Raw genomic sequence first — 230,686 nt, 5'->3', positions numbered from 1 at the left:
ACGAGCCATGCCCGGAAAAGCTCCCGCTTCACTGGCTCCGAAAAGGAAACGAATCACCATCATCGAAATAAAGTTGAACCCCGAAGCTGTAACCGCAGTGAGCACGGACCATAAGCCGATAACCCCTGTGAGTAATTTCCGTGGTCCATGCCGATCCGCGAGGATACCGGATGGAGTCTGGCCAAGCGCATAACCCAAAGTGAAAATGGACAGTATCCAGCCAAATTGGGTGTCGGTAAGGTTCAGATCGCGCTTGATCGCATCGCCCGCAACCTGGATGCAGGTCCGATCAATATAAAGTAGGAGCGAGATCAAAAACGTCCCGGTGAGAAGTAAAAGACGGACTGGCATGATGGGTTTTATCGGGTTTTTGGAGAAATTGATTGATCAGGATTCCGGCCAGGCCACAGCCCGGCACGGGCAGCCATCGCCACCGGAAATTCGTAATGGAAACGCCCCGAAATCGCATCTTTCACCGGGAATTTTTTCCAAATTCGTCAGTCCTTCCACAATGGTTACTTTGGCGGATAGCAAGATCTCGTGAATCAAGGTAAGTTCCGGGAGATTGTTGACGTCTGCCACGGACGGAGGCTCCACACCAAGGATTTTCACTTCGCGTTCCACACACCAGCGGGCCAGTTCTTCGGAAATACGCGGCAAGCCATCCCGATAAATTTCTGTCTCTTCCAGGAAAGCACTCCACCCAGTATGAAACAGTAGCGAATCACCATTGCGGAACTTTTCCGCGATCCCACCCAGATGCGCCACCGTCAGCAATGTGCCTGGAGAGAGACCCGGGAGGCGGACCACCCATGCGGGCCCGATACAGCGATCAAGCGGTAACAAATCGATCGTCTCCTCCCCTGCCCCAAAATGGGTCTGCGCGTCCATATGGGTCCCGGCATGGGAATAAATATGCAATGTGCGGGCATTCCATCCATCCTTCTCGATCGACCGTGCTTCCTCATAGCTGACTCCGCGCATTCCGGCGGTCAAAGGCATGGTGAGATCAATCGGGGTGGGAATCATTTTGATAGATCGTTGCGCTAAAGTTCAGCAATCACGGCAGCAGTCATCTCAGCTGTGCCGAGCTTTCCATTCATATCGGGTGTTCTTTTCGAGGGGTCAGCAAGCACTCTCGAGACCGCAGACTCGATGCGATCCGCAGGATCCGCATGTCCCAGCCAGTCCAGCATCATCGCGGCGGACAAAATGGTCGCTACCGGATTAGCGATGTCTTTCCCCGCGATATCCGGTGCGGTTCCGTGGGATGGCTGGAAAATCCCACAGTCATTTCCCACATCTCCCGAAGGTGCCATCCCCATTCCTCCAACAATCCCTGCGGCAAGATCGCTGAGAATATCGCCGAACATGTTTTCAGTCACAATTACATCATAAGCATCCGGTTTACGGACCATGAAAAGTGCCATGGCATCCACATAGACATGCTCTCTGGTGACATCCGGAAACTCTTCGCCCACTTCATCAAAAATTCTGCGGAAAAAGACCATCGAAGGTAAAACGTTCGCTTTGTCGACCAGCGTGCATTTTTTTCTACGCTTTCTCGCCAACTCGAATGCTTTCCGACAAACACGCTCCGCTCCCCTGCGGGTGATTCTCATCACATCGCGGGATTCATCTCCGCCGGAATCAGCTTGGTTCAAGCGTGCCGAAAAGAGCCCCTCGGTGCTCTCCCGGACGAGAACAAAATCAATGGGACGTTCCGACCCATAGCCTTTCAAAGGAGAATCATCCGGATGATAAAGCTTGATCGGGCGGAGCCCCGCGTAGAGATCCAGGCGCTCGCGGAGATCAATCTGGGGAGTCATTTCCTTACCGTCCGGCCAGCGCACATCCGGAAGCCCCATGGCTCCGAGCAAAACGGCATCCGCCGCCCGGCAAGCCTCGAACGCTTCCTCGGGTAGAGGACTGCCAGAGCGGAGATACTCTGCGGCCCCGACGGCCTGCTCGTGGAACTCGAAGCTGAGCTCCGGAGTCTTTGATTCGAGAGCTTTGAGAACCTCGACAGTGGCGTAGGTGACATCTGGGCCGATGCCATCACCGGGAAGGAGTGCGATACGAAGACTCATAAAATGGATGAAATTCTATTTGGAACGGTTTTTTGAAGTAGGGAGCGCTCAAAGTCACAACCCGGCTTTCCGAGGTTTTCTCTGGAAACGAAAAAAGAAATGACGTTTACGATGTTCTGAGAACTACGTGATTCACCTCATTGTAGGAAGTGAAATTTTGAAGAGCTCAAATCCGGTAAATGCCCACCAGAAGATTACGCCACATAAGCTGCCGCTTCCCTGCCTGCCCGTGTGCCTGTCGCAAACGCCGCCTGTAACAGATACCCGCCCGTTGGCGCATCCCAATCGATCATTTCACCGCAGAGGAAGACTCCTGGAATTCCGACAAGCATCAGTTTCTCATCCAGCTCATCCCAGCGGACTCCTCCCGCGGAGGAAATCGCCTCTGCGATTGGGCGTGGGCAGTTGAGAGGAATTTCGCAATGCTTCGTCTCCATCGCCAGTTCCACACCATTTCGATAAGACTTGCGGGAAAGTATCGCAGCGGCGGGTTCGCTCAGTTTCCAGAGTTTGGAAGCTCTCCTAAACAGATTTCCCTTTCCATAATCCAACTTTGCAACCAGCTGCTCGACGGAAAAAGTCGGTTTGAAATCGATATTTATTGCCGGACGGGACATCGCCCGAAGCTGCTGCCCCAGAGCGTAGATCGTCCCTCCCTCCAGGCCATAACGGGTTACCAGCAACTCACCTGAAAGACTTTTTCCTCCAGCGGAGACACAGATATTCTTAATCGGCAAGCCCTCTGCCGCAGTGAGAATTTCCGGGGTCCAGTCACATTCCCAGCCACAATTCGATGCCGCCAGATCGGTGCAACCAATATTCATTTTGCTGAAACTCTCAACCCAGGCTCCGTCCGATCCTGTCTTGGGCCATGAGGCACCTCCCATTGCAAAAACAATCGCCTTGGCCTGGACGCTTGGTTGATCCTGGAAGTTCAAGATCATTCCTCTTTCGAGAGAACACCACAGATGGCGCGGACGGATATCAACACCGAGCTCTTTCAACCTGCCCAACCAAGCACGTAGCAGTGGCGCGCCTTTCAACGATCTTGGATAAATCCTACCACTGCTCGCTTGAAACGTCTCTTGTCCGAGCGAATGTGCCCATTCACGCAGAGCTTGGGGATCAAAGTCCCGGAGCAATTCCTCCCATAATGCACCACCGCAATAGCGAGTTGTGAATTGATCGAAGTTTTCCCCGTGAGTGAGATTCAATCCCCCCTTCCCAGCGACAAGAAATTTTCTTCCAACCGACGGCTTCCCATCAAAAACCACTACCTTACGCCCCGCACTTGCCGCTACTTCCGCAGCTCTCAAACCCGCCGGACCACCGCCAATAATGGCCACTTCGATCTGCTCCATAATGATGAAAAGATGTCAGACGAGTTTCAAGCGAGCGAGATCCTGGGCGTCGATAAGCCCCACCGGTTTTCCCTCGGCATTGACCACGACAATATCATCGATACGCTTCTCGCCGACTTGTTTCACAGCTTCCACCGCAAGCGAGTCCTCCGTGAGGGAAATTGGATTTCTTGTCATCAGATCGCAGATTGCCGCCCCACCGATGGCCGGGTCTTTCTCATAGCCACGGGCGAAATCTCCATGGGTAAAGATCCCCGCCAGCTTCCCGCTTTCGTCCAGAATCAGGCAAGCTCCGGATCGGGTCCGGTTCATCTGACCCACAGCGTCCAGAACGCGGGCACTGAGCGGCACGGTCGGCATTTTTTCCTCACGGCGCATTACATCGCCCACCTTCAACAGCAGCGCCCGGCCCAACGAGCCACCCGGGTGATATCGTGCAAAATCACTCTCGGTAAATCCCCGCGCCTCCAGCAATACCATCGCCACCGCGTCTCCCATTACGAGCATGGCGGTAGATGAAGAAGTCGGCGCCAAATTCAATGGGCAGGCCTCACGCATGACGGAGGTATCAAGCGTGATATCCGCCGCACGGGATAAAGAAGAATTTCGTTTCCCACAAAGCGCGATTACCTTCACGTCAAAGCTGCGCAGAAACGGCAATAGTTCCAGTAATTCCTGGGTCTCCCCGGAATAGGACAATGCAAGAATCACATCCCCATCGCTCAGCAGTCCAAGATCCCCATGGAGTGCGTTCTGCGAGTTCAGGACTACGGCGGTAGCTCCGGTGGAATTAAGGGTAGCAGCAATTTTGTGCCCGACATTGCCGGACTTTCCCACTCCGACAATCACCACCTTTCCACGATTCTCCATTGAGGTCTGGATTAGCTGAACAGCCTCCGCAAAGCTGACATCCACGCGATCGGCCATATCCCGCAGGCTATCGGCTTCCATCGCGATAACAGCCCGTGCTTTTGCTACAAAATCCATGACGGCCAGTTCAACCTGTGTGGGCAATCATTTCAACTCGTAATAGCGAACGGAAAATGGCTCCAAATTTCCCACATGCAGGCCGCACTCTATCAACCGATCAATTGATTCAGACAAAGCCGGAGCTCCCTCAAGCATCTCGGTAAAAGAGATCTCTTTCAGGTGCCTTCTACCGATGAATTCCAGCGCGTTCTCAGGGAAATCAATAACCACATCATCCAACCGCGCCGATGGATGAAAATTGGCCATGCAAAGGAAACATTGCCCGGAGGCTGGATCGGTCCGTAAAAAGCTGTAGAGCCAGTGTCCGGAAACCTCTTCCCCAGCTAGGCGGCCGTAACGGTGGTTGCCCTTATTGGCATGGTTCAATCCATAAAATTCCCCATGTTCGAATGCTGGTTCTTTGAGAATTTCCAGCAATCTGCCATACCATGCGCGCAGAGATTTTTGCCTGTCCGACAGACGGCCCCCGTCATATTTTCCCCCGTTAACCCATTTCTGGAATTCTGGCATCGAGGTATAGTCAAAAATCGAAGTGCGCCCATCGTCACCGCAAAAACCTTCCGCACCGATTGCCGGCTCACCGATTTCCTGGCCGTGATAGAGCATTAGATTCGCGCGACTTATGCCAAACATCACCCCCGTGGCAGGTCTTCCAGCATCCATTCCCGCCCCTCCCCACTGCTTTGGATTGGCAATCCGGACTTCATCGTGATTTTCCAGATAACGCACGCAGCGGTGGAAGCGCTCGCCGCACATGGTTAATGGATCAATGTCATTCGCCCATTTGCCGTTTTCATAAATTCCCTGAAGAATCTTATAGGTCGGATGCTCGTAGGCACCATCAAATCCGGATTCCACCAGTTCCTGGAGGACATCGCCATCGGTAAGTTTATCCGGATCATTGTCATAGGCCTCCGCCATGAAAAAGACATCTTCATCGCGCGAGCGGGCACGCTTTACCAGCCACTGCCAAAATTCCATTGGCACGATGTGAGCCATGTCCACCCGGAAACCATCGACTCCCATTCTCTGCCAATGCTCGAGAATTCCATCCATCGTCGCCCAAGTGCGGGGAACCTCCGAGAGATCTGCATCCGGATCGGGCAAGTGTTGCGTTGCCCGGCCAGTGGTAAAGTCGTGCCCGTAATTTAATTTCACCGTTTCATACCAATCATTGATCGATGGCTGCCATGTGATTGCATTATTTCCGGTAACTCTCCCAAATTCCGTTTCCTGCTCAAACAGTCCGCTACAGCCACTCATCTCCCTCGTGGGCAGCCGCAGGGGAGGTCCCCCGCCCGGACTATTCTCATCCAAATAATAGAAATGATTGTCCCGATCAAAAAAGACATTCCGATTATCGCCCTGTCCGAATGAGAGCTTCGGATAAACATCCGACCGATAACTACGCGCCACATGGTTTGGCACGAAATCGATGAGAACCTTGAAACCATGGTTATGACAGCGATCCAAAAGCTGTTGGAATTCCTTCAAACGGCACTCGGGATCCTCCGCATAGTCCGGACAAACATCGAAATAATCCTTGATCGCGTAGGGACTCCCCGCTTTGCCCTTCAGAATATCCGGGGGATCCGCCGGAATTCCCGGATAGCTGGTTCCACACGCCTGTTCTATCACGCCGGTCAGCCAGATATGGGTAAAACCCATTTTGGAAATAGATTCGAGCGCGTTGTCATCGATATCTTTGAACTTTCCACAACCATTTTCCTCAATATTGCCGCTTGGGATTCGATGGGGATTTTTATTGCCGAAAGTTCGCACCATCAGCTGATAAATCAGTGCTCTTTTCTTCTCGCCTCTCATTTTTCCACTCTGTCACGGATTTCGCATCCCGCCACCATCATTTCCTCTCCTCGCGAATCACAGATAGGGCATCGTATAGCGCGAACAACATCAACCCCAGCGCCAGAATCGCGCAAATTCCCCACCAGATCAGAAAACGCACTACTGAAGCATCCAACCAGGAATCGATCACCCACAAGCCGGAAACCATCCACGCAAGAGTCAGTATCAACCACCGTGCCAGCCACTTCCGACGCATGCTGCGATCATGCAGAATTGCCTTTGCCAGATTTTTACTGCTTTCCCAATCCGATTGCTTCCCGCTCATTGCCGTATGTCACAGAATCTTTGCCGCTCTCCAAGCTGAAATAAATTTCGATGACTAGTGATCCCCATACGAAAGTCGCGAATCAAATAGGAATTTCCGAGGCTTGGAAATCTTTAGAGAGGACATCTTTTCCACATTCGGATTCAGCAATAATGCGTATTCCTCACGAATGATCGAACTGGGTAGGCGAATTGCCAGATTGAACCGACCCGATAGCCAATCCCCACCAAATTTTCGGGCGGAAGGAGATGATGGCTGAAGCGACCAACCTCTTGGCAGATCGTCCGGATCCACATTATCGATCAGTTTCTCCGGCACTTCCACCTCGATGATCGACCAGTCCAATAAGAGAGATTGCGGCGAGGCGTGAACGACAATCTCCAGTGCGGCCAGAGCACGGGACTCGGCCAAATAAACCGCAGGCATCCCCGGAGGATTCCATCGGCCGCCATACAGCCGCGCGCCTTCCCCGCTCATTGCCGTTCCAACCCATTGGCTCTGGCAAATTCTATAAAACAAGGGCATTTAAGAGAAAACTCCGTGTTCGATACGTCCAAGCAATGCCTCTACTTCGCGTGCACCGATCTCGGTATCGGCGTAATCAAGCGGACATTCTCCGTGAAAAGCGAAAGCAGGCTCTCTGAGCCAACGCCCTGCGGCTTCATTTCCACCCAAGACATTGACAGCGCGTGCGAATAGCCGCGCATATCTAACCAAACGGTCCGATTCCGCACGGTCCAAATGCCCGCTTTTCTTCCGACGATGAAGTGTGGCGCGGGACATACCGAGGAGAGCGGCAAGACGCTCTTCCGTGAGCTCAAGCATCTGCCTAAGCGTCTGAAATTCATCGAAATCCAAGCCATCTCTTACACGGCTCACTAGATACACCGCCTCCGGCTCATTGAATATTCCACAACCGGATTCTGCGTTTTGCGGATGCCCAATTCCCTTTTTCAGGGCATCGTCATGCTCAGCTTTGTATTTCATATGGAACATATTATCACAACATTTGAAACATCAAAGATCTTTTCAAAAAATAAGCCATCCGGGAGGCGTTCCGGATGGCTTGGAAGAGGGTAAACTTACCAACGATTCCTTAGTAGCGGTAATGATCCGCCTTGTAAGGGCCTTCTACGGTAATTCCAATGTAATCGGCTTGTTCCTTAGTCAATTTGGTGAGTTTTGCGCCAATTTTCTCAAGGTGCAGACGTGCAACCTCTTCATCGAGATGCTTTGGCAACACTTTGACCTCACCGGCCTTGTAGCTATCCTTATTCTGCCAGAGATCAATCTGTGCCAGGGTTTGGTTCGTAAAGCTATTGGACATCACGAATGAAGGATGTCCGGTTCCACAGCCCAGGTTTACCAATCGGCCTTCGGCGAGCATATAGATGCTGTTTCCGGCCGGGAAGGTGTATTTGTCCACCTGTGGCTTGATGTTGAGGCGGGTCACACCAGGAGCTTTGTTGAGCTTATCCATCTGAATCTCATTGTCGAAATGCCCGATGTTACAAACGATCGCTTGATCCTTCATCTTTTCCATGTGCTCCAGACGGATGATGTCTTTGTTACCAGTCGTCGTGACATAGATATCACCCCATCCAAGCGTATCCTCAATCGGAAGAACCCGGAAACCCTCCATTGCGGCCTGGAGAGCACAGATCGGGTCGATCTCGGTGACAACCACCTGGGCACCCGCGCCACGGAGGGCTTGGGCACAGCCTTTTCCAACATCTCCATATCCGCAGACTACGCCGACCTTTCCGGATATCATCACATCTGTCGCCCGTTTGATGCCGTCGAGAAGTGACTCGCGGCAGCCATAGAGGTTATCAAATTTTGATTTGGTAACGGAGTCGTTCACATTGATCGCAGGAACCAGCAAGGTGCCTGCTTTTGCCATCTGGTAGAGGCGGTGGACGCCAGTGGTGGTTTCCTCTGAAACGCCTTTCCAGTCCTTCACGATCGTATGGAAGATACCCGGTTGCTTGACCTTGATGTCTTTGAGCAAATCCTTGATGACCTGCTCTTCTTCGCTTTCGCCCGGGCTGTCGATCCAATTGGAGCCATTCTCCATTTCATACCCTTTATGGATAAGTAGTGTGGCATCGCCACCATCGTCCACGATGAGCTGGGGACCGAGACCGTCCTTGTTGACAAGCGCCTGCCAAGTGCACCACCAATATTCCTCGAGGGTCTCACCCTTCCAGGCAAAAACGGGAATCTCACGGGCCGCGATTGCTGCCGCAGCGTGATCCTGGGTGGAGAAGATATTGCAGGAAACCCACCGGATATCCGCGCCAAGATCGGCGAGCGTCTCAATGAGAACCGCTGTTTGAATGGTCATGTGCAGAGAGCCCATAATGCGCACGCCTTCGAGCGGCTTGCTCTTGCCGTATTTTTCGCGCGTGGCCATCAGGCCTGGCATCTCGTGCTCCGCGATGTCGATTTCCTTGCGTCCGAATTCTGCGAGGCCGATGTCTCTTATTTTGTAGTCGGTAAAGCTCATGATATTTTTTGTTAGGTATGGTAGATAAAAATCAGCTGATCGCTTTCTTCAGTGCTTCAGCTTTGTCGGTTTTTTCCCACGTGATATCGGAGTCTTCCTTGCCGAAGTGTCCGTAGTTTGTGGTTTTGGAGTAGATCGGTCGCAGTAAGTCCAGTTGCTGGATGATATCCGCAGGATTGAACGAAAACACCTTGAGAACAGCTCCAAGGATTTTCGAGTCTTCGACCGTGCCTGTGCCGAAAGTATCGACATGAACGCTGACAGGCTCGGGGTGGCCGATTGCGTAGGCAAACTGCACTTCGCACTTTTCCGCGAGACCTGCGGCGACAACATTTTTTGCTACCCAACGGCCCATGTATGCCGCCGAGCGATCCACCTTCGAAGGGTCCTTTCCGGAAAAAGCACCGCCTCCGTGGCGTCCGCTTCCGCCATAGGTATCGACAATGATTTTACGTCCCGTAAGGCCACTATCACCTTGTGGCCCGCCGATGACAAATTTTCCGGTAGGGTTGATCAAAAACTCAGTCTGGGAAGTGAGCATCTCTTGCGGCAGGACCTGCTTGATCACTTGTTCAATGCAGAAAGTTTCAATTTCAGCATGGGTGACACCTTCCGTATGCTGGGTGGAGATCACAACGTTTATGATCCGGGTAGGCCGCCCGTCCACATACTCGACGGAGACCTGGGTTTTCGCATCCGGGCGCAACCACGGTGCCAGTTTTCCCTCTTTGCGAATTCGCGTTAACTCCCGGCCCAGACGATGCGCAAACATGATCGGAGCAGGCATCAGCTCCGGCGTTTCGTTGCATGCGTATCCAAACATGATCCCCTGGTCACCCGCACCTTGCTTATCGGTCTTTTTGCCCTCTGCGGCTTCCGCATCGACTCCCTGTGCGATGTCGGGACTCTGGATCGTAAGGTAATTATTGATGAAAATTGAGTCTGCATGGAAGACATCATCATTGTTCGTATAGCCGATCCCGCGCACGGCATCCCGAATAATTTTGCCAATATTCAGAACCTCGTCGATTGGCTTGGTGGTGCCGGTCTTCTTATCTTGTAACTTCGGAATCGTGATCTCGCCTCCGATTACAACAACATTGCTTTTGACGAACGTTTCGCAAGCTACGCGGCTGGATGGATCGACTGCAAGACATGCGTCGAGGATGGCATCGGAGATTGTATCCGAGACCTTGTCCGGATGGCCCTCACCAACCGATTCTGAGGAAAATATGAATGTGCTCATGTGTTTTGAATTTTTCGTATCGTCAAATCGTGATTTGTTGATGTAACATTCCACACATGCAGTCAATCATCAAATCCCTGAAACTCATTTCGGATCCCACCCGCCTGAGGATCCTGATGCTGCTGAGTCAGGATGCGTTGTCTGTAGCTGAATTGCAGGAAATTCTCGGAATGGGTCAAAGCCGCATTTCCACCCAGCTTTCTCAGCTAAAGACCGCGGGCTTGGTCAATGACGAGCGGAGCGGGAAAAACAATGTCTACTCGGGCTCTTTACCGGAAAGACTTGCCGGTATCGCGTCCCAGGCTGCCGAGGAAATTCCAGAAGTCAGCGCGGATCGCATTGCGCTCAACCATATTCTCCAAAAGCGGAAGGATTATGCCCGGGCCTACTTCGATGAATTGGCCGGGCGGTTTGGTAAGGATTATGTGCCGGGTCGTTCGTGGAAAGCACTGGCAGAGGCATTGATAAAATCAATGAACTACCGTCATGTGGCGGATCTCGGCGCTGGCGAGGGCACACTCTCACAATTACTCGCCCAGCGTGCGGAAAAGGTAATCGCTATCGATCTCTCGCCAAAAATGGTCGAGTATGCCCAGAAAATTGCCATCGCCAACGGTCTGCATAATCTCGAATTTCGGTTGGGTGACATTGAGGAACCTCCCATTCAGGAGAAGAGTATGGATCTGGCAATACTCAGCCAAGCCCTCCACCATGCGGAAAATCCGCAGCGCGCTCTGGATTCCGCATATCGCATACTACGCCCCGGAGGCAGATTGATTGTCCTGGATCTACTGCTGCACAATTTTTCCGAGGCCAGAGAGCTCTATGCGGACCGATGGCTTGGATTTTCCGAAAGCCACCTGGCTGTGATGCTGGAAAAGTCTGGCTTCTCGCAGATCGAAACGCTCATTGCCGACAAGGAGGAAGAGCATCCCAGATTTCAGACCCTTCTCGCAATTGGCACTTGTTGAGAACAAACGACCATCGTTCCTACTCCCCGGTCCCATCAAAAGATCGTGGGAATCCAAAGAGTTCTCCTTTGCCATTTTTCCAAGCTTACCTAAACTCCTCCCCAACATGACTCGCCGCGCCCTCGCTCTGGTATTTTCCATTATCACGTTACTCGTCGTTCCCGGGCTTGCTCAGAACGGCTCGTCCAAACTTTACAGGTCGGTTCTACGCATCGAAGTCGCTACCCAAACGCCGGATTATGAAACTCCTTGGAATAGCGGCCGCTTCGGCGGAGGAATAGGCACCGGCTTTCTCATCGGCAAGAACCAGATTTTGACCAATGCCCACGTGGTTTCAAACCAACAGCGGATTCTCATTACCGTTCACGGCAGTCCGGAAAAATATCCTGCCAAGGTCGAATATATCGCCCATGATTGTGATTTGGCACTGCTTTCACTTGAAGATTTCAGCGATTTCGAGGATTTCCCTGTTTTCCCGATTGGAGAAATCCCGCTGCTGGAATCTCAAGTCACTGTAATTGGGTATCCGGTGGGCGGGGACAGACTATCTGTGACAAAGGGCATCGTCTCCCGTATCGATTTCCAGCCATACTCCCACAGCCGCGCGGATTCCCACCTCGTTGTCCAAATTGATGCGGCGATCAATCCGGGAAATTCCGGTGGTCCGGTCCTGCAGGATGGAAAAGTGGTAGGAGTCGCTTTCCAAGGCCTTCGCCAAGCAGACAATACCGGTTATATCATCCCCACGCCTGTTGTGAAACGCTTCATCAAAGACATCTCCGATGGCTCTTACGATCACTACGCGGAACTGGGAATCAATGAGTTTCCATTGCATAATCCGGCGATGCGTAAGGCCTTGGGGTTGGAGGACAACGGCCAAGGAGTTCTAATTACAAATGTTGTCCCTACAACATCGGCGGACGGAGTGCTTCAGCCGGGCGATGTCCTGATTTCGCTTGATGGGAATCCCGTTGATAGCGATGGCCAGGTTCTCGTCGATGGCGAGAAAGTGAATCTCAACGAAATTGTCGAGCGCAAGTATGCCGGAGACAAAGTCGCCATCCGGTTCTTGAGAAACGGGTCGTGGAATGATGTGGAAGTTACCCTGAAGCCCCTCCCCGCCTCCCGTATGTATGCGGTTCAATACGAGAAAAAGCCCCGCTACGTTGTTTTTGCGGGCCTGGTATTTCAACCGCTGGATACCAATCTTTTCGCCACATCCAAGTTCAAGGATGTGACGGTCCGCAGGCTATTTACCGACTATGTTTCAAAAGGGATCTTTCAGGAGAAAAAGGACATCGTCATACTCACCCAGATCGAACCAGATCCCGTCACCTCCCAAATCGATAACTTCACGGGTCTGGCGGTAGAAAAAATCAATGGTATCCCAGTTACGGATCTCCAGCAGGCACACGAACTACTTTATACTGAGAATCCACCAGAGTTTCATATTATCGAGCTCTATGGCGCCAATCGTCCCGTGATTATCCCTTCAGCGAAAGTGGATGAAGCCAATCAGCGTGTGCAAAGAAACTACGGTATTTCCAGTCTTTCCAATCTGGAAGACTAAGATCTATCTTATCAATTCGGGATCAGAATTCACATGCCTCGCGTTGCTCTAGCACTTGGCTCCAATCTTGGAAACCGCCATGCCAATATCGCGGCCGCCATTGAAGAGCTGCGGAAAGTCTCGTCTGCCGGTGAACCATTCTTGGAAGCGTCTCTCCACGATACACCCCCGCAGAACTGTCCTCCCAATTCGCCACGATTTCTGAACACAGTTATCGAACTCCACTATCCGGGAAACGATCCGCTTGAATTACTGGATATCACCCAGACAATCGAGATCAAGCTCGGGCGGCAGCCAAATCCGGTTCGGAACGCTCCCCGGGTGATTGATATCGATTTGCTTACCTTTGGAAGTATCAAGCTGAATCATCCGCGTTTGATCCTGCCCCATCCTAGAATCAAGGAGCGACCGTTCGTCACGATTCCTCTCTCGGAGATTAGCGCCCGGGCGGCCGCTCAGATCTCGTGAGAATAGTTTACGAAAAGGAAGTTGCAGGTCGGGCCCAGCCCCTCATCTTCTGAGATGCAAAAAACTTTTCTAATCGTCGGGGGAAATTCGGGAATCGGCCTTGAGACGGTAAAGCTGCTGAAAAGCACAGGCCATCACGTGATCGCCGCATCACGCTCCACAAATCAGCTCGAATTACTTGGCATCCCGATTCAGCCATTTGATGCGGAACATTCAGGTTCATTGGAACTGCCCGAGCGTCTGGATGGTTTGGTCTACTTTCCTGGCACGATTACGCTGAAGCCTTTCCATCGGCTCACTGACAAAGATTTTCTGTCTGATTTCCAGATAAATTGCTTGGGAGCTATCTGTGCGATACGCCAAGCTCTGCCGTCTCTGAAACAGTCGGCGAGCGCTTCCATCGTCACATTCTCCAGCGTGGCTGCGGCTCAAGGAATGCCATTCCACGCTTCAATTGCGACCGCAAAATCCGCGGTTGAAGGACTCACAAAGTCTTTGGCCGCAGAGCTCGCTCCGAAAATCCGGGTCAATGCCATTGCACCTTCACTTACCGACACCCCACTGGCGTCCGGACTGTTGGGAACAGAAGAAAAGCTTAGCTCCGCGTCAAAACGGCATCCCCTTCAAAGAATTGGAACCCCACATGATATAGCCACTCTTGTAGCTTTTCTACTGTCTGACGAGGCTGCCTTTATCTCCGGACAAATACTCCGGCCGGATGGAGGCCTATCCTCAATCAAGACATTCTAAAGTCACGTCCGGCGATCATTGAGATCTCAGCCGCGATTTCCGCGAAAGCATCAGCTTTTACCACTGGCACGGCGTCTGAAAGCGTTGGCCCCTCCTCCGCAGGAATTTCCACCCAAGAGCGGCAACCGCCGAACTTTTTCTCGTAGTGAAGCTCAAGAGGCTCTCCGAGAGCGTATACCCGCACCAGCGCTAGATGAATACTTCCAGTGCTCATCCCCTTGCCTTCCCAATCGAATCGTTCTTTCAGGGTCTGTTCCGTGTAAATATGGTAGGGGAAAAGATCCTCGACCTGGTTCCAATCCGTAAGCGTCACCGCATATTCCGCCTTCGCGAAATGAGTGATCTCAAAGACATCCCCCACCTGCCATTCCCGCTCGGGAGTAAATTCGCCTTCACGCACTTGATCCAGTTGCGCGTGAAATTTTGTAGGAAAGAGAAAGAACCGGTCGTGCGCAAAGGCGAAACCTTCGCGACCTTCGTGAATTCCACCCTTGCGTAGAAGGATCGTCTGACGCCCGGTGGATAGAGCATCACAAACTACCCGCCATTCTTTAAATGCAATAGACATGGCCTAAGATGGTCCAGACAGGCTCAGCGAATCAAGGGCTACCGCTTGGATCATCGAAAATGCTTAACCAAGATCTTCCGCAGTCACCGAGCGTTGTTCACGATTTCCTAAAATCACCGCCTGGTTTACAACGCTGTCTGGCGTTTCATCGAACCGGAAGCTATGACAGTTCGGGCAAATCGCCGTCGATCTACCGACAATGGAATCACAACCTTCGCAAACTTTGTAGTTTTGCGGAGCAGCAGCAATTTTTGCGGCCGTTTCTGCACGATTTGGAGTGGGATTCTGCATAATGTTACACAAAAAAAGCGGCACCGGCGTGCCGGTCCGCTTAATTTATAAAAATTTCGCTAAACTTGAACCGACTAAATATGACCGGTTCGTTTGAAACTAGGCAATCGCTGCGATTGCTTTTGCGGTTTTGCTCTTAAGGTTAGCCGCCTTGTTTGGATGGATAAGGTTACGCTTGGCTGCCTTATCAACAACGGAAGCGAACTCGGAGCTAGCCTTAGCGGCATCCTCTTTATTGCCAGCTTCGATTGCTGCTAGAGTCTTCTTACGGAGAGTTTTCATCCGGCTTTTCTCAGCGCGGTTACGCTCGGTGCGGGTTGCTGTCTGGCGGTTGCGCTTAATTGCGGATTTGGTGTTGGCCATGATTTTAAAGAAATATTGAAATAAGAAGTTGTTTGTGCCGTGGCAGGGGGCGGGAAATTAGTAGCTATCCTACTGGATTGTCAAGCTGATGTGCAAAAATCTTGCTCTTTTATCCGTTACCTAGCGGAACGCCGTGTAATTTCGTTGCTTCGTGGTGCTTTTGAGTGATCCGCGGATCACATACACCTCCGCTCCAGTGCCCACCCGGTTGTAGAGATCCACCACATCGGTGGTTCCCATTCGGATGCAGCCATATGAGGCCGGAGTTCCCAAGCGATTCACTTCGGGAGTTCCGTGAATATAAATAAATCTCCGGAATGCATTCTTATTGTTGGATTCCGTGCCAGTCAGCCACAAGATCCGGCTCACAATCGGATCCCTGCCCGGAGCATTTGGTTTTAACACCTCCCCCGTTGGCTGGCGGCTTTTGAAAACGGCACCGGCAGGCTCTCCACCTCCGATTTTTTTAGCCACTTTCATACGACCCAGAGGAGTGCGGTTGGAATTGGGGATATCACCGACTCCGAATTTGGAAGTGGAAACCGGATAAGATTTTACAGGCTTCCCATCCCGGACAAGAAGAAGTTTCTGATCGCGCACACTGACGATCATTTTGTTCCGCTCATCCATGCGGGACGAGCCACAGCTGGCAAATGTCAGCGGGAGAATTAAACCGATTAAAGGGAGAAGTAGGCGTGTAATACCTCTTTTCATTATTATTGGGAATCTGATGAGTTCGCGGCTGGCGTTTTGGTGAGATCAGGACGGGACAAGGTAGGCAGCATTCGTGCCATAGACGAGATAGAGGTATAGTAAAAACCTACAGGGAATGGAAGCAAAAGAATTGCCGAAGACCAACGCCCTTGCATCGCGGCCTCAACCACCACGAAGAGGAAAAAGCAGCCAAATAGAAATTCTACAAACGGAGTAAGAGTTTTGATCGCCTTATAGCTACTCTTCTTCCAGTCCGAGTTCTTTTGCTCGATCCCATATTTGGGAGTGCGGATGAAAGCCGTCTGATGATTAAACAGTGCTTCTAGAACAGCCTTGGCATTGGTGATCGACATTCCGATTCCCAAGGCCAGTAGAAGCGGCAGATATGGAATTTCCTTCCACCAGGTATTCGGGCGGAGCGCCTTCTGAGAGGTCAGGTAAAAGAGAATCACAGATACGGAAGCAAAGAAGAAAATCGGTATATTGATGATGTAATAGGTAAGTTTTCCGAAATCAGGTTGTGCGTGCTGGTTTGGATAAATCAGGAAACAAAGACAGATCAGGAGCAGGTATGCGAAGTTTGAGGTCAAATGGGCAGTTGCTTCCATTTTCACGAAAAGCGGCACCTTGCTCTTCCAGATTGCAGGAAGCACCTTTTTACAGACTTGGATAGAACCTTTGGTCCAACGGTGTTGTTGGCTCTTGAAGCCGTCCATATCGACTGGAAGCTCAGCGGGAGTCTCAACGTCATTGAGGAAAATGAAGCGCCAGCCTTTGAGCTGTGCACGATAGCTCAAATCCATGTCTTCCGTAAGCGTGTCATGCTCCCAGCCACCTGCATCCGCGATGCAGGATTTCCGCCAAATACCGGCGGTGCCATTGAAGGTGAAGAAGCGGCCGGAACGGTTCCGGGCTGTCTGCTCAAGCTCGAGATGTCCATCAAGGAACATTGCCTGGATACGGGTGAGAACATTAAATGTCCTGTTCAAGTGCCCCCAGCGGGTTTGGATCATTCCGATTTTGTCATCGGAAAAATAATGAATGGTTTTCTTTAGAACGTCGGAGTTAGGCACGAAATCTGCATCCAGGATGAAAAGATACTCACCTTTTGCAAACTGTGTTCCATTTTCAAGTGCGCCCGCTTTATAACCTGTCCGGTCTGTGCGATGGATGTGTTCCGCATCAAAGCCCTGTTCCACTAATCTGGCAATACCTTCACGGCAAATTTGCACAGTATCATCAGTAGAATCATCCAGGAGCTGAATCTGAAGCTTATCTTGCGGATAATCGATTTTTGCCACCGAGTCCAGAAGACGATCCACCACGTGCATCTCGTTGAATACAGGCAGCTGAATGGTAACCAGAGGCAGTTCCTCGAAATTCTGCAGGGGAACAGGCTTTTTGCTGACATGCTTCAAGTATAGGAAAATGATGGTCAGACGGTGTGAACCGTAGCCCGCAAGTCCGATCAGGACAGTGATGTAGGCGACATACCAGAGAGGAGAAGTGATATCCATATTGCTTGAGAGGTAAGGAAAAGCTAAGTTTAGAAAGTGATCTTAGTAGAAAAGAGGTCAGAAGCAGCTCTCCAGCGAGAGCGGGAATTTTTAATCGGTGTGAGCAACTCACAAACCTGGAGACCAATCATCTGATCGATCCGGGCGGACATCATCAAACCAAGATCGGCTTGTCAAGCAACTAAGCAGTCCTCTCTGGATACTTTACCGAGCTTTTACAAAAAGATCACTTAGCGTCGATCCGCCTGGCAAGCATCCAAAAAAGCAAAGCCCAGGCGCCGCCAAGAATCCACCCCCCGGCAACATCGGTCGGCCAATGAACGCCGAGATATACGCGACTAATTCCCACGAGGAAGGTCAGCAACATGGTGATACAAACGATAAAAATCCGGACCCGCTTTTTTGGCTGGGTCCTGGCAATGAGAATCCCAAGCGTCAAATACACCACGGCGGACATCATTGAATGACCACTAGGAAAGCTAGGATTGGAAACCCATGCCCCGTGCTCGACCAAGGACGGACGCGGGCGGTTGTAGCCATGCTTTATAATAGCCGTGATCACACTTCCGGTAAGCACAGATGCCAGCCCGAACCATGCCAGTTTCCTCTTCCCCGAAAAGACGGTTAACCCGAAGGCCGTGAGGGTGACGATTGAAAGAATGGTTACCCCGCCCATCGCAGTCAAATCCCGGGCCATCTCCTCCACTTTCGGGGAACCTATCGGATCCGATGTGTCTCCCGGCGTGCGCATACTCAATAGAATGTATTCGTCTATCCGGTCGGTTTCCTTTTCCCGGATCTCGCTGGCTATTTCCAAAAATCCGCCAATGGCGCACAAGACGATAATTGCCAACAATAATCCAAGAGGATTCTTTTTGAGATATTCCACCCAGGCCATTGGGTTTTTCACTAAATTCCACTTCATAAAATTGTGACGGCAAGTTTATCACATATCAGGGCTCTGTCGGCTCATTTGGATAGATTTGCATAGAAAATCGCTTATCGCTCGCCACAAAGTTTCACCTTTGCTTCTGTCTTCTCTGGCATGGCTGTTGAATCCTACGAAAACTATTCCCCCGAGATCCATCCTACTGCGTTTCTCGCAAAAAGCGCGGACATCATCGGCCGTGTAAAAATCGAAGAGCAGGCGAGCATCTGGTATAATTCCACTCTCCGGGGGGATATCAATGAAATCTCTGTTGGCGCCCAGTCAAACATTCAGGATAATGTCGTGGTGCATCTTTCGGATGATTATGGGTGCCACATCGGTCGGCTCGTTACGGTAGGTCATTCAGCCATCCTGCATGCATGCACCATCGAAGACGAAGTTCTCATCGGAATGGGCGCGATCGTCCTCGACGGAGCCGTCATTGGCTCGAGATCCATCGTCGGTGCCGGCTCACTCGTCACTGGTGGAACGATCATCCCCCCGGGGTCTCTGGTTTTCGGCTCACCTGCAAAGGTTGTTCGCCAGCTTTCGGAGGAGGAGCAGGAAAATGTCCGGAGTTGGGCAGTGAAATATGTGAAACAATCCCGCAAATTCATTGCCCGCGAAGCTTGAAACCCGAGCCCGCCCACCAAAATCATTAAGCCGCCAACACAAGTTTTTATCTATGCCTGATCCTGTCCGAGTAGAAATCATTGCCCTCCTCCCCACCCAGGCTGGCTGCGCCGTATTCCTCGGTAACGGCGACAAGGTGATGCTGTTTTACATAGATCCAGCGATAGGGATGGCGATCAACACCGTAATGAGCGGCCAGCAGATGCCCAGACCTCTCACCCACGATCTCTATATGCTGACCCTGCAGGCTTTCGGCTCAAAAGTTACCAGGGTTCTCATTAATGCCGTCGATGGCGATGTCTATTATGCAAGGCTGTTCCTGACTGCGGAAAATGAAATCATGGAACGCAAATTTATTGAAATTGATGCCCGACCTTCGGATTGCCTAGCCATTGCCACCCGAGCAGAAGCACCGATTTTCGTAGCCAAGGATGTCTGGGACGCGGCGGAGGACCGAAGCCAAATACTCGAGGAAATGCAGAACGAGCAAGATCCCGATGATGATCTCAAGCTGGAGGAGTAATTTTCATAAAATCCCCTCTTGCGGTGTATCCCTAAGGTTCTAGCTTAATACTATTATGGCTAGCACCGCCTCCCCTAAATTGCCGGATTACCTCTCTCCTGAGATCCTTCTCAATCCTGAAAAACGCGAATTTCCCAAGTTTGATGTGGTTCGCCTCCTTCACACCGTTTTCGAGCCTACCAAAAACTGCAAGGTCTGTATCCTGCTCGATTTCGATGAACCTGCCGGACATATCAAGGACTTTGCATTTTTAAACGAGGAAGGCTTTCCCATCCAGAAAAACGCATACAATTATTTTTATCTACCGCTTCAGAACGGAGCGATGGAAAAGCTCGGGATGACCGGTGGCGAGGTATTCGCGTATCGTTACACCCGTGGCTCCAATCTTGATCTTGCGGATGAGGTCTGGGACACCTCCGGGAATCTACTTTCCCTGGATAAAGACATTTATCCTCATTATGATTTGATTCTTTGCATCTCAACCTGGTCCGCCACGGCCCCACTCACCGCCAAGAGCAAGGAACATGGTTTTCGTGGAGCCACATTGCATGGGCTCAATGATGTGATCCTGAATTCCGGATTATCCGTCGATTACCGGGAGGTATCGCGCGATGCGGAGAAGATCCGGTTGGCTCTTACAAATGCTGATCGCATCGAAATCGATTTCGAGCTGGAAGATGGTCGCGTCCTCACCGCCACTCTCGGCCTGGATAAGCAAGACGCCCAGAAATCCCATGGTCTGTGCCTGGGCGAAAAGCCGGATATCGCGAATCTCCCGGCGGGCGAGGTCTATTTCGTGCCTACCGATGCCAATGGGCAATTTCCGATGAAATATGAAGATGGAACTCTAGGCGTTCTGGATGTGAAGGACCGCTGTATCTACCGTTCCACGCTTATAGAAGGGAACCAGCAAACCATTGACGACCATAATGCCCGCCTGGCGGACGATCCCATGACTGGCACCCTGGGAGAGCTAGGTTTCGGAACCCAGGTTCTCCCTGTTTCATACGCGGATATTCAGGACGAAAAAGTCCTCGGCACCTGTCATTTGGCTACCGGACGTGACGATCATCTTGGCGGAGATATTCTGCCCGACATGTTCAAAAAACATGAAAATGCCACACATGATGATATTCTTTTCGCACCCCATAAAACGCCAAATTTCAATCTCAGCCAAGTTCGCATGATCCGCGGGGATCAACACGAAGTGCTAATCAATGACTTCCGGCCATCCCAATATCTGATGGATGCGCTGGCCAAATGATTTTCAGGTAAAAATATCTGGAATTTTCTCTCATCAACCCTCACACGGAGTCCGAACCTCCCCCATCAAACCCTGACTAATAATTACTACTACCTATGCGTGAAACCTTAATCGTTATCGGCCTCTTTGTATTGGCCATGGCGTTGAGATCCTCCCGCAAGAACATCATCCGGAAACTGGGTGCCTTCGCCTTCCTTTTTGCCACATTCTTTTTTTTCTTCTACCTCAGTGACAGCGTTATTGTCGGATTGATGGGAGCTTGCCTGTGGTTTTTTCTGCCTTGGATCGAGCTCCTCACCCACGTTCGGCGTCTGCGGATGCCGCTCAACAATCGTCTCCGGCATCGTGAGCTGCCCAATCCCTCATTCTTCCCCAACGCTATCGAAGCAGCCACTGGCATGGAGGAAGCAGGCTTCGAGCATGTTTCGGACTGCGGCTGGGAATGGTCTGGTATGCAACAACATTTCCGCCTTTTCTGGAACCCCGAGGAACGGGCGATTGCTTCCGTATGTCTGTGTGAGCAGGATAAAGTAGCCTTTGCCTTTGTCTCAGTCACTTCCACGGATGCCGCAGGCAATATCTGGAGAACAACCAATTTCCCCTTCGCTCCCACCCTCCGCTGCTCGCCTGGACTAAAATGGAACCATGTTCCCTGCGAAAAATCCTGCTTTCACCAAATACTCAAGGATCATCAGGCGTTCTTGGTCCGGATGAAAATCGGCACAGACGATCTGCTTATTCCCGATCCGGAGGCGATGGAAGAGGACATCGAGAACGAAATGCGCAAGCAGGTGGATCACAATCTACGCTCGGGCATTATTCATCTTACCGATGACGGACATTTCCGGTATTCAAAACGCGGGCTGTTTTTTCTCTGGGGCCAGTTTATCAAAGATATGATCAGGCTTTGCTGATCTTAATTTTTGCGGCAAAACGCCTGCCGATGATCCCATACTTGGGCGCAAACAGAAGCGAGAGCGCGAACAGAAGCGCCTGCACCAAAACAATGCAGCCACCTGTCGAGGCAGCGAAATGATAGCTTAGAAAAATTCCGGAGATCGTCGCCAAAACCGCGGAAACTGTTGAAATCAGGAGCATTTTATCAAAACGATCGGTCCACAAGTGAGCCACACAGCCAGGGGTGACAAGCATTGCCACAACCAGGATTATCCCCACGGACTGCAGAGAGACCACGATTGCAAGCGAAAGCAGGCATAATAACAGATAATTGAGGAATTTATCGGGCAATGCCATGACACGTGCCTGCCCCGGATCAAAACAGATCAATAACAGATCCCTACGCAGAAGAAGGGTGATCAGCAAAACTCCGAGCCCCAGTCCGATCGTTTGGACCACCTGCGATTTCGGGATTCCTAGAATATTGCCAATCAAGATATGATCGAGGTGCAAATCGGAGGGAGTTCTACTGAAAAGCACCAAGCCGAAGGCGAACAGTCCGGTGAAAACCACCCCCATTGCGGTATCCTCTTTGATCCTACTGTTTCGTTTCACGAATCCTGTGCTAAGCGCACAGAAAAGCCCTGCACCAAAAGCGCCGAGCAGAAGAGGAATGCCGGCTATATATGCGAGGACGATCCCCGGAAGCACGGCGTGTGAGATGGCATCTCCCATCAATGACCAGCCTTTCAGCACCAGAAAACAAGAAAGCACCGCACACATCGCCGCGACCACGCAGCCCACCAGCAGCGCGTTCTGCATGAAAGCATATCGAAAAGGTTCTAAGAGTTCTGTCATTTCGACGGACCGGCTGAAGTTTCCTTGGACAACATTTTTTTCCGAGTGGCCAGGCGCACGGCGACAACGCCCTGCTTCGGTGCAAAAAAGAAAGCGCACAAAAAGACGAAGGTTTGTAGCGAAACAATGCATCCGCCAGTGGCACCGTTCAGATAATAGCTTGCGTAAGCACCTACGAGGGAAGTCACAACTCCCAGCCCGGACGACAGCCAAAGCATCGTCCCGAAGCGATTGGTTAATAGATAGGCGGTCGCTCCCGGGGTGACGAGCATCGCAATCACAAGAATCGCACCAACTGCTTGCAGCGCGGCCACCGCCGTGGCAGCCAGGAGACCCAATAAGGTAATGTGCAGCATTCTTGCATTGAGGCCCAACGTCCGGGCTTGATTGGGATCAAAGCAGAACAGCATGAGATCGCGCCATTTCATCCCCAGAACAAGCAACGTTACCAAACTGATCCCCACTACTTGCAGAATATCAAAGCCCGCGATACCCAGAATATTTCCATACAGGATAACCTTGAGATCCACCCTTGCCGGGAAGAGAGAGATCAGCACCAGCCCTAGTGCGAAATAGGCGGTGAAGACGATGCCTATTGTTGCGTCCTCACGGATACGGCTCTGGCTTTTGATGAAAACCATCGTTCCCGCCGCGAGCAAACCTGCGATGAAAGCCCCCAGAACGAATGGAATCCCGGCGATGTAGGCGAGAGCCACCCCGGGCACAACAGCATGGGAAAGTGCATCTCCCATCAGCGACCAACCTTTTAAAGTCACGAAAGAGGAGAGAAAGCCGCACACCCCGCCCACAAGAGCACTTACGAGAACCGCCCGCAGCATATACTCGTATTGAAACGGGATGATGAGATGTTCGATCAGCTCATTCATGTTCTTCGGAGCGTTTGCGGAGCAACTCCTCATGCTGCCCACGGTCCATATATTCCAGATGCCCGTCTTTGCCGAAGACCAAAGGCCGCTCATCATCGCTCATCACACGGACCATGCGTCCATCATGATCCTGAATGGTCGACTGCTCGAACTGAAATTCCCGTAAAGCACCTCCGAACGCGAGCGCGAGATTCTGAGCGGTGAATACGTCCTCGGTTTTTCCATAGTCCAGGACCGTCCTGTTGATCAGAACCACCTGATCGCAGAATTCCGGCACACTCCCAAGATTGTGAGTGGAAACAAAAATGATGCATCCTGACTCGCGTAACTCGCGGAGAAGGGTCGTGATCGATTGCTCGGTTTTCACATCCACTCCCGTAAATGGCTCATCGAGAAGAATCACTCTTCCGCCCTGCGCCAGTGCCCTGGCAAGAAAGACCCGCTTCTTTTGCCCGCCGCTGAGTTCCCCGATTTGCCGATCCCGGAAATCCCACATGGAGACCCGCTTCAGACTCTCCTCAACTTTCCGTTTATCCACGGCCCGTGGTATTCTCAGAAAATTCATCGCCCCATACCGCCCCATCATCACCACATCCCAAACACTTACCGGAAACTGCCAGTCCACATCTTCCGACTGCGGAACATAAGCGACAAGGTGCTGTTTTAGAACTTCACCGACCGGTAATTGGTTGATCCTTACCGTTCCGGCAGTCGGCTTCACAAAACCCATGATACTCTTGAAGAGCGTCGATTTACCACTGCCGTTGACTCCAACAAGCGCACAAATTGTCCCGCTATCCAAATGGAAAGAAGCATTGTGAAGCGCCTGATGCCCATTGGGATAGATGACTGAAACATTCTCCACCGTCAGGCTGGGCCCTACCTCTTGTGTTGCGATTTCTTTCATGGCTTTTCCAAAAATCCTTTTACAATTGTATCAGCATTTTTCTCGAGAAGTTTCAGGAAAGTTGGGGCTGGCCCGTCCTTTTCGGTCAGCGAGTCCACATACAATACGCCCCCGTAACGGGCCCCGGTCTCGCGGGCGACCTGTTTCGCCGGCTTGTCGCTCACAGTGCTCTCAGAGAAAATCACGGGGATATTGTTGCTTCTGACACCGTCGATCACTTTCCGAACCTGTTGCGGAATCCCTTGGGCATCCGCGTTGATCGGCCAGAGGTAAAGCTGTTTCAGCGAGTAGTTCTCACATAGATAGGAAAATGCTCCCTCACTGGATACCAGCCATCTTTGTTCCTCGGGAATCTGCGCCAAACGCTGCCTAACCGGCTCGTCGAGCGCCTTGATCTTTGCCGCGTAGGCGGTGGCATTCCTCGTGTAAACCTCCTCGTTTTCCGGATCAATTTCCACCAGCGCCTTTCGGATATTTTCCACATAAATCACTGCATTGGCAGGTGACATCCAGGCATGCGGATTCGGCTTCCCGGTATAAGGTCCCTCACTGATCCCGATCGGCTTGATCCCCTCCGTCAGCACCACACCGGGGACATCCTCCAAGTTGCTAAAAAATTTCTCAAACCAGAGCTCAAGATTCAATCCATTCCACAAAACCAAATCCGCCTTCTGTGCTTTGACGATATCCTTCGGGGTGGGTTCGTAACCATGGATTTCCGCTCCCGGTTTTGTGATCGATTCCACGATTGCCGCATCTCCGGCTACTTCCCGCGCCATATCCGCGATGATTGTGAAACTTGTCACCACAACCTTTTTCCCATGGTCATCGGTCTTCGCTCTTTCATTACAGCCCGTAACAAAGAGAGCCGCGAAAACGAGCAAGCTCGTCCCTGAACAGATCCGCCCGATACCTTTCGTGAATTTTCGTTTCATTGTGATACGCATCATTGTCATTCCTATTTTGTTCGTTTCCAATAAAATTATTAGTCGAGGCTAAATTCTTGGTCAAAATTTTACACTCACTCCTGCAAAAGGAGTGAAATCCGTGGAATCGCTCGTGAGCCCGATTCTTACACCTCCGTCGAGCTGGACGGTCTCGCTAACAGCATGTGTCAGGCCAGTGTTGAAATACGCCTCGGTGTTCACCGCTCCGCCTTCATTGGCAATTCCCACTAACTCCAGGAACATCCCCATGGTTTCGTTCAATTCGCATGCGGCTGTCGCTGACGAAAGAAAAGAAAAATGGTGTCCGCTTTCTAGCTCGTTGCCGACCAAATCGAGCTCTACCTGCACACCGTAGCTCCACCTACCAGCAGTGGAAATACCCAGAGGCAAGATCACTCCGCCTTCAAATTTCTCCGTAGTGATGCCATCGGCTCCTGTCGGCAACTGGATGAATGGCATGATCGCGAAAGCCGTGCGCCCGCTGTCATTTCCCCAGAGATTCTGTTTAAAGCGCAGTTGGATATCTCCGAAGCCATTCGCCCCATCAACAACATGCTCATACAAGGGAAGAACCAGCTGGAGATCGGAATTCCCGGTAATTCCATATTTGAAATTCAGCTCACTGAGCGCGAAGGAATCTTCCTCACCATCCATCGAGTATGAAAGAACCTCCAACTCGAACTGGAAATGCCCCTTATCCACCGTATAAGGACTTTCAGTAGCATCAGGCCGATCCGTGCTCAGTGGCCGGAGAGGGGTTTCATCTTTTGGAAATCCTACTGCTACTCCGGTCGTCATCAGCACCGTTGACATAATCTTTGATATTCTCATCGCGAAAAATTAGCCAAGGAAATCAAACTTAGTCTAGGCTAATTTTAGAAAAATAATTTTTCTACTCTCCACATTCACGAGGGGGGTTAGGTTCTTACAATCGGGACCTTTCGCCTTCCTGCCACTTGCCAGATCGCGATAAGAACCACCAATGCCCCGATCATTTCATGGGTTTCAAACCGCTCACCGAAGAAAAGATAAGCTCCGATTGCGGTAAAAACCGGCAAGGTCATCTGCAAGGATGCACCTTGGGCGATGGAAAGCCGTTGATAGGCGCTCGTCATAATCAACTGTGCGAAGGTCACAACCACTGCCCCCAACGCAAGAAATCCCCAGCCGGTCACCGGCAGTGCGGGAACCTTGGCGGCGAACGGCAACCCGATGAGAAGCGAGCAAACTGCCTGCGCTCCGTAGATCGTTGCGGGGTGTTCCTCGTGCCTGAGCTTGCGGATAATGACGACCACCCAGCCAGCTGCCAACGCACCGGCGAGTCCCAGAAGATCATATCCACCCGGCGCCAGATTCATCTTTTCGTCGCTAAGAAAGATCACCAGACCAGCAAGTGCTAAAACAAGCCACCAGCGCGTCACAACCCGCACCTTTTCTTTCAGCCAGAAAGCGGCAATCACCGTGCCGAACATCGGATAGGTCAAATTTATCACGATCGCCCGCCCGGCTCCGAGCTCAGTAATCGTAATATAGAAAGCAATGATCCCGAAGCCCCCGACCAAGCCGCGCAAGACAACCAATCGATTCACAAACATTCTCCCCGCTGAAAATCCGCGGCCCCGGCTGAAGAATACAATCAGAATGACCAAGCCTACCGCTCCACGAAACAACGTCGCCAGCCAGCCATCTGCACCGGGAGCCGCCATAGATGCAGCGCGGATGAAAAGCGTGTTCGCGGCAAACAAAACCGCTGAGGAAAGCATCCAGCCCACTCCCTTGAGATCCACCTCTTCATCCTCATCCGACATCATTTTCTCTGTCCGGCGGAAAAACCGGAGGTGCTTTTCGCCCACCGTTGGCCGAAATGCAAGATCGGCCACGCACCCAATTCCGGTCCACCGCCATCAAGACACTGCGGTATCCATCCTTGACCGCGACTCAAAGCCCACTTAAACCCAGCGCCTCATGGGATTTGACACACTAGGCCTTTCCGCACCCGTTCTCGAAGCAATCGCAGAATCCGGCTACGACACACCAACACCGATCCAGGCACAAGCCATCCCGATTATTCTGGAGGGCAAGGACGTCATTGGCGCATCTCAGACAGGCACCGGCAAGACTGCGGCCTTCGCGCTACCTTCGCTTTCCAAGATAGAAAAAATCGGAAAACCCCAGATCCTGGTGCTTGAGCCTACACGGGAGCTTGCCCATCAGGTTGCCGAGCAATTCGAAAAATACGGCAAACATACCGGCATGAAAGTCGCCCTTCTCTACGGCGGCGTAGGCTTGGGAAAACAGATCGAGCAGCTGGAAAGCGGCGTGGACATCGTGGTCGCCACCCCCGGCCGCCTTATTGATTGCTTCTACCGTGCCGCGATGCGTTTCGGCGAAATCAAAATTCTCATCCTGGATGAAGTCGACCGTATGCTAGATATGGGCTTCCTCCCACAAGTGCGCAAAATCGTCAATCTCTGCCCATGGGAAGGACGCCAGACCTTGTTCTTTTCCGCCACTATGCCGCCGGCCATCCAGACCTTCGCGCAATGGTGCTTGGTGGATCCCATCTCGATTGAGATCGCCCGGCGTGCGGTTGCATCCACCGTTTCCCATGCCTTTTATCCGGTCTCCATTGATCAGCGCGATGAGCTCCTTCTCGCCCTGCTGAAAGAGACTGACTACCACTCCGTTATGATTTTCACCCGCACCCGCCGTGAAGCGGATGAAGTAACGAATATGATCAAATCCACCGGACAGAAAAAGGTCGCGGCAATGCACTCGGACATCAATCAGACGGACCGTATGAAAGCTCTGGCCGGTTTCAAAAGTGGAGAATTCGAGATTCTTGTCGCCACCGATGTTGCCGCCCGCGGTATCGATGTTTCGGGGGTTTCCCACGTGATCAATTACCGGGTCCCGGAAAATGCGGAAGACTACGTCCACCGGATCGGTCGCACAGGGCGTGCGGAAGCTGAGGGCGATGCCTTTACCATTCTTACCGCGGATGAGCTCGATTTTGCGAAATCCGTCGAAATCTTTGTGAATCAGGAAATCGCCCGCCGCAAATTGCCGGACTTTCCTTACATTTATACCGCTCTGCTCGATGACGAGCCTTCAAAACCGATCCGGCGTAAGAAAATCGGTGGAGGACGGAAAAAGCGGAGATAACTGAACCACCGGCTCTTTTGCATCGAAGGGCTCTCCTCGGAGCCCTTTTTTCGTGTCTCATCCTCGGTTTTCCCAGTAGTCACCCTCGGCTCATTCTCCCGGGCGCATCCGGTAGCTTTCGACGGCCTTGATCCATATCGGATGCAAATCTTCCATCGCCCCCAGCCACACGGCCCGATGCATCATCAACATCGCCGGCATCGTATATAGCAACTGGGAGAGGTCTGACTTCGAGAGCGCACCGGGACCGTTTTTCAAACAACGGTTTGCCAGAGACTCATCTACTCCGCCCATATCGGAGTTCTCAAGTAGCGAGATGTGGACACTGTTCACATATGGATCCACCACTGCGGCGATCACCCCTTCCCGATGCGGCATTTGGGCATTCAGCGCAACATGCACGGATGCCTCCGCTTGAATCGCCAGGTTCAAAATCTCCGGTGGTGAAGTTTCTTCAGGCGTAGCGAGTATGTTCTTTCTCGCAAGCGCACGCCCGTATTTGGAGCGGCTCGTCCACACAGAGACCGGGATACAAAGAATGAGCCCAAGTAAAATCGGAGACATCCAAAGGGTGAATACCCATCCGATCTGTAATGCCAGCACTGTCCACGCGATGCCCAGCAAGGTGGGTGCCAGATGAAAACGCAGCGCATCCGCCCATGCGGTGCCATCCGTCTCCCTGCTCTGATTCCCCCAACCTACGGCATGTCCCGTAATAATACTCAGGACCATCAACGTGTGGGCAAGCATCATGCAAGGTGCCAGCAGCATCGAAACAATCGTCTCCATCATCCCTCCGACCAGGAGAGGAAAAAAGCCCCCGAAAGCCCGTCTCAGCCGGGGCACAAGCATCGCGCCGGCCAGAGCCAGAATTTTCGGAAGGAACAGCAACGTGAAGACAAAACCGATTAGAATCATCCCCTGCCACTGCCCGGCAATCCCGAAAGTCCTTTCAGCGAAACTGTCAAAAGGCAGCGGAGTCAGATCGCTCACATGGAAGTCCCACGCAACCCATGTCCCGAAAATCAGAAACAGAAACCACAATGGGCTGCCGAGATAGGCCATGATCCCCATGAACAGATGGATCCGCACTGTTAGCGGAAGTTTCCGGGCAAATATCAGCCAGAAGTGTTGCAGATTCCCCTGACACCAACGCCGATCCCGCTTTAGATGATCCACCAATGTAGGGGGCGCTTCCTCGTAGGTGCCTTCGATATCCCACGCCAGCCAAACCTCCCAACCCTCGGAGACCATCAGCGCAGCCTCCACGAAATCATGGCTCAGGATTCTCCCGCCGAATGGCTCTCTACCCGGTAATGCCGGCAGCTCACAAAACTCAGAGAAAGGCTTCACGCGGATCATCGCGTTATGCCCCCAATAGCTTCCGCCGCCAAGTTGCCAAAAATTCAGCCCGCGGATAAAAAGCGGACCATAAAGCCTCATGGCAAATTGCTGGAGCCGGGTAAAAACCGAAACGCCGCGAATCAATTTTGGAGGTGTCTGAAGAATACCAAGCCGGGGATAGGCTTCCATCACCTTGGCCATCTTCACAATATCGGAGCCATCCATCAGGCTATCCGCATCCAGAACAAGCATCCCCTCATAGCCCCCGCCCCAGGTGCGGACGAAATCCCCGATATTACCAGCCTTCCGGTTCTCATTTACCTTACGCCGTCTATAGTAGATCTTGCCGAAACCCTTCAGTCTCCTGCAAAGATTGGTCCAGGCGACTTCCTCCAGCACCCATAGATCCAGATCCCGCGTATCGCTGAGGAGAAAGAAATCGAATTTGTCGAGCTGTCCCGTCGTTTCAATCGAGCGATAGATCGCCTCTATTCTAGCGCAAAATTTCGCACTGTCTTCATTGTAAACAGGCATGACCACCGCATAACGCTTTTCGAGATGATCCGGTGCTCCTTCTGCCAACCTGGAAATCCTAACCGAGCGCTTCCGCCCGGTAATGATATCTAGTGCGCCAAAGAGCGCATGAAAAGAACCCAGCACGAGAAGCCCGTTGAGTATCGCGAAAATGATCAATAGCAAAACGTGAGCCCGGTGGAATCCCGAGCGAAAGAAAAGATCGGCCATCCATAGCACCGCCGCGAGGTTCACGAGCAGCACGCCGGTGAAAAAGACAAATCGTCTCAGTTTTGCCCGACCTTTTCCGTAGAAAGGCTTACCGCTGAAGCGCGGATCAATAGGTTGTGTATCCATCACTCGTAGAAAATAAACCACACCGTGGCGATAATTAGGATGGCGACAATCAACGCGACCATCTTCCGCATGATCGGCCGCCGATCCATCGTCTCCCACCACTGGGCCGCGCCATTTCCGATTGCATTGAGTTCCAGAGGCTTGGGCAGCATGGTAAGCTCGGCAAATTGCGGACCAGCAGCCAAGTAGGACGATCTCATTGCCTCGACAAATTCCTCCGGCCAAGGAGCCGGGGTGAGAAAAACGCCCTGCCACTTGTCCGGCATTCCCGCGAGCAATAGACCCAACCGTCCCCGCGCTGCCAGCCTGCGGTTTTCCAATGGCTCGGAGATTACCTCCTGGGTCCACTCACCTATTGCATAAAGAGTTTCCTCCATCGCCAGCTCGCGTGCGGTTTTATCCGGCTCCGAAGCTCTTCTCGCGGAAGCTCGCCAAAGAATCCCCCGCACAAGTTCGGAGGACAGGAGGCGGTTCCGTATCCGCAAGGCGATTAGATACGATTCCACCGCCGCGTAGGCAGCCTCCCACTCCGCCATTTCCGCCTCGCTAAGAGGCCGGAGCGCATTCAAGGCTTGATCCGATAAACCCATGTCTCTGTGAGAAAATTCTCCCCCTTTTTGAGTGCCGCACGCAATTCCACCGGTTTGATATCCGAGAGCTTCGCACCCTCTTCCGCAGGCTTCAGCTGAAAGGCTAATCTGACCTTGTTACCCGGCATACTTTGGACCGTGATACCTTGAATTACAATTTCGGCAGCCGTTTCACCATCGGCCTCCACAAAAGCCTCAGGGAGTTTACCATCCTTCTCCAACAGGTTTTCACCGAAAAATTCCACCACCACCGTGCGCTGCTCCGGCTGCCAATCATGCACCCCTGTGCGGGTGGCAACGACATGGCCGCCAGCCCCTGCAGGATCTCCGTTCATTGTCCAATGTTGCTTGTAGTGAAACTCCACCCGTTCTCCTGCTTTTGGTGTAACAGCAGGCTGCCACATCGCTACGGTGTTATCGGCAAGTTCGTTGTGAGTGGGAATCTCCATCAGCATTACACTCCCCGGTCCCCAATCGGATGTCGGCTCGATCCAGAGTGAAGGGCGGGACTCATAGGCAGCCTCGCCATCCTCGTAGGCCTCGAAGCGGCGATCACGTTGCAACAGCCCGAAACCCTTGCACTTTTCCATCTGGAAAAAGCTGAATTCCAGTTGTCCGCTATCGTTGCTGACAGGCCGCCACAATCTTTCCCCACTACCTTTGTAAATAGCCAATCCATCAGAATCATGAACTTCCGGCCGGAAATCATCAAAACGCCTGCGCGAATTCTCGCCGAACCAATACATGCTCGACATCGGGGCAATACCCAGCCGCTTGACTTCCTTACGGGTAAACAAAACCGCTTTTACGTCCACCACGGTATCATCGCCGGGATAAATCGTGAAACTATATGCCCCGGTATAAGACGGCCCATCAAGCAGAGCAAACATCTGTGAAAATTTAGAGTCAGGCTCCGGTTTCCTCAGCCAAAACTCGCGGAACACCGGGAATTCTTCCTGCACTCCTTCCGCTCCCGTATCGACGGCGATGCCGCGGGCAGAAATTCCGTAACGTTGATTTTTACCAAGTGCGCGCCAGTAGCTGGCACCCTGAAACGCGGCGAGCTCGTCGAAACGCTCGGGATCGTTCAATCTCGCCAGTAGCTTGAGACCCGCGAAACCATTCTCAGGAGACAGCTCGCCACGCTCCCCGATCAAGTTGCCATATTTGAAAAAGGCTTCTGTGAGCCTCACTTTCTGCCGGTGTGTATCGGTGAATTCGCTAATCATCACAGGCTCGCGAAACAGGTAGCCTGGATGGAAAAACATCGCGCGAAACGGAATATCTGTTCCAGCCCACAAGGCCCGTTCGGGATCGAAGCGAATATCACGATATTGATCGTAACTAAGCTTCTTCATCCAACCTGGCAGAGCCTCTTTATCCGGCGCCTCATAGGGTTTCGCAGCAAGCTCTTTGGCGTAATTCTCAATCTCGCCGAACTTCACTTCCTCGCGCTCCCAGTCCTGCCCCAGAGCAAGCCCGGTTCCCAACCCAACAGCAATTAACAGAATCAAGTTCTTGGACACAGCCGTAGTCATATTTGAAAAAAATTTTAAAAGTCAACTATCCCGACAAAGATTTTATCTCAAAAAAAATCATCTCAACTTCCGCCGCCACGCGGCTAATGCAGCCCCGATCTTTTCAGCCGTTTGCGTGGCTGTGGAAATCTCGCCATTCTCATTTACCGCAAGCTCCGCAGCGTATCCGCATACCCACGCTCCGAGGGATGCGGCATCAAAACCAGTTATCCCGCCAGCCAGGAACGCCCCTGTGACACCTGCCAGCAAATCGCCCTGCCCACCATTCGACATTCCAGGAGTGCCAGTGGAATTCACCCGCATGGTCGATCCATTTTGAGCAACAATCGTCCGCCCTCCCTTTAGCAATAAAATTGCTTCGTTTTCAGCAGTGAACTTGTGCGCGGCTTCTTCCCGCGACAAACCTTCGAGCTCCGGTGCCAAACGTTTGAATTCTCCCGGGTGCGGCGTGAGCACATGCCGGGCATCCAGCTTGACATTTTTGCGCGAAAGCAAATTCAACCCATCCGCATCAATCAGTAGAGGAACCGGGGTCTCACGGACGAGTGTGAGAATTCCATCCTCATATTCGGAAGTCATCTCCCCCAACCCCGGGCCGAGCACGATGGCATCCATTTTTTCCAAAAGTAACAAGCGGGGATCATCGCACGATTTTAACATCACTTCCAGTGGGAGCCGGCTGCGAAGGGCCGCACACGCGGCTTCCCGGGCATAGATGGTGACTAACCCGCCGCCTCCGCGGATCGCTCCCAAGGCAGTTATCAGTGCTGCTCCGGAAAACTCGGCCGACCCAGCAACGATGGCGACCCGCCCGGCTTTGCCCTTATGGAAATCAAACTCCCGCGGGTGCTTCCCGAAATGCATTATCTGTGGACAAATTATATCGAGATCGCATTCTTCATCCGCCGAGAGCCCTTCCACTTCCACCAGTGCAAGCGCTCCGACTGCATTGACCGCGGTGGAAGCCAGCAATCCGCGCTTGGCGCATCCAATCATAAACGTCATGTCCGCCGTGACAGAATCAGCATGGACTTCTCCACTGTCAGGATCGACACCAGAGGGTAAATCCACCGAAACCACGACTACGCCACAGCGCTCGCGAAGCGTCCGCATCTCGCGGGCCATTTCCACCAGAGGCTCTTTCAAAGCACCTCTGGCACCAATACCGAGCAGCCCATCGATCAAAACAATCCCTGAGCCCAGCTGAATTTTCAAAGGCTTTTCTAAAGGAACATCCAATCCAAGCCCCTCCCGTTGGCTCTGCATGAGGGTGGCCCATTGATCCTGCGGATATGCAGCTCTAACCCCGATCTGCCATCCAAATTCTTCCGCTAACACACGAAGAGCGATCAACGCATCTCCGGCATTATGCCCCTTTCCTATATATGCGATCGCACAAGATATATGTGGAAACCGATTCGCAATTGCATGACCCAGAGCTTCGCCGGCCATTGTCATTAATTCTGCTTCTGAAAGTCCGCGGGCCATCGCAGCCGATTCGATTTTCCGCATTTGTGATACCGTCACCGCAGCCATATTGGCGACAATAACTCATCATTCGAAATTGGCATCTTGTTTTTATCTATTCCACTCAGGCAATGTTTCACTGAGTATACTGTCAATTCTCCGCAGCTCGGATCCACTGATCCAATCAAAATCCGGATCATCGTTCGCCACTATTTTTTTCATTTTTCCCAATACCAGCGCTTTCACTGCCAGAGGTAGACCCCGGAAGGCATCAGAATAAACCATATAGGAACAACGGTTTTTGAATATGCGCCCGTATAAGCGGAATTCCGCAAGAGTCTCTCCATCGGATGTTTTGGGAAAACGGGAAACAAATGCTCTCTGAAATGCCGGATCGCCCTCCGCCCCATCCTCCAGGTCCGCTTCGTTCTTGAAAAACATACACTCGACAATCTTCTCCGCCCAGCTTTCAGCGACTCTTCCCGCAGGGCCTTCGTTGGGATCCGCGGTAGGGTCAAGCGACTGGGAGAAGTAATGCGTCCTCCGGTAGTTCATGGACGCGGCATTCAGCAGAGTATGCATCCTACACTGATGCTCCAATACCATGAGCGCAACGATGTCACTGGTTGGCCGAGGATACTTCGACACATCAATCACAGATCGGAGATCATCTAGCTCCTGCATCTCGGGCTTGGTGCTCCCCTCGGAGGTATAAACCCGGTTTCCCAAATGGGGTAAGCTGCTATTCCCGGTTACATACCATCCGCCCCAACGCTCTTCAATGGGAGACTCGTGGGTTGTATCTTCAGTTCCCAGATGCAATAGAGGGTGCCCATCGGAATCAGGGAATACCGAGCGTATCAGCATACCCGGCACCCCTTCCGTTCTCCCTGTTCCATGACAGGAAAGGCAATTGCTTGTATCCCGCTCAATAACCAGGCCCTTGGTATTACTACGGACCAAGTAATACACCGGCCCCAGCACCGCATCCTCCACGATGACTTCTATATCGCCGCCTGGAACATATCCCACGTAAGCATTTTCCGAGAAATACAGACTCCGGGGATTCCTTGGATGAATCAGGCCGTTCTGCAAGCTGGTTTTGGAAAATACCAGAACCTGGGATTCCACCGGAATTTCCAACTCCTCTAAAAGCAGCTTCAGTAATTCCAAGGTGCTGCTTTGCTGGAGCAAAGAATCCGGAAGGTTGGCTGAAAGCCGGGCCAATCGGTCGCTTGGCGCCGTATCGGAATAATTGATCGGAGGTAAGTCCCAGAAATCCACCTGCCCCTGCACGGACCCAGCACAACTCACCGCCATAACTGATGATACCAAGGCTGACTTAAAATATCGCATATCGATATAATACGCGCATTTCGCCACCAGCTAACACTCCAATCTTCTCATTACCTGCGCACCAATTGATCAAAAAGAGTTTTTCGATCGTGCAAATCGCACTGAAAAATCAGCAGGTGAAGCGAATTGCAATTTCTGACAATGATCCATCGGATCGGCCAGAGAGGAAAACCGAGACAGCACATGAGATTTGGAGAGATCGGTGCTTTGGCACTCCATGTGCAAATGAGAAATTGGTAACTCTCCGGAACAACCTCCGGGGAACTTCAATAAAAACATAACCAAAGAAAGAACCAAAACCATGTTAAGCTGGGCCCTTATTTTCCTCATTCTCGCCATTGTCGCGGGCGTTCTTGGCTTCGGTGGAATCGCAGGAGCTGCTTCCGGGATTGCACAAATTCTATTCTTTGTATTCCTCGTTTTATTGGTAGTTTCTGCAATTGCACGTGCAGTTCGCGGCAAAACTCCATAAGTCTAATTCAACTTCAAAAATTTATTATTATGAACCACTCATTATCTCACGATCACAAAGCAAAAGATTTATTATCCCGTATCGGGCACGACATCTCGCAGCTCAAAGGCGATGTATCAAGCCTCCTACACCATACCGGAAAACATACCATCTCCGATAGCGCCAGAGATTTGGCCGATCAAGCGCGGGACCGACTTCATGCGGGGGGAGCCTATGCAGCTTCCCAATTGAGATATGTCCGCCAACATCCCGGCCAGTCCTCGGCAGGTCTGCTGGGAGGTTTACTCTTACTGGGAGCAGTAGGTGCTGGCATCTACTACCTTTGCAAGAGTGATTGCAGCGTTGGCTGCCGCACCCGCAAAGACCATTCGGACGATGACGAAAATGTTTCCAACACCAACCAATTGCCTCCATACATTTCATGAAAAATCTATCATTACTCCTCGCCCTGGTTATCCCGTTTCTATTTTCAAATTGCAAACAAGCGGATGCAGACGGGGATGTCACATTCGCGAAGCAAACCTTTGAATCCCTGGCAAGAGGCAATACTTCGGTCGCGGATGATATTGACTGGGAAACTTTTACCTCGCTTGGGGTTCCTGTGGGTCAACGATACGTTACCTTCAAGAATGATGCTGAAAGAGCAGACTTCACGAATAGTTTCATTACACAGTTTTCATCGTCTTTCCGGGAAAGCGGAGGAAGTGCCGATAATTTCACCAATTGGAAAGTCGATTCCCATGATGAGACACATACCAAAGTCACTGCAGATTCTTCCGGTGGTATTTTAAAACTCACGGTCTCGGAACGAGATGGAAAAGAGCGGCTATCGGCTATCGAGGTTATAAAACAAACCATCTGTCCTTCACCAACTTTCCGTTGCAACGAGCCTCATGAATATTCGTGAGGCTCGTTTATTTGCGATGTTTACGGCGAAGGAAAAGCATTCAGGATCGCGATTGAAGTTTGTAATTTGAATGCCGGAGTTTAGCCTCATTGCCGTGGTCGAAAAAAGTGACTTGAGAGCCGTCCTCCAATACATCCCCCAATTCAGGGGGAAGATTTTTTGTGTATTGATCGAAGCAGGTTTGCTGCCGGAACCAGCGGTCGCGGAGACCCTTTTGGACCTGGCTGTTCTGGAAGATCTTGGAGTCAAATTGGTGCTAGGCGTGCTTGGAGGAGATCTCAAAGATCTCTACGATTGGACCTTGGAATGTGAAATTATGGCCGCGCGGGTGACCAGGCCGATAGGCGACGACCTGGCGGCGAAGGAAGTCAGAGAGATTTTACAACGCGGGCAATCTGCGATCATTGATGCATCCGGATTCGGCCCGCTCGATCGCGAAGTCGTGGATTTCGCGAAGCTGATCGGCGTGACCAAAGTTATCGCACTGTTGGAAGAAAGTATCCTGGTAAATGGTCAGCCCGCCCACGCTATCCGTGCTGCGGACGTCCCCGAAACACTTGCGAATGAGGACGTCCAGGGCAAAGAACTACTCCTGTCTGCTGCAGAGGCCTGCCATCGTGGAGTGCCACGGGTCCACGTCCTGAATGGTAGACAGCAGGGAGTCCTCGTAGATGAGCTATTTTCCAACGAAGGCGTTGGAACGATGGTCCACGCCGATAGTTATAGAATCATCCGCGAGCTTCGGGAAGATGACATTCCGGAACTGCTGGGAATGATCGGCCGCGTGGTGCGTCGCACCAAACTTGTCGCGCGAACCTACGAGGACATCTATGAAAAAATCTCCGATTATCACGTGATGACGATAGATGATAACGTGGTGGGTTGCGTGGCTTTGCACGAATACATTGGAGAGAACTGCGCAGAGGTGGCGTGCTTGTATGTCAAGCAGGCCCATGAAGGCCGGGGCTATGGCTACGAGCTCGTCGAACACGCCGAACATCTGGCTCTGGCAAAGCAAATTCCGCGGGTATTCGCTCTAACCAATCGCGCTGCGGAATTCTTCAAACGAGCTGGCTACCAGCAAATGGATCTCGATGCACTGCCGGAAAAACGCCGTGCACAGTTCATCGCTTCCGGCCGTGACTCCCTTGTGTTTGGAAAAACATTCTAGATACGCCAATATCGCTTGAGAGGCGCGGAATCCGTTCTAGCTTGCGGGATGATTTTCAGAATCTTCACAGTTTTTGTTCTCGGGCTTTTCGGAACCGCAATTCCCATCCATGCCGAGGAGAGTAAACCGTTGGGAATCAGGCTGGAACACTACGAGTATCCGTTTCCCGTTGAGTTTTTCAACTTCACCGCGCAAAAGCAATCGCTCGAGATGGCATATATGGATGTCAGGCCGGCGAAGGCGAACGGGGAGGTCGTCCTTCTTCTCCACGGAAAGAATTTCTGCGGAGCCTATTGGGAGCGGACGGCGAAAGATCTGGCGGAGCGCGGCTATCGGGTGATTATTCCAGATCAAATCGGCTTCGGGAAATCCTCCAAACCTGAAAACTACCACTACACATTTCATTCTCTTGCGAGTCATACCAAGCAACTCCTCGATGAGCTCGGTGCGGAAAAGCCCCACGTGTTGGGGCATTCGATGGGCGGTATGATCGCTACCCGTTACGCGCTGATGTTTCCTTCGGAAACGCGCTCCCTGATTTTGGAAAATCCGATAGGCCTGGAAGATTGGAAAACAATGGTGCCCTATCCCGGTATCGATCAATGGTATGAGAAGGAGCTCCAGACGGATGCTGACTCAATCCGTAAGTATCAGCAGGAAAGCTACTACGATGGCCAATGGAAGCCCGAATACGACCCATGGGTGGAAATTCTCGCAGGCATCGCGAGCAGCGAAGACTATCCCCGCGTAGCTTGGAATCAGGCTCTCACCTATGACATGATTTTCACCCAACCGGTTGTCTATGAGTTTCCCCTGGTGAAAGTGCCAACTCTACTAATCATCGGGCAACGTGACCGCACAGCTTTAGGAAAGGCATCTGTTCCGGAGGAAATATCCGCAAAGATGGGTCTTTACCCGGAGCTGGGGAAAAAGGCTGCAGAGGCAATTCCGAATTCGACGCTCGTAGAGCTTGAGGGAATCGGGCATCTCCCCCATATCGAATCCTACGGAAAATTCATCACCCCTCTGGTGGACTTTCTGGACAGATAATAGCGCTGCCTTGTCGGCCGAGTCCTCATCCTTTTCCCTTGCGCCAAAATTTCTCTGCTACGAGACTGATAGGATATGAAACTCAAATTCTGTGGCGCCGCTGGCACCACCACCGGCTCGCAGCACCTTTTGGAGATCAATGGAAAACGCATCCTCCTGGACTGCGGCTTATACCAGGGCAGCCGCAAAGATGCCTATGAGATCAACTGCTGTTTTCCACACTACGATCCCGCTGGAGTTGATATCGTAATTCTTTCACACGCACATATCGATCACAGTGGTAACCTTCCCAACCTAGCGAAAAAAGGCTTCACCGGGACGATCTATTCAACCCACGCGACCCGTGATCTCTGCCAGATCATGCTAAGGGATTCTGCACGTATCCAGGAGAGCGATATTCGCTGGGTCAACAAGCACCGGGTGCGAAAGGGACTGGAAAAAGTCGAACCGCTCTACAACGAACAGGATGCGGAACGTTGTCTCCGCCAATTCGTGACGATGAGCTACGACAGGCCAATTCCAATTGCCGATGGGGTGGAACTAACTTTTGTCGATGCAGGGCATATCCTCGGATCCGCACAGATCGTATTGGATATAAAAGATCAAGCTGATGGAATGAAGAAACGCTTCCTCTTTTCCGGCGATGTCGGCCGTGGTGATAGCGAGGTTCTGCGCGATCCCGTTGCTGTGGATAATGTCGATTTCGTCCTTATGGAGAGCACTTATGGCGGCCGCGAGCACGAAGCTCCTCCCGGGTTCGACAAACATTTTGCCGAGGTCATCAAAGAAGCCGCGAAACGAGGGGGAAAAATTCTTATTCCCGCCTTCGCGGTAGAGCGCACCCAGAAGCTGCTTTATGTGCTCAACGAGCTATTTCTCGCAAACGAGCTGCCACATATCCCCGTTTTTGTAGACAGCCCCCTGGCGGTCAGTGCCACGGAAATCTACCGCTTACATCCGGATTCATTTAACGAAGAAGTTTATGAAGCGCTGTTTGAAAAGCAAAATCCCTTCGGGTTTGAAGACCTTACCCTGATCAGATCCGTCAAAGGTTCCAAGTCCCTGAACGAGCTTGAGGGAGTTTCGATTATTATTTCCGCTTCCGGGATGTGCGAAGCAGGGCGTATTCTTCATCACCTTCGGAACAATATCGAAGACTCCAGAAATACGATTCTATTTGTTGGCTACTGTGCCGAAAGGACCTTGGGTCGGAGGATCCGCGATGGGGCGAAAGATGTCAATATCCTCGGTGATACCTTTCACGTGAAGGCACACATTGAGATTGTGGATTCGTTCTCGGGCCATGCGGACCATTCGGAATTGGTGGATTACTTCAATAGAATCCGCGGTAACAAGACCCAGACATGGCTGATACACGGGGAACCGGACAGCGCCAGCGCATTGCAGAGCGCTTTATCGGAAACCAAGCACAACGTCTCAGTCGGGAAGCTTGGCTCCGAAGTTACTTTCTAAACGCTTCGCTTAAAGTCCCATAGCCTGCCGCACCTCGCTGACCAGCTTGTCTGCGGCCCCACCATCTATCCACCGGGCAATCTTCACCACCCGGTCATTCACGATCAACTCCAGGCGTTTCATATCCTTCCCGTTGGATTTGCCGCTTACCGAGCTACGGATGTCTGTTACCTCTCTGCGTGGAAACGATTGATCCTCCAGAATTTTTCCACGCTGGTATCTGCGGATGGAAATATCTGTTGGGTTACCTTCGATCCGGCGGTCCACACCATGACCTTTGATTGCTGCCACCAATGCCGACAAACCAATCAGAAGGAAAACCGACGAAACCAAGGTCCAGATAGCCGCAAATCCATCACTGAACAGCGCGGGCAAATACGCCAGAAGATTCTCAATACCCAAATCGGGGTTCCATTCAGGCCACGCTGATTGAGAAATCCCAAAAATCCCGATACACATAAACAGCCCGCCAATCAGCGACATCACCAGACCCGCTAACCAAGAACCCTTTTTCGCGCCGGGTATGGAATACGAAAAAACCGATTTCACCGCGCCGCCTTCGTGGCCTCCAGATCTTGTCCCGGGTGTTTTCCGTGACGCGAAAACCTCTCTTCGAAGCTCTGAGATCAACCAGACTTGTTCCGCCTTGTCCAAGCCCCCGCCAAATTTCATTTTTGCACGGTCGGCTTTGATCTCAATCCCAAACACCGGTTGTTTGTTTTGCCTGTAAAACTCCCTTCTTTCAATGGTCCTGATTTCAGAACAATTGAGCGCTCTCTCATTGCTACGGCCAAACATCTCTCTTCGCAGTGCAAGCACTCCACCACTGACGACAATCGTGTGGGACAAAAATTTCAATTTGAGAGCCTCATAAAGCATCCTCAGACCAATCGTCCAAAAGATACCAAAAAAGATGATTGCCATCCACCATGGCATGGCATCCCTCACCTCATTGCCACTGATCATACTCGTGATCGTGATCACGCTGGCAAAGCCAGTGATCGAGCACCAAAAGATTCCCAATAGCAGCACGGCTAGAAACTTTCCGGCAGGCGGAATATGCCAGACCGATCCACCCCAGCCATCACCTGACTTTTGAATAGTGCTGTTCTCCGGCAGTGAAACCACCTCCCCGATACAGTCATTTTCTTCCGACCTTGAGGCCCATTCCGATAGCGAAGCTTTGATTCCACAAGCTTCACATTCCAGCACCCGATCCCACTCGACAGGGAAATCTGCGGTTTGTTCCCCGCACTCCGGACAGCTCAACGCCCCCTCAAGCAGGCGCTTTCTCACAGCACCCTTCTCAAGCATATCCATCGCGTTCTCGAACATCTTCCAAGAAACGCAGGATTTCCCGGAAAAATCAATTGCTTGCTGAATCATAAGGAATCCCCACTCCCTGGCTGGAAAGTCAACTTCCGGACAGACCTGATAGTTTGCTATCCTTGCCGATCGTAGAGTTGATAGCTACCGTTGACAGTTCCCAAACGTCTCTCTCTCATCCATGCGCCTCGCCGTTCTAAATATTGTCGGACTCTCGAAATCTCTTATCGGCGAAAACTGCCCCGGCATCCGGAGCTTCGCGGAAAAGCACGGAGTCCAGAGTTACACTCCGGCATTTCCAGCCCTGACTACCACTGGCCAATCATCAATCATTACCGGCTCAAAACCGGAACAACACGGAATCGTGGCCAACGGATGGTATGATCGGGAAAATGCGGAGGTTCGTTTTTGGAAACAGTCGAACCACATCGTGCAGGGAGAGAAAATTTGGGACACTCTCCGCGGTCAACTTAGGGAGACAATGCCGGAATTTACCTGCGCGAAGCTCTTTTGGTGGTATAACATGTATTCCTCTGCGGATTATACCATCACTCCCCGCCCTCTTTATCCTGCGGATGGCTCGAAGTTTTTCGATATCCACACCCAGCCCATGATGATGCGGGATGAGTTGAAAGCTAATTTGGGACCATTTCCTTTTCCCGCATTTTGGGGTCCTGCCGCGGGTATCGCCTCATCCGAATGGATCGCCTCTTCCGCAAAATGGGTGGAGGAGAAACACCAGCCGACGCTATCTCTCACTTACCTACCCCACCTCGATTATTGCCTCCAAAAGGATGGGCCGGACTCACCCCTTGTAGCTGATCAAGTGCGCGCAATCGATCACGTGGTGACTGATCTGATCGACTACTATGAGTCACGTGGGATTCGTGTAATGTTACTGTCCGAGTATGGCATTTCGGCAGTCCATCAGCCGATACACCTCAATCGCCTTTTCCGCCAAAAAGGATGGCTCTCGATCAAAAACGAACTTGGCAGAGAGACCTTGGACTGCGGGGGATGCAAAGCCTTTGCCATCGCCGATCATCAGATCGCTCACATTTACATCAACGACAAAGCCATCACGCGGGAAGTGCGTGACTTATTGGAAAAGACCGTCGGCATAGATGAAATCCGTCTACAGAATCATCCACGCTCGGGTGATTTTATAGCTATCGCCAAGCCTGATGCCTGGTTCACTTATTACTATTGGATCGATGATCAGGTTGCCCCTGATTTTGCCCGCACGATCGATATCCATCGGAAGCCCGGCTACGATCCTTGCGAGCTTTTCGTCGATCCCGAGATAAAATTTCCAAAAGCAAAGATCGCGAAATTTCTGGTTAAAAAGAAGTTGGGAATCCGTGGTCTCCTGGATGTCATTCCGCTTGATGCGACTTTAGTGAAAGGCTCTCACGGACGAGACATCGTCCCCGATGAGGAAAAGCCTGTTTTCATTGGCTCTTCGGAAAAAGTAGAACACGCGGAAGATATCCATTCCGCGATACTTAAGCATTTCAGCCCGTAGTCCCTACCCATCGGATTGACCAAACGAAAAGCCCCGGAAGAAATCGCACGGGGCGAGTCCTTTCGGGGCAAATCTCAAAAAGATTTGGGGCAAAAACCTACAGATTAGTCCAGGCTCCGTTGTTTTGTGAAGATTTCACAGCCGCCTCAATGAACGCCATACCCTCCACCCCATCTTTGACCGTCGGGAAATCGTAAGCTTCGTTTCCTTTGAAATTCCCGGCAATGGAGTCGGAAATCGCCTCACTAGCAGCGAGATAGATATTCGCGAAAGCTTCGATAAATGCTTCCGGGTGACCAAATGGCAAACGTGTGTATTTGGCGGCGGCCTCACCATTATACGAGTTACCCCGACGCCAGATCTCCCTCGGCTTTTCGGCATACTTCACGATCAATTCATTCGGATGCTCTTGATGCCACTCGATCGAGGCCTTGGTCCCATAGATACGGATATTAAGTCCGTTCTCTTCGCCGGTGGAAATCTGCGAAGCGAACAAAACTCCCCGTGCCCCACCTTCATAGCGGCACAACATTGAGCCATCATCATCAAGCTCACGACCTGGGATGAAGGTGTTTAAATCCGCAGCCACCGATTCCAGTTTCAATCCGGAAATGTATTGGGCGAGGTTTTCAGCATGTGTTCCAATATCACCGATGCAGTTGGAAATTCCAGAGATACTCGGATCCATCCGCCAATTGGAAATTTTGCCATCTCCTGCCGCAGCCTCCTCATAGGAGACGATTCCGTAACCCTGTGGATACTCGGCAACGATTTTCAGAATTTTACCCAGTTTGCCTTGTTTTACCAAAGCACGGGCTTCTTTGACCATCGGATAGCCCGTATAATTATGAGTCAAAGCAAACACCAGGCCGGATTTTTCAACCACATTCTGAAGGTCTTCCCCTTGGGCTTTGGAAAGGGCGAGAGGCTTTTCGCAAACGACGTGGATCCCGTTCTCCAGGAACTTTTTCGCCACTTTGTAATGAAGGTCGTTACGCGCAACGATACTTACGAAATCAATGCGATCCCCCAGTGGACGTGCAGCCTCTTTTTCGGCCATTTCATCGAAATTTGCATAAACACGGTCGGGAGATAGAAAAAGATCTTCACCCGAGAGTTTCGATTTCTCCGGATCAGAGGAAAAACAGCCGGCAACCAGCTCGATCTTTCCATCCAAGTTCGCCGCCATCCTGTGCACGGCACCGATAAATGCACCGCGTCCGCCGCCTACCATTCCCATCCGGAGTTTTCTATTCATGTGTTATTTCTTTAAAATTTTTGCGCCTGCGCTCAGGCAATGCACATGCATTGAAGCAAACAGCCAGTGACCTGCAACCTCTTTTGGAACCTACACCTGGAGAAGCATTCCGGGACGCCCCTTGAACCATCCGCTGGAAAATCAAGACTCACGTGCCTGCATCTCCGCTTCTTCCTCATGGGAATGAATCTGGAGAGTCACCTGCACTCCTTCTTTATCCGCTGCGGCTTTCAGCACACTACGGATAGCAGACGCGGTAAATCCGTTCCGGCCGATCAACATCGCAACATCCTCACGGGCCAAAACTAATTTAAAACGAAGCCGTTTAGGCCCAAGCTCCGCGACTTTGAGCTGTGCCTTTGCAGGCTCATCTATCAGCTTCACCGCCACAAACTGTAAAAAATTTCTTAATCTGTCTGTCACCGCTTGCATGGCGTCACATTCTCCCAAGACGCGGTCCACCGCAAGCACCAAGGAGATTGTATTTACGTTCTCTCCATGCGCATCGTATGTAGTCATTGCAGAAATCCGCCAAAAATTCATACTCGCCAGACGTCGCACGAATTCTCAAAAGTTCCCGCACGTAGCAACCACCGGCACGTCCCGACATTTAGATCTTTAACTTACGTGAAAACCTATCTTCTCAGCCATCCATCAGGAATTACCGCAACCGTCTCCGATTTTGGAGCAACTTTGAGAACCCTCTCGACCGCCGACCAGCATGGCAGATTTGAGAATATACTCGTGGGCTTTGAAAACCCCGAGGATTGGGCGGATAACGAGTTCTTTTTCGGGGTAACCGTCGGCCGCTTCGCTAATCGCATCGCCAACGGGACCTTCACCTTGAATGGCGTAACCCACAAACTGGAAACAAATGATAGCCCGAATCATCTTCACGGGGGCATCAACGGCTTCGACAAAGCCTTGTGGGAAACAGAATTTGTGTCCGACGAATGTGTCCGCTTCGCCTATCTTTCCCCCGATGGAGAAGAAGGCTTCCCGGGAAATTTGAAGGTCACGGTGGAATATTCACTTGGGGAGGATTTCCTCAAATGGAAAGCGACTGCGACTACCGATAAAGCCACGCCGGTGAGCCTTACAAATCATGCATATTTCAATCTTACCGGCACTCCCTCCGAGTCCGTCCTCGATCACGTGCTAAATGTAAAGGCCTCAAAATATCTACCTCTCAACGAAAATTGCGTGCCTTCCGGCGATATTGCCGAAGTCGCCGGCACAGCTTTCGATTTCACAAATCCGCAAACAATCGGGCACAATCTTGCAAAATCCGCCTGTAGCTTTGACCACAATTTCGTCTTGGACGGCGCCCAGGAATCTCGTGTGGCTGCGATAGCCACAGATCCCAAGTCGGGCAGAGTGCTGGAACTTTCCACAAATCATCCCGGCCTTCAGTTTTACCTGGATTCTCCATTTGGAAATCCAACCAGCGCGTTTTGTCTGGAGCCGCAGCATTTTCCGGATTCTCCGAACATTTCACACTTTCCTTCACCCATTCTTCAGCCGGGCGATACCTACCATCACGAAATCACGCTTCGCTTCCCGAAGGCTGAAGCCTAGGCATCCTAAAAAAAGAAAGCCGCAGCCTTTCCTCTGACCCTGCAACGTATCATCAGGGGCAGTGGAAAACCTGCGGATTAAATGGAAGTCTGGGATTATCAGACTAGCGGCCTCTTCCCCGGCCCCTATCGCCACCCCACATGCTTTGACCACTGATCAACCGTTGTTTCATCTCGGGGGATATTGAGCTATTGCTGTTGATAAAGTCAGTCGCCGCCGCCTTGTCCGTTTGCATCCAGCGGGCCGCAACGACACTTGTCGCACGGCTCTGATCACGCTCATCAGTGATGAGTGAAGCCACCTCGATAAGATCCGCCGGATTGGCTGTGCTGTTGCTGAATATGTAGGACTGCGCGGCACTATCTTTCAGATCCGGGGAGCTTTGGGACTTCACAAAGGCAAGTGCCGCAGTGCTATCGGATGCTGTCCAGATAGGCATCACCTCCCGCATCGTATCTCTGACGGCTTGCTCGTTATCAATGCTTTTCAACCAATCCATCGAGCCCTGAACATCCTGACGTGCGTAATTTTTTGCAACCGTAGGTATAGCGTTTCTTTGAGCATCCTTATCGCTCAATTTTCCAATTTCCTGAGCTGCCAGTTCTGGGCTCGATTGTGCCAGGCCTTCAATGGCTGAGGCCAAGGCCAGGCCGCGCTGATCCTCTGGCAATGAATTTGCCCAAGCCAGAGCTTCAGAAAAATTCTGAGTGCCCCATTGCTTTGCGATAGCCTCGTAGGCATCGCCCCGGGATTTCTCATCCATGGCTCCTGCCATCTCCGCCGCTTTTTTGGGATCGGTCTTCGCGACCTCGGAAACGACCGAGGTCATTGCCTCCCCGCTCTTCGTCCCTAGGGCAGCAGCCCACTCCATGGCCGCCTTAGGATCTTGTTTTGCCCACTCGCTGGCAATGATCGAGCCGGGATCCTGTCCACCTCTACCTCCACCCATCATGTTCATCATCGCAAACTGGCCGGGATTATCCGTATAATATTTCGCGGCATTCACAGGGTCTGTGCTGGCCCACCCTTGCAAGACCGTTGGCCGCGCAAATGCTCCGGCCATACCCATTGTATCGGTGAAAGCCATCGCGGCTGTAGGATCGACTTCCGCCCATTTTCCAAACAGTAAGACCGAGGCCAAAATGCGTTCGTTGAACGGCATATTATCAAGTTTTTCCGCTTCCAGCGAAAATTCATCCGGGCTGAGATTCGCGTAATAATCGAGAAGCGCCTGGACTCTATTGCTCTGGCCGGGCTTTCGATAGATTTCTTCAACACTACGGACTTTGCTATCCCTGCCACTGCTGGAGCTTCGCTCTGATGACGCGCGGTCCATTGAAGAGCGGGTCCTCATTTCCAATCCGTCGACTACCGACTCAGCAGAGGAAGCACCGCCCTTTTTACCTACGCCGAAACCAATTCCCAATCCGATTGCGAGAGCTACACCTGGAATCAAATAGTTTGTTTTCATAAAAACTACATAACCCATCCGTTCACGTTTAGTTGCGCTAAATCTGAACAAAAAAAAGCAGCATCTTTCGATGCTGCCTCTCTGAAGACTGAAAAACTGTTATGATTAACGTTTCGAGAACTGGAAACGAGCACGTGCGCCCGGTTGACCTGGTTTCTTACGTTCTTTCATACGTGGGTCACGTGTGAGGAAGCCGGCTGGCTTGATAAGCTTGCGGTTCTCGGGATCAAACTGAGTAAGAGAACGGGAGATCGCGTGACGAATCGCAATCGCTTGAGCATGCTTGCCACCGCCCTTAACGATGACTTTTACGTCGAACTTATTGACCATGTTCACAACTTGGAACGGTGCAATCACCGAATTCTGAAGGTCGATAGTTGGAAGATAATCCTCGAAGGAAAGACCGTTGATGGTCATTTCTCCGGAACCTTCGGTTACCCAAACACGGGCAACAGCGGTTTTGCGGCGTCCTGTGGAGCTTTGTGTGGCAGTAGCTGGCATAATAATGAGAGAATTTTAATGGGATTAGCGAACCTCGTAAACCGTAGGAGCTTGGGCTTCATGTGGATGTGTCTCGCCGGCGTAAACCTTGAGCTTACCAAATTGAGCACGGCCAAGACGTGTTTTCGGGATCATACCCCAAACAGCGCGTTCCACGAGAAGCACTGGACGGCGCTCGCGAAGCTTCTGCGGAGTTTCAACCTTCTTGCCGCCGACGTAACCGGTGAAGCGAGTGTAGATCTTGTCAGTTTCCTTGTTACCACTAAGGACGCATTGATCCGCATTGATCACTACGACGAAATCGCCGGTATCAACGTGAGTGGTGAACGTAGGCTTTTGTTTGCCACGGAGCAAACGTGCGGCTTCCACGGCAACTTGGCCGAGGACTTTGCCTTTGGCGTCGATCACATACCATTTGCGGTCAACTTCTTGTGGCTTGGCGGAAAATGTCTTCATTTCAATATAATAGGGAAGCCTTACAGGATAAGTATGACGATGCACCTACCCGAAGGGGCGCGAAACCTAGGCAGCTGACTGATGGCTGTCAACCGGGAAATACCACGTTTTCCCAAGATTTTTTCCGATCGTTTGCCCTCTGGCCCCAGCATGCCCATTTTCGATGTTATAGGAAAGCTTTCAATATCGTGTAAATTTCTCTCGCCCAAGGCCTTTCCCCTGCGCAATCTGCGCGCGCTATGCTCAAAGCAGGAATCGTAGGCTTACCAAACGTCGGAAAATCAACTCTTTTTAATGCAGTCACCCGCACCCGCAAGGCGGAGGCTGCGAACTATCCATTTTGCACCATAGATCCGAATGTGGGAATGGTCATGGTTCCCGATGATCGTCTTGCGGTCCTTTCTAAAATCTCCGGTTCCAACAAGCTGGTCCCAACTGCCATCGAGTTTGTCGATATTGCCGGCCTGGTTGAAGGCGCATCGGAAGGAGCCGGCCTGGGAAATAAGTTCCTCGCCAACATCCGCGAAACAGATGCCATCGTGCAAGTCGTCCGGTGTTTTGAAAATGACGATATCATTCATGAGCTCGGTTCTGTAAACCCGATCCGGGACATCGAGATCATCAATGCCGAGCTAATCCTTGCGGACATGGCCGCCCTTGAAAAACGTCGCAGCTCGCGGGAGAAGAAAGCGAAAAGTGGCGACAAGGAGTCCAAAAAGGAGGTTGAACTCATTGATATTATCATGCCGCATCTGGATGCCGGCAAGCCAGCCCTCACCCTGGATTTCTCCTCGGAAGATGCGGAGATCGTAAAGGGATTCTTTCTACTCTCTTCCAAACGCACCATCTACGCCTGCAACGTGTCCGAGGACGAGCTGGCCGGAGCAACGGAAAATCCGGACTCGCATCCACAAGTGGCACTGGTCAGAAAATTCGCGGCCGAGCACTCCGGCGCTGAGGCCGTTGTCATCTCCGCTCGCATAGAAGAGGAGCTTTCCGATCTTTCTCCTGAAGAGTCTGCGGAGTTTCTTGCCGATATGGGAGTCAAAGATTCCGGAGTCTCCGGCCTGATCCGTGGCGTTTACCATTTGCTCGGCCTTCGCACCTATCTCACCACAGGAGTTCAGGAAACTCGTGCTTGGACCATTACCGCAGGAGACAAAGCTCCCGCCGCCGCAGGAGTCATCCACACGGATTTCGAACGGGGATTCATTGCCGCGGAAGTCGTTCACTACGATGACTTGGTCGCGGCCGGAACTAAATCCGCAGCGAAGGAAGCCGGGAAGGTCCGGATCGAAGGCAAGGAATACGTTGTGAAAGATGGTGACGTGATCGAATTCCGCTTCAACGTCTGATCCCCCTCCCTTTCGGGACGATTCTTCATTCTTAACAAAAAAGCCGGTCAGATGATTGACCGGCTTTTTATTTTGCTCATTTGGAAAATCACGATCACTCGGCGGGAGGAACCTCAGCCGGCACCGTATCGACTGCCTGCCCGGGCTTTGAAGCAGCCTTATCCGCTTCGATTTTCTCCATTATAGCCTGATATAGAGAATCCGCCGTATTGGGATCCTTTCGATAGCGAACCTCCATTCCGGCATAAAATGCCGCCGCCGCGAGAATAAGAAAAACCAAGATTGATCCGAAGCCACCTCCCGAGCTTTGCTTGACAGGAGTATATGCCGGGCGCCGGCGGGGCTCAGCTCTTTGCCTTGGCGCCGCTGCTGGCGGCAATGGTGTCTCAATCGCAGGCTCCTTGGTAACAGGTGTTTGATCGATCGGCCTTTCACGTGCGAGAACTTCCAGTTCTTCCTCAGTAAGCGAAAAATCAAAGGATACGTCACCGAGCTTCACACTCATGCCCGAGCGCAGGGATACGATCTGCTGCCGAGATTCGTTGTATTTGATACCATTGGTCGAGCCCACATCCGCCAACTCATAGCCTCCCTCGACTCGATGCATCTCGGCATGCCTGCTGGATACGGATCCGGAATCCACCACGATATCATTATCACTTCCTCGCCCTATACTTACCACCATGCGGTCCAGTTGGAATCTGTAAGGCTGTGGATTTTGTTCCGGGACGGTGATGATGACTCGTGGCATGGTAGGTAAACGGTTTCGTTTCCTAGATTCTAACTCGAAAACGAAAAATCATGCATCTGAAAAATCGTTCCAATTTCAGAATTCTTTACCATTGCAAGCCGCCAATCATTCTGCTTGTTTGATTGCGTTATGGCAAATGCGACAAACGTCCTCTCCACCGGTATCGAAATCATTGGTTCAATCCGCTTCTCCAACGACATGATCATCGATGGTAAAATCGAGGGCGAAATCATGTCGGACAAAGGCAAGGTCACCATCGGCGAAAATGCCCAAGTCAAAGGCGATGTCACCGCAGGCGATGTAAAGGTTTACGGGAATGTCGAAGGCAAGATCACATCCCAGCGCTGTGAGCTAAAAGATAAGTCCAAAATCAATGGTGACATCAAGTCGAAGGTTTTCTCCATGGAAGAAGGTGCCCAGCTCTGTGGTAGAACCGAGATCGGTGGCTGATCCGGGAAATCCTCCGATGCGGAATGGCCTAATAAACTTTCCCGAAGGCGAACCGAAATTGGTTCGCCTTTTTTTTATGCAGCAGGCTGCGCGTCAAAACGGATCATCCTCCGTCCACTCATTCCCCACACTCCATGTTTCCACCAGATCCTGTGGAAAATCATCCAGAAAGCGGGAAGGCCGGCAGAGAACATCTCCGGTGTAGCTTTTGGGATTCATCATCGGGTAACTCAGATAGAGCTCATCCTTTGCCCGGGTCAACGCGACATAAAAGAGTCTACGCTCTTCTTCAAATGCCGCCTCGTCATCGGAATCAAGAATTCGTCCGTTGGGAAATTGACCATCGACTAGCCAGACAATGAACACTACCTTCCATTCTAGGCCTTTGGCCTGATGGATGGATGAGAGCGTGACCTTATCGTCATCGCGCTCGGATTTATCCCCTGTTGGATCACCGTCCGTGGTGCTCATCAATGAAAGCTGTGCCAAAAACTCCAGGACATCTTCAAAAGAGCTCCCGTATTGGATCAACTGCTCGATATCACCTCTGCGTGCTTCGTAATTATCGAAACTTTCCTTCAGGTAATCGTCATATACCCCCTCCAAAACACTGAATAGCATTTCAGCAGGGGTGGCGAACCTTCCTCCGGGAGTAAGCTCATCGAGAGTGTAGCAAAGCTGCTCCCAATGTTTCGCGGCCTTTTTGGGGACCGGATATTTGAGGAATATATCCGACCACTTCTTGGGAAGCTCGTCCTGCCCGGCCTCCGGCGCGAGCAACCATCTTTGCCAGAGTTTTTCGGAAGTTCCGGGACCACAGCCGGGAAACATCTGAACTATGCGTTTGAAACTGACTTCGTCTCTGCGATTTGTCACAAAGCGTAGAAACGCAGCCACATCTTTGATATGTGCTTGCTCGAAGAATCTTAGCCCGCTGGTGATCCCGAAAGGGATTCCGCGGCGTGTGAGCTCCATCTGCACTTCCAGGCTCTGGAAATGTGCCCGATACAGAACCGCCATTTCAGAGAGCTCGATTCCTTCGTCCCGCAGCTCCAGCATACGCTGGGCAACGAAGCTTGCCTGGGTGGCGGGATCCTCCAAAGGCACAAGAGCTGGCTTTGCTCCCACTTCGGAACGCGACGATCTGAGATTCTTCTCAAAACGCATTTTGTTCATGGAAATTGCAGCGTTGGAAAGCTCCAGAATCTCCGGCACACTGCGATAATTTGTTTCAATCGTATGCACGGTGGAATCCACATATCGCTGCTGGAAATTTAGAATATGATCCACCTCAGCTCCCCGCCATGAATAGATTGATTGAGAGTCATCCCCCACCGCCATGAGGCTATTGGATTCTCCGGAGAGCAGATCGATCAAATCGCTCTGCACAGAATTTGTATCCTGATACTCATCGACAAGGATATGGCGGAAGCGTTTCTGATAGATAGCCAGGACATCTGGATGATTGCGGAAAAGGTCTACCGTCAAGCTGAGCATATCATCGAAATCCAATGAGTTTGTTGCCCGCTTTTTCGCTATGTATTTACTGCGGACTGTCTCCAGGATCTCTTTCCACTCTCCAAAATACGGATAGCGCACCCGGATCAGCTCTTCCAAAGAAACATTCGTGTTCGCCATTAGGCTAAACATGGAGATCAATACGTCCGGTTTTGGAAATCTGCGTTGCTTCGTATCGATATCGCAAGTGGCGAGCACTCCGCTCATAAGCGATTTCTGGTCATCGCGGTCCAGAATTGAGAAGGATTTTGTGAATCCAATCTCCTCCGCATGCCTGCGTAAAATACGATTGCAGATGGAGTGGAACGTCCCGGCCCATAGATCGGAGACATCTCCGGGGACAAGCGATCTCACCCGCTCCACCATTTCCTTTGCGGCCTTATTGGTGAATGTCAGCAGTAGTATATTTCTTGCCCGTTCTCCCTCATCCAAGAGCCACGAAACCCGGTAAGTCAATGTGCGCGTTTTACCCGAGCCCGCTCCTGCAATCACCAGTGATTTACCTGGTGGCGAGGTCACCGCCTTGAACTGCTCTGTATTTAATACCTTTGCGTAGTCGATTCCGGATGCGGATACGGGTCTTTTCCGCTGTAGTTTATATTCACGCGCCATAGGTATCTGTTCCTGCCCTCAATTTTATCGAAACGTTAGAGATGACGTATCACTCCGCGTTTGCTTTCATCTCGGCTTCATCGAGCGAGTCTCCGGCATCCACGTTGCGTGTGAAAACCTGGAACCTGTAGAGCTCTTTCGCAACTACCGGCATGAGAAAATAAACGCCGATCAAGTTCGGGATACTCATCGCGAACAGCGATGCATCCGAGAAATCAATCGCACTGGACATAGAGGCAGCTGCGCCGGCTACGATCACACCGCAGAAGATCAGCTTGTAGGTAAGACCTACGAAATAGTTTTTCCCAAACAAATACTCCCATGCCTGCAAACCGTAGTAACTCCAGGTGATCAATGTGGAAAAAGCGAACAGCAGCACGCAGATGAAGAGCACATACTTGAAGCCGCCGTGCACAGTCTCGAACGCGGCAGAGGTCAGCCCAATGCCGAATGACGTGCTGTTGTTGGATGGGTTGCCGATTTCAAATGAATTCCCATTGATCAAAAAGTTTCCTGTATCGCTGTTGAAATGCATGGTCGTGACCAGGACCAACGAAGTCATCGTGCAGACCACGACGGTATCGATAAAAGGCTCCAGCAGAGCCACGATTCCTTCACTGGCGGGCATTCTGGATTTGGCTGCGGAGTGCGCTATCGGCGCGGAGCCAATACCGGCTTCGTTCGAGAAAGTCGCCCGTCTCATTCCCCAGATGAATGCGGCGAGAAAGCCACCTGTGACAGCGGCACGCGGCTTGAAGGCTTCCGCAAAGATTTCCTGGATTGCCACTGGGATGTGGGCTGCATTGACAATCAATACAACCAAGGCGCTTACGACGTAAACCACACACATCAGTGGGACGAGCTTCGAGGTAACACGTGCGATACTATTGATCCCGCCGATGATGACCAAGCCTGTGACAACCGCGATGATGAGCCCGAATATCCATTGTTTATCAGCAAAATAGCTACTTTCGCCGCCCGTGACATTGAGAAGCTGCGCGGTGGCTTGATTGATCTGGAAAACGTTTCCTCCGCCGAATGATGCAAAGATACAGAAAATAGCAAACAGCATGGCCAGCACTACTCCCACAGGCTTCAGCCCACGTTCGGCAAAGCCCTTCTTCAGATATTGCATTCCGCCCCCGCTGATATTTCCTTTTTTATCAATCTCCCGGTATTTCATTCCCAGCGTGCATTCGGCGAATTTTGTCGCCATCCCGAGAAAGCCACTTAGGAATAACCAGAAGGCAACGCCCGGCCCAGCCATTGAGATTCCAATCGCCACACCTGCGATATTGCCTAGTCCAACTGTCCCGGAAACAGCTGTAGCCAAAGCCTGGAAGTGAGTGATTTTCCCGGGATCGCTTTCATCACTGTATTTTCCCTTCACCGTCCGGAGCGCCAGGGAAAACGCCCGCAAGTTGATAAACTTGAACGCGACGGTCAGGATCATTCCGGCGATTGCCAACCAGAGAACCACCCATAATACATCATAACCTGCTATGGAAACTGAGGAGAAAATCGCACTAACAAACCAGCCTGTGGAGTTTTTGAAAAGATTATCGATTTTCTGATCAATTGTCAGAGAAGCATCTTCTTCCTGGACAACAATTTCCATTTCCTGCCGAACTTCCTCTCCCGGCGCCACGTCCTGACCGAACAACTCACCAAAACCAGTGAAAAAGCAGATAATTATGAGCAGCCATGGGAGAAAATTAGCACGTCGTGTCATCGCAGAGAACACTGGCAATCCGCGTGCCAGCCTGCAAGCCACAAAGCAATCGTGCGAGTTTCTATTACAAACACAAACCTATCGATTTGTGCATGAGTTCCGCAATGTTTAATTCTCGGCCTCAGCTGACTTCCTCTCTAGGTTCTCCCATCATTACAAATCCCATGTTCTTCAGCCGCCTGTCATCTCTGATTTTTTCCGCCTATAGTCTTCTATTCGGCCCGGGGCTGATTGCAAAAGATCTCACCGCCATGACCTGGAATATCGAATGGTTTCCCGGAGGACGTCCGAATGCCTCACCGCCGGAACGTGCGGAACAAATGCGACATGCCCAAGAGATTATCGCGAGCGAGTCTCCCGATATTCTACTTGCCCAGGAACTGACCGATAAGGCTGCCTTTTCTGAGCTCGCCGCCGCGGTGCCGGGTATGCGGATGCATGTGATGAGCCAGTTTCTCGAGCCGAATGGCCGAACTCCTTCACCCCAACAGTGTGGCATCGCATCTTCTCTACAATTGCATTCGGCATGGTTTGAGCAATTCAAGCCCACCGAAGCCATCCCCCATCTGCAACGCGGATTCGCGTTCGCAGCCCTTATCCATCCGGACGGCGGGCTAATTATGCTCTATTCCATCCATCTGAAGAGCAACCGGGGCGGCGACACCATGGAAGGAGCACTCCATATTGCTCAAAACCGCGCGGAAGCCGCCAGGCAGCTAGTCGCACATCAGCGAGAAATGAAGAAAAAGTTTTCCACCCACCAAATCAACGGCTGGATCATCGCGGGTGACTTCAACTCAAATCATGATGGTCAATTCCCGCACTGCACCGCCGTTTCCGATCTGGTGGCCGCGGGCTTCCACAACAGCTGGGAGAACGTGGCCAGAGATAAGCGACTCACGTGGCGAAATGCTCCCGACGACACTCGATTCCAGCCCACCACATTCGATTATATTTTGACATCCGGCTTCCGCAAAACGCCTGCACGAATGATCCCCGATGTGCCGGTTTCTGTTTCAGATCACGCACCTGTGGTCATTACTCTGGAAAAATGATCGTGATCCGTCACCCAAAGCTTTTGCGCAGCCAGCCATCGATTGCCTCGATAATTTGCGGATAGCTCTCTTCATCGAATGAATGTCCCGCATCGGGTATTTTCAGGAATTTTTTCTCACACTTCGCCGCAGCAAATACATCTTCGCTATCTTCAATCGGGACCACATCGTCAGCTGTCCCATGAATCAATAGCCATGGTTGTAAAATCCTCCCGGCCGCCGGCAAAACACTCCCGATATCTTTGAGATCATCCACAAATTTGCTGGATAGCGGGCAATTCTCATCTTCCCACATCACGCCCTTGTCAGGGATGACATCACCAAACTCCCGCTCAACGAATTTAGCCGTATGGGTCATTCCGGCAAGGGACACGAGCGATTGAATACACATTCCCTGTGCAGCGGTGAGCACGCCAACCGCGCCCCCCATACTATGCCCGATATAGGCGATCCTTTTCTCCGGTGGCACAGTTTTCAATACAGCCTTCAAATCATCGATCTCCTTGGTAATTGTGGAGTCCTCGAAGCGCCCCTCTGATCTCCCGTTGCCGGAAAAGGAAACCCGCACACAAGGCCAGCCTTTCAACGCCAAACCATCAGCCAACGCTTTCAGTAGAGGACGATCCTTGTTTCCTGTAACTCCGTGCCCCAGCACGACGAGAACCCCCTGATGAGTCCCTCCGTGGAAAGCAACGTCCAGCTGCTCTCCTGATGAATTGCTGATATGACTGTTCATTAATGTTACCGGTTTATATTTACTTTTTCCCGGCTCTTCCGGGGAATGTCAGCTCGGCAACAGCGGATTTATCCAGCTCTCCAAGCTCTAGATCAATCAATTTCCGGTATTGGGCTTCGGTCGCACGTGACAGCGGCACATCCACGCCCGCACCTTCAGCGATCTTGTTGGCAATTCCGCTATCTTTCGCAGCATGCGAAGAGGAAAAATAACACTCGTGCTCACGGGAAACCATATCGTCACCATCCGTTTCCAAAACCCGCGAATTTGCTCCGGTCTGCGAGAAAACTTCGCGCAACATATCGAGATCCAACCCCAGAGCGGCTCCCAGGCCAAGGCCTTCTGCTAATGCGGCGGTATTGATATTCATCACCATATTCACCAATGCCTTGAACTTTGCCGCATCACCGACAGCGCCGACAAACTTCAGAGATGATGAGATATCTTCCAGCAGCTTCTTGTTTGAGTCGAAAACAGCTTTTTCCCCTCCCACCATCAGATACAGCGTGCCGTCGCGTGCCTGGGTTATTGAAGAGGCCATACTCGCCGCCAACGTATTCGCCCCCGCTTTATCGGCAGCTTCCGCAGCCACTTGCTGGGATTCCGGGCTCACGGTCGCACAATTGATAAACGTTCTCCCCTCCGCCCCGACCAGCAGCGAATCTTCGCCAGTGAAAATTTCGCGCATGGAAGCGTCGTCCGTGACCACCGTGAAAATCACGTCGCTTGCAGCAGTCACCTCGGACAAACGGGCAGCGGCCGATGCGCCAAGTTCATTTGAAAGCTCCTCCGCCAATGGCTGGTGATGATCATACACCGCTGCAATCGTGTAGCCTTGATCGGAAAGACGACGTGCCATATTGGCCCCCATTCTCCCGACTCCTACGAAACCAATTTTCGGTTTATTCATATGGCGCTAGGCTCCACCATCATCTCTGGCCGTTCAATTGAAAAACAACCAGATCATTGCATCCGTCCTTCTAAATTCTAACGCATCATCACATTGATTACATTTTCCAACTTTTCGCTACAAAAAATTTAATACAATAAATACAAATTTTATTCACTTGTAATAATAGACAAACGGATCGTCCGGCTCTCCGCTCCAGCGCGGGCGACAGCCGACGGAAGGAGAACCTTGATATCATCCTAGCAACTGCGAAAATACCTTCCGAAACAGTCGATCGAAACCTCACTCCATGACAACCCAAGAAATCCAACAATATGTCGATACAGCAATTCGCAATAATTTTAGAGACTACATAGCGGAATCCGGAGAGATGATGACGAGTGCCGGAGGAGACGGTCGTTTCCTGGGAAAAGTTGTTGCCACCAGATATTCAGGCCTTCCCAATGGGCTCGACCTCTATCTTGCCATTGGCCGGACGGAAAAGGATGTGCAAATCATTAAACTCGGCGACTCCGAGTGCTTGAAGCCTAGCACATCGGAGCTGGACTTACTAATCCTCAAAGAGCTTGGAATCGGCACTGACAAAACCGATAACATGTAACTTCTTTGCTATACACAAAGACCTGTCAATCAACGTCATTGTCATTCATAAACGCGCGTATTTTGCGGATGATAGAATCGCCTTCTTCTTCCAGAGCGAAGTGACCCGTATCGAGAATATGATAATCTACCTCGTTTAAATCACGTTTGTAAGCTTCGGCGCCAGCCTCAGGGAAAAAGGCATCATTTTTTCCCCAGACGATTAGCGTCTGCGGCTGGTGTTCACGCAAATATTTCTGCCATTTCGGGTAAAGTTTTACGTTATTACGGTAATCATAGAAGAGCCCTAGCTGGATTTCCTTTTGGCCATGACGGGTAATTCTTTGGGTATCAATAATCCAGTTATCCGGATTGATTGATTCAGGATTTTTTGTTCCGTGAACGTATTGCCATTCCATCCCCTCCAAAGAGAACACTTGCTCCGCAATTTTCTCTCCGAGTTCGGGACTATGATTTTCCCAGTAATCAAAAATGGGTCCCCACCCTTCTCTGCCCAAACCTTCTTCGTAGGCATTGCCATTCATAATCACAAATCCGTTCACACGCTCCGGATGGGCGGTTGCGATCCGAAACCCGATCGGTGCTCCGTAATCATGTATCATCAGGGTATATTCGGTAATCCTTTTCTGCTCCAAAAACGTATCTACTACTTCTGCCAGGCGATCAAAGGTATAGGTGAATTCCTCAGCCCCCGGCGCACTGCTCATTCCGAATCCAGGGTAATCTGGCGCGATCAGATGATATTCATCTTTCAAACCATCCAGCACTTTACGATACATCTGCGATGAGGTCGGAAAACCGTGTAAAAGCACAAGAGTGGGTCTGTCTGGATTACCTGCTTCACGATAGAAGATATCTAAACCATCCACCTTCTCCCGGGCATATCGGATCTCTGATTGGGCTGAAGCGGTTATTGTCAGGCTAGCGCTGGTTGTGAGGGCAATCGCATTTTTCATTAGTTCATATTTTATTTTCATAGATTTACTTGATTGGGCACGCAACTTTATAGTCTTAAAATCTTTTCCTGTTCGATTTTCTTCCCCTCCTAATTCTTCAAGGTCCCACGCACTGCGCAAAGATCGCCCACTAATTGATCGAAACGCTCCTCTCCCAATGAGTCGATCATTTTTTGCCGAAGAGTATCCATCGTCTTCTTTATCCGTCGGTATTCGAGTCTTCCCTCATCTGTGACATATACCTCGGAGCTACGCCCCATGCCATTTTTCGCGACCAAATTTTTTCTCACCAGCGCATCGATCAACCGGTTCACCGTCGAGGCATCCAGATCAAGATAATCTCCGTAGTCCTTTTGCTGCATTCCACTGTTCTCTACCATTGCGAAAAGCAAATAGCCGTGAGATGGAGACAAGCCCAATTTAGCGAATTCCAATTTCCATATTTCCGTAATAGATCGCGTCAAAGAAGACAGGTTAAAATACAGGCAGCCATCGAACATGAAGCGATGGTAACCCTACTTGCTTGCGCATACAAGTAGATTTTTTGGCATATTTCCCATCTCTCCCCTCGCCGTGAAGGATCCAGCGCTACTCCCTCTCCTGGTCCCTGTGCCCCAGCGATTTTATCTGCATTGATACAGTTTCCTTTCTCGAGCACTCTCGTGCCTATCTCAACAAACCCTTTAAGATTGTGAAACGTAAGTGACGCCGCATTGGGAAGAAAATATTAATCTCTGCTGTTAGTTGCGTGATCTGCCGATCCATCGACCATTTGAACAGATGACTATATAGCAAACGTCCGATACCGAGCCCCCGCCTATTCTCATCAACTACAATCCGGTCAATATAGATGAAATTTCTCAACCGACTCCCAAACCATCGGTAAATTCCATCCTCATGAGGATTGCCATCACGGATCGCCATTATGAAACCAACGATTTCTCCTTCAATCTCAACGACAGTCGCGTAAGCGCGCATCGACAACAAAGTCAGATATTTCGATGGATCCATCGGGCTGGTAACGCTTGCAGCATTTGCATTCAGACGCAGAATTCCAGCAGAATCGTCAGTTGTCTCTGCGCGGAGCACGGGCATCAGTTGGCACTGTTCATCCCAGAGGTAAAGTTACGAGCTCTCCAGGCGAAGCTCCAAATCTCACCGAGGACTGCTTTCGCAAGGCGATTCAAAGACCCCTCTGAACTGATCCCGTGACGGGAGCCGCGATGAGACTAAACACTGTGAAAGATCTATCTTTTATCTAACGTAGGACCCTCTACTGCTTTGCAAACAATTAACGTTTAGCTATTCGACTAGGCCTTTTTTTTCCATCTACAAACAATGAAACCCGCAAAATTCAAAACAAACCGCACAATAAAGCGGCTTAGAAGTAGTTCCTCTCTCGCCAGGCTTTTAACGGCATTGGTTTCTTTATCAGCAGGAATTGCAAGTCCGCTAGCTCATGGGGAACAAAACGCGGAATGGGAGCCAGCGCCTGCGAGTATTTCCTCAAGATGGGGAGAAGACGTCACCCCTGAAAATGTATGGGAAGAGTATCCCCGCCCACAGTTGGTGAGGGATGGCTGGAAGAATTTGAACGGGCTTTGGAACTATAAAATCGGAGCGATAGAAACGACCGAGCAACCGAAAACGTGGGACGGAAAAATTTTGGTCCCCTTTGCTCTGGAAAGTTCCCTCTCTGGTGTTGGCAAGCGTCTAGATGGAAAGGAGGCGTTATGGTATCAAAAAACTTTTGAGTATGGAGCCGTTTCCGGACGCCTGCTTCTGAACTTCGAAGCTGTCGATCACACTTCAACGATCTGGGTCAACGGACAGGAGATCGGAAAAAACGTCGGCGGTAATCTGCCGTTTAGCCTGGATATCACAGAAGCGGTGAAAAAAGGCTCAAACGAGATCGTCCTCCGGGTCGAAGATTCACAAGCGACCGCGGCAAATACCAATTACGGGGCAAACAGATCCGGAAAGGTGACAAGATCTGGTATACTCCAGTGTCTGGAATCTGGCAAACCGTGTGGCTGGAAGAGGTGCCTACCACACATATACAGTCTCTGAAGATCGATACTCAAATCGACCCGGCAATCGTCAGCGTAAAAGCAAATGTAACTGGACGGACAATTGCCGGCCAGACCATCCGGGTCACAATCAAAAATGGCGATAGGGTTTTAGGAACTGCGCGCGGCCGCCAGATTGCGTTTCTCACAGTTCCGGATGCGGAATATTGGTCACCGCAAAATCCGAAGCTCTATGACCTCGTCGTTGAGCTGTTGGATATCAAGGGAGATCCTATCGACACCGTAAAAAGCTATACAGGCATTCGCGAAGTCGGGGAAAAAATTGGTAAGCATGGAAATCCGGTTTTCACCCTCAATGGAGAGGAAATCTTTCACTGGGGTCCGCTGGATCAAGGCTGGTGGCCGGGTGGTCTACTCACTCCTCCCAGTGACGAGGCAATGCGCTTTGACATCGATTATTTGAAAGCGGCCGGCTTCAATATGATCCGAAAACATATCAAAGTAGAGCCACATCGCTACTACGCCTACTGTGATCAGGTCGGGATGCTTGTCTGGCAGGATCAGGTTTCAGGCGGAAGTTACGATGCTTGGCCTAAGGATTGGGCGAAACTTAACGAAAACAAATCGGTGCCTGACGCGGAATGGCCAAAGTGGGCCCATGATCAATTCATGGCGGAACTCAAAGGCATGGTGGATATTCTTCATAATCACCCATCTATTGTCTGCTGGGTGCCTTTCAACGAACGGTGGGGTCAGCACAATACCGAGAGCGTGGGGCGCTGGATCGTTGATTACGACCCCACCCGACACATCAATATTGCATCAGGAGGCAACTTCTTTCCCATCGGGGACATTGCAGATGCTCACTCCTATCCTGATCCCAAATTCCCGATTGATGATCCTCGTTACGCGAATTATATCAAAGTCGTGGGAGAGTTCGGTGGTCACGGATACCCGGTGGAGGGTCACAAGTGGAAGAAAGATGCCGGAAACTGGGGCTATGGAGGGCTCCCAAAAAATGAGGAAGAATTCAAACAGCGCCTGTGGAAATCCTTCAACCTCCTAAACGAACTTAGAATAAAAGGATTGGCAGGGGCGGTATATACCCAGACCACCGATGTAGAGACCGAGATCAACGGATTGATCACCTACGATCGTAAGGTCATCAAGGTTCCAGCTACAGAAATGGCCGCCGAGAGTGCCAAACTTTTAGGCAAGTAAATTATTACACAATCACGATTCGGTGCCGGTTACCTTCAGGTATCGAATCGATGAAATTGGAGAATTTCCCGGATTCAGTTTTTCGAACTGTGGGAGATCCCATCTTCGCATTGGCAAAGGTCGAGCGGTTTCGGCAGATCGGTCTATCTATCTTACGATTTAAAGATAAAATAAACCGCTCCAGCGAGACACAGACCGGCATAGGCATAATTCCAGGATATCGGCTCTTTCATGTATAGAATCCCAAAAGGGACAAATACTGAAAGACTGATCACTTCCTGAATGATTTTTAGCTGCGGCAAAGTGAGTGCCCCGTATCCAATACGATTTGCTGGAACTTGCAGCGCGTATTCGAAGAAGGCTATCCCCCAGCTCAAAACGATCGCGACAATCAATGGTTTTGACGCACTGTTCCTAAGGTGCGCATACCATGCGAACGTCATAAAAACGTTTGAGAGAACCAACAGGAGGATAGTCTTAGCTACAGACATTCTTGGCACCGGATTTACCGATACAACTAAACGCTCCGCACAAACTTTCCAGCGATTATCGCAGAGGGGATCAGTCCTTCTTTGGGGTGGCAATCAATGCTAGCTATTTAGCTTTGCTAAACTTTTGGGAATAAATATCCCGTCTTTCCGGATCAGCTTCCCATCGAAATAAATTTCGCCACCACCGTAATCCTTGCGCTGTATGTTGACCATGTCCCAATGGATTTGAGATTGGTTGCCGTTATCCGCTATTTCGTAGGCTTGTCCCGGAGTGAAGTGGAACGAGCCGGCAATTTTCTCGTCGAAGAGAATGTCCCGCATGGGCTCTCGGATGATCGGATGGAATCCGAGGGCAAATTCGCCGATGTAACGGGCTCCTGGATCGGTATCGAGAATACGGTTCAATTCTTTCGTTTTTGCACCGGCCTCCGCTTTTACGATTCTTCCCTCTTTGAACTCCAGGCGAATCGCGTCGAAAGCGATACCTTGATAAATAGTTGGCGCGTTATGCGTGACATATCCTTCGACAGAGCTCTTTACTGGAGCGGTAAAAACCTCTCCGTCCGGAATATTATAATTACCTCCGCAAATGATAGCCGGAATGTCCTTAATCGAAAATCTGAGATCGGTCCCCGGACCGGTGATATGCACTTCGTCGGTTTTTTCCATCAACCGTTTGAGTGCATTCATCGCCGGTATGAGAGCTTTGTAATCCAACAGGCATACATCGAAATAAAAATCCTCAAACGCCTCCGTGCTCATGCTCGCCTGTTGTGCCATTGACGCGGTAGGCCAGCGGAGCACACACCACTTGGTCTTCTTTACCCTGTGATCTATCACCGGACGGAGAAATTTCATCGCCGTCTGCATCGCATCCTGCGGGACATCCGATGTCTCGGAAATATTGTGACTGCCACGCAGGGCAATATAGGCGTCCATATCTTGCATCTCCGTAAGAAGATGGCTAGCCATGGTTTCATATTGCTCCGCGTTCGCACCTTTTAGCATTTCCCTGGAAATACGGGATTGGTGGATGCGGACAAAAGGTATCGCTTTTTTCCGTCTGACTTCCCTTATGAGCGCAAGGCCCATGGAGTCTGGCACATCATAGAGATCCAACAGGATCTTTTCGCCTTTTTTAAGATTTGTGGAGTAACCTACCAACTGCTTGGCAAGGGCATCGATTCGCGGGTCATGCATGCCTGTATTTAGATGCGGATGGAAAATCTTTAAACAGCAAACTTTCGTCCGTCCGCTTTCATTGATGGAAGGCCGGGCTTATCTGTCTCGAAAAGCAAAAAGCCCGAGGCACTCGATGTGCCCCGGACTATCTGAGTCATATGGTTGTGAACCTTCCGGCTCTTACGTATAGGAAGATTCCACACGCTGAGCTACATCGCGGTAGCCGTAATCCACCTCGTAAATTTGTTTGAAGCTATCGAGAGCAGCCGCCTTATCCTCCATTTCTGTGTGGATAAGCCCTTTCTCATACAGAACTTCTTTTTTGATACCATCCATCGTGTGCAGGTCCGCCAATGCGTCCGAAAGTTGCTTGATGGCGATATCATACATATTCTTCGCACGGAAGGTGCGGCCGAGAAGAAGTAGCACCTTGGTGCGGATGTGAGGATTCCGAGTGGCTTGCTGAAGATGTGGGATGGCAGCGGTGTAATCTCCAACCAGATAATAAGCATTACCCAATTCGTAACGAAGTTGGGGATCGGTCGGGTTTTGATCGACACGTCTTTTGGCTTCCTCAACCTGATCATTGAGACGGATTTTGCGGCGCTCTCCAAGCTGCTCCTTCAGCTCGGCATTATCAGGATCCGCGGCAAGCGCATTTTCCAGCGCAACAAGCTCGGCTTCCAAAGCACGGTCTCGCATCGCGGAAGATTTGGTCTCCAGCGCTACGTCACCATTACTAAGCGAGTGGGCCCAATGGAAGAAAGTGTGTGCGTTTGCCCAGTCCTCGAGTTGTTCATAAATACCCGCAAGTTCTTTGGACGCAGCGAGATTATTCGGATCGGCATTGTATTTCTCGATGGCCTTGTCACGGCGGGCTTCAAGTTGCTCGCGGGTCAATCCGGTGCGGCCGGCTTTTTCGAGTTCTTCGTTCTGCTCGGAATCTCTCATGAGATCCTTCATGCTGGTATTTTCGTCCCAGCGCTGTTTCTGCATCGAGGCACGGGCAGAAGCATCCTTGGCCCCTTTGACCGCCACGGAGTCATTCGGGACCTGCTTGATGATATCATTATAGACTTCAGCAGCTTCCGTCGACATCTCACGTGAGAGGTAGAATTCCGCGAGTTTGTGGAGAAGTTTTACATTTTCCGGATTGTGCTTACGGATCGTTTCCAAAGCAAAGGCCGCAGTGCCGAACAGCTCCAGCTTGCAGGCACAATCGAAGAGCACTTCGTTCGCACTATCGCTGAGAGGATCTTTCTCGAGCTCTTTTTCAATCAACGGAAGAGCTGCAGCGGGATCCTTCTTCGCCTGATTGGCAAGTTTCATATTTCCTCCGGAAAGGCCAAAAAGTCCTTTTTTCTTACCCCCCGCACCATGCAGCTGAATTGCGCATTTACGGAGGATTTCTCTTCCTTCGAGGAAGCCCGGAGCATCTTTGAGGATCGCTTGCAGCAAGCTAATCGCATATTCAAAGTTATTCATCTGGACGGCGCTGAGGGCTTTTAGCCAAAGCGGCCGGATGTTTGCCGGAAGGTCTTTTTCAGTGATTTCTGCCATGGTAGGATTGGTTTTTTAAACGTTGGATTTTTTGATACTTAATTGATCTATGGAGAAATTGGCCGCTTAAGGCGCACTTGGCAAGCATCTGCTTAATCAAACATCAGCGACCCCGCACCTGGAGGCAGCCAACCCGGAGTTTACGCCAGAGCTGTGGATCCCTGCGGTTTTTAAGATTGAAATCCAGCCAAAGACATGTTATCTAATCTCTGCGGGCAATCACCTTTTGCTCTGCGAACCTCATTATGCCTCCTAGAAATTCAAATCGCCGCCGTCCACGTGGACGTAATCGCAACAGAAATTTTGGTCCCAAGAAAAACGCCGATCCCAATGATGAGGAAAAGGCAGTAGAAGTCGAGGGAGAGATTTCCTCGGTTCTCGCGGGAACCATGTTCCGTGTAAAACTGGCAAGCGGGCACGAGGTTCTCGCTCATATTTCAGGAAAAATGCGGAAGCGCTTTATTCGTCTTGTAGTGGGTGACCGTGTAAAAATGGAAATGTCTCCCTACGATCTGACGAAGGCACGTATCGTCTTCCGTCTGGGCTGAGAGATCAATCCTCGTCCAATTTTAAAGCTGATTCGTTCAGTTCGAGTTTAGAAAAAAGCCAGCTGGTTCTCCCACGCCGGCTTTTTTTGTAGCTGATTTGCCAGGATCATTCTCAGCATTTCCATACCCGACCTTTCATTTTTTCACGCCTTATACAGCACTCTTATCGCGCCTCCATCCCCGCCAGGCAAAGACCAGAAACGCAGCGGAAAATAGATACATGAACAAGGAAAGGAACTGCCCCTGGGTTAACATCCCTTCAATTACCCAAGCCGCATCCGGCTCCCTGAATTGCTCTGCGAATATGCGGAATGATGCGTAGAGCCCGAAGAATAACCCGGTGAGAAGTCCATTGGGAGCCTTCGGGAATTTGATTCTAATCACCCATAGAATCGAAAAAAGCAGAGCTCCTTCAAGAAGCCCCTCATAAAGCTGGGAAGGATGACGTGGATCGAGAAAGGGTTCGATCGCCTTGTTCACCAGATCGGAATTACGATTCGATTCCAGAAGACTCTGGAAAAATGCAAACTGTTGATCCTGCGGCGCGACGGTTTGAGAAATATCGGAAAGTCTCGCTGCAAAACCAGGATCCGCGCTGGCAGCAGCAGCGAGAGCGTCATTGAAGCGCTCAGATTCGGGGGCATTACCATCAAAGAACGCGGTTGGAAACTTGACCGCCCATGCTACGTGATTTGCGACACGGCCATACAATTCACCGTTGATAAAATTTGCGAGCCGACCGCACATCAAGCCTATGGGTGCGACAACGCAAAGACCATCTCCCAAGCCGGTCCAGCTGACTTTGTGCTTTCTCGCATAGAAAAACGTAAAAATAACCAGACCCAGGATGCCTCCGTGACTGGCCATTCCCCCTTCCCACACCCGCAGAATGACCAAAGGATCGCTGAGTACGCTATTCCAACCATCACGGGGAATCTGATAGAAAAGAATATAGCCTAGTCTTCCACCAAGAAAGACCCCGAGTAGTGCGGCTGCCGCGATAAAGTCCGCGGTCTTCTCCGGCGGGAGCACCCAGAGCTTTCTCTCTGCCAGATGTTTGAGCAAAAGATAGCCCCCAAGGAAACCTGCGAGATAGGCTAGTCCATACCAACGCAAGGCGATACCTTCTGAAAGCTGGAAAATAATAGGATTGAACTGATGAACGTAAGTGGCGAACACGGCGGGAGCTTGCACGTGGAAACCGAAACGTCCAACTCTCAAAATGGCGGCATGCTATCATTTATGGAAAATGGGTCCCGACGCTTTTCCGGAACGTGGAAAAGCGGATCCAGCCTATCCAGATATTCGGAAATCCTGTCACGCCGGAAGTTCGGTTGTGACTTGAGACGGGCTTTGAGATTCAGGTAATCATTGAAAACACCGCTCGTTTCCCTCGCCCGCGTGATCTCAAACCAATCCAGAAAGTCCCTCGCCAGATCGGCTTTGGCAATCATCGTTTGGCGGGTCTCGGCCAGCATATTCAGCGAGCTGGTTAGACTTTTTGTTTCTCCTTTCACAAAATCAGTCAGCAGCGATTGATACTCCAGCAATAACATCCGATAGGAAGGAAAGCACCGGTAGCTCAATCGCAAGAGATCATCCTGTGCCAATCTCACAGCATCAATTCGCTGCCCCTCCTCCAGTGCGGCTATATGAGTCCAATCGGTAAGAGGCACTTCCTGCATGGCTCCCTCGTCATCCCGATAGCGCAAGCGTAGAGCCTCATTCAGAGCACGTTCGGTCTGAGCGACTGTCATGGCTTCTGTCAGCGGGGCGGTTCCTTTGTTCGCAAGCTGCAGAGCCCACCATTTGGCCAGGCTGGTTTCGGAGAGATTTAGCTCCGGGAAATGGATCCGAAGCAGGGACGGCATTTCCCCTTGGAAAGAGGGCACGGCTTTGAGAAATTCACGGATTCCCGTTTTTCCATCAGGTTGCTCCAGAAGAGCCATCACCAAAGCGCCGGAAGAAACCCTGAATGCGGCACGCGATGCAGCATCAATCGAAGAATACTCCGATTCGCCCAAGCCGAACAAATCATCGATTTTGAAAAGTCCCCCATGCTGGAACAGTGCATCGTAGAGTTTTCGATCGGTTTGCTTGAGACGCCACGCATTTGCCTCCAGAAGCCCTTCAACCAGCCAAGGCGGGACCGATAATGGGACCTCCGCATTGACCGATTCCACATCGCTCACGCCGCGAGCATAAATCAGCGAAGACATTACCGAGCGCTTATAGGGCTCCCGCTGTAATCCACGACTGAGATTCACCATAATGCGCATCTCGTAGCCTTTTCCACTATACCAGATATCCTGCACGGTAGAACGCATCGGCACGGGATCGCCTACCTCACCAATGAGTTTTATGACGACTGGCACCTTCCATTCGTCTTTTTCCTCAAGAAGACGTAAAAATTCCTCTTTTGTCTCCTCGGCGAGGTTTGCGGCTGTGCCTCTGTCCGCAGAATTACCGCCAGAAATCTTGAATTGCCCGGTATGACTTATAACCGTGCCGTCGCCGTCAAATTTCGGCAGCAAATCCTCTACCGACACCGCCCGTGGAGCCGGTTGATCGTCAAGATCCTCCTGCGCACTCAACGAAAGAGTGCCGAGCAATAGAAGAAGAACCGGAATTTGCTTCACTAGGGTCATTTTACCACGAGTGCAATCATCCGCCATCTTGAAATATATCAATTTCCAGCCTGAATTCTTCCGGCAACGGATAACATGGAAACCTAAAACGAGTTTCCTCCCACCTCCACCGTCGGACGGCGAGGATCAAGAACCAACCGTTTGTCCTGAATCTCTATATGAGCCATGCGGTTGAAACCCAATTCAATTTCGTCCTCAAAAATCGAGGCGATTTTCTTGAAATCAGACATTACCAAAATCAAGAAGCCCTGAGGCACCGGGAGTTTCCCGAACCGTCCACCCATCGTAGGCTTCGGGACGAGTTCATGAAACCCTCCGCCATGAAGATGAATCTGGGTGCTGATACCCTTTTGGGATTCCGATTGCTCAATCTGCACAAACATGGAGGTCGTGAATGGATAGCCGTGGATTTCCCGTTCAATCACAACCTCGGCAACGCCTGTTTTCAATCGGATGCAGACATTTTTAATAGATACCCATGGAGCAAGCTCTCCCCCCTGGCTAGCGATCAGCTCTCTACTCAGCCATTGATTGATTTCAGACTCCGAAAGCGTAACCGAATAGCTGCCCTCAATGGATTTCTGCAAAACGGTTTTGATATCACGAGGTGGGCTGGCAGCAGTCGTCGTTGTTTGGCCCAACCCACCTACCTCGGATAAATCCTGAGGCTGCGAGATAAAATACAGCGCAACTCCGAGGCCCACGACAACAAGGAAGACCACAAAGCTCATGAGCCTGCCAATGCATCCACCTTTGCTTTTTTTCTTATCGTCGCTTGCCATGGGGCACGGGTTTTATGCGCTTTGAATGGAGTTTGAAAGAATCGAATCCAAAGAAATTCACTTCTTGGATTCGCCTGAGGGCTTGTTGGTGGGAGAGTCAGATTTCGTCGCCACACTATCACTCTTCACCGTGGCAGCTTCGGCCTTAGGAGCTGTCCCATCAGCTTTCGCGGCATTTTTATAAGACGAGGAACGATAATCTGTCTGATAAAATCCAGAGCCTTTGAAAATGATACCACCGCCGGTTCCCAGCAGGCGCTTCACTTTCCCATCGCATTCCGGCTGCGGACAATCTGTCAGCTTGTCGTCTTTCATACTTTGGAAAACCTCAAATTGTTTTCCACATTCCAGGCATTCGTAATCGTAGTTTGGCATTTTCGTATTTGAAATTTCGGCGTTCAGATAAGCCGTTAAGAAACAATAGTGAAGCCTTTCAAATCTGGCAATGGGTCAATTTCTTCCTCGGTCACACTTTTAATATGATGGGAAACAGCCGACTCTTTGCTCAGGGTCATGATAAAATCTGCAACTTCTGCCCTCTCCCCGGACACGATCAGTTCCACAGTGCCATCTGCAAGATTTCTTACAGTTCCCAACACATCAAAGCCGCGGGCGAGATCTTTCGTCGTATACCGGAAGCCGACTCCCTGGACCTTGCCCTCGAAAATAACACGCTTTGTTTGCATGGGATGAGCTTGGAAATATCCAAGGGATTTTCAAAGATAGTTTTTGGGACGGTGTCGTTATCAAAAAATTACAGCAGAAGACATCAAGTCCCCTGCTGTAATGGAATGCTATCACTCTTGCCGTGCTTTATGCCAAGCCGCTGACAGGTTTTGGAAGTGGTTTTTCTTTCTTACGGAGTGCTTTGCGCATTTTCGTAAGAGCGGAATTTTGCAACTGACGGATACGTTCACGCGTCACTCCAAACTCGCGGCCAACTTCTTCCAGCGTGAGAGGTTTTTTACCATTGAGACCGAAGCGCTCATCGATGATCCGCCGCTCGCGGTCGTCCAGAACGGAGAGCAAACCATCAATCTCACCATGTAGGTTCTTGTCAGCAAGCATGTCCAACGGATTCTCGGCGCGGTCATCGCTGATGATTTCACCATACTCGGTGGATTCGCCATCGTTGATCGGTGCGTCCAAAGAAGTCGGGCGCTGCGATGCCTGTTTAAGCATCGCGAGCTTGCGCCGAGGAAGACCTACCTCATCAGCGAGTTCTTCATCCGTAGGCTCACGTCCAAGCGCTTCTGCCAGCATCGATGAAATCCTCCGCATTTTGGCAATTTTATCGACCATATGAACCGGAAGACGAATTGTTTTGGATTGATTGGCCAAGGCGCGTTTGATGGATTGTTTAATCCACCAAGCTGCATAAGTGGAAAGTTTGCCACCTTTTTCCGGATCAAACCGCTCCACAGCCTTCATCAGTCCAATATTTCCTTCGGAGATAAGATCGGTCACCGGCAATCCATAGTTTGAGTAATCCTGGGCGATTTTAACAACCAGGCGGAGGTTGGCGCGGATCATGTGCGCACGTGCTTCGCTATCTCCCTGCTTGATACGCTCGGCGAGCTCGATTTCCTCTGCAATCGTGAGCAATGGTGTCTTGGAAATTTCCCGGAGGTAGAGTTTGAGACTGGAGTCAGATTCGTAGGACATGGTGTTTCTAGGTTAAAGTTGATCTACTAAATTAGCGTCACCACCGGATTGATTATTCCTTTTTTCGTTGAACTCGCAGTTTGCCACTACGAGAGTTTCCTTATTTGGCTGATGACACCAAATACCGAGCAAGGAATATGCCGCGAACACCAGGCACAAAAAAACCCTTGCAGAACAAGGGTTTCGAATAATTCCGCATCTTTTACATGCGCTATTCCGGCACGGCTGACCGTGCAAAAATGGCACAACATTGCAAAATGCCTGCTACAAAATCGTCATTAAATCATAAGACAGGATTTTGAGAAAATCAAATTACTCCTTGTTCGCGGAGTTCATTCTCGACCTCATCGTGTGAAGGCGTTCCGATCCCGATATCACGGATCTTCTGGATTTTTCGACGGACACCAAACTTGCTTCGCGGCCCGGTGATCAGACTGGTGACACCATCAATCGCAAATGGAAGGAGGGCCGCGACGCCCAAGATGCCGAGAGAAATTCCCACCCCTCGGCGGGCATTTCCATGCATCAAATCTCCCACAAGAAGTCCTGCGGAAGCTCCAAGAATTACCGGTGCTGCGAGGGCGCTGCCCTCTACCCAAACTGGGGTCGTTTCTACATGCTCATCTGCCATGCAGCAAAGGTAGACACTCCGCGGGCGCTCGACAACATCAGAAAGCATTCAAGTAAAAGTTACAATATTGTCTCTTTCCCATTTACTCATAATGGTTAGTCTCGCGCCGCTATGCCTTCTCCTGAAAATACTTATGCCTTAATTCTTGCCGGTGGCTCCGGCACCCGTTTTTGGCCTCTCAGCCGTAACGATAAGCCAAAACAGCTTCTCGATCTCTTCGGCAACGGAACTCTTCTCGAACAAACCATCGACCGTCTCGAAGGAATGGTTCCCATGGAAAATATCCTCATACTTACAAATGCGCTCCAGGTTGATGCTGTGCGGAAAATTGCCAGCAAGCTCCCGGCCGAAAATGTTTATGCGGAGCCTGCAAAGCGCGATACAGCTCCAGCCGTCGCATTGGGTATAGGTCTTATCGCCGCGCGGAATCCGGATGCGGTGATGATGGTCCTTCCAGCCGATCAGCTCATCAAGGATCGCAACGCATATCAAGCTGTCATGACCGATGCTCTGAACGTAGCGGAAAAATCCGATGGTCTTGTCACCATCGGAATCCGCCCGACCTGGCCCTGCCCTTCCTATGGTTATATCGAGCGCGGCGATCGTGCTTCCATCCCAGGCCTCACTTGTGAGCACCCACCCTTTGAAGTCTCGCGTTTCCGCGAAAAACCGAATCCAGAGCTAGCCGAGCAGTTTCTCAATGCCGGCGGGTTTTCCTGGAACGCGGGAATGTTTGTTTGGTCTCTGCCGACAGTCATCAAACAACTTGCCTCCCACTCTCCCGAGCTTGCGCGTTTTGTTTCCGAGCTCCGCGCAAGCAGTGATCTTGACGCTACTGTCTCCGCCCAATTCCCGAAACTGACCCCGATCTCCATCGACTACGCGCTGATGGAAACGGCGGATCGCGTGCTCAATATCGAGGCGACTTTCGATTGGGACGATGTAGGATCATGGGTTTCCATCGCAAAGTATCTTTCGGACAGCGGCTCCAACAACCGCACCAACCAGCCGATTTCGCAGATCGACTCGGAAAATAACATCGTTTTCAATGCGACTGATGGAACTCATATCGCCCTTCTCGGAGTAGATGATTTGATAGTGGTTAAAACCGGAGACTCCATTCTAATCGCAAACCGCCATCAGGCGGATGCCATTAAAAAACTCTCTGATCTGCTGCCACAGCACCTGCTGTAACAGCTCATCAATCATAATATATCAGCGAGTCGCTGACTTGCGCCATTTGTATCCAGCGTTCATGATGCTGGTATGCGATGCCTGCTGTTTGCGTTTTTTCTCGTTTTCCAATTCAGTCGGCTTTTCGCCCAGGAACAAAATTCTCCGGGCGAAAAGCCAGTGACTGAGCAGAAGCTCGATTCGCTGAAAACGATTGCGGATCCTCTGGCAGTCTCGCTCAAAGAGCTCGAGAAACTGCAGACCGAACTGAAGCAAGCGCAGACTGAAGATGCCAAAGAAGAGATCCAGACACGCTTGGATGCCGAGCGTGAGCGCGTCCGCCAGCTCCGCGACAACTTCCGCAATATACTGGGTGGTTCTGAAGCTGCCGAGTATGAAGGCGAGCCGGAAGCCGGTGCCACAATTCAAGAACAGATCAGTGATCTTGTTCAGCCGGTCCTTAGCGAATTAAGGGAAGCTACGTCCCAGCCCCGCGAGCTGGATGCATTGAAAAAGTCCCTTGTCACGTGGCAGGAAAGACAGAGGAAGACAAATACGGTTCTGGCACGGATCGATAAGCTCATTGAAAAAACCACCGATCCGGCAATTAGCTCAGAGCTTTCATCGGCCCGCAGATTATGGGCAAGCCGGCAGGCTGAAGCTACCAGCCAGATCGCGGTTATCACCGTCCGTATTGACGAGCGCAACCAGGAGAGACGGTCATTATGGGAAACACTCTCCAGCGGTTTCAGTAGATTTTTCAAGAGCAAGGGGATGAACCTCCTGATGGCTTTTCTAGCAGCAGGCATCGGCTTCGTTCTCACTCGGAAAATTTACGCATGGCTACGTCATGTCAGTCCCGTCCACAAAAAGGACAAACATAATTTCACCACTAGAATATCGGATGTTCTGGCGATGGGTATAGCCATCTTGGTCGCGATTGCCGGGATTGTCATCGTATTCTATGCACGCGGAGACTGGCTTTTGCTGACCTTGGTCGTCATTTTTCTCGTCGGAGTGGTGTGGACTGGAAAAAACGCCATCCCTCCCTATCTGGAGCAGATTCGGATGATTTTGAATTTGGGATCCGTCCGGGAAGGCGAACGCGTGATCTATGACGGACTTCCCTGGAAGGTATCCTCCCTGGGCTTTTTCACGACGTTTACCAATCCTAACCTCCAGGGTGGACTCCTCCGCATACCAATCAAAGATGTCATGGGCATGATCTCCAGGCCTATCGAGCCAAAGGAAAGTTGGTTTCCCACCTCTGTCGATGATTGGGTTCTGCTTTCGGACAACACTTACGGAAAGATGATCACGCAAACCGCGGAGCAAGTCGTCGTCCTACGCCTTGGAGGTAGCTACAAGACCTATCCCACATCGGAATTTCTAGCAGCAATCCCTGAGAACCTTTCCCACGGCTTTCGCCTTTCGGTCGGCTTCGGCATTGATTATATACACCAGAAGGAGTCCACCGGCAGTATTCTTGAAACGCTCAATGGCTATCTGAACTCCGCATTGCTCAAAGAACTTGGCCGCGACGCCATCCGCTCCGTGAAAGTCGAGTTTGCCTCGGCCGCAGCCTCCTCGCTCGATTATGAAATCATCGCAGACTTCGATGGCTCGTGCGCCCATCGATACAACTATTTACGGAGAAGGCTCCAGAGTATCTGTGTTGATGCCTGCAACGAAAATGGATGGGTCATTCCGTTCACTCAAATCACCGTCCATCAGGCGGAGGCACAATAAGCGAGCTGCAATGTTCTCAATGGGTGGAGAGAGCACACCCGCAATGCTTGCAAAAATTCGCGCCCGGATCATGTCCGGTCCAACCACATTGCTTGCACTTCCGATGATCCATTCGGAGCATTTCCCGCTCTCTACCAATCTCGGCGGTAACGATTCCAGCAGGAACCGCGATGATTGAGAACCCGCTGAGCATAATGAGAGAGGAAAGAACCTTTCCCGCAACGGTCATCGGTGCGACATCGCCATAACCCACCGTTGTCACTGTCACGATCGCCCAGTAGATCGCCTGGGGAATTGAGCTGAAGCCCGGATTATAGGCCCCTTCGATCAAATACATCAAGGTTCCCTCTATCGAGACGAGCGTTAGGATGAAAAAGAGAAAGACCGAGATCTTCGGACTACTGGCTCTCAAAGCGTTCAGCAAAACATTCGCCTGGCCAAAATGGTGCGCCATTTTGAGAATCCTGAACATTCTCAGCAACCGGAGAATGCGGATGATCATGAAATATTGGCTCGCCGGGAGAAAAATTGCCACATAGGTCGGCAATATGGACAATAAATCCACGATTCCGAAAAAGCTCAGAGCATAGTTGCGCTTCTTACGCACTACACACATCCGGATAATGTATTCCACCGTGAAGATCAGTGTGAAAATCCATTCCAGAACCGAAAATAGCACCTGGTGCCGGATTTTCAGCGCTTCCACGCTATCCAGCATGACAACCAGCACACTGGAGCCAATCAGCACCAGAAGGACGATATCAAACCATTGCCCGGCCTTGGTATCGGAAAGGAAAATGATACGCCAGATTCGCTCTCGGAGCTTCGGCTCAATCGCCTGCCCCTCACGATTCGTTCCACTAGGTTTATCCTCCATATCTCGGTGGACAACTTAGCGGGAAAGCTCTTTGTAGGTCGAGTTTCGAATAACCACCCAGAGCAGATGCATCAGATCCATCTGAGAAAGCACACTTCCTCTTCTCTCAACAGAAATCCGCGGATTCAGAAGTCTGACAAATTCAGATTTCTCAAACAATCATCCCGATCACTTTGACGACCGTATAGATAAAGACCACAATGAGGGCGAGAAGGAAGATTTTGATCGAAACCTCGATAGAAGAACGTGTCATGACGGAGTCGGAGTAACTCTTCCCTTCCCTCTAGCCAAGAAAAATCAATCAACATCAATATGCACAGCACACGACTAATTTTCAAACAACATGGCAATCCGGCAGACGTATTGGAGCTGGAAGAGTTTACAGTCCCTCCACTTGAAGAGGGCGAGGTATTGCTTTCCATCAATGCCGCACCGGTAAACCCGGCCGATCTGAACTATATTGAAGGGACCTATGGTATAAAGCCCTCACTGCCGGCAACGGCGGGCATCGAATGCTTCGCTACAATCCTGGAAAGCCGCTCACCGGACTTCAAGCCGGGTGAAAGCGTGATTCCGCTGGGGAAGATTGGAGGCTGGGCCAGCCATGCGGTCACCACTGCGGACAATCTTGTCCGCCTGCCAGCAGGCTTGGATCCGCTGCAAGCCGCTATACTAAAGGTCAACCCGGCAACGGCTTGGTTGCTTCTCAACCATTTCACCACGCTCAATCCGGGTGATTGGGTCACCTTTAACGCCGCCAACTCGGGGGTCGGCCAGTGTGTGATCCAACTGGCAGCCAGCATGGGGATCAAAACTTTGTGTTTTCTGAGAAATGAAGCCCTCATCAGCGAGCTTGCGGAACTCGGCGCAACAGCGGTTTTTCCCGATACCCATGAGGGCTACACCTCGGCCCGCGAGCTACTGGGCAAAAAACGCACCAAGCTGGCATTCAACGCGGTGGGCGGCGATAGCGCATTGCGCTTGATCAAATTACTCGCCGAGGGCGGAACCCATATTACTTACGGAGCGATGGGAAGGAAGCCTCTCACAGTCCCCAATGGCCCACTGATTTTTAATGATATTATTCTCCGCGGCCTGTGGGTTACCAAATGGATGGATAAAGCTAAAAAGTCAGAGCTTCAGCAGGTCTATGCGGATCTTGCGAAACGCCTGGCAGAGGGCTCGCTCAAGCAAAACGTGGATTTCTGCTACACTCTGGACGATTTTCCACAGGCATTGGAGCGCTTGGATTCGGCAGAACGAAAAGGCAAAATTCTTTTCTCAAATCTATGAGTTATCAACTCACCAGCACTTAATTTCAAGCTTTGCAAGAACATTAATATAGGTTAAATACCTTTCCAATGAATTGCAGCACTTCAAAAAACGGCTTCACGCTACTGGAAATGACCGTTGTCATTATGGTGCTGCTTACCCTCATAGGGGTTGGCCTCTCGGTATCCAACCAATACGGAAGATGGAAGCTAGGACGCACTGCTTCGGAAGAACTCCGCACGGTTTACGCCGCGCAAAGAATGTATTTGGCAGATCACCCCACGGCTGCTGTCAACGGGATCCGAGCCGCTGATATCATCCCCTACCTGGCCAATCGTGCAGTGGAGATACCCACCGTAACTTCCCTCGACGGTGAAATTCTGACCATTAACGTCAACACCTCTCCTCCAACCATAAATGATGGAGAAGATGGCGTATACGATCCTTCTGGCGATTTCTCGGATTCATTATGGGACGTAGGCGAATGAAATTTGCGAGCTTTACCATTGTTCTGTTTCTCAGCGCGCTGTTCTCGACAGCTGCGGAGTTCCGTCATGTCGGTGACTATCTGCTGAAATCCCACTTTAAAATTACCGGGGCGGTCACGACTCCAATCCCGATGAAATCGATTGCCTTTCACGTCTATACCGACGGGGTCACGATCAGAATTGTCCCGGAAGGTGAAGAAGACGCCCATACTAGTTTCGAAATTTACCGTTCGGATGGTATCGGCCGCCAGCGCCCGGGATCCGGTGCCCTGGAGGTCATTCCCGGCATCCAGGCCTCAACCTGTTCCGGCAACACGCTTCGGCACTTGCGCCTCAGCAAGGAGTCCATGACTCTAACTACTTTTCCAGGCGTGTCAGATCAGACGATCGTGAGCTATGCCGTGGCTGCCGAACGTATTCCCCCTGATCCAGTAGAACAACCATGAGACCCATCCCCAAAGAAGAAGGTAGCAAGGACATCAGCCGTCCCATACCTTCGATCCCCCTGAATACTCCTGGATCCTACTCCACCTCCAATCGGCGCGTGGCATCATGCCCGGTCCAGAAGGTCTATCCGTGGCTGCTTTTTGCCAGCACGGCTGTCGCTGCCACGTTTTGCTTAGCCTACATCACCAAGCCAGTCATTGTTACGGAAAATCCCAATGGCTCCCCGGAGCAGGAGATTTCCTCCACAGCCTCATCCGATCTGCCTCCCGGCACGATTCCTCATAACAAGATCACTCCAGACCGCAGGAGCCTGCCCGGAGAAAGCCCGAAAACAGGCCAGGCGCTGCCACCAGCATTAACTACCGATTACGAAGAAACGAATCTTCGTATCCAGCACGTGCTCGACGCAGAAAGCCCGGGCGGCGACGTCAGCCGCATCGTTATTGACGTGCCGGTGTTATATCAAAGCCGCAACCTTCTCTGGACTCAGCGAGAAGTCTCAAAGGCCCGCGAACTACTGGAAAAACTGACCATTCATCAGGAGAAAACCCGCGATCTGCGCGATGAAGGAAAGGCTCTTTTATCTGCCTGGAATCAACTGATGGAAGCCTCCATCCCCGGCAGAGCTTTGAGAGCCGACAGCCCCACCTTACCGGCGAATCAACGCAACATCTACGATTCCTCACAGAACTCTTCTGATACGAAGGAAACAATCAAACTCCAGATATCCGAAGAATGAGCAAGCACCCGTTTCATATCCTGACCCTTCTTTGCACCTTTAGTCTTTTCGTTCAGGCGCAGAATCTGGAGCCAGCCAAAGATGACGGGCCGGGGCCGGATGAGGTCCAGAAAGCCATTGAGGAATTCAACCGTCTCAAAATGGAGGGACGAAAAAAGGCCAACGAGGTGACAGTGGTTCTGGATCCGCCAGAGCCTCCCGCGCCCCGCGCTATCGAGGTAATCGAAGAAGATCTGGAAAAGCCGGAAGCCAAGAAACCTGTCTTGGTCAGTGGGAAGCCGCCTCAGAGCGATCCGGCTGAGGAGATGGAACGTAAGACGATCCAAGAAAACCCGGCAACGGACACTCTTCCAACGGAGTCCGCAGAGCAGAACCAAGAGGCAACTCCTACGGATGAGCCGGGTCTTGAAGTCCGGGTAGAATCAATCCGCAAAGGCTCCGGTATCATTGATCCCAAACAGGTTGCACTCAAAGCAAGCTTCCCGGCAAAACCCCTCGGCGATGCACCGCAGGGGTGGTTGATAGAGAAAGACACCGATGTGCCCAGTTTTATCCGAGAAGTCGAGCTTCAGCCCGGCACCACAATATCGCTCAAAATACAACCCCATGTGCTAACACCCCAACAGGACGGCTTAAACATTTTTTCAGTAACCGAGCCGGGTTACAATGCCGCACAAGGATACGGTCAGGAGCAAACCGTCGGAGCGATACTCGGAAAATCGATCATTCAGCTGGACGAAGACTCGAAACAGCTTGGAAATGCCCTTTCCGAACTTCATCGTCTGCTCGCGTCTCTCCCGCAAGCTGAAGCCCCCATCGAGGAAATTGTAAAACCATGAACCCAACTCCACCACTCCTTTGCGGAACGCTGCTTGCGGCCATGATGGCTGCAGGTGTGAGTCACTATTGGTCAGTGCAAAATTTTGTCACCGATTATCCGAATATCACCGGCATCCAAATGGCGTCTGTTGAAACTGCTTCCGCAAAGCCGCAATCTGAGAGCAATCCGAAGTTGGATCGTAAAAATGAAATCCAGCCCGTTGTAAAATCAGAACCTGAAGAAACGATGCCTGTAGCTGCGGCAGAATCCCCACCACAGGAATTTTATGCGGCATTGGTCAATGAACTCAAAAAATTGCGCGATGAAAACAGGGACTTGAAAGACCTCATGGGGGAGACGAACCGGGATGTGATGAAACTGCAATTTCAAGTCGATACCTATTCCGAGTCCTTTCGTCCGCTACCTACGTCAGAAGACCGCAGCGACACCACGTTCGAGTTTTCCAACGAGCTTCCTGGAGTTTTGCCGCCACGTGCAAATCCTGTTTATCAGCTGGATGAGTAGTCAAAGTGTGCGATGTTTTCTCCCATTCCTGTCGTCGTAGCTCACAAACCAGCCGCCTCACAGAATGGGTCACACTCTATCATGCGCGTCTTATTCCTCATCTATTGCAGTGTCGTCACGTCGTATTCCGCACCTGCGTGGACGACGCAACTTACGGGGGAAACGGCGGGATCCCATCCAATGATCGAGCCCTCGGTTCTCGATTTCAGCCTCAGCTGGAAGGGAATGGTAAAAGCAGGGAAACTTCGTTTGGAGTTTTCTCCGCAGGGTGTGTCCAAGCCGGGATCACTCGTCGTTAAGTCCACCGCCTCCAGTCTTGGTCCTGCAGCCACACTTTTTCCTTATACTCACAGCTATTGGTCGGAGATCCAACCTGGCTCCCTACGCTCAAAGTATTTCCACTCCATCGAAACTGATGACGATGAATCAGTTGTTACCATCAATCGCTATTCTTCCGGGACAGTTGTTACCTCCGAGGCAACGAAGACTCTCGGCACCGGATCGACCACTAAGCATGATTACCGGTTTCCCTTCGGACCAGCGAGAGACATGTTCTCCGCCATCCTTCATATACGTAGCCAGACGCTAAATACCGGGGATAATTACGGCCTCCTTCTTCTACCGTTCAAGAGCCCCTATCTATTAACGGTAACGGTTGAAGGGCGGGAAAAACACCTGGGGAAGGAATCGATCCGATTGAGCTTTTCAATGCGTAAAATTGATCGTGATCGTCACACCTTGGTTCCCTACAAAAAACTCAAGAAACCGGTAACATTGTGGCTTAGCGATGATGATGACCGGATACCCCTTGAGGTCCGCGCATCAGTCTATATCGGTGATGTGAGAGCTATTTTAACTCATTTTAAGAAAACGACATGATTCCAAAAGTCATCCCCACCCCTGCGGTCATGATGGAGACCGGGCACTCATTTGCTTCGAATGCAAAATCAGGAGATGTGTTCGCTCTGGTCGGAACGCTGGGCACCGGGAAAACCCACTGGTCAAAAGGATTTATCAGCCAGATTGATCCGGAAGCCACAGTCACGAGCCCTACATTCAGTATCGTCAATGAATATCATGGCGGGAGACTATCAGTGTATCATTTCGATCTTTATCGACTCAAAAGTGACGAGGAGCTCTTGGCACTCGGTTGGGATGAATATCTTGACCAGAACGGTGTTATTATTTGTGAGTGGGCTGACCTTTTCCCATCTCTTTTACCAGATAATGCTATCTGGCTGGAGATCACTCATCAACCGGATGGATCACGGAAAATCAGTAAAATAGAAAGGCCGGTGGAGCCCACCGACCTTTGAAAAACATTAATTCAAACTAGAAAGTTTTAATAGCCTGCGGCACTCGCAGCAGTTTTGGCCGCGGCCTGCACACTTCTGACCGTGGCCATTGGAATTCCACAGGAACTAAATGCTCCACTGACAAGTAATACGAGGCCGATCTTAACTAGGTTTTTCATCGAAGCGAGTCTCTCAAAGAGCATTGCTTCGTCAAGAAAACGTTTTCAACTGCTGCAAGTATCCAAAGTTTCCTACCTCAAAAAAAAGGCCACCCGGTATTCCCAGGCAGCCTTCTTTTATATCGAGGAAATTCTTCTCCTTTTATCCAAAGATCGAGGTGATCGGCATTCCTTTATCCGCCAGTTTAAACGGCCGCTTGGTAGGCGACATCATAACCAGATCGTAGGGGAGTCCGAGAGCGTAGGCGATCGTGGCATTGAAATCCTGGACACTAACCTTATTCTCTTTGACCTTCGCGCCAGAAGTATCGGTCAGGCCGTATTTCATTCCTCCTTTGACGCCGCCGCCGGCAAGAACACAGCTGAACGCGCTGGGATGGTGATCCCGTCCGTCATTATGGTTGGTATCAATCTTCGGAGTGCGTCCAAATTCCGTTGCAACGACAACGAGTGTATCCTGCAGTTTTCCCCGCTTCTCCAGATCGATTAGAAGAGCCGCGTAGGCTTGGTCGAATTCTTTGCAGCGTCCTTCGACCGCTGTGAAGTTGTCATAATGGGTATCCCAGCCGCCCAGCTGAACCTCCACAAAACGGACATCGTGTTCCACCAGGCGACGGGCAAGAAGACATCCTTGGGCAAAGGTTCCACTGCCGTATAGATCTCGTGTTTCCTGATCTTCCTCACCGATATTGAAAGCCGCCAGGTCCTTTGAATTCATCAAGGAAATTGCTTCACGGTAGAGCTCTTCATAGGCTTTTACATCGGTGTTCGGATAGCGGCTGTGAAATTGTTGGTTCAACTTATCTGCAAGCGTAAGGCGCCTGGAAAAGTCCTCCTTACTCACATCGTGGGCACGCGAGGAGTCTTGCAACCCTTCATCCGGCCGACCGATTGGTGCCGCAGAGAATTTCGCACCGAAGAAACCACCTCCAGTGGACTCGGGGGCGGAGTTTACTGCTACGAAGCCAGGCAATTCCGGATGCATCCGGCCGCCGAGCTTAACGACCCACGAGCCCAGTGCCGGATGCTTGATGGTTCCGCGGGGTGAATAGCTGGTGTGCATCATGTAGACACCCTGCTCGTGCGCTCCCTGTGTGGAGTTCATCGAGTTGATGATACACATCTTATCCGTCACCTGAGCTGTCTTCGGCAAAAATTCACTAATCTCGACTCCGTCAACCTTACTTTGAATTGTCTTGGTAGGCCCCATGACATCCTTCTTCTTCGGCTTCGGATCAAAGGTATCGAGATGGCTCATTCCGCCATTCATGAATAGGTAGATAACATGCTTCGCCTTGGCTCCCTTTGCTGCACCTTCCGCAGCAGCACTGGCGATTGTGGGTCCCAGCATGGGAAATAAGTGCACGCCCAGATATGCTCTTGCGGCATTCAACATGAATTGACGGCGGGTGGGCTCGTCGGCTTTGTTTAAAAATTGTTTCATGGTTTTTTAATGATTGAGTTGGGTTTGAAGCGGCCGAGGCAGGTTTTATTGTAGAAAAAGGAATTCAGAGGACATGACGAGGGCCGATACGATATTTCTAAAGCCTTCCTCACCTTGATTTTTGACCTCATCAAGCATCCAGCCCATTTCCTCTTCAGAAGGCGGCCGGTTTAAAATAGCCACATACAACCTGCGGATCTTCTCCATATCGGAACTTGCTCCCTCCAGGCTCTTGTAAATATGCGCATCGCTGTTCCCCACGAGCTTTTTCTGAACATAGCCGTTCATCAAGGAAAGAACCTGCCCGACGTTTGGCTCCTTGGTTGCGCCTTCCACGACTAGACGATCAGAAGCGCCGAATAGGTAGAGGAAGTGCTCCCGGGGAGCCGGAGATGGAAGCTCGGATGCCCTAACGGGATCATATTTTCCATATTTTGTGACAGCGGCCATTCCGGACATCATATCAGACCCTTTCCCCCGATTTGATTTCGAGTAGCCCGAGTCATTGAGCTTTTTCATGAAATTATTGAAATATTTTCTGACCTCCGCCTCTGATTGCAAGGCGAGCACTTCATCCGTTAATTGAACCATGTCCATTTCGCCTTCGAGAACGGGGCTGTAACGCACGTGGATCCGGTTATCAACCGAACGGCGTGGCTTCTGGTCAGGATCACCATCGGACAGTGTAATCAACGAATCCCAGATCTGTTCCGCAGACAAGCGCTCGATCTTACGACCGTGGAAATCATCACCACCCGCCACGACAGAGGGGTTCGGATTCGTCGCGAACTGGAAGGTTTTTGTAAGCAACAGCACATGCTGGAAGGCTTTGAGATCATAATCCAACTCGTGCATCAATTTGGCAATATCTGTGACAAGCTCAGGATAAACTGTGTCCGAAGCTTCGATGTATTCGTCCACAGGCTCATAAATTCCCTTGCCCATCACGCGCTTCCACATGCGGTTGGCAATGACGCTCGAAAATTGCGGTCCGGTGCGGTTGACAATCCAATCCGCGAGCTGTTCGCGGCCGTTGTTTTCTTGTTTCCGCTCGGACATTCTTACGGTTTTGCCAAAAGGCGTTTCCGCACCTATCAACTCGCCTGGATCGCCATCACGGTATTGATAATCATCCGGTAATTTGATCTTTCCTTCTCCCCCGCCCCGCAGGGACATCCCATAGATCCTATCCAAAAACAAGCGACCCACATCAAATTCCACACTCCCCCCGGTGTTGTTTGCACGGATCTCATCCCACAATTTTTTGAAATAGCGTTCGTTAATGGTGTCCTGACCATTGGTAAATGCTGCGAGATGATAGAAATCACGCCGTTCGGTTTCGCCGAATGGATCATCATGACACTGTGCACACTCCATATGCGCACCGGTGAAAATCCGCATGGAATTGGACAAATTATCCAGCGGCATTCCTTTATCGATTGTATAATAGCCGACGGCCGCCGATTTCGGATCCCATCCATTCCCCGAGCTGGTCAATAGTTCTGTAACAAAATCATCCCACGGCATATTCTCATCCATCGCGGAGCGGATCCATTCCCGGTATGGTTCTGTATTGGCCTGCCCCCCAGTGCGCTCGTCGCGGAGACGAAGCAGATCGAACGCCCAGTTCGTCATGTGGCTTGAGTAACCTTTTGAATTCATCAGGTAATTCACCAGGTCCGCCCGCTTGTTCTCATCCTCAATCTCCAGAAACGCCAGCGCCTCTTCCGCGGTTGGAATCCGTCCAATCGCCACCAGGAATGCCCTACGAAGGAATGTCGCATCATCCGTAACGTCCGGGACAGGTAGCTTCTTCTTCCGGTAGAAAGACGCGATATGAAAATCGATTTTCAGCGCCGCCTTCTCCAAAAACTCCGGATTGTCCTGAGGCCTGGGTTTAGCCGCTTGTCCGTGTAAAGGCACGGCAAGTGCTAGCGAGAGAATAATACAGTGTAACGATTTCATAAATTTTGGATTTGTAGGAAGATACGACTCCATAATTTGCAGTCAATCATTCAATCCTGGCAGGAACATGCCCACATAAGCCGTAAAGAGCTCACAAGTTATTCACAATTCCACTCAATCCGCTGTTTTCCAGGTCTTTCCGGATCGTCAAAAGCTTCACATTCCCAATTGTGAATAACTTGGGAAGAATTCTGAACAGCTCTTGGCAAGTCACACTAACACTTGATTATCAGTCAGTTACAATAAACCCAAATTTCAGTAAAACGCATACTTATTCACAATTATCCACATCCATTTTGATCCAGTCGAAAAAAAACTAGCCCCGGATGAGCTTAAAAAACTCAATACGGAGCTAGGTGAATTGCAGTGAATAACCAGCTTTTCCCAAGTTATTCACAACGGTATATTTACCTATTGTCGATCGGGATCAAGCCATCGCTTTCTCCATCAGACTGTTCATGCGCTGAATGGTATCCCTGGCATCATCCAGCAGGCCGGCCGAAATAAGCGCGTTATCCAGAAGCTGCGCTGCAACTAGTTTTGCCGTTTCAGGGGAGCTCGATTTACTCTGTGCAAGCTTTTTGATCAGCGGGTGACGTGGATTGATCTCAAGCTCGACTTTTACCTCATCTTTGAAATTTTCATCCATGGCCTTCATCATTTGACGGATCTGCGGGCTCATTCCGTCCTCTGGAACCAGGGCGATGATCGGACTTTCCACGAGGCGCTTACCTCCGGAAACCTTGGATACTTTTTCGCCCAGCTCGGAAGCAAGGAATTCGCAAAGACCTGTGACTTCCTCCTCGGAAAGCGCATCACCATCCTTCTCCATATCATCCAGTTCAACACCGGCATGGCGGATGGAGGCGAGCTTCTTGCCGTCAAATTCACCGAGGGCATCGACCACATATTCGTCCACGGCGTCGGTGAAATAGATGACTTCCAGCCCCCGTGCCTTGAAGGCCTCAACATAAGGGCCACTTTCGATCTGATCCCGATTCTGACCGACGAGGAAATAAATCTTTTCCTGACCATCCTTCATGCGCCCGACATAATCCACCAAGCTGCAGACCTCTCCGGCATCAGTCATGGAGGTTTCAAAACGAAGCAGTTTTGCAAGCGCGTCCTTGTTCGCGAAGTCAGTTGCAATTCCTTCTTTGAAGAAGCGCTCGAATTTTTTGTAGAAATCCCTATATTTCGCGGGGTCCGCACTTGCCTCCTTCTCAAACATTTTGATGATACGTTTGCTAAGAACGTTGTTGAGCTTTTTGACAAGCGCGCTGTCCTGCATTGTCTCACGGGAGATATTCAATGGAAGGTCCGCACTGTCGACAACGCCTTTTACAAAACGGAGCCACTCGGGAAGGAGACCTTTTGGCTCCGGATCGATCAGGACTTTTTTACAATAGAGCGAAACGCCACCATCGACTTTTCCAAAGCCCATCTTCTCCGGATTTTCGCCGGGAACAAAAATCAGGGAATTAATTGAAATGGGTGCGTCCGCACTAAAGTGCATGCGGTAAACTGGCTCATCGAAGGACTTGCAGGCAAATTGGTAAAAGGCTTTATACTGCTCTTCGGAGACTTCGGATTTGTTTTTCAGCCAGAGAGCCTCAACCTCGTTGATGCGCTTTCCATCCAACAAGATCGGAAAACCTACAAAATTGCTATAGCGCTCAATGAGGCTCTTGACGCGGAACTCTTCGGCAAAATCCACGCTGCTTTCGTTCAGGTGCAGAACGATTTTCACACCGCGCGGTAATTCGCCGACTTCTTCGATCTCATAGCCGGTTTTTCCATCGCTCTCCCAGCGGAGGTTTTCTCCATTTTCTTTCCACGAGCGGCTGTAAACCTCCACTTTGTCCGCAACCATGAATGCTGAATAGAAGCCTACTCCAAATTGGCCGATTAGTCCTGCCGGGCTGCCGCCGGATTCCTTCATCTGCTGTAAAAATGCCTTTGTGCCGGAATGCGCGATCGTCCCCAGATTTTCCACCAACTCTTCACGAGTCATCCCTACCCCACGATCCGTCAGGGTGATCGTTTTCGCCTCCTTATCCATTTCCAGGGTGATCTGGAGCTCGTCTCCGGCGTCCTTGAAGTTCTTCTCCGTCCCTTCGAGATGACGGACTTTTTCCATCGAATCCGAAGCATTCGAGATCAGCTCCCGGAGGAAAATGTCTTTGTCGGTATAAAGTGAGTGCACCACCAGTTCGAGCAACTGCTGGATTTCTGCTTGGAACACATGCTTCTCTGTCGTTGTTTCGCTCATGGTATAATAGGAATAGATTGGTAAAAGTTTTCTACAAAAACTCAGTCGGCAGCGAGATAGCCTTTCCGCCACCCTCTTGTCAAAAAAAACAGAGCTTGGTCGTCATCGCCCGCCGGGTGGCTATCGGAAACTGGCAGATATTTCCGTCATCAACGGGATATCCGCTTCAGCCCAATCGAGGGTTTTCAACTCGTCGCAAGTGCACCACTTCAGTTCCTCATGTTCCAAAGCGAAAGGACTCGCATTATCTGAAATACGACACCAATACCCGCGTAGCCGGATGGAGACCTGCCCATCGGTCCACTCCACGGCTGACCGCAGGGCGGTTCCTACCTCCACATCGATTTGCAATTCTTCCCTGAGTTCACGAATCAGAGCATCTTCTCCGGTCTCGCCGGGCTCAACCTTGCCTCCGGGAAATTCCCAGAGGCCGCCCAGATGCCGATCGAGCCCTCGGCGACAGGCGAGGATTCTCCCATCGCGCGCTTCAACAATACCGCACACCACTTCGATCATTCGCAATGCTTCGTTTCCTTCTTCTCAAAGTCCGGGAAATGCTTTTTTTCGCACTCATCGCAGATACTATGGCTGAACTTCGCTTCGCTATGAACCTGGATATAGGTTTCGAGCTGATGCCAATGTCCTTCATCGTCACGGATATCCTTGCAATACGAGCAAGTTGGCAGAATTCCACGCAGGATTTTCACTTCGTCCAGAGCGTTTCTCAAAGAGCCGATCAATCCTTCCTTGTCCTTCTCCAGCTGCTTCCGCCGCTCGATTTCCTGCTGGGCTAGACTCAGCTCCATGCGCACCTCTGTCACTTCTCTCAAAATTGCCAGAAGAGGGCGGTTCTCTATCTCCATCCCGCATTTTTGATTCTGCCAGCGGATGTAAATGTATAAGAATGGAAACGCGAAAACACAAATCACCAAGCGACTCACAAAAGTCCCCGACATGGTCTCGAGGTATCCCGGCGTCCCGGCGAATGCTCCGGATGAAAATAATAAAACATCAAGCCAAAGCACACCCAACAGGGTAAAAAAGGAGCGGGCCATTAATCTAACCTTGAAGCGGGGCTTCCCCAGAAATTCCCAGGCAATCGCTAGAAAAACCAAATCCGCGAATGCCGCGAATATTGAGGCGGAATATATCCGCAGACTCTGGGGTGGAAAATAATTCACTGTCGCGTCACCCGCCAAACGTATCTGCAGATGCAAAATAAATGTAACGATGGGGACCATAATTGACACTCCGACAATCGTGGAAATGGCGATCCTTGTAGCGCGCGGACCATCGAACACATAAACGACAAAAACTCCCAGCAACAGAGCCGTGTAAAAGACCGTCGACCCCACCCATAGGGATAATCCTCCCAATTCCACCCGGACACCGGCATCAGTCGTCCAAACCATTACCGCGGTCAAGCTCCCGATTAACGCGTAGAAGTGAGCTAACCCAAGCCGACTTCTCAACGAATGCGAGAGCAATACGAGGAAATAAACCGCTACGGCCTCGGCAATGAGAATTAGTAACTCTTTATTCATACAATTAGGGGGGAGCGCTCAGCCTTTCCATGATCTTAGCCGATGACATGAATTGCTATAGTCATTCTCTATATCCGCAGGCAAGCCCAAGGCCTTGCTTGACGGTAAATTGCAAAATTTGCAGTAAAATCCCTTCGCTCTTCGGTTTCGCGAGGAGAGTAGGCTCGAAACAATGCGTTAGGTGATAGAAGTCCCCAACCTGGGGGGCTTCCGGTTTTAATCACCTGATCCGAAAAACACTTTCCTGGCAACCAACAAGCTGCTCTCAAGATCGCGGGCAATCGATCTCACAAGAGATCAATGTTATTCTGCTTCCCGCTTTGCTGCGGCTTCAGCCTCAAGCTCGGCTTCGAAGTCGGCTTCCATTTTTGCCTGAAGCTCTTCCTCTGTCATATTGGAGGTGTCCTCCAATGCCGCTTGCTCGGCTGCACGTTGGGCCTCGAGTTTCTCGAATTTCGCTTCTTCGCGCGCTAAACGTTTGTTGAGCTTTTTCTGCTCACGTTCTCGTCTTTTGAGATCTTTGCTGGGTGTGAAAGCCATTGGTAAATTTCCGGTGATTTGTTCAGCAGAATTTACTGCCGGTTCTGGGCCAATCTCAGCCGCTGCACGTCCCCATAGTTCCCATCTGCCTTTTGGTGCAATAAAATTCAAGAATATGCGCATCAGCCAATTCTTGGGAGATACGAAAAAACGGCCTCCGCCTGGAAAGCGGAGACCGTTTGTCATTTTAAGACAGAAACCATCGGTGAGGTCTACGCCTTCACATAAACTTCCGCACCTGCTTCGGCGAATTCCTTGGATTTCTCCTCCATACCTTTTTCCAGAGCTTCCTGCTCGGAAATGCCTTGGTTCGCAGCATACTGCCGGACGTCTTCCGAGATCTTCATCGAGCAGAAGTGAGGTCCGCACATGGAGCAGAAGTGAGCGGTCTTTGCGCCTTCCTGCGGAAGAGTCTCGTCGTGGAATTCGCGAGCTGTTTCCGGATCAAGCCCGAGATTGAACTGATCTTCCCAGCGGAACTCAAAGCGTGCCTTCGAAAGCGCGTTATCACGGTATTGAGCACCCGGATGACCTTTTGCCAAATCCGCTGCATGTGCCGCAAGCTTGTAAGTGATTACGCCGTCTTTCACATCTTTCTTGTTCGGTAATCCAAGGTGTTCTTTCGGAGTTACGTAGCAAAGCATCGCGCAGCCATACCAGCCGATCATCGCAGCACCAATTCCTGAGGTGATATGGTCGTAACCCGGAGCAATATCGGTAGTCAGAGGCCCGAGCGTATAAAACGGAGCCTCGTGGCACCACTCGAGCTGCTTGGCCATGTTTTCCTCAATCATGTGCATGGGCACATGGCCAGGGCCTTCATTCATGACCTGGCAACCCTTCGCCCAGGCACGGGTAGTGAGTTCACCCTGCACCTGAAGCTCGCCAAACTGGGCTTGATCGTTCGCATCCGCTACCGAGCCGGGGCGAAGCCCGTCACCAATCGAGAAGCTCACATCGTAGGCGGCGCAGATATCACAAATTTCATCCCAATGAGTGTATAGGAAATTCTCTTTATGATGCGAGAGACACCACTTTGCCATGATGGACCCGCCACGGGAAACGATCCCCGTCATGCGGCTGGCGGTCATCGGCACAAAGCGGAGGAGAACGCCCGCGTGAATCGTAAAATAGTCCACTCCCTGCTCCGCTTGCTCGATGAGTGTGTCACGGTATAGCTCCCAGGTGAGATCCTCAGCTTTGCCGTTCACTTTCTCAAGCGCCTGATAGATCGGCACCGTGCCGATTGGGACCGGGCTGTTACGGAGGATCCATTCGCGTGTCGCGTGGATATTCTTACCTGTGGAAAGATCCATCACAGTATCCGCACCCCATTTCGTCGCCCACCGCATTTTTTCCACTTCCTCTTCAATGGAGGAAGCAACCGCCGAGTTGCCGATGTTTGCGTTGATTTTAACGAGGAAATTCCGTCCGATGATCATTGGCTCACACTCCGGGTGATTGATATTCAGCGGGATAATCGCCCGCCCCGCAGCGACTTCGCTGCGCACGAACTCCGGAGTAATTTCCGCGGGGATACGCTGCGGAAACCGCTTGAAAATGCCAGGAGTGTAGGGGCTATCCGGAGACTGGTGGGAACCTGCGTGCTGCTTCTCAAGATCATTGCGGAGAATATCATCCTTCATGTCCGCGATTTGTGCGCGACGCATATTCTCACGGATTGCGATGAACTCCATTTCCGGAGTGATGATGCCGTTATCCGCATACCATTTCTGGGTGACCGGCTTGCCGGTTGAGCGCAGTGGTTTACGGCGCTCCGCAGTCAGTCCGGGAAATTCGATGAAACGGTTAGCGCGTTCCGATTTCGAGGCAAACTCCGCGTGCTTCTCTGTGAGATAGCCATTATCCTGCGGCTGGACCTCTCGCCCGTCGTATGCTTCGACATCCCCGCGTTTCAGAATCCACTCCCGGCGCAGAGCCGGTAGACCTTCCTCGGAAGAACCTTGAAACTCCGGATCACCCCAGGGTCCGGAACAATCATAAACCCGCACAGGCTCGTTTTGTTCAATACGTCCGTTGAAGGATTTGGTATCGTTCAGCGCGATCTCGCGCATTGGCACGCGGACTTCCGGATGCATTTCTCCCTGCACATATACTCGGGTTGAGGCCGGGAGGGGCGCACGGGACTCATCGTGACTGGTGTTTTCGCTGCCTGTGGTTTCGTCTGGGCTGATCATGATCGTTTTCTGTGTTCGTTTTAGAAAGTTTTGAGGAAAATTCCGCGAAACCAAACACCGATGGAAACAAGAAAGGACCTAGCCTCCCCGACTCCCTCCGGCGGCATGATCCGCTTCAGGTTCGAAGGGTTTTTTCCGCGCGCCGGAAAATCTCGGCCTTTCGTTCGAATGGCTCCCCTGTCGTCATTGGATAGTCATCCGCAGACCGGAAAGTGTCAAGAACCCAGACCACGCTTGGGATTCCATGCGCGGCGCTAGCACTCAGTCCCGGCTCTTCATCCATTTCTCATGCCCCCATAGCCCCCAAACCACTCCGGCCAGCCCAAAGGTGAGAAAAAGAGGCGGCAGGGCGATTGTCAGAGAAGTCCCGATCGGCCCGATGGCATGCAGGAAATCGTCCGAGCCGAAAAAAGGATAGAGTAGAATGAAAACCCGTGCCGCCAATAATGCCACAGCACCATAAGCCATCATCGATCCACCCCAGGATCTTTCGCTTTTCGTCAGCTTCAGTGCGGCCAGAGCCAGAACTCCGAGTCCGATAATCCCCAGGGCATCGAAGACCAGCCCGTTTGTGACGATTGCTTCAAGCAACGGATTCATGAGTTCTTGCGAGTTTGGATTTCTCGGTAGCTGGGACCTGTTGCGCGACAGGCACGACAAACAGTCCAGAGTGAATTCCCACGCCTAGCCCGAAGACAAGCCAACCACAGTTCATGACCAGAATCTTTACCACATGCCACGCCAGCGCCGCTGCAGGATCCTGCATGGTCGCCCGGGAGTGAAACCGTTCGATAAGCCCCGCGTCATACATCGGCAGCAACATCGCATAACCTAGCCCGAGTAAAAATGCCCCGCCCACGATGAGTCGTGCCGACCAGCCCCTGAGGTCCTTCGCCATCCGCCAGGCGACAATCATCAGGAAAACCCCCATCACAATCATGAACACCGGGCGTGCGCCATCGATGGAAGCTATGGGAAAACTCATGGAAACAGTCATAACAATACAACATCAAACACTACCTAACTCCCTAAGCAAGAACTATCAACGACACTTTGGTTAGCTATAAATGACCACTTATATAACGCTAATAATGAATACCTCTCCCCGCTTGATACTTAAGCTTAACAAGAAGTCAGGAGTCTACAGCTTCTCTCACGATATGCTTGCCGGGCTCGCTTACATCAATTACTGCAAACGCGACATGAGCGAAGCCACCCCACAACCCCAGTCCACCGAAGCCGAATTGATCGCAGTCCGCCGCGAAAAACTCGCTAAGCTCCGCGAGCTTGGGGTGGATCCATTTGGAGCTCGTTTTGAAACTACGGTAACACCAGCGGATCTCCGCGCAGACTTTACCGAGGGTAGGCAGGTTACCACCGCAGGACGCATTATTGCGCTTCGCGACATGGGTAAATCGGTTTTTTTCAGCATCGGTGACGCCCACGGCTCAATCCAGGGTTACCTTAGCATCAAAGGTCTTGATGAAACTCAAGCCGCCATTTGGAAATGCATTGATCGCGGCGACTGGATCGGCGTGTCTGGTGAAACTTTCCTTACCCGCACCGGGGAACCGACGATCAAGGTAGACAGCTTCACCGTGCTCTCCAAATCCCTCCGCCCTATGCCGGACAAGTTCCATGGCTTGACGGACCGTGAGACAAAATACCGTAAGCGGCACCTCGATCTCATCGGAAATCCGGAGAGCGCGTCACTCTTCATCACACGCTCCCGCATGCTTGCGGAAATCCGTAGCTTCCTCCACGAGCGCGGCTTTCTCGAAGTGGAAACTCCCATGCTCCAGTCTGTAGCCGGTGGAGCAGCGGCCCGTCCTTTCGAGACTCATCACAACGCGCTCGGCATGCCGCTGACCCTGCGCATCGCCCCAGAGCTATTTCTCAAAAGACTGTTGGTCGGCGGCTTCACCAAGGTGTTCGAGCTCAACCGGAACTTCCGCAACGAAGGTATCTCCCGCCGTCATAATCCCGAGTTCACTATGCTGGAGGCCTATTGGGCTTTCAGCGATTTCGAGGAAATGGCAAATCTGGTGGAGGAAATGACCTGTCATCTCGCACAGAAATTCTGCGGTGGCTTGCAGATCGAGCACAAGAACGAGGAGGGTGAAGTCATACGCACCATCAATCTCGAACGTCCGTGGAAACGGGCCAATTACCACGATCTGATCAAAGGAGCCGCCGGTGAGGATTTCTTTGAGATCACTCCGGAGCAACGGCGCACAAAATGCGAAGAGCTTGGCATCCAGCTTTCCGAAAACATGGAGGATTACGAGGTCATCCAGCAAGTATTCGAGAAGAAAGTCGAAGAGCACACCTTCGATCCCTGCTTTGTCACCCGCGTCGCTAGCGAGCTCATCCCGCTTGCCAAAGTCACTCCCGGCGGGAAAACCGTGGAGGTCTATGAGCTCATCATCAATGGCCAGGAAATCTCTCCGGGTTACTCGGAGCTCAATGATCCCGATGTGCAGAAGCAACGTCTCGAACACCAGGCCGGCGGCGAGGAAGAACAAAAAGTCGACTATGATTTCATCGAGACTCTGGAGCATGGCATGCCACCGGCAGGTGGCATCGGCATCGGCATCGATCGCCTTGTCATGATGCTCACCGGTGCTCCTACTATTCGAGACGTAGTTCTCTTCCCTCTTCTTAAAAAGAAAGACTAGATAACATTTCTTGAAAAAGGGACTTCTTCCATCCGGAGAGGTCCCTCTTTTTTATGAATCGATACCAGCCATTGCCAGACCGGCCAAGCGGCCACCTGTCCAGGCTGCCTGGAAGTTGAAACCTCCGGTGATTCCATCAATATCGAGGCATTCTCCGGCAAAATGAAGGTTTGGAACCAGTTTGCTTTCCATCCGTTTGAAATTGATTTCCTTCAGGTTCACTCCGCCACAGGTCACGAACTCGTCCTTGTTCGAGGTCTTTCCTTTGATATCATAGCAGCCATCGATGCATTCCCTGATCAGTGCGGTCTCTTGCTCCTTTGCCAGCTGCGCCCATTGCATTTCCTCGCCAATGCCCGCTGCCGCAACGAGACGCTCCCACAGCCTGCGGGGAATCCCCTCGAAAACGCTCTTTTTCACAGCTGTTTTTCCCGATCGTTTGCGGAGACTGCCGAAAGTCTCACGCAACTGCCCTTCGGAAGCATCATTGAGCCAGTTGATGGAAATTTTGAAATGATATCCGCTTTCCTGTAAGTTCCGCGCTTCCCAGGCGGAGAGCCGGAGAATGCCCGGCCCACTGAAGCCACGATGAGTGATCAATACGGGCCCCACCTGCGCCTGTCCTTTTGGCAATACATGCACACGTGCCTTCTGCACCGAGAGCCCGGAAAGCCCTTCCGTGCGGGGGTCGGATACATTAAACGCAAACAATGATGGAGCCAGAGGTTCAATTCTATGGCCAATTGCCTCGATCGCGCGAGTCAAAGAGGAAGCCTTCAATGAACCGGTGGCAATACATACCGAATCCGCATTACTACAGCTCCCGTCGCTCAATGAAAGTAGGAATCTACCTGAAACATCGTGATCGAGCGATTCCAATCCCACACCAAGACGTAGCTCTACACCGGCATCGCGCGCAGCGGTATGAAAACAATCGATAATCGTCTGGGAGCTATCAGTTACCGGAAACATCCGTCCATCCGGTTCGCTTTTAAGCATCACTCCGCGCCGGGAAAACCAGTCCGCCGTATCCTGCGGCTGCCACCGATGGAATGCTCCGCGCAATTCACGCGCTCCACGAGGGTAATTGGCGATCAGCTTTGCTGGCTCGAAGCAATTGTGGGTAACGTTACAGCGCCCGCCACCGGAGATTTTGACCTTCGAGAGCGTCCGCTGGGTGCGCTCGTAAATCGTGACTTGCGCCGATGGGTCCGCCTCTGCGGCAGTGATCGCGGCAAAGAACCCAGCGGCTCCGCCTCCAATGATTGCGATATGTTTTTGCTCCGCCCCGTTGATCATGATCCATTCTCTGAGCGCATTGTTAGCCACTGGCTATGAAAAAATGAATCCCGGTTCCGCCTCGTATCCCCAACAAAAAGAGCGCCAGCCAACCGCCAGCGCTCTTTTGCCAAATAGAATCGGTCCTATCCGCGGAAACACCTATTTTTTCTTTTTACCGGAAGTCGGAAAATTCCATTCCGGATTCGGAGACGTGGTGTGGGATTGTTTGATGAATTTGTTAAATTCCTCCACCATCTCTGGATGTTCGGCAGCGACGTTGTTTTTTTCACCCGGATCTTTGGCGATATTGTAGAGTTCCAGCGGTGAATCAGGATCCACCGATACATCATAACGCACCCCTTTCCAATCTCCCTTGCGAATAGCAACCATTCCTTTTTTCGCGTGGAATTCCCAATAGAGGAAATCGTGTTGTTTCTGCCCGTCTTCTCCCAACAGGGTCGGCACAATCGATACCCCATCCGTCTCAACGGTTAACGGCTCATTTGCGAGCTCGGCGAAGGTGGGTAACATATCCCAAAATGCTGAGATCTGATCCGATTCACTACCTGCCGCAATTTTTCCAGGCCAGCTCGCGACCATAGGCACGTGAATTCCGCCTTCGTAGAGATCGCGTTTGAACCCCCGTCTACCACTGCTGGAGTCAAAATATACCGGATCTGCCCCGCCTTCTTCGTGAGCACCGTTGTCCGATGTGAAAATCACCAATGTATCTTCTGCGATACCCAGTTCTTTCAGCTCCGCTACCAGCTCACCAACATAGTCATCAAGGACATTGACCATCGCGGCAAACGCGGCATGTCCTTCCGGCTGCCCTTTGTAATAATCCTCCTTGTACTCGAACTCCGGAAGAAACTTCCCGCGATATTTTTCCATATACTCCTCTGGAGCGATCATGTCCGCATGTGGTTGGACCAACGCATAGTAGCAGAAAAATGGCTTATCCTTATTCTCACGAATGAAATCCAGAGTCTGCTTATGGATGAATTCCGGGGCATAATCTTTGGAGAAAGAGCCAACATTCCCCCATAGGAATTCACGTTTGTCATCGTTCCACAGCCACGCCGGATAATAGCTGTGAGCCAGATACTGGCAGTTATATCCGTAGAATTTATCAAAACCCATTTTCAGTGGCTCGCTAACACTGCCTGGATATCCGAGCCCCCATTTTCCAAAAATCCCGGTTTTATAACCCGCTTTTTTCAGATGATGCGCCAAGGTATACGTGTCCTCGGGCATCGGTGTCTGGCCTTCCGGCGGGTGCTCCGCGTTCCCCCTGACGGGAGCATTTCCCGTGTGGCGCCCGGTTAGAAAGCTAGCGCGGGATGGAGCGCATACCGCACTACCGGAATAGTGATTCGTAAACCGCATACCTTGCTCTGCCAGAGCATCGATATTTGGTGTCCTGAACTTGTCCTGGCCATTATAGCTTACGTCTCCGTAGCCTAAATCATCGGCAAGAATATAAATAATGTTCGGCTGTCTCGCTTGGGCCGCGCTCGCAGCGACCAGGCAGAATAAAATGGATGCTAATTTTTTCACCATGATTTTTGAGTTTTGAATTGATTGGGTGCGGAGGGCCCTTCCAGCCACCTCCATCGGTCTCTGGGGGATCAATACGGCTTCCAAGCTCTTGTGTAGGACACCGCAATCAGCAAAACAGCTGTTCTGCATGGATGCCGAGTGGGAGAGATCGCCCCTTGGACCGAAGCCTGGCCGGAAAGAAATCCAGCCAAGCTTCCAGCTAAGGAAACATTCTATGGTTCTACATTTTCAAGGCCGTAACCTTCCGCAATGCCACCTTTTTCATCGATTTTTCCGCAAGCCCAGAGAATTCCACGGGTGACCAGATCGAGATAACGCGGATCTCCGACAGTTTCGTTCATGTGTCCGATGGTCGTGCTGAAAACCCGGGTCCCCTGATAATCATTGGTCCATGCCACCACGAATTCGTCATCACCTTGCTGTCCCTTCGCCAGGGCATGGGCTGATTTGAAAACCGTCACATTGTTGTAAAGCTCTTCATCGCCTGTCGTCCAGTCGGCAGCACCATTCGTGATGGGATGTTCCACATCGGTGAACACGATGGAAATTGGCGTCTTCTTGCCATGGCCGGTCGACTGGATGCCTAGATATTCAAACCACTGCGAGGTCGGTGTGCCCAGCTCTGTGACTTTCTTTTTGAAATCACCGATGCGATAGGAATGCATGGAGCAATGAAGGTTTACCCCGGGAATTCCTGCTTTGTGCGGGGCCAGAACCGCTTTCACCACGGCGTCATCCGAGATACCTGCCGCACATTCATCGTGAATCACGACATCATAGCCTTTGGCGTATTCCGGCATGCCATAGATCGGCAAATCGGGAGCTGTGGTATTGTTATCTGTATGGATCTGATCCACGACGATATTTGCCCGCTCTTCGATTCCTTTTTTCAGCAGGTCTTTTTGCACCTTGTAATCATGGCAGCAACCACCGGTGAGTAACAAAGCTCTGAGCGGCTTTGTTTCAGCATGCGCAAGTGGTAGGGAAAAAAGACCAGCCAGGGTAGCTGCCAACAATTTAGTAGAATTTTTCATAATCATTTATAATCAAGCGTAATCATCATAATCGCTTTTCAGAAAAGTCAGCCGCCAATTTCTTTGAGCGAGTTGAGATATTCGATAAGATCCGTGAATTCCTTGATTCCCAATGGAGCGCCGAGACCCGGTGGCATCATGGACTGGGGCAAATGTTTCTCGTCCTTGACTTCAGAACGTTTCACCTGAGTGACCTGCCCTGCAATATCACGGACTTCCACCAGGTCATCTTCTTCCTTGGTCACAAAGCCCATCACAGAGGTGCCATCGTTCAGAGTGAAGATCTCAGTCTGGAAACCCTGGGCGACAACTGCATTGGGGTCCAAAATGGATTCGATGAGGTATTTGCGCTCAAACTTCGCACCCGCGGAGCCAAGGAACGGCCCTTTCTGGACTGCCTTCAAATCAATCGCATGACATGCGATGCAGCCTTGCGAGACGAAGAGACGTTCGCCATTCTTGACATCACCTTTGTTTTCCATCGCGTATTTGGTAACTTCTTCCGGCTTCATTGCGCCCACTTTTTGTTCGTTACCCCCGGTGGAAACACCCGCCGCCTTCGCGCGCTCGGCTGCTTGGATGGTCTTGCTATTGTCGCTGTTGAGCGCGGCATCGATTTGTTGCTCGTAGCCGGAGAGCTTCATATCGGCGATTGCGAGGAAAAGCCCGATTTCCATGGGATTTTTCGCAAGGATTTTTTCCACATGCTCTTTGAAGTTCGCCTTGGCGAGAGGGCTCTTATTGATGGTCAGCATGACTTTCCATGCGATCATACTCTCGGTGTCATTGCCCTTTTTGGCGACTTCATCGATGATTTTCAGTTCCAGACCACGGCGAGTATCGTTCACGAAGTCTGTGAGAGGGCTCTCTGCTTCCTGCCTACCTTCATCCACCCATTTCGCCAGAATTTTGATCTGCGCCGGCACTGATTTTTCCGAAGGCGCCTTTCCGACGGCCTGGTAAGCAAGTAGTCTCTGCTCCCAATCCCGCTCTGAATCCATTGCGGCATCGGACAAGAGATGGATATTTGCTTCGCTTGGCTCCGATTCGGAGAGGGCAAGCATCAAAGGATCCAGCCCCTTGATATCGAGCGATGTTACAGAAATGCGGTTCTTTGCAAGGTGGGAGATAAAGGCATTCCGCTTTTCCTCGGGGACCTTGGAAAAACCATCTTCGATTGCCGCACGAATACGCTCGGTCGCCGCCCATTCAACCGGACGGAAATACGGCCCGCGATCGTCCGGACGTGTGGTCCACCATTCCTTCAGATCCCATTCATCCTCTTTGTAAAATAGACGCGAAAGCGTTTCCAGAGCACCTAGCTGCACCTCTTGGTCAGAGCTGTTGTTCAGTAGGTCGATCAAGCCATCCACTGCGGTGTCGGTGTGCATTTCCTGAAGGGCACGCAATGCGATCCCACGTGTGGAACTCTCTTCCACCGCTGCAAGGCAGGCCTCATCCGCACCGAGTTTCGCCAGCGCCTTGATTGCCACGTGTGGCACGATGCGGCGCTCCGGCTCTCCGATGGTGCCGGGATCCAGGTCCGCGTTTGCCATCGAAGCAATAATCGCTGGAGCTGTCTCTTTGGCACCGAGACGGGCCAAACCGTTGAGAACCTGCACGCGGACCCGTGGATTTTCATCGTTGAGATATTTCACAAAAATTTCCGCAGGCACATTTTCCAGCTCCGACTTGCGGTCCGCCAATGCACGCAGAGCGAACTCACGGATCACACTGTCATCAGCCATAGAGACAAGCTCTTTGCTACTATCGGAACCGAAGACTTGCTTGTAGGTGAAAATCGCGGCGACCCGATTGAAAAGGTGTGCCGAAGAGTCGGTTGCGAGTGCGATCAGCTTACTCCCAAACACGTCTTTCTTACCGCGCAAGATCATTTCACGCTGCGCTTCCAGACGAAGCACTGCACTGTCCGAGCCAATTTGATCCGCCAGGCTAGAATCATCCATCGCCTTCAGATCAGGGAATTTCCTTTCCTTCCAATCCGGTGGCAGGATCTGCTGAACCATCCCTATCTCCAGCTCAGGCTCGTATCTGAACCTTCCGTTTCTCCAGTCCGCCACATACAGCCGGGACGAGCCATCAACATCGATATCGATCGCACGGCTCAACTGATGGAAAACTTCCTGATCGATGCGGAAGGTCGCCTCTTCTTTCTGCATCGGGTGCAGGTAGACGTTACCGGTTGTCCAGTCACAGGTGAAAATCCCGTCAGAAAACTTCTCGGGAAAGCCCGGCTCATTCAGAGAAAGCGCTCCAGTGCCCGAGCCTCCGCCAAAATCGGCAAGTGGCGTGACAATCTCCTCGGCGAAGTTTTGATACAAGCGCGGATAACCGTGATCCCCCATTGGCACGTAATGGTGGAAACGGGTGTTCCAACCTTTTCCGTCATTGGTATTGTCACGCGAGAATAGATCCATTGTGGGAGTGATCGCGATATCACAAATATTACGCACATTGACTGCATAGGGTTCCATTTCCGAGCCATCGGGACGAACGCGGACGACACCGCCTCCCCAAAGGGTAAAGCGGGATCCATCGGCAGCTACCGCATCCGGCATCCCGTAATCCCCAACTGCCACGTAGAGCCATCCGTCAATGCCCATGCGAACTCCGTTTGTTGTATGGTCCGCACCCCGGGAGTGCTCCACTCCCCAACCAAAGCCTTTCACCAAAACTTTATTCTCATCCGCCACTCCGTCTCCGTTGGTATCGCGGTATGAGCTGAGATATGGCGGATGAATAAGGTAAAAGGTATTGCCTACATAATGTCCTCCACGGGGACTAGTGACGTGCGGCACAAAATCCTGGAAATCGTCAGCCTTGCCATCACCATCAGTATCAGTGGCGCGAACGATTTTCCCGTATTCGGGATTTCTGTCCAGTGAGCCGTTTCGGTCCGATGAAATATACACATCACCGTTGGCTGCCGCAGAAACAGCAGTGGGATACTCGGCCTCGGGAGGGGAAGCAAACTCCGTGATCGTCCATCCTTCCGGGATGGCTATCGCCGTGGCACTAAATGCCGCCGTGGCACCGATAAAAACTAATTTCCTGTATCTCATTTTAGTAGGGTTGGACAAAATAGACTCGGCTTCCTTTTGCCGAGGATTCACTCGCGCCGCGTGCAGAGCGAAACCCCATATAAGCGGAGCTGCACCATAATCTTTCAAGTAATTAGCTCTCAGACCGCGCGAAAATGACAATTAATCAGCCAATATACATAATCTGTTCCTCAGACATTCGCAGAGATGCCAAATTAGTAAATATACCCCTGAGTCGGATCATCCCGATCACAGGAAAAAACAGAATTTCAGTCAGTCCCCCAGAAGAATGTCCAGAATATCGCCGGCCTCTTCTAGAACCCTGTCACTCTTATCCAGGTATTTGAGTCCCTTTTTTATGACCTCGTCCGATTTTTCCCCCAGCACGGAATCTGTGAATTTCAGGACCCTCTCCCCGGACTCGGGAAGACGCTCAAACATTCGCATCCCGGCAGCCTCCAGCAATCGTGCTGTGAGATCCTCATCCGGATCATCCAGAGTGCCGGTGACGCGCACCCACGTCCATAAAAGTCCTTCCTCTCCAGCTACAAACACATCCGTTTCCGCACCGGGAATCCGCGACAGAATGCCCGGGACAATCCCGAGCCGGAAGCGCCCTTCGATGTTCTCGCCCTGGATTGTTAAGTCGCCCTCCAGACGCACAAGGCCTTCGCTGGCCAGAACCAGCTCGCTGAGCTGAAGCACACCCTGCCCGTAGCGCCACCTGGTATGCGCATCGCTAAGCTGCAGCACCCGAAACCGCCGGGTATCCGCGTAAGCCGCCAGTGCATCCAGCATCGGCAGCGCCGTCATCGTGCCATTTTCGATATGAAGCAGGCCTTCCACCGCAGGGTAACCCGAGCGATTGTCGATCACATACGTCGATGTGAGTTCTCCACTGAGTCGCTTCTTCCAATCCGCATTGAGAATTTCCTCACAACCGACTCCCCGGACAGCACCCTCGATCGAATATTCATCGGAGATAGTATCCCACTCCCCGTAGGCTTCAATCCGCCCTCTTTCCCAGGCCCTCACCTGAGCCTTCGTCAGATATAGCCTACCATTACCATAGGTGGCCGCGATCCGCTCAATGGCCATGCGCGGCACGTGCTCATTTGGAAAATCAAGGAAACCACCCGCGATCTCCGCCTTGTAGGATTTCTTTTTGACGGCAGGGAAAATCCGCAGGGAACTCCCTCTTGCGGAAAACAGCCCGGCATCGGAGAGAGCATCCACGGAGACTTCGCCGATTGCCAAAGACTCGAGTTCCACTTCCTGCGGCACCCAACCAGGCTGTTTCTTCTTATGTCGCTTGTCCGCCTTCTCGTCAAAATGCGTTTCGCCGGACCTCCTCATATCGAGAGCAAGCTCGACACTCCGAATCTCAGTCGCTTTGATTTCCCATATTCCCTGCGGAATACCGCCAAACCCTACTTCGGTAGCGATCGGCCCAGACCGCAACGAAATAACCGCATCCTCACCGCCGCCCGAATATCCATCCGTGGCAGCCGCCAGACCATCCCACCGAAACGGAAGGAAATCCCCATTCACATTCAACGCCTGGCTCACTTCAGCAGAAAGGAACCTCCTGAATTTTTCACTATGCAGATAAGCCCGAAGTCCCGCGTAACCCGCACCAGCCAGCAAAACCACGAGTATCCCGGATACGATCAAAAACTTGCCGAACCATGGGCCCTTCCCACCTTTTTCCCTCCTTCTCCTGCGTCGGCTCATGGCCCCTAGATTACTATCATCAACCATTACCGCAAGAACTCCGATGAAACCCCGGAATGCAGTTTTTCGCAGATTCATCTATCGACAATTCCATCGGTTCGCTTTCAAATCCCCGCCATGCAAGATTCCAACACATTCTCCGAACGCAAAGACAAGGCACAGATCGAAGAATCCAGCGACTTCGCTCCAAAATTCGATGCCGATGGTTTGATTCCCGCGATGGCCATCGATGCCACAACCAAGGAGCCTTTGATGCTCGCCTACATGAATGCCGAGTCCCTGAAGCTCACGTTGGAAGTGGGCGAAGCCGTCTACTGGTCCCGCTCACGTTCGGAAATCTGGCACAAAGGCAAAACCTCGGGCCACACTCAAAAAATTGTCGAAATCCGCACCGATTGCGATCAGGACGCGATCATTCTCGTGGTTGAGCAAATCGGTGCCGGCGCGTGTCACACCGGCCGTAATTCATGCTTCTATCGGAAAGTGGTTCCAGGCTCACCTGCCGCCCTCGCATTCACCCAGAGCGATCTCTCTTTTGATCCCAATGCCGTTTACAAAAAGTAAGGACTCACGTTCCCACATAAAATTGTGCTTATTTTCAATTTCACTCTTGCATAACGAGCACCCATCCACTAGCCATCTCGCCCCGCGCGTTTGAGAAGACTCTCCGAACGCAAACCAACACACTTTTTCCGCAAGAACCACCACCATGGACATCATCAAAAAAATCGAACAGGAGCAACTCAAGGAAGACGTTGCATCATTCAACGTAGGCGACACAGTCAAAGTCCATTGCCGCGTTGTTGAAGGTGGCAAAGAGCGTATCCAGATCTTCGCAGGTCTTGTAATCGCCCAAGGCGGTTCCGGCATCAACTCCGCATTCACCGTCCGTAAGATCTCTTATGGCGAAGGTGTTGAGCGTGTTTTCCCTCTCCACACACCACGTATCGCAAAAATTGAAGTTACCAACCGCGGCAAAGTTCGTCGTGCAAAACTTCACTACCTTCGCGAGCGTGTGGGCAAGCGCGCGCTTCTTGTAAAGAGCGCAAGCTAATCCCCGCGGATAAGCCATTTTTCAAGAACCCCATCGGTTTCGCGCCGATGGGGTTTTTCTTTGCTTCCTTCACAGACAGCGCACATACATTCTCTCCAAGCAAGCTATGCGCATTCCATTCTTCGCCGCTATTCCCCTCTGTCTTATCACCGCATTCGCCATCTGGTGGACAGGAACAAAGGATATTGATTTTCTGACACCTCCTTCGGAAGCCAAATTAGAGGAAATCCGGCTTGAGGCACAGGCATCGCTCCCTCCGAACAAAATCGTCGACGATGCGATCTCGATAGTCATCCAGCCACCTACCGATAAGGAAGAACCATCAGTCAATGAACCCGCCGATATCCTTGAGCCAGTGGATGTCGGTGACATTTCCTCACCGCCTACGCTCGATACCTATTCGGAGAGAGCTCCGGAGGGAGCCGATAAACTACTGGCGCTGGCTGCGGCGCTTGAGTCACAGGGCGCGTTCCAGCGAGCACTTCTAGCCTATGAGCGGGTTCTCGATCTGTCCCAGGCGAACCCGGAGCAAATTCAATCCGCTCTGCTTTCCATCCGCCGGGTCCGCCCCACGTTGACTCTTTGGAACAACGATCCGGAGCAAAAGCAACCGGTCATCATCCACATCGGAACGGGAGCAAAATTTTCCGATATTCTGCCGGATGTCATGACAGACATCACTAAAAAGCTAAATATCGCCAGCTCCGGTCTTCTGGATTTCTCCTTCAAACTGAATATCGGGAAATCCATTCAGACCACCGATGCCCCCACCCCCGTCGCACTCTGGATCACCGGCGAAGGAAAATCCCCATCCACCGATGTATTGTCCTTCACATCAGACGATCCCGAAACGCTCACCCAAGATCTGATGAAAACCATCTTCAATCTCGTCCGCGGCCACCTTACCAAATCAACATCATACAACCCGGCACCGGAAGCACTTGAAGATCCACTTCCAGCGTTGGAGTCCAATATCACCCGTCTACTTTGGTATGAATTCGGGGCTCATCTGAATACCAAGTAAAAATTTCCTCCGGAAAAACAACAGCGATGGACTCCCTTACCCAAGCAGCCCTTGGCGCAGCAGTCGGCGAAGCCGTTCTCGGCAAGAGGCTCGGAAACAACGCAATGATCTGGGGCCTGCTCTTTGGCACACTCCCCGATCTTGATGTCATTGCCAGCCCACTGCTTGATACTGCACAAAAGCTGGTATTTCACCGCGGGGCAAGTCACTCGCTTATACTGATGATCCTCGCAAGCTTCCTGCTTGCAAAACCTTTGGCTAAACTCTGGAAACAACAGAAGATCACCCCGGCCCGAGCCGGAGTATTTGTTTTTCTCACCTGGTCCACCCACGTGCTGATCGACTGCTTCACCGTCTACGGGACGTCGGTGCTTTGGCCGTTTTCCGAGACTCGGGTAGCCTTCAATCATCTGTTTATCATCGATCCCCTTTATACAATGCCGCTGGTAATTTCGCTTATCTGGCTGGCATTCTACCGCACCAAAAAACATCTGAAAAAACGCCGGAGAATCTTCCGTTGGGGCATGGGACTCAGCACTGGCTACATCGCATTCAGCATCGCCATGAAATTCCTGGTCTCCGCGGCATTTGATGCCGATCTAGAAAAACGGGAGGTCAGCTATATCCGCAGAATGGAAGCCCCTACCGCGTTCAATACCCTTCTCTGGAGATCCGTTGTTGAGAGGGATGAGGAACTGTGGGTCGGCTATCGATCCGTTTTCCAGCTGCCTTCCACTCCCGTTCGCTGGACGATTTACCCCAGAAACACCGATGCACTTGTGCCCTACGAAAACGAACGAGAGATAAAAACCCTCAAGTGGTTCTCGCAAGGATGGTGGATTGCCCGCCCCCATGCAAAAGGTGTATGGCTTGCGGACATGCGGTTTGGGGAAACGCGGACCCATGGGGCCAAGCCTGGCATGGTCGATTCTCGAATCATGTTTTCGTGGTCTTTCCGTCCGGATGAAGAGCGGGACAGACTTCGCAACACCCGTCCATTGGGTATCGATGGCAAGGATGCCCTCAAACGGATCGCTCTGCGGATCCTGGGAAAAAGCGAGCAATGGGAGGCGAATCCACGTCTGGCCGGCATCCCGGGATCCTTCCCCGAATTTCTCGCCGTGGAAGACTGATCTACCCTTACTCCTGCCATTCCAACTATTCCTCTGCCAAAACCGAGGAAAAGACTTGCCCTTTTTCTTTCGAGCACGTATCTCCGCGCCCCCGCTAAGCCACATCAAAGCAACGAAGTCTGGCAGGAATACCAAGTGGTAGGACTTCAAAATCGCCCGATCTGTTTCAAGACGGGAAACAAATATATATTATGGTCAACGAACTAATCGCAGAAATGGTGGACGCAGGCGTCCATTACGGTCACCAAACGAAAAAGTGGAATCCACGCATGAAGCCTTTCCTCATGAAGGACAAAGGCGGCATCTACATCATCAACCTCGAGAAAACTGTACAACAGCTCGACAAAGCTTCCGCGTTCCTTGCAGACCTCGTTAGCAAAAACAAACAAATCCTTTTCGTTGGCTGCAAACGCCAGGCACAGGATGCCATCCGCGAAGCTGCGGAAGCCACCGGCCAACACTTTGTCAATCACCGCTGGCTCGGCGGCATGCTCACCAATGCGACAACAGTTCGCAAATCCGTTGAGCGTCTCCGCTACCTCGAGAACATCGAGAAACAACCTGAGTTCAAAGCCATGTCGAAAAAAGAACTCGCAGCTCTCGGCCGCGAGCGCGAAAAACTCCTGCGCAACCTTCGCGGTGTGCGTGATCTCGACAAAAAGCCAGACGCCATCGTGATCGTTGATTCCGCCCGCGAGACCATCGCCGTTGCAGAAGCACACCGTCTCAACATTCCTATCGTCGCCATCGTCGATACCAATGCAGACCCAGCAAAAGTCGATTATCCAATCCCTGGTAACGACGATGCAATCCGCTCAATCCGCATCATCCTCCAAAACTTGGTCGATGGCATGGTTGCGGCACGCAAAAACTAATTATTTCTGGGAAAACGGAGTCGATCGGCTCCGTTTTTCCATTCTTTTATAACTGCCAACTAGCAAACTTCCACCTATGATCACCGCATCAATCGTAAAAGAACTTCGCGATAAAACCAATGCCGGCATGATGGACTGCAAAAAAGTCCTCACAGAAACCAACGGCGATATCGAAGCGTCCATCAAACTCCTCCGCGAGCGCGGCATCGCAAAAGCCGGTGCAAAATCCGACCGTGAGGCCAATGAAGGCATCATCACCGCCCGGGTCAACGATTCCGCATCCACCGGCATTCTGCTCGAAGTAAACTGCGAGACCGACTTCGTTTCCAAAAACGAAAACTTCCAGGCATTTGTCGCTGACATCGCGGACAAACTTGCAGCCTCCGATGCAGCAGACCATGAAGCAGCACTTGCTGTCTCCCATGGCCAGAGCAATATCGGTGACTTCGTCAAAGTAAAGGTTGTAGAGCTTGGAGAAAATCTCCAGCTTCGCAAATACGTTCGTTTCGATGCGGCTCCGGGCGGCATCGTGGCATCTTACATCCACCTTGGTGGCAAAGTGGGTGTTCTTCTCGAAGTCGGCACCACCAATAGCGAAACCGCTTCCAAGCCTGAGTTCCAGGAGCTGATCAAGAACCTCACCCTCCACATCGCAGCATCCGCCCCGAAAGGCCTTTCCCGCGAAGACATTCCTTCCGATATCGTGGATGCCGAAAAGGAAATCTTCCGCGTCCGTCTTATTGAACAAGGCAAACCGGAAAATATCATCGAAAACATCCTCAAAGGCCAATTGGCAAAGTTCTTTGCTGAATCCTGCTTCCTTGAGCAAGGCTTCGTGAAGGATCCGGATGTCACCATCTCCCAGCTTCTTGAGCAAAAAGGCAAAGAGCTCGGCGACACCCTTACCGTCACCCGCTTCGTCCGTTTCGGTCTCGGCGAGTAATGAAACCACGGTGTTTCCGGCTTGACTTACCATACCGAGTAGGCCAAACACCGCCCCCAGACAAAAGATTTAGACTTACAACCAACGAAAAATTATCAGCATGCGTGGAGTAAACGTAAAAAAAGGAGAGCCAGTCGATCGCGCTCTCAAACGCCTCAAAACCAAACTTGATTCCGAAGGAATTCTTGAGGAAATGCGCCGCCGTCGTGCATTCGAAACCCCTACCGAGCGCAAGCAACGTAAACTTCGCACCGCTTCCAAGCGCAACAAAGTAAGATGGCGTTTCAGCACAGCTGCCGCACCAGCAGAGACGGTTGATCTCACCAACGATTGATCACATTCTCGGCCGTCTCTTACGGCGGCCAGTCCAGTTCCAAAAAGCGAGGTCCAATCGGCCCTCGCTTTTTTTGTCTCATGATTTCCAGATCCATGTGATTGTAAATATTCCTGCTTCGGCATTGGAAGTTGGGAATCCCCGGCTCATGCTTACTCCATGCCGCAGCGGATCTTTTTAGGTTTCGATTCCCCCTTCCAGCCTCAGCTAGTTGATCACCTTCTCAATCGGTGTGACTCGCTTGCGGAAACCCTGGTCATTGTTCCTACATCCCAAAGCGGGCGGATGCTACGTGAAGCGCTGGCAGAATCTGCCACTGCAATACTCGCTCCAAATGTCACCACTCCGGGTGCTCTATTGCATTTGACGGAGCCTACTATTGCTCCCTCATGGATAGAGAGAATCGCATGGATTGAAGTTCTTGAATCCATATCTCCAGACGAATGGAAAGCATACGCCGCATTATTTCCAAGCCCCCCAACCACCAAGGATTGGGCGGAATCGCTCGCCGGCGAGATCGTATCACTGAGAACTACGCTTCAGGATCATCTTCACAATCTGTTTACCGCCTCGAAATTTCTCGCCGATACACCGGAGGCTGATCGATGGGAAAGCCTTTCCAGATTGGAAAATCTAGCGGAGAAGCGACTTGCCTCCTGGGGTTTTACTTCCCGCTCAACGGCATTGCGCACGGAATTCCATCTTCCCACGCATTTCAGCAAGATCATCCTTGCGGGAATCACCGAGATGCCTCCCTGCCTGACGAAGGCACTGGAAAGCTATGAGGGTGAAGTTCTATCCCTCATTGCAGCACCGTCCGATGAACAAGATCACTTCTCAGAACTTGGTCTCCCCTTATCCAGCTGGGCGGACCGGGACCTCCCCTCCTCGCCGCAGGTCGCTATCCTCGCGGATCCAAACACGCAGGCGGAAGCAGCTTTTCAAGCGGTTGCCAACATTGCTGCCTGCTCCTCTAAAATCGCTCTCGGTAGCGCCGACGATCAGACAGGCACACTTTTAGCCAAGATTTTCACCGAGAATGGCTGGAATGCGTTTCATCCGGCATCAAGCCAACCGCCCCAAGCTCTTGTCCGCTGGTTGCACGCCTGGAAAAACTGGCTGGCGAAACCAGATTCACGAAATCTAGCCACCCTTCTTACACTTCCGGAATGCTCATCAATAATCTGCGGTAAGCGTGCTCAAAAACTTCAGACGCTGAACAAAATCCGCGACAAACATCCGGCGGTGGAGCCTCCAGCTCTTCTAAACTTACTTGCTAAAATGGATCAGCCCGAGTGCGCGGAACTTCACGCCACCGTCTCCGGCTTACTTACCCAACGACAAGCTTTCTTAGGCAATGACTTCCCGAGTGCCCTGGAGACACATCTCAAAGCCTTGGACATCCGCGATGAGAGTTCACGCCATACGCTCTCGTATATCGGAGATTTCCTCCTCCCGGCGTCCCCCATCTTCGCCAAGCTCAACCGCAGCCATGTCTTTTGGCTACAGCTTCTCCTCTCAGAACTCCCCATCAATCCAGCCCAACCTCCCACCGACCGGGTTATCGATGTCCAGGGCTGGTTGGAGCTGCTTTTCGAGCCGGGAGAGCATTTGGTGATCTGTGGGATGAATGAAACCCTCGTTCCCTCCCGTTCCGGCGGCGAGCCGTGGCTTTCGGAAAAAATCCGTCAGACTTTGCAGCTCAACACAGATGCAGACAGACATGCCCGGGACGCCTATTTGCTGCATGCGATGTTGCGGATGCGTGAAACCAGGGGCACGGTCCATCTTTTCTGCTGCAAGAACGGTCTTGGCGGCGAAACCTTCCTGCCGTCGAGGCTCTTGTTGCAAGTTCCGCGTGAGAGGCTCGTCAGCTCGGTAAAAAACCTCTTCCGCGAGATCGAGCCTCCGGAATCCGATCTCATCTGGACCCGCGATTGGAAATGGCAGGCTCCTTCCGCAGCGACGCGGCAGCGGATCAGCATCACCGCTCTGAAGGATTATCTTTCATGTCCTTTCCGTTTTTACCTGAAGCACCTCGTCCGTATGAGCCTGCCGGAACCGGATCGGCGAGAAATGAATGCCCGGGACTTTGGTTCAATGGCTCATAGCGCATTGGAAATCTGGGCCAAGGATCCGGACGCGAGGCAGTTGACGGATGCTGGTAAAATTTCAGCCTATCTCGCAGGCACGATCGACGATATCATCCTACGGGATTTCGGACGGAAACCTCCGCTTGCAATCCGGATCCAAGCGCAATCGATACTCCAACGGCTTAAATGGTTTGCCAACCAGCAGGCGATTTCCTCCGCTGAAGGATGGGAAATCATCCACGTGGAGCGTAAAATCTCCATTCCTTCCGGTGAATTCCTCTTGTCTGGAATTATTGATCGTGTGGATCGCCATCGCAAAACCGGGCAGCTCCGTGTGATCGATTACAAAACAGGCGATGTGAAATCCATCGAGTCCGAACACAGGCAAAAGGTTACCGCCAGGACCAAGCGGCCGGTCCATATCCCTGAGGATGCACCCGCATACCAGAATGGCATTGATTCCAAGGGAAAATCCGTTGATTTCCTTTGGAAAAATTTACAACTGCCACTCTACGCCCTCGCGGAAAGCATCGACAGCGGAGGACAGCTCCCTATTCCTTGCTATGTCCACCTTGGCAAAACCGAGGACAATGTAAAATTCACCACCTGGGACAGTTTTTCCGAGGATGATCTGGAATCGGCCCGTGCCTGTGCGGATTGGATTATCGGATCCATTGCGAATAACCATTTCTGGCCTCCCGCGGACAAGGTCAAATACGATGATTTCGCGCTGCTCTCACAAAACAGACCGTTCATTGAAGCTTTCCGGGAAATCTAAAACAAAAGCCGCTCAAAATTCCCTGAAAGTTCTACAACCTGCCGGTTCCAGCAACAATCGCATACCGCAATCTCCTTGCCAAAGTTCCTTTCCTCCCTACGTTGCCGCGCGAGCAGGAGTCCCCTAATCTCTGATGTCCGCATCCGGCACCCTTTTTCCAAACACATCCGTTTCTCATCCAAGAACACGGATTCTTAAGGCATGCCAGGAAATCCGGGACTCACTGACTCACGGATGGCGGCGCAAATCGCTGGCCACCGGTCCTTCCAAGACCTTTTCCGCAACAGTTGCGGGGGCTTGGCCCAGCACCATTAAGCTGGCGATCGGTAGCCGCAACGATTGCACGCAGTTCAGTTTCTGCAACGCCGGGGAATCAAAACCCGCCGCGCCGGGCCGTCCGTAAAACACAGACCCATGCGATAACATGTCAAACGCACCTGAGAACTCCCGCGAATCGGGAGATAGCCGTCGCCGCCGCTCACGCGGAGGCCAAAACCGCCGTAATAACAACAATAACAATTCCGAGCGCAGAAAGCCCGACGGACGTCAGTCCGGCGGAGGAAAGCGAGAAGGAGGCACCCGCTCCGGCGGAGCCCGCCAGAACACCGGAAAACCACAACGCCGTCCGATGCCAGCTCCAATCAAGCTGAACTGGTGGCAGAAACTGCTCAAGACCCTCGGTCTCTACAAAGAACCGGTGCGTCCGCCGCGCCCGGAGCGCCGGCCGGATGCGAGCCAGCCAAAGAAAAGTAAAGAGCCACGCCGCAGCAAAACGCGCGATGCCCGCAGCCAAGACTCTGGCGAAGGAGCAAAGGGAGACTCGCCCCGCCGTAAAAACGAAGCTGGTGGACGCGGTAAAAAACAAAACAACCGTCCTCGCGGCGGAGACCCGGCAACCGTGGAAAACCGCCGTGTCTATGTTGGCAACCTTTCCTACGATGTCACCGAGAGCGATCTGGAAGAGCTCTTCAAAGGAGTCGGACCCGTGCGCCGCGTGGAAATCGTTTACAATCGTAATACCCATCGCTCCAAAGGCTATGGTTTTATCGAGATGCTAGATATCGATGAAGCGAAACGCACCGTGGAAGTTCTTCACGATCAGTTTTTCATGGGCCGCAAGTTGACCGTTTCCGGGGCGAAATCCCAGGATCACGCGGATGCGGAGAAAGACGAAGAACAGAACCAAACCCAGAACCAGGAAATGCCGCCTCTGGCACCTCTGGAACCTGTGAAAGAAGAAGTCACCTCCCTCCTCGACGAGGCTCCAGCCAAGCAGGAAGTCGAGAAAACTCCGGAAATCACCACAGAAACCGTTAAGGTGGAGGATCACCGTGCGCAGGTCCCTACCGAGGAATTTTCCCCGGAAGCCGATACGCCCGAGTCCATTAAGGATCAGCCGGTGAATTGATCCAACTTACGCCAGCAGGCGCCTTTATAAGAGACTAAGAGACTCTCCAAATATTCCGGAGAGTCTCTTTTTTATGCCCAGGTGGGGATTTCCAGGCGAAACTCCGGAATCCGGACATACACAAGTTCACCGTTCTCCAGCTCGGCAAAAAAAGCTCCGGAGACCCGTGCCGCCTTCCCAACCACGTGATAGCTGTTATAGGAAAAATGCTGTCCCGCCTCAATCAGCGGATACTGTCCCACCACTCCGTCACCCTCGACGACTGTCGTATCCCTCTCATCTTCCACCACCACCCACTTTCTACCCCGGATCGTGACCGGCTGTGGCGAGTTGTTGAAAATAGAAATAAAATATACGAAGGGATGCGGCCTCTCGGGCGGCGCGTCTAGACTGGGCATATAGATGACATCATCGACTTTGACGCGGAGGCCTTCAAATTCCTTGATGTCATTGGGCATAGGAGAAGAATTGAAATGCAAAGCCAAAGAATCAAGAAACAATGTACAAAAGCACATCAAATCAACCCGGGATCCGGCCAATTCTAACGATCGCCGGCTCCGATTGCTCAGCTGGCGCAGGGTTACAGGCAGATCTAAAAACCTTCCAACACTTTCATCTCCATGGACTTACAGCAGTCACATGCATTGTCTCGGAAACCGCAAATATCGTGCGCCGAGTCGATCCGGTCGCGCCGGAAATGATGGAAGATCAAATTTGTCTCATGATGGAGACGTTTCCGCTCGAAGTTGTAAAAACCGGTATGCTTGGCTCTGCGGAGCACGTGAACTGTGTGGCTGACATCTTCAGCAAGCACCGAAACACAAAACTTGTGATTGATCCCGTAATGGTCGCTTCGACAGGCGCCAGCCTTCTGGAAGCGGAGGCCGTTGCGAGTTACCGGGATCGCCTTCTCCCGCTGGCATACCTTATCACTCCAAACTTGCCGGAAGCCGAAACTCTTCTAGGTGAAAAGATTGAATCGCTCACTGCCATGAAACGGGCTGCGGAGAAGCTGGCCGGACAATACAACTGCGCGGTTTTACTAAAAGGCGGCCATCTCAATGAGGAGGAGTGCACCGATATACTCTTTGATGAGGGCAATTTTCATTCATTCACTTCTCCACGGCTCAAGGTAAAAGCGTCCCACGGCACCGGTTGCACACTGGCTGCAGCCGTCGCCTCAGCTCTTGCGTTGGGTCGGACATTGCCAGAGGCATGCTCAATCGCCAAAACCTACCTCAATGCCTGCCTGGCAAGTTCTTACTCGATTTCCGGACCCAACGGCGAAACGATTTATGCATTGAATCAGGGAGTCGTCTAAACGATTTACCTTTTCCCGGATTCCATTCCGGTCGCGCTTGTATCTTGACTCACGATGGTCTGCAGCAGCAGTTTAGATCATGTCTAAACCCAAGCATTTTGTAGGTCTTGATATTGGAGGCTCCACGATCAAGGCAGTCATTATAAACTCCTCGGCGGAGCAAGTCGGACCGATCGTGGAAGTCCGCAGCCATGTCAAAGAGGGATATGAGGCGACATTTTTACAGCTGGAAACAGCTCTGGATGCACTGACAAATCATGCCGGAATTTCGCGCGGAGATATTGGCGGGATCGGCCTGGACGTCCCCGCGCCCTCTTCCGGTGGAGTAATCTGGGGCAAGGCCAATCTAGGCGATGACTGGGTCGGCACAGACATTTGCGGGAAGCTGCACGAACGGCTGGGTATCCCGGTGAATATGACGAATGATTGTAACGCGGCGGCCGTAGGTGAGTATTCAATCCGCGGCAATCATGATGGAGCACTGTTACTCGTGGCTCCCGGGACTGGTTTGGGAGGTGGTTTTGTCCTACCCGGTGGAACGCTTTATGAAGGTGCCAATGGGCTGGCGCTGGAGGTTGGCCACGTTTCCGTGCCATTCATGGAAGAGGATGGGAGCCTGCCAGCCTGCACCTGCGGGCTGAAAGGGTGCCTGGAAGCCTGGGTCTCGCTTGTAGCGTTGCGTCGCCGCCTGGAAATCGAACTGCGCAAACCCGCATGGGAGAGCCACATGCTCAATTGCCCGGACTCCAATATCGAGGAAAAGGCGTTCCAGCTCCGGACCTTGGCCGAGAAAGGCGATGCTCTCGCCTGCCAGCTTTTCAAGCAACAAGGCTACATTCTCGGCTATGGTATTGCAGACGTCGTGCGGACCTTGGATCCGGGGCTCGTGGTCATCGGCGGCGGGCTGGCAGAGGCGAAATTCCGAGATCAATATATGGAATGGATTCGCGAGGGCTTTACCGAGCGCGCCTGGTCTGTTTATCGCCATAGTCCGATTGAGCCTGAAAAAATCACCACACGCTTTGAGTGGGCCGAGGGTGGAGATGCCGCCGCATCAATCGGTATGGCCTATACAGCCAGGAACCTTTTTTCCTAGCCCCAAAGATCTCACGAGCTGTTTTTCCGCCGACTATTCCACTCATTGGAAGTTGCAGTTTTATCAGGGGTTTTTAGTGTTTCGCGCATGTTTCTCATTTCCATTAGCGCACTCCAGCGCAACGCCGCCATTTTGCGCGAGGTCGCGGATGCGGCGGGTTGTAAAATCGTGCTGGCTCTCAAGGGATTCTCCTGCTGGAAAGCATTTCCCTACATTTCCCAAAATCTGGATGGCTGTTGCGCCTCGGGGCTTTGGGAAGCGCTTCTGGCACGAGATTATTTCAAGAAACATATCGTCACCTACTCTCCGGCATACGATGAGGCGGAGATCGATGAACTCCTCGGATTCACCCACCATCTGGATTTCAACTCCGTCTCCCAATGGTTTCGTTTCCGGGACCGGATTTTTGCACATCCACGCTATATTTCCGGTGAAGTGCAATGCGGTCTGCGGATCAATCCGGAACATTCCACAGGAGAAACTCCAATCTACGATCCATGCGTTCCGGGCTCACGATTGGGGATCACAGCAGACCAGCTGGAGGGGATCGATCTGACCGGTCTCTCCGGGCTGCATTTCCATACTCTCTGCGAGCAAAACTCCCCGGATCTCGAAAGCACTCTTGCAGCCGTCGAAGAGAAATTCGGGCATCTTTTGCGCAGTCCGCAGTTTACCTATCTCAATATGGGTGGCGGACATTGGATCACCAAGCCCTTCTATGATCGGGAGCTTCTCATCAGCCTAGTGAAAAAATTCCGTGAGGAATACGATCTTGAGGTCTGGTTGGAACCGGGAGAAGCATGCGCGATCCATACCGGTGTGTTGCGGGCAAAAGTGATGGACGTATTTGAGTCCGCAGGGCACAAGCTGGCTATTCTCGATATTTCCGCGACCGCCCATATGCCGGACGTCATCGAGATGCCTTACCGTCCGGATGTTTTTCTTATCGATCCCGCCGGGGGCTCGCGATCTGAAAAGCCTGCGGTGACGCTCAAAGATGAGAGCTATTATCTGGCTTCCGACCCGAAAGATGAAGCTTCGCCGAGTAGTGATGGATATGTTTACCGGCTGGGCGGTCCCACCTGCCTCGCGGGGGATGTCGTGGGCGATTACGCGTTTCCACGGGCGCTGGTGCCAGGTGATCAGCTTGTTTTCGACGACATGGCTCACTATACCATGGTGAAAACGACGACTTTCAATGGGGTGAAACATCCGCCTATCGCTCTGCTTCACGAGAACGGCAAAATCGAAACCATTCGTCATTTCGAATATTCGGACTTTCGTGACAGGCTCTCCTGAATCCCAAGCAAGCTCACAACCAGGATATGATACGCCATATTGTTTGCAGTTTACTCCTGCTCAGCCCTTTGAAAGCGCAGATCTATGCGGACTTTTCAGTCAGCCAGGGGGGAAATCCTTTGGGCACTTTCCGAGTGGAACTCGAGCATGAAAAAGCACCCAGAACCTGTGCAAATTTTATCGGCCTTGCGACAGGAAAAAGACCTTGGATCGACCAGAACACCGCATCTGTTCAGGTGGGAAAGCCCTATTACGACGGCCTGACATTCCATCGTTTGATTCACTCGTTTGTCATCCAGGGAGGATCACCAAACGGTCTTGGGACCGATGGCCCCGGATATACGATTCTGGATGAATATCATCAGGATCTCCGTCATAGCTCCGCCTACGTTTTGTCGATGGCAAAAGCCGGACAACCCAACACTGGCGGATCCCAATTTTTCATCACGCTAAACAGCGCCCCCGGCCTGAACGATAAACACTCGGTATTCGGTAAAGTCATTTCGAATACGGCACTCATCGACAGATTCAGAAACAGTGCGGATTTCCCCACCGGAGCCAATGATAGGCCGGTCACTCCTCTCACGATGGATAAGGTAACGCTCAGTGGCCCCGATTATGAGAACTTTGATCTAGGTTCCCCCTCCCTGCGTCTTCCGCATGTCAGTAACACAGACATGAAAATCTCACATGATCCGGAGGCAAACACAATGACTGCGACTTTCAACCGCCAGCCTCGAAGTGAATATTTTTTCACCCAATCTCCGGATCTCTCCACGTGGAGCAATCCCCGATACATCTTTGGCTCGGGCCCGGCCTCGGATCACTCCTATGTACTAACGTCCCGCACCGAGCCAGCATATTTCTTGAATTTGGCGACCGTCGATTACGCACAAATTCCGGACGCACCCACGGACCTTCTCAATTCCCCTAAAACGCTCCGTATCAAATTTACCGATGGTAGTAGTCTGGACTTCCAAATGGATGGTCTGGGTGGCGGAACCTGGATAGAGTCACCTTCGCTGAGGACTGGCGCCATCACATCAAGCGCATGGACGGATCAGGCCACTGGAAATGAAATCTACGAGAACAGCTATTCACAAGCGCATCAGTTGCCACTCGGACTACTGAATATGACCATTTCAGACTATTTCGGTGCCGGCCAATCGGGAAATCTTGTCTTTTGGCTTTCCTTTCATACCCCGACATCCGGGTGGACCGAAGAGTTGGGCAACAATCCCGCCAACCGCTTTGCATTCGGGATTCTTTCAAATTAAATTTTCGTTTCATTCTGTCTTGCACCTTGCGCCGGCTATCCTGCGAGCTTAACTTCTGTGCATGAGCAGCACATATCTCGCTTTCATTGGCCCTGTCGGCGGCCCGGAAATGATCATGATTTTCATCGTGATTCTTCTCCTGTTTGGCGCAAAGAAGCTTCCGGAACTGGCCCGCGGAGTAGGCAAAAGCATGGGTGAGTTTAAAAAAGCAAGGGACGAGTTCGAACGTGAAATTACCCGTTCCGCTGATGAAGTGACCCGTGATGAAAAACCTCGTGACGATTCCGGCGCACGGGTCAAACCAGCGGCAAACAAAGAATCTCACGATTCCTGATTTTCCGCCGGGCAACGGTTCCGAACAAATTTTTGATCATCCCCATGAACAGGCTCCCACGCTGGATGTTCATGGGGATTTTCGTTTTTGTGGCGATCGCTCTGGGATTTCTATTACATCACTTTCGCGGAGCACCCACCCCACCCTGGCAGCGTCAATCGGAGGTAGAAACCTCCTCAGAGCCCGGAAAAAGAGCTATACCACCGACCCTCCCAGAAGGCGAAACCGCGGACCCGGCCCCCTTTCGGTTCATCACCTATAATGTGAAAAACTGGTTGGTATCGTCCCAGAGTCCCATTAAATCGGAAAAAGCGAAGAATGCGGTCATTCGCCTACTTCATCAGGCGGAGCCGGATATCATCGGATTATCGGAAATCGGCGATACAAATGATGTCGCCGAAATCCAAAAACGACTGAAAGCTGCCGGCACAGATCTACCCTTCAGTTATTACACAGGCGGAGTCGATCCCGTCCGCCATCTCGCCATACTCACACGGTTTCCCATCGTTCATACAGCATCGCCCGCTTTAAAAATCCATGGAAAGGACTATTCCATGCAACGTGGAATACTTGATGCAACGTTACAGATCGGATCCGGGGAAGTGCGGTTTATCGGGCTCCATCTGAAGTCAAAAAGGACCGTTCCGGATTTGGATCAAGCGTTACTCCGGATCGACGAGGCCAGCCACGTGAGGAAGCATATCGATTCCATTCTATCAGCCAGACCGGATAGCAAACTGGTGGTGTATGGAGATTTGAACGATACCACCCGCAGTCTTAGCACCCGCGCGTTACTCGGCACCTATCGTTCGCCGGGATATTTATCTGCCATTCGGGTGAAAGATAGCCGGGGGGAATCCTGGACACATCATTATGCCAGCGAAGACAGTTATACCCGGATAGATTTTGTCACTGTTTCCAAGGCATTGCGGTCTCGCGTCGACAAATCAAAGTCCGTCATCATAGATGATCCAGGCTGGGAGGATGCCTCGGACCACCGTCCGGTCATGGTCGTTTTCAGGTAAGGGTTCACTCCACTTCTTCCGTCTCGTTCTCTATTGCTTCATCGAAAGGCTCATCTTCCACAGGAAGCGCACGCTGGATGTTTTCCAGTTCGGATTCATCGATCGGAACAGCTTTCAGAACTTCCGTATCATCGATTTCCAGAACCGGAGCCGCTTCTCCTTCCGCTTCGAGTTCGGCCTCCGGAACAACCACCAGTGCCTTCTTGGGAGGGGCAATGATATCCTTTATCTCATCTTCCAAAGGCTCGAAGAAATTCCTGACCATGGGAGCTGCCATACGGCCACCCGAAACCGTCTGCCCGGGTTTTCCTTCATAGAGAACCGCGAAGGCATAGCGCGGATTATCATAAGGCAGGAAACCAGCGAACCATGCAAGCCGCTGATTCAAGCGAGGTGGCCCCCACTGGGCTGTGCCGGTTTTGCCCGCAAGCGTCGTGTAGCTCAATGCTCCACTCTTTCCGGTGCCATAACCTTTTGTAACCACGTCCCGCATCCCTTCCCGGACAATCCGCACCGCGTCTTCATCCAGTCCCAGCCAGTTCCTTCTTTCAGGAACCATCGCTTTCGCAACCCGCCCGCGGGTATCCTGGATTTGCGAGACCAATGACAGCTTTGGCAAGGCTCCTCCATTGCCTATTCCTGCCATCATCTGTGCCACTTGCAATGGCGAGGCTAGCAAGCTCCCTTGGCCGATTGACATGTTCGCAGTATCGCCGTCGAGGATGCGGCGGCCTTCATTCTTCAACATCCAATCATTACTAGGCACCAATCCGGGGGTTTCGCCGATGAGTGGTAGACCGCTTTTTTCGCCCAGACCGAGCTTACGCGAAAGATTCAGAAAAACCGATGGCCCGGTATCAATCCCCACACGGTAGAACCACGTATTGCAGGAACGAGCTAGGGCCCGTTTTACGTTGATCGGTCCCTCGGGAATTTTCGACCAGTTTTTGAAAGTATGATTTCCGATCCGAATGGAAGCAGGCGAATAAACTTCTGAAAACTCAGTCACCACTCCTTGATTTAGCGCCGCCAGAGCAACGACTGGTTTGTATGACGAAGCAGGAGGATAGGCGGATTGGAATGCCCTGCCAAAGAGCGGATTTCCCGGATCATCCTGAAGTGCTTTGAAATCCTTGGTGCTGATACCGGGGATGAAGCGGTTCAAATCGAAGCTCGGCCGCGAAGCCATGACCAACACCTCTCCGGTTACAACATCAATCACCACAAAAGCGCCACGTTCGCAGCCTTTCCGTAGGACTTTCTCTGCCAGCTCCTGCCATTTCAAATTCAATGTGGTTACGACTGTTCCTCCGGGAATTGGCCGTTTTACCTGCTCTTCGAGCAACTTGTTGCCTTGTTCATCAAACAGCAGGCGTTTCATTCCCGGTTCCCCGGTGAGCTGCTTATCATATAGTTTCTCCAATCCTGCCCGGCCCTCGGTTTCTTCCCAAAGAGGTTCGTTGAAATTGATAGGGCCGGTGGGCAGCTTTCCTACACTTCCGGAATATCCCAAAATATGGGCGGCAATACTTTGATGAGGATAAAGCCGGCGATATACCGGATACAAGACCAAGCCGGGAACGAGCTTACCCTCAATTTCTTTTGCCTGCTGCGTGCTCAGTTGGCTACTCACATAAAGGGGTAACCACCGCCTATTGCGGTAATGGTCATAGAGCTCTTCATCAGTCTTCTCATAAGAAATTTCTACCAGCCCCCCCAACTGATTCATCCGCTCACGTGCCCATCTCACCACATAATCGCGATCCACATCCTGAAATTGCTCAAACTTGAGAGCCACCTGGTAGGCTACCTCGTTCTGCACCAAAGGCTCGCCGAAACGATCTACAATCTGGCCGCGGGGCGCGGGGATCTTCAAGGTGATTGTCCGGGCGTCTTTCCGCGTTAAAATTGATCCTTCGCTAGCCGATCTGGGCGCCTCCGATACTTCCTCAAGTATCGGAGCACTAGCTTTCACAGGCCTGACTTCGGCATTTTCCAACTGCTGTGCAAATGACGCAAACGGCCAAAACAGGCTGGCAGCGAGGTATATATACTTCGTGAACACCCTGAACTCTACGATTCATGGCTTCTGATGGCAACATTTCTATCTGCCGCTTTTCGCATAGCCGACCATGACCCCAGAAAGGGCATGAACGCATGATGATTAAGATAAATTAACTATAAAGTCCTAAAAACCCCTTCATAAACCCAATTAATAAGGAAACTCGAATCATCATTCCACACCACTGATTTTACGAGACTTACCCCATGAACACCTCGTCCACCCAAACCAATTCCATATTACGCGATCGCGTAACCTATTAAACTTTTTATTGAGATATAACGAAATAGGACTATAACAAAGACGTGCTTTCGAGCACCCGTTGCCACCCACAGCGGAAAATCTGTTCACCCCCCACCCCCCCAAAACATGAAAACAAACGTGCACAAACGTGCCGTAGGTCGAATCATGCTGATGTTCAGCGTGCTCGCTACTACGGCCATCCCGGTTTTTGCTGAGAATAGTGTCCCCCGCGGCTCTCTCAGCGTGGATCGCGATCTCGTTCGGGTAGGAACCCGCTCGAATCTTGCTTGGAACATCGAATACCCAACCGCGATTACTGACATTGTCGACGTCACGGAAACCGGCACAATCAAGCCGAAGAAAACCCTGAAAATGCGCGTCCGGGTTCTTGGAGTCGCCTTTCAATCCGGCTGGACTTTGCTCCCACTGGACGCCTACTGGTCTAAAAACGGGGGAGCCTGGAAAAACTTCTTTTATGGCACCGGCCCACAGGTGAACTCATCTAGCATCCTCATTGATGAGAAAGTTAAAAAGAACGACACTGTGGATTTTGGCGCACGTGGCTGGGGAGGCGGCAGCTGGCTGCCCTTCAATGATACGAAGAGCCCCACCCAATATGTCACAGTCTTAGGGAAAGGCTCCAAAGCCCCGTCCTACGCTCCCGCTTACGATCAAACTTCGGTCACCAGCTTTTTACGGCCGTATATCGACTCAGGCGGCCGCATCAATATTGGTGACCGTGATCTGATTGTCCTCTGGGAATCTTCCACGGCGAGGCCCGGCACCACCTACTTTGACATGCAGGACCTCGTTGTCCTCGTCTCTTTTGAGTAATTTTCTCCCCACCACCCTTTGTCCCATGAAAACTCCCATCCTTTTGATCGCGCTCAGCTTATCTGCCGCTGCAGATCCCGGCATTCTCGAGCCTATTACAGCCCAGGAACTTGCGGCGAAGCAAAGGAGCTCTACTTCGCTCTCCACACTGACACCAGTCAGCCAGGATGACGCTCCTGTCCCGCGAGCCAATAGCCAATCGATCATTGCCCAATCTGAAATACTCAGCGATGGTCAGTATTGGACTCTCGTTCCAAAGGGTGCGGTGCTTTTCATTCCCGAAAAGCAAACCCAGAATGTAGGTGCCCGTCCTGTCGGAACCCTTCTCCAATGGCGCGATTTCCTCGCAAGAAATCCCGCATGGGTCTCCACTCATGAAACCAGCTTTGATCAGGCCTCCGGCGAAAGTCCCATCCCGGAAGAGAAGATCGAATACTGGAAGAAACAAGATCGTGTGATTGTCGCAGTGCACCAGGGAGGACCGATCTCCGTCGCACGCTGAACATCACCTCTCCCCCCACCTCAAAACAACCAGCCCCATGTCCCCGATTTTAAAATTCGTCGCGCTCGCGCTTGCCGTGGCGACGCCAATTTCCAAGGCAGACGAGTATTACAATTTCATCCGCCAGCAACAACAACGGACAAACGTCGTCTGGGATATGCCTGTCGCACCGGATGGGAGCAGCCCTGCCGCATTGCTTGTCGAAGATGGAGGCGCCCTTTTCCAGCTTTGGACGATTGAGCAGTCGAAGGCAAAAGATTACCTCCTTGATCAGAAACTGGTGGGAGCATACCTGCCAAAGGGGGAAATTACGATCAAAACGCTGGATTCATACAAGGGAATCCCTCGCATCCGCGTAGATCAGCCTTTTACCGTGGACTTCAAAGTCAGCAACTTGATTTTTGGCGCTGATGTTCCAGCAGCTGCTTCCAAGGTCTTGGCAGAGCATCACCTCGCCCCGAACCCGAACGGCAACATCGTTATTACTGCGGCGCAGGCAATCTCCGGCACTCCCTTTTCCACCGGATACATTGAGCAGAACGGCATTCTTAGTAAGACCTATCCTTCCTCCTCTATCGCTGGTATCAAAGCTCGTGGAGAGGAACATTTTGTACTCCATGCGCTGGGGGACGGCCAATTCAGCCAGACTCAAATTGCATCCGCCTTCCTGCAGGTTTGGCCGATGGCGGACGGAACCATCACAGGTGTAAATCCAGGTGATATCGTCCGCGGGACCCCTCCAGAACTCACCGTAAGTGTTCGAGATCTTTATCCAAACAGTGACACCTACCTGCGGATTTATACCACGGGCGAGGAAAACGACACCGTCCACAAAATCATCCCTGGCTCCAGAATAGTTCTCGACCAGGAATTCCCTGCAAGTCGAGTTTTCAAGGTCTCCGATTACGGCGATATGATCGGCAAGGAGGGAACCGTTTACATTGAGCTATTGACTAAAACACCCTTCAACACAATTCGGCTCGCTCATACGCACTTTCCCGTAGAGCGCGGACTCCATGTCAACGCGATGCTGGTCGATAGCCAAACATCAGCTCCATAACATCTTCCCCCAAAGGAAATACGAAACGATCCCGGATCAGCCATCCCCCCACTGGCTCCCCCCCAATTTCCGGGATCGTTTCTCTACCTTTTTCAACAAACAAGTCCCCCCCAAAACAGCATAATTCCCCCAAAGGATATGCGGAAACGGTCCGAGCAACAGGAGTCCCCCCGCTCGAAATATTCGGACCGTTTCCCCTTACATTTCAGGGAGGCAGGAGAACAGGAACGGCCTTGCCGTAATCTCCCCCCAAACCTGTTCGCCTGCCTTCCTGATCTCTTTTCCCTCCCGGGAATGAGGTAATACAGTAGCAGGTAATACCACCTCAGGCGGTAGTCGTTTGATAAGCCTCCAGCGCTCCTGCGGCAAGATCTTCCACCGCAGCCACAGATTCAACCTGGCAAAGTTTTTGTCGCAGTTCCTTTGCGCCGGGAAACCCTTTGCAATATGCCATCAGCCGACCACGCATCCCGATCACTGTCTGCCTTTCGTTTCCGTGACGCCCGCTATCCACAGCTAGACGGCAATGCCGCAACACGAGCTCCCAACGCTCCTGCATTGGAACCGGCTCCATGCATTTCCCTGTTTCCAAAAAATACTTTGCCTCTCGGAAAACCCAGGGATTCTGCATGGCCGCGCGTCCGATCATCGCTCCGCTGACAGCAGTCTCCCGCTTCCGCTTGGCAAGATCCTCACCCGTGGCGATATCCCCGTTACCAATTACCGGGACTGCCACGGCGCGGGCTACGGCATCTATCGTATCCCAATCCGCCACACCGGCATACCCTTGGGCACGCGTCCGCCCATGGACGGCAATGGCCTGCATTCCACAATCCTCCAATGTTCTGGCTACTTCCACGGCATTTACGCTATCCGCGTCCCAGCCGATCCTGATTTTAGCGGTCACCGGGACATCATCGCCCACAGCCTTCGCCACACCATTGGCCACGCTAGCCAGCAAGGGACAGTCTCTGAGTAACGATGATCCACCATTGCGGGAGACGACTTTGTTCACCGGACAGCCGAAGTTGATATCTATGAAGTCGGGCCGTCGCCCAGCTAGCCCTTTATCGATGATCTTTCTCGCCGCCTCTCCCATCCTTTCGCCATCCGCACCGAAAAGCTGAACACCCACCGGCCTCTGCTCTTCTGAAAATTCCGTATATTTCCTGGTCCGCTCATCAGCCTGCATGATGCCCTCCGCAGAGACAAATTCCGTGACCATCACATCCGCCCCCATCTCCTTGCAAATCTGACGGAAAATCAAATCCGTCACCCCTGCCATCGGAGCCAAATACAAAGGGAAATTCCCGTCTGAAAACCAGTGTAACACGCGGGAACTCTACCATCCAAGTCAATCATAGAAAGTCGCAAAACCAACGACTTCGAAGGGCTCTTCCACCAGTCTTGAAGCGAACCCCCTTACCCATTGTCGCAAATCCATGCTCCGGGAACCGCACAGCGGGCGACAGGATCTTCCACAGCACTTATCGGGATGATCGACGAGCCGCTCCCAAATCTCGCAAGATCCACGCCGCCATCCACAGTCCAACATGGAGATTCATGACAATTTGAAACCGATACACATCGCCAAAAAACGGCAAACTTCCATTTAATACCGCCTTGCAAGGCACCCGTTTCTATTCTACCCAAAGCGCCCCATGACAAACTACCGCGTCCTCGTTTCCGACCCCATTTCCGAAAAAGGTGTAGAAGCTCTCCGCTCCGCCGAAGGAATCACAGTGGATGTCAACACCGGCCTCTCTCCCGAGGAACTCATCAAAATCATCGGCGATTACCACGGCCTTGTCATTCGCTCCCAGACCAAGGTGACGCCTGAAGTTTTCGCAGCTGCCAAGAACCTCAAAGCCATTGGTCGCGCTGGCGTCGGTGTCGATAATATTGATCGCGACGCTGCCACCGATCACGGGGTTGTCGTCATGAACACTCCCAGCGGAAATACCATCTCGACCGCGGAACACGCTTTCGCACTCATGCTCGCCCTGGCTCGCAATATCGGACCGGCCCATACCTCGATGATCTCCGGAAAATGGGATCGCAAGCTCTACGAAGGCGTCGAAATGTTCGGCAAGCGTCTTGCCATCCTCGGCATGGGCCGCATCGGAACAGAATTTGCCAAGCGTGCGCAGGCATTCGGCATGCACGTCGTCGCTTACGATCCTTTCCTTACCGCAGCCCGTGCCCAGTCATTGAAAGTCGAACTGGCGGAAACCGCGGATAAAGCACTCACTGGAGCGGACGTCGTCACCCTGCACATTCCGATGACCCCGGAAACCAACCACATCATGAACAAAGAGCGCATCGCTCTGATGAACCCGGGCGCACTCATCATCAACTGCGCACGCGGCGGACTGGTCGACGAAGCAGCTGCCAAAGCATCCATTGATGCGGGCCACCTTGCGGGAATCGCTCTTGATGTCTACGAAGTCGAGCCCCCTCCGGCGGACTTTCCTCTTTTCTCTGCAAAGAAAACAGTATTCACCCCCCACTTGGGCGCCTCCACTGCGGAAGCCCAGGAAAACGTGGGTATTGAGGTCGCCATCCAGATCAAGGACTTCCTCCAAAGCGGCGAGATCCGCAACGCGGTCAATATGCCGAATCTTGATGCAAAAACCCTCGAGTCCGTTGGACCATATCTCGATCTTGCCGATTCCCTCGGTAAACTCCTCTCAAAAATCGCTCCTGCGCAGTGCGATTCAATCCGGGTCTCCTACCTCGGCGCCGTTTCCGAACTGGATACAGAGCTGGTTACCCGCAAGATTTTGACCGGCTACCTCGCTGCCGCCAGCAACGAAGCCCAGGTCAACCTCATCAATGCTCCCGCTGTTGCGAAAAATCTCGGAATCAGCGTTTCTGAATCCACCGTCGCCCTCGCCACAAATTGCACAGAACTCATCGAAGTCTCTGCAATCAAAGGAAATGAAACAACCACGGTTGCCGGAACGTTCTTCGGAAGCTCCGCCAGGATCGTTCACATTGCCGGCCACTACGTGGAGACCAATCCATCCGGCCGTTTCCTCTTCGTGGAAAACGACGATCGCCCGGGAATCGTGGGCGTGATCGGCTCCTCCCTCGGAGAAGCCGGAGTAAACATCGCAAACATGGCGCTCTCACGTAACAAAGAAAAGAAAACCGCGGTGACTGTCATCGAAGTGGACAACGAGCCGACTCCGGAACTGCTCAAAACTCTCCGCGAAACCCCAGGCATTCTCAAGGTTCTCTCCTTTGAATTGTGATCACAAAAATCGCCAAACTTCTACTTGCCAACTCCCACCCCTTTTTCCTAACTTTTCTCCAAGCATGAAAAAACTCCTAGCCATTGCATCAACCTTTATCGTCCTCTCCGGCTTTGCCGCTGGCGATATCCACGCGCCTCCAGGCTCACAGTATACCTCGACTCGTAAGCTCGGTCGTGCAGTCAGCAACATTCTCTACGGATTCATTGAAATTCCTGAGCAAATTGTTCGCAAAACTGATACCTATGGCCGCAAAGCAGGCTGGTCATACGGTGCTGTGGACGGCACAAACCGCGCATTCCGTCGCCTTGGTTACGGTTTCTATGAGCTCATCACATTCACATGCCCAACTTATCGCGGCACTTTCAAACCGCCCTATGAAAAGTGCGGCCAGGACAACAGGATCGATATGAATGTCCATGACGGCCTCTCAGAGTTCCCACCGGAGCTTGGTTTCGAGACCTACTTCAGCCACTCGCGCTCACAATCTTACTAAGACCTTATCGTCTGAAATCTCAAAAACCCGGCAGTGTAGGCTGCCGGGTTTTTCTTTTTCTCTCTCCTCCCACTATCATTTATAAAAAAACTCGTAGAGCTGGCAAAATTTCGCTTGTCCTCCTGCAACTTTTCAACCAATCTCCGCGCCCGCCCGAATAGGGGCAACTCGTAACACGCCAAATCATGTCAGTTTCTCTCCGTCTCAACCGCAAGGGCACAAAAGATCGTCCATACTACAAAATCGTTGCCGTAGACAGTCGCAAGCGCCGCGACGGTCGTTACATCGAGCAAATTGGCACATACGATCCAATGCTCGAAGGCACCAACTATCAGATCGATCTGGAAAAAGCTGACAAGTGGCTTTCCGTAGGTGCCAAACCTTCCGAGACAGTGAATAGCTTCATCCGTAAGGCACGCACTGCCGAAGCTAAGTAAGCTTCCACACAATAAGTTTCCCCACAACCGCGAGCCTTCACCGGCCGCGGTTGTTTTGTTTTACAGCGGAAGATCATTTGTTGATTCATGACTCCTATTCCACGGCAGGAAACTTTCGAGCAGTTCATGACCCGCTGCTTGCATGATCCCGAGCAAGGATATTACTCACAAAATATCCGTGGCATTGGGTCCAGAGGGGACTTCACCACAGCGCCCCAACTGTCGGAAGCTCCCGCGAAAGCTATTGCAGCTTGGGCGAGGCAGGCTTTTAGAGCGCACAGGACCAATAATCTCATCGAAATCGGCCCCGGTATGGGAACTCTCGCCGGACAGGTTTTGCAGCATCTGCCAATGCACATACGTTTCCGCACCAAACTTCACTTGGTGGACTCCTCACAAACCCTGGCGGTCCGGCAAAAGGCAGGACTAAGGAACAAGGCAAACTATCATCGCACAATTCAAGAGGCTCTTTCCGCCTGCAAGGGTCGCGCCGTGATCTATTCGAACGAACTCGTCGATGCTTTCCCCGTTAAACTCTTCGAGAAAACCAGTGATTCCTGGGCGGAAGTTTGCTTGAATCACTCTTCAGCCACAGGAGTCCCAGAAGAGTATTTGTGCCGCTCCGCGGAGCTCCCGCCATCATCTATATTCGACCAATTGTTCCAAACCAGCCAGCGGGTGGAGATTCATGACTCCTACCGCCTATGGCTGAAATCATGGTTACCCGGATGGCAGACAGGTGAAATGCTCACCATCGATTACGGCAATCTTGCGAAAGATCTCTATTACCGGCGCCCGGGAGGCAGCTTACGGGCATATTTCCACCATCAGATTTTTGAAGGAAATTCGGTTTATCAGCACCCGGGTAAACAGGACATCACCGCTGACGTTAATTTTACCGATTTGATTCAGTGGTCCAAGCCATGGCTCACAAGCGAAATGCCAGTATCCTTGGCAACCTTCATCCGCTGCAATACGGAATATGTCTGCGAACCTATTCTCGGTGCCGCAGACCATTTCATGGTTCTCCGACAAGTCATTCGGGAAAAAATCTAACTTTCTTTCGCCCCGATGAAAGACCGGGCGATTTTTCCCGATGTGGCTGATTGACACCACGTCATGGCTTGACCATCTTCAGAGCCTACCAACAGGTGAAGCACCGCGACACCAAACCCATATTCACCTCTCAAGAATAATTCCCAGTGTTTTCAAACGAAGATTATCTAGCAGAACTCCTTGCCGAAGCAGGCCTAGTTACCGAGGAGCAAGTCCAACAATCACGTGCTTCTCTCAGAGGTAGCGAGACCATTGTCCAATCCCTGATCAATAATACGGAGCTTACCGAAGTTCAGGTTGCCGAGACGCTTGCCGCCAATGCAAGCATCCCATACTATGATATGGACGGCCTGAATATCGAACCTGCGGTTATACAAACTATCTCCGAAGATATTGCCCGCAGATATCGCGCGATTCCGCTCATGGATGACGGCACCTATTTGTCCGTAGCCGTAGCCGATCCGCTAGATTTTGAAGTTCTCGATAGTCTTCCCCACGTTATCGGGCGGGAGCTGAATCTCGTCTGCGCAACCGTTTCAGACATCAATAATTTCCTGAACGAATACTACAGCTCCGACGAGCATTCCACCGTTGCCCCAGTCGATTCTTTCCAGGTTTCCACCGGCGATACAGAAGCAGGCGCGGAAACTGGCGACGCACCAATCATCCGTCTCGTGCAGCAGACTCTTACGGAAGCGTTCCGTCTCCGCGCTTCGGATATCCATATCGAGCCCCTTGAGACTTCCGTGCGCATTCGCTACCGGATGGATGGCAAGCTGGTTCACGTGGATACTCATCCGAAGAAACTGCTTCCAGCGATTATCGCCCGACTCAAGGTTATGAGCGGCAGCATGTCCATCGCTGAGAAACGGCTACCTCAGGACGGTCGTATCCAGCTCAAAATGGGCGACAAGGAGATCGATCTACGGGTTTCATCGGTGCCTTCCAATCATGGTGAATCCATCGTCATGCGTATTCTCGATAAAACAGCCCTCCTCCTTGGTTTACCGGAGCTTGGCTTTTTCTCGGATGACCAGGCGCAGTTTGAGCAATTGCTCGGACTCCCGGATGGAATTATTCTAGTCACTGGTCCTACCGGCTCCGGAAAAACGACGACTCTTTATGCCTGTCTCAATGTAATCAACAAACCGGATAAAAAAATCATCACCGTGGAAGACCCGGTGGAGTATGAGCTTCCCGGCATCAACCAGGTCATGGTCAAGGCCGATATCGGCATGAGCTTCGGCGCGGCACTGCGGGCGATGCTCCGCCAGGCACCCAACATCATCATGATCGGAGAAATCCGGGATGCCGAGACTGCCAACATCGCGATCAACGCATCGCTTACCGGTCACTTGGTTTTCTCCACACTCCACACCAACGATGCCCCTTCAGCGGTCGCACGTCTCGCGGATATCGGAGTGAAACCGTTCCTCATCGCTTCAGCGGTCCGGTCAATTCTCGCCCAGCGCCTGGTGCGGAAACTTTGCCCTGTTTGTAAGGCTCCTGCCGAACTCACTGATAAGGAAATGCGCGCACTTCATCTAGATCCCTCGCGAGTGACCGAAGCCTCTATTTTCGGTCCCGTAGGTTGCGAAAAATGCCGCGGCAACGGCTTCCGCGGCCGGATGGGCATCTTCGAGCTCTTTAATATCGATGACGAAGTCCGCTCAATGGTCAATGCCGAGCTCTCCACCGGTCAGCTCCGCAAACGTGCCCGGGAGCTTGGTATGCGCACACTCCGTGAAGACGGCATCCGGAAAGTTCTTTCAGGCCTCACATCGGGATCTGAAGTAGTCCACGCCACCATGGGCGATGCTGATTGATACACGCCCATTCAACGCACTTTAAAAAATTCCTAAATCCCAATTTCCAGATGGACAACCGCCAACTCCTAGACCTTTTCCAATCCCGTGGCCTGATAGACGCCTCGCTCGCCGAAGAAATTATTTCCGAAGTAGATAACAGTGGTAAGACTGTTCCTGAGCTACTAGCCGATTTCCAAGTCGTCCAAAGTCGAGACGATGTATGGCCTGTGGTAGCCTCCGAACTTGGAGCCACCCTTGTGGATCTAAAAAACTGGGCTCCGCCAGAAGCTCTGCTAAACCTCCTTCCCGCTGGCACAGCACGCCTCCACGGCGCTCTTCCCGTCAACTTCGATGATTTGGGACTCCACGTCGCGCTGGTTGATCCGCTCAACCCCCAGACTGTCGAGGACCTCCGTTTCGCGCTTGGGCGGGAAATCGTTGTCGTGGTAGCTCCCGATTACCTTGTTGAAGCAAAAATTAACGAATGCTATGGCGGCGAAGGCCGCGCAATGGAGGACATTCTCGGCCAACTGGACGCAGGGCTTGAGGATTTCGATTCGGCCAACCCGGAGGCAGAGGCAAACTCCGCCCCGATCGTTCGGTATGTCGACCTCGTGTTGTATCAAGCAATCAAGGAGAAAGCTTCGGACATCCACTTCGAGCCTTTTGAAAAAGATTTCAAGATCCGTTACCGGGTCGATGGAGCACTCTATGAGATGGCTCCGCCACCGGTTCACCTGGCTCTCCCAATTCTCTCCCGCGTAAAGGTGATGGCGAACATGAACATCGCCGAGCGCCGGATTCCACAGGACGGTCGTATCGTAAAACAAATCGGCGAGAAACAGGTCGATATGCGGGTATCCACCCTGCCGACCCACCATGGCGAATCCGTCGTGCTGCGGGTTCTCGATCGCTCCTCGGTCAATCTCTCGCTTGAGAATCTGGGGCTACCTGAAAACATCTATGAGTATATTGGTGAAACGATCGAGAAGCCCAATGGTATTTTCATCGTGACCGGACCAACTGGTGCGGGCAAGACCACAACGCTCTATGCGGGTCTTCGCCGGATCAACACCATTGATGCCAAGCTTCTTACAGCTGAGGACCCGGTAGAATATGACATTGACGGCATTATCCAAATCCCGATCCAGGAAAGTATCGGATTGGATTTCCCACGTGTGCTCCGTGCCTTCCTCCGTCAGGATCCGGATCGGATCATGATCGGGGAAATGCGGGACAAAGATACTGCGACCATCGCGATCCAGGCAGCTCTCACCGGTCACTTGGTTTTATCCACCCTGCATACCAACGATGCTCCCGGAGCCGTGACGCGTCTTATCGACATGGGTTGCGAGCCTTTCCTCGTCGCAGCATCCTTGGAAGGCATTCTAGCCCAGCGGCTTGTCCGGACAATTTGTAAAGACTGCAAAACCCCATACGAGCCAACCGAGAGTATTTTAGCGCAGCTTGGCGTTTCACCTCACGAACTCGGTGACAAACAGTTCTTTACGGGGGCTGGTTGTGAAGTTTGCGGTCAATCCGGATACCGCGGTCGTGCGGGACTTTACGAGCTTCTGAATGTTTCGGAGCCGATCCGTGAGCTTATCACCAATCGGGCTCCAAGTGTGGTGCTTAAACAGAAAGCCATCGAGCTGGGTATGAATACACTGCGCGAAGATGGTCTCCGGAATATCTATCTCGGAAAAACCACCATCGAAGAAGTGCTCAAATATACCTAGGACTGGTAACCACGAACCCTATTTCGCTTTGGGGAATATCGACCGAATTCCATCGATTTCGGTCGATTTTTCCATCGCCAAATCCACGGCGATCATCTTTTCTTTAAACATATCTTCTCAATAAAAAATACCCATGGCCAATTTCAACTATTCTGCCCTCGATGCAAAAGGCGAACAAACTGACGGTGTCCTAACCGCAGCTACAGAAGCCGAAGCAGTTCAAAAACTCCGCGCTCAAGGCCTTTACCCTACGCATATCGCAGAGGAGGGCAAAGGCAAGCCGGCACCTGGTGGCAAAAAGGGAGCGAAAAAAGGTAAGCCCAAAGGCAAGGGCAAGTCGATGAACATCACCATCGGCAAAGCGAAAACCACGGTCAAACCGAAGATTCTCATGGTTTTCACGAGGCAGCTTGCGACCCTGATCGATTCGGGACTTCCTCTGCTCCGCTCGTTGACTGTTCTCGGCAAACAAGAGCCCAACCCGGCTCTGAAGGCGACCATCAGTTCCCTCGCAGATTCCGTTCAAGGCGGTTCAACCTTTTCGGAATCGCTCGCTCAGCATCCTAAAATGTTCAACAAACTATATGTGAACATGGTGAAGGCTGGCGAACTCGGCGGTGTCCTTGAAATCGTCCTCAACCGTCTGGCCGAATATCAGGAAAAAGCCCAGAAACTGAAAAACAAGATTGTTTCGGCAATGGTCTATCCCGCCATCGTTATGTTCATCGCGGTGGCCATCCTTATCTTCCTGATGGTTTTCATCGTGCCGAAATTCAAGGAAATGTTCACTGAAACGGATTCCGATCTCCCATTGATTTCCCAGATCGTCTTCGGATTTTCGGAATTCTGCCTTAGCCGTCCGCTGATTCTCCCCAACGTGGTTTGGATATTCATCGCCTTCGGTGGCTTGTATGCGGGATTCAATGCAATCGGAAGAACCAAAGGAGGACGTGAGTTTATCGATAAGATGAAGCTCCACATGCCTATCTTCGGCGACATCCAGCGTAAATCCGCGGTGTCGCGTTTTGCCCGGACTCTCGGAACTCTGGTAACATCCGGTGTTCCAATTCTCCAAGCTCTCAACATCACCCGGGATACAGCTGGAAATGTCGTGATTTCCCAAGCGATCTCCAAGGTCCACGAGGCGGTTAAAGAAGGTGAATCCATTGTGACTCCACTTTCATCCAGCGGAGTTTTCCCCAGCATGGTTATCTCGATGGTTGATGTGGGTGAAGAGACCGGTCAGCTTCCTGAAATGCTTCTGAAGGTTGCCGATGTCTACGATGACGAAGTTGATAATGCTGTGACGGCGCTAACTTCGATTCTCGAGCCAATTATGATCGTTATTCTAGCTCTTGTAGTTGGTGCGGTCGTCTTCGCGCTCTTCCTGCCACTGATCAAGATGATCTCTACGATGAGTGAACAATAATTCTTAATTTCAAGGGGGGCTCGGTGTGACCGGGCCTCCTTTTTGCTTTTGAAACTTTACAATGTGCTTACACACATCATATTAATTATCAATTCTATCCAAAACAAACCCATGAAGACACAATTCTCAGTCCGGGCACGCGCCGGCTTCACTTTGATCGAGATGCTCGTGACGATCACGATCGTTGTTATCCTGGCTGGCCTATCTCTGGGCGGATTCAAATATGTTTCCGGGAAACAAGCGATGGAGCAGTCCAGAATCCAGCTCTCACTCCTCGAAAAAGCGATCGAGGAATACAAATTGGATAATGGGGAATATCCCCCGGCTCCTACAGCTCCGACCATCGAAAACGGAAATACAAATATTCTCTATAAAGAACTATATCTGGACGGGAAAAAGACGCCGAATACGGATAAAATTTATCTTGCGGAGCTGGATCCAAACAACCGCCAAGGCTGGATCATTGGTAGCGAAGCGAGCGCAAAGATCGTCGATCCCTGGGGAAAAGAATACCAATACAAGGCCCCCGGTAGCCATAATCCAGACTTCGATCTCCATTCATATGGTGCCGATGGGAAAACCGGTGGAAACAAATATAGCCAGGACGATATCAAGAACTGGTAGATCAAACATCCCAGCCTTCCCCTCAAACCACTTAAATTCTCTGGACGTTTGACCTCCGTCCGCTTTCCTTTGCACACACATGTCAGACGAATCCATTTCCGGAAACGAAGAACCGATTTCCGAAGCTTCGCCCGAACCCAAGGTAAGGCGCATCTCAATCAAAAGACCGCGTAAAACGAAAAGCGAGTCTACCTCCGATGATCCTTCATCAGCTGACGGATCCTCCGATTCTTTGCCGAAAGAGGAGGCTAAAAGCCCGAAAAGCAAGACCACTTCCAAATCCACGTCCGCTTCATCACAAAAAGAAGCTGCGCCTGTGGAGACCCAGACTGAACAGACGGATCCGGCTGATGAGGCCACTCCCACGGATGAAGAGGATTCCAAGTCAGCTAGCTCAGAACCGAAGCGAAATCGCCGCCGACGTGGCGGAAAAGGTAAATCCTCTCAAAAGGAGGATAAGCCTTCAGTTGATCATGAAAGTTCCGACAAGGCGGAAATTAGCGAGGAAGTGATCAACCTTTCTCCCGAAAACGATAGCAAGGAGCAGGATGAGCAGCGGGAGGACCGTCGTTCCAAGGGCGGGAATGCCTCTTCAAACCCGAACCAGGCGCAGCATCCCCATCAAAATCAGAACCAAAACCAACAGCGGCCGCAGCAAAAACAGCGCCGTCGTTTGGATCCTGAAAAAGTCGCCCATAAGGCTTGGAAAATTTTCCTGGCGGAAGTTAGCGAGGAAGGCGTGGCATTGATTGCAGACAACGACGCTCGAGAGCTGGCGCGGCGATGCTTCCGACTTTCAGAGCTTTTCCTGGAGGAGGAAGAGCGCCGTAACTAGTTTGGATAAACAAACATAGTTTTCCGACAAATCTTCAGCCAGCAATCTTCGGATTGCTGGCCTTATTTTTTATTGATTGGAAAATATCGCAGGTTTGCCTGCTCAAAAAATTCCTTATATTCGGGATTTTTCTCCAGCATCATTTTTTGCAGGTGCGGCCCTTTGACGGCTAGCTGAAGCTGCGCGCAGACAAAAAACAAAAAAACCATGACGATGATTTTGAGAGCATTCAGTTCTGAAGCCACCACCTTGTGAGCGCCCAGATAGTCCCAAATGGGCTTACCGATACGGCGGGTGGTGAACCAGCTCATCGCTTGGCACAGCAATGAAAGTAGTCCCCATCCGAAACCGATCCCGGTGACCATTACGCGAACGGATCGCCAAACCGAGTTCTTGAGATGAAGCTTTGAACCATCTTCATTGATCACACGAAGTCCCATCAGCCATTTTCCCAAGGTTGTCGCATTGCGCTGCAGCATCCAGGCTTCCAGCGCAAACCAAGGGATATAGAGGGATAGTTGCAACCATGGGTTTAGCAACGCCAGGCCGATGTCCTTGCCTGCCAGATACATCAATAGCCACCAGATTGTCGTATAAAAGGTCAGGTCCAACCACCTGGCCCAAAACCTTCTGATGAGATATTTACGCGGTTTGGGAAGTTCAGTCGCGCTCGGAGAGACCGTTTCGGCAGATTCCGCCCGCTCAAGATATTTGCGAGGTAATTCGGGCGGAGTGGCAACGGATTCCTTCTCCGGAAATTCCTTGCGGAAGAGATCCATCTTCCCGATTTCCGTCCATTCTGCCAGGCCCTCGTGCCATGCGATCGTTTCTGGATCCAGTTCCCGATGGGCTATCCGGGAGCGGATATCATAATCAGGGTAAGGGCCGCGCTTCTTTCCATTTTGTATTAACCAGATCTCCATGACTTAGAGATTTCTCAAGGATTTTGCAGCATCGCTACGCGCAGCGAAGAAAGCGGGAACCATCGCAGCCAACGAGCACAGGACAAATGCTATGACCGCAATCATTGCTTGCTCCGTAGGATCATTGTAGGCGGGGAGAACCCCGAACCCGGTGAGAGCTTCCGAAAAAGGATCGAACCCCATGGTTCGCATCGCCTCTTGAACCAGCCCTCTGAAATGGATGACCAAGCGGCCAAGACCAACTCCCAAGGCGGAGCCAAGCACGCCAAGAATCATTCCCTGATAAAGGAAAACCCTGACAATCTGCCCCGGGGCTGCGCCGAGAGCTTTCATCACCCCTATCTCGCGGCGTTTCTGGATCGTCACGGTAAACATGACTGCCATCATGGAAAATGCAGAGACAAGGACGATGAATGATAGCGCAAAATACATCATGACACGCTGTTGATTGATCAGCGCGAAAAATGCCTGGTATTGATCCCCCCATGTTTCGAGATGGCGCGCCGGACCAAGAACCTTTCTACCAGCGGCAGCCACTTCTTCGGAAGCATACGCATTATCCAATCTCAGAGCGACTCCCTGGACTTGGTCGCCAAGCCCTGCCAAATCCTGAGCCAGAGGCAATGGAACAAATAGTTCCGGAGTCACCGCCATCTGTGAAGCCGAGTAGATGCCGACAACGGTCGCCTCCTTTGGTAGCACCAGGCTCTTCAGGCCTTTGAGTATCTCTCCATCCATTTTCTCGGCATCTGTCTCACCAAGTGCTCGATATGCTTCATTAAGAATGGTCTTGTTCTCGGCTGAAAACCGGAAGACCTCGTCGCCATCCTCACGCTCGCCCGCCTCCATTGCTCTCAGAAGATTTTCCACCAAGTCTCGTTCCGGCTGACGAATATCCTCATCGTAAATCCCTAGCAGTGAATCATACAGCTCCTTGAATGGTTCCACAGAGACCTGCTCTAACCCGTCCTGTTTAACCCACTCGGCGGAAAATAGATCCGTGGCGAGCTTCCACATGTCCGGAAAAGCCTCCCGGACCACGGGTTTTTCAGTGGCTTTATAGGCGTTCATTACCCCTTCAAAATTCCGGGTGGAATAGAGCCTCATCGTGTCTCCGATGCGGAGGTGGAATTGTTCCGCAACAAGCGAAGAAATCACTGCTCGATCGTCAAGCCCCAGATCGGCAGTGGATCCCGGGTAGTTTTTCAGATCCAACATATCGGCGATTCCCTTGATCTGAGAAGGATCGCTGGTATCGATGCCGCGGAAGGATACCGGTCTTTGTAATGATCCTACATCCAATATCACATTATCGGCCACAAACGCTGTGGCAGCCGCGACACCTTGGATCCGGGTCGCTTCCTCCGCTAATTTCCGCCAACTTGGCTCGGTCTGGGTTTCCTCAATGGAATCTTCCTGCGGGAAATTGAGTTCCGCGGATCTCACAAGGATATGAGGAGTGAATCCGAGGAGCCTCCCTTTCACATCTCTCTCAAGTCCTGCGTAGACAGCCATCACGACGATCAACACCAGGACGCCAAGCATCACTCCTATAAGTGAAATGAGCGTAAACGAGGACAAGACGGCACGGCGCGGATTGAGATACCGCTTCGCCAACATGAAACTGAAAGAACGTTTTTTGATATGCGGAATTAGCCCTATCCCAAGCTGATTATCAATCAACTTCTATGAAAAGCAGCCTAGGCTGATTCGGGACCATTTAATACTCACGCTCAAGCATCCACCCGGCAATCTTCCTCAAAGGATCGGCTTCCTCTCCGAAGATATCTAGGGCACCCATTGCTTCCGCGGTAAGGCGTGCGGCTTCTTTTCTCGATTCATCCAATCCCAAAACTGAGGGATAGGTGGATTTTTCCACAATCTGATCCTTGCCTGCGGTTTTTCCTAAGTTCTCCGTAGTCTGCGTGACATCCAGAATGTCGTCGACAATCTGGAAAGCCAAGCCGAGAGCATGGCCGAATTTCGTCAAAGCGGCGAGCTGCCTCGGCTTCGCGTTCGCGCTCATCGCACCTAGACGTAACGATGCCGTCAGGAGAGCTGCGGTTTTTGCTTCGTGAATCCGGACGAGATCATCTTTCGAAAGTTTTTTCCCCTCACCTTCCAAATCGAGAACCTGGCCACCTATAAGCTTGCGGCTACCTCCGGTCAGCGATAGCTCGACGACCATATCTCCCACGCTGTAGCGTTTTCGACTTTTCGCATGGCAAAGCACGATAAAGGCCTCGGTCAGCAATGCGTCCCCACATAGGACCGCCATTCCTTCACCATAGACCTTGTGGCAGGTGGGACGTCCACGCCTCAGGTCGTCGTTATCCATACTTGGCAAATCATCGTGGACCAATGAGTAGGTGTGCATTAGCTCCACTGCACAAGCTGCGGGAAGTGCGTGCTTTCTCTTACCACCGCAGGCCTCGGCAGCGGCCAGACTCAATATCGGACGCAAACGTTTTCCTCCGGCAAAAACGCAATAACGCATCGCCTCGTGAATCGAGCCCGGGCGCTCTTCCTTCAAAGGTAGAAAACCATCCATCGCGGCATCCACCTGGGATACAGCCTTTTTCAAATAATCATCCAAGCTCGATTTCATGTAGTGGGATTGCGAAATCAGAGAATTTCTGCGATCTGGACAGCATTCAGCGCAGCGCCCTTGCGGACCTGATCACCGACCACCCAGATATCCAGGGCATTGTCGAGCACGAGGCTTTTGCGGATCCGGCCAACAAGGCAATCGTCCTTTCCAGTGGTATCCAATGGAACCGGGAAAATCATCTGGGACGGATCGTCCACGACATGCACTCCCGCTTTCCCGTCATATGCCGCTCTGGCTTTATCCAATTCCGGCTCTTGCTCGAACTGGGCGGTTATTGAAACCGAGTGGGAACGATATACGGGAACCCGGACACAGGTGCAGGAAACTTTCAATGTATCGTGACCGAGGATTTTGCGCCCCTCGTTGGCCATCTTCATCTCTTCCTTGGTATATCCGTTGTCGGTGAATGAATCAACCTGTGGAATCACATTGAAGGCAATTTGCCGGGGATAGACCCGCGGCGTGAACTCTTGTCCGGTGGCGATTGCTTTCACTTGCTCCTCTAACTCGATAATACCCTGCGCTCCCGAGCCAGAGACAGCTTGGTAACTAGAAGCAATCACGGATTTCAGAACAAATTTCTCGTGCAATGGTGCAAGTGCCATCAACGAAATGATCGTTGTGCAATTTGGGTTGGCGATAATGCCCTTTGGACGATCTTTTGCCGCCTCCGGGTTGATCTCCGGAACCACAAGAGGGACACCTTCCTCCATCCGGAACGCCGATGAATTATCGATGACTACCGCACCTGCCGCAGCCGCCGAAGGAGCAAATTCCAATGAAATTCCTCCGCCAGCACTGAATAACGCGATATCAATCCCTTCGAATGCATCGTGCGTAAGTTCTTTAACCACGATCTCCTCACCGCGGAACTTCATCTTCTTACCCGCCGAACGAGCAGAGGCCAGCAAAGTCAGCTCGCCCAACTGAAAATTCCGTTGCTCCAGGCAAAGAAGCATTTCAACGCCGACGGCACCCGTCGCCCCGACAATCGCCACATGAGGTAATTTCATTTTTTCTATAATCCGGCCGCGCCGGGCTGCGAAACGTAGATGCTGAATCTCCGGCATGCAATCCCTAAGCCTAGGATTGAGGGGCTAGGTGCTTCACCAAACTTGACATTCCAGCAGTCCTTCCCTTTAGATGAAATCCAGGAAATGGCTAAAAAGAAATTCACCGCCCAGAGACTTGCAAGAGTGGAAAGAGCTACCCGCTTCGTGCAGGGATTGAACCGCATTTTCTGCATTTGTGCGGCAATTGCCTTTGGTCTCCTGATCGCGGCAAATGCTGTGCCTCAGAAAAAGGAGTATGAAAAACTTCAAACGAAGTTGCGCAGCGTCCGTGAGCGGGAAGAAGCCACTCTCGCGATAAAGGAATACAAGCAGGTTCAGCTGCATGCATTGAGGGAAGATACTTCTTATCTGGAGCTGCAGGCCAGAGATCGGCTCAACTACTATCGCGAAGGGGAAAGAATCCTGAGATTTGATCCAAACCGCTAATTTTACGAACTTTACGTAGAAGACCTACAGAGCGCTCCCGTCACTTTCTCAGATTCGGATAGCTCTTCCCGATTGACCCGCCTACTCCCACAGACTTTACTCGAGCCATGCCACGCGCACTCAAAATTCTCATTCTAGCCATCGCTTTGTTCACTCAGGCTGCACAAGCGGAGCACGTCATCGTCTGCGGCGGGCCGGCACTCAGAGCATGGGAGAATTACAGGGTCCCGGATGATCAGCACGATCGCTGGTGGGCCAACTTCGTCCGGGCATCGACTTTACGCATGGCGGAGCTACGCCTCGCCTACGGAAAGGATGCGGCATTGGTATGGCTGGTTTACAAGCCATCATACGAAGCCCGCGGCCGTGAGGATGGCAAGCCTTATACCACATGGATTGCCGAGCAAGCATCCAAACGGAGCGCCACCCTCATTTGGTTCAATTCCACTGGCGATTTCATTTCCAAAATCAACTCAAGACCGCGTGGTTCCGTCGAAACTTTCGACTACTTTGGCCATTCCAATAAGTATGCGTTTCTCTTCGATTATAGTGCGGACATCATGGCAGCCTCTACCGCATGGCTTCACGAACGCGATCTACCTCGTTTGAAATCCTCCATTTTCAGCCGAAATGCTTACTGCAAATCCTGGGGCTGCCACACCGGTTCTTCCATGTCGGGAGTCTGGAAAAAGCATTTGGGAACCTCACTTGAGGGTGCGAAAGGAAAAACCGTTTATACGGAGGTAGGCCATGGGAAGATGCCCATCGGATACGGCGGATGGACCCGGTAAATGCTCCCACCCAACTTCTAAAACCTGCACTCGTCCTTTTTTCGGACCGCTTCCTGCTTATCATTTTTCAATCGTTTTCGTCACCTACGCATCATGAATCTTTCAGAACTCCAGGCCCTACATTCCCTTCCATTTTTCGAGCTCATCCAAAAATCACGCCAAGTGCATGAGGAAAACTGGGACAAGCCAGAGGTCCAGCTCTGCACCCTGCTCTCCATCAAAACGGGTGGTTGCTCGGAAGATTGTTCCTATTGCGCCCAATCCTCAAGATACAAATCCGGTGTTGAGTCCGAGCGACTAATGGCAAAGTGCGATATCATGGAGCGGGCAAAGGTGGCAGCGGAAAGCGGCTCGACCCGTTTCTGTATGGGTGCGGCATGGAGAGGAGTCCGCGGCGGCACACAGCGTTTCGAACAGGTTCTCGATATCATCCAGGATGTTTCCAAGCTTGGTATGGAAGTCTGCGTTACACTCGGAGAGCTAGGTCCCGAAGAGGCTAAACAGCTCAAGCAGGCTGGAGTTACCGCTTACAATCACAATCTCGATACTTCTCCGGAGCACTATCCCAATATCGTCACCTCACATACCTACGAGGATCGCCTTCGCACAATTCAGAATGTGCAGGATGCGGGAATGTCCGTTTGTTGTGGAGGTATTCTCGGCCTGGGTGAAACGATCACTGACAGGCTGCGGATGTTGGAAATCATTTCAAATTTCGATCCCCAGCCGGAAAGTGTGCCTATCAACTCTCTCATGCCGATGCCGGGCACACCGCTGGCGGAGAATCCACAGGTGGACACTTTCGATGTAGTTCGCATGATTGCACTGGCACGCATAGCCATTCCCAAAGCGAAGGTCCGTCTCTCGGCCGGACGCACCAGACTTTCCGATGAAGCACAGGCACTCTGCTTCTTTGCTGGAGCAAACTCCATTTTCTATGGGGACAAGCTGCTTACTGCAAAGAACCCGTCCGTGGAGAAGGACCAAGTGCTATTGTCAAAGCTCGGTCTCTCCCCTCTTGCGCCAAAGCTCTCTGAAGAGGCGGCTTGCCAGGAGCCAGCGGGATGCTGTGCTCCTGTATCAGCGTAATCCTTCCGGCTTGGCCGTCTTGGTATATGCATGGCGTGCCATGCAACACGCAGGGAATTTCCAAGAAAAGCCCTACCAAACCCTTTATTTACGGATGGCACGGTCTTAGCGATGAGACCTTGTGTTATGAAAACACAAGATTTAAGCAATAAGACAATCGCTATTCTTGCCACAGACGGCTTTGAACAGGTGGAACTGGTAAAACCTAAGGAGGCTCTTGAAAAGGCAGGCGCTACCACTCACATCATCTCGTTGAAGAGTGGCAAAATCCAAGGATTCAACCATTTTGAGAAAGGTGATCAATTCGAGGTCGATAAAGCCATTTCTGCTGCCAAGGCTGAAGATTACGATGGATTGGTTCTTCCGGGAGGTGTGCACAACCCCGATGCCCTGAGAGCAGAAAAAGACGCGGTCTCTTTTGTCCGCGACTTTTTTGAACAGCACAAACCTGTTGCCGCCATTTGCCACGGACCATGGACGTTGATCGAAGCAGACGTAGTCAGAGGCAGAACCCTGACCTCATGGCCGAGCCTCCGCACCGACATCGAAAATGCGGGTGGCACTTGGGTGGACGAAGAATGCCACTGTGATCAAGGACTTGTTACCAGCCGGAATCCCGATGATATCCCCGCATTCTGCGCAAAGGCGATCGAGGAATTCGCAGAAGGCAAACACAAGCTCCAGACGGCATAAAGCCCCAATCAATATTCCATTCCCGAGCGCCCAGTTCCAACGACTTCTAGGAACTGGGCATTTTTCAAGCCCGCTGTCCACTCGCAGCACCAAACCTATTTTTCCCATGTCCATTAAAAGCATTAACCCTTCCACAAATGAAGAGCTGAAATCCTATCAACCACTCACGAAGGAAGAAACTCTCAGCGCTGTAGCAAAAGCACACGAAGCCTTTCAAGAATGGCGCAAAACTTCATTCGAAAACCGAAGGAGCTGTATTCTCAACTTTGCCGAAGAATTGCGATCCAACACGGATAAATATGCCAAATTGATTACTCTGGAAATGGGCAAACGAATTTCCGAAAGCCGGGCGGAGATCATATTCTGCGCGGAGATTGCCGAGTTCTATGCAAACGGAGCGGAAGAATTTCTAGCCAACGAATACATGGAAGTCGAAAATGCACATGCCTATATCCAACACTCTCCGATCGGAGCTCTGATGGGCGTGATGCCGTGGAATTTCCCTTTTTATCAGGTCACCCGATTCGCGACCCCCAACATTATGGCTGGCAACACCTGCCTTGTGAAGCATGCTGGAAATGTGCCCCAATGTGCCGAGGAGATCGCCAAGATTTTCAAACAAGCGGGTCTGCCGGAAGGTGTTTATACAAACCTCCTCATTCCATCGGATTTTGTGAATTCAATCATTTCCAATGACTCCATCGCGGGCGTTTCCCTCACCGGGAGCGAACGTGCCGGCGCTGCAGTGGCTGCGGCAGCGGGAAAAAATCTTAAGCGCTCCGTTTTGGAACTAGGTGGGAATGACCCCTTCATCGTCTTGGAGGATGCGGATATGGAAGATGTGGTAGAGAAGGCGATCAAAGGGAGAATGGTAAACACTGGGCAATCCTGCGTGGCGGCAAAGCGTTTTATCGTGATGAAATCCGTCGCAGATGAGTTCCTGGAAGGATTGAAGAGTGGTATGGCGGCGATGAAAATCGGCGATCCCCTCGATGAGTCCACCGATGTAGGCCCACTCTCAACAGAAGACGCAGCGGTGAGACTGCAGGAGCAAGTCACTTCCTCTTTGAACTATGGAGCGAAAGCAATTCTCGGCGGCGACAGGCCTGAACGGAAAGGTGCCTACTTCAATCCCACAATTCTCACAAACGTATCAAAGGATAACCCTACCTTCGATCAGGAGCTATTCGGACCGGTAGCTACGGTATATGTCGTTGAAAGTGAAGAGGAGGCAATTTCCTTGGCCAATAATTCCTCCTATGGTCTGGGAGGATCGGTCTATACCAAGGATATATCCCGGGGCCGAAAAATAGCCGAACAGATAGACACTGGAATGGTCTTCATCAACCAGCCTACCAATTCGCAAGCTGGGCTACCGTTCGGAGGAACCAAAAATTCAGGATACGGCAGGGAGCTCTCAAGATTCGGTATTCTGGAATTCATCAACAAAAAGCTGATTCATAATATCGAAGACTGAAAGAGCACTTCCGGCTCACTTTTTCAGAATTAGCTGAATAAATCCCATTCTCGCCAAGTCCCATGAAAGTGGGCGAAATTTTCAAAAAGCTGCGGAGCGAAAAACCGTAATAATTCTTGAATTACTCCGACCACAGCTTACCAATATTTAACTCCAATCAGACAATGAAAAAACTATCTCTTATTATCGTTTCCGGCATTTCAGCCATCGCTCTTAGTAACTGTGCGGCACCGACAGGTCCTGAGACCCAGCGCGGCGCAGTAACAGGTGGACTTATCGGTGCGGCTGCCGGCGGTATCATCGGCCATCAATCTGGAAATGCTCTCGAAGGTGCTGCTCTTGGCGGTGCGGCTGGTGCCGGTGCCGGCGCCCTCTATGGAAACTCCAAAGACCAAGATAACTACCGCCGTGGCTATTAGGCCTGAATAAGAAGAATTTATCTTCCAAGCCGTAAGGAACTTTCCTTACGGCTTATTTTTTTGGATGAAAGCAACGCTCGGTGCCTCTTAATTACCACATCCCGTTCGGATCCGGATCTTCCCATTAACTGATACAACCATGCGCTTCCTTCTGATCTTTCTCGCTTTCTGTTCATTCGCACTCGGACAGAAAGTTTCTTCCGTAGCCACACTGTTATCCGAGAACGCAGCGATCGCTCCCAACGAGAGCTTCACCCTTGCCTTGAAGTTGGAACATCCGGAGGAGTGGCATAGCTATTATCAAAATTCCGGAGGCGTCGAGCTTCCCCCGACGATCACCTGGAAATTGCCCGAAGGTGCGACGGCCGGTCCCATCCAATGGCCGACTCCCGAGGCCAAGGAGGGCTTTAGCGGGAAAAGTTTCATCTACTCCGGCTCGCCGGTTTTCCTGATCGATATCACACCACCTCCATCTTTACGGCCTGGCGACGATTTCACTCTTACTGCCAGTGCGACATGGCAAATCTGTAAAACCTCCTGCATCAACGAATCGGCGGAATTCACGATAACTCTGCCAGTGAGCGAGAAACCGGAAGCCGATCCGGCACAAACGGAATTTTTCCAAACTGCGCGACGTGCTATTCCCGCGGATCCGGCTCCATCCATCCAATATGCAGCTAAAACCTCCGGGAAAACTAAGGATGCCATCGAACTACGTTTCACAAAGCTCGACCCGGAACCTACGGAGTTCATTCCGAACGAACCATATATCAAGGCCCTATCAGACGGCGGCGAAGTTAGCACCTCCGGTGAGTTTACCATCATCACCCTGCTCAGAAAAAAGATCGATTTCCTCGATAACCCTATTCCTCAGGGAGAAACGGTTTCCGGAATATTGTTCGCCGATAAAGCGTTGGCCATCCCGGAAACCACCATCAATGCGGATGCGCAACCCGCGCCCAACGCACCGGTTGCCATCTCCATCGGAAAATTACTACCCATCCTTGGCGGGATGTTCTTGGGAGGATTGATCTTGAATCTCATGCCCTGCGTTTTCCCGGTTATCGGACTAAAGATCATGGGATTTGTCCAACAAGCCGGGGAAAATCGCCGTTCCATTGCTTTGCATGGATTGACCTTTGCGCTGGGGGTCATGGCATCCTTCGCGGTTATCAGCGGAATATTATTTGCAGTCCGTGCGGCAGCCTTACGTGATGGAGGAGAATCCATCGGCTGGGGATATCAGCTCCAGAACCCATGGGTAGTTCTTGTGCTTACTCTATTGATGTTTGTTCTGGGGCTGAACATGTTCGGGCTTTTCGAAGTCGGCACCGCAGCAACCTCGGTGGGTGGAAATCTGCAGTCAAAATCCGGTCACAGTGGTTCATTCTTCTCCGGTGTATTGGCAACAGTTGTGGCAACGCCCTGCTCGGCACCGTTTCTAGGTGCCGCGATCGGTGCCGCGATTGCTTTGCCTGCTATCCAGTTTTTCTCCGCTTTCGGTGCGATGGCCCTCGGACTAGCGACTCCATATCTCGTCCTTTCGTTTTTCCCATCGCTTGTCGAGATGCTCCCCCGCCCCGGCGCGTGGATGGAATCTTTCAAACAAGGAATGTCCTTCCTACTTTTTGCGACAGCAGGCTACTTGCTTTGGGTCTACTCAGGGCTGATTGGGCAGGAGTATTTGCTTTCACCTTTGCTCGGTCTGAGTTTGATCGCCGCTGCGGCGTGGACCTACGGCCGCTGGAACCTGCCCCATAAGAGCAAGCGCACTCGCGGGATAGCGCTCGCCATAACCGCAGTTTTTTCCATCGCAGGGATCCTCCTGGCACTGCCTCCGAAGCCGAACAAGCTTTGGCAGCCCTGGTCCGAAGCAAGAGCCCAAGAACTTCTATCTGAAGGAACCCCGGTCTACATCGATTTTACCGCCCAGTGGTGCCTTACATGCCAGGTGAACAAAAAGGTCGCTTACACAGAAGAGGTTCTGAAACTCGCTAAACAGAAGAAAATCGTCTTCTTAAAGGGCGACAAAACCCGCCCCGATCCGGCGATTGAGGCGAAGCTCCAAGAGCTCGGCCGCTCTGCGATTCCGGTTAATGTTCTTCTGAGACCCGGCGAAGAGCCAATCGTCACGCCGGAGGTTCTAACGCCCCAGATCCTCAAAGAACTTTTCAATCAAGTTCCCTGAATCCAGCCGAGCGATCTTTCTGTCGCAGAGGAATCGGTTTTCCAGGCCGATTCCTTTCCGATAGCTCCATGCACCAGCAATCCGGCTTCAGCGCTGTCCTTCATCCAGGTCCAGGAAATCGAACATCGTATCGACGGTATCCGGCTCTAGCCCGATTTCTTTCAATCTTTCTTTCAACCGACCGGATGCCGCATCTTTCCAGCCACGTTTCGACATGAAGGCATTCCAAATTTCGATTTCCTCAGCTGTCGGTTTGCGTCCATTTTCAAACGCCCACGTCAGGAGTTCTTCATCTGTCCCTCCCTTGAGCGTCTCCGATACGATTTCCTCGTAGGAAATATGGAGAAAGCTGCAGCAGCGCCCATCAAAACCACCCGTATGTGCGGTCCCTAACATCGACGCCCATTCCTCAGGAAGTTTTCCTTCCGCATTCAGGCGAATCTTATCGAGCATTCTTCCAAAATAGACAATACCACCCACCTGATCATATGGGCTTCGTAATCCGGGGATGATTGTTGGGTAGGGCTTTGGCATGAGGTAAACAATCATTCTGCAGAGAATGGCGCAAGCTCAGTTCCTCCGACAAAATGTCTCATCTGGAGTCCCATGCTTCCAAGGTATTTTCCACTAGAGCAATCTGCGCCTCGGGCACCGGGACCAGTAGCTCCTTATTAACAACCGTCCGCTTGCTACGCACACGATAACGGATCGATAGAATCGCTTTCCCATCTTTTTTTCTCAGCTCCCGGGATAACGTTTGGATCCCGAAACCATCTATAAAAAATACGACTCTGTTGACCATGATTCCATATCTGGAGAGCCAGACGTGTCCGATACTTCCTCTGATGGAGAACCATTGGATTGCAACAACCGCGACGAAAACCCCTGCGAAAAGCCCACTAACTGCGAGGGCTATAGGGAGAACCTCGCCGACTTTCCCCTCGGAATAAGCGAGATAGAACATCGCGGCGAAAATAACGGTCGGTAAGCCAGCACCCATGATCCACGCCCCATACCATAGACGTCTCTTCTCACGGCGGAGATGCGTCTCCCAATCCTTACCCGTGATCTTCCAGTATCCCAATATGTGCTGATGGCTGAAGCGCTTTGCCACCCCTCTCCATCCATATAAAACTCCTACTCCAAAAATCGCTGCCAAGGTAAACACGATCAGTCCCGGAAGAAACAATGCTAGATCGGGCCTAGCGGTTCTGCCCATTCCGGAGAGCGCGATCGCAATGATTGCAGCAATGCCAGCTACCGCCAACCAGCCCGAAAAGCGGGCGTAAGGATTTGGCGGCGGGGGGATCAGGCTTTCCTCGTCCTTCATGTTCCGGGAGGTTAACGGGAATGCGGGATTGTGACAATTATTAGCTTTTCGCCTTCTGCCCGGATGCCAGGCGGTTCGCCATTCTCGGAAAAAGCAGGAAATGAAAAGGTAAGACCATATACCAATATAGACGTCCAAGCAGCCCCTTCGGACGGAATGTGGCAGTCTGTATCAATGATTTTCCGGTAATCTCAAATTCGAGCCATGCTTCTCCCGGGAGCTTCATTTCGGCAAAAAGAATTAGCCGCGCCGGCCCATTATTCCCAGCAGCCTGATCCGCCAGCAAAACCCGCCAGAAATCCAGGGCATCCCCGGGACGGAGCTCGACAGGATGGCTGCGTCCCCGCCTCATTCCAATGCCTCCGGCGAACAGATCCATTATCCCTCTGACCCGCCATGCCCAGTTCATCGATGGCCATCCATTCCTACCGCCGAGTGACCATACCGCTTGGATCACAGCTTCCCGATCAGAAACCAAAGGCATCTCCCGCCTGTCCTTCAGCACCCCGTGTTCCGGAACCTTGATCGAGCGGAAAAATTCCGGGTTCAAGGAGCCGGACGAGAGCGAATTGATCCACGAAGATGGCACACGGTTCTGCGCGATTTTGGCAAATGCTGTCTTAATCGCCTCCCGGTAAGTGAGCAAATCCTGCGGGATCATTGTTGTTACACTATGATCCCTGCAAACCGTCTCGTTACTGAGCGATTCGATCAGAGATTTTGCCAAAACCAGAGTCGTCGGAGTGACCAGATGCAGCCAATGGGATGAGAGACGCGGAGTAAGAAAAGGAACGGGTAGGATAAGGCGCTTCAGCTCCCGCATTTCCGCATATTGATGCAGCAAGGTCCGGTAGGTCAGAACTTCAGGACCTCCTATATCCAATTCCTGCCCAATGGTGTCGGCACACTCCAAACAGCCAGTCAGATAACCGATGACATTTCGGATGGCTATCGGCTGGCACTTCGTCCCCGTCCATTGCGGAGTAACCATTACCGGCAGTTTCTCTACCAAATCCCGGATAATTTCAAAGGAAGCGGAACCCGACCCTACGATGATTGATGCGCGTAAAGTGGTAACGTCCACGTCTCCACTCCTCAAAATCCGGTTCACATTTTCCCGCGATTCCAGATGGCTGGAAAGCTTCTGAGCCGGCACCAAACCGCCTAGATAAATAATTCTCCGGCAGTCGGCCCGGGAGAGCCACTGGACAAAATTTTCCGCGCAAATTTGCTCCCGTTTCTGGAAACCCGTGCCCGCTCCCATGGAATGCAATAGATAATAAGCGGCTCCAATCGAGTCCGGAAGTTCGGGCAGACTACCGGGCACGAGCATATCACCCTCTAATAGCTCAAGCCTTCCGTCCTTCAAGAAATCATCGAACTGTGGTGAGGGAAAACGCCCCTTGTCTCTCACCAGTGCTTTGACCCGATGCCCCTCTTCCAGGAGTGCTGGCAGCAAGCGCAGACCGATGTATCCATTGGCACCAGTGAGTAAAATATTCAAGACAGTATCATAGCCGCACTGGCATATAATGCAAGAAAGGGGGCAATCCGACTGGATCGCCCCCTTAAGACCGCATACTTAATGGATCAAGAGATCATGCGGACGGATTGACATCCACCGCAGCATATTCGCCATCTTTCCGGCGGTAGATGATCGTCAGACAATCACGACGTGCGCTTTTATAAAGGACAAATGGGCGCTCGGTAAGCTCCAGCTCCATGATCGCATCCTCTTTGTACATCGTCTTCACGGCAAATTTGTCAGAATGGACGATGAAAGGCTCCGGATCATGCTCGGACTCCTCCGGGTGATCGAGTGCTTCCTCAGTGAAGTAGCGCTCATCCAGGTAGCGAATGGAATCATTTCTATGCGGACGGCTCTTCTTCAGCAGACGGGTTTTATGCTTACGCATCCGTCTGGCGATTTTTTCAATCGTTTCGTCCAGAGCCACATACATATCACGCCCTTCTGTATGAGCCTCAATGGTAATGTGGTTGGTGCAAAATAAAATTATCTCTGCAATGTGCCTATTTTTCTGAACGTCCAGGATCGCCTTCGCCTCAATGATCTTCGGATAATCAAGATGCAGCCCTTCGATTTTTTTACGGGCATAGTCGCGGAGGGAATCAGTCACTTGTTCATGCCTCACAGTTACAGTGATAGGCAGATTGACGTTAGCAGTTTGCATGGTTCTTATATGGTTTGTGTTAAATCGGACAGTAGCTACAGCTGCTCTATCCATCTACTACACTGTGCCATGCCGGGTAAAAATGCTACGCATAAGTTCAGAAAAATTGGCTTTTTTCGTCACATAAATTTAGACAAAAAACTGCTTCGGCGGATCTCCCAATAACTACCTCATCGGGACTATTTCGCCATCTCTCCAAGTATCCTGCGCTTCACCTCCGCCAGAAAATCCGTATCACTCTCCAAACTGTCGGCAACCGCTCGGATGACTTCCAGGGTCGGCCGGGAAACGTGGTGCTCCATCCCCTCCACATCACGGTAGATCGTTTCCTCATCCAGCCCGAAAAGCCGGAGAAACCTTGTCAATGTTTCATGACGCTCGACGATTGCGCCAGCGATACGGAGTCCATCCTCGGTAAGCACTGTTCCCCGGTATTTCTCGTGTTTCACCAGACCTTCGTTGTCCAGTTTCTGCAGCATATTGGTCACGCTTGCCTGGGAAATCCCCAGATTCGTGGAAATATCCACTGCCCGCGCATACCCTTTTTCTTCGATGAGGTGCAAAATCTGCTCCAGATAATCATCCATGGCTACGGAGCCACTCGTTCGCTTTGAGGTAGATTTTGTCATCTGTCGTCATCCTTCCTTTCGATGACATTCATTTCAAGCACTGATGATGGAGTATATATATCTCTGTTCGAAGCATGGAACTCCGCTTTCAAACGAACTTTCAAATCGCTCAGATCAACCAATCTCCATTTGAGAAACCGCCATCTGCCATCATTTCCATCGTGTTCGATGCCTAGCAGCAGATGGGTCGCATCTTCGGTAATCTTCAGGGTCTCGTTCTTTGGAGCGAAGTAGAATGATCTGAACGTGCTGTCGGCCGAGCCACTTTCCAGCAGCTTTGGATCCAGATAGTAGACTTCGCCAGAGGATTTATCGGTGATTTTCAGGTCCGGATAGCCTGCCCGCTGCAAACTACCTCCACGGGTTTCGGGAATTTCGCAGGAGATTCCATCGATTTCCCCCAAGCGCTTCAACAAGCTATTTTCAAAATACTTCGAGCCCTCGTTGATCCTTCCAAGCTCGTGAACGGGTGAGCCACTGGCGCTCATTTCCGGCAGCAACCCATCCATCACTTTCGAGATAGCCGCGATCACCCGATCGCCGGATTCCCGGGATTTCAGTGGGATCACTTTTCTCCCGGATGCTGCTTCCGCAATGACGGAAAAATCGAACTCACGGTCGGACAGATTTTCGTTCAGAAGCCCGCGCACCAGCTCTGTGTCCGAGCTCCGACGGGCTTTCGCAGCTGACTTCTCGGAAGCTTTCTCCAAAAGCTCCGCCTGGTCTTTCCAGCGCTGGTAGGCTGGGCGTTTTGGCTCTCTGGTAACGATAAACAGGATCGCCACAATCAGCAGAATCCCGCAGATCACCTGCAACAGCCGACTCTTCTTCTCCTCCGCCATCGTGTTGGAAAAAATTGAATAAATCCGTCCTAGCTCATCGCCTTCCGCAGTCGCGACCAAGCCCCGGTATTCGGAACGACCAACGCCCAGAGTGGCAATTCCTGCAGACCGTATCTTTTCACCATCCATTCAAGCAACACCAGGCTCGCAACGGCATCAAAAAGCGCGTCATGCCAGTCTCTGCCTGGAACCAGCTCACGGACCTTGTCCGCCACACCCAGTTCCTCGCAAAGCACCCCAAGTGAATGTTTTCTCTGGTCTGGCATCGCAGCCCGGGAGAGAAGCAAGGTATCTACCCACGGATCAAATGGATTTCCGGGAAAAACCCGCAGGAAGCGCTTCTCAGTTCCCTTCGCGTGCGCAACGGGCACCGCCCCTTCACCCAGGCGTCCATTCACTTCCGGCCATAGCGAAAGCAGGCTCGGCGCCCCCTCCAGCTTACCTTCGTCTATACCATGGATTTTCTTCGCATACCAATCGACCTGTCCCTCTTTCTCCAGATAAGAGACAAAGAAATTATCAAAGCCATCCTTGAGGGACCACGTCCCCATTCCGATCTGCACCGGCCAGTCCTCCTGCCCCCGCTGCGCCCCCGCCCCTTCAAAATCGATCCCCGCAAATACTACCTCACTCACCTTCCTTTGATCCTTCACGGCTCCATCCTCAATTTCCCGGCGGAAATCACAACTCCAATCCTCCTCCGGCGGCTAAACACGCATCCATTTCGTGAAATCCGGGCATTGAAAAACTAGCCAAGCCTCCGCCATCGTTCATCATACGCCCATGTCCGCTCCCACACCCATGATGGCCCAATACCTCGCTATGCGAAAAAGCCTGCCCGCCGACATCATCCTTTTTTACCGGCTCGGGGATTTCTACGAGATGTTTTTCGAAGACGCGAAGACCGCCGCCCCGATCATGAATGTGGCCCTTACCAAACGTGGTGGCACCCCCATGTGCGGGGTCCCCTACCATGCGGCCCAGAACTATATCGCCCGTTTGCTGAAAGGAGGCAAGCGGGTCGCGATCGCGGAACAAACCTCCCAAGCCGTCCCCGGTAAGCTCGTCGAGCGGGAAATCGCACGGATCCTCACCGCCGGATCGATCGATGATCTCACACTACTGGATGATCAACGCCCCAACTATCTGGTCGCCCTTTCGAAAATCGGGAAAAACCACGGTCTGGCGGCAATCGACCATACCACCGGAGAATTCATCATCGCCGAGTTCACGGAGTCCGCACAGCTTCTGGATGAACTGGCTAGAATTTCCCCCTCGGAGCTCCTCATCCCGGACCATCAGATTTCAGACTTTTCCGCCGACCATCCGACGGCACTTCCCTATGATGGTTACACCTTCCAGCCGGAGCACGCCCATGAGCTGGTCAAGAAACACTACAATGTCCACTCCCTTGATGGGTTTGGCTGCGCCGGCCTGATCGCAGCCGCATCTGCCGCAGGCGCCGCGTTGCATTACCTCATCCACCAGCTCCGCCGACCCTGCGAGCACCTGAACCCGCCGCGCTTGCTGGAAAACGACAAACACGTGCTCATTGACCAAGCTTCACAGCGGAATTTGGATCTTATCGAGTCCCGTTCGGGGAAAAGCCACACATTGCTCGCCGTCATGGATCGCACGGCCACACCGATGGGCGGTCGTCTGCTTCGTAGCTGGCTGCTCCATCCTCTTCGTGATCTGGAGACCTTGACCGCCCGGCAGAACACTATCGCTGCTCTGCTTGCAGAGCCTTTTCTGCTCTCGAAAGCGCGCGAATCGCTGAAAAACATCCGCGACATTGAAAGAACCACCTCAAGGCTTTCGCAAAATTCCGGCAACCCGCGGGATCTACAGTCGCTATCCGTTTCACTCCAGCAAATCCCCGCGCTAAAGGAAGACCTTGCATCGGTTCTCACGGATCATTCCCGCTTGCTCACCTCCCTGCACGCACTTCCAGATCTGGCGCATATCCTGGAGATCGCCCTGACTGATGAGCTACCGGCGAATATCAAAGACGGTAATATCATCAGAGACGGCCATTCGCCCGAGCTTGATGAGCTGCGAAGCGCTGCCCGGGGCGGCAAAGACTGGATCGCGCGGCTCCAGGAGGATGAAAGAAAACGCACGGGGATCGATTCCCTGAAGATCAAGTTCAACAACGTCTTCGGCTACTTCATTGAGGTAACCACCGCGCAACTCTCGAAAGTTCCCGACGATTATACCCGGAAACAGACCATGGCGAATGCCGAGCGCTACATTACTCCGGCGCTCAAAGAAATGGAAAACAAGGTCCTCGGCGCGGAAGAACGTTCCAAACAGCTCGAATACGAGCTATTTCTTGAGCTCCGGCAGCACGTCATCACACACCTTGCACAATTGAAGGAAACGGCTGCTTCAATCGCGGAAATCGATACGCTTTGTGCGCTCGCGGAAACCGCCCAGTTGAATCGTCATTCCCGGCCAAAACTCACCGAGGGAACGGAACTTATCATCGAGAACGGCCGCCATCCGGTTCTGGAACAAACGCTCACGGAGACAAAATTCGTCCCGAATGATACCGAGCTACTTCCTGAAAGCTCCCGCCTCCAGATTCTCACGGGTCCGAACATGGCCGGAAAATCCACCTACATCCGGCAATTGGCGCTCATTACACTCATGGCACAGATTGGTGCTTATGTTCCCGCGGATTCCGCCACCATCGGACTCACAGACCGCATTTTTTGTCGTGTCGGAGCTTCCGATGATCTGTCACGCGGCCAATCCACATTCATGGTGGAAATGTCGGAAACCTCTCTCATTCTCAATCATGCCACTGAAAAATCTCTTGTTATTCTCGATGAAATCGGGCGTGGCACAGCTACCTTCGATGGCCTATCCATCGCTTGGGCAGTCGCGGAACACCTCCATGATACCATCAAGTGCCGCACCCTTTTCGCCACCCATTACCACGAGCTGACCGATCTGGCCAATACCCGTGCAGCCGTGGTCAACTGCAACGTTGCAGTGCGGGAATGGAATGAGGAGATCATCTTCCTTCATAAAATCCTTCCCGGCCCTGCGGACAAATCCTACGGCATACAGGTCGCCCGCCTGGCCGGTCTGCCAAAGCCAGTTCTGGCTCGGGCAAAATCCATCCTCAGCCACCTGGAAATGAACTCCGCCAAACCAACCGCAAAGTCCCAGCTCTCGGATCCAAAACCCAAGACCACCAAACTCGAGGACTCCATGCCTGCCGCGAACAGCCCGCAGATGAACCTTTTTGATTTCTAGGCGCGTCGATCCTTGCAGCGAGATGTTTCACCGCTTCTTCGGTATGTCCAAGCTCGGCGGATTTCCAAAAAAATCACGGTATGCCCTGCTGAAATCATTGACTTGGGAGTAGCCGAGACGAAGTGCGATTTCCTTCACCTGATGCTCCCCGCTTCGTAATAACTTCCGGCCGGACTCCATTCTCAACCTGCGGAAATACCCTGCGGGACTATCACCTATCTCTTGCTTGAAAAGACGATAGAGAGAGGCCTGGGAAAGGTTCAAATAATCGCACAACCTGGCAACTGGCTCACGGCTGTCGAGATGCTCCCGTATCCAGGAATCCGCCAAATTCAAACGCCTCATATTTTGGCTCGCCCTTTCATCCTTCTCATGCGAAAGCCGCGACAGCAATGCCTCAAAACTAATCCTGCATCCTAGCAGGTATTTCTCAGTCGCTCCGTCCGGCTCCATTATCTCCAATCGGCATTGCTCATGAATCTGCTGAAAGGCTCTCTGACTTCTGTTGGTTAATCGATATATCAGATATGCACCCGGTTCCGGAGTGGTGGGCTTCAGGCCATCCCACATCCATAGAATGAATTTGCAGTAATTATCTACTTTCCGGGCCCAGCCGAACGAGCAATCAGGACCTATCATCACAAAGGCACCGCGAGCAAGCTCAACGATTTTTCCATCAACGATCATCTCCGGAGTTCCCTCCTCGATTAATAGACAGACCCAGCCTTCATGGCGACATGGAGGAAGGTTTTCCGCATGGAAATTCCGTCGACCCCACGCTAGGTAACGCAAGGGTAATAACTCGCTCGTCTGCCAGAAAGAGCGATCCGGCATGGGTAAAAATAGGTTAGCTCGGTCGTCTGCAGACATAGCATTTCCATTCAACCGATTCCCTATGCGACTTCAAGACGATTGTTCACCGGCCCAATCACTTCTATTCTCCCGAACAATCAATTCCCGCTACTCTCCCAGAAAATCCATCCTGGAGCCCTATTACTTTTTGCTCGAAAGGCCATGACCCGCATCTTCCTTCTGTCCCTAATCCCCTACCTCTCCTTTGCAAACCCGGATCCGGGCGAAGCGGCCTATCAGACCAACTGCATCGCCTGCCACCAGCTGGATTTCACATCAGTGGGCCCATCACTGGTCAATATTGCAAAAGTCTACCCCAAGGAAAAAAAAGCTGAATTCATTCAGTGGGCTATTAAGCCGGGGAAGAAAAATCCGCTCCTTATCGAGATGCCTTCCATGGCCCACATGGGCGAAGAAAATCTCGCGCACATCCATGACTACTTGCTGAAAGTCACAAAGGGAGTGAAGCATAAAAAAGGCAAAGACCAGTTCCAACCAGTCCCCGAGCCAAAGCGCGATCTACCCTATGTTCGCTACGCATTTTTACCGGAAAGCAGTCCGGCCTCCTTCGCGATCATTTATGAAGGAGAAACCAGCGCCTGCTGGGATACCGAGGCCTGCCGCCTGCGTTATTTGTGGAAATCTGGTCAAACCAGACTCGTCACACATCGTGATGTTTACGATCTCCCTGCCCCACCGTTTCACATCGAGACAAGCCCGGTATTCTGGTCGTTTGCCGCTGGGAAAAGGCCGCGCTACCACGGCTTCAATCTGATCCAGCGGCAACCTGAATTCCACTATCAGATCGCCGATGTGGAAATCAGAGAACTCGTCATCTGGAAGCCAGCTTCAAAGACTCTGCTGCGCCGTTTCAAAATCACAAACCCACCCGCCAGCTTCCAGATCCATCTTGCCAAACAAGGTGCGGGAACGTTCTCCACCGATAAAGGAACCCTGGACTCGTCCACGCTCTCCTTGCACGCCGAGCAAGCTCGCGAATTCACAATCACACTCAGCTTCCCATGAAATTTTTCCTCACTCTTCTGCTCGCCCCTCTCATCGCCGGCGCCGATTGGTCGGACTACTATAAGCTCGAGCAGATCGAGCTCCCCAAAACTGTCAGTCCGGAATTCGGCGGCCTCGCCACCATGCCAGACGGCCGAATCGCCGCCTGCTTTCACAGCGGCGAGGTGATGTTTTACCAACCGGAGAAGAAGACGTGGACTCCTTTCGCTGTCGGACTCCACGAACCCCTTGGAATCGTCGGTAACGATGATGGTTCCGTCACCGTGATGCAGTGGTGCGAACTGACCCAACTCTCCGACACGGATGGAGACGGTCTAGCCGACTCCTATCGCTGCATTTCCAATGACTTCGGAGTCTCCGGGAACTACCATGAATTTGCCTACGGCCCCGCCCGCGATGCCGAAGGGAATTACTACGTTTCCCTGAATGTAGCATCGAATTTCCGCGGTATTTTCGATCACTACCGCGGACCGCTGTCGCCCATCGGCATGGATGAAGCTACGCTCAAGACATGGCGTAATCAGAAGGAATGGGAGAAAATCAAAGGTCAGGCTGGCCGCATGTTTTCCCGTGTTCCCTACCGCGGCTGCGTCCTAAAAATCACTCCGGAGGGAAAAAGCGAAGTCTTCGCCTATGGCTTCCGCTCACCCAACGGACTCTGCATCGATCACAACGACCGCCTCTGGATTACTGACAACCAGGGCGATTGGCTAGGCACCTCCAAGCTCTTCCATGTCGAAAAAGACAAATTCTACGGTCACCCGGCTTCCCTCGTATGGAAACCCGGCTGGACTCGGAATCCATTGGAAATCCCCGTCGAGGAACTCGATGCCATGCGCACCCCCGCCGCAGGACTTTTTCCACAGGGCGAACTGGCCAACTCCCCGACACAACCTGTCGTTCCACCAGTCAACTTCGGGCTCTCTGCAGGCGAACTGCTTATCGGGGAAATGAACCAGGCGAACCTCATCCGTTTCCTACCGGATAAAATCGGCGGTGCTCTACAAGGCACCACGATTCCTTTCCTCGCCGGATCCGGAATCAGCAACGGAAACAACCGCTTTACCTTCAGCAAGGACGGCTCACTCTGGGCAGGGAAAATGCACTACCACTGGGCCGGTAATGAGGGACTGCTCCGCATCACACCTACCGGTAAGCCCATGATGATCGCCGATCATGTTCATCTCAAGCCCTACGGCTTCGAGGTTCATTTTTCCCACCCGCTAGGCGACGAAACTCCTCAAGTAACGATCGAAAAACATACCTATAACTACAGCGCCAACTACGGCTCGCCGAAGGTCAATCTCAAGCCTGTGGAAACAGGCGCGCCCATCATAAGTCAGGATCGCCGCTCCATCATTCTACCCGTCACCGATATCGAGGAACGCTACCTCTACACCATCACGCTAAAAAACATTGCGGATACGGAGGGTCGCCCGCTACTGGGCGATATTCTCCGCTACAATGTCGTCAGAAAGTCTGAAATCGACGCCTTCAAACGAGGTGTATCCACTCCCCCTCTCCCCAGTGGCTGGAAAGTCCACGATATGAAACGGCCGCAGCCAAAAGTCGTTTCGCCCGGCAAGAGCATCAGCATGCCTCCAGGAGATGCAATCGTGCTCTTTGATGGCACGGATCTTTCGCAGTGGAGCACGTGGAATGAGAAACTCAAAAAAGCCCAGAAACCCCGCTGGAAAGTCAAAGACGGAGCAATGGAAATCACTCCGACAGGCAGCATCCAATCAAAGCAAGCCTTCGGAGACATACAGCTCCACATTGAGTGGGCCACTCCCTCCCCCACAGCGGATCAGCCAAAATCAAACGGCAATAGCGGCATTTTCCTGATGCAGAGATATGAGCTCCAGGTATTCAACAGCTGGGAAAATGAAATCTACGCAGATGGCATCGCAGGCTCCATCTACGGCCAGAGCCCTCCGCTTGTGAATGCATCGCGTAAACCCGGAGAATGGCAGAGCTATGATATCATCTTCACTGCCCCGCGCTTTGATGGAGAAAAACTCAAGAGCCCGGCCCGCATCACCGTCTTCCACAACGGTGCGCTCATCCAGAATAACACCGAGATCCTCGGTCCAACACAGCACTACAAGCGCTTGCCCTACCTCTCCCATCCCGAGAAACAGCCCATTCTTCTCCAGAACCACGGCGACGCGGTGCGCTACCGCAATATTTGGGTGCGCGAACTGTAATCTCAAACACCCCCCTCATGAACCCGGCAGAAACCTCGCCTGCGGAAAATCTCCTGCAGGACTACAGCCTCATCGGTAAAAACTCGGAACTAGCAGTCGCAAAAGGGCTTGCTGAGGCCGATTGGTATACCTCTCCCATCTCGCGTGAACAGCTCAAGACCCTGCTCACTCGCAAAGATGGACCGGCGATCCGTGACTGTATCATTTACTTCGGCCTCATCGCCGCATTTGGCGCGGCGATTTTCGCCCTTTGGGGCACGTGGTGGGCCGTCTTCCCTGCCATGTGTTATGCACTGCTCTGGGCTTCCGCTTCGGACTCCCGCTGGCACGAGTCCAGTCACGGCACCGCGTTCAAAACCGACTGGCTTAACAACGCGCTTTACGAAGTGGCATCGTTCATGGTCCTGCGGGAATCTATCCCCTGGCGCTGGAGCCACACCCGCCACCATAGCGACACAATCATCGTTGGCCGTGATCCGGAGATCGCCGTGCCACGCCCGCCGGACATCAAAGCGATGCTGCTCAAGTGCATCAATTTCCAAGCATTCCGCAGGTATCTGAAAAACATTTTTCTGCACTCCACAGGTCGCGTGACACCGGAGGAAGCAACCTTCATCCCGTCGGCCGAGTATCCGAAAGTGTTCCTCCGGGCCCGGATCTACGCGGCGATCTATCTGACTATTTTTGCAACGGCGATCTACTTTGGCACCTGGATGCCCTTCGTATTCGTCCTGGGCCCGAACCTCTACGGAGCCTGGCTCATGGCAATCTATGGCTGGACGCAACACGCTGGCCTTGCCGAAAACGTGCTCGATCACCGGTTGAACTGCCGCACGATCCGCATGAACCCGATCAACCGTTTTCTCTACTGGAATATGAACTACCACCTGGAGCACCACATGTTTCCGATGGTGCCATACCACCAACACCCAAAGCTGCACGAACTGGTCAAGGACGACTGCCCAGCGCCCTATCCGAGCCTCCTCAGTGCGTATAAGGAGATTATCCCCGCTGTTTTTAAGCAGATCAAAGACCCCGGATATTTCATCAGGAGAACTCTCCCCGCCACCGCCCGCCCCGTAGGCACCACGGCCTCCACAGCACCTCTTGCCATCGAGGGGAAACTCGGAGCCGATGGCTGGGTCGATGTCTGTGCAGCTGCGGATCTCGATACGAACGATGTCATCCGCTTCGACCACGCGGAAAAAACCTACGCGATCTACCACACGGCCGAGGGAAAATTCCATGCCACCGATGGCATCTGCACACACGGCAACACCCACCTCGCCGGTGGATTGGTAAAAGGCAGCATCGTGGAATGCCCGAAACACAACGGCCGATTCGACATCACCAACGGCGAAGCCGTGCGCCCGCCAGCTTGTGTCGCCCTCGCAACCTATCCTGTGGAAATTCGCGATGGCAGGATAAATCTTTTGCCAGAATCCGCCGACTCCTTCGCCAGAAAAACTCGCCGATTCAAGATCAAGAGCAACAGATACGTCTCCACCTTCATCAAGGAACTCGTCCTTGAGCCGGAAGCACCTGAGGATTTCCCCACCTACCTCCCCGGCCAATATATGCGGCTGGACATCCCGGCCTATGGAGAAATTTCCTTCGCGGATTTCGAAATTCCCGAGCCGTTTAGCAGTGTTTGGAAACAACAGGGACTCTACGAAAACCGTGCAAACAACTCCATCCGCTGCCGTCGGAATTACTCCCTCGCCACCGCGCCGGGACATGAACCCGGCCTCCTCAAGTTCAACGTCAGGATCGCCACTCCGCCACGTGGGCAGGATTGCAATGCGGGCGTTGGCTCCTCATTTGTCCACAATCTCAAAGCTGGTGACACCGTCACGGCGATAGGTCCATTCGGAGACTTTCTGATCAAGGACACCCAGCGGGAAATGATCTACGTCGGCGGCGGGGCGGGCATGGCACCGCTGAGATCACACATCATCCATCTGCTCGAGACACTCGGCACGGATCGCAACATCTCATTCTGGTATGGCGCTCGCTCCGCGTGTGAAATTTTCTACGAAGAAGAATTCCGCGAGATTGAGAAACGCTTCCCGAATTTCACCCTCCACATCGCTCTTTCCGAGCCACAGGAAAGCGATGACTGGAAGGGCCCCACCGGCTTCATCCACGAGCATCTCCGGAAAACCTACCTGGCGCTGCACCCGCGTCCCGAAAGCGCGGAATACTACCTCTGCGGCCCACCCGTAATGCTGCAAGCCACCAAGCACATGCTCACACAAGATTTCTCCGTATGTGCCGCAGATATCGCCTACGACGAATTTTAAAAACTCGAACCATTTCCAATGAATATGCCAAAACGCCCCTTCGGCTCCACAGAACTTTCCTTCAATCCCATCGCATTCGGAGCCATGCGCATCCGCCCGGATTCAAACGGGATTTCCCGGCCGCTTCTACACGCTCTCGAAGCGGGAATGGACTTCATTGATACCGCGCGAAACTACGGCGAAAGTGAAGCAGTCGTCGCCGCCACCCTGCGCGAATGGAAGGGCGAAAAGCCGTTCATCGCGACCAAAGTAAAGCCGAAAGACATCAGCAACTGGCGTTTCCCTGTCCCCATCCACGAGCAGTTCACGCCGGAAAGCATCCGTAAATCGGTCGAAACCAGCCTCCGCACACTGGGGCGCGAGCACTTGGATCTGATCCAGCTTCACCAGTGGTATTACCTTTGGTCTCACAATACCGAGTGGCTGGAAACCCTCCATCAACTGCGCGACGAAGGGAAAATCCGCTACATCGGCGTCAGTGCGCAAGATCATGAGCACGATGCGGTTCTACCCCTGGTGGAAAAGCAGTTGGTCGATTCCGTGCAGATCATTCTCAACACCTTCGAGTCCCGCCCGTTTGTCAGCACCATTCCGCTCTGTCATGAAAAAGGCGTGGCCGTCATCGCGCGCTGCGTATTCGATCACTCCGGCGTTCTCGCCACGGGTGGCAGCCGCGAAGTATTGAAAAACGATGTCAAACTTTCAAACGCCTCTCCCGAGCTGGTCACCGAGTATCTAAATCGTATTGCAGCTCTCCGCGCCGATCTCTGCAACGAGGCAATGGATCTCAACGAGCTTTCGATACGTTTCGCGCTCAGCCACCCAGGAGTCTCCTCACTCGCGCTTTCCCTCAGCTCCGCAGCCCGTATCGACACCGCGCTCGAAGCGGCCTCGCGCGGCCCGCTTCCCGAGGAAGCTTTCGAGCGCATCCGCCGCAACCACGTCTGGGTAAAAAATTTTTACTATCTCAGCAAAGCGACCGTAGACGGGAACACCGAAAGATCTGCCTAGACCATGCTCACCAAAACCCTCGCCAGCCTCGTATTCGACGACGGATTCGAAAAAAGCTGCTTGAAGATCGCGCGCATCTTCGAGGAACGAAACCTGCACACTACCTTCGCCGTGCTTGCGAATCCATGCGGCTTCCTCGATGAGTTTCCGAAAGGAAATTTCACCCTCTGGAACGAACTCCAGAAACGCGGCCACAGCATCCATCCGCACGGCTACGATCACAGCGATCTCACGAAAATTACTTTCGCAGAAGCTTGCTCGAAAATCGACGCGTGCCTCGCCTATTTCGAGCAACATCTCAGTGGATTCAATCCCAAGGAAGTGACCTATCACCTCACCTACAATCGCTCAACGCCGGAGATCGATGCTTACCTGTTAGATAATGTCAGGGCCATCCGCACTTGTGGAAGCCACGGGCTGCCGGGAGACGGCTTGCTTTACTCGGGCCAGCTCTCACGGCGCTCGCTGACTTGTTCATGGCATGGGCCTGATTTCTGTGACGAGCATCTTCTAGAAAAACTCGTAGCTGCCGCAGCCTCGGAAGCTCCCGGCTTTTTATACATGCTCCACGGCCTTGAGGACGAAGGCTGGGGGCCGATAAGCGAAGCCTCTCTCGCCCGGGCATTGGATTTCATCATCGAGTCTCCTTTCCTCGAATCCGCCACCGTCGATCAACTCACCCGGAACTCCGCATGAAATCCCCCATCCGCACCGTCATCATCGGCTACGGACGTAGCGGGCGCTATCTCCACGCCTCCGGTCTCCGGGGAAATGCCAATGCGTTTCAGATTGTCGCCATCTCCAGCAAATCAGAAGCGAGCCTTCGACAGGCCAGCGAGGACTTCCATTGCCCGACATTTTCCAACTATCAGGAAATGCTGCGTGAAATCCGCCCGGAGCTTGTCATCATCGTCACACGAAACGATCAGCACCACGCCATGGCCTGCGATGCGCTCACCGCCGGTTGCCACATTCTTGTCACCAAACCTCTCGGCATCAATCAACACGAAGTCGCCGATATTTACCGCGCTGCGGATGCTGTGGGGAGAAAAGTTTTCCCGTTTCTGCCCGCGCGCTGGGGCACGGATTTCCGTAGGATTCAGGAAATTATCCACTCCGGGGAAATTGGAAAAGTCTTCTCAATACGCCGTGCGGTCTATGGATTCGCGACGCGCAGTGATTGGCAGACCCGCACGGAATGCGGCGGCGGCATCATCCTGAACTGGGGCGCGCACCTCGTGGAGCCGCCCATCCTGCTTGCTGGTGGCGAGCCACGCCACCTCTTCGGCTCCTGCGCCCGCGTCCTCAATCCTGGCAACGCGGAAGATATTTTCCATTGCGTCATCACCATGGAAAACGGGATCCGCATTCACTCGGAGTGGTCGTTCGCGCCCCGTGGTTTGGCAAACTGGTTTGTGCAAGGCACGGGCGGATGCATCATTGGAAACAGCACCACGCTGGACGTCATCACCGGCCAACCGTCACACCCGGACGACCCGACAAAAGTCAAAGACATGGAGGGCTCGCCATCCACCTGCCGCACCGAAACGGTCGGCGAAGACCTCTTTGGGGATCCCGTCGCGATTTATCAAGACGTCGCCGCCGATCTTTCGGGCGAAACTCCATATTCCGTTTCCCGCAGAGAGTCCATCCGGCTCCTCGCTCTGCTCGATGGGATCAAGACATCCCACCAATATCAAAAACTCATCACATTCCCATGACCTTTCTAACCGGATTTGCAGACGAAGCCGCCGAAGACATCCACGGCCAGATCAAAGCCATAAAGACCCTCGGCTGGTCGCACATCGAGCTCCGTAGCGTGAACGGAAAAAACATCACCGACATTTCTGAAAAAGAGTTCGAAACAGTCGCGGAAGCCCTTGAGGAAAACCAGATACGGGCCAACGCCTTGGGCTCCACCATCGCGAACTGGGGGAAGTCCATACTTGATCCCATTGATCGTGATCTGGAGGAGATCGAGCGCGCCATCCCACGCATGAAAGCTCTCGGCTGCAAACACATCCGCATCATGAGCTACGCGGTTCTTCCCGGCCGCGATGCCAGAGATCAGATGCTGGAGGAACGCGTGGAAAGACTGCGCCGCATCGCCGGCCGTTTCGCCGAGGAAGATCTGCAGGTGCTTCATGAAAACTGCGCGAACTACGGCGGCATGGGCTGGCAGTTCACCATGCAGCTCATCGAAAAAGTCCCTAGACTAAAACTCATCTTCGATACCGCTAACCCAGCGACCACTGCGGATCGCTCCAAACCCGCGCCACATCCACGCCAATCTTCCTGGGAATTTTACCAAAATGTCCGTGAGTTCATCGAGCACGTCCACATCAAGGACGGGCGCTACCTCGGCGAGAACCCCGACTCAGTCTTCGAAGATGCCGACTACGTCTGGCCGGGCGATGGCGATGGAGATGTGGTGAAAATCCTCACCGATCTCCACAAAAACGGATACGCCGCCGGACTCAGCATCGAGCCTCACCTCTCCGTGGTTTTCCACGATTCCAGCCAGTCCGCCACAGCAGAAGCCCGCTTCGCCAGCTTCATCGAATACGGGAAACGCCTGGAAAAAATCCTGTCCGGCATCGCTGCTGATTCAATCTAGCAAACTTAAAACCAAAAAATTCATGTCCAATTTACAAAACCAAGAACGCATGTCCCGCTATCACTGGATCGTGGTCATCCTCGCATCGCTGGGCTGGCTCTTCGACTGCATGGATCAGCGCTTGTTCGTCCTTGCGCGGGAGGCGGCAGTGAAAGACCTCCTCGGCGGCACTGTCGACCCGGCGCTGGTGAAAACCTACATCGGCTACGCCACCACTTCCATGATTCTAGGGTGGGCGACAGGAGGCATCATCATCGGCATGTATAGCGATCGCTACGGCCGAGTGCGCGCACTCACCATCACTCTACTGCTCTATTCGATTTTCACCGGCCTTTCCGGCCTGGCTCACGGCTGGGTGGATTTCGTGCTCTATCGTTTCATCGCCGGCATCGGTATTGGCGGCATGTTCGGCTCCGCGACGACTTTGGTTGCGGAATCCATTCCCGGAAGATTTCGTGCTCCAGCACTTGGTGCTCTCCAGACTCTCGCTGCCATCGGCAACGTCATGGGCTCGATGATCTCGCTGGTCATTCCACCCAGTTCCGCCCACGGCCTCTTCGGCTTCGAGGGCTGGCGGTCTCTATTTTTCATTGGCATCATTCCGGCACTCATCGTCGTCCCGATGATGCGACTACTTCGCGAACCCGAGGTGTGGCTCAGTCTCAGAGAAAATCGTGCCAGGGGCATCGCCGGCACGGAAGCTGGCTCTGTCACAGAAATGTTTCGTCATCCGAAATGGCGGAAACACGCGCTCGTCGGGCTTGGGCTCGGCGTGGCAGGCATGATAGGCCTGTGGGGCATAGGATTTTTCTCCCCGGAATTGATCTCGGAAGCACTCAAAGGGGAGTCGCAGTCGAAAATCGATTCCGTCCGTTCCTGGGGCACCGCTTTGCAAGATATCGGCTCGTTCCTGGGAATGGCGAGTTTCACTTTTGTTGCCACCTTCCTCAGCAGGCGGCTCGCCTTTCTCTGCTCATTTATCCTCTGTTTCATCACAACAGTTTTCGTTTTCAGCAATCTGAACTCCGCTGGGGACGCGATGTGGATGCTGCCCCTCATGGGCTTTGCTCAACTCTCGCTATTCGCTGGTTATTCCATCTATTTTCCGGAGTTGTTCCCAACGCGTCTGCGCGGAACCGGAGTCGGCTTCTGTTACAATACGGTCCGCTATCTCGCTGCACCTGCACCTCTCTTGCTTGGTTACCTCAGCGTCCATCTTTCCTTCCGCTCAGCGGCATGCATTATGGCAGGCATCTACATTCTCGGAGCGATCGCACTCATCTGGGCACCAGAGACAAAAGGAAAAGACCTACCTGAAGAAGAACCCGCGTAGTCCTATTCCCCTACGTTTCAGCGAATTATTCAACTATCCGCTACCATCTGGGTGAGCTGTTGTGGGTTTCTCCGGAGAGATATTGCCGAGGCGTCTACCTTCGCAACCGCAACTCCGCACGGAGATGTTCGTTTTCTTCCATCAGCCTGACGATTGTAATGATCGCGGCCCAGTTCATTCTATGATGCTGGCGTAGGAGCTCGATGTGACGCAGCCGCATTACCGAGTCTTCATCGAAAAACCACTCGTCATTTTCCTGCTTTGCCGGAGCGACGACTCCCTTGCGGCAGTAAAAAATGATCTTACGGCGGGATGAGCCTGTCATACGCACCACCACTTCCAACGGATGAATCTCGTGCGGATCTGGTTCTATCATTTTCATTATCAATTCTCCCTGGGGTTGAATGTTGAAATCTCGCGGAGTTTTTCCCAATGCCCTCGCTCGTCGGGTGACACCTCCTGAGGCGTCTCTATGGAAATCTCCACATACAGATCACCGGGGTTATTCTTTCTGGGCGAGCCGTAGCCTTTCATACGCAGCTGATCTTCCGAGCCGGTCCCGGCAGGTATTTTCAGCTGAACGGACTTACCGCCTGGCAACGTAATCGAAATCTGGCAGCCCAGCACCGCCTCCCACGGAGCCAAAGCAAGATCCCGGTAAAGATCATGACCTTTAACCCGGAAATCCGGATGGGCGGCCATTCGGACCCTAAGATACAAGTCGCCATCCTCCCCACCTCCACTACCGGCTGCGCCATGGCCGGGAACCCTCAGTCTCTGACCTTCTCCGATTCCAGCTGGGATACGAACCTGGATCTCCTCGCTACTCTCCGCTCCGGTTCGCGGATCGATCTTCCGCATCGAAATGGTGCGTGTCGATCCACTGAATGCCTCCTCCAGGGTCACCATCAAATCACCCTCGATATCCTGACCGCGGCGTGATCCCGCCTGCCCGGAAAAGCTTCCGTAACCGGTGGAGCGCCGGTTTCCGCCGGAGAAATATTGCTCGAAGAAATCACTAAAGCCCGTGCCGCCAAACTCAAATTCCACTTCCTGTCCGCCGGGCCCCGCCCAATAATTCCCGCCACCACCCGGCGGTGGAGCCGCGCCTCCCTGTTGGTTCCAATTCGCCCCTAATGCATCATATTTCCTTCGCTTTTCAGAATCGCCCAGCACCTCATAGGCTTCATTGATCTCCTTGAACTTCGCTTCGGCGGAGGACTTATCTTCCGCTACGTCCGGGTGATATTTTCTCGCCATCCTGCGAAACGCCTTTTTCACCTCTGCCTGGGTCGCTTCACGCCCGATTCCCAGCAATTCGTAGTAGTCTCTGAATTCAACTGCCATAAAGATTCACGGAATTTCTGATCCATTTGCATCATGCCATCACATATCCCTTTTGTCTAACCGCCAAGTTGACTAATTCGCCCAATTCCCATGGATATCGCCGCTGATTCTTCGCGGTTGAGAATTTTAGGGAATGAGTACATGGTTCACCCCATGCCGAAACGCCGTGACCCGGACGAGCCGAAGATTTTCTTCCTCCCAAACCTAATGACCGCCTGCAATCTTGCCTGCGGATTCTTCGCAGTCCTGATGATTTTCTACGGGCAAATCGAGGTTCAGCGTGCATCTGGTGAAGGAGTGCTGGAGCCAAAAGCCTATTATGAGATTTCCCGTAAGTTCTACGAGTATGCGATTTTGCTGATCTTTGGCTCATGCCTCTTTGATTTGCTTGACGGACGGTTGGCACGCCTCGGGGGGCAGGAATCGCCCTTCGGGCAGGAATTCGACTCTCTGGCGGATATCATTTCCTTCGGGATGGCTCCGGCCATGCTTCTTTCGCGTGCGGTGCTTTTCCCCCTCGGAAACTTCGGCTGGGGCATCGCACTGATCTACCTCGTCTGCGGGGCGATGCGTCTTGCGCGCTTCAATTGCCTCGCGTTTCTTCCGAAAAAGAAAGGCTCCAGCAACGATTTCCGCGGTATCCCGATTCCTATGGCCGCCGGTTTTATCGCCTCACTTACGTTTCTCATCATAGACTTGTATAAAAACGATCATGAAGTCGGCCCCTGGAAGTTCGTCCTTGCCGGTGCGATGCTGGGCCTTTCCTGGCTGATGATCAGTGATGTTCGGTATCCTTCGTTCAAAACCGTCGATTGGAAGACCCGCGGCACCCTCACCGCCATCCTGCTGGCGGTTGTCCTGGTCTTCATCACCGTGCAGTTCCGTTATGTGATGCCGGTCGTGCTCTTCAGCGCCTATCTCCTATACGGTTTTGTCAGGCCCTGGATCTCGCAGAGCTGGAGAAAAGAGATCGAGGTCTATTCGGATGGCGATGAAAGCCCGGGCGACGAGACACTGGAGACGGAACCATCCCAAAAAAGCTGATCGAACATGGCTCCACAGAAAAAATTCCGTATCGTCCCTCTTCTCCTCGTCCTGCTCCCGCTCTGGCTCATCGGCTCCGGAGCATTCGCTTTGGTAAAGTATTTCAGCCAGGAGAAAGCCGAGCTAGAGGAAACCGGAAAGCGCTTTTCCCGCAGCGTATCCACGGAAGACCTAGCGGATGACCTGAAGAAGATCATCACGTTGGTCGGAGAACGGAATACGACCAAACCGGCCAAGCTCGCGGCTACGGCATCAATGATCCAAGGCCTCCTGGGTCCTGCGAACACCGGCTACAAGATCGGTCATATCGATAGTCCCAGCGATTTTCCGATCATCCATGTTTCCGTGCCCGCCAAAAAAAGCGGCAACCCACCCGTTTGGGTCCTCAGCTCCTATGATTCTCCGGTAGGCTCCCGCGGGGCGGAAAAAAACGCAACCGGTCTCACCGCGGCACTGGCAGCCGCCCGGGCACTTGCCGATGAAAAACCCGCGCACGATATCCACTTCGTATTTTTACCCCACTCGAATGAAGCCGACTCCCCGGTCATTGAGACCGCTGCGGCTGTCCGTGAATTCATTGCCAGAGCGCCCTCGCCCCAAGCATTGCTCTGCATTGAAGCCATGGGCGATAGCGAGAGCTTGATTCTAACCTCCCGCGATACAGAAGCCATTCCGACCACTGAGTTCGCGGGGCTCGGGAAAGTTCTTGGCGCTGAGGTGATCTGTCTAGGCGATGATTTCGATCTGGCATCGACCCTTTTCGAAATGAATCTTCCAGCGATTAGGATCGCCACCCGGCCCACGCTTCTCCCGGATGAAAATGACGAGCAACTGCCGTTTGCGCCCACCCTCGCGGCCTCCACCGGCAGATTAATCGAGCTCATTCGCAGACTTTCGAACTAGTCGGACCCACCTAAATCCGGCTATTTCAGAGTATCCGCCTATTGCAAAGCAAAGCTTTGTGCCAAACTTGCCCTTGACCCAATCCACATCCTGCCCGACCGATTTCTCCTAACGCAACGCTAATGACCTCCCCAAGCGACCTCGACACTACTTTCACCTCTCACGCACCCGGCTACTGGCCGGAATCCGCCATGGAAAAATGGTCGGATCATAAATGGCAGCTCCGCAACCGCATCGATTCCCTTGCCGATCTGGAAGCACGAATCAATTTATCCGATGAAGAGCGTGCCGGGGTGCTTCTCGCAGGGACCAAGCTGGCAATGGCCATCACTCCGCATTTCTTCAATCTGATTGATAAAGACGATCCCAACTGCCCGATCCGCCGCCAGGTGATCCCGCGCATCGAGGAGGGCTGGACAGCCCCCGAAGAACTTGCCGATCCCTGTGGTGAGGACTCACACATGCCTGTTCCAGGCCTCGTCCACCGCTATCCTGACCGGGTGTTGTTTCTCGTCACAGACCGCTGCGCCTCATACTGCCGCTATTGCACCCGCTCACGGGTGGTGTCTGGAGTCGGCGAGCAGCAACTAGAAACCCAGTGGGAAGCTGCTTTCAAATACCTTGAGGAACATACGGAAGTGCGCGATGTCCTACTCTCGGGCGGTGATCCACTGCTATTTTCCGATGCCAAGCTGGATAAAATTCTGACCCGCCTGCGTGCGATTCCCCACATCCAGTTCCTGCGTATCGGATCCCGGATCCCGATTTTTCTTCCCCAACGCATCACTCCGGAGCTTTGCGCAATGCTGAAAAAGCATCACCCGCTCTTCATTTCCATCCATAGCAATCACCCCAAGGAGCTCACGAGCGAAGTGCAGGATGGGCTAGTCCGCCTCGCCGAAGCCGGTATCCCGATGGGCAACCAGTCCGTGCTACTCCGTGGGGTAAATGACTCACCTGAAGTTCAGAAAGCATTGGTCCATAAGCTATTGATGTGCCGCGTGCGCCCTTACTATCTATATCAGTGCGATCTCATCACCGGCTCTTCCCACCTCCGCACTTCGGTTGCGGAAGGCGTAAACATCATCGAAAATCTCCGCGGGCATACCACTGGCTACGCGATCCCTCAATTTGTGATCGATGGACCGGGCGGTGGCGGAAAGATCCCGATCAATCCGAACTATGTGGTCGATTCCTCAGAAGGAAAAGTCACACTTCGAAACTATGAGGGTGGCATTTTCGACTATCCGGATCCTACCCGTATCCCGGAAGGAGAAATGAAGGCTCTTCAGGAAAAGGCTATCTGCAAGACCTGTTGATTCCTTGGCCGACCCGCCAGTATATCCTCAACCGGATGTCCGCTACATCGGCGACTTTTCCGGTGGTCGGATGGGATGTTTTCGACCCACAAAACATCCGCAAAAAAAGGAAGAGCACCTCGCGATAGCTCTCCCTTTGGGAAATTTTCCCTCCCGGACCGATAGAGGAAATTTATGTAATTTTCACCGATACCTATTTTGGCATCGAGAGATCCACTGAACCTCTCGGTAGGAATTTCACGTCGCTGACATTTGTGAACCGCATTTGTTCTCCAATCTTGCCATCATCCGTCATTTTGAAAGTGCGGTGGCCACCAGCCAGCTTCACGCCATCAATGTCTGCGAAATCATCGAGTGTAATAAACTTCGCCGGTCCCGGACCATTGGGCGCGACGAGCTTATTCGTCACCGTGTAGTGGGCGCCTTTTGTAAGCTTTGTATCCGGATCAATCAGCAGCACATAATAATCATCCGGCGAATCTCCGGCGTCTTTATCGTAGGTGATTTTCACCTGGGTATAGTCTTTCCCCTCAAATTCCAACTTATCATCAAGTAGCTCGAAGTTCGCGCTCTCATCATTAAAAACGAAGGGGATTCCGATGAAATAGAATGGAGTAAGAGACCAGAATCTGGGCGGCGATGCAAACTCACCGTCTTCCGGCTGGATCCAGACTTCTCCCCCGCTCATTCCAAAGCGGACATCGCTGCCAACCACCTCGTGCACCACGTCCAACGAGGCAGGATCCACGGTCTGCACGGTATCGAGGATAGCCTCCGGCCCTTTGTCACTCATGTGATACTGCCAGCGGAAGTGCAACAGACCGTTTTCATACCATTTGTCTTTTCCGCCGTGGGCTTCAATGGACTCCATAACCAGCTCCCTGGCTTCGTCAGTGGATTCACTATCAGTCATTTCCACGCTTTTTTGGCACCCTATCACGGCCAGCCCCAATCCAAGAACTGCTACGAACGATTTTAACTTCATCCGCGACCATCATCCCGAAATCCAATTTGACAAATGGAAAAAGCCACATTTTGCGTCACATGAAGAAATTCTTACGAACTATCCGTTGCGTTCGGGTGTTTCGGTTCCAACATTTCAGCATGAGCGAGACATTCCATGGATGGGCGGTGAAGGAAAAGGGCAAGCCCCTTGAAAAATTTGAGTTCGATCCCGGCGAACTGCTGCCCGGGCAGGTTCAGGTAAAGGTGGAATCCTGTGGGATCTGCCACTCGGACATCTCGATGATCGATAATGACTGGGGGAATACGAGCTATCCGTTGATTCCGGGTCATGAAATCATTGGAACTGTTGAAAAAATAGGACAGGAAGCAAAAGGAATCTCGATTGGAGACAGGGTGGGTCTCGGCTGGTTCGCAGGTAGCTGCCTATCCTGCCAGCCCTGCCTTTCCGGCAGGCAGCAGCTTTGCGAGCGCAGTGAACAGATGATTGTAGGACGCCACGGCGGATTTGCGGATCGTGTTCGAGCAAACTGGGAATGGGCAGTCAAGCTACCGGATAGCTTGGATCCCGCCAGCGCAGGCCCGCTTTTTTGCGGCGGCATCACTGTCTTTGCGCCCATCGCGGATCTTGGCATCAAGCCTACTGACCGCGTCGGCGTGATCGGAATCGGCGGGCTCGGCCATCTCGCCCTACAGTTTCTCAACGCCTGGGGCTGCGAGGTGACAGCCTTTTCTTCCAATAAGTCAAAGACGGATGAGGCCAAACGCCTGGGTGCACACCACGTCGTGGATAGCACAAATAGCGCAGAGCTTGAGAAAATCGCCGGCACGCTCGATTTCATTCTGGTCACCGCAAACGTAACGCTCGATTGGGATGCCTTCATCGCTGCCCTGGGACCGGATGGTCGGTTGCACTTTGTCGGCGCGGTTTTGGAGCCAGTGCCCGTAGCAGCATTTTCCCTGATCGGAGCAAGAAAATCCGTCTCCGGCTCTCCGCTTGGTTCACCGGCTACAGTCGCGAAGATGCTGGATTTCTGTGCCCGTCACAAGATTGCCCCGGTGACGGAAACCTTCGCCATGGACGATGTGAACAATGCACTCGATCACCTGCGCGCCGGCAAAGCCAGGCACCGCATTATCCTGAAACGCTAAACGAGCAGCCCGCGCTCCGCCACGTGACGGAGCCACGGCACAAAATCCAGCTCCGGAGAGCATTTTGCCGCGTGTTCAGCCAAGCGGACAACTGATAACGACCCATCCATTGCTGCCATAACCCGCAGCTGTGGAAAGGTAAAAACACAGGGTTTCATCGCTGCATCCACCACTGGCAGAGCCTCTCTTACGCACAGCAGACGCCACGCATCCAACCGGGGAAAATCCGGGATCACTACCTCCTTCGCCCCATCTTCCAGGATGACGATCGGATCTCCCAAAACCGCATCGGCGCGGTATAGAATCTCTGAGCGAAACGTCTTTTTCTCCTCTTTGTCCCTGTCGTCATCGCCGCGGTCACCATTCACGGAATCGCCCAACCAGCCGAGACCTTTCTCTTTCGCCAAATTCACAAAAGCTCCCAGCGACCATAGATCCATCACATCAGCAAAGTCGTCGTGAGCCAGCACATTGCCTCCCTTTGCGAGCATATCTCCAATGATCTCCAGCTCGGATTCCTTTTCCGTCACTGATTTCAAAAGCTCCAATGCATCCACCACGCCGACATCGCCGGCGGCCTGTATCACCTTCGCTTTTTCCACAATCGGCATCCGCTCTCGCCAGCCAGCCACCACATTGAAGCTCACTACCGCAATCCCGCTTGGAGAAAGGTATTTTGCCAGGAAGTCCATCAATCCCAGCTTCACCTCATCCTCCACCCAGGAAAATACTCCATGCGCAATAATGCAGTCGTATTGCTCATCTGGCTCAAACTGCGTGATGGAATTTTCACAAAGCCGGACATTCCGGAAACCTGCCTGCCGCGCCAGATTTCTCGCTCGCGAAATCAAACTCGGAGAAATGTCCAGCCCGGTGCACTTTGCCTGTGGCCAGCGATTGGCGACCGAAAGAATATGATGCCCTGTCCCACAACCGATTTCCAAAATACGGCCCCGGGAAAGATCCGGCACATCCAGCCCTGCAGCGCGTGCCACCTTCGCATTCACCCATGGGTCCGCACTGGGATGACTCATCACTGGATACTGGATTTCTTCGAGGCGCAGACTCATGCCGATCATTTGAATATGCGGGAAGGCATTGCAATCTCTTTGGGCAAAAGCCTTTGAAATCACTAGATCGCCAGGCTGGCAGTCATGTGTCCCTCGGTTTATTCCCGGCTGAGGCCCGAAAGACCAAATACCGCCCGGAAGGAGCGGGCTCCTAGCTGATGTTGGAAAAAGTCATACAGCAGGGTAGCCAAGATCGCCGATTTCCACAGGCTTTCCGGTCTCCGCTGATTTCATGATCGCCTGCAGCAAGGCAACATCCCGCCGTCCCATTTCACCGGGAGCAAGCCCTTTCTCACCTTTGTCAAGAGAAGCACACATCCCATCGATTTGAAGTGCCTGCTGATTCACCTCGGGAAAATTCATGCGCTTTTCGCCCACATAGCCGCCGATGCCACCATAGGCGAAAGCTTGCTGATCCAAGCCGAAACCGCCCTTCTCCGCATCCGCTTTGAGAAAATTCCCGGACTTCGCGGAACTCGCAAAACCCGACGCTTTCACGCCACCCGGGAACTCGAACACCCAATCATAGCCCTCGGGAGTTTCCGTGAAAAGCTCTGGTCTGGCATTGTGGGAAGTGGCCGTCACACGGATCGGGTTCTCGCGGACGGTATAGAGCGCCGCCTGCACGGGATAGGTCCCCAGATTATAAAGTTCACCCGCGACGCCCAATTTTTTTGAAAGCTTCCAGGCCTTCGGGTTCCTGTCCTGATAGGCAAGAGCTGCTGAAAAATCCTTCAATTTACCCATCTCCTCCGTCCTCGCCACTTCCATGAGCCGCTGGTGATATGGATCCCAATGCAGCCGGTAACCGATATGCAGCCCCACTTTGTTCTTTTTCGCGGCGGCGATCATCGCATCGCATTCCTCCACCGTAGCGGCCATCGGTTTCTCGCAAATCACATGTTTTCCCGCTTCCGCAGCACGTATCGAGTATTCCGCATGCATGCCCGGCGGAAGAACGATGTAGATGACATCGATGTCTTTATTGTCCGCGATCTCATCGAAATTCTCGTAGGAATAGACATTTCCTTCGGCCACACCGTATTTCTCACGCCAAGAAGGAATTTTTTCCGGAGACCCGGTCACGATACCAGTCAGCCTCGCCCGCTTCGTCTCCAGCAACGCTGGACCGAGCTGTCCGGTCGCATAGCTGCCCAGCCCCACCAGCGCAACCCCGTAAGTCTTGCCCTCTGGCTGTGCGGCCCACGATCTCGAACTACCCAGTGCGCCCGCTCCAAGCAGCGCAATCAATTCCCGGCGACTAATATTCATAATGGCCTTCAACAAACCACAATTCACCCACCTCTCAAGAGCTTTATCCATTCAGGAATTTCCTTTGAATAAATCACACACCATGCTACTCTTATTTTCGCTTAGCGACTGGGGGCGTTCTGGTTTCGACGGAATGTTTGAAGCGCTGGCTGCACGTAGAGGTTGGTCGGTTGGCCTCTTAAAAAAGCCGCCCAAAACAAATAAATGCAGACTCTAACGAGCTCGCACTTGCTGCTTAATTGACAGCATCGTCAAATCCCTGATGCCTGTTAAGGGAGGAGGCGCAAACTAACAGGCTGGATTGGGAATCGGGAGACCGGGTTCCCCTTCGAGATCAAACAGGTCCCTAGGAAAAGCAACGCGGTGGGTCAGCCCAGTTTTTCCGAATCACTAGATGATCCACTAAACGTGTAGATGCCTTCGCAGATGGCGTTCCGGACAGGGGTTCGACTCCCCTCGCCTCCACCAATTTCAAATGACCCGCAACAAGCTTAAATAAAGCCAGTTGCGGTTTTTTTTGGCCATTTCTGAAGGTCTCATATTGGCGGGAAATAGCCGATTTTGGCAAAAAATCCGTGTGTTTTCTGTGTGTTTCTTTAGGCTTCCCTCATGCCTTTCGACTCCGAAATCGGTCCTGTGAAACTCTACTCCCCAGCAGCTCCCGGAAAGCCGTGGAGAGTGAGTTGGAGTCCACCCGGAATGCCGCGCCAAGTCAAAGACCGGAAGACCAAGGCGGATGCTGAAAAGCTGGCTAAGGAAATCAAAGGTCAACTGAAGCGCGGGGAAATCGGTCGGGTGCACCGGATCTCAGCCGACGAGCACGCACTTCTTGAATTGTGCCGGAAGCTACGGGATCCAAAATCAATCCTTCAGGAGGCGCTCGACCGGCAGGACAATTTCAAGCGCGCGACTGTCGCCGCTTGCTGCGACCTCTACATCGCCGAATATAAAGACCGTGACAGCTCAATGACCCGCAATGACGCCACCAGCAAGGCCGGGGTCATTAAAGAGACGCTTGGAGAGCGCTATCTCGACTCCCTCACGGAACGGGACATCGAGGAATGGCGGGACATCAAGCTGAAGGGATCAAATCGTTACCGCAACAACATCCTGGCCCACCTGCGCCACCTCTACGAGCGGGCGCGGGTATGGGGCTTCGTGCCAAAGGGCCATAATCCTGCTCGCGAGGTTTCTTCAATGAAGATCCCAAGAGGCGAGCCGGTCGTCTGGGAACCTAAGATGTTGGAGTCCTGCCTTAAATGGTATCAGGCATCTGGCAAGCCCGATGCCGGATCCAAAATCGTCTTTCTTGCACTCGGTGCCTTCGCCGGAATGCGTCCCAGCGAAGTCGAAGGCGTGGTCGGTGAGCGAGATGGCATCCAATGGCAAGACATCGACTTCATACAACGCCACATCCGTATCCGCGCCGAGGTGGCAGGAAAGCTGGCCGAGGCTCGCTATATCACGTTCACCGAAAAGCCCGGTTCCGGCCTCACCAAAGAACTGGCCGACACGATCTGGACGACCCTTTGCAGTTGGATCGAACCGCACCGGCAGAAATCCGGCCCGGTCACCTTTCGGAAATGCCAGCGGCTAGTCAGCCCCGAACTACGAGAGGCCAAGCTCATCACCAGCTGGCCGAAGGACGGCCTCCGGCACACTTGGATCAGCTCGCTACTAGCACTTGGGGTCTCACGTGATTGGGTGGCCGAACTAGCGGGCAATAGCCCAGAGATAATTCGCACAAACTACAAACGGCCGCTGCCAGAGAATGTGGCTGCGAGTTGGTTTTCATACCGAACCGTAATATGAAAATTTGAATGAACGTTTGTGATGATCTTGGTAATTGGTATCCAAATGAGAAAGAAGAGCGCAGACCGTAACTGAGCCATCACAATCGACTGATTTAAATCGGGCGACTCAGATTGCTTGATACCGTTTCCACCCCGCTGTACAGGAACATATTCAGTTACCAGCGGTGCGTCTGCAAAGGATGATTCGCTTTGATTTTCGTCAAAGCTCGCCTGAATCGTGGTTACTGGGATTCAAACGCGTGTACGAAGGAATAGCGTTTCAATTTCCAGATCAAGAGCACGACACCAGCGCAATAACACTACCAACCCCGGTTGCGTCAAGCCTCGCTCAGAGCGTGAAAGATGGGTAAAATCCACATTGATCATCTTGCTGAGCTGCCTCAGCGTCAATCCTTTGGCGATTCGTTCAGAGTGAAGTGCAGCCACGATCCGCAACAGACGATCCACATCCGGATCTCCCGAAGGAGAATCGCCGGTAAATGTTTCACCTGAATCGATGGACATTCAGGCACCTTGAAATGTCACAGAAGGACAAGAGAGTCATTTTTCGCTTGTTGGTTATAAACATCACCCTAGCACTACCAGTGCCAATGCGGACTCATGGAGCTGTCCGATTTCTCACGACAAGAAAATGGACAACCCCAACTCTTTCCGAAAGCATCCCTCAGTTATGAAACATTTACCCGCCTTCCTCGCGTTTTTTGGGTTATTTTTTTCTGCCGCTGCAGAGCAGATCTTCACCAAATGGGACGTCGGGATTCCCGCACCGATCACCGACGGCACTCCCTCGCCGCCGCCACCGAAACCCGACCCTATCGACTTCAAGGTCGTGAGCACCCGCACCACCCGCATGGGTGTGTCGGAAGCACCGGAAATGCCCGACCTTCCGCCCATCACCGGGACGATCAATGTCACCGTGCAGCTCGTCGAAAACCCGAACCTCATTGATCCACCGCCACCGCTGCCGGCCTTGCCTCCCGAGGATCCAGCCGTCATCGCCAGAATGGCGGAGCTGAGGGAAGACTATCGCGAAACCGAACTCGTGTTTCTCTCTGCGACGGTCTATGACAACAACCGCACCTTCCTCCGAATCTACCCGAACGGGCGGGCTGACGGCTCAGTGACGGCATGGAGCAACCTCGATTTCCACCATTTCTGCGGATTCTCCACCTATAGGGTGAAGGATGACGTGGACGGCACGCTCTACGACTACGGGCTGCTGATGGGAATCGGCGGCATCGACACCCGCCGCATGAAGGAAATGGCCGAAGCACACGGCATCGAATACAAAGGACAGGAAATCCCCGAAATTCCTATCATGCCCGACCTCGCCGATGGCGGCCCCGCCTTCGTCTTGGTCGAAGGCGCGAAAGACAGTGCGGCGATGGACACCTTGGAACAAATCCACGACCTCTACCGCAAGGAAGGCGTGAGGATGGAGGAAGCCTACCACGCCCGCGAAAAAGCCCACGCTGACCGTAAAGCCTATCTGCTGGCGAATCCGCCCAAACCCAACGATGTGACGATCCAATTTTGGAAACGGGATCACCCGTCGCCGCGTGGCGTGCAGGCACTTGAAGGGGGGGCACAACCATGAAACGCCAACTCTTCCGATACGGCTTTCTCATCCTGGCCGCGACCAGCCTTTCAAACGCCGACCCCGAACCCCAGCCGCAAATCTCATTCACCGAAGGTGCCTGTGGCACATGAAACACCGACTGGATCGGTGTCGCCCTGCGTACTTACTTCATCGAATGGAGCCTTGACCTAGAAAACTGGAATTACGCCCCGCTGGTGGAATTCGGAACCGGGCTGAAAAGCTTCGGGATCAACACGCAAGAGGAAGAGAAATTCTTCGTCCGGCTCCACTATGTGGACGATACGGGCGTCACGACCTTGCAACAGGCAAGGGACGCGGATTTCGATAACGACGGCATCCCCAACTATTACGAGGTGGAAAACCTCTTTTCCGACCCGCTGGACAAGGACAGCGCCGGTGGGGATTCCGACACCGACGGATTGCCCGATGGCTGGGAACTCTTCCACTTCGGCGATGTCAATACCGCAGACCCGAACGCCATCCTCCAGCCGGACGGATTGACCAACAAGGAAAAGGCCGAACTGGGGCTGAACCCAAACACCGACTACTCTGACGAAAATGCCATCCAGCCTGCGGGCTACACCTATGACCCGGCAGGCCGACTGACCGGCGTCACCGCTCCGGTCGGTGCCGGAGACTACACCACTGACGAGGAAGGCAACCTGCTCAACGCCCAGTAACCAACATCGTTCCCATGAAATACTTTTCTCTTTCCTTTGCCGTCCTGTTGACGACCACTTTCACTGTAAGCGCCCAATACGATGACAACCCCGGTTAGCTACAGGACATAGTCTCTCCGGAAATTGAGGCGGTTGTCCCACGGAAAACAGCTACAGCGGGCTGTAGCAGTATAGGAAAAACATCAACCTATCTATGAGTCCGACGATTAGAGACAAGCCGCAAAAGACATGCGCAACTGGTTCCAAGCACCCCCACCCCTGCCTTCCCCACTCGCCTCACCTCTGTATCCGCCGTTTTCCCCTGCCAAATAAACCTCCCCGCACCATCTCCTTGGCGAACTTCGCGCATCTGGCGGTTCAAAAGAACAAATCAGCCTCGAGCCCAATAATTAGCGCCCATTCGTGACTACATAACCACTCCCTAACCCATTGTGACGAAATAATCACATTACTCAACCCGTTGAAAATCAATGGATACGAATCCACGTCCATTTCCCAAAATCAAAGTTCTCGCCACCGCCAATTAAGAGGATAGCCATCGGTTTGTGAAAAGCAGATCCGTTCTCCCCGTCGTGCTCGCCCTCAGCTGCTCCGCCCTCACCACATCACCCGGCCAGCAGCCCCCGGAAGCCCTGCATCAAGTCCACGCCCAGCGTCTAGCCGTTTTTGAAGCCGACACTCGCACCGAACTGACCCGCATCGCCCGCGACAAGACCATCCCCGGCGAGGAGAAAATCGTCCGCATCGAGCAGTGGTTCGCCGACAACGCCACCCGCATCGACGAAATCAACCACCTCGCCGACACCCTCGACCGCACCCAGCCCCTCGCCCGGCCCGTGCGCCCGGCCCGACCCGCCGACCCCTCACCCGAAGGCATCGCCGCTGCCTCCCTCCATACCCTCTCCCGCCGCTTCTCCAAAGGCGAGATCACCCCCGCCGAGTTCCACAGCCTCCGAGCATCCCTGCTCGACACACTCAACACCAAGGCCGACGCGGAAAAACGCAACAAGCACACCCCGGCCCGCCCGGTCGCCCTCCCCCCGCTCCCGGGCCCCGACGCCACCCCGGAGCAGCTTGCCAAAGCCCTCCACGTCCACAATCGCCACCTCTCCACCCTCCCCCCGGAAGAAGCCGCCGCCATCCGCGCCAACCCACAATCTCCCGTCAACCTCCTTCCCGCTCTCATCCAGACCAAACTGTTCACCGAACGAATCGGCCAGCCTCTCGAGACCTCTAGCAAACCACAAACACCAACCCGCTGATCCCATGAAAACAACCGCAGTTACCGCACTTATCACCGCCACCATCTGCCTCCCCGCTTCTGCGGCAATAACCCTCACCGGTGACGCTATAGTCATCGGAACGGGCAATACTGTCTCAACCAGTTATTCTGGAGCCTTGGGTTCTAACAATCATGTCTCAGGAGCGCAGTCGCTTTCTCTGGGCATCAGCAATTTCGTAACGCAACACTCGGCACTTGCCATAGGTGGATGGAACGACGTGGAACAGGACGACAACGACTACGGCTCCTTCGCCCTCGGCCATCACAACTATATCCACGGCTACGGCTCCATCGTCGGGGGTTCCTACAACAGCGTCCTCGACAACTCCTCCATCACCACGGGCTATTACAACTACAACAATGCTCCTGCCTCCCTCGTCGTCGGTCAGGGCAACGTTGTGGAATCCGACCAGAACAAGAATTCCATCACCGCAGGCACCTACAACGCCGCCATCCCCTACGCCAAACCCGCCCACCTCGTCATCGGCAACGGCACTGGTGCCGCTTTCGCCAACCGCAAGAACTCCTTTGTCGTATATGCCGACGGCGACATCGTCATCACCAAACCCCAGGGCGACATCTCCATGGGCATCTACCAGTAGTGGTGACCTCCGGTCGCCGTCTTCCTCTACCTTGGAGTTTGAAGTTTAAAAATTAAAGTTTCCCCGTCGTGCCCCTTTCCCAGAAAAAGCTTGTCCCCGGTATCCTCCTCCTGCTGATGCTCGCCGCCCTCGCCTCACCACCCTTATGGTGGAGCGACCCTTCCAACCCCGTCAGCACCGTCGATCCGCCCAACAACAAAGGCCCCGCCAACATCGGCCAGGCCAAGCACATGGCGAAGGCCGCCCTCGACGCCCTGGCGCAGGTTCTCCCGACCACCGCCGCCGCCATTGAGTCGGATCTCGTTGGCCCCGGCAAGCCCATCCCCTCCTGGGCACCCCCCGCCAATCAGACCGAGCGTGACAAAAACCACGCCCCTCTCCTCATCGGCCAGCTCAAAGCCATCGCCGATCCCTTCTACACCCACCTCCACAACGCCGCCCCCGCATGGCTAGACAAGCAACTGGCCGACAACGGAACCAAAGACAATTCGACCCCGGAGAATTGCTTTCCATGGACATCCGCCCCCACGGACGATAGCAACAGAGGTGTGGCCAACATCGGTCAGCTCAAGGCGGTCTTTTCTCTTAGGTTCGAGTATTTTTTGGACTCGGATAACGATGGTCTTCACGACGGTTGGGAAACGTTTTATTTCGGCAACCTCACCACCGCCGACCCATACGCCATCGGACAGCCCGACGGACTATCCAACAAGGAGAAGAGCAATCTGGGACTTAACCCAACCACTGATTATTCCGATCCAACTGCTGCAGAACCATCCAGATTTACCTACGACCTTGCCGGAAGGTTGACCGTTGTCACCGCTCCCGCCGGTGCTGGGAACTACACCCCCGACGAGGAAGGAAATCTGCTGACCGCCCAATAAGACATCCTCTCCTATGAAATATCTTTCTCTTACCTTTTCCCTACTGCTGGCTATCGCTTCCGTAGGCCACGCCCAAAACGGAGACAATCCCGGCTGGCTTGAAGGCTCGGTTGCTCCTGAGGATGCCGCCGCATGGCTGGCACAGCCCGGCGCATCCCGTTCGGTGGATTCCGACGAGCCGGAACAGGCCGAGCCTTTGACAAACCTGGAGGCTGCTGAATCATTGAGCGAAGCGGAGGCGTCCCCGCCTATAGCCTTCGCCCCCATGAGCATCACGCCCGGAGGAAACGAGGCGGACGAAGTCACGCCGGAGATCGAGGCGCTAGCCCGCGGGCTGCGCAACGATCCCGTCAAGATCTTCGAATACGTCCATAACTTCATCCGCTTCGAGGCCTATTTCGGGTCGAAGAAAGGCGCGCATCTCACTCTGTTGGAGGGAAGCGGCAACGAACACGACCAATGCGCCTTGCTCGTATCCCTTCTCCGGGCGGCGGGACTGAATCCCAGCTACAAATACGGCCCGTGCATATTCAGCTACGGGCAGATGGCGAAATGGCTCGGAATCTCCACCAGCCCCTTCTCCCATTGGACAAACGCACAACTGACCGCCTACTACTATCCGGGCGGCGGAGCACCGTCCGGTTTCCCCACAGCCGCGCAGAAGGAATTTCTCACCATCTACGAATTCCTAACCCCAAGGGGCTATCCCTATGTGGACGCATTCAGCCAGTCGAGCGTGAACTATTTCAGCATCCCCCATGTCTGGGTGGAACTGAACGGCAAGAAACTCTCGCCGTCCTACAAATACCAAACCATCCGCAGCGGCCTCGACCTCGCGGCAGCAACCGGCTACTCGCGCAGCCAGATCCTCACGGATGCGGGCGGCACGGTGAATTCAGGCGACGGAGCCCGATGGGTGAGCGGCCTGAACTACTCCGCACTCTCCAGCCGCCTCACCACCCAAACCCAGAACTTCATCCAGGCGGTGAAGACGAACCATGATTGGCGGCATTCCGAACGGATCACGGAATCGACCACCATCGACATGGAGAGCTACACCAACCTTGACCCTTGGGCCACCGGCAACACCGGCGGCATCAAATCCATATTTCCTGATAATTACGCCGCAGGCGTATGGCTCCCATTCGAGACATGGTCCGCCATCCCCACCGTCCACATGTCCAAGCTCGAACTCCGGGCGGGCATCTGGAACGGCACATCATGGACAAGCACCTACCTCAACCAGACCCTCAATCTCCCCGGCCTGCGCGGAAGAAAGCTGTCCCTGACCTTTTCCGGCAACACCGGACGCATCTATCTCGACGAAACCCTCGTCGGATCGACATTCAGCATCCCGTCCGCAGTCACGCAGTTCGATTTCCGGCTGGGCATCACACACAACCATTACGAGCTGACCGGTGGCAGTTACACCGTCACCAAGTTAGGTAAGAGCAACCAGTCTGAAACGAAGAAATATCTCAAGGGCGACGACTGCGCCTATGCCATCATCTACTCGTTCACAAACCCGGATCGCCTGTCCCGTGCAAGACAAGAGCAGCTCGATGCCTATCGCAGGGCGGGGCTGGTTGACAGCGATTGGCGCGTGCGCACCGAATCGCTCAACGTTATGGGACTGAACTGGCTCCACCAATGCCATCTCTCCGAACAGGTCATCACCGGACTGTTCAACACGGTGCCGCTTCACCATCACCAGTTCGGGAGGGTCGGCCAGGAACGCTCGTTTTCCTCCGGCGACATTTCCTTCTACATCGACGTAGGCCTGGGCTTCACCGCCCGGAATCACCGGACTACCAATTTTGCGGAAGCTGAGAATGCATCCCGCCTCACCATCACCTTCGCCAGCGCCATGGAACACGGGGTGCTTGAGCAAATGCAGGGAACCGGACTCGGTGCCACCTCCACGGTGAAGATGGTGCATCTCGCAAACCAGGCCGGCCAGCGCATCTACCGCGCCACCGCAGCCAACTGGTCGGCGGTGAATTCGGAACTCCAGAACTACCCGACAACGCCTAACAACGTTCTGGCCGAAATCTCGACTGCCCTTAGCGCAAACGCCTCCAGCCGCGCACTCTTGCCCCGCAGCGGAAAAATTGTTCTAAATCAATACACCGGATTCGGATTCGCGTTGGAAGAGCCGACCCGCGTCAGCATGAAGATCGGGGACAACTATGGCGGCTACAACAGCCAACCAGGAACGGTTTCAACGGCTGAACTGATCGCATGGCTCAAAACCAACCCCGCCTATCTTTCCTCCACGTCAAATCTTGCCATCCCCTCCATCCCACACACCACACCCCAACACACCTTCGGCGACCCCGTGGATGTAGCCACGGGCGCATGGGTTTCGGATGTGACCGACCTGACCATGGGCGGCAGCGACCCGGCGGGCATCACCTTCACGCGTTCCTACAACTCCAACGCGGCATACAACAATACTGCCGGGCTGGGATTCGGCTGGACCCACAGCTATGACATCTCCGCCACAACCCGCAGCAGCGTGAAGGCCGGACTTGGTGCCACCACATCCTATCAGGCGGCTCCTTTCTTCGCCGCCCTTGCGGCCGCAGCCGATCTCAGCCGCAACCACACCACCGCCAAGGAATGGGCCACCGCCGCCCTCGCCATCCATTGGGCCGTGGATCAGTTGCGCTATAAGGCCGTCGCTGTCACGATAGGAAACAGAACCCTCGAATTCGTTGAAATGCCCGATGGCAGCTTCGTGCCGCCCGCAGGCATGAACCTGACCCTCTCCCGCAACGGCAGCGGTTCGAGCGCCTATTACACGCTCACCCAGCGTCATGGTTCCACCATGACCTTCCGCACCGATGGCAAAATCGGCAGCATTACCGACCTCTTCGGAAAAACCCAGCAGTTCGCCTATTCCTCCGGCAAACTTTCCACCGTCACCGACGCCTTCGGACGCACGCTGACGTTCAACTGGACCGGATCGAAAATCTCCTCTGTATCCGACAGCACCAGCCGCTCGGTGGTTTTCGGATACACCGGAGACGATCTCACATCCGTCACGGACGTTGAGGGCAAGGCCACAGCATACGGCTATGATTCCGCCCACCGCGTCACATGGGTAAAGGATCCCGAAAACCGCACCGTCGTGGAGAACGACTACGATGCGAAGGGACGCGTCATCGTGCAGCGCAACAAGGGGGATGCCGCCCGCACCTACAACCTCTATTACAGCGGCTATTGCAACATGGAGGAAAATCCTCTGGGCGGAGTCATTTCCCACTACTACGATTCCCGTGGACGCGCCATCGGCTCCAAGAACCAGCTCGGCCATTCCGATTCCACCCAATACGACGGCCAGGACCGCCGCATCGTATCCATCACCCCGAAAGGCGAACGCTTCGACTGGTTCTACGATGCCGACAACAACCTTGAAACCACGATCGACGAACGTGGCGAACTAACGGATTACTATTACGATGCCTTGCACAGGGTCGAGGAGATGTGGGACAGGCGAGGAAAAGTCACCTACTACACCCACACCGCACAACATCTCCCGGAAACCGTCACCGATCCCGAGGGCAACGTCACTGAATACACCTACCATTCCAACGGCTTCCTCTGGACTGTCACGGACGGAGAGCAAAAGACCACCACCATGCTGTATGATGCCTGGGGCGGACTCCAGCGTGTCACCGCACACGACAGCACCTATCGAATGTTCCTCAACAACGCTCGCGGGGATGTATTGGAAGTCACGGATGAAGAGTCGCGCAAGACCCTCAACACCTACAACAAGCGCCGCCAGCTCCTCACCACCACCCTGCCGCCCGTTCCCGGAGAACCCGCCGCCATCATCGTCAACCAATACGACGACTCAGGGAACCTGGAGAACACCACCGATGCCAAAGGCAACGTCACCAGCCACACATGGAACGCGGAGGGCAAGCATCTCACCACTACGCTTCCGGCGTTGGCTGCCGGAAACAACGTCCTGACCACCGCCTACGACATCCGCGACTGGCCGGAAACCGTTTCAAACTCCCTTGGCCACACCGTCACCACGGAATACGACGCCGCCCGCCGCACGGAAACCGATTTCGATCCGAACGGGCAGCCGGTGGAAACCAGAAATCCGCTCAACCAGCCCACCCAATTCATTTGGAGCGCACGCGGCGAGAAAACCCGGACGACCAATGCCCTCGGCCATTACGCGAATTCCACGCTCGATCCGAACGGCAACCTCACCCTGCTGCGCAACCGCCGGGGCAAGAATTACATTTTCGCATACGACGACGCGAACCGTCTCGAAACCCTCACCACGCCCGGGGGGAAAACCACGACCACGACCTACTACGACAACCAGCTGGTCGAATCCATCGAAGAGCCGTCCTCGCAGAAAACAACGCTTTTCTACAACGGCAAGAACCGCATCGAAACCAAAACAGACCCTCTCGGCACCGTCAGCTACGGTTACGATGACAGCAGTTTGCTGGAAACCGTCACGGAAGGGGCGGACGTCATCAGCCGGGATCACGACGAACGCGGCAGGCTCAAATCCTTCACCACCGCCGACGGGGATTTCATCCAATACCGCTATGATGCCAACAACAATCTGACCCGCATCACCTACCCGCCGGATGCCGCGCACCCGGCAGGCAAGCAGGTCAACTACACCTACAACGCCCGCAACCTGCTCGAAACCGTCACCGATTGGAACAACCGGGAAACCATCTATCTTTATGACCGCCTCGGCAGGTTGACCGGCATCACACGCCCCAACGGGACCACCGCAGTGATGGCCTATAATGCGGCCAACCAGCTTGTCTCACAGAGGGAGTATGTGGGCGGCAAGCTGATCTCCTACCTGAAGTTCGATCACGACGCCGCCGGGCAGATCGCCCGCCGCTTCCGCGCCCCGCTTGTCCAGAGCGGCTGGCAACATCCGTCGTTCTCCGCCACCTACGATGACGACAACCGCCTAGCCACCATCAACGGCCAGACCGTCACACACGATGCCGACGGCAACATGACCTACGGGCCGATCAGACAGGACTCCGGCCACCTCAATTTGGCCTACAACTCACGCAACCAACTCACCTCTGCGGATGGCCTAACCTACACCTACGATGCTGAAGGCCGCCGCCGCACGATCACCGACACCAGCGGAACCATCCGGGACGTGATCGACCCAAACGGCAGCCTCAGCCGTCTCCTGATCCGCCACAACGCAGACAACACCAAGAACTATTACGTTTATGGCCTCGGCCTGCTTTATGAGGTGGACGAGGCGGATAACACAAAGACCCACCACTACGACCAGGTCGGCAGCACCATAGCCCGCACAGACGACACCGGCAAGGTCATCGGCAAGGCCGAATACTCGGCGTACGGCCTCTGCTTCTGGAAGCACGGCGACATGGACACACCGTTTCTTTACAACGGGCAAGCCGGTGTCCAGACCGACGCAAACGGCCTGCTCAACATGCGGGCACGATACTACAGCCCCTACCTGATGCGCTTCCTCAACTCCGATCCGATTGGATTCTCGGGTGGCGCGAACTGGTTCGCGTATGCGGACGGAAACCCCATCAGCCTTAACGATCCCTTCGGATTGGATGGAACCGAGTATCGTGGCGGCAATCAACTTAACATGTCGCGCTATGGCACCAACGGTGGTTACGGAATGGGCAACGCACAAACCGCTCAAGAAGCCGCCAGATTAGGAGTGGCAGCTGAGGTCTTGCTCGGCTTCACCCCATTAGGCGTCATGATGGACGTCGGAGACCTTGGCACCAACGTCTGGAACGGCAACGGTAGCGGAGCAGCTTTCGCCGCGATAGGCTTTATACCTGGAGGAGACCTAGTGAAAGGGGCTAGACGCCTCGATGGATTAGCAGACGTCCCAACAACAACACTTTATCGAGCAGTTGGCCCAGATGAACTGGCCGACATAAGTCAAACAGGGCAACTTATCAATAGAGGATCAGCAGAAGGCAAATACTTCACAACCTCTGCGGAGCACGCATCGGACTATGCTCAACAAGCAGTCAGGAGATTTCGCGATCCCCCTTACACTACCATTATGACAGAAGTACCCACTTCATCGCTGCCAGCCCCGACAAGTGTTGATGGGGGTATCCCTGCCTTCGTAATTCCGAACAATGCCCTTCCAGGATTACAACCCACGATTTTGGACTGGATGGCCGTCCCACGAACAAGATGAAACACGATGCAATAATAAGAGTTCGATTCCTAACGACATCAGAGGGGGGAAGAAATACTGGCATAGTAGCGACTCGCTACGGCTGTCCGCTTTTTATCGACGATGACACCAAACAAGGATTTGATTGCCGATTCGTAGTTGATTCTGATGTTCGCTTTGAACTGGGGGCGACTCATGACATAAAGATAAAGTTTATGAATCCATCCTTGGCACTCCCCAAACTAAATGAAGGAAAAAACATTTATCTTTGGGAAGGAAGAACGATAGCCAAAGGTCATATCGTTTCCTTAAACGGCACTTAGCTTAGATCCTCGTAATCTCTCTTGTAATACATTGTGAAAATGACTTTCGCACTACAAAGATGAATAACGGAAATACTCTAAATTTTATCGAAAAATTAAAATATTTAGAAAATCTAGCCAAAGTAATATCAACTGGGATTACTGAGGCAAAGCTCTCAAGCCGCATAACTACTCACCAAAATAATTCTCTTGAATGCGGAAAATTGACGAGTGAACACTATTTGAATTCGTTTAAATTAAGGTGCAAAAACCCGAATGGAATAGCCATGGGCATGCGTGAGATCTTGGAAAATCTAAGCCGCCAAGACAGACGGTTAGAACTCATTATTTTTGAATTTGATGAAGGCAGCTCTCTATCGACATGGATTTCGGATGAAAACTTAATCATCGCGTGCCTTTTCCATCCGAAGGGAAGCGACAAAAGAATAGCTATGAACGCAACACAAAAGCCAATGGAATAGGCCATGCCAAGTCAGCCCGGAGATATGCGCGTTCAAAAAATAGAAACCAAACTCAAACTTGCATTAGGCATGTCATTGCTGGAAATCACTGAAATTCCAGCCATGAAAGAAAATGCCGGCCAGGCAAATCGAGGTTCATACATTATAAATGTTGGGCCTCTCTCTTTCGGAAGCACAGACCCAAAAGATATTCTTAGAAAGTCTGTAGATATAGCTAACAAAATTGTAAATTTTTTAGCAAGCAGTAAAGAATGCGCCCATAGCCAATTTGGGCTGTCTATTTTTTCGGAACCAGGTGACCAAAGCAGCAGAGTCTACACAGGAACAATTGATCTAAACGAAACGGGTGTGGGCATAGACAATATACAAAAATCAAGGATGCCAGATCTAACAATAGATCCATCAACAAATTATTGAATCAGGAGGCATCATAATCTGAAAATCTATCTAGGCATTATTTGCAAGAAATAGAACGCTTCGGCAGCGTGCACGATGCGACCTTAAAAGGAACCCCATTGCCGCCAATTAGCGTTAGTCCGTGGTCGCATGGAGTCAGTGTATCTGAAATAATATTTAATTGGGGAAGATGATAAGAGAAAATAAAATTATTCCAGCATTTAACGCACTCCAGCAGCTATTCATATCGTCTCGTTGGATGGCAGGAAAGGGTCATGATCCGGAATCCGTATACGATCTGCTAGACGGCGCTGAATACCTGGCCGGATTAGCATCTCGAACCGAAGACGAAACCGACGAATTTGAGAGCTATCTCAAAATGATTTGTGAAAAACACAAATGCCATCAAGCACTAAGTGCATTCACCGAACGCGTGGATTAAATTGCACATAAAAAGCCCCACTAAAAGCGACTCAAATTGCCTAGCAGAAATGATCCACGCCCACGACAGCGAAAACGAATCCGACGAGGATGAAGAGGATGAGAACACCTCGGAATACCAGTGGTGTATGCACTGCGAACGAGCCTACAGGAGAGGCGAGCATCGCATGGTAGGCGACATTCCAATGTGCCCCTACCCGGACTGTGACGGTGATATCTTTATGGATGGATGGGACTGGGATCAGTTTCGCGAGCCTCTCCCACAATATCCGGAGGTTCCCGAACACGGCGTGAAGTATCCAATGTATCCCTCCAAGTGACAGGCCATCTCAACAGACCCCCCGAGTCTCCAAGACCACCCTCAGAAAATGGCGCGGCGCAATCAAATCGACGGAAGACTGATCGGATTTGTCCTCCTGCTGGCTCCCGTCGTTTGGCTTCACGACAAGATCGGAACCGCCGGAATTGCAATCGCGGTGGCCACCATCATCGCCATGGTTTTCTTTTGCTCGCAAAAGAAAACCACGGCCAAATCCACCCGGAGGCGAACCCGAAGTTCAACAAAAGGAACCATCCCGATACCCCAGGGCAATGCCGACGACATTCTAAAGGCATTGGATCGAATGGATATGACCGACTACCTCGGGCAGGCCGCCGAAGCGGGCAACAGGGCGAAGGTTGCGGCTGCCAACAAGGACTTCGATGGGGCTTGGCGGTTCTACCACGAACAGAAATCACTCTATCTCAAACATGCGGATCGCTCTGAATTCACCCGCGCCCAAACCATTGCCCTCGACGGCTCCGTCCACCGGAATCTCGCAAATCTGCTCCGCCTGGAAAACCGACATCTTGAAGCACTCGTGCATTTCCTCTACTGCTACGCGACTTCACCAAGACGAACCAAAACCGACGAGAAGCAAATTGACGCGTACGTCAACAGGGCGAAGCTCACGGTGGGCACCAACGAGGTGAAAGACTTCGTCGCAACACTCGGGACTCATCCCGATTTCAGAACCATCCAATCGACATGCGGTCGGTGGAAGTCAGAAACCTGATAACCAGCAAAGGTAGCTGGGCATTCGCCACGCTCTGTATCTCTTTGTATCTGGCGGGGGAAATGCCTTTCCCCCAACGCGAGCCACGATAGTGGCTCGCGTGCCCCCATTCTACCGGGCTCCGCCCGAACCCGAACATCTCAACAACCCAAGGAAGATGCACCGTTGTTGAGTGCTCTTTGCCTCCGTCTCGCGCCTGCGCCCGCCTCCCACTCAACAACCGTGCCCGCAATCACCTCGCCATTGGCCACTCGATCCCTAGCGCGGAATGCCTCCGCTTTGCTACGGCATACCGCCACAAGGATAACCCTCGAAACGATCCCCACCGGCTTGTGTGTTGAGCCTGTGGTAAGATTCGCTCGGAAAGCAGAAGGGTTGGCCGACCGACCCGCTGGAACCGTCTTGACCACGAGTTCGTCCGGTAGCCTGAGCCGCCCTTCTGCCGGGACCTGCGAGCCCGCGGCAAACACCACCAGGAGGCCCTGATCGCCGTCGCGAGAAAACTCCTCGTCCACATCAACACGACACTCAAAAACCACTCTGTTTCAACCACGTGAAAACATAGTTGCTACCGTGTCGCTGGATGCTAGCTCAAGTTTGGGTGAATCCCAACCAAAACTAAGCGTCCTACGGAGCGCCTCTAATCATATGCGCCGTAGCCGTCTCACCTACGACGATCATAACAGACCCAGAGCCGAAATCTCAACGGAAGCCCTTCCGAATCATCATCTACCAAGCTTTGTTTCCCTTAAAATCTCCAACTTGTCGAAACGGTATCGCCCACCAATGAGGTGAGCCGGAATCCTTCGCTCGGAGATCATCTGGTCAAGCGTCCGGCGACCGCAACCGAGCCATGCCGCAGCTTCAGCAACCGTTAGTAGGCGGTCATCCTTGGCAATCCTTTCGGCAATCGTGACAAGTTCAGAAGCGTGAGCCTTAAGCCCCGCCTCTTCCAAACTAATGGAAATCCTCAGAAGTTGAGTTGAGATCCGATTCATTGCCCGTCACAGGTTCTAAGGCAATTGATTTGCACGGCTTACCATCACCATTGTATGCGCCATCTGCGCTAAGAATGCCCGTATCAGTGCGTCGATTCTCTCCAAGAGCAGCCCAAACAAGGATGACGCTTCCTCGCGGTCTCATTCAATAGGATCGGCTTTGGCCACCCAGGACTCCCCTAGGTCACTCGGATGCACTATTCATTAACCTCCACCAACGGAGAAAATGAATGACGCAATCACACCCACCGCAAATGACAGGCTACCTTCGCCTGCCACAAGTCCTCGAAATCATCCCCGTCAGCCGAAGCACCTGGTATCGCGGGATTAAATCGGGACGCTACCCCCAATCCGTGAAATTGAGCACCAGAGCAGCCGGCTGGACCATCGAAGCCGTCAAAAATTGCGCCGCCGAGTTGGAGAGCAATTCATCGCCACCTTGGAATTGAACCCGTTCAATTCCGCAAGAATAAATCGGCCCTTTCCCCGCGACGCCAATCAAATCTCCCGAGACTCAAAGAAGGGTGGTCAAGGCTCAATCGCCGCAGTTTGCTGGATCGCTGCGGCGTTTGAAGTCAAAAACGCCAGAACCTCTTCCTGCGAATACATCGGCTTACGGGAGTGGATGAAGAAGTGGCAATTCGGACAAACGGGCAAAAGATCTTTCGTTGGATCTACAGCCCTTTCCCCCTTTGACTCCGAAATTTGATTTAGATGGTGCACATGAATCAAACCTTCACCTTGGCTCCCGAAGCGTTTCGAGAAATCGAAACCACAGAGCGCACATTGCGCGCCATTTGCCTGAATGCATTTCCTTCTCGCTTCGGGATTGCGTTCGATCTTGGTCAAGAAAACCGAGCGGCTTCGGCCTTCAACAAACACTTTCGGCACGACAGGAATACTGGGTTCATCTCCTGATTTCGATAATGGGAAATCGATAGCCCTAGTGTCACCACGCTTCTTGGTCAAATAGACAAATTTGGACAGAAGGTCCGTAGCAGAAACTCTCTCGGCATTCTTTACAGCAATATTCGCATTGCGCGACTGTTCCGCCTCCCCCGGGGTAATCTCCAGAAATAAAGACCCTTCATAACCAGCTTCCCTGACATCGTTCCCTATCGTGATGAGGCTGTAGAATGGCTCTCCGGTCACCACGCACATGTCGCACTTAGCTATCTCCGCGGCATCATCGTGGATTTTCTCCCTAGATACGAGCACGCTTCCGATCCCCAGCTTGACTAACTCAGAAGAGAATTTTTCTGCCCCACCCTCGAGTTTCTCCCGTAGCACCTTCTTGCCATCTTCCCATTCCTCCCAAGATTTCAAGTTTCTGTAGACCAGCGCTATTGAGCGTGGTTTGAGGGACTTGATTTCGGTAAATATTGAGCGGAGTTCAATCTGCATTGCCACTGGAGTCAGTTTTCGCGTCATAGATTTTTAAGATACAAAGATCCAATGTCATCCCTCGAAAGTCTTAATGCAGTTGCTGGGTACGTATTTCCTTTTCTCAACCACCTTCTTGGCCGCTTCTACATCGCTAGTGAAATACACCACTGCAAGATTCTTGGTGGCCCGGGAACAAGAAACATAGAAAAGCCTGCGAGTCCGCTCGATTACCGAATCCTTTCCCTGATTGATATTTTCCAGGTCTTTATTTGAAAGCGGCACGAGGCCGAAAAATTTGTCATAGGAGTATTGATTGTGGCTGCCCTCTTCGTCATCCAGAATTGTCAGGACGTGATCAAACTCGGCTCCTTTGATCCCGTGCTGAGTGGCGAATACTGACTGATCGTTCACATAGCGCTCATACCCCAATAGCTGCCTCGCAGGACATCCCAGAAATGCGGAAATTACCTGCCGCTCCTTCTCTGCCCCGTCCTCTGTGTCCTCGTCACCTTCTTCAGCTTGTTCCGTCGGAGCTGCCTCTCCTTCCACCGGAAGGTGCTCCGTCCAGCGACCATCAAGAGAGATGAGGCCACCGGCCAAGACTTGCTCGAGAAGTTCGCCAACAGTCACAGCGCTTCCATCAGCAAAGGCCGGAGCAAGCTTCGCCACTGATCCTTTGAGCGCACCGAGAAGGTCGGAAGGCCTTTCAACCGCATTTACCCCAATGAATGCCGGCGAATTGCGTCTGAGGAGTGCCATCGCTTCAAACCCTTCGCCGATCTCAATCGCCTTCAAAAGCGGAAGAAGGTAGGACAAAAACGGAGTCAGTGCCCACGATGTCCCGTCAGTAAATCCCTGCTTCAATCCGGAAGGTGGACTGTTGTCGTTGAAGGCGGCATATAGATCCGGGAATCCAAGACGATTCGCAGCCATCCGGTGGGCAATCACGAGGAGCTTCACGCCATCACCAGCAGCCGTGCCGCGCCATTGCGGATCGTGCTCTGCAAGCCACCCCACCACCCGCTCAAGTCTCGCGGATCGATCTCCCTGATTTGAAAGGATGAAGAATTGGGCAGATCCGTCCGACTCCCAATGTTCCCGGCCGGTGATCTGTTCAAGGGGATCACCTTCCAGGCGAATCTTGTTGATCACGTTGAGGACATTTGGAGGACAACGAAAGTTCTCAGGCTTATCGATCTGAACCCATCCCTCATCGACTGGGATCGCGCCAAGCCCAGTGGTATAGATTTTCTGCATCGGATCTCCAAAGAATCCCAGGCAAAATCGAGTCCTATGTTCCTCCCTCACCAGCTTCAGCACTTCGACAACCTCCTGAAGCGTATCCTGGCTCTCGTCCACGAACACAAATGGGAAACCTTGCGCGACCAAGGCACGCAACAGCGGCTTGGCTCGCAGTAGCTCTGGCACCATCTTGATGACATCGTCGTGTCCAAGGATTCCTTTTTTATAATTGCTTCCTGTTCCGTAGATGAACTGAGCTACACTATCCAACGCCTCCAGATGGCGTTGATATCGCACGATGTTCCGCTGCTCCTTGATCTTGGTGGCGGCGTGAGTCCTTGGCTTGTCTATCTTCTCTTGGGATTCGGCTATCTTCGCCGCTATTCGATCCGCCACCCAAAGCTTGATGTCCTTTTGGAACGACCTGATCAGCACCCACAGGAAACTGTGGATTGTCGAAACGTGGAAAAGCGGATCCTCCCCGACATCGTGCCAAATCTCATCTCGTGCCACCTCTGTGTAGGTGATGCAAGCCACCTGCTGACGCCTCTTGCGAAGCCCGGCACCATGCTTCTTCGCCAGATGGGCGAGAGCTTTGACCAAAGAGGTCGTCTTCCCTGACCCAGCTCCTGCGACAATCACGAAGCTCGATGCAGTATCGAGACACTCCCGCAGTTTCAGATCAGCTGCGGTGTCAGGTTTTGATGCTCTACTAGTCATGCCTCTTCCTCCGTCGTAACAGCTTCATCGTCCTCGGCACCTCCAGAATTGTCGGCTTCCACGGGCGGCATAATCTTCGATTCAAGCCACCGCAAGCCATCGTGGATGTACGAAGGGACTTCCCAAACTTCTTCCTTGTGCATCAAAGCCAGAGCGAAATCAGTTTTTCGGAACTTCTTTCCCCGAACCCGCTTTCCAATAGCCTCAGTAACCGCAATTAACCCCTTTTCCTGCGCCCGAGGAATTCGGAGCCCCAGATCCTTGTGCTGTTTATCCTGGCACCATTCCAGATTCTGAATTGCGAAAGATTCCTCCAAAGTTCTCCCAGTGACCTGTAGTTCTTCTGCATCTTCCTGCCCGTTCTGCTTCCATCGAGTCAAAGTTGAAGTCTGATAGACCACGTGAACCGAGGCTTGTGAATTCTCGTCCGGAAGCTGTGTCCTCTGATCAATTGTCACCGCGATCAGCTCGGCAATTGTGGTCTTGCCAGGAAGCCATTGCCTCAAGGTCTGATTGGAGGTCACCGCGCCGTCGAAATCCACCTTGCACCCACGTCCTCCACTGATCTTCTTGCCATGCGCGTCACAGACATCCGGTTCGACACTGTCGATATCGGTAATCAGGAGAGTGGTAATACCCAAGAATTCGATCAGCCGCTTGAATTTGAAGCCGAATGCCCCTCCAACTTCAAGAACGCTCAGGTAGCAACTACTAAGGCGCGGTGCTGCCTTGGCGATCATCAGAGGCAGCAGCAGCCTTTCGACGTTTCCTTCCACCAGAATTGCAGCATCAGCGAAAAAGATGTCGCAGTGAGTCAGCTTCAAATACCGGGCGAGGAAGTCGCGATCCGGCTCTGGAGCGTCTGCGTAGAACCGAGACAGGTTCACCACGTCGGTTAGCTGCCGGCGATCACCGTTCCCACGCCGGAAGTATCGGATGGGTGTAAATCCCCGCTCGTAGAGAATGTGTGAAGAGTGCGTTGTCACCACGAGCTGGCTCTTAAAACCGCCATCACCATCGGGGGCTTTGAGCAGCTCCAGAATCTCGCGGATGAAGACCTGCTGGAGCTGCGCGTGCATGTGCGCCTCCGGCTCCTCGATGAATACGAGGTGGAGGGGCGCGCGTTTCTGCTCCTCCCTCCTCCAGCCGGAATCAAAATCCAGAAGCTGCACCACCATGTAGATGAGGTTCTTGAATCCGAGCCCATTGCAATGGTCGGGAAGACTGAGTTCGGCACCCGCCGCCCCCGGTAAATCCAAACCGTAGTAGACCCGCGTTCCCTCATTGGAAGTGAGCAATGCGGTGGGATCAACGCTCGAACGGATCTCGATCTTCGGATTGTCGAGGCCGGGATACCCTAGCTTTTGCAGTTTCTCCAAGATTTCAACGAAGACCTTTTTGAGGTGAGTGTTCAGCTTGCTCTGTGAATCGGCGAGTGCGCCCAAGGCAGCAAAGTCGGCTTCAATCTTTTCAAGGTTTCGCTTGTAGTAGCCAGCCAGATGCTTCGAAAGATTCTCAGCCCGCCCTCCGGAATCCTCTGCGAGATTCCGCTGAGCACCAAGAAAGCTCACCTTCAGCAAGCCAGTCAATGTCACAGCGGCGCTTCCTTTGTCGCCAGTCATTCGGGCCGGCGTGTAGGCGTCATCCGTCTGTCGGAAATCCGCGTCGAATTTCGAATGATCGAGAACGAAATAACGGAACTCGAACTCTTGCGGCAATACGCGATCCAGATAATCGCTTAACGACTTCGGCCATGGTTGGTAGGCCTCCCGTTCAACAGTCGCCGGCTGAACGTGAAGTGCAGCTTTCGCCTTCGCCTGACGGTAGGCATCCAACATAGTTGCCGGATCAGAAGGAGCGAACTCAATTCTGACGCCAACAAGCGAACCTTCCCAGTCTAGGCTTGGCAGGAAATTCATTACCTGGTGCAAATCCGGCTCATCGACGCTGAACCAGAGATCCATCGACATTGTCGGACACACGGGATGCGGTTCTTCTCCTTCTGTTGCAAAGTTGAAGTCACCGTAAGCGTCGAAAGCAGACCAAGATTCAACGCTGAAATCGTGAAACGCAATCCGGGTTTTGCTACCCGCTAAGAAAAGCTGGAGAGCCTGCGTTGCAGAAGTCTTTCCGCTATTATTTGCACCGACAAAAATCGAAATCTCGGAATCGAAATCGATCAGGACGTCCTTTAGACGGCGGAAATTCCTTATTCTTACACAGTTCAGGTTCATTGGCTCGGCCTCCGAATACAGGTTTGGGACCCGAAAGACCAGCTCCCTCAACGCATCTTAGACAAATTCCTAGCAAACTTCTACAACTCATTCATTTTGCGAGGCTTCCAACACATTTTCCCGTCTCCCTTGCCGGTCTACTGGTCAAACTGGAAACCCCTACCACGAATTGTAAGCCCCCTCATCACCACCTTGGAATTGACTAGTTCAATTCAGGAAAGGCGAAGCCGTGAATCCCTGAAACGCCGTCCCCGTCACCGGGGATCTCGTCGCAATGGAGAATTCAACAGCGGCCTTCCCTCGACTCTCGATAAAGTCTGCCCACCACTGCATCATAAATCGCCGCTCCGGCAAATACTCAGCCCGGTTGTATGCCGCACGCACTCCGTTCCGCTCCATATGGGCAAGCTGGCGCTCGATGGCGTCGCGATTGAATCCATGCTCATTGAGAGTGGTTGAGAACATGGAACGGAATCCGTGTCCTACCACCTTTCCCTTGTAACCCATCCGCCTGATCATGGAATTGATCGTGTTTTCGCTCATGATCGCGTGAACCCTACCCTGCTGACTTGGGAACAGCCATGGCCCATTTCCGGTCATTGCTCGCAACTGCTCAAGCAGGCTGATCACCTGGCTCGAAAGCGGAACAATATGCTCTTCGCGCATTTTCATCATTTCGGCGGGAATCCGCCACTCTCCCGCCTCAAGATCAACGTCCTCCCAGCGACTATGACGCAATTCGCCCGACCTCACGGCGGTCATGAGCAGCGTCCTAAAGGCGATTTTGTTTTGCTCACTGGTGTTGAGTTTGTCCAGCTCACCCAAGAACGATGGAAGCTCTCTCGCCTTCAACGCAGGAAAGTGCGTTTCTCGATAGGGCTTCAAAGCTCCGCGCAAATTCAGAGCCGGGTTGTGTTCCAATCGTCCCGTGACAATGCCGAACCGGAAAATGGCACTGCAAATTTTGAGAATTCTTACGCAGGTGTCAGTCACGCCGGTAGCCTCGATTTTCTGAATCACCCAAAGAAGCTCCATCGGCTTGATCTCGGAAATCGGTCTTTTCCCCAGATCGGGGAAGACGTGGATTTCCAGTCGTCTCCAGGTTCGATCCGCGTGACGCGGCGTCCACACTACCTTGTTTCGATTGAGCCACTCCTCAGCCACCGCAAAGAATGTATTTCTATGTTGATAAGTGACCAGCATCTTCTGCTGCAGCTTATGCGAGGAAGGATCGATAAAATCTCGAAGCAACCGTTGTGCATCGATCTTTCTATCCCGCGCCTCGACGAGCGAGACCTCTGGGTATTTGCCAATTGAAAGCACCTTAGCCTTTCCAGCGAAGGCATACCGGAATTGCCAGTATTTCGATCCGTTCGCATGGACGAGAAGATACAGACCGTCTCCATCGTTCAGCTTGATCGCTTTTCCATTGCTATTCACCTTCCGAATTTTCGTTTCATTTAAAATCATTTATTCCATCCTATGCTGGCATTGTAACATAGGTGGATTTTTTACCCCAATTTTTACCCGGAAAAAGCATGGGTAAAAGTGAGATTCAATGAGACGCTTTGAAATTTCTCTGGATTCAACTCGCTCTCTGAGACGCAGGAAAGGAGCGGGTTTGCGGGATTTATTGAGACGATTTGATACGTTAAGAAATCTTAACGATGGAGGCCGAGGGCGGTACCATACCAACCCATAAAGTTTCTCTTGATACCTTAGTGTGTCACTGCGTCCCACTCTTCAATATTTTTTATAGCCGACAACCTACCTGGGATTTTACCTCAATTTTTACCCACCAAAATATTGCGCGCAATTTCGCCCCATTCTCTAGCGCCTAGGCTCGAGGACAACTTCCAAACCAAGGTTCCTCAGTACCGACAAAGTCTTCCCCAACTGGCAAGATTCTTTCCCATTTTCAAGATCGCTGATGAAGCGCACTCCCGTTCCCGATACCATCGCCAGCTCAGCTTGATTCACCCCAAGTATTTTTCGTTGGGCTCTGATCTTTTCTCCCATTGTCGTTGGCGTCATAATCCCTCCATCTTTTTATTCCCGTTCGGGAACATTACCACAAAATCAGCACTCATTCTACCACTTTATTCCCGAGCGGGAACATTACACCGATACCAAAAAGGCAATCTGCATGGATTTTCAATGAATTTTCTTGCGTTTTTGTTCCCTCTGTGCTACTCTAATTTAAAGGAGATTGATCATGAACGCCTTACAAAATTTGAAAGACCACCTACAGCGGGGCAAAGTCTACCGCCGTGATGACCTGTCCAAGTGGTCAACCGCAGTCGACAGACACCTCAAGGCACTGGTCAAATCTGGGGATTTGAACAAGCTTTCGGGCGGACTGTATTACCATCCAAAGCAAACCGCCTTTGGAAGCGCTCCGGCGGCGGACGAAGAACTGGTGGCCGCCTTCCTAAAGGATGACCGCTTTTTGCTCACCTCCCCTAACGACTACAATGCGCTGGGTGTCGGCTCCACGCAACTTTACAACGAGACAGTCGTTTACAACCACAAGCGCCACGGACGATTTTCACTCGGTGGTCGGATATTTGATTTTCGCATGAAGCCCAGCTTTCCGAAATCTGTCAGCAAGGAATTCCTGCTGGTTGATTTGGTCAACAATCTTGATCGCCTCGCAGAGGAGAAAACTGCCGTTCTTGATCGAGTCAAGAAACTAGCGGCTAACCTAGACAACAATCGCCTATTGGAGGCATCTCGTCACTACGGCTTGGTGAGGACAAAAAAATTCTTCGCAGCTTTGACCGAAGGAGCTTCATCACATGCCGCTTGATTACCTCCACAATCACAAGGACTTTGCCGACCTACTGCGAATCGTCGGAGCCGAAATGAGCATCGATCCAGTGCTCGTCGAGAAAGACTATTGGATCATGCATTGCCTCCATGGCCTTCAGCAACTGGGGATGAATTTCGAACTCAAAGGCGGAACCTCCCTTTCCAAGGGCTTCAGAATCATCAATCGCTTCTCTGAGGATATCGACATCCGGATTGATCCACCTGAAGAGCTGAAGGTTAGCACAGGACGAAATCACGACAAGCCAGCCCAAGTCGAAAGCAGAAAGCGCTTTTATGATTGGCTTGCCGAGACGATCAAAATCGACGGAATAATCAGCATTGAACGCGACACTACTTTTGACGATGCGAAATATCGCAGTGGCGGCATTCGGCTCAATTACAAAGAGGTCAACGGGACAAAAGCGGATCTCAAACAAGGAGTTCTTCTGGAGGTCGGGTTTGATGATGTCACGCCGAATATTCCACAGGACATAAGCTCATGGGCATACGATTACGCAGCCGAAAAAGTGGAGATTATTGACAATCGCGCCAACGGAGTGTTGTGCTACAATCCAGGCTACACGCTTGTTGAAAAGCTTCAGACCATTTCAACCAAATTTCGGAAGCAGCAGGAATCAGGAGAGTTCCCTGTCAATTTCATGCGCCATTACTACGACGTCTATTGCCTGCTTGAAGTACCGAGCGTGATAGAGTTTATCGGTTCCGACGAATACAAGGCGCACAAGGATCGCCGTTTCCGATCAGAAAATCCCGATATCACGAAAAACGAAGCATTCCTGCTCAACGCCACCCAAACTCGAAACGATTACGAGAGGGCATACGAGGCCACAAAATCCCTCTACTACCAAGACCGACCTAGCCTCGTACAGATACTTTCAAGGATCATGGAATATGCGAAACAGCTCTAATCGACCATACGATTTTCTATTCATCAAGAATTCCGGATGCCTTTTCGGTGGGAATGTCCTATCCCCTACCCCAAGATGCATAAGGAATAATTCCACAGAAGGACTCCCCCTGAAATGAAGCTACAAAAACTCCGAATATCAAATTTTCAGTCGTTCGGCCCGGACACTGTAGAACTAGATTTTAATGATCTCACATTTTTGATTGGCCCAAATGGTACTGGGAAGACTGCGGCCCTTCAAGCCCTATGCCGCATGTTTGCGTTCGAGCCCAATCTGAGACGAATTCACAAGTCTGATTTCCACGTTCCAGTGAACGAAACCACGGAGACAGCACCTGAGGAAAGGACGCTCTCGATCGAAGCCGAATTCTTGTTTCCAGAACTACACGCGCCCTCACCCACCAGTCCCGCGATCCCGCCGAGTTTTGCGCATATGCGGATGAACCGCGACGCAAACGATTGTCGGATTCGGTTCCGTCTCAAAGCCACTCAGTATGCGAATGACGAAATCGAACAAGAACTCACTTACGTTTTGGAGGTGGATGAAAACGATGAGCCCATCGAAGAAGCAAAGGTTCCCCGTTCGGACAGACATCATATACAGCTTCACTACTTGCCGGCCCGGCGCGATCCGTCCGATCACATCGCTTACACCGCGAACTCTCTTCTCGGACGAGTTCTACGTGCCATCGACTGGAAGGACGAGAAGGCAGGCATCAAGGAACTTGCCGGATCCGCTAGCAACGCACTGTCTCAAAACGGCTCGGTTCAGGCCATCGATTCCCACTTGGACAAAAAATGGGAGAAACTTCATAAGGGCGGCTTTTTTAAATCTCCCAAGGTTGCGTTCGGAAGCGGGGAAATTGATTCCCTACTCAAGCTCCTGTCGCTCTCTTTCTCTCCCGGTCATGGGGTGGATGCCGTTGACTTCTCACGCCTGAGCGACGGTCAGAAGTCGATGCTCTATTTATCCCTAGTTCTGTCGGTGCAAGCCATCGGGCATGACGCGATCATGGGAAAAAGCGATTTGTTCGACGCCGACAAACTCCAACCCGCGACCTTCACGATGATCGCCATGGAAGAGCCAGAAAACAGCCTGTCACCACATTACCTTGGACGGGTTGTGACACTTCTCTCCGATTTCACAAAACAAGAGAATACTCAGGCCGTAATTGCCACCCATGCACCAAGCATGCTCAAGCGGATTCCACCCGAATCAATCAGGTATCTTCGCCTTAATCCGGCAAGGCAAACGACGATCAGCAAGATCACTCTCCCGAAAAAGAACGACGAAGCCTACAAGTTCGTAAGAGAAGCTGTTCAGTCATATCCAGAACTCTACTTCTCGCGTCTGATTATCCTTGGAGAAGGAGACAGCGAAGAAATCGTTCTTCCTCGCCTTCTCCGGAGCATCGGAATCAATTTAGATGAAGCATCCACCTCAATCGTCCCATTGGGAGGTCGCCATGTAAACCACTTCTGGCGACTGCTTCATGCTCTCGGAATACCGTTCGTCACTCTCCTGGATCTTGACCTAGGGAGACATGAGGGCGGCTGGGGCCGGGTAAGGTATGCGCTTAATCAGCTCTTGAATTACCCTTTTGTTTCAATCGAACACAATGAAAAACAAATTAATACTCTCCCAAAGTGGAATGACTCGAGGCGCCTTCTGGAGGATGAGAAAGGACAGAAGGCGCTGGCCTATCTGAGGGAACGGATGGTCTTCTTCTCCTCCCCCCTAGACTTGGATTTCTGCATGCTGGAAACATTCCCCTCCGCATTTGGAGTCGACCTCGATCTGGAATACGCACCAGAGGACGAAACCATCAAGGCGGTACTGGGAAAATCTGCGCACAATGACGAACAGTATAGTGATGATCAAAAGCGGCTCTTTCTGGAATATCACCGGTTGTTCAAACTGGGGAGCAAGCCTGCGACCCATCTGGATGCTCTCTCCAATCTGAGCGACCACGACCTTGCATCGGGAATGCCCGAATCCCTCTCGCTCCTGGTGAAGGCGGCGGCCCAACAACTCAAGGACCAGCCAGAATGATTCCGACCGATCTATGGACACCGGCGGACGGGTTGATTCTCGAACCGAACGCTGAGAGAGCAGTAAGGGAATCATCGGAAAACCTAGCACTGACTGCGGGTCCAGGAGCAGGAAAGACAGAGATGCTCGCACAACGGGCTGACTTTCTGCTCAGAACCGGAACCTGTCGCTATCCACACCGAATTCTCGCCATCTCTTTCAAAACTGATGCCTGTAGGAATCTGAAGGAGCGGGTTTCCCGACGATGTGGCCCCGCTCTTTCGGTTAGGTTTGACAGTTACACCTTCCATGGATTCGCAAAGAGAATCATTGATCGCTTTCGGCCAGCTCTTACCGGAAGGGATCGACTGGATCACGACTACACTATAGGAACAGAAAGAATAGAAGGAAGGCAGATTACGTTCGGTGACTTGATTCCCCTCGCGACCCAGATCGTCGAGAACTCAAAAATCGCTAGGAACGCGATTCAATTAACATACCGCGATGTCTTTCTGGATGAATTCCAGGATTGCACCGACTCTCAGTATGAGCTGATAAAAGCCATCTTCCTCGATACTCAAATACGCCTGACAGCGGTTGGAGACACCAAGCAGCGCATCATGGGATGGGCAGGGGCGCTTGATGGCATCTTCCAAACCTTCGCCTCTGACTTCAATGCGACCGGCTTGAACATGTATCGAAATTTCCGTTCCAAACCACGCCTTTTGCGACTACAGAATGAGATCATCAAGATCTTGGATCCAGCCTCCGTGATGCCACCCGACCAGTTGCAGGGCGGAGCCGGAGAAATTCACATCCTTAATTTTGAAAATAGCCAGGAAGAAGCTGAGGTGTTGGCACTAATGATTGCAAGCTGGATCGAAACGGAAAAAATTCCTTTGGGCGAAATCGCTATTCTCGTTTCGAAGCAAGCTGAACTGTACACCGACAAGCTGGTCGTCGCATTGGAGTCCCACGATATCCCAATTCGCAACGAAAGCCAATTGCAAGACCCGTTGAGCGAGCCTCTGACACGTCTCATCGTCGACTACCTTCTCGTGGTCTTCGGGAGCCGCCAGCCTGCAGGTTACATACGTTTGATGAACCAGATATTGGAGATCGATTTCGACGACCTCGATCTGGCGGATGAATTGAAGCAGAAGAACGATTGGAACCGCTTCTTTCAAAGCGAACGCAAGTTGGTTGAACTCGATGGAGGAGCCAAAGCAAGTTTTGAAACTGTCTGGAGTCTCATCGAGAAGTTCATAAAACGCATCGGACGCAGGAAGATTGTCGCGTTGTCACCCGAGTATGAATCAACTTTCCGTCGAAAGCAGGTTTTCCGAGAGGCTAAAGAGATAATCAGGAAGTCCCTTGCGATGGAGTCTAACATCGAGGAAGCAATCGGACACTTGACCGATGATCAGGCCGTTAAGGTACTGACCATCCACAAGAGCAAGGGCCTCGAGTTCGACACAGTGATCATTCTGGGCGTTGAAAACCAAAATTTTTGGGGAACACACGATGAAAAGCTTTGCGCATTCTTCGTGGGCGTTTCCCGAGCCAAAAAACGGCTTGTGATGACATGCTCCAGCGAACGTCCGCGACCCGATGGTCATACCGGGACATGGCATAAGTTCAGGGAACCGCAGGAAGAGTTTCTCGGATTTGCCGAAGGAATTTGAGCACTCGTTGCTCTCGGTAAAACTTCGTAATTCTGCTGAGTTTTTTCACCAATAAAGTCTGCCCACCACTGCATCATGAATCGCCGCTCCGGTAAATACTCAGCCCGATTGTAGGCCGCACGCACTCCATTCCGCTCCATATGGGCAAGCTGGCGTTCGATGGCGTCGCGGTTGAAGCCGTGCTCGTTGAGGATGGTCGAGAACATGGAACGGAATCCGTGTCCGACCACCCTTCCCTTGTATCCCATTCGCCTGATCATGGAATTGATCGTGTTTTCGCTCATGATCGCGTGAACCCTACCCTGCTGGCTTGGGAACATCCATGGCCCATTTCCGGTCATTGCTCGCAACTGCTCAAGCAGGGCGATCACCTGACTTGAAAGCGGAACAATATGCTCTTCGCGCATTTTCATCATTTCGGCGGGAATCCGCCACTCTCCCGCCTCAAGATCAACGTCCTCCCAGCGACCATGACGCAGTTCACCCGACCTCACGGCGGTCATGAGCAGCGTCTTGAAGGCAATTTTATTTTGCTCACTGGTGTTGAGTTTGTCCAACTCACCCAAGAACGATGGAAGCTCTCTGGCCTTCAACGCAGGAAAGTGCCTTTCACGATAGGGTTTCAAAGCTCCCCGCAAATTCAGGGCCGGATTATGTTCCAATCGCCCCGTGACGATGCCGAACCGGAAGACGGCACTGCAAATCTTCAGAATTCTCACGCAGGTATCAGTCACGCCGGTCGCCTCGACTTTCTGTATCATCCAAAGAACCTCCATCGGCTTGATCTCAGAAATCGGCCTTTTCCCCAATTCGGGAAATACGTGGATTTCCAATCGTCTCCAAGTTCGCTTCGCATGAAGCGGTGTCCAAACTGCTCTATTTCTATTGAGCCACTCCTCAGCCACCGCGAAAAATGTGTTTCTCTGTTGATAGGCGACTAGCATCTTCTTCTGTTGCTTATGCGAGGAAGGATCGACTAAGTCTCGAAGCAACCTCTGTGCCTCGATCTTTCTATCCCGCGCCTCGGCGAGCGAGACCTCAGGGTATTTGCCGATCGAAAGCACCTTTGCCTTCCCGGCAAAGGAATACCGGAATTGCCAATACCTAGAACCATTGGCATGAAGAAGAAGATACAGGCCCGCGCCGTCATTCAGCTTGATCGACTTCCCATCGGTTTTCGCTTTACGTATTTTTGATTCATTCAATATCATATTCCCATCCTATTCGGATAGCCTAACATATGATGGAAATTTTTACCCCAATTTTTACCCAGAAAAAGCATGGGTAAAAGTGAGATCCAATGAGACGCTTTGAGATTTTCTGGGATTCGACCTCCTTCGTGAGATCCAGTCCCAGCAAAGGTTTGCGGGATTTCTTGAGACGATTTAAAACGTTAAGAAATCTTAAGAATGGAGGCCGAGGGCGGAATCATCTCCCGCCGCAACCTATTGTTATTTATAAACATTTTTTTAACCTCATTCCGTTTTACCCCAATTTTTACCCACAACAGAACGATTTCTCACGACCAGTAACAGAAAGGCCACACCCCCACGCGAAACAAAACCTCCGATTGCAGTCTTCCGTATGTCCCCACGTCTAAGTATTTATTAATTCAAATTAATTATACTTAATATGAACGAACCAATGGGAGGGTCACATGATTGAAAACAACAATTTGAACACAAGAAAAGAAACCCCAATCGACGAAACCGAAGATGATCTCTGCCGGGCACTCTGGATCGCGGTCGCTATCCAGGCCATCATCGATGCGAGCAGCAAAAGCCGCAAAAAGTCCGCCATCAAGGAAAGAAGCCGCGCACTGCAATGGCTATCCGACAATTCCGATGAGGAAAGCGATCTTGCATGGGTTTGTGATCTTGCCGGAATCGATTTCAGGGAACTCAGGAAACGTTTCAAAAAGTCACTTCGCAATCCGGACGAATCGATTGACTTCCGCTGCTTGAAAAAGGCAGGAATCGAGAATCGCGGCACTGAATCGAGAAAGCGCTATTTCGCAAGAGCCCGAAAGAATGCGCGTATCAGACAGGAACGAACCGCTACTCAAACCGAAGCAGACAAACAGGTTCGCGTCATTTCTCCATATTGTGAATTGAAGGATGCTCCTCAGCTAAAAGCGAAGCGGGCTTCGTGAGGCCGGAACTCGATAATCAGCATCAACGCCCCCCCGAGTTGAATTGCCCCTTGTTCAGAAGTCTTAGCAACTCGGTATCAAGAAGGGCAAAATTGCGGAATATCAATCCGGTTGCCGTCTTGAATAAACACTCCCAATGAACGGCTATGGATCTGGAGGCTGATTGTCGAAAACCTCCACCCAAAGCTTGCCGTTTGCTCGGAGTTCAACAACCAGGATTGGAAGGGCGTCTGATCTTCGGACATCGGAAAGCATGCTTTCTTTTTTCCATGCGACGCGCGATGTCATTTTGCTGGAGAAAAGACTTTCCCCACGGCCTATTGCGTGCGGCCTTCCCGATTCTACCGAGGATGCCTCCCCTAACCCACCACCCACCGCGCCACGCAGATCATGGCCGTGAACGCCTCCCGTTCCTTGGTCGCTCCCATCCATGAACTGCTTTGGCCTGCCGCGAATTCGTGCGGCTCAGGCCGGACCATTCCTCCGGCGCTTGCCCTGCACTTCCGGCGGAGAATACCGCCACGTTCCGGGACTTCACGTCCTCGGAATCGTCCGGCCTGAGCCGGGGATTGCAATGCATCGACGAATCCCTAACCTGATTAACGAAAGAACGCATAATCTTGAACGCTCAACCGGCGTCTCACATCGCTTCGCGAAGTCCCACGTGACCGTTCAGATGAACATTTTTCTTTTCTTGGCTGAATCACCGACCCAGAATGCGTCACTTCCTCCATGAGCATCCCACTTCAGGAACAAAAAATCCTCGCTCTCACCTCTGGCGGGGTCTGCGCCTTCCTCGGCTGCGGGGAGGCACTGGTGAACAATGAGGCCAGTGAACCCTCCATCATCGGTCAAATGGCGCACATTGTCGGCCAGCAGCGCCAGGGCCCACGGGGACGCTCCGAAATGTCTGACACCGACAGGGACAAGGCAACCAATCTCGTCCTTCTCTGTGGCAAGCACCATAAGGTGATCGACGATCACCCCCATGTTTACAGCGTTCACGTTCTTCGCCAGATGAAGGCGGACCACGAACAGCGGATCGCCTCAGCCACCCGCCGCCCCAAACCACCTACACCCAAGCCGCTGGTCACGGAAACTGTCCACAGCACCATGCTCCGGGTCTCCCAAATCCCGAAGTTCATTTATTCCGCTCCCTGCGATTACGGCGACCGTCAGAAGCAGGAAGTGGCGAAGCTCTTGAGCTACGACAAGGTCCCACGCGACGAGTCTCTTCCATTTCTTCTGCGGGAGCGGCACATCTTCGCTTTTCAGAACCTCACCCAATACTCCAACCCCTTCTCCAAGGTCGCCAACCCGCTGGACGCTTTCGAAATTCCCATTGAGGACTTCTGCGCCGATCCCGAAGGAAAGCGCCGCTTCGTCAGTCTCCTGAACAGCGCCATCGCCAAACACTGCGGCCATCGGAGAGTCCGTTTCGACCGGGAGCACCACCGCTACTACTTCGTGCCCATCGAGAAGGGCAAGGACCGCACCGAATCCTACCGCACCCTCACCGACCGCAGCACCAGCCGGAACGTCGTGTGGAACCCAAAAAGGAAGAGCACGGGCGAAGGCCGCCCATTCTGGCTTCACCTCGCCGCCGACCTGTCCTTCCACCAAATGGGGGAGAAGGAATGGTGCTTCAGCATCCGTCCCGAACGCCACGTCACCAAGGACGGGGAAACTCCCTACAACCCGAAATACGTGGGGCGGAAGGTAACCAAGCTGAAAGCCCGTATGTTCAACGACGCATACCTTGGTGAAGTCCACTTCTGGCGGGATTTTCTCTCAGGCGGCAAACCCCGCTTCATCCTGAATTTTGGTCGCCAGTCGGCGATCATCGAGACGGAACTGCTGCCGATCGAGGTGGCATGGGAAGGCATCCCTGCCGATACTAAGAGCTTCTCCAACCAGGTTTACGAGGACGACCTATTCTCCTTCGGCGCCCTGCAATCGGCGAGTGGCCGGGATGACAATGAGGAAGAAAACTTTGACGACGATGAAGACGAATAGCAGGAACACGGTGATGAAGCTCGGCAAGCCATCCGTCTCCAGCGAATGGTTCGAGGAGCCGCCCATCACCTTCGCCAACGGTCACGAGCATATCGACCCGAAGGTCGGCATCCCGCTTTACGGCCCGGCTTCGCTCGGAACCTCCCGCCACAAAAACGAGGTTCATATCGGCTTCATCGGCACGGGCGAAGGCATCGAGAAAGCCATGCGCTTTTACGAAGCCTGTTGCGATGGCGTGGATGGCGACGATCAGCACGAACCCTTTCCCGGCTGCAAGGCGGACATCGGCTATCGCTGCGAGTTGAGGATGGATGACGCCTTCAACGAAAAGATCACCCAGATCGAGCTATCCGAACTCCTCAAAATTCGAGAGGGGAAACAGCGTTTCACGGAAACGTTGGAGCTTCTCGTCGAAAAACTCCGCCTCATCACGCAGGAGCACGAACACCCGGTGGATTACGTCGTCGTGGTCGTCCCTCCGGCGATCTACGACAAGTGCCGGGTGGCGGATTACCACCAGAAGGATGTCGGCATGGTTCACCGCGACCTCCGACGGGCATTCAAGGCACGCGCGATGGAATACCATAAGGCTACCCAGCTCATCCAGGAACGCACCATGAGCGCTGATGCAGTTGCCCGCGATCTCGACCACAAATCCGAACGGGCATGGAACCTCTTCAACGGGCTATACTTCAAAGTCGATGGCCTGCCGTGGGGGCCGGCCAAACTGCCACCTGCAAGCTGTTTCGTCGGCGTGAGCTTCTACCGCCCTCTGGGCAGCGCCTCCACCCTTCGCACCAGCCTCGTCCAAGCTTTTGATGAAAATGGCGAAGGGCTGGTGCTGCGCGGCCACAGTTTCCATTGGGACGAAAAGAAGGACGGCAAGACGCCTCACCTCACAGAGGAACATGCCGCCCTTCTCATCGATGATGTCCTGACCCAATACGAGAAGCTGCGCCGCCAGCGGCCTACACGGGTCGTAGTTCACAAAAGCTCTCGCTTTGACCCAGCGGAAACCAGTGGCTTCCAAAGCTCGCTGCAAAAGGTTTCCCAATGCGATCTGGTCGCCCTACGGCCTACCAGTGAAATCCGCCTGATTCGCGCCGGTTCGTATCCAGCACTCCGCGGAACCAGCTTCAATATCGCCGACATCTCGTTCCTATACACCACGGGCTATATCCCGTTCCTTGGCCGCTTTCCTCAGGGGCACGTTCCAAGCCCGCTCGAACTGGCCGATCATATCGGGGATACCTCCCGCTCACAGCTTCTACGCGAAGTGCTGATTCTCACTAAAATGAATTGGAACTCGGCCCGCATGTATGGGCTGATGCCAATCACGGTGCGATTCTCACGATTGGTGGGGGATATTCTTCGAGAAGTGCCTGAGGATGCGACTCCGCACCCGAAATACAAATTTTACGTCTGAATGTTGGAATATTGATAGATTGATGAGCACTAGAACCGGGCGGCACGAAGCGTTGATCGCCCTGCCAGACTTGGGAACTGTCGCGAATTGGCAAAGGTGGACATTTCCCTACCATGTCACCGACTTCGTCAGGCTGAAGTATTGCCTAGCTTCAATGGGGAAATGACTTTCCCCACGGCCTACTTCGTGCGCCCTTCCCCATTCTACCGGGGAAGCCTCCCCGAACCCCTCTCCCACCCCGCCACGCAGATCATGGCCTGTGATCGACTCTCCTTCCTCGGTCGCTCCCATCCATGAACTGCTTCGGCCTGCCGCGTATTCGTGCGGCTCAGAGCGGATCATTCTTCCGGCGCTTGCCCTGCACTTCCGGCAGAGATATACCCCAACCATGAAATCAACCCTCGGCGATGTTTTCGTTAGCTACAGCTCTCCCGATTTGCGAGCCGCCCGGCAATTCGCGGATTGGATCACCAAAGCGGGAATGACCGCCCGTCTAATCGAGCCAGGTGAAGGGGGTGGGAAGAGTTTCCCGGCCGCGATGGGCGAAGCCATCGAGAAGTGCGACCGTCTGTTGGCGGTTTATACCCGGCACTACAAGAACTCCGGGGCCTGCACGGCTGAAATGGAAGGCATGTGGCGGCGCGACCCTGACGGCAAGCTCGGGCGCATCCTCATCGTTCGACTCGACGACACCGAGGTGCCCGCCCTGTTCGCTACCCGGGATTACTGGGATTTTACGAAGATTCTAGTCGAGGATGTGAAGGGAGAATTTCTCCGTCGCCTCCAGACACTTGAGCCGATCCGTCCTCGACGGAAGGTTGCAAAGGGGAAGAAGGCGGCCCCGACACCCGAACTCGCTACACCAGACTCCGCTTCCTCTCCCGGAATGAACATGAACGTCTCCGGCACCGGCCATCGGATCAACCAAGCCGGCGGGGATATTCACGAAACGCACTACCACACTCCCAAGCCTCCGGCGCTTGCCCTGCACTTCCGGCGGAGAATACCGCCACGTTACGGGACTTCACGTCCTCGGAATCGTCCAGACTGACCCGGTGGAGTAAACCGACGAACCAGTCTGGACGAACGGGTTTGTTCCAGGGGCCCTGCCCCTCGCGCCGTCAAGGGCACCCAAGTTTCGCTGCGCTGCAACCCGGGATCCCACCCTTGACCGCGCACACCCCGATCTCGCCGATGGGCAAGGTTTCATGCTTTGGCCCATGAAGACCTGTGGCAACGGAATCAAGACGCACATCAGGACGGACGAGGCAGGTAACGCAGGGGGGGCTTCCCTATGTCACGGCGTCGCGTCAAAGATGAGACGAACCCAACAACCGATGGAGCCAAATTGTCAGATCTGTATGAAAAAATCACCAACCGAATCATCGACCAGCTAACCCAGGGCGTCGTGCCGTGGAAATCGCCCTACTTTTCCACAACGGGCATTCCGAAGAACTTCGCGACCCAAAAGGAATACCAGGGAATCAACGTCCTGCTGCTTGGCAGCCAGCGCTTCACATCACCTTACTACCTGACCTTCCTGCAAGCCAAGGAACTTGGCGGCATGGTCCGGAAGGGGGAACACGGTTTTCTGGTCGTCAAATACGGCACCTACACCAAGGATGACGAAAAGGCCCACGAGGACGATCCCGCCAAGCTGCGCGGCTACCTCAAGGGATATACGGTTTTCCACGCCTCGCAAATCGACGGCATCGAGTTCCCGGAGCCTCCGGCCGCTTCCGATCTATCCACCACCGAAAAGACGGATCGCGCCCGTGCGATCATCGAATCCATGCCGCAACGACCTTCAATCAGCGAGGGCAGCGCGGTCCCATGCTATCGCAAGCTGACGGATTCCATCCACATGCCGGAACTCGGCTACTTTACCAACGAGGAGGCTTACTACTCGACGCTGTTTCACGAACTCGGACACGCTACGGGACACCATTCCCGTCTGGCACGAAAATCCTTGATGGATAACAAGGGCTTCGGAGCCACCGGCGACACCGCCCGAAAGACCTACGCAGAAGAGGAGCTGGTCGCCGAAATGACCGCTTCATTTCTCAGTGCCCATGCCGGGATCATTGAGGACGAGCTGGAGAATTCCGCCGCCTACCTGCAAAGTTGGATCAACGCGCTCAGAACCAAGGATGCCAGAAGCTGGATCGTCCGCGCCGCTTCACAGGGGCAGAAAGCCGCCGATTTCATCATGGGCCGAAATCTGAATCTCGGATCAGACGTTCAAACTCCCGACCCGAAACAATCCACAGCCGGCGGTTTCGTCGAAAAGTTGGAAGCCCGCAAATCGAGCAGCCAACAAGGGAGAAGCCGATGACCCTCGATGAACTCCGATCCCAAGCCGCCGAACTTTTCCCCATCGCCGTCGATCATGCGATCAACAAATCGGGCGAAAGTAATGCCGCACTCGATAAACTCAACGCGATGTGCTGGGTGCACTTCGGTTCGCTTGGCTTCGATTGCATGGCTGATTGCTTTGATGCGGTCGTTCCAAAATGCAAAGGCGAGCTGACAATCAAATGTTGGAGCGAAGCCGAAATCAAGGCCCTGCCATGGACGCTTAAAGTCCGTTGCCGGCCATTTCATCATGCGGAGCACTTCGCGCATCTGGAAGTTTATCACGACGGGCCGTTACCCAACGTCACGGAAACCGGATACCGCGCCATGTTCGTTCCAATGGCGGCTTTCGCGGACAGAACTCCCGACGATTTCATCCGCAAGGAGGTCTGCAAGGACTTGCCGAAGTCGTCCCAGATGACCTTGTTCTGAGGCCTTGATGAACCTCTCAGGCGACAAAATGACCCGACAATTTGGCGCAACTGAGACAAGATGACGCACCTAGATCGACCCCCTGGGTCATAAATCGATCCCGCGTCTGTGTCAATCGGCTTTGTGAAAAATTTCACAAAGCCGATTTGTTTAAAATTCCTAACCGAAACCGCGAGAACACCCGTGCCGGATCATTGGTATTTTAAAAATATTAGCCAAATCGCAGAGGATTTATTTAAGCCATTTTGTTCACCCGAACATTGGCATGAGGCCTGCGAAATACCCGGCGACAGGCAATGATCTGAATCTGGTTTTTGGATCCGCCTTTCGAACGCCCAAGGGGCCAATCTGGGATCCGCAGGGCGCATCCAAACCAATTGAAATCAACATGGCCACCATCACATTCTATCCGCTCGGCAATGCCGACTGCTGCCTCATCAAAACCGATTCGAATAAGAAGATCCTCTTCGATTTCGCGAACAAGAAGAACCCCGCCGACAAGGACGACAAGCGGATTGACCTGCTGACTGCCGTCCGCAAGGACATCGGTTGGCCGAACATCAAGGAGATCGACATTCTCGCCATCACACACGGCGACGACGACCATGTCTGTGGAATCTGCGACGCATTCCATCTCGAATCCCGGTCGGACTGCCAGAGCGACGACCACATCAAGTTCAAGGAACTGTGGATACCGGCAAATCTCCTGACAGAGGTTGGGGCCAAGGACCATACCCGTGTCATCCGGCAGGAGGCCAGGCATCGCTTTAAGAACGGATCGGGCATCCGGGTGTTCTCGCGTCCCGACGCGCTCGATCAATGGTGCCGGGACAATGAAATTGATCTCGAATCCCGCAAACACCTGATCACCGATGCCGGTCGCCTGGCTCCAGGTTGGAACCTCGACAAGGAGGGCATCGAGTTCTTCGTCCACTCCCCTTTCGCCCATCGCCAAGACGACGGCTTGATTGACCGCAACGGCAATTGCCTCGTCATGCAGGCTGTTATTCGCTCCGGCTACCGGGACACTCGGTTCCTGATCACCGCGGATTCGATCTCGGAAAACTGGCAGGAGATCGTCCGGATCACCAGAGCCCATGGGAACGACGACCGCCTTGCCTGGGATCTTCTCAAGATTCCCCACCACTGCAGCTACCTCTCCATGAGTGACGAAATCGGAGAGCGGGAGACAAAGCCCACACCCGAGTTCAAATGGCTGCTGGAGCAGGGCAATGACCGCGGAACGCTCGTCTCTACCAGCAAACCCATCCCCGCCGAGAGCGAGAGCTTGCCTCCTCACGTCGAGACTTTCCGGACCTACAAGAAAGCGGCGGAAAAAATTAACGGCAGGATCTACGTAACAATGGAGCATCCCACCAAGGCGAACCCGAATCGCCTGCGCTTCGATGTGACGGGTGCCGGTCTTGTCCCTCCGCAGAACACCAGTGCGGCAATCATTCCCGCCGTGGTTTCCACCAATGCCCCCAGAAACGGATGACCGCCCAGGGACTTGCATCGCTTTTCGGGGAACCGTGTTCGGAAGAAGGCTTCGGGAGTATTTACTCCCGGGCTTTTACCGGATTCCTCAAAGGTCCAGACGTCAACGGCACAGCGCGGTTGCTGTCGTGCCATACCTCCGACGCGATGGAAACCGTCGTCTTGGAAATCGACGTCGTATTGCCACAGCATCCCATCGCCGACATCCGCAGCAAGGAAGTTGTTGCGTGCCGATTCCGAACCATACGTGACGAGCGCCCCGAGGTGCTCGCATTGAGGGCGGACTTCCCGAGATTACCCCACCAGAATCTACAACCTGCCAACTCGCCAAGATCTCTTTGTTTGAGCCCAACTTCATGGGACGAGTCGAAGCACCTCTGGTCGCCATCCGCATTTCTGGAGCATATCCGGAGCTGGCTGGCGCGGGCGGCAAGCGGCACGTTGCATTTGCGCGGCCAACCACGCGAGCCACTCCTCGCCTCGCCCCAAGGATACCTAATCCTCCCGTCCAACGCCACGTTTGAGGAAGTCGACAAGCTTTTCGTCTCCGGTGATTTCGATTCCTCGCCCATGATGATGTGGGGAACGAGAACACGTCCGGATGAACAGCCTGGCAAAGGTAAATTCAAAGTGATCCGCCTTGAGATGCCGCCCCGAGAGCATGGCTTGATAGAAACACTTCCTGATACCCTCGCCGATCTGGAGATTCTGTGCCAATCCGCAGGTTATGGCCTAACAAACGAGTTAGCGAAAAAGGTCAAGGAACTCGCACCAGCCGGAAATGTCGCCAGATCGGATTTTTCATTCCAGATTCTCCTCGCCCTCCATCTTCCGGTGACCGGCAAAGAGCACCCGGAAATCACTACAAGCGAGGAATGGGTCTTCATGATTGGTGAAGCATTGGCCTTGGGAGAAGCTCTTGGCGTCATTGTCTCAAGCAGTGGCTTGGTAGGTCCAGCGATCATCCCGCAACCCCCATCACGGAAACGGATCGAAGACATCCAGGTGCTCACCATCGCACCCTTCCGGCGGCTCAACGAACAACGCGCGCTCGCTTCCAACGGATTGACGGTTCGTTACCCGTCGGTTGCTGTGATCGGTGTCGGCTCGTTGGGCTCCAAATGCCTCGAAATTCTGGCGAGGCAGGGCATCTCGAAAGCAACCTTGATCGATGCCGACCGCTTCTTTCCCCACAACACTGCCAGACACGTCCTCTTCGGTGATGCAGTCGGCTACAAAAAGGCGGATGCGTTGTCACACTTGCTGGGAATGAGACACGATCCCGGCGCGGATCCCGATGATTCAGGCTTCAAGTTCATCACCGAAAAATTCGGCCCGAACCCCAGTGAGGAACTGAACTCGGCCGTCAACCGTGCTGGATACGTGCTCGATTTTTCCGCGTCGGTTGCTGTCGCCCGCGAACTTGCCGCACGGGACGACGTGTCCCGGTGCTTCTCCGCGTTCATCAATCCCGGTGCCGACACGCTTTTTGTTCACCGGGAGGATGCCCGGCGGGCCGTCAGACTCGATTGGCTCGAGGCGATCACCCTGCGGGCCATCGTAGAGGATCCGCGCCTTGGGCACGCTTATTCCCGCAATGGTTCCGAGATTTGGTATGGAGGGCCGTGCCGTGAAGTGTCCACGGTGCTCCCGAATCAAAACGTCTCGATCTTCGCCGCGGCCGCGGCGGGGCTTTTCACCAACCATCATCCTTCACCGGAAGCCGGTTGCTCGGCCCTCCATCTTTGCCCGGAAACCATGGGGCTCACCAGCGTTCCCATCCATGTTACGACTCCCGAAACGGTCGAAATCAACGGCTGGAAAGTGAGATTCGACGCCAAGCTGGTCGATTCGATGCAAGCGATGCGCCTTGTCGGCCTCCCCAACGAAACCGGTGGAGTGCTCTTCGGGGTTCTGGACCGGGAGCGCAAAACCTGCTCCGTCGTGATGGCTTCGCCTTCCCCCCCTGACAGCCGTTCCTGGCCAGATGCCTACATCCGAGGTTCATCCGGCCTCAAGCAGCAGGTGGACCACGTTGGTGAACTCACCGCCGGCCAATTACAATACGTCGGGGAATGGCATTCCCACCCTCCGGGCCACTCGAACCGCCCGAGCCAGCTGGATCGGGAAGCCCTCGAAATCCTCCGCCAAATCATGGCTCGCGAAGCCCTGCCTGCCATTGCCTTCATCATCGGAGAGCAAAACAAGCCGCATGTCTCCGTAGGATGGTGACTCACCTCCGCCCTTCTATGCTTCTCCACAACCGACTCTCCTGCCTCCCATGAATCCGGAAAACTCCTCACGATACCAGTTGTTCGGCGTTGCCGCCTACCTCGTTCTGTTCGTCGGTGCCCTGGCCTGGGTGCTGGTAATCACCCTCCTCGAATCGAGTCCGGCTTGGATCCGCGACAACGCTCTCGCCGTGCGGTGTGGACTCTCGGGTGGCCTCGGCGGAGCCATTTATCTCCTACGCGCGGTTTATCTCCGCTGCTGCGTGTATCGCGATTGGACAAGCATCTGGATTCCTTGGTATCTGATCCGCCCTTTGATTTCCACCCTGTGCGGCATCGTTGCTTTCGTCTTTCTTTCCGCTGGTCTGATGATCCTTGACGCTGCAAGGGCAGACGGCGGGAACGAATTCGGCTTCTACGCTCTTGCTATCCTTGCAGGCCTGAACGTCGATCGTTTCATTCTTCGGGTTGAGGAGGTCAGTAAAGCGACCTTCGGTATCGAGAAGTCCAGAACGGCAGAAAAATCGAGCAACAAAGATTCCTCAGACTCAACATAAACCAAGAGTCCCGGAGCCCTACTCTCCCGATTCTATTCAGGCAATTTGCCGCTTACTCAGTCCACTCCTATTCTCTCAGTGGAAACCTTTCGCCGGTTTCCAATCGTCATGCATGCCGTTGCATCTGTAGCTTCTCCCCCAATGGATACTTTCGTCAACCGAACCCTTCTCCTGCTGAAACCTTCCAATCTGATCTGGATCATAACCCTATCCCTTGGCGTCTACATTCTGATCAGTGGAATCGGTGCGATCGCGATGGCGAATCTCTCCTTCGGCGATTCGCCGGTCATGAGGCCACTTGAGAATGTGTTCAGGGCAATCTATTCGGACAAGTGGCACAGCGAAGCTCTCCGTGTCGCTGGAAGCGTGGTGACCGGTTACTGGCCCATCGCCGGCAAGCAGCTCAAAAAAGCTGATCGGATGCTCTGCGCTCGCCCCTGGCGCTCACGCTGAAACCCGGAAAACCAGCACCTCGATTCCCAGCGCGGCTCCTTCTTCCACCACGCGTTCCAACTCGGATTCCTGTTGAGCCGTCACGCCTTCTTCTGGGACGAACCATTCCAAGACACGCTGGCATTGCGGATTCTCAACCGCCCAATGAAGGTGGTAGGTTGCCTTCTTCCGGTGATCCATCCGGATCTCCCCTTGGTATTCAGCCAGCTTTCTGACGAAGCGCATGCCGATCCGGTAAACGCTCCCAGATCGGACGTAAGACGGTAGCCGGACATCCGTCGATTTGTGGCTGACGATCCGGCAAAGTCCATCGGTTCGGTCAATCGCCTTCGAATTGAACGGAATGTTCTGACCTCGAATTCCATCGATCATCGCTCCGGCAGACAACCGGTTGATCCGCCAGAACCCCTTCCCCAAGTCCACTCGCCCACCGATTCTCATCACTGGCACATCATTCCCGACTTGAAACAGAATGCAGGGAAAGTGTTGCAGCAGTCTGGCTTTTTCGGCCATCCGTAGCAAGCCGGAAGCTCCGATTTCACCAAGTTCTTTTGATCAGTTCGCGTTCCTCGTCGTCCCGCACTGCCAGGTAGATTGCCGTCGTGCTTGGGTCCGCGTGCCCCATCCAGCGCTGGATGACGTTCACCGGCACCTTGCCCAGCGCTCCGCGCACGCCGAAGCCGTGTCGCAACCCCTTTGTCGTGGCGTGAATTCCCGCGATTCCAGCGTTGTTCATGACGCCTTTGATGATGCGCCAGCCGGTCGTTCGTGAAAAATCCCACAGGCGTCCGCTTCCTGATTCGGTCGCGAGCAACCGCAGCTCTTTGGCGAGTCGATCAGGCACGGGAACCCGGCGCGTCACAACTTTGCCGCGCTTCTTGAGGCAGCGGATACAAAGCAGTGATTGCCCGTGGTCGATGTCCTCTCCAGTAAGCTTGAGCGCCTCGGAAATCCTGCACCCCGTGAAGTGGATCACCTCACAAAAAAGCCGCCGCGACTTGGCCAGCTTTGAGGAAATTCGGAGAAACTTCACGCTCTCCGCCTTGGTGAGGTATTTCCGCCGTCCATCCGAATCATAGGCGCTTTTCGTCCCTTCCTGCATCGCTCCTCCATGAAACAAAATCCCTGCATTCTGGTTCATGAATACCCCCAATTCATTAATATTTCGTTACTTGCGGAACCTTTTTCTCGGAATATTTCTGGTTGGATTCAGTCACTTGAGCCTCAAGGCCGAAGAAGCGGCACCATACTCCCCTCACTTCAATCCGGCTAACGGCTTCAAGCCAGCTCAACGCAGCCTGACCGACGTTTTCCTCCAAATGGCTGGCAGCTTCGAGCGTTTCGGCACGCCGGAACCCTACCTTCGTCACGTCATGGCGGAGCATGCCCGGATCGATGCCAGATACAAGCTGGCGACCGGGAAGGAGGTTTCCCGACGCCCGGAATACTTCACCGACGCCTATCTGGAAAACCTGATCGCGACTTGGAAGAAGCTGGCCCCCGTGCTCGATCTTGAAAGCCTCTGCCGTCAGTCGGGGCGCGACATGCGGCTTGCCATTCTTGGCTCTTGGAACAGGCCAGTCAGCGAACTGGTCGCCGATGAACAGCAGCTCAATGACCAGGAGAAAGCCGCCTACCGAGCCTTGCTGAACAAGGACTACTTCTCCAAGACGGACTTCACCGCCCTTGAGGCCTTTTACAAGGGACCACACGACAAGCTCACCGAACAGGGCAAGAACCAGCTCAGCCGCCGCGTCCAGCTTGGAACCCTCCCACCCGAGAAACGCAGGAAAGTCCTCACTGACGGCAAAAGCGGAACCGTCCTCATCGCGGTATTCAATGAACAGCAGCGGAAAACACTGAGCTACCTGGAATCCGATTCCGCCGAGAAAGTGAACTCGGACGATCTCCAGCAATCCCTGATCGACCGGCTCAAACTGAACGAGAAGAACCCCGACACCCATGGCCTTCGCTCCGAAGAGGCGAATGCCATGCGTTTCTCGCACGCTATCCGGGACGCCTACGTGATGCGTCTGGAACATCTTCACAAACAGCCCGTTCCCAAAGAGCAGGCCGACAAGATCGAGAAAGCCCTCGATCTGCTCGTCAAAAACATTCTCGTCGCGGCCCAATCGGAATTCGAAGCAGCCCTCAACGAGGAACTCGCCGACAGCAAAAACAACCACTGAATCACCAACAGCACTAACATGAAACGTCTCCCCTCCATCCTCGCCATGTGCCTCACGGCCATCCCCATCTCATGCGCTCCGATGTCTAACGATAACGCGAAACCTACGGCCGCGGTCGGGGGAGCCGCGCTTGGCGCTGCGGCCGGTGGAATCATCGGGCATCAAAGTGGCAGGGCTGCGGAAGGCGCTGCCATCGGCGCTCTCGGTGGAGGAGTCTATGGCTGGGAAAACGGCGTCAGGCTTCTGGGCGGTGACGGAAGTGTCAAAAACGTGGAAAGAGGAGACTGAAAACCATGAATCTCAAACACCTCACAACCACTCTGATTCTGTGCGCTGCTCTATTTCTCCAAAGCTGTGCCAGCCTGAGCGACGATGCCTTCGCCCATGCGGTGAAAGCCGGGAACCATCGCGAAACGATGCGTCTCATGCAGCCGCATTCCGGCAAGCTCCGGATTCAGGAGATGAACGGCAAGTGGTATAATCCACTGCAATACTCCATCGCCTCCGGCGACAAGGAGGCGTCGTTCGCGCTACTCGAACGCGGTGCGCCCACGCAGTTCGACGGCAAGAGTCTCGCCTACAACGCCGCTCGTGTGAACAGACCGGAGTTGGCTAGCTCATTCGCGGATACCGGTTACGGCTCTCATAGCGACATCAGCCGTGCTCAGGCGGACTCCCGCGCGGAGAGGCAAGCCAATTCAAGGGCGAATGCTGCTGCTTTGGCTATGGGTGTCGTTTTCCTTGCGGCACTAATGGGAGGTGGCTCTTCCAGATCTGGAGGTGGCAGTTGTCGTGTATGTGGCGGAGATGGGATAATGCATGAAGCTTATGGAGGTGCGACATGCAGCAGCTGCGGCGGTTCAGGAGTTGATCAATATTAGCCCTTCGCGTCCATGCTGGCAACGCGGAGACGCGTGACTAAGCCTTGCCTCTGACAGAAGTTTCAGCCGGTCCCTGAACCGTTGGCGTCTCGACGCCTGCGACCCCGCTCACTGGAGAAATACCGGCAAGCGAAAGATCCGCCTCAGCCAGCAGCTCCTGAGGTGAAGCGCTCGATGATTTCTTCTGTTCATCAGCTTTGTTATTGATGGATGAAGAGGAAGCTCTGCGAGCTTCCTCTTCACGAGTATCGGGAGAATACTCGGCGAATGCCGGTCGGCTCAAAATTGCCGATACCGCATTCTTGTTTCTCGCTTCATATTCGCGGACGAAATCCGCCCGATCCTGCGGTGGAATATTTTGAAGGCTGGCGCTTGGTTCGATCTTCCCAGTGAGCTGCAAATACATGCGCTCGGACTCCTTCTCCTTCACTATGTGTGGAAGTTCGTCGAAAGTGTATTCCTTGCGCCTGATACCCGCCCAGATGCGGGCACTCATTTGGTCTTTGCCGCCTTCGCTCAGCTTGTCCCAGCTATTCGCATAGAAGATCTCAAGCTCATCAAAATTCGCCTTGGTGAAGTAGTCCAGTTTCAGGAATCCAGCATACTGCTGTTTCTCGCCCAGACTCAACCGGCTTTCCCTATCGACCAGCGCGGCAACCGCGAGCTGCTCAACCTGATTTGCACCCTTGCGGTGACGTTCCGATAGCTCGCCCTCTGGACGGATCTCGTTCATCCGCGCCTTGGCGTTGCGAAGAAACTCACCAAGCAGATTCGAAGCACCGCCGCCCGCACGACCGTCGTCGATAATCCGTTCAACTTCCGCCACCTGCGATTCCAGCCGGGCATATTCCGCCTTGTCCAATTCGGTCATTCATCCTCCGTTACCACTCAACTATAACACGAGTTTATTACGAATTCGTTACATAGGTCGGAAGAAATCGATCCAATTGAAAAAATGCACTCCCACGCAGATGCCAGCGCGGAATTCACCCTAACGAAAGCACGCGCGCACAGTTTGCCAGAACGACGGGCGAAACTAGCTTCCAGCCCGGCGAGGATTCATCCATTTCCCGGACAATCTTGCTCACGCTCACTGCAAGCGCTTTCAAGCGCTTCCTGGCAACCGCATGACCAACACCCGCATCATCGAAAAACTTCAGCCAGTTCTTCCCGACGACCCGGTCAGATTTCCGCTCGTCTCCGATCTTCATCGCCGATTCCGCCGCCAGCTCCGGATAGGCTTGGGTGCAAACAAGGTCGTAAAGTGGCACCAGCCTCGTCTTTCCGTCATCATAGAGCAGCGAGAAGTTTTTGCCGTGGGCGTCGTTGTTGCCGATCAGGTAGTTGAAGACGACGGCATCGAAAAGACGCAGAACATCAGGCCCCGGCACCGCAGACACAGCGCGGATCAGCTCAAAGCATTTTTTGAGATTCGGGCCACCTTCCTGCTGGTATTTCAATTCGGGAGGGATTCCCAAGGCCTGACAGAAATCCTCCTGATGAAGCCGCTCCAGGCTGTCGCCATCAAGCAACTTGCGATCATAGCGCTCCACTTGCAGGAACCGGGTCGAAACTGCCGCGACAATTTCGACGGGTGCCACCTTAAGCCCGGCGAGCGCTGCCAGTCGCATGCAGAAGAATTCATTCTCCACCAAGCCCTCGAAATGCGGGCCTTGCGGCTTCAGAATGTGGGTGCTTGGCGAACCATTGAGAGGCAGGAAGTATTTCCCGCCGAAAATCGCAATCGCCAGTTTCCCCTGGGCACCCGCCAGTGACAGACGAATCCCCTCCTGCCCCGCAAGCAAAGGCCGCTGGGGCAGCTCCGCAATTTTTCCGGTAAGCTCCTCGGTTGAGATTTCACGGTAGCTTGCCGAACCGGCCATCGGCAGTTCCCCGGATGGCATCAGGCTGACAGCTCCTGCACACTCGCCACCGATTCGCTCAAGAATGGCGAAGTCGTTCTTGTCGCTCACTCCGAAAGCCTTAGCGATCAGCTCGCGACTGGTTTCTTCGGGCAGCAAGCCGGCAAAAAACGGGCGGCATTCATTGCGCCGATAGGACTCTCTTCGAAGCGGTAACGAAATCGAAAGCGGCACCGCGTCTTCGGCGTTGAGCCATTCTTCCGAGTAGGAAAACCAGAGCGATCCGGAATCATCCTGTTCCAGTCGCCCCACCAGCCGCTCTTTGAGAAACACATCCAAGGTTCTGCCCATCTTCACGCTCCTTTGTGGGTGGTGATTTGAATCTCAAGGCCCAGGTTCGTCAGGACTGAAAGCGTCTTGCCCAGCTCACAGCTTGGTTTGCCGTTTTCCAGATCGCTGATGAAGCGCACTCCCGTGCCGGACACCATCGCCAGCTCGGCTTGGTTCATCCCGAGCCGCTTGCGCCACGCCTTAATCTCTTGGCCGATTCTCTGTGTCGTCATTTTCACCTCCAATTTCATTCCCGTGCGGTAACAATATCAGGAATCTGGAGGAAAATCAACCTATTTATTCCCGAACGGGAACAAGCTAGGCACGCAAGGCTGAATGCGCCTATTTATTCCCGAACGGGAACTATTTTCAATGGATGCCTTGAGACGATCCGGCAAGTCCGGTCAGGATGATTTTGCGAATATGCGCCTTGTCTGAGAACCGATCCTCTGGAAATTCGGTCGCCGATTCCCGGAGAAACGACACCCGGTGATCCGATAAGGCGTGATGAATCGCTTGGAGGCGCTCCCCCTGCACCACGACGCTGCATCTCGCGAACTCCAGGCGCAAACCTCCGGCAATCAGGTGAATGCCGTGCAGGTGCGAGTAGCTGGCCGAAAAGCGTGTTCCATCGCGTTTGATGAAGGTGATCATCTTGGCACGCCCCCGTAGTCCTACGATTTCGCAATCGCCCTCAATCGCCAACCCGGCACGCTTGTCATTTCTTACCTCTACTCTCATCGCCCCCCTTGCTCGTAACATCCCACCAACTCGATTTCCTCGACCCGGTCGATTACCAGTTCCTCCTCTCGCAAGTTATTCTGGGAGAGCCCAACGAGCGCGAATTCCGTCGCCAGCAGTCGCTGATCGGATTTCGAAACCGCTTCAAGCAGATCCGCCTTGCTGTCGGTCCAGATCGAAATTCCATCCCGTCCACGCGAGGCACTCACGTAGAATTGCTCCAGGCTCGATGCCCTCAAACTGGCGGTATTCTGGCTGATGATCACTTTATCCGCAGTTTTACCCTGGCTACTGTGACTAGTGGAAACGTAACCATGGTCAAACAGGCCGCTGTCCATTCGGACGCGATGCCTACCGTTTAAAATCAACGTCTCTTCCCGTATCGCCGTCACCTCATAGACGGTTCCGTTGTGAAGTCGTTTGCCATCAAACGACGCCGAGTTTTGAAGCAAGCGCAGCTTGTCACCAACCGACACGCCGATTTCCTCGCTGCGGAAGATCCCGTAATGCGCTGCAACGTCCAGATTCAGAAGCTGCTGCTCGGTCTCTCCGGCTTTGGCAATACTCACCTCTCGCCCTTCAATGCCGCAAATTGTGAAGACACCGCCCTTCCGGAAACCTCCCTTGGCATTCTGATGGAATCTCACCACGTCACCTACTTCGAAATACTGTGACATCGCCCGCTCCGCCGCAGTCAGATTGCGGTTTCGATGCACCGGAATCTTGATGTCCTCTTCGCCCAGTTTCCCGTGAGCCTTGAGCGTCTGCCGAATCTGCCGGGTGACCATTCGTCCCTCGAAATGCGTCGGCGACACAACCAGAACTGATTTGTGCCTGGCCAGGCTATCCACGTAGTCACCTGCCACTTGCTGGATTTGCTCCGAAAACCCGACGCTCTCATGAATGACACCGAGGCGATCCAGCATCATGAATCCCTGATCCACACTGCCCTTGCTGATTGCCTCGACCGCCTCACGATAGAATTCCTTGCGCTGACGATAAATCGTCCGCGTTTGTTTCACCACGACCAAGCCGCTTTCCGCGACCAACCGTAATGCGTCGCCACGCTGTACACTGTGATGCTGAAAACGGTCTCCACTCAGAATCACTTTCGAGTCCTGCTCGTCGGCGATCTTGAAAAGCCGGTTCATTTCACGCACGGACAGCAAACCCGCCTCATCCACCCACAGCACGCCGCCACGGGTCGATTGCTGGAGCTTCCGATTCACGAGCAATTGCTGGATCGTTTCAGCATTGAAAAATCCCTCACCACGCAGCACTTCATGGCTGGCTTGGGAAGTCGGGGCGAACGTGAAGACCTGCCGCCCTACCGATTCCATCGCTGAAACAGCAGCTTTCATCATGCTTGTTTTCCCGGTCCCCGCCTTCCCTTCCACGACGATCACCCGATCCGTGGAATCCAATATCGCCCTCACAGCAGCACGCTGATCGGAATCAAGACCGGTGGCATCGAAGGGACGACCAGACGCAATCGCCAGGCCCTGACTCCGCGTGCGCTCCAGGAAACCGATGACTTCCTTTTCCTCCTGCAAAACCGCCTCCGTAGTCGTGTAAATGGCTTGCTGCCGCTCATGACTGATGAGGTCGCTTCGTTGCGCCATTTCACCCTGGATCTCTTCCACACTGCACGACCCGAGCGAAAACTTGAACGCGTGTACTAATAACCGGCGATGCTGAATCACGCTTTGGCGCTCCAATCCTGTCTCAATCGCCAGTTCCACCGCTTTCCCCGCCGGAACACCGGAGCACTTTCCGAAATACTCCCGATACTGCAGGGCCTTGCGGTCGATTCGTTCACGCCACTCCTTCCGCATCGCCTTACCGCTCAGGCCTTTGATTTTTGAAGTTCTGGTCAGTGAGGCGAGCTTGTCCTTGGCCTTGTCGTTGCCGGAAATCCCCAGCAGCTCCGCCATTTCTTCGATCTCCTGAGCTCTGCGGGAGAATCGCCTGATATTCTCCTCACCGACGCCCATCACCTCAAATCCAAGCCGTTTCCCTTCGATTCCGTAGCCAAGTCGCCGCAACCCCATCGCAAGTTTGCTATGGAACATCGCCTCGTAGTACGGTGCGTCCCTCTTGATGTGGAAAAATTCACCCGCCTTGAACCGCAATTCTTCAGTATCAAAGGTGGCGTTGAAGCAGTAGCAATGGCAATGCAATGATGGGTCGCTCAATCCTTCCACCGGACGTGCCGTGTGGTGTGTGAACTCCGCCCAAACCAGATTGCCGGTTCTTCTCTGTGAAACCGCACCATCCCGCCTAACTCGCGCATGGGCGTCCGCCTCGATGCTGCCCATCGTCTCACGCACAGCATTCTGGAACACCGTTAGAATCCGTTCATCGCCCAAGATCTCATGCAGGATCGAAACCGACTTCGGGGCAGAGAAAGTCATGTCGTAGCCCACCTTCCGATCCAAATCCTCACGAGGTTTGAGCTTCGCTCCCGTTTCAGGGCGCCGGTTCTCACACAGCGCCTCAAATTGCTCGCGTTCAACTTCCCCACTCAGCCCGAGCATCACGGCCGCTTTCCCGCTCCACAGGCCCTTGCCTTCCTCAGAATAGTAGTCTCCCTCCCGCAAGCCGGAGGCGTAGTAGGATTTCGCGGCGTCAACGGATTGGGACTGGAAAATTCGGAGCATCCTCCGCTTTTACCGCTCGCCAGTGACATACGGCAGTCCCTCTCCACACGCTGACCTTCGATCTCTGGAATAGAAATCATAAGAATCGAATCGTGAACGGCGGGAATTTCTCGCCGCTGATCGAGAGATCCTTTCGTTCTTTATCGTAGCGGAAAGTTTCCCAACGCGGCTTGAAGCTGGATACAAAAATACCAAAGCTTCTGATTGTGTGGTCGGGTTCTATATACGGCAAATCTCCTGCCCTCTCATTCCGAAAAATGACGGAGGTATTTCCAAGAATTTGTATACCGTTCGGCCCGACAAAGCCGACATCGACTTCATGTGCTACGAAATCTGCCGGAATCTCCAGATCACGGATGCATTCTAACAAAGCTTGTCCTGAGTAAGTTTCATGATCGTTCATGGTCGCCGAAGAATTTGCCGCAGACTCTCTGCAGCATCCAGTGTTTCTTCGGAATCCACCCACATTTTCCCATTCAGACATCTCCTCTTAGCCCTGCTAAGATGCTGCCATCAATTTGCTCAGATCAGCGATAGGAAGGGTTGCCGAAGCTGTCCCAGTCGGAATATCCCGCACCAATTCGCGGCTTCGCCGGTGCGGGGCAGCAAGCGGTGAGGAATTTCATCACCTCGGTATCGTCCACCGGGTTGGCCCAGAGCCAATGGCACGCATACTCGCTCAGACTTGGCGCGGCTTCGTTCCGGAAAAAGTATGCCTCGATTTGCGTAAAGACTCCATAAGCACGCTCTGCCACGGTCTTTCCGGTCTGGTAGAATTCTCTTCCCTTTACTTTCTGGGCTTCTCGTTCAGCAAATTCCATCGTCCGAAGCACTTTGGCTCTCCATCTAGAAGAGATCATCCTGTAAGGCTCCAAAAGCGAAATGAGCTTCACGCTCGGGCGAGTCGACACATATTTCCCTCCCTTCAGCCACGAATCCGTGCAGGTCCAACCCATCCGTTCGGCCACTTCAAAGGCCTCTCCGTAGGTCAGCGCATAGCAGACCTGATCTTTGCCGTCGTTGAGATGCCAAACGTAAACGATAAGCAGGTTGAGAATCTTCTCATACTTCCGATCCAGTCCGAAGGACGCATTGCTCGATGCCTTGAGTTGAAGCGGGCACGCCGAAAACTCCTCCAGGTTTTCGTCGATATCCAAATATGCGATCATATCGACCCCTCGATCCCTTTCTGGCGCGGCCACTTCGAGTCCCGCTTTGAGAAGCTCGGCGGCCAGGTAGTGTCGGCCAATTAACTCGATTTTCTGGGTGTCCATTTGCTTCTGGAAAGTATTTCTCACCCTACCCGTCGTCCTGCAAGCGCGGAATCTCTCCTATGGTGATGGCTTCGATCCTGCACTGTTTCGCATCGGCTTCGCCCCCAACTTTCACTTCCCGGACATCCTGGAGCTGGATCAAGCGCCAAAGCACCTCTAACAGATTTCCTTCGACCGTCACGATCCGATCCCCGAATTCAAGTGTGATCCGGTCATTTGAAATTCGCGCCGAACTGAATGCCGACCAAGGAAGCATTGTCGCATTCCCCCCGACCTTGAAGCAAACCGTCGGGCAACCCTGCATTACCTCAAAGGGTTCATCGATTTCTAATTCCCTCATCATCGGCGCGTGGCGGTTCTCAGGCTTCTCGCAATGATCGAGGCCGGATGCCCACGCAGAGCTTGAGCCACGTTGAGGCCACGCTTCATTTGTCGGAGAAGGCGTTGCCGTTCCTGATCATTTTTCCATTGTTGTTTCTTCCCCTTGCCCTTCGTGGTGGCCCGCGCTTCGGATTGCGCCGGGCCTGCGGACTCATGCCGTCTCCGGGGCGTCTCGGCCGAGGATTTCACGAGCTTCGCCCTCTCCGTTTCGCCGGCATCAATGTGCGGACGTTCAACCTCTTCCACCTGTGATAACCGATTCACCGCGCACGCCTTCCGCGCCCTTGCCACCGTCAATTCCAACTCACGCCGCTCCACTTCTGAAAGCTGATTCAACTGCCCCTGCCGTACGGCTGCTGTGGAAGTCCTTTTCAAGCTCGCCGACCGCCAGTCCTTCACGAACGCCTCCGTTTCAACCCGTGACGGATTGCGCTGAAACTCTGCTTCGAATTCTCTGACGAAACGCGCCTTTGCCGCCGACTTCCCTTCCTTGATGAACGCCTCGATCCGCTCCTTGCTCGCCTCGCGCTGAAACAGCTCGCGGTAGCGTTGTTCGAATTGTCGCCTCTGGGCACTCCGCTGTGAAAAGCGCTCCTCCAGCTCTTGACTCACCCCTTCAATCCGGAATCCCCCATTCGCTCTGGAAACTTTGTAGCCAAGACTTTCCGCACGCCGTGCAAGATCGTCATGGAACATCGCCCGAATGCTCTGCTTGCTGGCCTCCAACATCACCCGTGGTTGAAGTGCCATCCAGCGCTGCTGATCCTCATCGAAACTCACATTGGCGATCACCAGATGTGTGTGGAGCTGCGGCCCAAGCATCCGACTCGAATCGTGATGAAATGCAGCACATGCCACGTTCCCAGTGGTTTTGATTGCCTCTGTTCTCACCATCTCCCCCGCTCTCACCCTGACGGCGGCGTGCATCTCAAGTTCGCTCAATACAAATCGGCTCGATTCGTGGAACGCATTCACCAGCCTCTCATCCTGTCCGACTATCGCCGCAATGCTGAACGCCTTCGGAGCCGAGACGACGATGTCATGAAACGCCACCTTGTGCATTCTCGGAGTGAGTTTCTCACCCGTGAACGGATGCCGGTTCGTGCGCAGTGACTCAAAATGCTCCTCCTTCACCACGCCGCGCAGGCCGAGTTTCTCAGCCCCTTTCCCAAGCCAATACCCTTCCACCCGCTCTCCCTCCGAATAATAGTCATTCGCCGAGAGGTGCCGTGACAGGTATCCCGCACCGTTGCGAATTTGACTTATCGTGATCATTCAAGAGTTCATGCGCGAAGCCCGGCGATCTTGCCCATCTTCAGAAGAGCCCGCGCTCGCTCACTTTTCATTCTGCCCCCCTTCTCGAGCTGGCTTCTTCGCATCATGCTGGTTTCTTGAGATAGCCATCAGTTTCCGGTTTACTCAATTCGCCTCCGGTCTGCTTCATATCCACTACGAACCAAGTATCAATCGCCGATACTGGCCTGACCCCATTTTCTGGACAGTTCTAAACTAGAGCTAACGTGGCTG

Annotated in this window: 221 protein-coding genes, 1 other RNA gene and 1 riboswitch (1 of these 223 cut by a window edge); of the genes, 113 read left to right on the top strand and 109 right to left on the bottom strand. The window is 52.7% G+C overall.

Going from position 1 to position 230,686, the window contains the following annotated elements:
* The 11 genes from ACFSSA_RS10255 to metK all read right to left on the bottom strand — a co-directional run.
* On the bottom strand, window positions 1–351 hold the start of the coding sequence (locus tag ACFSSA_RS10255) for an MFS transporter (RefSeq protein WP_386820354.1). Its footprint begins 912 nt before the window's first position; 351 of the gene's 1,263 nt are visible here — the first part of the coding sequence; the start codon lies at window positions 349–351; its stop codon lies off the left edge, out of view.
* A gap of 36 nt (window positions 352–387) precedes the next feature.
* The gene (locus tag ACFSSA_RS10250) at window positions 388–1,029 is read right to left on the bottom strand and encodes a cyclase family protein (RefSeq protein ID WP_386820353.1); all 642 of its coding nucleotides are present in this window, start codon (window positions 1,027–1,029) and stop codon (window positions 388–390) included.
* A gap of 17 nt (window positions 1,030–1,046) precedes the next feature.
* Window positions 1,047–2,090, bottom strand: coding sequence for an isocitrate/isopropylmalate dehydrogenase family protein (locus ACFSSA_RS10245; protein WP_386820352.1), 1,044 nt, complete (start codon window positions 2,088–2,090; stop codon window positions 1,047–1,049).
* Between the two features lie 194 nt (window positions 2,091–2,284).
* Window positions 2,285–3,451, bottom strand: coding sequence for a BaiN/RdsA family NAD(P)/FAD-dependent oxidoreductase (locus ACFSSA_RS10240; protein WP_386820351.1), 1,167 nt, complete (start codon window positions 3,449–3,451; stop codon window positions 2,285–2,287).
* Window positions 3,452–3,466: 15 nt separating this feature from the next.
* Window positions 3,467–4,438 carry a KpsF/GutQ family sugar-phosphate isomerase gene (locus ACFSSA_RS10235; RefSeq protein ID WP_386820350.1) on the bottom strand — a complete coding sequence of 324 codons (972 nt, stop codon included), beginning with the start codon at window positions 4,436–4,438 and terminating at the stop codon, window positions 3,467–3,469.
* Between the two features lie 27 nt (window positions 4,439–4,465).
* Window positions 4,466–6,226 (bottom strand): alpha-amylase family glycosyl hydrolase, encoded by a 1,761-nt coding sequence (locus ACFSSA_RS10230; protein ID WP_386820349.1) that lies wholly within the window; start codon window positions 6,224–6,226, stop codon window positions 4,466–4,468.
* 76 nt (window positions 6,227–6,302) lie between these two features.
* A complete protein-coding gene (locus ACFSSA_RS10225; protein ID WP_386820348.1) occupies window positions 6,303–6,572 on the bottom strand; it encodes a hypothetical protein in 270 nt (89 codons plus the stop codon).
* 54 nt (window positions 6,573–6,626) lie between these two features.
* The gene (locus ACFSSA_RS10220; RefSeq protein ID WP_386820347.1) at window positions 6,627–7,097 is read right to left on the bottom strand and encodes an RES family NAD+ phosphorylase; all 471 of its coding nucleotides are present in this window, start codon (window positions 7,095–7,097) and stop codon (window positions 6,627–6,629) included.
* Window positions 7,098–7,559 carry a type II RES/Xre toxin-antitoxin system antitoxin gene (parS, locus tag ACFSSA_RS10215; protein ID WP_386820346.1) on the bottom strand — a complete coding sequence of 154 codons (462 nt, stop codon included), beginning with the start codon at window positions 7,557–7,559 and terminating at the stop codon, window positions 7,098–7,100. It abuts the gene before it with no gap.
* A 109-nt stretch (window positions 7,560–7,668) separates the two neighbouring features.
* A complete protein-coding gene (ahcY, locus tag ACFSSA_RS10210; RefSeq protein ID WP_386820345.1) occupies window positions 7,669–9,081 on the bottom strand; it encodes an adenosylhomocysteinase in 1,413 nt (470 codons plus the stop codon).
* 31 nt (window positions 9,082–9,112) lie between these two features.
* Window positions 9,113–10,327 (bottom strand): methionine adenosyltransferase, encoded by a 1,215-nt coding sequence (gene metK / locus ACFSSA_RS10205; RefSeq protein ID WP_386820344.1) that lies wholly within the window; start codon window positions 10,325–10,327, stop codon window positions 9,113–9,115.
* A 56-nt stretch (window positions 10,328–10,383) separates the two neighbouring features.
* Between metK and ACFSSA_RS10200 the strand changes: the two genes are divergently transcribed.
* From ACFSSA_RS10200 to ACFSSA_RS10185, 4 genes are all read left to right on the top strand, one after another.
* Entirely contained in the window at window positions 10,384–11,298 is a 915-nt protein-coding gene (locus ACFSSA_RS10200) for an ArsR/SmtB family transcription factor (protein WP_386820343.1), read from the top strand.
* Between the two features lie 106 nt (window positions 11,299–11,404).
* On the top strand, window positions 11,405–12,868 hold the full coding sequence (locus tag ACFSSA_RS10195; protein WP_386820342.1) for a S1C family serine protease: 1,464 nt from the start codon (window positions 11,405–11,407) through the stop codon (window positions 12,866–12,868).
* Window positions 12,869–12,901: 33 nt separating this feature from the next.
* Window positions 12,902–13,336 (top strand): 2-amino-4-hydroxy-6-hydroxymethyldihydropteridine diphosphokinase, encoded by a 435-nt coding sequence (gene folK / locus ACFSSA_RS10190; RefSeq protein ID WP_386820341.1) that lies wholly within the window; start codon window positions 12,902–12,904, stop codon window positions 13,334–13,336.
* 54 nt (window positions 13,337–13,390) lie between these two features.
* Window positions 13,391–14,086 (top strand): SDR family NAD(P)-dependent oxidoreductase, encoded by a 696-nt coding sequence (locus tag ACFSSA_RS10185; protein ID WP_386820340.1) that lies wholly within the window; start codon window positions 13,391–13,393, stop codon window positions 14,084–14,086.
* On the opposite strand, the gene ACFSSA_RS10180 is transcribed toward ACFSSA_RS10185, so the two are convergent.
* The 6 genes from ACFSSA_RS10180 to ACFSSA_RS10155 form a co-directional block, all read right to left on the bottom strand.
* Complete coding sequence (locus ACFSSA_RS10180) at window positions 14,073–14,654, bottom strand: DUF1802 family protein (RefSeq protein WP_386820339.1); 582 nt, start codon at window positions 14,652–14,654, stop codon at window positions 14,073–14,075. The genes ACFSSA_RS10185 and ACFSSA_RS10180 overlap by 14 nt on opposite strands.
* 63 nt (window positions 14,655–14,717) lie before the next feature.
* Entirely contained in the window at window positions 14,718–14,945 is a 228-nt protein-coding gene (locus tag ACFSSA_RS10175; protein WP_386820338.1) for a hypothetical protein, read from the bottom strand.
* Window positions 14,946–15,044: 99 nt separating this feature from the next.
* The gene (gene rpsT / locus ACFSSA_RS10170) at window positions 15,045–15,308 is read right to left on the bottom strand and encodes a 30S ribosomal protein S20 (RefSeq protein WP_386820337.1); all 264 of its coding nucleotides are present in this window, start codon (window positions 15,306–15,308) and stop codon (window positions 15,045–15,047) included.
* Between the two features lie 120 nt (window positions 15,309–15,428).
* Entirely contained in the window at window positions 15,429–16,022 is a 594-nt protein-coding gene (locus ACFSSA_RS10165; RefSeq protein WP_386820336.1) for a L,D-transpeptidase family protein, read from the bottom strand.
* Window positions 16,023–16,024: 2 nt separating this feature from the next.
* Window positions 16,025–17,539, bottom strand: coding sequence for a cellulose synthase family protein (locus ACFSSA_RS10160; RefSeq protein WP_386820335.1), 1,515 nt, complete (start codon window positions 17,537–17,539; stop codon window positions 16,025–16,027).
* 226 nt (window positions 17,540–17,765) lie between these two features.
* Window positions 17,766–18,464 carry a phosphatase PAP2 family protein gene (locus ACFSSA_RS10155; protein WP_386820334.1) on the bottom strand — a complete coding sequence of 233 codons (699 nt, stop codon included), beginning with the start codon at window positions 18,462–18,464 and terminating at the stop codon, window positions 17,766–17,768.
* Between the two features lie 120 nt (window positions 18,465–18,584).
* On the opposite strand from ACFSSA_RS10155, the gene ACFSSA_RS10150 reads away from it, so the two are divergent.
* From ACFSSA_RS10150 to ACFSSA_RS10135, 4 genes are all read left to right on the top strand, one after another.
* Window positions 18,585–19,100 carry a gamma carbonic anhydrase family protein gene (locus tag ACFSSA_RS10150; RefSeq protein WP_386820333.1) on the top strand — a complete coding sequence of 172 codons (516 nt, stop codon included), beginning with the start codon at window positions 18,585–18,587 and terminating at the stop codon, window positions 19,098–19,100.
* Window positions 19,101–19,152: 52 nt separating this feature from the next.
* A complete protein-coding gene (locus ACFSSA_RS10145) occupies window positions 19,153–19,623 on the top strand; it encodes a bifunctional nuclease family protein (RefSeq protein WP_386820332.1) in 471 nt (156 codons plus the stop codon).
* A 55-nt stretch (window positions 19,624–19,678) separates the two neighbouring features.
* Window positions 19,679–20,887 (top strand): M29 family metallopeptidase, encoded by a 1,209-nt coding sequence (locus ACFSSA_RS10140; protein WP_386820331.1) that lies wholly within the window; start codon window positions 19,679–19,681, stop codon window positions 20,885–20,887.
* Window positions 20,888–20,982: 95 nt separating this feature from the next.
* On the top strand, window positions 20,983–21,801 hold the full coding sequence (locus ACFSSA_RS10135) for a hypothetical protein (protein ID WP_386820330.1): 819 nt from the start codon (window positions 20,983–20,985) through the stop codon (window positions 21,799–21,801).
* On the opposite strand, the gene ACFSSA_RS10130 is transcribed toward ACFSSA_RS10135, so the two are convergent.
* The 6 genes from ACFSSA_RS10130 to ACFSSA_RS10105 form a co-directional block, all read right to left on the bottom strand.
* Window positions 21,788–22,606: a metal ABC transporter permease gene (locus ACFSSA_RS10130; RefSeq protein ID WP_386820329.1), complete on the bottom strand. Its 819-nt coding sequence runs from the start codon at window positions 22,604–22,606 to the stop codon at window positions 21,788–21,790. The genes ACFSSA_RS10135 and ACFSSA_RS10130 overlap by 14 nt on opposite strands.
* Before the next feature lie 32 nt (window positions 22,607–22,638).
* Entirely contained in the window at window positions 22,639–23,529 is an 891-nt protein-coding gene (locus ACFSSA_RS10125) for a metal ABC transporter permease (protein ID WP_386820328.1), read from the bottom strand.
* Window positions 23,522–24,436 carry a metal ABC transporter ATP-binding protein gene (locus ACFSSA_RS10120; RefSeq protein ID WP_386820327.1) on the bottom strand — a complete coding sequence of 305 codons (915 nt, stop codon included), beginning with the start codon at window positions 24,434–24,436 and terminating at the stop codon, window positions 23,522–23,524. The genes ACFSSA_RS10125 and ACFSSA_RS10120 overlap by 8 nt, the downstream gene beginning before the upstream one ends.
* Entirely contained in the window at window positions 24,433–25,371 is a 939-nt protein-coding gene (locus tag ACFSSA_RS10115) for a metal ABC transporter substrate-binding protein (protein ID WP_386820449.1), read from the bottom strand. Before ACFSSA_RS10115 ends, ACFSSA_RS10120 begins: the two co-directional genes overlap by 4 nt.
* 72 nt (window positions 25,372–25,443) lie before the next feature.
* Window positions 25,444–26,196 (bottom strand): transporter, encoded by a 753-nt coding sequence (locus ACFSSA_RS10110; RefSeq protein ID WP_386820326.1) that lies wholly within the window; start codon window positions 26,194–26,196, stop codon window positions 25,444–25,446.
* Between the two features lie 104 nt (window positions 26,197–26,300).
* Window positions 26,301–27,263 (bottom strand): DMT family transporter, encoded by a 963-nt coding sequence (locus ACFSSA_RS10105; protein ID WP_386820325.1) that lies wholly within the window; start codon window positions 27,261–27,263, stop codon window positions 26,301–26,303.
* An 85-nt stretch (window positions 27,264–27,348) separates the two neighbouring features.
* On the opposite strand from ACFSSA_RS10105, the gene ACFSSA_RS10100 reads away from it, so the two are divergent.
* A complete protein-coding gene (locus ACFSSA_RS10100; protein ID WP_386820324.1) occupies window positions 27,349–28,548 on the top strand; it encodes a DEAD/DEAH box helicase in 1,200 nt (399 codons plus the stop codon).
* A gap of 90 nt (window positions 28,549–28,638) precedes the next feature.
* Here ACFSSA_RS10100 and mdoH read toward each other — a convergent pair whose 3' ends face one another.
* The 5 genes from mdoH to ACFSSA_RS10075 are packed head-to-tail and all read right to left on the bottom strand — an operon-like array spanning window position 28,639 to window position 35,692.
* The gene (gene mdoH, locus ACFSSA_RS10095; protein WP_386820323.1) at window positions 28,639–30,762 is read right to left on the bottom strand and encodes a glucans biosynthesis glucosyltransferase MdoH; all 2,124 of its coding nucleotides are present in this window, start codon (window positions 30,760–30,762) and stop codon (window positions 28,639–28,641) included.
* A complete protein-coding gene (locus ACFSSA_RS10090; RefSeq protein WP_386820322.1) occupies window positions 30,762–31,352 on the bottom strand; it encodes a hypothetical protein in 591 nt (196 codons plus the stop codon). Before ACFSSA_RS10090 ends, mdoH begins: the two co-directional genes overlap by 1 nt.
* Window positions 31,328–32,890: an OpgD/OpgG family glucan biosynthesis protein gene (locus tag ACFSSA_RS10085; RefSeq protein WP_386820321.1), complete on the bottom strand. Its 1,563-nt coding sequence runs from the start codon at window positions 32,888–32,890 to the stop codon at window positions 31,328–31,330. Before ACFSSA_RS10085 ends, ACFSSA_RS10090 begins: the two co-directional genes overlap by 25 nt.
* Before the next feature lie 57 nt (window positions 32,891–32,947).
* Window positions 32,948–34,426, bottom strand: coding sequence for an NAD(P)H-hydrate dehydratase (locus tag ACFSSA_RS10080; protein WP_386820320.1), 1,479 nt, complete (start codon window positions 34,424–34,426; stop codon window positions 32,948–32,950).
* Window positions 34,427–34,468: 42 nt separating this feature from the next.
* On the bottom strand, window positions 34,469–35,692 hold the full coding sequence (locus tag ACFSSA_RS10075) for a hypothetical protein (RefSeq protein ID WP_386820319.1): 1,224 nt from the start codon (window positions 35,690–35,692) through the stop codon (window positions 34,469–34,471).
* Between the two features lie 322 nt (window positions 35,693–36,014).
* Here ACFSSA_RS10075 and ACFSSA_RS10070 point away from each other — a divergent pair, with 322 nt between their 5' ends.
* The 6 genes from ACFSSA_RS10070 (at window position 36,015) to ACFSSA_RS10045 (ending at window position 40,786) form a co-directional block, all read left to right on the top strand.
* The gene (locus ACFSSA_RS10070; RefSeq protein ID WP_386820318.1) at window positions 36,015–36,185 is read left to right on the top strand and encodes a DUF1328 domain-containing protein; all 171 of its coding nucleotides are present in this window, start codon (window positions 36,015–36,017) and stop codon (window positions 36,183–36,185) included.
* A gap of 29 nt (window positions 36,186–36,214) precedes the next feature.
* Window positions 36,215–36,610: a hypothetical protein gene (locus tag ACFSSA_RS10065; protein ID WP_386820317.1), complete on the top strand. Its 396-nt coding sequence runs from the start codon at window positions 36,215–36,217 to the stop codon at window positions 36,608–36,610.
* Window positions 36,607–37,092: a hypothetical protein gene (locus tag ACFSSA_RS10060; protein ID WP_386820316.1), complete on the top strand. Its 486-nt coding sequence runs from the start codon at window positions 36,607–36,609 to the stop codon at window positions 37,090–37,092. Before ACFSSA_RS10065 ends, ACFSSA_RS10060 begins: the two co-directional genes overlap by 4 nt.
* 70 nt (window positions 37,093–37,162) lie before the next feature.
* Window positions 37,163–38,263, top strand: coding sequence for a GNAT family N-acetyltransferase (locus ACFSSA_RS10055; protein WP_386820315.1), 1,101 nt, complete (start codon window positions 37,163–37,165; stop codon window positions 38,261–38,263).
* 48 nt (window positions 38,264–38,311) lie between these two features.
* Window positions 38,312–39,313, top strand: a complete 1,002-nt coding sequence (locus ACFSSA_RS10050) for an alpha/beta fold hydrolase (protein ID WP_386820314.1) — start codon at window positions 38,312–38,314, stop codon at window positions 39,311–39,313.
* A gap of 75 nt (window positions 39,314–39,388) precedes the next feature.
* A complete protein-coding gene (locus tag ACFSSA_RS10045) occupies window positions 39,389–40,786 on the top strand; it encodes an MBL fold metallo-hydrolase RNA specificity domain-containing protein (RefSeq protein ID WP_386820313.1) in 1,398 nt (465 codons plus the stop codon).
* Window positions 40,787–40,795: 9 nt separating this feature from the next.
* Here the strand turns inward: ACFSSA_RS10045 and ACFSSA_RS10040 are convergent, their stop codons facing one another.
* On the bottom strand, window positions 40,796–42,172 hold the full coding sequence (locus ACFSSA_RS10040) for a hypothetical protein (RefSeq protein ID WP_386820312.1): 1,377 nt from the start codon (window positions 42,170–42,172) through the stop codon (window positions 40,796–40,798).
* A gap of 121 nt (window positions 42,173–42,293) precedes the next feature.
* Here ACFSSA_RS10040 and ACFSSA_RS10035 point away from each other — a divergent pair, with 121 nt between their 5' ends.
* Window positions 42,294–43,637 carry a nucleotide pyrophosphatase/phosphodiesterase family protein gene (locus tag ACFSSA_RS10035; protein ID WP_386820311.1) on the top strand — a complete coding sequence of 448 codons (1,344 nt, stop codon included), beginning with the start codon at window positions 42,294–42,296 and terminating at the stop codon, window positions 43,635–43,637.
* 97 nt (window positions 43,638–43,734) lie between these two features.
* Here ACFSSA_RS10035 and ACFSSA_RS10030 read toward each other — a convergent pair whose 3' ends face one another.
* Both ACFSSA_RS10030 and ACFSSA_RS10025 read right to left on the bottom strand, forming a co-directional pair.
* Window positions 43,735–44,895, bottom strand: a complete 1,161-nt coding sequence (locus ACFSSA_RS10030; protein ID WP_386820310.1) for a Gfo/Idh/MocA family protein — start codon at window positions 44,893–44,895, stop codon at window positions 43,735–43,737.
* Between the two features lie 141 nt (window positions 44,896–45,036).
* The gene (locus ACFSSA_RS10025) at window positions 45,037–45,414 is read right to left on the bottom strand and encodes a KH domain-containing protein (protein WP_386820309.1); all 378 of its coding nucleotides are present in this window, start codon (window positions 45,412–45,414) and stop codon (window positions 45,037–45,039) included.
* 108 nt (window positions 45,415–45,522) lie between these two features.
* Here ACFSSA_RS10025 and ACFSSA_RS10020 point away from each other — a divergent pair, with 108 nt between their 5' ends.
* The gene (locus tag ACFSSA_RS10020; RefSeq protein WP_386820308.1) at window positions 45,523–46,473 is read left to right on the top strand and encodes an aldose epimerase family protein; all 951 of its coding nucleotides are present in this window, start codon (window positions 45,523–45,525) and stop codon (window positions 46,471–46,473) included.
* 103 nt (window positions 46,474–46,576) lie between these two features.
* Here ACFSSA_RS10020 and ACFSSA_RS10015 read toward each other — a convergent pair whose 3' ends face one another.
* From ACFSSA_RS10015 to rplM, 3 genes are all read right to left on the bottom strand, one after another.
* On the bottom strand, window positions 46,577–47,944 hold the full coding sequence (locus ACFSSA_RS10015; RefSeq protein ID WP_386820307.1) for a hypothetical protein: 1,368 nt from the start codon (window positions 47,942–47,944) through the stop codon (window positions 46,577–46,579).
* Between the two features lie 105 nt (window positions 47,945–48,049).
* Window positions 48,050–48,445, bottom strand: a complete 396-nt coding sequence (rpsI, locus tag ACFSSA_RS10010; RefSeq protein WP_386820306.1) for a 30S ribosomal protein S9 — start codon at window positions 48,443–48,445, stop codon at window positions 48,050–48,052.
* A gap of 24 nt (window positions 48,446–48,469) precedes the next feature.
* Window positions 48,470–48,901, bottom strand: coding sequence for a 50S ribosomal protein L13 (gene rplM / locus ACFSSA_RS10005; RefSeq protein WP_386820305.1), 432 nt, complete (start codon window positions 48,899–48,901; stop codon window positions 48,470–48,472).
* 239 nt (window positions 48,902–49,140) lie between these two features.
* Here rplM and ychF point away from each other — a divergent pair, with 239 nt between their 5' ends.
* Window positions 49,141–50,256: a redox-regulated ATPase YchF gene (gene ychF, locus ACFSSA_RS10000; RefSeq protein WP_386820304.1), complete on the top strand. Its 1,116-nt coding sequence runs from the start codon at window positions 49,141–49,143 to the stop codon at window positions 50,254–50,256.
* Between the two features lie 94 nt (window positions 50,257–50,350).
* Here the strand turns inward: ychF and ACFSSA_RS09995 are convergent, their stop codons facing one another.
* On the bottom strand, window positions 50,351–51,007 hold the full coding sequence (locus tag ACFSSA_RS09995; RefSeq protein WP_386820303.1) for an FHA domain-containing protein: 657 nt from the start codon (window positions 51,005–51,007) through the stop codon (window positions 50,351–50,353).
* A gap of 129 nt (window positions 51,008–51,136) precedes the next feature.
* On the opposite strand from ACFSSA_RS09995, the gene ACFSSA_RS09990 reads away from it, so the two are divergent.
* Window positions 51,137–51,457: a bactofilin family protein gene (locus tag ACFSSA_RS09990; RefSeq protein ID WP_386820302.1), complete on the top strand. Its 321-nt coding sequence runs from the start codon at window positions 51,137–51,139 to the stop codon at window positions 51,455–51,457.
* A gap of 93 nt (window positions 51,458–51,550) precedes the next feature.
* Here ACFSSA_RS09990 and ACFSSA_RS09985 read toward each other — a convergent pair whose 3' ends face one another.
* Together ACFSSA_RS09985 and ACFSSA_RS09980 are read right to left on the bottom strand one after the other, a co-directional pair.
* Window positions 51,551–53,587: an ATP-dependent helicase gene (locus ACFSSA_RS09985; RefSeq protein ID WP_386820301.1), complete on the bottom strand. Its 2,037-nt coding sequence runs from the start codon at window positions 53,585–53,587 to the stop codon at window positions 51,551–51,553.
* 49 nt (window positions 53,588–53,636) lie between these two features.
* On the bottom strand, window positions 53,637–55,319 hold the full coding sequence (locus ACFSSA_RS09980) for an alanine/glycine:cation symporter family protein (RefSeq protein WP_386820300.1): 1,683 nt from the start codon (window positions 55,317–55,319) through the stop codon (window positions 53,637–53,639).
* A 164-nt stretch (window positions 55,320–55,483) separates the two neighbouring features.
* Here ACFSSA_RS09980 and ACFSSA_RS09975 point away from each other — a divergent pair, with 164 nt between their 5' ends.
* Complete coding sequence (locus ACFSSA_RS09975) at window positions 55,484–56,374, top strand: endonuclease/exonuclease/phosphatase family protein (protein ID WP_386820299.1); 891 nt, start codon at window positions 55,484–55,486, stop codon at window positions 56,372–56,374.
* A gap of 10 nt (window positions 56,375–56,384) precedes the next feature.
* Here the strand turns inward: ACFSSA_RS09975 and ACFSSA_RS09970 are convergent, their stop codons facing one another.
* Together ACFSSA_RS09970 and ACFSSA_RS09965 are read right to left on the bottom strand one after the other, a co-directional pair.
* Window positions 56,385–57,110 carry an alpha/beta hydrolase family protein gene (locus tag ACFSSA_RS09970; protein ID WP_386820298.1) on the bottom strand — a complete coding sequence of 242 codons (726 nt, stop codon included), beginning with the start codon at window positions 57,108–57,110 and terminating at the stop codon, window positions 56,385–56,387.
* A 19-nt stretch (window positions 57,111–57,129) separates the two neighbouring features.
* Window positions 57,130–58,020, bottom strand: coding sequence for an NAD(P)-dependent oxidoreductase (locus ACFSSA_RS09965; RefSeq protein ID WP_386820297.1), 891 nt, complete (start codon window positions 58,018–58,020; stop codon window positions 57,130–57,132).
* Window positions 58,021–58,309: 289 nt separating this feature from the next.
* Between ACFSSA_RS09965 and ACFSSA_RS09960 the strand changes: the two genes are divergently transcribed.
* Window positions 58,310–58,621 (top strand): hypothetical protein, encoded by a 312-nt coding sequence (locus ACFSSA_RS09960; protein WP_386820296.1) that lies wholly within the window; start codon window positions 58,310–58,312, stop codon window positions 58,619–58,621.
* A gap of 25 nt (window positions 58,622–58,646) precedes the next feature.
* Here ACFSSA_RS09960 and ACFSSA_RS09955 read toward each other — a convergent pair whose 3' ends face one another.
* The 3 genes from ACFSSA_RS09955 to ACFSSA_RS09945 form a co-directional block, all read right to left on the bottom strand.
* Complete coding sequence (locus ACFSSA_RS09955) at window positions 58,647–59,597, bottom strand: alpha/beta fold hydrolase (RefSeq protein ID WP_386820295.1); 951 nt, start codon at window positions 59,595–59,597, stop codon at window positions 58,647–58,649.
* A 68-nt stretch (window positions 59,598–59,665) separates the two neighbouring features.
* The gene (locus ACFSSA_RS09950) at window positions 59,666–59,989 is read right to left on the bottom strand and encodes a MarR family winged helix-turn-helix transcriptional regulator (protein WP_386820294.1); all 324 of its coding nucleotides are present in this window, start codon (window positions 59,987–59,989) and stop codon (window positions 59,666–59,668) included.
* Between the two features lie 253 nt (window positions 59,990–60,242).
* Window positions 60,243–60,665 (bottom strand): GNAT family N-acetyltransferase, encoded by a 423-nt coding sequence (locus ACFSSA_RS09945; protein ID WP_386820293.1) that lies wholly within the window; start codon window positions 60,663–60,665, stop codon window positions 60,243–60,245.
* A 249-nt stretch (window positions 60,666–60,914) separates the two neighbouring features.
* Between ACFSSA_RS09945 and ACFSSA_RS09940 the strand changes: the two genes are divergently transcribed.
* Together ACFSSA_RS09940 and ACFSSA_RS09935 are read left to right on the top strand one after the other, a co-directional pair.
* Complete coding sequence (locus tag ACFSSA_RS09940; RefSeq protein ID WP_386820292.1) at window positions 60,915–61,646, top strand: sugar-binding domain-containing protein; 732 nt, start codon at window positions 60,915–60,917, stop codon at window positions 61,644–61,646.
* A complete protein-coding gene (locus ACFSSA_RS09935; protein WP_386820291.1) occupies window positions 61,583–62,827 on the top strand; it encodes a glycoside hydrolase family 2 protein in 1,245 nt (414 codons plus the stop codon). The genes ACFSSA_RS09940 and ACFSSA_RS09935 overlap by 64 nt, the downstream gene beginning before the upstream one ends.
* Window positions 62,828–62,979: 152 nt before the next feature.
* Here ACFSSA_RS09935 and ACFSSA_RS09930 read toward each other — a convergent pair whose 3' ends face one another.
* The 3 genes from ACFSSA_RS09930 to ACFSSA_RS09920 form a co-directional block, all read right to left on the bottom strand.
* The gene (locus tag ACFSSA_RS09930) at window positions 62,980–63,318 is read right to left on the bottom strand and encodes a DMT family protein (RefSeq protein ID WP_386820290.1); all 339 of its coding nucleotides are present in this window, start codon (window positions 63,316–63,318) and stop codon (window positions 62,980–62,982) included.
* A 99-nt stretch (window positions 63,319–63,417) separates the two neighbouring features.
* Window positions 63,418–64,518 (bottom strand): aminopeptidase, encoded by a 1,101-nt coding sequence (locus tag ACFSSA_RS09925; protein WP_386820289.1) that lies wholly within the window; start codon window positions 64,516–64,518, stop codon window positions 63,418–63,420.
* 162 nt (window positions 64,519–64,680) lie between these two features.
* On the bottom strand, window positions 64,681–66,060 hold the full coding sequence (locus ACFSSA_RS09920; RefSeq protein WP_386820288.1) for a tetratricopeptide repeat protein: 1,380 nt from the start codon (window positions 66,058–66,060) through the stop codon (window positions 64,681–64,683).
* A 245-nt stretch (window positions 66,061–66,305) separates the two neighbouring features.
* On the opposite strand from ACFSSA_RS09920, the gene infA reads away from it, so the two are divergent.
* Complete coding sequence (gene infA / locus ACFSSA_RS09915) at window positions 66,306–66,608, top strand: translation initiation factor IF-1 (protein ID WP_386820287.1); 303 nt, start codon at window positions 66,306–66,308, stop codon at window positions 66,606–66,608.
* A gap of 150 nt (window positions 66,609–66,758) precedes the next feature.
* Here infA and lgt read toward each other — a convergent pair whose 3' ends face one another.
* From lgt to ACFSSA_RS09880, 7 genes are all read right to left on the bottom strand, one after another.
* Window positions 66,759–67,787 carry a prolipoprotein diacylglyceryl transferase gene (lgt, locus tag ACFSSA_RS09910; protein WP_386820286.1) on the bottom strand — a complete coding sequence of 343 codons (1,029 nt, stop codon included), beginning with the start codon at window positions 67,785–67,787 and terminating at the stop codon, window positions 66,759–66,761.
* A gap of 38 nt (window positions 67,788–67,825) precedes the next feature.
* Window positions 67,826–69,256 carry a hypothetical protein gene (locus tag ACFSSA_RS09905; protein ID WP_386820285.1) on the bottom strand — a complete coding sequence of 477 codons (1,431 nt, stop codon included), beginning with the start codon at window positions 69,254–69,256 and terminating at the stop codon, window positions 67,826–67,828.
* An 83-nt stretch (window positions 69,257–69,339) separates the two neighbouring features.
* Window positions 69,340–70,038, bottom strand: a complete 699-nt coding sequence (locus ACFSSA_RS09900; protein WP_386820284.1) for a hypothetical protein — start codon at window positions 70,036–70,038, stop codon at window positions 69,340–69,342.
* Window positions 70,039–70,095: 57 nt separating this feature from the next.
* A complete protein-coding gene (locus tag ACFSSA_RS09895) occupies window positions 70,096–70,413 on the bottom strand; it encodes an FmdB family zinc ribbon protein (protein WP_386820283.1) in 318 nt (105 codons plus the stop codon).
* A 35-nt stretch (window positions 70,414–70,448) separates the two neighbouring features.
* Window positions 70,449–70,724, bottom strand: a complete 276-nt coding sequence (locus tag ACFSSA_RS09890; RefSeq protein ID WP_386820282.1) for an acylphosphatase — start codon at window positions 70,722–70,724, stop codon at window positions 70,449–70,451.
* Window positions 70,725–70,851: 127 nt separating this feature from the next.
* Window positions 70,852–71,703, bottom strand: a complete 852-nt coding sequence (locus tag ACFSSA_RS09885; RefSeq protein ID WP_386820281.1) for a sigma-70 family RNA polymerase sigma factor — start codon at window positions 71,701–71,703, stop codon at window positions 70,852–70,854.
* Between the two features lie 307 nt (window positions 71,704–72,010).
* Entirely contained in the window at window positions 72,011–72,382 is a 372-nt protein-coding gene (locus tag ACFSSA_RS09880; protein ID WP_386820280.1) for a hypothetical protein, read from the bottom strand.
* Between the two features lie 63 nt (window positions 72,383–72,445).
* Here ACFSSA_RS09880 and ACFSSA_RS09875 point away from each other — a divergent pair, with 63 nt between their 5' ends.
* Together ACFSSA_RS09875 and ACFSSA_RS09870 are read left to right on the top strand one after the other, a co-directional pair.
* Entirely contained in the window at window positions 72,446–73,528 is a 1,083-nt protein-coding gene (locus ACFSSA_RS09875) for a mannose-1-phosphate guanylyltransferase (protein WP_386820279.1), read from the top strand.
* Window positions 73,529–73,600: 72 nt separating this feature from the next.
* Window positions 73,601–75,256, top strand: a complete 1,656-nt coding sequence (locus tag ACFSSA_RS09870) for a hypothetical protein (protein WP_386820278.1) — start codon at window positions 73,601–73,603, stop codon at window positions 75,254–75,256.
* Between the two features lie 16 nt (window positions 75,257–75,272).
* Here the strand turns inward: ACFSSA_RS09870 and ACFSSA_RS09865 are convergent, their stop codons facing one another.
* The gene (locus tag ACFSSA_RS09865) at window positions 75,273–76,133 is read right to left on the bottom strand and encodes an ion transporter (protein ID WP_386820277.1); all 861 of its coding nucleotides are present in this window, start codon (window positions 76,131–76,133) and stop codon (window positions 75,273–75,275) included.
* Window positions 76,134–76,445: 312 nt separating this feature from the next.
* On the opposite strand from ACFSSA_RS09865, the gene ACFSSA_RS09860 reads away from it, so the two are divergent.
* The 8 genes from ACFSSA_RS09860 (at window position 76,446) to tsaE (ending at window position 81,740) form a co-directional block, all read left to right on the top strand.
* Window positions 76,446–77,426 (top strand): MDR family NADPH-dependent oxidoreductase, encoded by a 981-nt coding sequence (locus tag ACFSSA_RS09860; RefSeq protein ID WP_386820276.1) that lies wholly within the window; start codon window positions 76,446–76,448, stop codon window positions 77,424–77,426.
* Between the two features lie 68 nt (window positions 77,427–77,494).
* Entirely contained in the window at window positions 77,495–77,893 is a 399-nt protein-coding gene (locus ACFSSA_RS09855; protein ID WP_386820275.1) for a type II secretion system protein, read from the top strand.
* The gene (locus tag ACFSSA_RS09850) at window positions 77,890–78,339 is read left to right on the top strand and encodes a hypothetical protein (RefSeq protein ID WP_386820274.1); all 450 of its coding nucleotides are present in this window, start codon (window positions 77,890–77,892) and stop codon (window positions 78,337–78,339) included. The genes ACFSSA_RS09855 and ACFSSA_RS09850 overlap by 4 nt, the downstream gene beginning before the upstream one ends.
* Window positions 78,336–79,079 (top strand): hypothetical protein, encoded by a 744-nt coding sequence (locus ACFSSA_RS09845; RefSeq protein WP_386820273.1) that lies wholly within the window; start codon window positions 78,336–78,338, stop codon window positions 79,077–79,079. Before ACFSSA_RS09850 ends, ACFSSA_RS09845 begins: the two co-directional genes overlap by 4 nt.
* A complete protein-coding gene (locus tag ACFSSA_RS09840) occupies window positions 79,076–79,918 on the top strand; it encodes a hypothetical protein (RefSeq protein ID WP_386820272.1) in 843 nt (280 codons plus the stop codon). The genes ACFSSA_RS09845 and ACFSSA_RS09840 overlap by 4 nt, the downstream gene beginning before the upstream one ends.
* A complete protein-coding gene (locus tag ACFSSA_RS09835; RefSeq protein ID WP_386820271.1) occupies window positions 79,915–80,424 on the top strand; it encodes a hypothetical protein in 510 nt (169 codons plus the stop codon). Before ACFSSA_RS09840 ends, ACFSSA_RS09835 begins: the two co-directional genes overlap by 4 nt.
* Window positions 80,425–80,505: 81 nt before the next feature.
* Entirely contained in the window at window positions 80,506–81,303 is a 798-nt protein-coding gene (locus ACFSSA_RS09830; protein ID WP_386820270.1) for a DUF3108 domain-containing protein, read from the top strand.
* Window positions 81,300–81,740, top strand: coding sequence for a tRNA (adenosine(37)-N6)-threonylcarbamoyltransferase complex ATPase subunit type 1 TsaE (tsaE, locus tag ACFSSA_RS09825; RefSeq protein WP_386820269.1), 441 nt, complete (start codon window positions 81,300–81,302; stop codon window positions 81,738–81,740). The genes ACFSSA_RS09830 and tsaE overlap by 4 nt, the downstream gene beginning before the upstream one ends.
* 26 nt (window positions 81,741–81,766) lie before the next feature.
* Here tsaE and ACFSSA_RS09820 read toward each other — a convergent pair whose 3' ends face one another.
* From ACFSSA_RS09820 to ACFSSA_RS09775, 10 genes are all read right to left on the bottom strand, one after another.
* Window positions 81,767–81,898, bottom strand: a complete 132-nt coding sequence (locus ACFSSA_RS09820) for a hypothetical protein (protein ID WP_386820268.1) — start codon at window positions 81,896–81,898, stop codon at window positions 81,767–81,769.
* Window positions 81,899–82,040: 142 nt separating this feature from the next.
* Entirely contained in the window at window positions 82,041–83,342 is a 1,302-nt protein-coding gene (locus tag ACFSSA_RS09815; protein ID WP_386820267.1) for a DUF1501 domain-containing protein, read from the bottom strand.
* 45 nt (window positions 83,343–83,387) lie between these two features.
* The gene (locus ACFSSA_RS09810) at window positions 83,388–85,307 is read right to left on the bottom strand and encodes a DUF1549 domain-containing protein (protein ID WP_386820266.1); all 1,920 of its coding nucleotides are present in this window, start codon (window positions 85,305–85,307) and stop codon (window positions 83,388–83,390) included.
* A gap of 427 nt (window positions 85,308–85,734) precedes the next feature.
* On the bottom strand, window positions 85,735–87,579 hold the full coding sequence (htpG, locus tag ACFSSA_RS09805; protein WP_386820265.1) for a molecular chaperone HtpG: 1,845 nt from the start codon (window positions 87,577–87,579) through the stop codon (window positions 85,735–85,737).
* Between the two features lie 120 nt (window positions 87,580–87,699).
* Window positions 87,700–88,095 carry a (deoxy)nucleoside triphosphate pyrophosphohydrolase gene (locus tag ACFSSA_RS09800; protein WP_386820264.1) on the bottom strand — a complete coding sequence of 132 codons (396 nt, stop codon included), beginning with the start codon at window positions 88,093–88,095 and terminating at the stop codon, window positions 87,700–87,702.
* On the bottom strand, window positions 88,092–89,123 hold the full coding sequence (locus ACFSSA_RS09795; protein ID WP_386820263.1) for a hypothetical protein: 1,032 nt from the start codon (window positions 89,121–89,123) through the stop codon (window positions 88,092–88,094). Before ACFSSA_RS09795 ends, ACFSSA_RS09800 begins: the two co-directional genes overlap by 4 nt.
* 303 nt (window positions 89,124–89,426) lie before the next feature.
* The gene (locus ACFSSA_RS09790; RefSeq protein ID WP_386820262.1) at window positions 89,427–89,663 is read right to left on the bottom strand and encodes a hypothetical protein; all 237 of its coding nucleotides are present in this window, start codon (window positions 89,661–89,663) and stop codon (window positions 89,427–89,429) included.
* 212 nt (window positions 89,664–89,875) lie between these two features.
* Window positions 89,876–91,861, bottom strand: a complete 1,986-nt coding sequence (thiC, locus tag ACFSSA_RS09785; protein WP_386820261.1) for a phosphomethylpyrimidine synthase ThiC — start codon at window positions 91,859–91,861, stop codon at window positions 89,876–89,878.
* Window positions 91,862–91,936: 75 nt separating this feature from the next.
* Window positions 91,937–92,050, bottom strand: a riboswitch (TPP riboswitch).
* A gap of 72 nt (window positions 92,051–92,122) precedes the next feature.
* The gene (locus ACFSSA_RS09780) at window positions 92,123–92,461 is read right to left on the bottom strand and encodes a hypothetical protein (protein ID WP_386820260.1); all 339 of its coding nucleotides are present in this window, start codon (window positions 92,459–92,461) and stop codon (window positions 92,123–92,125) included.
* A complete protein-coding gene (locus ACFSSA_RS09775) occupies window positions 92,445–92,846 on the bottom strand; it encodes a hypothetical protein (protein WP_386820259.1) in 402 nt (133 codons plus the stop codon). The genes ACFSSA_RS09780 and ACFSSA_RS09775 overlap by 17 nt, the downstream gene beginning before the upstream one ends.
* A 106-nt stretch (window positions 92,847–92,952) precedes the next feature.
* Here ACFSSA_RS09775 and lysS point away from each other — a divergent pair, with 106 nt between their 5' ends.
* Window positions 92,953–94,539: a lysine--tRNA ligase gene (gene lysS, locus ACFSSA_RS09770; protein WP_386820258.1), complete on the top strand. Its 1,587-nt coding sequence runs from the start codon at window positions 92,953–92,955 to the stop codon at window positions 94,537–94,539.
* 51 nt (window positions 94,540–94,590) lie between these two features.
* On the opposite strand, the gene ACFSSA_RS09765 is transcribed toward lysS, so the two are convergent.
* The 5 genes from ACFSSA_RS09765 to ACFSSA_RS09745 form a co-directional block, all read right to left on the bottom strand.
* On the bottom strand, window positions 94,591–95,868 hold the full coding sequence (locus ACFSSA_RS09765) for a BaiN/RdsA family NAD(P)/FAD-dependent oxidoreductase (protein ID WP_386820257.1): 1,278 nt from the start codon (window positions 95,866–95,868) through the stop codon (window positions 94,591–94,593).
* A gap of 111 nt (window positions 95,869–95,979) precedes the next feature.
* Entirely contained in the window at window positions 95,980–97,383 is a 1,404-nt protein-coding gene (locus tag ACFSSA_RS09760) for an arylsulfatase (protein WP_386820256.1), read from the bottom strand.
* Window positions 97,384–97,595: 212 nt separating this feature from the next.
* Entirely contained in the window at window positions 97,596–98,417 is an 822-nt protein-coding gene (locus ACFSSA_RS09755) for a ThuA domain-containing protein (protein ID WP_386820255.1), read from the bottom strand.
* A 47-nt stretch (window positions 98,418–98,464) separates the two neighbouring features.
* Entirely contained in the window at window positions 98,465–101,500 is a 3,036-nt protein-coding gene (locus ACFSSA_RS09750) for a DUF7133 domain-containing protein (RefSeq protein WP_386820254.1), read from the bottom strand.
* Window positions 101,501–101,752: 252 nt separating this feature from the next.
* Entirely contained in the window at window positions 101,753–103,291 is a 1,539-nt protein-coding gene (locus ACFSSA_RS09745; protein ID WP_386820253.1) for a hypothetical protein, read from the bottom strand.
* A gap of 39 nt (window positions 103,292–103,330) precedes the next feature.
* Between ACFSSA_RS09745 and hisI the strand changes: the two genes are divergently transcribed.
* From hisI to ACFSSA_RS09700, 9 genes are all read left to right on the top strand, one after another.
* Window positions 103,331–103,777 (top strand): phosphoribosyl-AMP cyclohydrolase, encoded by a 447-nt coding sequence (gene hisI, locus ACFSSA_RS09740; protein ID WP_386820252.1) that lies wholly within the window; start codon window positions 103,331–103,333, stop codon window positions 103,775–103,777.
* A gap of 145 nt (window positions 103,778–103,922) precedes the next feature.
* Window positions 103,923–104,267 (top strand): 50S ribosomal protein L19, encoded by a 345-nt coding sequence (gene rplS, locus ACFSSA_RS09735; protein ID WP_386820251.1) that lies wholly within the window; start codon window positions 103,923–103,925, stop codon window positions 104,265–104,267.
* Between the two features lie 106 nt (window positions 104,268–104,373).
* On the top strand, window positions 104,374–105,291 hold the full coding sequence (locus ACFSSA_RS09730) for a hypothetical protein (RefSeq protein WP_386820250.1): 918 nt from the start codon (window positions 104,374–104,376) through the stop codon (window positions 105,289–105,291).
* 26 nt (window positions 105,292–105,317) lie between these two features.
* On the top strand, window positions 105,318–106,424 hold the full coding sequence (locus ACFSSA_RS09725; protein WP_386820249.1) for a metal-dependent hydrolase: 1,107 nt from the start codon (window positions 105,318–105,320) through the stop codon (window positions 106,422–106,424).
* Between the two features lie 191 nt (window positions 106,425–106,615).
* Complete coding sequence (gene rpsB, locus ACFSSA_RS09720; protein ID WP_386820248.1) at window positions 106,616–107,299, top strand: 30S ribosomal protein S2; 684 nt, start codon at window positions 106,616–106,618, stop codon at window positions 107,297–107,299.
* A 76-nt stretch (window positions 107,300–107,375) separates the two neighbouring features.
* The gene (gene tsf / locus ACFSSA_RS09715; RefSeq protein ID WP_386820247.1) at window positions 107,376–108,242 is read left to right on the top strand and encodes a translation elongation factor Ts; all 867 of its coding nucleotides are present in this window, start codon (window positions 107,376–107,378) and stop codon (window positions 108,240–108,242) included.
* A gap of 100 nt (window positions 108,243–108,342) precedes the next feature.
* Window positions 108,343–108,576, top strand: a complete 234-nt coding sequence (gene rpsU / locus ACFSSA_RS09710) for a 30S ribosomal protein S21 (RefSeq protein WP_386820246.1) — start codon at window positions 108,343–108,345, stop codon at window positions 108,574–108,576.
* Window positions 108,577–108,735: 159 nt separating this feature from the next.
* Window positions 108,736–111,447, top strand: a complete 2,712-nt coding sequence (locus ACFSSA_RS09705) for a PD-(D/E)XK nuclease family protein (protein WP_386820245.1) — start codon at window positions 108,736–108,738, stop codon at window positions 111,445–111,447.
* Between the two features lie 424 nt (window positions 111,448–111,871).
* Window positions 111,872–112,855, top strand: coding sequence for an RNA recognition motif domain-containing protein (locus tag ACFSSA_RS09700; protein WP_386820244.1), 984 nt, complete (start codon window positions 111,872–111,874; stop codon window positions 112,853–112,855).
* A 71-nt stretch (window positions 112,856–112,926) separates the two neighbouring features.
* Here ACFSSA_RS09700 and ACFSSA_RS09695 read toward each other — a convergent pair whose 3' ends face one another.
* A complete protein-coding gene (locus ACFSSA_RS09695) occupies window positions 112,927–113,313 on the bottom strand; it encodes an ApaG domain-containing protein (RefSeq protein WP_386820243.1) in 387 nt (128 codons plus the stop codon).
* Window positions 113,314–113,354: 41 nt separating this feature from the next.
* On the opposite strand from ACFSSA_RS09695, the gene thiD reads away from it, so the two are divergent.
* The 6 genes from thiD (at window position 113,355) to ACFSSA_RS09665 (ending at window position 119,207) form a co-directional block, all read left to right on the top strand.
* Entirely contained in the window at window positions 113,355–114,176 is an 822-nt protein-coding gene (thiD, locus tag ACFSSA_RS09690; protein WP_386820242.1) for a bifunctional hydroxymethylpyrimidine kinase/phosphomethylpyrimidine kinase, read from the top strand.
* Window positions 114,177–114,255: 79 nt separating this feature from the next.
* Entirely contained in the window at window positions 114,256–115,272 is a 1,017-nt protein-coding gene (locus ACFSSA_RS09685; protein WP_386820241.1) for an ROK family protein, read from the top strand.
* An 87-nt stretch (window positions 115,273–115,359) separates the two neighbouring features.
* Window positions 115,360–116,571, top strand: coding sequence for a carboxynorspermidine decarboxylase (nspC, locus tag ACFSSA_RS09680; protein WP_386820240.1), 1,212 nt, complete (start codon window positions 115,360–115,362; stop codon window positions 116,569–116,571).
* Between the two features lie 26 nt (window positions 116,572–116,597).
* Window positions 116,598–117,848, top strand: coding sequence for a peptidylprolyl isomerase (locus tag ACFSSA_RS09675; RefSeq protein WP_386820239.1), 1,251 nt, complete (start codon window positions 116,598–116,600; stop codon window positions 117,846–117,848).
* Between the two features lie 61 nt (window positions 117,849–117,909).
* Window positions 117,910–118,182 carry a twin-arginine translocase TatA/TatE family subunit gene (gene tatA, locus ACFSSA_RS09670; protein ID WP_386820238.1) on the top strand — a complete coding sequence of 91 codons (273 nt, stop codon included), beginning with the start codon at window positions 117,910–117,912 and terminating at the stop codon, window positions 118,180–118,182.
* Between the two features lie 44 nt (window positions 118,183–118,226).
* A complete protein-coding gene (locus ACFSSA_RS09665; protein ID WP_386820237.1) occupies window positions 118,227–119,207 on the top strand; it encodes an endonuclease/exonuclease/phosphatase family protein in 981 nt (326 codons plus the stop codon).
* A gap of 4 nt (window positions 119,208–119,211) precedes the next feature.
* Here the strand turns inward: ACFSSA_RS09665 and mrdA are convergent, their stop codons facing one another.
* Window positions 119,212–121,182, bottom strand: a complete 1,971-nt coding sequence (gene mrdA / locus ACFSSA_RS09660; protein WP_386820236.1) for a penicillin-binding protein 2 — start codon at window positions 121,180–121,182, stop codon at window positions 119,212–119,214.
* A gap of 456 nt (window positions 121,183–121,638) precedes the next feature.
* Between mrdA and ACFSSA_RS09655 the strand changes: the two genes are divergently transcribed.
* The 3 genes from ACFSSA_RS09655 to ACFSSA_RS09645 are packed head-to-tail and all read left to right on the top strand — an operon-like array spanning window position 121,639 to window position 123,908.
* Window positions 121,639–122,346, top strand: a complete 708-nt coding sequence (locus ACFSSA_RS09655) for a hypothetical protein (protein WP_386820235.1) — start codon at window positions 121,639–121,641, stop codon at window positions 122,344–122,346.
* 25 nt (window positions 122,347–122,371) lie between these two features.
* Window positions 122,372–122,848: a hypothetical protein gene (locus tag ACFSSA_RS09650; RefSeq protein WP_386820234.1), complete on the top strand. Its 477-nt coding sequence runs from the start codon at window positions 122,372–122,374 to the stop codon at window positions 122,846–122,848.
* Window positions 122,849–122,885: 37 nt separating this feature from the next.
* Window positions 122,886–123,908: a hypothetical protein gene (locus ACFSSA_RS09645; protein WP_386820233.1), complete on the top strand. Its 1,023-nt coding sequence runs from the start codon at window positions 122,886–122,888 to the stop codon at window positions 123,906–123,908.
* Window positions 123,909–124,233: 325 nt separating this feature from the next.
* Here the strand turns inward: ACFSSA_RS09645 and dusB are convergent, their stop codons facing one another.
* Window positions 124,234–125,241, bottom strand: coding sequence for a tRNA dihydrouridine synthase DusB (dusB, locus tag ACFSSA_RS09640; protein ID WP_386820232.1), 1,008 nt, complete (start codon window positions 125,239–125,241; stop codon window positions 124,234–124,236).
* Window positions 125,242–125,569: 328 nt separating this feature from the next.
* Here dusB and serA point away from each other — a divergent pair, with 328 nt between their 5' ends.
* The 9 genes from serA to ACFSSA_RS09595 all read left to right on the top strand — a co-directional run bounded on the left by serA (window position 125,570) and on the right by ACFSSA_RS09595 (window position 135,589).
* Window positions 125,570–127,165 carry a phosphoglycerate dehydrogenase gene (serA, locus tag ACFSSA_RS09635; protein WP_386820231.1) on the top strand — a complete coding sequence of 532 codons (1,596 nt, stop codon included), beginning with the start codon at window positions 125,570–125,572 and terminating at the stop codon, window positions 127,163–127,165.
* A gap of 64 nt (window positions 127,166–127,229) precedes the next feature.
* Window positions 127,230–127,661: an exosortase system-associated protein, TIGR04073 family gene (locus ACFSSA_RS09630; RefSeq protein WP_386820230.1), complete on the top strand. Its 432-nt coding sequence runs from the start codon at window positions 127,230–127,232 to the stop codon at window positions 127,659–127,661.
* A 185-nt stretch (window positions 127,662–127,846) separates the two neighbouring features.
* On the top strand, window positions 127,847–128,098 hold the full coding sequence (rpsP, locus tag ACFSSA_RS09625) for a 30S ribosomal protein S16 (protein ID WP_386820229.1): 252 nt from the start codon (window positions 127,847–127,849) through the stop codon (window positions 128,096–128,098).
* Window positions 128,099–128,185: 87 nt separating this feature from the next.
* Entirely contained in the window at window positions 128,186–129,154 is a 969-nt protein-coding gene (locus ACFSSA_RS09620; RefSeq protein ID WP_386820228.1) for an SAM-dependent methyltransferase, read from the top strand.
* Between the two features lie 146 nt (window positions 129,155–129,300).
* Window positions 129,301–130,980, top strand: a complete 1,680-nt coding sequence (locus ACFSSA_RS09615) for a GspE/PulE family protein (protein WP_386820227.1) — start codon at window positions 129,301–129,303, stop codon at window positions 130,978–130,980.
* 50 nt (window positions 130,981–131,030) lie between these two features.
* Entirely contained in the window at window positions 131,031–132,701 is a 1,671-nt protein-coding gene (locus ACFSSA_RS09610) for a GspE/PulE family protein (RefSeq protein ID WP_386820226.1), read from the top strand.
* A gap of 133 nt (window positions 132,702–132,834) precedes the next feature.
* Window positions 132,835–134,130 carry a type II secretion system F family protein gene (locus ACFSSA_RS09605; protein WP_386820225.1) on the top strand — a complete coding sequence of 432 codons (1,296 nt, stop codon included), beginning with the start codon at window positions 132,835–132,837 and terminating at the stop codon, window positions 134,128–134,130.
* Between the two features lie 111 nt (window positions 134,131–134,241).
* Window positions 134,242–134,754, top strand: a complete 513-nt coding sequence (locus ACFSSA_RS09600; protein ID WP_386820224.1) for a type II secretion system protein GspG — start codon at window positions 134,242–134,244, stop codon at window positions 134,752–134,754.
* 79 nt (window positions 134,755–134,833) lie between these two features.
* Window positions 134,834–135,589, top strand: a complete 756-nt coding sequence (locus ACFSSA_RS09595; RefSeq protein WP_386820223.1) for a hypothetical protein — start codon at window positions 134,834–134,836, stop codon at window positions 135,587–135,589.
* Between the two features lie 62 nt (window positions 135,590–135,651).
* On the opposite strand, the gene ACFSSA_RS09590 is transcribed toward ACFSSA_RS09595, so the two are convergent.
* The 4 genes from ACFSSA_RS09590 to ACFSSA_RS09575 all read right to left on the bottom strand — a co-directional run bounded on the left by ACFSSA_RS09590 (window position 135,652) and on the right by ACFSSA_RS09575 (window position 140,136).
* Window positions 135,652–136,512 (bottom strand): RDD family protein, encoded by an 861-nt coding sequence (locus ACFSSA_RS09590; protein WP_386820222.1) that lies wholly within the window; start codon window positions 136,510–136,512, stop codon window positions 135,652–135,654.
* 3 nt (window positions 136,513–136,515) lie between these two features.
* Entirely contained in the window at window positions 136,516–138,132 is a 1,617-nt protein-coding gene (locus ACFSSA_RS09585; RefSeq protein ID WP_386820221.1) for an ABC transporter permease, read from the bottom strand.
* 100 nt (window positions 138,133–138,232) lie between these two features.
* On the bottom strand, window positions 138,233–139,120 hold the full coding sequence (locus ACFSSA_RS09580) for a polyprenyl synthetase family protein (protein WP_386820220.1): 888 nt from the start codon (window positions 139,118–139,120) through the stop codon (window positions 138,233–138,235).
* Window positions 139,121–139,137: 17 nt separating this feature from the next.
* Complete coding sequence (locus tag ACFSSA_RS09575) at window positions 139,138–140,136, bottom strand: aspartate-semialdehyde dehydrogenase (protein WP_386820219.1); 999 nt, start codon at window positions 140,134–140,136, stop codon at window positions 139,138–139,140.
* Between the two features lie 144 nt (window positions 140,137–140,280).
* Here ACFSSA_RS09575 and ACFSSA_RS09570 point away from each other — a divergent pair, with 144 nt between their 5' ends.
* From ACFSSA_RS09570 to ACFSSA_RS09540, 7 genes are all read left to right on the top strand, one after another.
* Entirely contained in the window at window positions 140,281–140,622 is a 342-nt protein-coding gene (locus ACFSSA_RS09570) for a hypothetical protein (RefSeq protein ID WP_386820218.1), read from the top strand.
* 107 nt (window positions 140,623–140,729) lie between these two features.
* On the top strand, window positions 140,730–141,413 hold the full coding sequence (locus ACFSSA_RS09565; RefSeq protein WP_386820217.1) for a hypothetical protein: 684 nt from the start codon (window positions 140,730–140,732) through the stop codon (window positions 141,411–141,413).
* Window positions 141,414–141,506: 93 nt separating this feature from the next.
* Window positions 141,507–142,502, top strand: a complete 996-nt coding sequence (gene bioB / locus ACFSSA_RS09560) for a biotin synthase BioB (RefSeq protein WP_386820216.1) — start codon at window positions 141,507–141,509, stop codon at window positions 142,500–142,502.
* A 126-nt stretch (window positions 142,503–142,628) separates the two neighbouring features.
* Window positions 142,629–143,195, top strand: a complete 567-nt coding sequence (locus ACFSSA_RS09555) for a type 1 glutamine amidotransferase domain-containing protein (protein WP_386820215.1) — start codon at window positions 142,629–142,631, stop codon at window positions 143,193–143,195.
* Between the two features lie 106 nt (window positions 143,196–143,301).
* Window positions 143,302–144,672, top strand: a complete 1,371-nt coding sequence (locus ACFSSA_RS09550; RefSeq protein WP_386820214.1) for an NAD-dependent succinate-semialdehyde dehydrogenase — start codon at window positions 143,302–143,304, stop codon at window positions 144,670–144,672.
* Between the two features lie 164 nt (window positions 144,673–144,836).
* On the top strand, window positions 144,837–145,091 hold the full coding sequence (locus tag ACFSSA_RS09545) for a glycine zipper domain-containing protein (protein ID WP_386820213.1): 255 nt from the start codon (window positions 144,837–144,839) through the stop codon (window positions 145,089–145,091).
* Window positions 145,092–145,230: 139 nt separating this feature from the next.
* On the top strand, window positions 145,231–147,279 hold the full coding sequence (locus ACFSSA_RS09540) for a protein-disulfide reductase DsbD family protein (RefSeq protein WP_386820212.1): 2,049 nt from the start codon (window positions 145,231–145,233) through the stop codon (window positions 147,277–147,279).
* An 87-nt stretch (window positions 147,280–147,366) separates the two neighbouring features.
* Here the strand turns inward: ACFSSA_RS09540 and ACFSSA_RS09535 are convergent, their stop codons facing one another.
* From ACFSSA_RS09535 to ACFSSA_RS09505, 7 genes are all read right to left on the bottom strand, one after another.
* The gene (locus tag ACFSSA_RS09535; RefSeq protein ID WP_386820211.1) at window positions 147,367–147,828 is read right to left on the bottom strand and encodes a DUF5069 domain-containing protein; all 462 of its coding nucleotides are present in this window, start codon (window positions 147,826–147,828) and stop codon (window positions 147,367–147,369) included.
* A 43-nt stretch (window positions 147,829–147,871) separates the two neighbouring features.
* Window positions 147,872–148,609: a hypothetical protein gene (locus ACFSSA_RS09530; protein ID WP_386820210.1), complete on the bottom strand. Its 738-nt coding sequence runs from the start codon at window positions 148,607–148,609 to the stop codon at window positions 147,872–147,874.
* 40 nt (window positions 148,610–148,649) lie between these two features.
* Window positions 148,650–150,113 (bottom strand): SDR family oxidoreductase, encoded by a 1,464-nt coding sequence (locus ACFSSA_RS09525; RefSeq protein ID WP_386820209.1) that lies wholly within the window; start codon window positions 150,111–150,113, stop codon window positions 148,650–148,652.
* A gap of 94 nt (window positions 150,114–150,207) precedes the next feature.
* A complete protein-coding gene (gene hpf, locus ACFSSA_RS09520; protein ID WP_386820208.1) occupies window positions 150,208–150,801 on the bottom strand; it encodes a ribosome hibernation-promoting factor, HPF/YfiA family in 594 nt (197 codons plus the stop codon).
* A gap of 179 nt (window positions 150,802–150,980) precedes the next feature.
* Window positions 150,981–151,430, bottom strand: coding sequence for a transcriptional regulator MntR (gene mntR / locus ACFSSA_RS09515; protein WP_386820207.1), 450 nt, complete (start codon window positions 151,428–151,430; stop codon window positions 150,981–150,983).
* A complete protein-coding gene (locus ACFSSA_RS09510; protein WP_386820206.1) occupies window positions 151,427–152,401 on the bottom strand; it encodes a hypothetical protein in 975 nt (324 codons plus the stop codon). Before ACFSSA_RS09510 ends, mntR begins: the two co-directional genes overlap by 4 nt.
* Window positions 152,302–152,907, bottom strand: a complete 606-nt coding sequence (locus ACFSSA_RS09505) for a 3'-5' exonuclease (protein ID WP_386820205.1) — start codon at window positions 152,905–152,907, stop codon at window positions 152,302–152,304. Before ACFSSA_RS09505 ends, ACFSSA_RS09510 begins: the two co-directional genes overlap by 100 nt.
* A gap of 148 nt (window positions 152,908–153,055) precedes the next feature.
* Between ACFSSA_RS09505 and mutS the strand changes: the two genes are divergently transcribed.
* Window positions 153,056–155,539 carry a DNA mismatch repair protein MutS gene (mutS, locus tag ACFSSA_RS09500; protein WP_386820204.1) on the top strand — a complete coding sequence of 828 codons (2,484 nt, stop codon included), beginning with the start codon at window positions 153,056–153,058 and terminating at the stop codon, window positions 155,537–155,539.
* Between the two features lie 27 nt (window positions 155,540–155,566).
* Here mutS and ACFSSA_RS09495 read toward each other — a convergent pair whose 3' ends face one another.
* Entirely contained in the window at window positions 155,567–156,409 is an 843-nt protein-coding gene (locus ACFSSA_RS09495) for a helix-turn-helix transcriptional regulator (protein WP_386820203.1), read from the bottom strand.
* 144 nt (window positions 156,410–156,553) lie between these two features.
* Here ACFSSA_RS09495 and ACFSSA_RS09490 point away from each other — a divergent pair, with 144 nt between their 5' ends.
* The 8 genes from ACFSSA_RS09490 to ACFSSA_RS09455 are packed head-to-tail and all read left to right on the top strand — an operon-like array spanning window position 156,554 to window position 166,888.
* Window positions 156,554–157,417 carry a c-type cytochrome gene (locus ACFSSA_RS09490; protein ID WP_386820202.1) on the top strand — a complete coding sequence of 288 codons (864 nt, stop codon included), beginning with the start codon at window positions 156,554–156,556 and terminating at the stop codon, window positions 157,415–157,417.
* Window positions 157,414–159,624 (top strand): 3-keto-alpha-glucoside-1,2-lyase-like domain-containing protein, encoded by a 2,211-nt coding sequence (locus ACFSSA_RS09485; RefSeq protein ID WP_386820201.1) that lies wholly within the window; start codon window positions 157,414–157,416, stop codon window positions 159,622–159,624. Before ACFSSA_RS09490 ends, ACFSSA_RS09485 begins: the two co-directional genes overlap by 4 nt.
* Before the next feature lie 17 nt (window positions 159,625–159,641).
* The gene (gene nqrF / locus ACFSSA_RS09480; protein ID WP_386820200.1) at window positions 159,642–161,927 is read left to right on the top strand and encodes an NADH:ubiquinone reductase (Na(+)-transporting) subunit F; all 2,286 of its coding nucleotides are present in this window, start codon (window positions 159,642–159,644) and stop codon (window positions 161,925–161,927) included.
* A gap of 24 nt (window positions 161,928–161,951) precedes the next feature.
* Window positions 161,952–162,938, top strand: coding sequence for an aldo/keto reductase (locus tag ACFSSA_RS09475; protein ID WP_386820199.1), 987 nt, complete (start codon window positions 161,952–161,954; stop codon window positions 162,936–162,938).
* A gap of 3 nt (window positions 162,939–162,941) precedes the next feature.
* On the top strand, window positions 162,942–163,634 hold the full coding sequence (locus ACFSSA_RS09470) for a polysaccharide deacetylase family protein (protein WP_386820198.1): 693 nt from the start codon (window positions 162,942–162,944) through the stop codon (window positions 163,632–163,634).
* Complete coding sequence (locus ACFSSA_RS09465; protein ID WP_386820197.1) at window positions 163,631–164,659, top strand: Gfo/Idh/MocA family protein; 1,029 nt, start codon at window positions 163,631–163,633, stop codon at window positions 164,657–164,659. The genes ACFSSA_RS09470 and ACFSSA_RS09465 overlap by 4 nt, the downstream gene beginning before the upstream one ends.
* Window positions 164,656–165,555 carry a sugar phosphate isomerase/epimerase family protein gene (locus ACFSSA_RS09460; protein WP_386820196.1) on the top strand — a complete coding sequence of 300 codons (900 nt, stop codon included), beginning with the start codon at window positions 164,656–164,658 and terminating at the stop codon, window positions 165,553–165,555. The genes ACFSSA_RS09465 and ACFSSA_RS09460 overlap by 4 nt, the downstream gene beginning before the upstream one ends.
* Window positions 165,556–165,577: 22 nt before the next feature.
* The gene (locus tag ACFSSA_RS09455; RefSeq protein ID WP_386820195.1) at window positions 165,578–166,888 is read left to right on the top strand and encodes an MFS transporter; all 1,311 of its coding nucleotides are present in this window, start codon (window positions 165,578–165,580) and stop codon (window positions 166,886–166,888) included.
* A 94-nt stretch (window positions 166,889–166,982) separates the two neighbouring features.
* Here ACFSSA_RS09455 and ACFSSA_RS09450 read toward each other — a convergent pair whose 3' ends face one another.
* Entirely contained in the window at window positions 166,983–167,264 is a 282-nt protein-coding gene (locus tag ACFSSA_RS09450) for a chaperone modulator CbpM (RefSeq protein ID WP_386820194.1), read from the bottom strand.
* A gap of 8 nt (window positions 167,265–167,272) precedes the next feature.
* A complete protein-coding gene (locus ACFSSA_RS09445) occupies window positions 167,273–168,235 on the bottom strand; it encodes a DnaJ C-terminal domain-containing protein (RefSeq protein WP_386820193.1) in 963 nt (320 codons plus the stop codon).
* Window positions 168,236–168,388: 153 nt separating this feature from the next.
* On the opposite strand from ACFSSA_RS09445, the gene pssA reads away from it, so the two are divergent.
* The 3 genes from pssA (at window position 168,389) to ACFSSA_RS09430 (ending at window position 171,501) form a co-directional block, all read left to right on the top strand.
* A complete protein-coding gene (pssA, locus tag ACFSSA_RS09440) occupies window positions 168,389–169,279 on the top strand; it encodes a CDP-diacylglycerol--serine O-phosphatidyltransferase (protein ID WP_386820192.1) in 891 nt (296 codons plus the stop codon).
* A 6-nt stretch (window positions 169,280–169,285) separates the two neighbouring features.
* Window positions 169,286–170,182 (top strand): M28 family peptidase, encoded by an 897-nt coding sequence (locus tag ACFSSA_RS09435; protein ID WP_386820191.1) that lies wholly within the window; start codon window positions 169,286–169,288, stop codon window positions 170,180–170,182.
* 122 nt (window positions 170,183–170,304) lie between these two features.
* Entirely contained in the window at window positions 170,305–171,501 is a 1,197-nt protein-coding gene (locus ACFSSA_RS09430; protein ID WP_386820190.1) for a KamA family radical SAM protein, read from the top strand.
* A 193-nt stretch (window positions 171,502–171,694) separates the two neighbouring features.
* Here the strand turns inward: ACFSSA_RS09430 and ACFSSA_RS09425 are convergent, their stop codons facing one another.
* On the bottom strand, window positions 171,695–172,414 hold the full coding sequence (locus ACFSSA_RS09425) for a hypothetical protein (RefSeq protein ID WP_386820189.1): 720 nt from the start codon (window positions 172,412–172,414) through the stop codon (window positions 171,695–171,697).
* 191 nt (window positions 172,415–172,605) lie between these two features.
* On the opposite strand from ACFSSA_RS09425, the gene ahr reads away from it, so the two are divergent.
* Entirely contained in the window at window positions 172,606–173,616 is a 1,011-nt protein-coding gene (ahr, locus tag ACFSSA_RS09420) for an NADPH-dependent aldehyde reductase Ahr (RefSeq protein WP_386820188.1), read from the top strand.
* Here ahr and ACFSSA_RS09415 read toward each other — a convergent pair.
* Together ACFSSA_RS09415 and ACFSSA_RS09410 are read right to left on the bottom strand one after the other, a co-directional pair.
* Window positions 173,613–174,686, bottom strand: a complete 1,074-nt coding sequence (locus ACFSSA_RS09415; protein ID WP_386820187.1) for a class I SAM-dependent methyltransferase — start codon at window positions 174,684–174,686, stop codon at window positions 173,613–173,615. The genes ahr and ACFSSA_RS09415 overlap by 4 nt on opposite strands.
* Window positions 174,687–174,857: 171 nt before the next feature.
* Complete coding sequence (locus tag ACFSSA_RS09410; protein WP_386820186.1) at window positions 174,858–175,958, bottom strand: Gfo/Idh/MocA family protein; 1,101 nt, start codon at window positions 175,956–175,958, stop codon at window positions 174,858–174,860.
* A 110-nt stretch (window positions 175,959–176,068) separates the two neighbouring features.
* On the opposite strand from ACFSSA_RS09410, the gene ssrA reads away from it, so the two are divergent.
* Both ssrA and ACFSSA_RS09400 read left to right on the top strand, forming a co-directional pair.
* Window positions 176,069–176,426: a transfer-messenger RNA gene (gene ssrA, locus ACFSSA_RS09405) on the top strand.
* A 141-nt stretch (window positions 176,427–176,567) separates the two neighbouring features.
* On the top strand, window positions 176,568–177,770 hold the full coding sequence (locus ACFSSA_RS09400; protein WP_386820185.1) for a tyrosine-type recombinase/integrase: 1,203 nt from the start codon (window positions 176,568–176,570) through the stop codon (window positions 177,768–177,770).
* A 233-nt stretch (window positions 177,771–178,003) separates the two neighbouring features.
* On the opposite strand, the gene ACFSSA_RS09395 is transcribed toward ACFSSA_RS09400, so the two are convergent.
* Entirely contained in the window at window positions 178,004–178,276 is a 273-nt protein-coding gene (locus ACFSSA_RS09395) for a helix-turn-helix domain-containing protein (protein ID WP_386820184.1), read from the bottom strand.
* A 166-nt stretch (window positions 178,277–178,442) separates the two neighbouring features.
* Between ACFSSA_RS09395 and ACFSSA_RS09390 the strand changes: the two genes are divergently transcribed.
* From ACFSSA_RS09390 to ACFSSA_RS09340, 11 genes are all read left to right on the top strand, one after another.
* The gene (locus ACFSSA_RS09390; RefSeq protein WP_386820183.1) at window positions 178,443–179,369 is read left to right on the top strand and encodes a hypothetical protein; all 927 of its coding nucleotides are present in this window, start codon (window positions 178,443–178,445) and stop codon (window positions 179,367–179,369) included.
* A 197-nt stretch (window positions 179,370–179,566) separates the two neighbouring features.
* Window positions 179,567–180,052 carry a hypothetical protein gene (locus ACFSSA_RS09385; protein WP_386820182.1) on the top strand — a complete coding sequence of 162 codons (486 nt, stop codon included), beginning with the start codon at window positions 179,567–179,569 and terminating at the stop codon, window positions 180,050–180,052.
* Between the two features lie 545 nt (window positions 180,053–180,597).
* Entirely contained in the window at window positions 180,598–181,314 is a 717-nt protein-coding gene (locus ACFSSA_RS09380; RefSeq protein ID WP_386820181.1) for a hypothetical protein, read from the top strand.
* Window positions 181,315–181,450: 136 nt separating this feature from the next.
* Complete coding sequence (locus ACFSSA_RS09375; protein ID WP_386820180.1) at window positions 181,451–181,936, top strand: hypothetical protein; 486 nt, start codon at window positions 181,451–181,453, stop codon at window positions 181,934–181,936.
* Between the two features lie 68 nt (window positions 181,937–182,004).
* Window positions 182,005–182,820, top strand: a complete 816-nt coding sequence (locus tag ACFSSA_RS09370; protein WP_386820179.1) for a hypothetical protein — start codon at window positions 182,005–182,007, stop codon at window positions 182,818–182,820.
* A 13-nt stretch (window positions 182,821–182,833) separates the two neighbouring features.
* Window positions 182,834–189,031: an RHS repeat-associated core domain-containing protein gene (locus tag ACFSSA_RS09365; RefSeq protein ID WP_386820178.1), complete on the top strand. Its 6,198-nt coding sequence runs from the start codon at window positions 182,834–182,836 to the stop codon at window positions 189,029–189,031.
* Window positions 189,028–189,333, top strand: coding sequence for a hypothetical protein (locus tag ACFSSA_RS09360; RefSeq protein ID WP_386820177.1), 306 nt, complete (start codon window positions 189,028–189,030; stop codon window positions 189,331–189,333). Before ACFSSA_RS09365 ends, ACFSSA_RS09360 begins: the two co-directional genes overlap by 4 nt.
* Window positions 189,334–189,392: 59 nt before the next feature.
* Complete coding sequence (locus tag ACFSSA_RS09355) at window positions 189,393–189,794, top strand: hypothetical protein (protein WP_386820176.1); 402 nt, start codon at window positions 189,393–189,395, stop codon at window positions 189,792–189,794.
* Between the two features lie 3 nt (window positions 189,795–189,797).
* Window positions 189,798–190,211 carry a hypothetical protein gene (locus ACFSSA_RS09350; protein WP_386820175.1) on the top strand — a complete coding sequence of 138 codons (414 nt, stop codon included), beginning with the start codon at window positions 189,798–189,800 and terminating at the stop codon, window positions 190,209–190,211.
* Between the two features lie 470 nt (window positions 190,212–190,681).
* Window positions 190,682–190,951 carry a hypothetical protein gene (locus ACFSSA_RS09345; protein WP_386820174.1) on the top strand — a complete coding sequence of 90 codons (270 nt, stop codon included), beginning with the start codon at window positions 190,682–190,684 and terminating at the stop codon, window positions 190,949–190,951.
* 48 nt (window positions 190,952–190,999) lie between these two features.
* Window positions 191,000–191,686 (top strand): hypothetical protein, encoded by a 687-nt coding sequence (locus ACFSSA_RS09340; protein ID WP_386820173.1) that lies wholly within the window; start codon window positions 191,000–191,002, stop codon window positions 191,684–191,686.
* Between the two features lie 140 nt (window positions 191,687–191,826).
* Here the strand turns inward: ACFSSA_RS09340 and ACFSSA_RS09335 are convergent, their stop codons facing one another.
* Both ACFSSA_RS09335 and ACFSSA_RS09330 read right to left on the bottom strand, forming a co-directional pair.
* Window positions 191,827–192,201 (bottom strand): hypothetical protein, encoded by a 375-nt coding sequence (locus ACFSSA_RS09335; protein ID WP_386820172.1) that lies wholly within the window; start codon window positions 192,199–192,201, stop codon window positions 191,827–191,829.
* A gap of 210 nt (window positions 192,202–192,411) precedes the next feature.
* Window positions 192,412–192,684 carry a helix-turn-helix domain-containing protein gene (locus ACFSSA_RS09330; protein ID WP_386820171.1) on the bottom strand — a complete coding sequence of 91 codons (273 nt, stop codon included), beginning with the start codon at window positions 192,682–192,684 and terminating at the stop codon, window positions 192,412–192,414.
* 230 nt (window positions 192,685–192,914) lie between these two features.
* Here ACFSSA_RS09330 and ACFSSA_RS09325 point away from each other — a divergent pair, with 230 nt between their 5' ends.
* Window positions 192,915–193,133: a helix-turn-helix transcriptional regulator gene (locus ACFSSA_RS09325; protein WP_386820170.1), complete on the top strand. Its 219-nt coding sequence runs from the start codon at window positions 192,915–192,917 to the stop codon at window positions 193,131–193,133.
* A gap of 79 nt (window positions 193,134–193,212) precedes the next feature.
* Here the strand turns inward: ACFSSA_RS09325 and ACFSSA_RS09320 are convergent, their stop codons facing one another.
* The 5 genes from ACFSSA_RS09320 to ACFSSA_RS09300 form a co-directional block, all read right to left on the bottom strand.
* Window positions 193,213–193,974, bottom strand: coding sequence for an HNH endonuclease (locus tag ACFSSA_RS09320; RefSeq protein ID WP_386820169.1), 762 nt, complete (start codon window positions 193,972–193,974; stop codon window positions 193,213–193,215).
* A 168-nt stretch (window positions 193,975–194,142) separates the two neighbouring features.
* Window positions 194,143–196,032, bottom strand: a complete 1,890-nt coding sequence (locus ACFSSA_RS09315) for a UvrD-helicase domain-containing protein (RefSeq protein ID WP_386820168.1) — start codon at window positions 196,030–196,032, stop codon at window positions 194,143–194,145.
* Window positions 196,029–198,266: an ATP-dependent nuclease gene (locus ACFSSA_RS09310; protein WP_386820167.1), complete on the bottom strand. Its 2,238-nt coding sequence runs from the start codon at window positions 198,264–198,266 to the stop codon at window positions 196,029–196,031. Before ACFSSA_RS09310 ends, ACFSSA_RS09315 begins: the two co-directional genes overlap by 4 nt.
* A gap of 207 nt (window positions 198,267–198,473) precedes the next feature.
* Window positions 198,474–199,736 (bottom strand): tyrosine-type recombinase/integrase, encoded by a 1,263-nt coding sequence (locus ACFSSA_RS09305; RefSeq protein WP_386820166.1) that lies wholly within the window; start codon window positions 199,734–199,736, stop codon window positions 198,474–198,476.
* A 360-nt stretch (window positions 199,737–200,096) separates the two neighbouring features.
* Window positions 200,097–200,285, bottom strand: coding sequence for a helix-turn-helix domain-containing protein (locus tag ACFSSA_RS09300; RefSeq protein ID WP_386820448.1), 189 nt, complete (start codon window positions 200,283–200,285; stop codon window positions 200,097–200,099).
* A 196-nt stretch (window positions 200,286–200,481) separates the two neighbouring features.
* On the opposite strand from ACFSSA_RS09300, the gene ACFSSA_RS09295 reads away from it, so the two are divergent.
* The 4 genes from ACFSSA_RS09295 to ACFSSA_RS09280 all read left to right on the top strand — a co-directional run bounded on the left by ACFSSA_RS09295 (window position 200,482) and on the right by ACFSSA_RS09280 (window position 205,722).
* A complete protein-coding gene (locus ACFSSA_RS09295; protein ID WP_386820165.1) occupies window positions 200,482–201,075 on the top strand; it encodes a hypothetical protein in 594 nt (197 codons plus the stop codon).
* Complete coding sequence (locus ACFSSA_RS09290) at window positions 201,065–202,006, top strand: nucleotidyl transferase AbiEii/AbiGii toxin family protein (RefSeq protein WP_386820164.1); 942 nt, start codon at window positions 201,065–201,067, stop codon at window positions 202,004–202,006. Before ACFSSA_RS09295 ends, ACFSSA_RS09290 begins: the two co-directional genes overlap by 11 nt.
* Before the next feature lie 114 nt (window positions 202,007–202,120).
* A complete protein-coding gene (locus ACFSSA_RS09285) occupies window positions 202,121–204,058 on the top strand; it encodes an AAA family ATPase (protein WP_386820163.1) in 1,938 nt (645 codons plus the stop codon).
* Window positions 204,055–205,722 carry a UvrD-helicase domain-containing protein gene (locus tag ACFSSA_RS09280; protein WP_386820162.1) on the top strand — a complete coding sequence of 556 codons (1,668 nt, stop codon included), beginning with the start codon at window positions 204,055–204,057 and terminating at the stop codon, window positions 205,720–205,722. The genes ACFSSA_RS09285 and ACFSSA_RS09280 overlap by 4 nt, the downstream gene beginning before the upstream one ends.
* Here the strand turns inward: ACFSSA_RS09280 and ACFSSA_RS09275 are convergent.
* On the bottom strand, window positions 205,653–206,933 hold the full coding sequence (locus ACFSSA_RS09275; protein ID WP_386820161.1) for a tyrosine-type recombinase/integrase: 1,281 nt from the start codon (window positions 206,931–206,933) through the stop codon (window positions 205,653–205,655). The genes ACFSSA_RS09280 and ACFSSA_RS09275 overlap by 70 nt on opposite strands.
* A 464-nt stretch (window positions 206,934–207,397) precedes the next feature.
* Between ACFSSA_RS09275 and ACFSSA_RS09270 the strand changes: the two genes are divergently transcribed.
* From ACFSSA_RS09270 to ACFSSA_RS09260, 3 genes are all read left to right on the top strand, one after another.
* On the top strand, window positions 207,398–207,874 hold the full coding sequence (locus ACFSSA_RS09270) for a hypothetical protein (RefSeq protein WP_386820160.1): 477 nt from the start codon (window positions 207,398–207,400) through the stop codon (window positions 207,872–207,874).
* Window positions 207,875–208,606: 732 nt separating this feature from the next.
* Complete coding sequence (locus ACFSSA_RS09265) at window positions 208,607–209,890, top strand: hypothetical protein (RefSeq protein ID WP_386820159.1); 1,284 nt, start codon at window positions 208,607–208,609, stop codon at window positions 209,888–209,890.
* Window positions 209,877–211,316: an argonaute/piwi family protein gene (locus ACFSSA_RS09260; RefSeq protein WP_386820158.1), complete on the top strand. Its 1,440-nt coding sequence runs from the start codon at window positions 209,877–209,879 to the stop codon at window positions 211,314–211,316. The genes ACFSSA_RS09265 and ACFSSA_RS09260 overlap by 14 nt, the downstream gene beginning before the upstream one ends.
* Window positions 211,317–211,424: 108 nt before the next feature.
* On the opposite strand, the gene ACFSSA_RS09255 is transcribed toward ACFSSA_RS09260, so the two are convergent.
* A complete protein-coding gene (locus ACFSSA_RS09255) occupies window positions 211,425–211,658 on the bottom strand; it encodes a hypothetical protein (RefSeq protein WP_386820157.1) in 234 nt (77 codons plus the stop codon).
* A gap of 46 nt (window positions 211,659–211,704) precedes the next feature.
* On the opposite strand from ACFSSA_RS09255, the gene ACFSSA_RS09250 reads away from it, so the two are divergent.
* The 7 genes from ACFSSA_RS09250 to ACFSSA_RS09220 all read left to right on the top strand — a co-directional run bounded on the left by ACFSSA_RS09250 (window position 211,705) and on the right by ACFSSA_RS09220 (window position 218,841).
* The gene (locus ACFSSA_RS09250) at window positions 211,705–212,367 is read left to right on the top strand and encodes a toll/interleukin-1 receptor domain-containing protein (RefSeq protein WP_386820156.1); all 663 of its coding nucleotides are present in this window, start codon (window positions 211,705–211,707) and stop codon (window positions 212,365–212,367) included.
* 243 nt (window positions 212,368–212,610) lie between these two features.
* Entirely contained in the window at window positions 212,611–213,651 is a 1,041-nt protein-coding gene (locus ACFSSA_RS09245; protein WP_386820155.1) for an ArdC family protein, read from the top strand.
* Window positions 213,648–214,103 carry a hypothetical protein gene (locus ACFSSA_RS09240; protein WP_386820154.1) on the top strand — a complete coding sequence of 152 codons (456 nt, stop codon included), beginning with the start codon at window positions 213,648–213,650 and terminating at the stop codon, window positions 214,101–214,103. The genes ACFSSA_RS09245 and ACFSSA_RS09240 overlap by 4 nt, the downstream gene beginning before the upstream one ends.
* Before the next feature lie 388 nt (window positions 214,104–214,491).
* On the top strand, window positions 214,492–215,601 hold the full coding sequence (locus tag ACFSSA_RS09235; RefSeq protein ID WP_386820153.1) for a ComEC/Rec2 family competence protein: 1,110 nt from the start codon (window positions 214,492–214,494) through the stop codon (window positions 215,599–215,601).
* Entirely contained in the window at window positions 215,598–217,832 is a 2,235-nt protein-coding gene (locus ACFSSA_RS09230) for a Mov34/MPN/PAD-1 family protein (RefSeq protein WP_386820152.1), read from the top strand. Before ACFSSA_RS09235 ends, ACFSSA_RS09230 begins: the two co-directional genes overlap by 4 nt.
* Before the next feature lie 49 nt (window positions 217,833–217,881).
* A complete protein-coding gene (locus ACFSSA_RS09225; protein ID WP_386820151.1) occupies window positions 217,882–218,388 on the top strand; it encodes a hypothetical protein in 507 nt (168 codons plus the stop codon).
* A 141-nt stretch (window positions 218,389–218,529) separates the two neighbouring features.
* Window positions 218,530–218,841, top strand: a complete 312-nt coding sequence (locus ACFSSA_RS09220; protein WP_386820150.1) for a hypothetical protein — start codon at window positions 218,530–218,532, stop codon at window positions 218,839–218,841.
* Here the strand turns inward: ACFSSA_RS09220 and ACFSSA_RS09215 are convergent.
* A complete protein-coding gene (locus tag ACFSSA_RS09215) occupies window positions 218,833–219,354 on the bottom strand; it encodes a hypothetical protein (protein ID WP_386820149.1) in 522 nt (173 codons plus the stop codon). The two genes, ACFSSA_RS09220 and ACFSSA_RS09215, sit on opposite strands and share 9 nt — an antisense overlap.
* Window positions 219,355–219,379: 25 nt before the next feature.
* Window positions 219,380–219,982: a tyrosine-type recombinase/integrase gene (locus tag ACFSSA_RS09210; RefSeq protein ID WP_386820148.1), complete on the bottom strand. Its 603-nt coding sequence runs from the start codon at window positions 219,980–219,982 to the stop codon at window positions 219,380–219,382.
* A gap of 76 nt (window positions 219,983–220,058) precedes the next feature.
* On the opposite strand from ACFSSA_RS09210, the gene ACFSSA_RS09205 reads away from it, so the two are divergent.
* From ACFSSA_RS09205 to ACFSSA_RS09195, 3 genes are read left to right on the top strand one after another with little or no spacing between them, the layout of a single operon-like run.
* Window positions 220,059–221,030: a hypothetical protein gene (locus ACFSSA_RS09205; RefSeq protein WP_386820147.1), complete on the top strand. Its 972-nt coding sequence runs from the start codon at window positions 220,059–220,061 to the stop codon at window positions 221,028–221,030.
* 18 nt (window positions 221,031–221,048) lie between these two features.
* Window positions 221,049–221,318 (top strand): hypothetical protein, encoded by a 270-nt coding sequence (locus tag ACFSSA_RS09200; protein ID WP_386820146.1) that lies wholly within the window; start codon window positions 221,049–221,051, stop codon window positions 221,316–221,318.
* A 5-nt stretch (window positions 221,319–221,323) separates the two neighbouring features.
* Complete coding sequence (locus tag ACFSSA_RS09195; RefSeq protein ID WP_386820145.1) at window positions 221,324–221,911, top strand: hypothetical protein; 588 nt, start codon at window positions 221,324–221,326, stop codon at window positions 221,909–221,911.
* A gap of 37 nt (window positions 221,912–221,948) precedes the next feature.
* Here ACFSSA_RS09195 and ACFSSA_RS09190 read toward each other — a convergent pair whose 3' ends face one another.
* The 9 genes from ACFSSA_RS09190 to mobF (ACFSSA_RS09150) form a co-directional block, all read right to left on the bottom strand.
* On the bottom strand, window positions 221,949–222,782 hold the full coding sequence (locus ACFSSA_RS09190) for a hypothetical protein (RefSeq protein ID WP_386820144.1): 834 nt from the start codon (window positions 222,780–222,782) through the stop codon (window positions 221,949–221,951).
* Between the two features lie 115 nt (window positions 222,783–222,897).
* Window positions 222,898–224,124 (bottom strand): type II toxin-antitoxin system HipA family toxin, encoded by a 1,227-nt coding sequence (locus tag ACFSSA_RS09185; protein ID WP_386820143.1) that lies wholly within the window; start codon window positions 224,122–224,124, stop codon window positions 222,898–222,900.
* Window positions 224,125–224,126: 2 nt separating this feature from the next.
* Window positions 224,127–224,336 (bottom strand): helix-turn-helix transcriptional regulator, encoded by a 210-nt coding sequence (locus tag ACFSSA_RS09180; protein ID WP_386820142.1) that lies wholly within the window; start codon window positions 224,334–224,336, stop codon window positions 224,127–224,129.
* A 136-nt stretch (window positions 224,337–224,472) separates the two neighbouring features.
* The gene (locus ACFSSA_RS09175; protein WP_386820141.1) at window positions 224,473–224,865 is read right to left on the bottom strand and encodes a hypothetical protein; all 393 of its coding nucleotides are present in this window, start codon (window positions 224,863–224,865) and stop codon (window positions 224,473–224,475) included.
* Window positions 224,841–227,504: a MobF family relaxase gene (gene mobF, locus ACFSSA_RS09170; RefSeq protein WP_386820140.1), complete on the bottom strand. Its 2,664-nt coding sequence runs from the start codon at window positions 227,502–227,504 to the stop codon at window positions 224,841–224,843. The genes ACFSSA_RS09175 and mobF (ACFSSA_RS09170) overlap by 25 nt, the downstream gene beginning before the upstream one ends.
* Before the next feature lie 76 nt (window positions 227,505–227,580).
* The gene (locus tag ACFSSA_RS09165) at window positions 227,581–227,907 is read right to left on the bottom strand and encodes a hypothetical protein (RefSeq protein WP_386820139.1); all 327 of its coding nucleotides are present in this window, start codon (window positions 227,905–227,907) and stop codon (window positions 227,581–227,583) included.
* 124 nt (window positions 227,908–228,031) lie between these two features.
* Window positions 228,032–228,778 (bottom strand): hypothetical protein, encoded by a 747-nt coding sequence (locus ACFSSA_RS09160; RefSeq protein ID WP_386820138.1) that lies wholly within the window; start codon window positions 228,776–228,778, stop codon window positions 228,032–228,034.
* Between the two features lie 25 nt (window positions 228,779–228,803).
* Entirely contained in the window at window positions 228,804–229,121 is a 318-nt protein-coding gene (locus tag ACFSSA_RS09155; protein ID WP_386820137.1) for a hypothetical protein, read from the bottom strand.
* Window positions 229,118–230,434 (bottom strand): MobF family relaxase, encoded by a 1,317-nt coding sequence (gene mobF, locus ACFSSA_RS09150; RefSeq protein WP_386820136.1) that lies wholly within the window; start codon window positions 230,432–230,434, stop codon window positions 229,118–229,120. The genes ACFSSA_RS09155 and mobF (ACFSSA_RS09150) overlap by 4 nt, the downstream gene beginning before the upstream one ends.
* Window positions 230,435–230,686 lie beyond the last annotated feature (252 nt).

This window comes from Luteolibacter algae, from assembly GCF_042683045.1.
Lineage (GTDB): Bacteria > Verrucomicrobiota > Verrucomicrobiia > Verrucomicrobiales > Akkermansiaceae > Luteolibacter > Luteolibacter algae.
This window is presented reverse-complemented; position numbering and strand designations above follow the sequence as displayed.

Excerpts from the sequence above, each read along its gene's own strand:
- ACFSSA_RS09775 (WP_386820259.1), bottom strand. The coding sequence starts at position 92,846 with ATGAGTTTTCCCATAGCTTCCATCGATGGCGCACGCCCGGTGTTCATG.
- ACFSSA_RS09330 (WP_386820171.1), bottom strand. The coding sequence starts at position 192,684 with ATGAATCGGATCTCAACTCAACTTCTGAGGATTTCCATTAGTTTGGAA.
- ACFSSA_RS09230 (WP_386820152.1), top strand. The coding sequence starts at position 215,598 with ATGACCGCCCAGGGACTTGCATCGCTTTTCGGGGAACCGTGTTCGGAA.
- ACFSSA_RS09800 (WP_386820264.1), bottom strand. The coding sequence starts at position 88,095 with ATGATCGAAGTGGTGTGCGGTATTGTTGAAGCGCGCGATGGGAGAATC.
- ACFSSA_RS09870 (WP_386820278.1), top strand. The coding sequence starts at position 73,601 with ATGCGATGCCTGCTGTTTGCGTTTTTTCTCGTTTTCCAATTCAGTCGG.
- ACFSSA_RS09155 (WP_386820137.1), bottom strand. The coding sequence starts at position 229,121 with ATGATGAGGGAATTAGAAATCGATGAACCCTTTGAGGTAATGCAGGGT.
- ACFSSA_RS10025 (WP_386820309.1), bottom strand. The coding sequence starts at position 45,414 with ATGACTACATACGATGCGCATGGAGAGAACGTAAATACAATCTCCTTG.
- tsaE (WP_386820269.1), top strand. The coding sequence starts at position 81,300 with ATGATTCCAAAAGTCATCCCCACCCCTGCGGTCATGATGGAGACCGGG.
- ACFSSA_RS09245 (WP_386820155.1), top strand. The coding sequence starts at position 212,611 with ATGTCACGGCGTCGCGTCAAAGATGAGACGAACCCAACAACCGATGGA.
- ACFSSA_RS09610 (WP_386820226.1), top strand. The coding sequence starts at position 131,031 with ATGGACAACCGCCAACTCCTAGACCTTTTCCAATCCCGTGGCCTGATA.
- ACFSSA_RS09700 (WP_386820244.1), top strand. The coding sequence starts at position 111,872 with ATGTCAAACGCACCTGAGAACTCCCGCGAATCGGGAGATAGCCGTCGC.
- rplM (WP_386820305.1), bottom strand. The coding sequence starts at position 48,901 with ATGAAGACATTTTCCGCCAAGCCACAAGAAGTTGACCGCAAATGGTAT.
- ACFSSA_RS10045 (WP_386820313.1), top strand. The coding sequence starts at position 39,389 with ATGAAACTCAAATTCTGTGGCGCCGCTGGCACCACCACCGGCTCGCAG.
- ACFSSA_RS10090 (WP_386820322.1), bottom strand. The coding sequence starts at position 31,352 with ATGGGTTTATCGGATCAAGCCTTGAATGCGCTCCGGCCTCTTAGCGAG.
- mntR (WP_386820207.1), bottom strand. The coding sequence starts at position 151,430 with ATGACAAAATCTACCTCAAAGCGAACGAGTGGCTCCGTAGCCATGGAT.
- ACFSSA_RS09830 (WP_386820270.1), top strand. The coding sequence starts at position 80,506 with ATGCGCGTCTTATTCCTCATCTATTGCAGTGTCGTCACGTCGTATTCC.
- ACFSSA_RS09585 (WP_386820221.1), bottom strand. The coding sequence starts at position 138,132 with ATGTTGGCGAAGCGGTATCTCAATCCGCGCCGTGCCGTCTTGTCCTCG.
- ACFSSA_RS09260 (WP_386820158.1), top strand. The coding sequence starts at position 209,877 with ATGAAGACGAATAGCAGGAACACGGTGATGAAGCTCGGCAAGCCATCC.
- ACFSSA_RS09985 (WP_386820301.1), bottom strand. The coding sequence starts at position 53,587 with ATGGCGCGTGAATATAAACTACAGCGGAAAAGACCCGTATCCGCATCC.
- rpsP (WP_386820229.1), top strand. The coding sequence starts at position 127,847 with ATGTCAGTTTCTCTCCGTCTCAACCGCAAGGGCACAAAAGATCGTCCA.
- ACFSSA_RS09850 (WP_386820274.1), top strand. The coding sequence starts at position 77,890 with ATGAAATTTGCGAGCTTTACCATTGTTCTGTTTCTCAGCGCGCTGTTC.
- thiD (WP_386820242.1), top strand. The coding sequence starts at position 113,355 with ATGTACAAAAGCACATCAAATCAACCCGGGATCCGGCCAATTCTAACG.
- ACFSSA_RS09460 (WP_386820196.1), top strand. The coding sequence starts at position 164,656 with ATGACCTTTCTAACCGGATTTGCAGACGAAGCCGCCGAAGACATCCAC.
- ACFSSA_RS09195 (WP_386820145.1), top strand. The coding sequence starts at position 221,324 with ATGAATCTCAAACACCTCACAACCACTCTGATTCTGTGCGCTGCTCTA.
- ACFSSA_RS10225 (WP_386820348.1), bottom strand. The coding sequence starts at position 6,572 with ATGAGCGGGAAGCAATCGGATTGGGAAAGCAGTAAAAATCTGGCAAAG.
- ychF (WP_386820304.1), top strand. The coding sequence starts at position 49,141 with ATGCTCAAAGCAGGAATCGTAGGCTTACCAAACGTCGGAAAATCAACT.
- ACFSSA_RS10015 (WP_386820307.1), bottom strand. The coding sequence starts at position 47,944 with ATGAAAACAAACTATTTGATTCCAGGTGTAGCTCTCGCAATCGGATTG.
- ACFSSA_RS10100 (WP_386820324.1), top strand. The coding sequence starts at position 27,349 with ATGGGATTTGACACACTAGGCCTTTCCGCACCCGTTCTCGAAGCAATC.
- ACFSSA_RS09900 (WP_386820284.1), bottom strand. The coding sequence starts at position 70,038 with ATGGCAAGCGACGATAAGAAAAAAAGCAAAGGTGGATGCATTGGCAGG.
- ACFSSA_RS09755 (WP_386820255.1), bottom strand. The coding sequence starts at position 98,417 with ATGAAAAATTCTACTAAATTGTTGGCAGCTACCCTGGCTGGTCTTTTT.
- ACFSSA_RS10080 (WP_386820320.1), bottom strand. The coding sequence starts at position 34,426 with ATGGCTGCGGTGACGGTATCACAAATGCGGAAAATCGAATCGGCTGCG.
- ACFSSA_RS10135 (WP_386820330.1), top strand. The coding sequence starts at position 20,983 with ATGCGTGAAACCTTAATCGTTATCGGCCTCTTTGTATTGGCCATGGCG.
- ACFSSA_RS10180 (WP_386820339.1), bottom strand. The coding sequence starts at position 14,654 with ATGTCTATTGCATTTAAAGAATGGCGGGTAGTTTGTGATGCTCTATCC.
- ACFSSA_RS09745 (WP_386820253.1), bottom strand. The coding sequence starts at position 103,291 with ATGAATCTGCGAAAAACTGCATTCCGGGGTTTCATCGGAGTTCTTGCG.
- ACFSSA_RS09325 (WP_386820170.1), top strand. The coding sequence starts at position 192,915 with ATGACGCAATCACACCCACCGCAAATGACAGGCTACCTTCGCCTGCCA.
- ACFSSA_RS09960 (WP_386820296.1), top strand. The coding sequence starts at position 58,310 with ATGACAACCCAAGAAATCCAACAATATGTCGATACAGCAATTCGCAAT.
- nqrF (WP_386820200.1), top strand. The coding sequence starts at position 159,642 with ATGAACCCGGCAGAAACCTCGCCTGCGGAAAATCTCCTGCAGGACTAC.
- ACFSSA_RS09400 (WP_386820185.1), top strand. The coding sequence starts at position 176,568 with ATGCCTTTCGACTCCGAAATCGGTCCTGTGAAACTCTACTCCCCAGCA.
- ACFSSA_RS09920 (WP_386820288.1), bottom strand. The coding sequence starts at position 66,060 with ATGGCAGAAATCACTGAAAAAGACCTTCCGGCAAACATCCGGCCGCTT.
- ACFSSA_RS10040 (WP_386820312.1), bottom strand. The coding sequence starts at position 42,172 with ATGATTCAGCAAGCAATTGATTTTTCCGGGAAATCCTGCGTTTCTTGG.
- ACFSSA_RS09280 (WP_386820162.1), top strand. The coding sequence starts at position 204,055 with ATGATTCCGACCGATCTATGGACACCGGCGGACGGGTTGATTCTCGAA.
- serA (WP_386820231.1), top strand. The coding sequence starts at position 125,570 with ATGACAAACTACCGCGTCCTCGTTTCCGACCCCATTTCCGAAAAAGGT.
- ACFSSA_RS10035 (WP_386820311.1), top strand. The coding sequence starts at position 42,294 with ATGCGCCTCGCCGTTCTAAATATTGTCGGACTCTCGAAATCTCTTATC.
- ACFSSA_RS10245 (WP_386820352.1), bottom strand. The coding sequence starts at position 2,090 with ATGAGTCTTCGTATCGCACTCCTTCCCGGTGATGGCATCGGCCCAGAT.
- ACFSSA_RS09590 (WP_386820222.1), bottom strand. The coding sequence starts at position 136,512 with ATGGAGATCTGGTTAATACAAAATGGAAAGAAGCGCGGCCCTTACCCT.
- ACFSSA_RS09180 (WP_386820142.1), bottom strand. The coding sequence starts at position 224,336 with ATGACGACACAGAGAATCGGCCAAGAGATTAAGGCGTGGCGCAAGCGG.
- ACFSSA_RS10145 (WP_386820332.1), top strand. The coding sequence starts at position 19,153 with ATGCCTGATCCTGTCCGAGTAGAAATCATTGCCCTCCTCCCCACCCAG.
- ACFSSA_RS10200 (WP_386820343.1), top strand. The coding sequence starts at position 10,384 with ATGCAGTCAATCATCAAATCCCTGAAACTCATTTCGGATCCCACCCGC.
- mdoH (WP_386820323.1), bottom strand. The coding sequence starts at position 30,762 with ATGGATACACAACCTATTGATCCGCGCTTCAGCGGTAAGCCTTTCTAC.
- ACFSSA_RS09435 (WP_386820191.1), top strand. The coding sequence starts at position 169,286 with ATGGCTCCACAGAAAAAATTCCGTATCGTCCCTCTTCTCCTCGTCCTG.
- ACFSSA_RS09875 (WP_386820279.1), top strand. The coding sequence starts at position 72,446 with ATGCCTTCTCCTGAAAATACTTATGCCTTAATTCTTGCCGGTGGCTCC.
- ACFSSA_RS09845 (WP_386820273.1), top strand. The coding sequence starts at position 78,336 with ATGAGACCCATCCCCAAAGAAGAAGGTAGCAAGGACATCAGCCGTCCC.
- ACFSSA_RS09575 (WP_386820219.1), bottom strand. The coding sequence starts at position 140,136 with ATGAAATTACCTCATGTGGCGATTGTCGGGGCGACGGGTGCCGTCGGC.
- ACFSSA_RS09655 (WP_386820235.1), top strand. The coding sequence starts at position 121,639 with ATGAAAACAAACGTGCACAAACGTGCCGTAGGTCGAATCATGCTGATG.
- ACFSSA_RS09250 (WP_386820156.1), top strand. The coding sequence starts at position 211,705 with ATGAAATCAACCCTCGGCGATGTTTTCGTTAGCTACAGCTCTCCCGAT.
- ACFSSA_RS09620 (WP_386820228.1), top strand. The coding sequence starts at position 128,186 with ATGACTCCTATTCCACGGCAGGAAACTTTCGAGCAGTTCATGACCCGC.
- ACFSSA_RS09895 (WP_386820283.1), bottom strand. The coding sequence starts at position 70,413 with ATGCCAAACTACGATTACGAATGCCTGGAATGTGGAAAACAATTTGAG.
- ACFSSA_RS09965 (WP_386820297.1), bottom strand. The coding sequence starts at position 58,020 with ATGAATAAACCGAAAATTGGTTTCGTAGGAGTCGGGAGAATGGGGGCC.
- pssA (WP_386820192.1), top strand. The coding sequence starts at position 168,389 with ATGCCGAAACGCCGTGACCCGGACGAGCCGAAGATTTTCTTCCTCCCA.
- ACFSSA_RS09940 (WP_386820292.1), top strand. The coding sequence starts at position 60,915 with ATGAAACCCGCAAAATTCAAAACAAACCGCACAATAAAGCGGCTTAGA.
- ACFSSA_RS09975 (WP_386820299.1), top strand. The coding sequence starts at position 55,484 with ATGTTCTTCAGCCGCCTGTCATCTCTGATTTTTTCCGCCTATAGTCTT.
- rpsB (WP_386820248.1), top strand. The coding sequence starts at position 106,616 with ATGGTCAACGAACTAATCGCAGAAATGGTGGACGCAGGCGTCCATTAC.
- ACFSSA_RS10165 (WP_386820336.1), bottom strand. The coding sequence starts at position 16,022 with ATGAAAAGAGGTATTACACGCCTACTTCTCCCTTTAATCGGTTTAATT.
- ACFSSA_RS09990 (WP_386820302.1), top strand. The coding sequence starts at position 51,137 with ATGGCAAATGCGACAAACGTCCTCTCCACCGGTATCGAAATCATTGGT.
- ACFSSA_RS09885 (WP_386820281.1), bottom strand. The coding sequence starts at position 71,703 with ATGTCCTACGAATCTGACTCCAGTCTCAAACTCTACCTCCGGGAAATT.
- ACFSSA_RS09310 (WP_386820167.1), bottom strand. The coding sequence starts at position 198,266 with ATGAACCTGAACTGTGTAAGAATAAGGAATTTCCGCCGTCTAAAGGAC.
- ACFSSA_RS09235 (WP_386820153.1), top strand. The coding sequence starts at position 214,492 with ATGGCCACCATCACATTCTATCCGCTCGGCAATGCCGACTGCTGCCTC.
- ACFSSA_RS09160 (WP_386820138.1), bottom strand. The coding sequence starts at position 228,778 with ATGGACACCCAGAAAATCGAGTTAATTGGCCGACACTACCTGGCCGCC.
- hpf (WP_386820208.1), bottom strand. The coding sequence starts at position 150,801 with ATGCAAACTGCTAACGTCAATCTGCCTATCACTGTAACTGTGAGGCAT.
- ACFSSA_RS09475 (WP_386820199.1), top strand. The coding sequence starts at position 161,952 with ATGCCAAAACGCCCCTTCGGCTCCACAGAACTTTCCTTCAATCCCATC.
- lysS (WP_386820258.1), top strand. The coding sequence starts at position 92,953 with ATGAATACCTCTCCCCGCTTGATACTTAAGCTTAACAAGAAGTCAGGA.
- ACFSSA_RS09810 (WP_386820266.1), bottom strand. The coding sequence starts at position 85,307 with ATGAAATCGTTACACTGTATTATTCTCTCGCTAGCACTTGCCGTGCCT.
- ACFSSA_RS09835 (WP_386820271.1), top strand. The coding sequence starts at position 79,915 with ATGAACCCAACTCCACCACTCCTTTGCGGAACGCTGCTTGCGGCCATG.
- ACFSSA_RS09925 (WP_386820289.1), bottom strand. The coding sequence starts at position 64,518 with ATGCATGACCCGCGAATCGATGCCCTTGCCAAGCAGTTGGTAGGTTAC.
- ACFSSA_RS09410 (WP_386820186.1), bottom strand. The coding sequence starts at position 175,958 with ATGAATATTAGTCGCCGGGAATTGATTGCGCTGCTTGGAGCGGGCGCA.
- ACFSSA_RS10140 (WP_386820331.1), top strand. The coding sequence starts at position 19,679 with ATGGCTAGCACCGCCTCCCCTAAATTGCCGGATTACCTCTCTCCTGAG.
- ACFSSA_RS09555 (WP_386820215.1), top strand. The coding sequence starts at position 142,629 with ATGAAAACACAAGATTTAAGCAATAAGACAATCGCTATTCTTGCCACA.
- ACFSSA_RS09880 (WP_386820280.1), bottom strand. The coding sequence starts at position 72,382 with ATGCTTTCTGATGTTGTCGAGCGCCCGCGGAGTGTCTACCTTTGCTGC.
- ACFSSA_RS09955 (WP_386820295.1), bottom strand. The coding sequence starts at position 59,597 with ATGAAAATAAAATATGAACTAATGAAAAATGCGATTGCCCTCACAACC.
- tsf (WP_386820247.1), top strand. The coding sequence starts at position 107,376 with ATGATCACCGCATCAATCGTAAAAGAACTTCGCGATAAAACCAATGCC.
- ACFSSA_RS09510 (WP_386820206.1), bottom strand. The coding sequence starts at position 152,401 with ATGGATGGTGAAAAGATACGGTCTGCAGGAATTGCCACTCTGGGCGTT.
- ACFSSA_RS09340 (WP_386820173.1), top strand. The coding sequence starts at position 191,000 with ATGGCGCGGCGCAATCAAATCGACGGAAGACTGATCGGATTTGTCCTC.
- infA (WP_386820287.1), top strand. The coding sequence starts at position 66,306 with ATGCCTCCTAGAAATTCAAATCGCCGCCGTCCACGTGGACGTAATCGC.
- ACFSSA_RS09350 (WP_386820175.1), top strand. The coding sequence starts at position 189,798 with ATGCCAAGTCAGCCCGGAGATATGCGCGTTCAAAAAATAGAAACCAAA.
- ACFSSA_RS09425 (WP_386820189.1), bottom strand. The coding sequence starts at position 172,414 with ATGACTGATAGTGAATCCACTGACGAAGCCAGGGAGCTGGTTATGGAG.
- ACFSSA_RS10050 (WP_386820314.1), top strand. The coding sequence starts at position 38,312 with ATGATTTTCAGAATCTTCACAGTTTTTGTTCTCGGGCTTTTCGGAACC.
- ACFSSA_RS09415 (WP_386820187.1), bottom strand. The coding sequence starts at position 174,686 with ATGAGTCTGCGCCTCGAAGAAATCCAGTATCCAGTGATGAGTCATCCC.
- htpG (WP_386820265.1), bottom strand. The coding sequence starts at position 87,579 with ATGAGCGAAACAACGACAGAGAAGCATGTGTTCCAAGCAGAAATCCAG.
- ACFSSA_RS10110 (WP_386820326.1), bottom strand. The coding sequence starts at position 26,196 with ATGTCAACGGTGCTGATGACGACCGGAGTAGCAGTAGGATTTCCAAAA.
- ACFSSA_RS09865 (WP_386820277.1), bottom strand. The coding sequence starts at position 76,133 with ATGGAGGATAAACCTAGTGGAACGAATCGTGAGGGGCAGGCGATTGAG.
- ACFSSA_RS09225 (WP_386820151.1), top strand. The coding sequence starts at position 217,882 with ATGAATCCGGAAAACTCCTCACGATACCAGTTGTTCGGCGTTGCCGCC.
- ahr (WP_386820188.1), top strand. The coding sequence starts at position 172,606 with ATGAGCGAGACATTCCATGGATGGGCGGTGAAGGAAAAGGGCAAGCCC.
- ACFSSA_RS09265 (WP_386820159.1), top strand. The coding sequence starts at position 208,607 with ATGAGCATCCCACTTCAGGAACAAAAAATCCTCGCTCTCACCTCTGGC.
- ACFSSA_RS09305 (WP_386820166.1), bottom strand. The coding sequence starts at position 199,736 with ATGATTTTAAATGAAACGAAAATTCGGAAGGTGAATAGCAATGGAAAA.
- ACFSSA_RS09430 (WP_386820190.1), top strand. The coding sequence starts at position 170,305 with ATGACCTCCCCAAGCGACCTCGACACTACTTTCACCTCTCACGCACCC.
- ACFSSA_RS10115 (WP_386820449.1), bottom strand. The coding sequence starts at position 25,371 with ATGAAACGAAAATTCACGAAAGGTATCGGGCGGATCTGTTCAGGGACG.
- ACFSSA_RS09470 (WP_386820198.1), top strand. The coding sequence starts at position 162,942 with ATGCTCACCAAAACCCTCGCCAGCCTCGTATTCGACGACGGATTCGAA.
- ACFSSA_RS09165 (WP_386820139.1), bottom strand. The coding sequence starts at position 227,907 with ATGAACGATCATGAAACTTACTCAGGACAAGCTTTGTTAGAATGCATC.
- ACFSSA_RS09840 (WP_386820272.1), top strand. The coding sequence starts at position 79,076 with ATGAGCAAGCACCCGTTTCATATCCTGACCCTTCTTTGCACCTTTAGT.
- ACFSSA_RS09820 (WP_386820268.1), bottom strand. The coding sequence starts at position 81,898 with ATGAAAAACCTAGTTAAGATCGGCCTCGTATTACTTGTCAGTGGAGCA.
- ACFSSA_RS10120 (WP_386820327.1), bottom strand. The coding sequence starts at position 24,436 with ATGAAAGAAATCGCAACACAAGAGGTAGGGCCCAGCCTGACGGTGGAG.
- ACFSSA_RS09650 (WP_386820234.1), top strand. The coding sequence starts at position 122,372 with ATGAAAACTCCCATCCTTTTGATCGCGCTCAGCTTATCTGCCGCTGCA.
- ACFSSA_RS09730 (WP_386820250.1), top strand. The coding sequence starts at position 104,374 with ATGCGCATTCCATTCTTCGCCGCTATTCCCCTCTGTCTTATCACCGCA.
- ACFSSA_RS09570 (WP_386820218.1), top strand. The coding sequence starts at position 140,281 with ATGGCTAAAAAGAAATTCACCGCCCAGAGACTTGCAAGAGTGGAAAGA.
- ACFSSA_RS09750 (WP_386820254.1), bottom strand. The coding sequence starts at position 101,500 with ATGAGATACAGGAAATTAGTTTTTATCGGTGCCACGGCGGCATTTAGT.
- ACFSSA_RS10220 (WP_386820347.1), bottom strand. The coding sequence starts at position 7,097 with ATGCCCTTGTTTTATAGAATTTGCCAGAGCCAATGGGTTGGAACGGCA.
- ACFSSA_RS09535 (WP_386820211.1), bottom strand. The coding sequence starts at position 147,828 with ATGATTGTTTACCTCATGCCAAAGCCCTACCCAACAATCATCCCCGGA.
- parS (WP_386820346.1), bottom strand. The coding sequence starts at position 7,559 with ATGAAATACAAAGCTGAGCATGACGATGCCCTGAAAAAGGGAATTGGG.
- ACFSSA_RS09545 (WP_386820213.1), top strand. The coding sequence starts at position 144,837 with ATGAAAAAACTATCTCTTATTATCGTTTCCGGCATTTCAGCCATCGCT.
- ACFSSA_RS09290 (WP_386820164.1), top strand. The coding sequence starts at position 201,065 with ATGCCGCTTGATTACCTCCACAATCACAAGGACTTTGCCGACCTACTG.
- ACFSSA_RS10085 (WP_386820321.1), bottom strand. The coding sequence starts at position 32,890 with ATGACTACGGCTGTGTCCAAGAACTTGATTCTGTTAATTGCTGTTGGG.
- ACFSSA_RS09580 (WP_386820220.1), bottom strand. The coding sequence starts at position 139,120 with ATGAAATCGAGCTTGGATGATTATTTGAAAAAGGCTGTATCCCAGGTG.
- ACFSSA_RS09215 (WP_386820149.1), bottom strand. The coding sequence starts at position 219,354 with ATGGCCGAAAAAGCCAGACTGCTGCAACACTTTCCCTGCATTCTGTTT.
- ACFSSA_RS09595 (WP_386820223.1), top strand. The coding sequence starts at position 134,834 with ATGTCAGACGAATCCATTTCCGGAAACGAAGAACCGATTTCCGAAGCT.
- ACFSSA_RS09455 (WP_386820195.1), top strand. The coding sequence starts at position 165,578 with ATGTCCAATTTACAAAACCAAGAACGCATGTCCCGCTATCACTGGATC.
- ACFSSA_RS09355 (WP_386820176.1), top strand. The coding sequence starts at position 189,393 with ATGAATAACGGAAATACTCTAAATTTTATCGAAAAATTAAAATATTTA.
- ACFSSA_RS09725 (WP_386820249.1), top strand. The coding sequence starts at position 105,318 with ATGGACTCCCTTACCCAAGCAGCCCTTGGCGCAGCAGTCGGCGAAGCC.
- rplS (WP_386820251.1), top strand. The coding sequence starts at position 103,923 with ATGGACATCATCAAAAAAATCGAACAGGAGCAACTCAAGGAAGACGTT.
- ACFSSA_RS09240 (WP_386820154.1), top strand. The coding sequence starts at position 213,648 with ATGACCCTCGATGAACTCCGATCCCAAGCCGCCGAACTTTTCCCCATC.
- ACFSSA_RS09190 (WP_386820144.1), bottom strand. The coding sequence starts at position 222,782 with ATGACCGAATTGGACAAGGCGGAATATGCCCGGCTGGAATCGCAGGTG.
- bioB (WP_386820216.1), top strand. The coding sequence starts at position 141,507 with ATGAATCTTTCAGAACTCCAGGCCCTACATTCCCTTCCATTTTTCGAG.
- ACFSSA_RS09855 (WP_386820275.1), top strand. The coding sequence starts at position 77,495 with ATGAATTGCAGCACTTCAAAAAACGGCTTCACGCTACTGGAAATGACC.
- ACFSSA_RS10235 (WP_386820350.1), bottom strand. The coding sequence starts at position 4,438 with ATGGATTTTGTAGCAAAAGCACGGGCTGTTATCGCGATGGAAGCCGAT.
- ACFSSA_RS09360 (WP_386820177.1), top strand. The coding sequence starts at position 189,028 with ATGAAACACGATGCAATAATAAGAGTTCGATTCCTAACGACATCAGAG.
- ACFSSA_RS09630 (WP_386820230.1), top strand. The coding sequence starts at position 127,230 with ATGAAAAAACTCCTAGCCATTGCATCAACCTTTATCGTCCTCTCCGGC.
- ACFSSA_RS09550 (WP_386820214.1), top strand. The coding sequence starts at position 143,302 with ATGTCCATTAAAAGCATTAACCCTTCCACAAATGAAGAGCTGAAATCC.
- ACFSSA_RS09600 (WP_386820224.1), top strand. The coding sequence starts at position 134,242 with ATGAAGACACAATTCTCAGTCCGGGCACGCGCCGGCTTCACTTTGATC.
- ACFSSA_RS09795 (WP_386820263.1), bottom strand. The coding sequence starts at position 89,123 with ATGAATAAAGAGTTACTAATTCTCATTGCCGAGGCCGTAGCGGTTTAT.
- ACFSSA_RS10240 (WP_386820351.1), bottom strand. The coding sequence starts at position 3,451 with ATGGAGCAGATCGAAGTGGCCATTATTGGCGGTGGTCCGGCGGGTTTG.
- ACFSSA_RS09790 (WP_386820262.1), bottom strand. The coding sequence starts at position 89,663 with ATGGCTTTCACACCCAGCAAAGATCTCAAAAGACGAGAACGTGAGCAG.
- metK (WP_386820344.1), bottom strand. The coding sequence starts at position 10,327 with ATGAGCACATTCATATTTTCCTCAGAATCGGTTGGTGAGGGCCATCCG.
- ACFSSA_RS09530 (WP_386820210.1), bottom strand. The coding sequence starts at position 148,609 with ATGAAGGACGAGGAAAGCCTGATCCCCCCGCCGCCAAATCCTTACGCC.
- ACFSSA_RS10130 (WP_386820329.1), bottom strand. The coding sequence starts at position 22,606 with ATGCAGAACGCGCTGCTGGTGGGCTGCGTGGTCGCGGCGATGTGTGCG.
- ACFSSA_RS10070 (WP_386820318.1), top strand. The coding sequence starts at position 36,015 with ATGTTAAGCTGGGCCCTTATTTTCCTCATTCTCGCCATTGTCGCGGGC.
- ACFSSA_RS09465 (WP_386820197.1), top strand. The coding sequence starts at position 163,631 with ATGAAATCCCCCATCCGCACCGTCATCATCGGCTACGGACGTAGCGGG.
- mobF (WP_386820136.1), bottom strand. The coding sequence starts at position 230,434 with ATGATCACGATAAGTCAAATTCGCAACGGTGCGGGATACCTGTCACGG.
- ACFSSA_RS09450 (WP_386820194.1), bottom strand. The coding sequence starts at position 167,264 with ATGATAGAACCAGATCCGCACGAGATTCATCCGTTGGAAGTGGTGGTG.
- folK (WP_386820341.1), top strand. The coding sequence starts at position 12,902 with ATGCCTCGCGTTGCTCTAGCACTTGGCTCCAATCTTGGAAACCGCCAT.
- ACFSSA_RS09780 (WP_386820260.1), bottom strand. The coding sequence starts at position 92,461 with ATGAATCCGTTGCTTGAAGCAATCGTCACAAACGGGCTGGTCTTCGAT.
- ACFSSA_RS10230 (WP_386820349.1), bottom strand. The coding sequence starts at position 6,226 with ATGGTGCGAACTTTCGGCAATAAAAATCCCCATCGAATCCCAAGCGGC.
- thiC (WP_386820261.1), bottom strand. The coding sequence starts at position 91,861 with ATGATCAGCCCAGACGAAACCACAGGCAGCGAAAACACCAGTCACGAT.
- nspC (WP_386820240.1), top strand. The coding sequence starts at position 115,360 with ATGTTTCTCATTTCCATTAGCGCACTCCAGCGCAACGCCGCCATTTTG.
- mutS (WP_386820204.1), top strand. The coding sequence starts at position 153,056 with ATGTCCGCTCCCACACCCATGATGGCCCAATACCTCGCTATGCGAAAA.
- ACFSSA_RS09565 (WP_386820217.1), top strand. The coding sequence starts at position 140,730 with ATGCCACGCGCACTCAAAATTCTCATTCTAGCCATCGCTTTGTTCACT.
- rpsT (WP_386820337.1), bottom strand. The coding sequence starts at position 15,308 with ATGGCCAACACCAAATCCGCAATTAAGCGCAACCGCCAGACAGCAACC.
- ACFSSA_RS10150 (WP_386820333.1), top strand. The coding sequence starts at position 18,585 with ATGGCTGTTGAATCCTACGAAAACTATTCCCCCGAGATCCATCCTACT.
- ACFSSA_RS09345 (WP_386820174.1), top strand. The coding sequence starts at position 190,682 with ATGATCCACGCCCACGACAGCGAAAACGAATCCGACGAGGATGAAGAG.
- ACFSSA_RS09860 (WP_386820276.1), top strand. The coding sequence starts at position 76,446 with ATGCACAGCACACGACTAATTTTCAAACAACATGGCAATCCGGCAGAC.
- ACFSSA_RS09905 (WP_386820285.1), bottom strand. The coding sequence starts at position 69,256 with ATGACCCTAGTGAAGCAAATTCCGGTTCTTCTTCTATTGCTCGGCACT.
- ACFSSA_RS09285 (WP_386820163.1), top strand. The coding sequence starts at position 202,121 with ATGAAGCTACAAAAACTCCGAATATCAAATTTTCAGTCGTTCGGCCCG.
- ACFSSA_RS09980 (WP_386820300.1), bottom strand. The coding sequence starts at position 55,319 with ATGACACGACGTGCTAATTTTCTCCCATGGCTGCTCATAATTATCTGC.
- mobF (WP_386820140.1), bottom strand. The coding sequence starts at position 227,504 with ATGCTCCGAATTTTCCAGTCCCAATCCGTTGACGCCGCGAAATCCTAC.
- ACFSSA_RS10030 (WP_386820310.1), bottom strand. The coding sequence starts at position 44,895 with ATGAATAGAAAACTCCGGATGGGAATGGTAGGCGGCGGACGCGGTGCA.
- ACFSSA_RS09815 (WP_386820267.1), bottom strand. The coding sequence starts at position 83,342 with ATGAAACAATTTTTAAACAAAGCCGACGAGCCCACCCGCCGTCAATTC.
- ACFSSA_RS10175 (WP_386820338.1), bottom strand. The coding sequence starts at position 14,945 with ATGCAGAATCCCACTCCAAATCGTGCAGAAACGGCCGCAAAAATTGCT.
- ACFSSA_RS09665 (WP_386820237.1), top strand. The coding sequence starts at position 118,227 with ATGAACAGGCTCCCACGCTGGATGTTCATGGGGATTTTCGTTTTTGTG.
- ACFSSA_RS09275 (WP_386820161.1), bottom strand. The coding sequence starts at position 206,933 with ATGATATTGAATGAATCAAAAATACGTAAAGCGAAAACCGATGGGAAG.
- ACFSSA_RS09930 (WP_386820290.1), bottom strand. The coding sequence starts at position 63,318 with ATGTCTGTAGCTAAGACTATCCTCCTGTTGGTTCTCTCAAACGTTTTT.
- ACFSSA_RS09970 (WP_386820298.1), bottom strand. The coding sequence starts at position 57,110 with ATGAACAGTCATATCAGCAATTCATCAGGAGAGCAGCTGGACGTTGCT.
- ACFSSA_RS10185 (WP_386820340.1), top strand. The coding sequence starts at position 13,391 with ATGCAAAAAACTTTTCTAATCGTCGGGGGAAATTCGGGAATCGGCCTT.
- ACFSSA_RS09220 (WP_386820150.1), top strand. The coding sequence starts at position 218,530 with ATGGATACTTTCGTCAACCGAACCCTTCTCCTGCTGAAACCTTCCAAT.
- rpsU (WP_386820246.1), top strand. The coding sequence starts at position 108,343 with ATGCGTGGAGTAAACGTAAAAAAAGGAGAGCCAGTCGATCGCGCTCTC.
- ACFSSA_RS09890 (WP_386820282.1), bottom strand. The coding sequence starts at position 70,724 with ATGCAAACAAAGCGTGTTATTTTCGAGGGCAAGGTCCAGGGAGTCGGC.
- ACFSSA_RS09255 (WP_386820157.1), bottom strand. The coding sequence starts at position 211,658 with ATGATCCGCTCTGAGCCGCACGAATACGCGGCAGGCCGAAGCAGTTCA.
- ACFSSA_RS09675 (WP_386820239.1), top strand. The coding sequence starts at position 116,598 with ATGATACGCCATATTGTTTGCAGTTTACTCCTGCTCAGCCCTTTGAAA.
- ACFSSA_RS09695 (WP_386820243.1), bottom strand. The coding sequence starts at position 113,313 with ATGCCCAATGACATCAAGGAATTTGAAGGCCTCCGCGTCAAAGTCGAT.
- ACFSSA_RS10195 (WP_386820342.1), top strand. The coding sequence starts at position 11,405 with ATGACTCGCCGCGCCCTCGCTCTGGTATTTTCCATTATCACGTTACTC.
- ACFSSA_RS09995 (WP_386820303.1), bottom strand. The coding sequence starts at position 51,007 with ATGCCACGAGTCATCATCACCGTCCCGGAACAAAATCCACAGCCTTAC.
- ACFSSA_RS09645 (WP_386820233.1), top strand. The coding sequence starts at position 122,886 with ATGTCCCCGATTTTAAAATTCGTCGCGCTCGCGCTTGCCGTGGCGACG.
- ACFSSA_RS09605 (WP_386820225.1), top strand. The coding sequence starts at position 132,835 with ATGGCCAATTTCAACTATTCTGCCCTCGATGCAAAAGGCGAACAAACT.
- ACFSSA_RS09390 (WP_386820183.1), top strand. The coding sequence starts at position 178,443 with ATGAAACATTTACCCGCCTTCCTCGCGTTTTTTGGGTTATTTTTTTCT.
- ACFSSA_RS09210 (WP_386820148.1), bottom strand. The coding sequence starts at position 219,982 with ATGAACCAGAATGCAGGGATTTTGTTTCATGGAGGAGCGATGCAGGAA.
- tatA (WP_386820238.1), top strand. The coding sequence starts at position 117,910 with ATGAGCAGCACATATCTCGCTTTCATTGGCCCTGTCGGCGGCCCGGAA.
- ACFSSA_RS09315 (WP_386820168.1), bottom strand. The coding sequence starts at position 196,032 with ATGACTAGTAGAGCATCAAAACCTGACACCGCAGCTGATCTGAAACTG.
- ACFSSA_RS09300 (WP_386820448.1), bottom strand. The coding sequence starts at position 200,285 with ATGGGAGAAAAGATCAGAGCCCAACGAAAAATACTTGGGGTGAATCAA.
- ACFSSA_RS09175 (WP_386820141.1), bottom strand. The coding sequence starts at position 224,865 with ATGTTACGAGCAAGGGGGGCGATGAGAGTAGAGGTAAGAAATGACAAG.
- ACFSSA_RS09540 (WP_386820212.1), top strand. The coding sequence starts at position 145,231 with ATGCGCTTCCTTCTGATCTTTCTCGCTTTCTGTTCATTCGCACTCGGA.
- ACFSSA_RS09685 (WP_386820241.1), top strand. The coding sequence starts at position 114,256 with ATGTCTAAACCCAAGCATTTTGTAGGTCTTGATATTGGAGGCTCCACG.
- ACFSSA_RS10250 (WP_386820353.1), bottom strand. The coding sequence starts at position 1,029 with ATGATTCCCACCCCGATTGATCTCACCATGCCTTTGACCGCCGGAATG.
- ACFSSA_RS09490 (WP_386820202.1), top strand. The coding sequence starts at position 156,554 with ATGACCCGCATCTTCCTTCTGTCCCTAATCCCCTACCTCTCCTTTGCA.
- ahcY (WP_386820345.1), bottom strand. The coding sequence starts at position 9,081 with ATGAGCTTTACCGACTACAAAATAAGAGACATCGGCCTCGCAGAATTC.
- ACFSSA_RS10060 (WP_386820316.1), top strand. The coding sequence starts at position 36,607 with ATGAAAAATCTATCATTACTCCTCGCCCTGGTTATCCCGTTTCTATTT.
- ACFSSA_RS09200 (WP_386820146.1), top strand. The coding sequence starts at position 221,049 with ATGAAACGTCTCCCCTCCATCCTCGCCATGTGCCTCACGGCCATCCCC.
- ACFSSA_RS10065 (WP_386820317.1), top strand. The coding sequence starts at position 36,215 with ATGAACCACTCATTATCTCACGATCACAAAGCAAAAGATTTATTATCC.
- rpsI (WP_386820306.1), bottom strand. The coding sequence starts at position 48,445 with ATGCCAGCTACTGCCACACAAAGCTCCACAGGACGCCGCAAAACCGCT.
- ACFSSA_RS09760 (WP_386820256.1), bottom strand. The coding sequence starts at position 97,383 with ATGGTGAAAAAATTAGCATCCATTTTATTCTGCCTGGTCGCTGCGAGC.
- ACFSSA_RS09395 (WP_386820184.1), bottom strand. The coding sequence starts at position 178,276 with ATGTCCATCGATTCAGGTGAAACATTTACCGGCGATTCTCCTTCGGGA.
- ACFSSA_RS10125 (WP_386820328.1), bottom strand. The coding sequence starts at position 23,529 with ATGAATGAGCTGATCGAACATCTCATCATCCCGTTTCAATACGAGTAT.
- ACFSSA_RS09295 (WP_386820165.1), top strand. The coding sequence starts at position 200,482 with ATGAACGCCTTACAAAATTTGAAAGACCACCTACAGCGGGGCAAAGTC.
- ACFSSA_RS09485 (WP_386820201.1), top strand. The coding sequence starts at position 157,414 with ATGAAATTTTTCCTCACTCTTCTGCTCGCCCCTCTCATCGCCGGCGCC.
- ACFSSA_RS10055 (WP_386820315.1), top strand. The coding sequence starts at position 37,163 with ATGCCGGAGTTTAGCCTCATTGCCGTGGTCGAAAAAAGTGACTTGAGA.
- ACFSSA_RS09495 (WP_386820203.1), bottom strand. The coding sequence starts at position 156,409 with ATGTCTGCAGACGACCGAGCTAACCTATTTTTACCCATGCCGGATCGC.
- ACFSSA_RS09705 (WP_386820245.1), top strand. The coding sequence starts at position 108,736 with ATGCCGCAGCGGATCTTTTTAGGTTTCGATTCCCCCTTCCAGCCTCAG.
- ACFSSA_RS09365 (WP_386820178.1), top strand. The coding sequence starts at position 182,834 with ATGAAATATCTTTCTCTTACCTTTTCCCTACTGCTGGCTATCGCTTCC.
- ACFSSA_RS09185 (WP_386820143.1), bottom strand. The coding sequence starts at position 224,124 with ATGGGCAGAACCTTGGATGTGTTTCTCAAAGAGCGGCTGGTGGGGCGA.
- hisI (WP_386820252.1), top strand. The coding sequence starts at position 103,331 with ATGCAAGATTCCAACACATTCTCCGAACGCAAAGACAAGGCACAGATC.
- ACFSSA_RS10160 (WP_386820335.1), bottom strand. The coding sequence starts at position 17,539 with ATGGATATCACTTCTCCTCTCTGGTATGTCGCCTACATCACTGTCCTG.
- ACFSSA_RS10155 (WP_386820334.1), bottom strand. The coding sequence starts at position 18,464 with ATGAAGTGGAATTTAGTGAAAAACCCAATGGCCTGGGTGGAATATCTC.
- ACFSSA_RS09445 (WP_386820193.1), bottom strand. The coding sequence starts at position 168,235 with ATGGCAGTTGAATTCAGAGACTACTACGAATTGCTGGGAATCGGGCGT.